Source organism: uncultured Fibrella sp., from assembly GCF_964250085.1.
Lineage (GTDB): Bacteria > Bacteroidota > Bacteroidia > Cytophagales > Spirosomataceae > Fibrella.
The window spans coordinates 115344-346029 of sequence record NZ_CAXUEC010000002.1 but is presented as its reverse complement, the minus strand read 5'-3'; the positions used below and the strand labels follow the sequence as shown (position 1 = coordinate 346029).

At 52.5% G+C, this 230686-nt stretch carries 205 protein-coding genes, 1 tRNA gene and 1 other RNA gene (2 of these 207 only partly in view); 119 read left to right on the top strand and 88 right to left on the bottom strand.

Going from position 1 to position 230686, the window contains the following annotated elements; genetic code table 11:
* The 5 genes from waaF to ACFE8Q_RS06960 all read left to right on the top strand — a co-directional run.
* Positions 1-306, top strand: partial view of a lipopolysaccharide heptosyltransferase II gene (waaF, locus tag ACFE8Q_RS06980; RefSeq protein WP_375444651.1) — the 3' end only. Its footprint begins 789 nt before the window's first position; the window shows 306 of its 1095 coding nt (coding positions 790-1095); its start codon lies off the left edge, out of view; the stop codon is at positions 304-306.
* Between the two features lie 112 nt (positions 307-418).
* A complete protein-coding gene (locus ACFE8Q_RS06975) occupies positions 419-2200 on the top strand; it encodes a carbamoyltransferase (protein ID WP_375444650.1) in 1782 nt (593 codons plus the stop codon).
* 26 nt (positions 2201-2226) lie between these two features.
* Positions 2227-3201: a glycosyltransferase family 2 protein gene (locus tag ACFE8Q_RS06970; protein ID WP_375444649.1), complete on the top strand. Its 975-nt coding sequence runs from the start codon at positions 2227-2229 to the stop codon at positions 3199-3201.
* A gap of 23 nt (positions 3202-3224) precedes the next feature.
* Positions 3225-4268 (top strand): glycosyltransferase family 9 protein, encoded by a 1044-nt coding sequence (locus ACFE8Q_RS06965; protein ID WP_375444648.1) that lies wholly within the window; start codon positions 3225-3227, stop codon positions 4266-4268.
* A gap of 201 nt (positions 4269-4469) precedes the next feature.
* Complete coding sequence (locus tag ACFE8Q_RS06960) at positions 4470-5288, top strand: DUF892 family protein (RefSeq protein WP_375444647.1); 819 nt, start codon at positions 4470-4472, stop codon at positions 5286-5288.
* 468 nt (positions 5289-5756) lie between these two features.
* On the opposite strand, the gene ACFE8Q_RS06955 is transcribed toward ACFE8Q_RS06960, so the two are convergent.
* A complete protein-coding gene (locus tag ACFE8Q_RS06955) occupies positions 5757-7121 on the bottom strand; it encodes a hypothetical protein (RefSeq protein ID WP_375444646.1) in 1365 nt (454 codons plus the stop codon).
* A 176-nt stretch (positions 7122-7297) separates the two neighbouring features.
* On the opposite strand from ACFE8Q_RS06955, the gene ACFE8Q_RS06950 reads away from it, so the two are divergent.
* A complete protein-coding gene (locus ACFE8Q_RS06950; RefSeq protein WP_375444645.1) occupies positions 7298-7939 on the top strand; it encodes a response regulator in 642 nt (213 codons plus the stop codon).
* Between the two features lie 119 nt (positions 7940-8058).
* Entirely contained in the window at positions 8059-11382 is a 3324-nt protein-coding gene (locus tag ACFE8Q_RS06945; RefSeq protein ID WP_375444644.1) for a two-component regulator propeller domain-containing protein, read from the top strand.
* Between the two features lie 133 nt (positions 11383-11515).
* Here the strand turns inward: ACFE8Q_RS06945 and ACFE8Q_RS06940 are convergent, their stop codons facing one another.
* The 5 genes from ACFE8Q_RS06940 to ACFE8Q_RS06920 all read right to left on the bottom strand — a co-directional run bounded on the left by ACFE8Q_RS06940 (position 11516) and on the right by ACFE8Q_RS06920 (position 16371).
* On the bottom strand, positions 11516-12799 hold the full coding sequence (locus tag ACFE8Q_RS06940) for an adenylosuccinate synthase (protein WP_375444643.1): 1284 nt from the start codon (positions 12797-12799) through the stop codon (positions 11516-11518).
* 68 nt (positions 12800-12867) lie between these two features.
* On the bottom strand, positions 12868-13113 hold the full coding sequence (locus ACFE8Q_RS06935; protein ID WP_375444642.1) for an HNH endonuclease: 246 nt from the start codon (positions 13111-13113) through the stop codon (positions 12868-12870).
* Between the two features lie 66 nt (positions 13114-13179).
* A complete protein-coding gene (locus ACFE8Q_RS06930) occupies positions 13180-13413 on the bottom strand; it encodes a hypothetical protein (protein ID WP_375444641.1) in 234 nt (77 codons plus the stop codon).
* 27 nt (positions 13414-13440) lie between these two features.
* The gene (locus ACFE8Q_RS06925) at positions 13441-13956 is read right to left on the bottom strand and encodes a Fur family transcriptional regulator (protein ID WP_375444640.1); all 516 of its coding nucleotides are present in this window, start codon (positions 13954-13956) and stop codon (positions 13441-13443) included.
* 165 nt (positions 13957-14121) lie between these two features.
* Entirely contained in the window at positions 14122-16371 is a 2250-nt protein-coding gene (locus ACFE8Q_RS06920; RefSeq protein ID WP_375444639.1) for a RelA/SpoT family protein, read from the bottom strand.
* 334 nt (positions 16372-16705) lie between these two features.
* Here ACFE8Q_RS06920 and ACFE8Q_RS06915 point away from each other — a divergent pair.
* Positions 16706-16787: transfer RNA gene (locus tag ACFE8Q_RS06915), tRNA-Leu, on the top strand.
* A gap of 110 nt (positions 16788-16897) precedes the next feature.
* Positions 16898-18256 carry a trigger factor gene (tig, locus tag ACFE8Q_RS06910; RefSeq protein ID WP_375445144.1) on the top strand — a complete coding sequence of 453 codons (1359 nt, stop codon included), beginning with the start codon at positions 16898-16900 and terminating at the stop codon, positions 18254-18256.
* A 109-nt stretch (positions 18257-18365) separates the two neighbouring features.
* On the opposite strand, the gene ACFE8Q_RS06905 is transcribed toward tig, so the two are convergent.
* Entirely contained in the window at positions 18366-18779 is a 414-nt protein-coding gene (locus ACFE8Q_RS06905) for a helix-turn-helix domain-containing protein (RefSeq protein WP_375444638.1), read from the bottom strand.
* A 221-nt stretch (positions 18780-19000) separates the two neighbouring features.
* On the opposite strand from ACFE8Q_RS06905, the gene ACFE8Q_RS06900 reads away from it, so the two are divergent.
* On the top strand, positions 19001-19705 hold the full coding sequence (locus ACFE8Q_RS06900; protein WP_375444637.1) for a ClpP family protease: 705 nt from the start codon (positions 19001-19003) through the stop codon (positions 19703-19705).
* Positions 19706-19779: 74 nt separating this feature from the next.
* On the opposite strand, the gene ACFE8Q_RS06895 is transcribed toward ACFE8Q_RS06900, so the two are convergent.
* Positions 19780-21243 carry an arginine deiminase family protein gene (locus ACFE8Q_RS06895; protein WP_375444636.1) on the bottom strand — a complete coding sequence of 488 codons (1464 nt, stop codon included), beginning with the start codon at positions 21241-21243 and terminating at the stop codon, positions 19780-19782.
* A 180-nt stretch (positions 21244-21423) separates the two neighbouring features.
* Here ACFE8Q_RS06895 and ACFE8Q_RS06890 point away from each other — a divergent pair, with 180 nt between their 5' ends.
* From ACFE8Q_RS06890 to ACFE8Q_RS06870, 5 genes are all read left to right on the top strand, one after another.
* Positions 21424-21909: a Dps family protein gene (locus tag ACFE8Q_RS06890; RefSeq protein ID WP_375444635.1), complete on the top strand. Its 486-nt coding sequence runs from the start codon at positions 21424-21426 to the stop codon at positions 21907-21909.
* Between the two features lie 124 nt (positions 21910-22033).
* Positions 22034-23110, top strand: coding sequence for a M20 family metallo-hydrolase (locus ACFE8Q_RS06885; RefSeq protein WP_375445143.1), 1077 nt, complete (start codon positions 22034-22036; stop codon positions 23108-23110).
* Positions 23111-23171: 61 nt separating this feature from the next.
* Complete coding sequence (locus tag ACFE8Q_RS06880; RefSeq protein WP_375444634.1) at positions 23172-23417, top strand: hypothetical protein; 246 nt, start codon at positions 23172-23174, stop codon at positions 23415-23417.
* Between the two features lie 139 nt (positions 23418-23556).
* Entirely contained in the window at positions 23557-23880 is a 324-nt protein-coding gene (locus tag ACFE8Q_RS06875; protein ID WP_375444633.1) for an autorepressor SdpR family transcription factor, read from the top strand.
* A gap of 23 nt (positions 23881-23903) precedes the next feature.
* Positions 23904-25508: an alpha/beta fold hydrolase gene (locus ACFE8Q_RS06870; protein ID WP_375444632.1), complete on the top strand. Its 1605-nt coding sequence runs from the start codon at positions 23904-23906 to the stop codon at positions 25506-25508.
* A 71-nt stretch (positions 25509-25579) separates the two neighbouring features.
* Here the strand turns inward: ACFE8Q_RS06870 and ACFE8Q_RS06865 are convergent, their stop codons facing one another.
* The 4 genes from ACFE8Q_RS06865 to ACFE8Q_RS06850 all read right to left on the bottom strand — a co-directional run bounded on the left by ACFE8Q_RS06865 (position 25580) and on the right by ACFE8Q_RS06850 (position 29553).
* Positions 25580-26002, bottom strand: coding sequence for a hypothetical protein (locus ACFE8Q_RS06865; RefSeq protein ID WP_375444631.1), 423 nt, complete (start codon positions 26000-26002; stop codon positions 25580-25582).
* Between the two features lie 28 nt (positions 26003-26030).
* A complete protein-coding gene (locus tag ACFE8Q_RS06860) occupies positions 26031-26621 on the bottom strand; it encodes a phosphoribosylglycinamide formyltransferase (protein ID WP_375444630.1) in 591 nt (196 codons plus the stop codon).
* An 85-nt stretch (positions 26622-26706) separates the two neighbouring features.
* Positions 26707-27483 carry a LytR/AlgR family response regulator transcription factor gene (locus tag ACFE8Q_RS06855; protein WP_375444629.1) on the bottom strand — a complete coding sequence of 259 codons (777 nt, stop codon included), beginning with the start codon at positions 27481-27483 and terminating at the stop codon, positions 26707-26709.
* 15 nt (positions 27484-27498) lie between these two features.
* Positions 27499-29553, bottom strand: a complete 2055-nt coding sequence (locus ACFE8Q_RS06850) for a histidine kinase (RefSeq protein WP_375444628.1) — start codon at positions 29551-29553, stop codon at positions 27499-27501.
* A 257-nt stretch (positions 29554-29810) separates the two neighbouring features.
* Between ACFE8Q_RS06850 and ACFE8Q_RS06845 the strand changes: the two genes are divergently transcribed.
* The 14 genes from ACFE8Q_RS06845 (at position 29811) to ACFE8Q_RS06780 (ending at position 41395) form a co-directional block, all read left to right on the top strand.
* A complete protein-coding gene (locus ACFE8Q_RS06845) occupies positions 29811-31016 on the top strand; it encodes an acyltransferase family protein (protein ID WP_375444627.1) in 1206 nt (401 codons plus the stop codon).
* A 29-nt stretch (positions 31017-31045) separates the two neighbouring features.
* Complete coding sequence (locus ACFE8Q_RS06840) at positions 31046-31537, top strand: DUF4440 domain-containing protein (RefSeq protein ID WP_375444626.1); 492 nt, start codon at positions 31046-31048, stop codon at positions 31535-31537.
* Between the two features lie 40 nt (positions 31538-31577).
* Positions 31578-32282 (top strand): hypothetical protein, encoded by a 705-nt coding sequence (locus ACFE8Q_RS06835; protein ID WP_375444625.1) that lies wholly within the window; start codon positions 31578-31580, stop codon positions 32280-32282.
* A gap of 36 nt (positions 32283-32318) precedes the next feature.
* Positions 32319-32873 carry a cupin domain-containing protein gene (locus ACFE8Q_RS06830; protein WP_375444624.1) on the top strand — a complete coding sequence of 185 codons (555 nt, stop codon included), beginning with the start codon at positions 32319-32321 and terminating at the stop codon, positions 32871-32873.
* Positions 32874-33088: 215 nt separating this feature from the next.
* Positions 33089-33715 carry an ATP-binding cassette domain-containing protein gene (locus ACFE8Q_RS06825; RefSeq protein ID WP_375444623.1) on the top strand — a complete coding sequence of 209 codons (627 nt, stop codon included), beginning with the start codon at positions 33089-33091 and terminating at the stop codon, positions 33713-33715.
* A complete protein-coding gene (locus ACFE8Q_RS06820) occupies positions 33712-34437 on the top strand; it encodes a peptidylprolyl isomerase (RefSeq protein WP_375444622.1) in 726 nt (241 codons plus the stop codon). The genes ACFE8Q_RS06825 and ACFE8Q_RS06820 overlap by 4 nt, the downstream gene beginning before the upstream one ends.
* A gap of 37 nt (positions 34438-34474) precedes the next feature.
* Positions 34475-35377, top strand: a complete 903-nt coding sequence (locus tag ACFE8Q_RS06815) for an SDR family oxidoreductase (RefSeq protein WP_375444621.1) — start codon at positions 34475-34477, stop codon at positions 35375-35377.
* An 11-nt stretch (positions 35378-35388) separates the two neighbouring features.
* On the top strand, positions 35389-36024 hold the full coding sequence (locus ACFE8Q_RS06810) for a viroplasmin family protein (RefSeq protein WP_375444620.1): 636 nt from the start codon (positions 35389-35391) through the stop codon (positions 36022-36024).
* A gap of 345 nt (positions 36025-36369) precedes the next feature.
* The gene (gene galK, locus ACFE8Q_RS06805) at positions 36370-37524 is read left to right on the top strand and encodes a galactokinase (RefSeq protein WP_375444619.1); all 1155 of its coding nucleotides are present in this window, start codon (positions 36370-36372) and stop codon (positions 37522-37524) included.
* Positions 37525-37581: 57 nt separating this feature from the next.
* Complete coding sequence (fsa, locus tag ACFE8Q_RS06800) at positions 37582-38244, top strand: fructose-6-phosphate aldolase (protein ID WP_375444618.1); 663 nt, start codon at positions 37582-37584, stop codon at positions 38242-38244.
* Between the two features lie 125 nt (positions 38245-38369).
* Entirely contained in the window at positions 38370-39050 is a 681-nt protein-coding gene (locus tag ACFE8Q_RS06795; RefSeq protein ID WP_375444617.1) for a cell division ATP-binding protein FtsE, read from the top strand.
* Positions 39051-39424: 374 nt separating this feature from the next.
* Positions 39425-39862: a 6-pyruvoyl tetrahydropterin synthase family protein gene (locus ACFE8Q_RS06790; RefSeq protein WP_375444616.1), complete on the top strand. Its 438-nt coding sequence runs from the start codon at positions 39425-39427 to the stop codon at positions 39860-39862.
* Positions 39822-40565 (top strand): GTP cyclohydrolase I FolE, encoded by a 744-nt coding sequence (gene folE, locus ACFE8Q_RS06785; RefSeq protein ID WP_375444615.1) that lies wholly within the window; start codon positions 39822-39824, stop codon positions 40563-40565. The genes ACFE8Q_RS06790 and folE overlap by 41 nt, the downstream gene beginning before the upstream one ends.
* Before the next feature lie 125 nt (positions 40566-40690).
* Positions 40691-41395 carry an SDR family NAD(P)-dependent oxidoreductase gene (locus tag ACFE8Q_RS06780; protein ID WP_375444614.1) on the top strand — a complete coding sequence of 235 codons (705 nt, stop codon included), beginning with the start codon at positions 40691-40693 and terminating at the stop codon, positions 41393-41395.
* A 64-nt stretch (positions 41396-41459) separates the two neighbouring features.
* Here the strand turns inward: ACFE8Q_RS06780 and ACFE8Q_RS06775 are convergent, their stop codons facing one another.
* The 7 genes from ACFE8Q_RS06775 to ACFE8Q_RS06745 all read right to left on the bottom strand — a co-directional run bounded on the left by ACFE8Q_RS06775 (position 41460) and on the right by ACFE8Q_RS06745 (position 50346).
* Positions 41460-45674, bottom strand: a complete 4215-nt coding sequence (locus tag ACFE8Q_RS06775) for a cellulose binding domain-containing protein (protein ID WP_375444613.1) — start codon at positions 45672-45674, stop codon at positions 41460-41462.
* 112 nt (positions 45675-45786) lie between these two features.
* Entirely contained in the window at positions 45787-46458 is a 672-nt protein-coding gene (locus tag ACFE8Q_RS06770; protein WP_375444612.1) for an SCO family protein, read from the bottom strand.
* Positions 46427-47041: a toxin-antitoxin system YwqK family antitoxin gene (locus tag ACFE8Q_RS06765; RefSeq protein WP_375444611.1), complete on the bottom strand. Its 615-nt coding sequence runs from the start codon at positions 47039-47041 to the stop codon at positions 46427-46429. Before ACFE8Q_RS06765 ends, ACFE8Q_RS06770 begins: the two co-directional genes overlap by 32 nt.
* Positions 46998-48434, bottom strand: coding sequence for a YHYH protein (locus ACFE8Q_RS06760; RefSeq protein WP_375444610.1), 1437 nt, complete (start codon positions 48432-48434; stop codon positions 46998-47000). Before ACFE8Q_RS06760 ends, ACFE8Q_RS06765 begins: the two co-directional genes overlap by 44 nt.
* On the bottom strand, positions 48413-48736 hold the full coding sequence (locus tag ACFE8Q_RS06755) for a hypothetical protein (protein WP_375444609.1): 324 nt from the start codon (positions 48734-48736) through the stop codon (positions 48413-48415). Before ACFE8Q_RS06755 ends, ACFE8Q_RS06760 begins: the two co-directional genes overlap by 22 nt.
* Positions 48737-48767: 31 nt before the next feature.
* Positions 48768-49358 carry an RNA polymerase sigma factor gene (locus ACFE8Q_RS06750; protein ID WP_375444608.1) on the bottom strand — a complete coding sequence of 197 codons (591 nt, stop codon included), beginning with the start codon at positions 49356-49358 and terminating at the stop codon, positions 48768-48770.
* A 40-nt stretch (positions 49359-49398) separates the two neighbouring features.
* The gene (locus ACFE8Q_RS06745) at positions 49399-50346 is read right to left on the bottom strand and encodes a threonine/serine dehydratase (RefSeq protein WP_375444607.1); all 948 of its coding nucleotides are present in this window, start codon (positions 50344-50346) and stop codon (positions 49399-49401) included.
* Between the two features lie 209 nt (positions 50347-50555).
* Here ACFE8Q_RS06745 and zwf point away from each other — a divergent pair, with 209 nt between their 5' ends.
* Positions 50556-52064 carry a glucose-6-phosphate dehydrogenase gene (gene zwf / locus ACFE8Q_RS06740; RefSeq protein WP_375444606.1) on the top strand — a complete coding sequence of 503 codons (1509 nt, stop codon included), beginning with the start codon at positions 50556-50558 and terminating at the stop codon, positions 52062-52064.
* A 108-nt stretch (positions 52065-52172) separates the two neighbouring features.
* Complete coding sequence (gene pgl, locus ACFE8Q_RS06735; protein ID WP_375444605.1) at positions 52173-52892, top strand: 6-phosphogluconolactonase; 720 nt, start codon at positions 52173-52175, stop codon at positions 52890-52892.
* A 103-nt stretch (positions 52893-52995) separates the two neighbouring features.
* Here the strand turns inward: pgl and ACFE8Q_RS06730 are convergent, their stop codons facing one another.
* Positions 52996-53622 carry a CAP domain-containing protein gene (locus tag ACFE8Q_RS06730; RefSeq protein WP_375444604.1) on the bottom strand — a complete coding sequence of 209 codons (627 nt, stop codon included), beginning with the start codon at positions 53620-53622 and terminating at the stop codon, positions 52996-52998.
* Positions 53623-53869: 247 nt separating this feature from the next.
* Here ACFE8Q_RS06730 and ACFE8Q_RS06725 point away from each other — a divergent pair, with 247 nt between their 5' ends.
* Entirely contained in the window at positions 53870-55234 is a 1365-nt protein-coding gene (locus ACFE8Q_RS06725) for a M24 family metallopeptidase (RefSeq protein ID WP_375444603.1), read from the top strand.
* A 156-nt stretch (positions 55235-55390) separates the two neighbouring features.
* Positions 55391-56791, top strand: coding sequence for a class II fumarate hydratase (fumC, locus tag ACFE8Q_RS06720; protein WP_375444602.1), 1401 nt, complete (start codon positions 55391-55393; stop codon positions 56789-56791).
* Positions 56792-56911: 120 nt separating this feature from the next.
* Here fumC and ACFE8Q_RS06715 read toward each other — a convergent pair whose 3' ends face one another.
* The 7 genes from ACFE8Q_RS06715 to ACFE8Q_RS06685 all read right to left on the bottom strand — a co-directional run bounded on the left by ACFE8Q_RS06715 (position 56912) and on the right by ACFE8Q_RS06685 (position 65399).
* Positions 56912-57106: a hypothetical protein gene (locus ACFE8Q_RS06715; protein WP_375444601.1), complete on the bottom strand. Its 195-nt coding sequence runs from the start codon at positions 57104-57106 to the stop codon at positions 56912-56914.
* A gap of 19 nt (positions 57107-57125) precedes the next feature.
* Positions 57126-57320 (bottom strand): membrane protein insertion efficiency factor YidD, encoded by a 195-nt coding sequence (gene yidD, locus ACFE8Q_RS06710; protein WP_375445142.1) that lies wholly within the window; start codon positions 57318-57320, stop codon positions 57126-57128.
* 316 nt (positions 57321-57636) lie between these two features.
* Positions 57637-58116, bottom strand: a complete 480-nt coding sequence (locus ACFE8Q_RS06705; protein WP_375444600.1) for a hypothetical protein — start codon at positions 58114-58116, stop codon at positions 57637-57639.
* Between the two features lie 11 nt (positions 58117-58127).
* Positions 58128-60518: a hypothetical protein gene (locus tag ACFE8Q_RS06700; RefSeq protein WP_375444599.1), complete on the bottom strand. Its 2391-nt coding sequence runs from the start codon at positions 60516-60518 to the stop codon at positions 58128-58130.
* A 2-nt stretch (positions 60519-60520) separates the two neighbouring features.
* Complete coding sequence (locus tag ACFE8Q_RS06695) at positions 60521-61711, bottom strand: DUF4249 domain-containing protein (protein ID WP_375444598.1); 1191 nt, start codon at positions 61709-61711, stop codon at positions 60521-60523.
* 99 nt (positions 61712-61810) lie between these two features.
* Complete coding sequence (locus ACFE8Q_RS06690; protein ID WP_375444597.1) at positions 61811-64579, bottom strand: TonB-dependent receptor domain-containing protein; 2769 nt, start codon at positions 64577-64579, stop codon at positions 61811-61813.
* A gap of 88 nt (positions 64580-64667) precedes the next feature.
* Complete coding sequence (locus ACFE8Q_RS06685) at positions 64668-65399, bottom strand: hypothetical protein (protein WP_375444596.1); 732 nt, start codon at positions 65397-65399, stop codon at positions 64668-64670.
* Between the two features lie 262 nt (positions 65400-65661).
* On the opposite strand from ACFE8Q_RS06685, the gene ACFE8Q_RS06680 reads away from it, so the two are divergent.
* Complete coding sequence (locus ACFE8Q_RS06680; protein ID WP_375444595.1) at positions 65662-66855, top strand: helix-turn-helix domain-containing protein; 1194 nt, start codon at positions 65662-65664, stop codon at positions 66853-66855.
* 63 nt (positions 66856-66918) lie between these two features.
* Here the strand turns inward: ACFE8Q_RS06680 and ACFE8Q_RS06675 are convergent, their stop codons facing one another.
* Positions 66919-67581: a thiamine diphosphokinase gene (locus ACFE8Q_RS06675; RefSeq protein WP_375444594.1), complete on the bottom strand. Its 663-nt coding sequence runs from the start codon at positions 67579-67581 to the stop codon at positions 66919-66921.
* A gap of 225 nt (positions 67582-67806) precedes the next feature.
* Here ACFE8Q_RS06675 and ACFE8Q_RS06670 point away from each other — a divergent pair, with 225 nt between their 5' ends.
* The 20 genes from ACFE8Q_RS06670 (at position 67807) to ACFE8Q_RS06575 (ending at position 92009) form a co-directional block, all read left to right on the top strand.
* Complete coding sequence (locus tag ACFE8Q_RS06670) at positions 67807-68277, top strand: peptidylprolyl isomerase (protein ID WP_375444593.1); 471 nt, start codon at positions 67807-67809, stop codon at positions 68275-68277.
* Positions 68278-69182: 905 nt separating this feature from the next.
* A complete protein-coding gene (locus tag ACFE8Q_RS06665) occupies positions 69183-70238 on the top strand; it encodes a hypothetical protein (RefSeq protein WP_375444592.1) in 1056 nt (351 codons plus the stop codon).
* Between the two features lie 57 nt (positions 70239-70295).
* Positions 70296-71033: a hypothetical protein gene (locus tag ACFE8Q_RS06660; protein WP_375444591.1), complete on the top strand. Its 738-nt coding sequence runs from the start codon at positions 70296-70298 to the stop codon at positions 71031-71033.
* A gap of 189 nt (positions 71034-71222) precedes the next feature.
* The gene (locus ACFE8Q_RS06655) at positions 71223-73136 is read left to right on the top strand and encodes a YjbH domain-containing protein (protein WP_375444590.1); all 1914 of its coding nucleotides are present in this window, start codon (positions 71223-71225) and stop codon (positions 73134-73136) included.
* A 17-nt stretch (positions 73137-73153) separates the two neighbouring features.
* Positions 73154-73951 (top strand): polysaccharide biosynthesis/export family protein, encoded by a 798-nt coding sequence (locus ACFE8Q_RS06650; protein WP_375444589.1) that lies wholly within the window; start codon positions 73154-73156, stop codon positions 73949-73951.
* Positions 73952-73973: 22 nt separating this feature from the next.
* The gene (locus ACFE8Q_RS06645) at positions 73974-76289 is read left to right on the top strand and encodes a GumC family protein (RefSeq protein ID WP_375444588.1); all 2316 of its coding nucleotides are present in this window, start codon (positions 73974-73976) and stop codon (positions 76287-76289) included.
* Between the two features lie 85 nt (positions 76290-76374).
* Positions 76375-77049, top strand: coding sequence for a sugar transferase (locus ACFE8Q_RS06640; RefSeq protein ID WP_375444587.1), 675 nt, complete (start codon positions 76375-76377; stop codon positions 77047-77049).
* Positions 77050-77209: 160 nt separating this feature from the next.
* Positions 77210-78745, top strand: a complete 1536-nt coding sequence (locus ACFE8Q_RS06635; protein WP_375444586.1) for a lipopolysaccharide biosynthesis protein — start codon at positions 77210-77212, stop codon at positions 78743-78745.
* Between the two features lie 23 nt (positions 78746-78768).
* Positions 78769-80364: a hypothetical protein gene (locus ACFE8Q_RS06630; protein WP_375444585.1), complete on the top strand. Its 1596-nt coding sequence runs from the start codon at positions 78769-78771 to the stop codon at positions 80362-80364.
* A 29-nt stretch (positions 80365-80393) separates the two neighbouring features.
* Positions 80394-81455 carry a glycosyltransferase gene (locus ACFE8Q_RS06625; RefSeq protein ID WP_375444584.1) on the top strand — a complete coding sequence of 354 codons (1062 nt, stop codon included), beginning with the start codon at positions 80394-80396 and terminating at the stop codon, positions 81453-81455.
* A gap of 9 nt (positions 81456-81464) precedes the next feature.
* Positions 81465-82667, top strand: a complete 1203-nt coding sequence (locus ACFE8Q_RS06620) for a glycosyltransferase (RefSeq protein ID WP_375444583.1) — start codon at positions 81465-81467, stop codon at positions 82665-82667.
* 45 nt (positions 82668-82712) lie between these two features.
* Positions 82713-83936, top strand: coding sequence for a glycosyltransferase (locus tag ACFE8Q_RS06615; protein ID WP_375444582.1), 1224 nt, complete (start codon positions 82713-82715; stop codon positions 83934-83936).
* A gap of 150 nt (positions 83937-84086) precedes the next feature.
* Positions 84087-85187 carry an acyltransferase family protein gene (locus ACFE8Q_RS06610; protein WP_375444581.1) on the top strand — a complete coding sequence of 367 codons (1101 nt, stop codon included), beginning with the start codon at positions 84087-84089 and terminating at the stop codon, positions 85185-85187.
* A gap of 202 nt (positions 85188-85389) precedes the next feature.
* Positions 85390-85965 (top strand): putative colanic acid biosynthesis acetyltransferase, encoded by a 576-nt coding sequence (locus ACFE8Q_RS06605; RefSeq protein WP_375444580.1) that lies wholly within the window; start codon positions 85390-85392, stop codon positions 85963-85965.
* Between the two features lie 13 nt (positions 85966-85978).
* On the top strand, positions 85979-87631 hold the full coding sequence (locus tag ACFE8Q_RS06600; protein ID WP_375444579.1) for a GMC family oxidoreductase: 1653 nt from the start codon (positions 85979-85981) through the stop codon (positions 87629-87631).
* Positions 87628-88467 carry an aldo/keto reductase gene (locus ACFE8Q_RS06595; protein WP_375444578.1) on the top strand — a complete coding sequence of 280 codons (840 nt, stop codon included), beginning with the start codon at positions 87628-87630 and terminating at the stop codon, positions 88465-88467. The genes ACFE8Q_RS06600 and ACFE8Q_RS06595 overlap by 4 nt, the downstream gene beginning before the upstream one ends.
* A 46-nt stretch (positions 88468-88513) precedes the next feature.
* Positions 88514-89389: a glycosyltransferase family 2 protein gene (locus ACFE8Q_RS06590; RefSeq protein WP_375444577.1), complete on the top strand. Its 876-nt coding sequence runs from the start codon at positions 88514-88516 to the stop codon at positions 89387-89389.
* 9 nt (positions 89390-89398) lie between these two features.
* Positions 89399-89800 carry a VanZ family protein gene (locus ACFE8Q_RS06585; RefSeq protein ID WP_375444576.1) on the top strand — a complete coding sequence of 134 codons (402 nt, stop codon included), beginning with the start codon at positions 89399-89401 and terminating at the stop codon, positions 89798-89800.
* 30 nt (positions 89801-89830) lie between these two features.
* Entirely contained in the window at positions 89831-91111 is a 1281-nt protein-coding gene (locus tag ACFE8Q_RS06580; protein WP_375444575.1) for a WcaI family glycosyltransferase, read from the top strand.
* Positions 91112-91475: 364 nt separating this feature from the next.
* A complete protein-coding gene (locus ACFE8Q_RS06575; protein ID WP_375444574.1) occupies positions 91476-92009 on the top strand; it encodes a laminin B domain-containing protein in 534 nt (177 codons plus the stop codon).
* 13 nt (positions 92010-92022) lie between these two features.
* Here the strand turns inward: ACFE8Q_RS06575 and ACFE8Q_RS06570 are convergent, their stop codons facing one another.
* The gene (locus tag ACFE8Q_RS06570) at positions 92023-92700 is read right to left on the bottom strand and encodes a tyrosine-protein phosphatase (RefSeq protein ID WP_375444573.1); all 678 of its coding nucleotides are present in this window, start codon (positions 92698-92700) and stop codon (positions 92023-92025) included.
* Positions 92701-93006: 306 nt separating this feature from the next.
* Between ACFE8Q_RS06570 and ACFE8Q_RS06565 the strand changes: the two genes are divergently transcribed.
* The 4 genes from ACFE8Q_RS06565 (at position 93007) to ACFE8Q_RS06550 (ending at position 97796) form a co-directional block, all read left to right on the top strand.
* Positions 93007-94557, top strand: coding sequence for a DUF1800 family protein (locus ACFE8Q_RS06565; protein ID WP_375444572.1), 1551 nt, complete (start codon positions 93007-93009; stop codon positions 94555-94557).
* 112 nt (positions 94558-94669) lie between these two features.
* Positions 94670-96235: a DUF1501 domain-containing protein gene (locus ACFE8Q_RS06560; protein WP_375444571.1), complete on the top strand. Its 1566-nt coding sequence runs from the start codon at positions 94670-94672 to the stop codon at positions 96233-96235.
* Positions 96236-96476: 241 nt separating this feature from the next.
* Positions 96477-97196 (top strand): Bax inhibitor-1/YccA family protein, encoded by a 720-nt coding sequence (locus ACFE8Q_RS06555; protein WP_375444570.1) that lies wholly within the window; start codon positions 96477-96479, stop codon positions 97194-97196.
* 93 nt (positions 97197-97289) lie between these two features.
* Positions 97290-97796, top strand: a complete 507-nt coding sequence (locus tag ACFE8Q_RS06550; RefSeq protein WP_375444569.1) for a GreA/GreB family elongation factor — start codon at positions 97290-97292, stop codon at positions 97794-97796.
* 40 nt (positions 97797-97836) lie between these two features.
* On the opposite strand, the gene ACFE8Q_RS06545 is transcribed toward ACFE8Q_RS06550, so the two are convergent.
* The 9 genes from ACFE8Q_RS06545 to ACFE8Q_RS06505 form a co-directional block, all read right to left on the bottom strand.
* A complete protein-coding gene (locus ACFE8Q_RS06545) occupies positions 97837-98073 on the bottom strand; it encodes a hypothetical protein (RefSeq protein ID WP_375444568.1) in 237 nt (78 codons plus the stop codon).
* Between the two features lie 114 nt (positions 98074-98187).
* The gene (locus ACFE8Q_RS06540; RefSeq protein ID WP_375444567.1) at positions 98188-99630 is read right to left on the bottom strand and encodes a TolC family protein; all 1443 of its coding nucleotides are present in this window, start codon (positions 99628-99630) and stop codon (positions 98188-98190) included.
* A complete protein-coding gene (locus ACFE8Q_RS06535; protein ID WP_375444566.1) occupies positions 99620-102826 on the bottom strand; it encodes an efflux RND transporter permease subunit in 3207 nt (1068 codons plus the stop codon). The genes ACFE8Q_RS06540 and ACFE8Q_RS06535 overlap by 11 nt, the downstream gene beginning before the upstream one ends.
* A 51-nt stretch (positions 102827-102877) precedes the next feature.
* Positions 102878-103960: an efflux RND transporter periplasmic adaptor subunit gene (locus tag ACFE8Q_RS06530; RefSeq protein ID WP_375444565.1), complete on the bottom strand. Its 1083-nt coding sequence runs from the start codon at positions 103958-103960 to the stop codon at positions 102878-102880.
* A gap of 57 nt (positions 103961-104017) precedes the next feature.
* Positions 104018-104158 carry a hypothetical protein gene (locus tag ACFE8Q_RS06525; RefSeq protein ID WP_375444564.1) on the bottom strand — a complete coding sequence of 47 codons (141 nt, stop codon included), beginning with the start codon at positions 104156-104158 and terminating at the stop codon, positions 104018-104020.
* 30 nt (positions 104159-104188) lie between these two features.
* Positions 104189-104497, bottom strand: coding sequence for a hypothetical protein (locus tag ACFE8Q_RS06520; RefSeq protein WP_375444563.1), 309 nt, complete (start codon positions 104495-104497; stop codon positions 104189-104191).
* 484 nt (positions 104498-104981) lie between these two features.
* Positions 104982-106337, bottom strand: a complete 1356-nt coding sequence (locus tag ACFE8Q_RS06515) for an ATP-binding protein (RefSeq protein ID WP_375444562.1) — start codon at positions 106335-106337, stop codon at positions 104982-104984.
* Between the two features lie 62 nt (positions 106338-106399).
* Complete coding sequence (locus tag ACFE8Q_RS06510) at positions 106400-107071, bottom strand: response regulator (RefSeq protein ID WP_375444561.1); 672 nt, start codon at positions 107069-107071, stop codon at positions 106400-106402.
* Positions 107072-107297: 226 nt separating this feature from the next.
* Positions 107298-108020, bottom strand: a complete 723-nt coding sequence (locus tag ACFE8Q_RS06505) for an SDR family oxidoreductase (RefSeq protein WP_375444560.1) — start codon at positions 108018-108020, stop codon at positions 107298-107300.
* Positions 108021-108172: 152 nt separating this feature from the next.
* Between ACFE8Q_RS06505 and ACFE8Q_RS06500 the strand changes: the two genes are divergently transcribed.
* The gene (locus ACFE8Q_RS06500; RefSeq protein ID WP_375444559.1) at positions 108173-109333 is read left to right on the top strand and encodes a PQQ-dependent sugar dehydrogenase; all 1161 of its coding nucleotides are present in this window, start codon (positions 108173-108175) and stop codon (positions 109331-109333) included.
* Between the two features lie 326 nt (positions 109334-109659).
* Positions 109660-110775: a hypothetical protein gene (locus ACFE8Q_RS06495; RefSeq protein ID WP_375444558.1), complete on the top strand. Its 1116-nt coding sequence runs from the start codon at positions 109660-109662 to the stop codon at positions 110773-110775.
* Positions 110776-110805: 30 nt separating this feature from the next.
* On the opposite strand, the gene ACFE8Q_RS06490 is transcribed toward ACFE8Q_RS06495, so the two are convergent.
* The gene (locus ACFE8Q_RS06490) at positions 110806-111684 is read right to left on the bottom strand and encodes an alpha/beta hydrolase (protein WP_375444557.1); all 879 of its coding nucleotides are present in this window, start codon (positions 111682-111684) and stop codon (positions 110806-110808) included.
* Positions 111685-111785: 101 nt separating this feature from the next.
* Between ACFE8Q_RS06490 and ACFE8Q_RS06485 the strand changes: the two genes are divergently transcribed.
* Together ACFE8Q_RS06485 and ACFE8Q_RS06480 are read left to right on the top strand one after the other, a co-directional pair.
* On the top strand, positions 111786-112361 hold the full coding sequence (locus tag ACFE8Q_RS06485) for a DinB family protein (protein WP_375444556.1): 576 nt from the start codon (positions 111786-111788) through the stop codon (positions 112359-112361).
* Complete coding sequence (locus ACFE8Q_RS06480; RefSeq protein ID WP_375444555.1) at positions 112362-113069, top strand: pseudouridine synthase; 708 nt, start codon at positions 112362-112364, stop codon at positions 113067-113069.
* Positions 113070-113278: 209 nt separating this feature from the next.
* Here the strand turns inward: ACFE8Q_RS06480 and ACFE8Q_RS06475 are convergent, their stop codons facing one another.
* The 3 genes from ACFE8Q_RS06475 to ACFE8Q_RS06465 form a co-directional block, all read right to left on the bottom strand.
* Entirely contained in the window at positions 113279-113683 is a 405-nt protein-coding gene (locus ACFE8Q_RS06475) for a hypothetical protein (protein WP_375444554.1), read from the bottom strand.
* Between the two features lie 174 nt (positions 113684-113857).
* Complete coding sequence (locus ACFE8Q_RS06470) at positions 113858-115006, bottom strand: DEAD/DEAH box helicase (RefSeq protein WP_375444553.1); 1149 nt, start codon at positions 115004-115006, stop codon at positions 113858-113860.
* A gap of 11 nt (positions 115007-115017) precedes the next feature.
* A complete protein-coding gene (locus ACFE8Q_RS06465) occupies positions 115018-116346 on the bottom strand; it encodes a DEAD/DEAH box helicase (RefSeq protein ID WP_375444552.1) in 1329 nt (442 codons plus the stop codon).
* A gap of 95 nt (positions 116347-116441) precedes the next feature.
* Here ACFE8Q_RS06465 and ACFE8Q_RS06460 point away from each other — a divergent pair, with 95 nt between their 5' ends.
* Complete coding sequence (locus tag ACFE8Q_RS06460) at positions 116442-117776, top strand: DEAD/DEAH box helicase (RefSeq protein WP_375444551.1); 1335 nt, start codon at positions 116442-116444, stop codon at positions 117774-117776.
* A gap of 263 nt (positions 117777-118039) precedes the next feature.
* Here ACFE8Q_RS06460 and ACFE8Q_RS06455 read toward each other — a convergent pair whose 3' ends face one another.
* The 5 genes from ACFE8Q_RS06455 to ACFE8Q_RS06435 form a co-directional block, all read right to left on the bottom strand.
* A complete protein-coding gene (locus ACFE8Q_RS06455; protein ID WP_375444550.1) occupies positions 118040-119938 on the bottom strand; it encodes an AAA domain-containing protein in 1899 nt (632 codons plus the stop codon).
* Between the two features lie 101 nt (positions 119939-120039).
* On the bottom strand, positions 120040-120687 hold the full coding sequence (gene msrA, locus ACFE8Q_RS06450; protein WP_375444549.1) for a peptide-methionine (S)-S-oxide reductase MsrA: 648 nt from the start codon (positions 120685-120687) through the stop codon (positions 120040-120042).
* Positions 120688-120700: 13 nt separating this feature from the next.
* On the bottom strand, positions 120701-121396 hold the full coding sequence (locus ACFE8Q_RS06445) for a phosphopantothenoylcysteine decarboxylase (protein ID WP_375444548.1): 696 nt from the start codon (positions 121394-121396) through the stop codon (positions 120701-120703).
* Between the two features lie 10 nt (positions 121397-121406).
* Positions 121407-122507, bottom strand: a complete 1101-nt coding sequence (locus ACFE8Q_RS06440) for a hypothetical protein (protein ID WP_375444547.1) — start codon at positions 122505-122507, stop codon at positions 121407-121409.
* Complete coding sequence (locus ACFE8Q_RS06435; RefSeq protein ID WP_375444546.1) at positions 122494-123216, bottom strand: NRDE family protein; 723 nt, start codon at positions 123214-123216, stop codon at positions 122494-122496. Before ACFE8Q_RS06435 ends, ACFE8Q_RS06440 begins: the two co-directional genes overlap by 14 nt.
* 258 nt (positions 123217-123474) lie before the next feature.
* Between ACFE8Q_RS06435 and ACFE8Q_RS06430 the strand changes: the two genes are divergently transcribed.
* The gene (locus ACFE8Q_RS06430) at positions 123475-124104 is read left to right on the top strand and encodes an MOSC domain-containing protein (protein ID WP_375444545.1); all 630 of its coding nucleotides are present in this window, start codon (positions 123475-123477) and stop codon (positions 124102-124104) included.
* A gap of 6 nt (positions 124105-124110) precedes the next feature.
* On the opposite strand, the gene ACFE8Q_RS06425 is transcribed toward ACFE8Q_RS06430, so the two are convergent.
* The 6 genes from ACFE8Q_RS06425 to ACFE8Q_RS06400 all read right to left on the bottom strand — a co-directional run bounded on the left by ACFE8Q_RS06425 (position 124111) and on the right by ACFE8Q_RS06400 (position 130773).
* Positions 124111-124953: an oxidoreductase gene (locus tag ACFE8Q_RS06425; protein WP_375444544.1), complete on the bottom strand. Its 843-nt coding sequence runs from the start codon at positions 124951-124953 to the stop codon at positions 124111-124113.
* Between the two features lie 66 nt (positions 124954-125019).
* Entirely contained in the window at positions 125020-125901 is an 882-nt protein-coding gene (locus tag ACFE8Q_RS06420) for a helix-turn-helix domain-containing protein (RefSeq protein WP_375444543.1), read from the bottom strand.
* Positions 125902-125986: 85 nt separating this feature from the next.
* Entirely contained in the window at positions 125987-126256 is a 270-nt protein-coding gene (locus ACFE8Q_RS06415) for a hypothetical protein (RefSeq protein WP_375444542.1), read from the bottom strand.
* A 75-nt stretch (positions 126257-126331) separates the two neighbouring features.
* Positions 126332-126784 carry a hypothetical protein gene (locus ACFE8Q_RS06410; RefSeq protein ID WP_375444541.1) on the bottom strand — a complete coding sequence of 151 codons (453 nt, stop codon included), beginning with the start codon at positions 126782-126784 and terminating at the stop codon, positions 126332-126334.
* A 123-nt stretch (positions 126785-126907) separates the two neighbouring features.
* Positions 126908-128419, bottom strand: coding sequence for a sigma-54-dependent transcriptional regulator (locus tag ACFE8Q_RS06405; protein ID WP_375444540.1), 1512 nt, complete (start codon positions 128417-128419; stop codon positions 126908-126910).
* Positions 128416-130773: a histidine kinase dimerization/phospho-acceptor domain-containing protein gene (locus ACFE8Q_RS06400; protein WP_375444539.1), complete on the bottom strand. Its 2358-nt coding sequence runs from the start codon at positions 130771-130773 to the stop codon at positions 128416-128418. Before ACFE8Q_RS06400 ends, ACFE8Q_RS06405 begins: the two co-directional genes overlap by 4 nt.
* A 371-nt stretch (positions 130774-131144) precedes the next feature.
* On the opposite strand from ACFE8Q_RS06400, the gene ACFE8Q_RS06395 reads away from it, so the two are divergent.
* The 8 genes from ACFE8Q_RS06395 to ACFE8Q_RS06360 all read left to right on the top strand — a co-directional run bounded on the left by ACFE8Q_RS06395 (position 131145) and on the right by ACFE8Q_RS06360 (position 136151).
* Entirely contained in the window at positions 131145-131621 is a 477-nt protein-coding gene (locus ACFE8Q_RS06395; RefSeq protein WP_375444538.1) for a YHS domain-containing (seleno)protein, read from the top strand.
* A gap of 60 nt (positions 131622-131681) precedes the next feature.
* Positions 131682-132119: a DoxX family protein gene (locus tag ACFE8Q_RS06390; RefSeq protein ID WP_375444537.1), complete on the top strand. Its 438-nt coding sequence runs from the start codon at positions 131682-131684 to the stop codon at positions 132117-132119.
* 29 nt (positions 132120-132148) lie between these two features.
* Positions 132149-132658, top strand: a complete 510-nt coding sequence (locus ACFE8Q_RS06385) for a DinB family protein (protein ID WP_375444536.1) — start codon at positions 132149-132151, stop codon at positions 132656-132658.
* 122 nt (positions 132659-132780) lie between these two features.
* Complete coding sequence (locus ACFE8Q_RS06380; RefSeq protein ID WP_375444535.1) at positions 132781-133401, top strand: LysE family translocator; 621 nt, start codon at positions 132781-132783, stop codon at positions 133399-133401.
* 17 nt (positions 133402-133418) lie between these two features.
* The gene (locus ACFE8Q_RS06375) at positions 133419-134336 is read left to right on the top strand and encodes an alpha/beta fold hydrolase (RefSeq protein ID WP_375444534.1); all 918 of its coding nucleotides are present in this window, start codon (positions 133419-133421) and stop codon (positions 134334-134336) included.
* Positions 134337-134349: 13 nt separating this feature from the next.
* Positions 134350-134805, top strand: a complete 456-nt coding sequence (locus ACFE8Q_RS06370) for a YHS domain-containing (seleno)protein (protein WP_375444533.1) — start codon at positions 134350-134352, stop codon at positions 134803-134805.
* A gap of 20 nt (positions 134806-134825) precedes the next feature.
* Positions 134826-135668 carry a hypothetical protein gene (locus ACFE8Q_RS06365; protein ID WP_375444532.1) on the top strand — a complete coding sequence of 281 codons (843 nt, stop codon included), beginning with the start codon at positions 134826-134828 and terminating at the stop codon, positions 135666-135668.
* Between the two features lie 21 nt (positions 135669-135689).
* Positions 135690-136151: a DM13 domain-containing protein gene (locus ACFE8Q_RS06360; protein WP_375444531.1), complete on the top strand. Its 462-nt coding sequence runs from the start codon at positions 135690-135692 to the stop codon at positions 136149-136151.
* Between the two features lie 23 nt (positions 136152-136174).
* On the opposite strand, the gene ACFE8Q_RS06355 is transcribed toward ACFE8Q_RS06360, so the two are convergent.
* On the bottom strand, positions 136175-136510 hold the full coding sequence (locus tag ACFE8Q_RS06355) for a hypothetical protein (RefSeq protein WP_375444530.1): 336 nt from the start codon (positions 136508-136510) through the stop codon (positions 136175-136177).
* A 145-nt stretch (positions 136511-136655) separates the two neighbouring features.
* On the opposite strand from ACFE8Q_RS06355, the gene ACFE8Q_RS06350 reads away from it, so the two are divergent.
* On the top strand, positions 136656-137219 hold the full coding sequence (locus ACFE8Q_RS06350) for an RNA polymerase sigma factor (RefSeq protein ID WP_375444529.1): 564 nt from the start codon (positions 136656-136658) through the stop codon (positions 137217-137219).
* A gap of 71 nt (positions 137220-137290) precedes the next feature.
* On the opposite strand, the gene ACFE8Q_RS06345 is transcribed toward ACFE8Q_RS06350, so the two are convergent.
* Positions 137291-138553 carry an acetyl-CoA hydrolase/transferase family protein gene (locus ACFE8Q_RS06345; protein ID WP_375444528.1) on the bottom strand — a complete coding sequence of 421 codons (1263 nt, stop codon included), beginning with the start codon at positions 138551-138553 and terminating at the stop codon, positions 137291-137293.
* Between the two features lie 237 nt (positions 138554-138790).
* Between ACFE8Q_RS06345 and ACFE8Q_RS06340 the strand changes: the two genes are divergently transcribed.
* The 7 genes from ACFE8Q_RS06340 (at position 138791) to ACFE8Q_RS06310 (ending at position 148662) form a co-directional block, all read left to right on the top strand.
* Positions 138791-139798, top strand: coding sequence for a hypothetical protein (locus tag ACFE8Q_RS06340; protein ID WP_375444527.1), 1008 nt, complete (start codon positions 138791-138793; stop codon positions 139796-139798).
* A 173-nt stretch (positions 139799-139971) separates the two neighbouring features.
* Complete coding sequence (locus ACFE8Q_RS06335; RefSeq protein ID WP_375444526.1) at positions 139972-140631, top strand: phosphatase PAP2-related protein; 660 nt, start codon at positions 139972-139974, stop codon at positions 140629-140631.
* A 215-nt stretch (positions 140632-140846) separates the two neighbouring features.
* Positions 140847-142775 (top strand): tetratricopeptide repeat protein, encoded by a 1929-nt coding sequence (locus tag ACFE8Q_RS06330; RefSeq protein ID WP_375444525.1) that lies wholly within the window; start codon positions 140847-140849, stop codon positions 142773-142775.
* A 222-nt stretch (positions 142776-142997) separates the two neighbouring features.
* Entirely contained in the window at positions 142998-145394 is a 2397-nt protein-coding gene (locus tag ACFE8Q_RS06325; protein WP_375444524.1) for a carboxypeptidase-like regulatory domain-containing protein, read from the top strand.
* 30 nt (positions 145395-145424) lie between these two features.
* Positions 145425-146525, top strand: coding sequence for a DUF4249 domain-containing protein (locus tag ACFE8Q_RS06320; RefSeq protein WP_375444523.1), 1101 nt, complete (start codon positions 145425-145427; stop codon positions 146523-146525).
* Positions 146526-146570: 45 nt separating this feature from the next.
* Positions 146571-147659 (top strand): DUF4249 domain-containing protein, encoded by a 1089-nt coding sequence (locus ACFE8Q_RS06315; protein ID WP_375444522.1) that lies wholly within the window; start codon positions 146571-146573, stop codon positions 147657-147659.
* Between the two features lie 16 nt (positions 147660-147675).
* Positions 147676-148662 carry a glycosyltransferase family 9 protein gene (locus ACFE8Q_RS06310; protein ID WP_375444521.1) on the top strand — a complete coding sequence of 329 codons (987 nt, stop codon included), beginning with the start codon at positions 147676-147678 and terminating at the stop codon, positions 148660-148662.
* A 42-nt stretch (positions 148663-148704) separates the two neighbouring features.
* Here ACFE8Q_RS06310 and ACFE8Q_RS06305 read toward each other — a convergent pair whose 3' ends face one another.
* Complete coding sequence (locus ACFE8Q_RS06305) at positions 148705-149877, bottom strand: alpha/beta hydrolase family protein (protein ID WP_375444520.1); 1173 nt, start codon at positions 149875-149877, stop codon at positions 148705-148707.
* 126 nt (positions 149878-150003) lie between these two features.
* Here ACFE8Q_RS06305 and ACFE8Q_RS06300 point away from each other — a divergent pair, with 126 nt between their 5' ends.
* The gene (locus ACFE8Q_RS06300; RefSeq protein ID WP_375445141.1) at positions 150004-151650 is read left to right on the top strand and encodes a malate:quinone oxidoreductase; all 1647 of its coding nucleotides are present in this window, start codon (positions 150004-150006) and stop codon (positions 151648-151650) included.
* Between the two features lie 213 nt (positions 151651-151863).
* Here the strand turns inward: ACFE8Q_RS06300 and ileS are convergent, their stop codons facing one another.
* Positions 151864-155334, bottom strand: a complete 3471-nt coding sequence (gene ileS / locus ACFE8Q_RS06295; RefSeq protein WP_375444519.1) for an isoleucine--tRNA ligase — start codon at positions 155332-155334, stop codon at positions 151864-151866.
* Positions 155335-155636: 302 nt separating this feature from the next.
* Here ileS and ACFE8Q_RS06290 point away from each other — a divergent pair, with 302 nt between their 5' ends.
* Complete coding sequence (locus ACFE8Q_RS06290; RefSeq protein WP_375444518.1) at positions 155637-156332, top strand: DUF4136 domain-containing protein; 696 nt, start codon at positions 155637-155639, stop codon at positions 156330-156332.
* Positions 156333-156341: 9 nt separating this feature from the next.
* Complete coding sequence (locus ACFE8Q_RS06285) at positions 156342-157034, top strand: hypothetical protein (protein WP_375444517.1); 693 nt, start codon at positions 156342-156344, stop codon at positions 157032-157034.
* Between the two features lie 133 nt (positions 157035-157167).
* Here ACFE8Q_RS06285 and ACFE8Q_RS06280 read toward each other — a convergent pair whose 3' ends face one another.
* Complete coding sequence (locus ACFE8Q_RS06280) at positions 157168-158100, bottom strand: tyrosine-type recombinase/integrase (protein WP_375444516.1); 933 nt, start codon at positions 158098-158100, stop codon at positions 157168-157170.
* A gap of 99 nt (positions 158101-158199) precedes the next feature.
* Positions 158200-158397, bottom strand: a complete 198-nt coding sequence (gene rpsU / locus ACFE8Q_RS06275) for a 30S ribosomal protein S21 (RefSeq protein WP_085413261.1) — start codon at positions 158395-158397, stop codon at positions 158200-158202.
* A 58-nt stretch (positions 158398-158455) separates the two neighbouring features.
* Between rpsU and ACFE8Q_RS06270 the strand changes: the two genes are divergently transcribed.
* Positions 158456-159409 (top strand): phosphatase, encoded by a 954-nt coding sequence (locus tag ACFE8Q_RS06270; protein ID WP_375444515.1) that lies wholly within the window; start codon positions 158456-158458, stop codon positions 159407-159409.
* A gap of 77 nt (positions 159410-159486) precedes the next feature.
* Here ACFE8Q_RS06270 and ACFE8Q_RS06265 read toward each other — a convergent pair whose 3' ends face one another.
* On the bottom strand, positions 159487-160128 hold the full coding sequence (locus ACFE8Q_RS06265) for a hypothetical protein (protein WP_375444514.1): 642 nt from the start codon (positions 160126-160128) through the stop codon (positions 159487-159489).
* 360 nt (positions 160129-160488) lie between these two features.
* Between ACFE8Q_RS06265 and ssrA the strand changes: the two genes are divergently transcribed.
* Positions 160489-160862: a transfer-messenger RNA gene (gene ssrA, locus ACFE8Q_RS06260) on the top strand.
* Between the two features lie 113 nt (positions 160863-160975).
* Here the strand turns inward: ssrA and ACFE8Q_RS06255 are convergent.
* Complete coding sequence (locus ACFE8Q_RS06255; protein WP_375444513.1) at positions 160976-161392, bottom strand: hypothetical protein; 417 nt, start codon at positions 161390-161392, stop codon at positions 160976-160978.
* A 358-nt stretch (positions 161393-161750) separates the two neighbouring features.
* Here ACFE8Q_RS06255 and ACFE8Q_RS06250 point away from each other — a divergent pair, with 358 nt between their 5' ends.
* Positions 161751-162749, top strand: coding sequence for a glycoside hydrolase family 43 protein (locus tag ACFE8Q_RS06250; RefSeq protein ID WP_375445140.1), 999 nt, complete (start codon positions 161751-161753; stop codon positions 162747-162749).
* Between the two features lie 104 nt (positions 162750-162853).
* Here the strand turns inward: ACFE8Q_RS06250 and ACFE8Q_RS06245 are convergent, their stop codons facing one another.
* Positions 162854-163390 (bottom strand): pyridoxamine 5'-phosphate oxidase family protein, encoded by a 537-nt coding sequence (locus ACFE8Q_RS06245; protein WP_375444512.1) that lies wholly within the window; start codon positions 163388-163390, stop codon positions 162854-162856.
* A 44-nt stretch (positions 163391-163434) separates the two neighbouring features.
* Here ACFE8Q_RS06245 and ACFE8Q_RS06240 point away from each other — a divergent pair, with 44 nt between their 5' ends.
* Together ACFE8Q_RS06240 and ACFE8Q_RS06235 are read left to right on the top strand one after the other, a co-directional pair.
* Positions 163435-163953, top strand: coding sequence for a hypothetical protein (locus tag ACFE8Q_RS06240; RefSeq protein WP_375444511.1), 519 nt, complete (start codon positions 163435-163437; stop codon positions 163951-163953).
* Between the two features lie 43 nt (positions 163954-163996).
* A complete protein-coding gene (locus ACFE8Q_RS06235; RefSeq protein WP_375444510.1) occupies positions 163997-164224 on the top strand; it encodes a hypothetical protein in 228 nt (75 codons plus the stop codon).
* Between the two features lie 59 nt (positions 164225-164283).
* Here ACFE8Q_RS06235 and ACFE8Q_RS06230 read toward each other — a convergent pair whose 3' ends face one another.
* Positions 164284-168060, bottom strand: a complete 3777-nt coding sequence (locus ACFE8Q_RS06230; protein ID WP_375444509.1) for an SdrD B-like domain-containing protein — start codon at positions 168058-168060, stop codon at positions 164284-164286.
* A 691-nt stretch (positions 168061-168751) separates the two neighbouring features.
* Here ACFE8Q_RS06230 and ACFE8Q_RS06225 point away from each other — a divergent pair.
* The 4 genes from ACFE8Q_RS06225 (at position 168752) to menD (ending at position 173873) form a co-directional block, all read left to right on the top strand.
* Positions 168752-169258 (top strand): (2Fe-2S)-binding protein, encoded by a 507-nt coding sequence (locus ACFE8Q_RS06225; RefSeq protein ID WP_375444508.1) that lies wholly within the window; start codon positions 168752-168754, stop codon positions 169256-169258.
* Positions 169255-171453, top strand: a complete 2199-nt coding sequence (locus ACFE8Q_RS06220) for a molybdopterin cofactor-binding domain-containing protein (protein WP_375444507.1) — start codon at positions 169255-169257, stop codon at positions 171451-171453. Before ACFE8Q_RS06225 ends, ACFE8Q_RS06220 begins: the two co-directional genes overlap by 4 nt.
* A gap of 150 nt (positions 171454-171603) precedes the next feature.
* Positions 171604-172029 carry an EVE domain-containing protein gene (locus tag ACFE8Q_RS06215; RefSeq protein WP_375444506.1) on the top strand — a complete coding sequence of 142 codons (426 nt, stop codon included), beginning with the start codon at positions 171604-171606 and terminating at the stop codon, positions 172027-172029.
* A gap of 119 nt (positions 172030-172148) precedes the next feature.
* The gene (gene menD, locus ACFE8Q_RS06210) at positions 172149-173873 is read left to right on the top strand and encodes a 2-succinyl-5-enolpyruvyl-6-hydroxy-3-cyclohexene-1-carboxylic-acid synthase (RefSeq protein ID WP_375444505.1); all 1725 of its coding nucleotides are present in this window, start codon (positions 172149-172151) and stop codon (positions 173871-173873) included.
* 42 nt (positions 173874-173915) lie between these two features.
* Here menD and ACFE8Q_RS06205 read toward each other — a convergent pair whose 3' ends face one another.
* The 9 genes from ACFE8Q_RS06205 to ACFE8Q_RS06165 all read right to left on the bottom strand — a co-directional run bounded on the left by ACFE8Q_RS06205 (position 173916) and on the right by ACFE8Q_RS06165 (position 183813).
* Positions 173916-174491, bottom strand: coding sequence for a DUF4142 domain-containing protein (locus ACFE8Q_RS06205; RefSeq protein WP_375444504.1), 576 nt, complete (start codon positions 174489-174491; stop codon positions 173916-173918).
* A gap of 171 nt (positions 174492-174662) precedes the next feature.
* Complete coding sequence (locus ACFE8Q_RS06200; protein ID WP_375444503.1) at positions 174663-175502, bottom strand: DUF2911 domain-containing protein; 840 nt, start codon at positions 175500-175502, stop codon at positions 174663-174665.
* A gap of 186 nt (positions 175503-175688) precedes the next feature.
* Positions 175689-175871, bottom strand: a complete 183-nt coding sequence (locus ACFE8Q_RS06195; RefSeq protein ID WP_375444502.1) for a hypothetical protein — start codon at positions 175869-175871, stop codon at positions 175689-175691.
* A gap of 139 nt (positions 175872-176010) precedes the next feature.
* Positions 176011-176787 carry an MBL fold metallo-hydrolase gene (locus tag ACFE8Q_RS06190; protein WP_375444501.1) on the bottom strand — a complete coding sequence of 259 codons (777 nt, stop codon included), beginning with the start codon at positions 176785-176787 and terminating at the stop codon, positions 176011-176013.
* A gap of 126 nt (positions 176788-176913) precedes the next feature.
* Positions 176914-178206: a hypothetical protein gene (locus ACFE8Q_RS06185; RefSeq protein WP_375444500.1), complete on the bottom strand. Its 1293-nt coding sequence runs from the start codon at positions 178204-178206 to the stop codon at positions 176914-176916.
* A gap of 23 nt (positions 178207-178229) precedes the next feature.
* Positions 178230-179228, bottom strand: coding sequence for a hypothetical protein (locus tag ACFE8Q_RS06180; RefSeq protein WP_375444499.1), 999 nt, complete (start codon positions 179226-179228; stop codon positions 178230-178232).
* Complete coding sequence (locus ACFE8Q_RS06175) at positions 179225-179878, bottom strand: hypothetical protein (protein ID WP_375444498.1); 654 nt, start codon at positions 179876-179878, stop codon at positions 179225-179227. The genes ACFE8Q_RS06180 and ACFE8Q_RS06175 overlap by 4 nt, the downstream gene beginning before the upstream one ends.
* A gap of 23 nt (positions 179879-179901) precedes the next feature.
* On the bottom strand, positions 179902-181158 hold the full coding sequence (locus tag ACFE8Q_RS06170) for an OmpA family protein (RefSeq protein ID WP_375444497.1): 1257 nt from the start codon (positions 181156-181158) through the stop codon (positions 179902-179904).
* Between the two features lie 174 nt (positions 181159-181332).
* The gene (locus tag ACFE8Q_RS06165) at positions 181333-183813 is read right to left on the bottom strand and encodes a prolyl oligopeptidase family serine peptidase (RefSeq protein ID WP_375444496.1); all 2481 of its coding nucleotides are present in this window, start codon (positions 183811-183813) and stop codon (positions 181333-181335) included.
* 199 nt (positions 183814-184012) lie between these two features.
* Here ACFE8Q_RS06165 and ACFE8Q_RS06160 point away from each other — a divergent pair, with 199 nt between their 5' ends.
* Positions 184013-185167, top strand: coding sequence for an ATP-binding protein (locus ACFE8Q_RS06160; RefSeq protein ID WP_375444495.1), 1155 nt, complete (start codon positions 184013-184015; stop codon positions 185165-185167).
* 24 nt (positions 185168-185191) lie between these two features.
* On the opposite strand, the gene ACFE8Q_RS06155 is transcribed toward ACFE8Q_RS06160, so the two are convergent.
* The 3 genes from ACFE8Q_RS06155 to ACFE8Q_RS06145 form a co-directional block, all read right to left on the bottom strand.
* Positions 185192-187459, bottom strand: a complete 2268-nt coding sequence (locus tag ACFE8Q_RS06155) for an ATP-binding protein (protein ID WP_375444494.1) — start codon at positions 187457-187459, stop codon at positions 185192-185194.
* A 173-nt stretch (positions 187460-187632) separates the two neighbouring features.
* Positions 187633-189645: a hypothetical protein gene (locus tag ACFE8Q_RS06150; protein WP_375444493.1), complete on the bottom strand. Its 2013-nt coding sequence runs from the start codon at positions 189643-189645 to the stop codon at positions 187633-187635.
* A gap of 6 nt (positions 189646-189651) precedes the next feature.
* Complete coding sequence (locus ACFE8Q_RS06145) at positions 189652-191517, bottom strand: family 16 glycoside hydrolase (RefSeq protein ID WP_375444492.1); 1866 nt, start codon at positions 191515-191517, stop codon at positions 189652-189654.
* Positions 191518-191676: 159 nt separating this feature from the next.
* Between ACFE8Q_RS06145 and ACFE8Q_RS06140 the strand changes: the two genes are divergently transcribed.
* The 3 genes from ACFE8Q_RS06140 (at position 191677) to ACFE8Q_RS06130 (ending at position 193293) form a co-directional block, all read left to right on the top strand.
* Positions 191677-192468 (top strand): DUF1080 domain-containing protein, encoded by a 792-nt coding sequence (locus tag ACFE8Q_RS06140; protein ID WP_375444491.1) that lies wholly within the window; start codon positions 191677-191679, stop codon positions 192466-192468.
* Positions 192469-192586: 118 nt separating this feature from the next.
* Positions 192587-193090 (top strand): histidine phosphatase family protein, encoded by a 504-nt coding sequence (locus ACFE8Q_RS06135; protein ID WP_375444490.1) that lies wholly within the window; start codon positions 192587-192589, stop codon positions 193088-193090.
* Positions 193087-193293 carry a hypothetical protein gene (locus tag ACFE8Q_RS06130; RefSeq protein ID WP_375444489.1) on the top strand — a complete coding sequence of 69 codons (207 nt, stop codon included), beginning with the start codon at positions 193087-193089 and terminating at the stop codon, positions 193291-193293. The genes ACFE8Q_RS06135 and ACFE8Q_RS06130 overlap by 4 nt, the downstream gene beginning before the upstream one ends.
* 54 nt (positions 193294-193347) lie before the next feature.
* Here the strand turns inward: ACFE8Q_RS06130 and ACFE8Q_RS06125 are convergent, their stop codons facing one another.
* Positions 193348-194535 (bottom strand): aminotransferase class V-fold PLP-dependent enzyme, encoded by a 1188-nt coding sequence (locus ACFE8Q_RS06125; protein ID WP_375444488.1) that lies wholly within the window; start codon positions 194533-194535, stop codon positions 193348-193350.
* A 144-nt stretch (positions 194536-194679) separates the two neighbouring features.
* Here ACFE8Q_RS06125 and ACFE8Q_RS06120 point away from each other — a divergent pair, with 144 nt between their 5' ends.
* The gene (locus ACFE8Q_RS06120) at positions 194680-195213 is read left to right on the top strand and encodes a hypothetical protein (RefSeq protein WP_375444487.1); all 534 of its coding nucleotides are present in this window, start codon (positions 194680-194682) and stop codon (positions 195211-195213) included.
* Positions 195214-195422: 209 nt separating this feature from the next.
* Here ACFE8Q_RS06120 and xerD read toward each other — a convergent pair whose 3' ends face one another.
* Positions 195423-196325, bottom strand: coding sequence for a site-specific tyrosine recombinase XerD (gene xerD / locus ACFE8Q_RS06115; protein WP_375444486.1), 903 nt, complete (start codon positions 196323-196325; stop codon positions 195423-195425).
* A gap of 98 nt (positions 196326-196423) precedes the next feature.
* On the opposite strand from xerD, the gene aroQ reads away from it, so the two are divergent.
* The 5 genes from aroQ to pepT all read left to right on the top strand — a co-directional run bounded on the left by aroQ (position 196424) and on the right by pepT (position 200473).
* Complete coding sequence (gene aroQ, locus ACFE8Q_RS06110) at positions 196424-196855, top strand: type II 3-dehydroquinate dehydratase (RefSeq protein WP_375444485.1); 432 nt, start codon at positions 196424-196426, stop codon at positions 196853-196855.
* Between the two features lie 104 nt (positions 196856-196959).
* Positions 196960-197991, top strand: a complete 1032-nt coding sequence (locus ACFE8Q_RS06105) for an aminotransferase class V-fold PLP-dependent enzyme (RefSeq protein WP_375444484.1) — start codon at positions 196960-196962, stop codon at positions 197989-197991.
* Between the two features lie 52 nt (positions 197992-198043).
* Entirely contained in the window at positions 198044-198622 is a 579-nt protein-coding gene (locus tag ACFE8Q_RS06100; RefSeq protein ID WP_375444483.1) for a MarC family protein, read from the top strand.
* Positions 198623-198734: 112 nt separating this feature from the next.
* Positions 198735-199202, top strand: a complete 468-nt coding sequence (locus tag ACFE8Q_RS06095; protein ID WP_375444482.1) for a hypothetical protein — start codon at positions 198735-198737, stop codon at positions 199200-199202.
* Positions 199203-199216: 14 nt separating this feature from the next.
* Positions 199217-200473 (top strand): peptidase T, encoded by a 1257-nt coding sequence (gene pepT, locus ACFE8Q_RS06090; RefSeq protein WP_375444481.1) that lies wholly within the window; start codon positions 199217-199219, stop codon positions 200471-200473.
* A 59-nt stretch (positions 200474-200532) separates the two neighbouring features.
* On the opposite strand, the gene ACFE8Q_RS06085 is transcribed toward pepT, so the two are convergent.
* Positions 200533-201897 carry an L-serine ammonia-lyase gene (locus tag ACFE8Q_RS06085; protein ID WP_375444480.1) on the bottom strand — a complete coding sequence of 455 codons (1365 nt, stop codon included), beginning with the start codon at positions 201895-201897 and terminating at the stop codon, positions 200533-200535.
* Positions 201898-201920: 23 nt separating this feature from the next.
* Here ACFE8Q_RS06085 and ACFE8Q_RS06080 point away from each other — a divergent pair, with 23 nt between their 5' ends.
* From ACFE8Q_RS06080 to ACFE8Q_RS06060, 5 genes are all read left to right on the top strand, one after another.
* Positions 201921-202976 (top strand): hypothetical protein, encoded by a 1056-nt coding sequence (locus tag ACFE8Q_RS06080; RefSeq protein WP_375444479.1) that lies wholly within the window; start codon positions 201921-201923, stop codon positions 202974-202976.
* 100 nt (positions 202977-203076) lie between these two features.
* The gene (locus ACFE8Q_RS06075) at positions 203077-204711 is read left to right on the top strand and encodes a carboxylesterase/lipase family protein (protein ID WP_375444478.1); all 1635 of its coding nucleotides are present in this window, start codon (positions 203077-203079) and stop codon (positions 204709-204711) included.
* A gap of 268 nt (positions 204712-204979) precedes the next feature.
* Complete coding sequence (locus ACFE8Q_RS06070; RefSeq protein ID WP_375444477.1) at positions 204980-205480, top strand: DinB family protein; 501 nt, start codon at positions 204980-204982, stop codon at positions 205478-205480.
* A gap of 176 nt (positions 205481-205656) precedes the next feature.
* Positions 205657-205812, top strand: a complete 156-nt coding sequence (locus tag ACFE8Q_RS06065) for a hypothetical protein (protein ID WP_375444476.1) — start codon at positions 205657-205659, stop codon at positions 205810-205812.
* 13 nt (positions 205813-205825) lie between these two features.
* A complete protein-coding gene (locus tag ACFE8Q_RS06060) occupies positions 205826-206971 on the top strand; it encodes a DUF692 family multinuclear iron-containing protein (RefSeq protein WP_375444475.1) in 1146 nt (381 codons plus the stop codon).
* 17 nt (positions 206972-206988) lie between these two features.
* Here the strand turns inward: ACFE8Q_RS06060 and ACFE8Q_RS06055 are convergent, their stop codons facing one another.
* The 4 genes from ACFE8Q_RS06055 to deoC all read right to left on the bottom strand — a co-directional run bounded on the left by ACFE8Q_RS06055 (position 206989) and on the right by deoC (position 209782).
* A complete protein-coding gene (locus tag ACFE8Q_RS06055) occupies positions 206989-207330 on the bottom strand; it encodes an MmcQ/YjbR family DNA-binding protein (RefSeq protein ID WP_375444474.1) in 342 nt (113 codons plus the stop codon).
* A gap of 41 nt (positions 207331-207371) precedes the next feature.
* Complete coding sequence (locus tag ACFE8Q_RS06050; RefSeq protein ID WP_375444473.1) at positions 207372-207947, bottom strand: hypothetical protein; 576 nt, start codon at positions 207945-207947, stop codon at positions 207372-207374.
* An 84-nt stretch (positions 207948-208031) separates the two neighbouring features.
* The gene (locus ACFE8Q_RS06045) at positions 208032-208949 is read right to left on the bottom strand and encodes a sugar phosphate isomerase/epimerase family protein (RefSeq protein ID WP_375444472.1); all 918 of its coding nucleotides are present in this window, start codon (positions 208947-208949) and stop codon (positions 208032-208034) included.
* A 50-nt stretch (positions 208950-208999) separates the two neighbouring features.
* Positions 209000-209782 carry a deoxyribose-phosphate aldolase gene (gene deoC, locus ACFE8Q_RS06040; RefSeq protein WP_375444471.1) on the bottom strand — a complete coding sequence of 261 codons (783 nt, stop codon included), beginning with the start codon at positions 209780-209782 and terminating at the stop codon, positions 209000-209002.
* Between the two features lie 164 nt (positions 209783-209946).
* Here deoC and ACFE8Q_RS06035 point away from each other — a divergent pair, with 164 nt between their 5' ends.
* On the top strand, positions 209947-210855 hold the full coding sequence (locus ACFE8Q_RS06035) for a hypothetical protein (protein WP_375444470.1): 909 nt from the start codon (positions 209947-209949) through the stop codon (positions 210853-210855).
* A gap of 14 nt (positions 210856-210869) precedes the next feature.
* On the opposite strand, the gene trpS is transcribed toward ACFE8Q_RS06035, so the two are convergent.
* Positions 210870-211853 (bottom strand): tryptophan--tRNA ligase, encoded by a 984-nt coding sequence (trpS, locus tag ACFE8Q_RS06030; protein WP_375444469.1) that lies wholly within the window; start codon positions 211851-211853, stop codon positions 210870-210872.
* A 75-nt stretch (positions 211854-211928) separates the two neighbouring features.
* The gene (locus tag ACFE8Q_RS06025; protein WP_375444468.1) at positions 211929-214199 is read right to left on the bottom strand and encodes an NADP-dependent malic enzyme; all 2271 of its coding nucleotides are present in this window, start codon (positions 214197-214199) and stop codon (positions 211929-211931) included.
* Positions 214200-214548: 349 nt separating this feature from the next.
* Between ACFE8Q_RS06025 and ACFE8Q_RS06020 the strand changes: the two genes are divergently transcribed.
* The 5 genes from ACFE8Q_RS06020 to ACFE8Q_RS06000 are packed head-to-tail and all read left to right on the top strand — an operon-like array spanning position 214549 to position 218060.
* Entirely contained in the window at positions 214549-214737 is a 189-nt protein-coding gene (locus tag ACFE8Q_RS06020; RefSeq protein ID WP_375444467.1) for a hypothetical protein, read from the top strand.
* Positions 214721-217279, top strand: a complete 2559-nt coding sequence (locus ACFE8Q_RS06015; protein WP_375444466.1) for a WD40/YVTN/BNR-like repeat-containing protein — start codon at positions 214721-214723, stop codon at positions 217277-217279. The genes ACFE8Q_RS06020 and ACFE8Q_RS06015 overlap by 17 nt, the downstream gene beginning before the upstream one ends.
* Positions 217280-217307: 28 nt before the next feature.
* Positions 217308-217565: a hypothetical protein gene (locus ACFE8Q_RS06010; RefSeq protein ID WP_375444465.1), complete on the top strand. Its 258-nt coding sequence runs from the start codon at positions 217308-217310 to the stop codon at positions 217563-217565.
* A gap of 12 nt (positions 217566-217577) precedes the next feature.
* Positions 217578-217808 (top strand): hypothetical protein, encoded by a 231-nt coding sequence (locus tag ACFE8Q_RS06005; protein WP_375444464.1) that lies wholly within the window; start codon positions 217578-217580, stop codon positions 217806-217808.
* A gap of 12 nt (positions 217809-217820) precedes the next feature.
* Entirely contained in the window at positions 217821-218060 is a 240-nt protein-coding gene (locus ACFE8Q_RS06000) for a hypothetical protein (protein ID WP_375444463.1), read from the top strand.
* Between the two features lie 5 nt (positions 218061-218065).
* Here the strand turns inward: ACFE8Q_RS06000 and ACFE8Q_RS05995 are convergent, their stop codons facing one another.
* Together ACFE8Q_RS05995 and guaA are read right to left on the bottom strand one after the other, a co-directional pair.
* On the bottom strand, positions 218066-218521 hold the full coding sequence (locus tag ACFE8Q_RS05995) for a nuclear transport factor 2 family protein (RefSeq protein WP_375444462.1): 456 nt from the start codon (positions 218519-218521) through the stop codon (positions 218066-218068).
* Positions 218522-218762: 241 nt separating this feature from the next.
* Positions 218763-220295, bottom strand: coding sequence for a glutamine-hydrolyzing GMP synthase (gene guaA, locus ACFE8Q_RS05990; RefSeq protein WP_375444461.1), 1533 nt, complete (start codon positions 220293-220295; stop codon positions 218763-218765).
* A 181-nt stretch (positions 220296-220476) separates the two neighbouring features.
* Here guaA and ACFE8Q_RS05985 point away from each other — a divergent pair, with 181 nt between their 5' ends.
* Both ACFE8Q_RS05985 and ACFE8Q_RS05980 read left to right on the top strand, forming a co-directional pair.
* Positions 220477-220908, top strand: a complete 432-nt coding sequence (locus tag ACFE8Q_RS05985; RefSeq protein WP_375444460.1) for a LytR/AlgR family response regulator transcription factor — start codon at positions 220477-220479, stop codon at positions 220906-220908.
* 311 nt (positions 220909-221219) lie between these two features.
* Positions 221220-221633: a LytR/AlgR family response regulator transcription factor gene (locus ACFE8Q_RS05980; RefSeq protein WP_375444459.1), complete on the top strand. Its 414-nt coding sequence runs from the start codon at positions 221220-221222 to the stop codon at positions 221631-221633.
* Positions 221634-221724: 91 nt separating this feature from the next.
* Here the strand turns inward: ACFE8Q_RS05980 and ACFE8Q_RS05975 are convergent, their stop codons facing one another.
* A complete protein-coding gene (locus tag ACFE8Q_RS05975; protein ID WP_375444458.1) occupies positions 221725-222417 on the bottom strand; it encodes an outer membrane beta-barrel protein in 693 nt (230 codons plus the stop codon).
* Positions 222418-222659: 242 nt separating this feature from the next.
* Here ACFE8Q_RS05975 and radA point away from each other — a divergent pair, with 242 nt between their 5' ends.
* The 3 genes from radA (at position 222660) to ACFE8Q_RS05960 (ending at position 227496) form a co-directional block, all read left to right on the top strand.
* Entirely contained in the window at positions 222660-224036 is a 1377-nt protein-coding gene (radA, locus tag ACFE8Q_RS05970; RefSeq protein WP_375444457.1) for a DNA repair protein RadA, read from the top strand.
* Between the two features lie 204 nt (positions 224037-224240).
* A complete protein-coding gene (locus ACFE8Q_RS05965; protein WP_375444456.1) occupies positions 224241-225695 on the top strand; it encodes a hypothetical protein in 1455 nt (484 codons plus the stop codon).
* A gap of 76 nt (positions 225696-225771) precedes the next feature.
* Positions 225772-227496 carry a sialate O-acetylesterase gene (locus ACFE8Q_RS05960; protein WP_375444455.1) on the top strand — a complete coding sequence of 575 codons (1725 nt, stop codon included), beginning with the start codon at positions 225772-225774 and terminating at the stop codon, positions 227494-227496.
* Positions 227497-227508: 12 nt separating this feature from the next.
* On the opposite strand, the gene ACFE8Q_RS05955 is transcribed toward ACFE8Q_RS05960, so the two are convergent.
* The gene (locus ACFE8Q_RS05955) at positions 227509-229290 is read right to left on the bottom strand and encodes an ABC transporter ATP-binding protein (RefSeq protein WP_375445139.1); all 1782 of its coding nucleotides are present in this window, start codon (positions 229288-229290) and stop codon (positions 227509-227511) included.
* Positions 229291-229627: 337 nt separating this feature from the next.
* Here ACFE8Q_RS05955 and nusB point away from each other — a divergent pair, with 337 nt between their 5' ends.
* Positions 229628-230686 carry the 5' portion of a transcription antitermination factor NusB gene (gene nusB, locus ACFE8Q_RS05950; RefSeq protein WP_375444454.1) on the top strand. It continues 150 nt past the right edge of the window, so 1059 of the gene's 1209 nt are visible here — the first part of the coding sequence; the start codon lies at positions 229628-229630; its stop codon lies off the right edge, out of view.

Genomic DNA, 230686 nt, shown 5'->3' with positions numbered 1-230686 from the left:
GGCCAGTTCATTGCGCTCGTTGCCGATGCACCGGTGTTGCTGTCGAACAACACGGGGCCGGTGCATATCGCCGCTGCCGTACAAACGCCGGTGGTGGTAGTATACGCCAAAACAAACCCGCAGCACACGCCCTGGAACGTACCCAGCCAGGTGCTGTACACCAACGTACCCAGCGAATTACGGTCACGCAATGTGCTGCTTCAACACTTCCCCGAACCGGCCGAACCAATGGCGTCTCCCGAGGCTATCGTCGAGGCCGTACTCAGGCTGGCAACTTCTTCGTTGTCGCTTGCCTGTGGCGCGTGACAATGGGGACCCGACTATTTACTGACAGCGAAGGCTCTGCGCCCCGGCGTAGCGGCCACTTAATGACGCGAAGCAACTGACAAGTAATAACCACTTACTAATCACTCAACTTATGTACACGCTAGGAATTAACGCGGCTTTTCATGACCCGGCGGCGGCGCTTGTTAAAGACGGAATTGTGCTGGCGGCGGCTGAAGAAGAACGCTTCACCCACATCAAGCATGGCAAACGGCCCATTCCTTTTTCGGCCTATGAACTGCCCTACAATGCCATCGACTTCTGTCTGAAAACCGCCGGTATTCGCCTGACCGACGTCGACCATATTGCCTATTCGTTCGATCCGGCGCTATTGCCCGATGGCCAGTCCGGCGAGTCGACGGTAACAATCCCGTTGCGGCCGGAAGGGGTTGCAGCCATGAAAAACGGTGACCATGATCCGTACGAAGGGCTTTTTTTGTCGGGTATTCTCAATGCCCCCGGTCACCTGGTCGACGGGGTACCGGTGCACCTGGCCGAGCGGTTCCGGGGAACTTCGGCGCAGGGGCCGTATCAATGGCATTTCGTGAATCATCACGTGGCGCATGCGGCGAGTGCGTTCCTGCCCAGCCCTTACGAAAAGGCAGCGGTGCTGGTGCTCGATGGGCGCGGCGAAGTGGCCACCACCAGCTACTGGCTGGGCGAAGGCAACCAGATGACCCTGCTGGGCGAGGTGCAGTTACCGCATTCGCTGGGGTTGCTCTACGAAGAACTGACCACGTACCTGGGCTTCCTCCACTCGTCGGATGAATATAAAGTAATGGCGCTGGCTTCGTTCGGGAAACCCATGTATGTCGACCATTTCCGCCAGCGTATCCGCGTTGATGAGCAGACGGGCAGCTACACCATCGCGCCGCTCGACCTGGTCAGTACGTTTGGTGAAGCGCGGCTGAAAGGTGGCCCGCTCAACGAGTTTCATTTCGATCTGGCGCATTCGGTGCAACTGGTGCTAGAAGAAACCGTGTTGAAATTGATTACCTGGCTCCACCAGAGAACCGGGGCCGACAGCCTGTGCATGGCCGGTGGTGTGGCACTCAACTGCGTCATGAATGCCCGCCTGCGCGATCAGGGACCGTTCAAAAACATCTGGGTACAACCCGCCGCTGGCGACGCCGGTACGGCCCTCGGAGCGGCCATGTGTGTAGACGCCCAGCAACGGCAGACCAACGAACGGCGCTACGAGATGACCCACGTTTACCTGGGGCCAAGCTTCAGCGACGACGAGATCGAAACGTTTCTGAACTGGTCGAAGCTGCCCTATCGCCGCCTGACCGATGTATCGCAGGAGGTGGCAACGTACCTGGCCGACGGACATATTATCGGCTGGTTCCAGCAGGGAATGGAGTTCGGCCCGCGTGCACTGGGTGCCCGTTCGATTCTGGCCCCGCCATTTCCCGCCGAAATGCAGGCGCGGCTCAACGACCTCAAAGACCGGGAAGAGTTCCGGCCGGTGGCTCCGGCGGTGCTGGAAGAAGCCGCCGATACGTATTTCCTGAACGCCCGTCAGTCACCGTTTATGCTGTTTATCAACGATGTACGTCCCGAAATGACGCACGCCATTCCTGCTGTTACGCATACAGACGGTACTGCCCGTATTCAGACGGTGAACCCGCAGCAGAACAAACCGTACTACGATCTCATCCGGGCTTTTGCCGATCTGACCGGCGTGCCGGTGCTGGTCAACACGTCGTTCAATACCCGCGGCGAACCCGTCGTCTGTACCCCCCGCGACGCCGTTGAATCGTTCTGGACCTCACCGCTGGATGCCCTGGTGATCGGCTCATTCATGCTGACGAAGAAACCACAGACGGCACCGCTGGATAGCTTAGTGAGGGAAGAAGTAAGCGCGTTTCAGTAGTCTATGAAACAGACCTCGAATACAGCATGACTCCTCAAATCTCTGTCATAATTCCTACGTACCAGCGACCTGAGCTGTTGCGGAAGTGCCTTACTGCGCTGGTGCAGCAAACACTGTCGCCCGCGCAATTCGAAATACTGGTGGTTGATGATGGTGATCAGCCCCAAACGGCCCTTGCCGTGCGTAAAGTGGCGCAGGAAACTGGCCTGTCGGTGCGTTACCTGGCACAGCCCGAACGCCGTGGCCCGGCGGCGGCCCGCAACCGGGGCTGGCGCGTGGCACTGAGCCCGCTGATCGCTTTCACCGACGATGACTGTATTCCTGATCCAAACTGGCTGGCGGCGGCGCTGGCCGGTTTCGGTCAGGGAGCCAGCGTGCTCACCGGCCGACTGACCATGCCGCTGCCCGAACGACCCACCGCCCATGACCGCACAACGGCACTGCTGGAAACAGCCGAGTTTATTACGGCCAATCTGTTCTGCAAACGGTCTGTACTTGATAGCGTTGGCGGGTTTGATGAAGCCTTTGACAGTGCCTGGCGCGAAGACAGCGAACTCCAGTTTAAACTGCTGCGGCTGGGCATTCCCATTACGCCCTGCCCCGAGGCGCTGATCGTACACCCCATGCGCCCGGCCCCCTGGTATGCTCCCCTGCGCGACGAGCGGAAGAACCGGTACGATGCCCTGCTGTACCGAAAACACCCCGACCTGTTCAGGCAGCGTATTCCGGCCTATTCATCGCTAGTTCGTCGTTACTACCTGATCGTCAGTTCCGTACTGGTTAGTGGAATGGCCGTTATAGCCGGAGAGCGGACGATGGTTTTCGCCGGGTTGACCTGCTGGCTGTTGCTAACGCTGACCTTATTAATCGAGCGATTATGGAGTCAGGCGTTTAGCTGGCAGTCGTTGGGTCAGGCGGTTGTGCTGAGCGTGGCTACTCCGTTTTTATCGGTGTACTGGCGGTTGTACGGAGCCGTAAAATACCGGGCTCTGTATTGGTGATGGGCGTTTGAGCGAAAACGTTTATGGACAAATTAACGCAGGCACTTGGCCATCCACCCCGAACGATCGCTTTGTTCCGGGCCATTAAACTGGGCGATTTGCTCTGTACCGTGCCTACGTTTAGGGCGTTGCGGCAGGCGTTTCCCGACGCCCACATTGCCCTCATCAGCCTACCCTGGGCGCATGAATTTGTAACGGCCTATCGCGATTGCATCGACGAGTTCATTGCATTTCCCGGCTGGCCCGGTCTTCCCGAACAGCCCGTCGATCCGGCTCAGGTTGTGGCCTTTCTGAGTGATATGCAAGTTCGCCGGTGGGATGTGGTGATGCAACTTCAGGGAAATGGTACGCTGGTCAATGCCATGCTCAGTTTGGTGGGAGGCAAGGTGTTGGCAGGCTATTTCATGCCCGATATACCTTCTGAACGATGGGCCGAACAGGCGGGTCTTTTTATGCAGTACCCGGCACCGAGCCATGAGATTCACCGCCACCTCAGCCTGATGACGTACCTGGGAATTGCTGATCAGGGCACCGAAACCACGTTTTCGATCAATCACGCCGATGAGGAACGTACCTGGCAACTGCTCACCGCCAGTGAACTGGAGCCGCACGGTTACGTATGCATTCATGCGGGTGGGATTTCGGGGCGACGGTGGCCAGCGTATCAGTTTGCCGCCGTAGCCGACGAGTTGGCCCGGCAAGGCTACCAGATTGTATTGACCGGTACAATTGCTGAGCAACCAATCATTTACGAGGTGAAATCGTTGATGATTCGCCCGGCAATTTCGCTGGCCGGCCAGACATCGCTGGGCGTTTTGGCCTCACTACTGAATCAGGCTGCCCTGCTGGTTAGCAACGATACGGGCGTTGCCCACCTAGCCATTGCCAGCCAGACGCCCAGCGTTGTCATCTACACGTCGGCCGACCCCGCCGAATGGGGACCCCTGAATAGGGACCGGCATCGGGTAGTGCGGGAAAGTAATCCGAACGTGTATGAACAAGTGCTTCGCGAAGCCGCCACCTTGCTGGCTTCGCAAACTGGCAAAGGGGAGACTAGGGTCAAGTAATCAGGTAGTTACTGGTTTCGGCAACGTACCTGCGTGTAGAGAAAGTGAACAGTTGTCCATTTGTTCTACTGTTTTTGTAGAATAAATTACTCACAATTGTTTCATGAAAAAAGCTAACTAACACAGTGTCAACAGGTGGTATGGAAGTTGCCCTAAAAGTTGTCGTAATCAACTAGTACAAAACAAAACTCAACTTAAGTTATGGCAACTATTGGCAAACAGATCGCTGATTTTTTCTCGGGCGGCTCAACAACTGACAATGACGAAGGACTCCGTAGCCTGTTCATCAATGAATTGAAAGGCGTTTACTACGCGGAAAAAGCGTTGGTTGATAACATGCCAAACATGGCAGACGCGGCTACGACAGATCAGGTACGTCAGGCGTTTCAGCTACATCTGGAAGAAACCCGCAATCAGGTGACTCGCCTCGAGCGCGTTTTCCAGAGCATCAATGAGGAGCCTGATACAATGACTTGCAATGCCATCGACGGCCTGGCCGACGACGCCGATAACGTCATCAGCCTGACCGATTCTGGTTCACTCACCCGCGACGCTGCCCTGATTATTGCTGGTCAGAAAGTGGAGCATCACGAAATTGCCGCCTATGGTTCACTTCACGCGTTGGCCCAATTGCTGGGTTATACAGAAGCGGCCCAATTGATTGAGCAGACGTTGCAGGAAGAAAAAAATACAGATAAGAAGTTAACCCAACTGGCCGAAACATTCGTGAATGAGCGGGCAAAGTCAGAAGGAAACAATGACTCAACGTATTCAAGCCCGAATCGTCGGAATTACTACGACGATGACGACCTGCTGAACACGAACGTAGGCAGCACAAGCGGTAGTCAGTCGGGTTACGCCAGTGGTGCCAACTACCAAAGCGGCTCGGCTTCAGGTACGTCGACTACCTACGGTTCCGATACCACAACGGGCAACTCCGGCACACTGGGCTACTCAACAGGTTCAGGCCGTGAAGGCTCGTCGGGCAACGCTACTTCGGGCGGTACGCTTGGTGTATAAACTGGCTTTTCAGCGCCTTCCTCCATAAAAAAGTGGCCCCATCTAGTGTAGGTGGGGCCACTTTGCTTTATCAGGACAGGCAATTTAGTTCATACACAACTGCCCCAGGCGTAACTGTCTGCCGGGAAGATCATAGCGAAATATGCCTTCCAGGGCCGTATCATTGGTCGGAACGGTGTTGGCTCCGCTGTTGTAGAGCCCCCATAGCCATCGGTCAGACTACACCCGTTGGCGTTGCTGCCCGTTTTGTACATACTCGAACGTATCTAAACCCGTCTGCCCGTGGCCGATAAGGAATTGATGGCTCCCTGCAAACCGGTGGTAGTGGTGGCCCAGCTTGTAGCAGTCGCCGGGTTGGTATCAGGGCCGCTGATTGACACGTACCGGATGGTCTGGGCCTGGGCAGTCAGGCAGTTAAGCAGCGCATTAAGGTGTAGAAACGGAGCATTAAATGCTGCTGGCAGGTATTCACATCGGCTTGTATGAATTCATGTCCAGATTGATCCAGATCGGTACTTCGAAAGTAACCCCCCGGGTTTCAAATTTGACATTGGCGTTGGCCTTAGTAGTACCCGTACAGTACACCCGCCGAAGCGTAACCGATACCTTAATTAGAAACTCAGCCATCCCTTTGGCGTTGGCCGGCGCTTCGTACATGACCTGCGCTGGCAGATACAGCCCTTTCCCCAGCGCAGAGTCGGTCAGCCCGTTCAACTGGTAGCCTTTGTAGGCTTCGCCTGTAAACAAACCCGCAAAGCTATCCGTAGGCCCGTACTTCGAGATGTTCGACAACTCATACGGGTTGTTGTACGGCACAAGACCGCCCGCCCCGTCATCGAGCGAACCCGACATACGAATGTTGAACGAAGCCACCACCTCCTCGGCCGTCGGCGGATCCAGGGTATAGCCCTTCACCGTCCGCGAATAGGACGCGCTCTTGGTGTTCGAGTTATTTACGCCACCAGTGGGACCACTGGGACCGACAGACAGATCAACGCCGGACGTGTTGGCAAAGGTGGAGGTCATCTGGCCTTCGATATTGTTGCTCACGTTCGGCACTTCCATCAGTTGTACATTTTTGGAGTTGATCAGGCTGATTTTGGCCGATTCATAGAACCAGCCACGGGCCTTGGTGGTGTTGTCTTTAATGCTCCCCCGACGCTCCAGCACTTTGGAATCACCGATGTCCAGCAGCAAAATCTGTTTGCCGGTGTTGGCCACGTGCATACTGGGCTTAACCACAAGTTGCAGATTGGCGATCTGCCCGCCGGCATCGTCACCCCTGACGGGCAAATCCTGCGTGATCGGGGCTATCGACATATAGACATGTTTGGCATCTGCCGACAGTTGGCCGGTCGGGATGTTGCTTGCTCTGTGCCAGTAGGCCGAGTTCCAGCCCTCGGAGCCGATCTTGCTCAGTTCAAGCGGCCCCCGCTCCACGTGGAGGTACTCGCCGGTGAACCGATTGATAATCAGGCTGATGTTCTTGCCGACCGATTTGAACGTCCACATCGCACTCCACCAGGCGGGTTGTATCGGCCCGACGGTCAGCGTTTTGGTCTCGCAGTGCAGGTAGCCGCCAGTAACGGTGTTTTTAATCCGGAAATAGCCATTTACCGGCTCCAGCTCCCAGGTGGCATTGGTTTCGGCAAGGGCCGGTTTGCCGTTGCTGATACCGATCTTGCCGGGCCGGTAAAAGTTGACCAGCACGGTCTGCGCGTAAGCACCGGAGCAAACAGTCCAAATTACCATGAACAGGCTTATAGCCAGGATACGATTTTTACTTAAACTGCTACGAAAGCGATGCACTGTCGATAGATGAGTGGATTTCATAGTAACGAAGTTTTTACGGGTTGGCCTTTAGTTGGCGATTCAAAATTGTCACCATAAACGCTGGCTCACAATCACCCCGCCGGGTGGTTTTCCTTGATAATCAAGCCTGTAAAATCACCCGGCGGGGTGGTTGGATCATGTGATTGACCTATTTACTTTTGGGTAATTTTACCAATATGAAACAGACCAGCATCAGTATCATTGAGGACAATAAAGTGATCCGCGACAACGTGGCTAAGTTTATCGGCTTTCACGAAGAGTTTGCCGTGATGATGGTACATGGCTCGGCGGAGTCGTTCTTTCACGCGCTCCGGGTCGATTCGCGGCTGAGTACCGATATTGTACTGCTGGACATTGGCTTGCCGGGCATGTCGGGGCTGGACGCCCTGCCGCTTATTTTTGAGCGATTGCCCAACGCCGACGTGGTGATGCTGACTACCTACGAAGAAGAGGATGTTATTCTGAAAGCCCTGTGTTCGGGCGCGTGTTCGTACATTTCCAAGAAAGCGAGCCTGCCCGAAATTGTCGATGCGTTGCGAATTGTGGTCAACGGCGGGTCATATATGTCGCCGTCTATTGCCCGCGAGATTGTAAATCACCTCATGGGCGGGCGCATCAGCAAAGCCACTATTCTGACCGACCGGCAGAAAGAAATCCTGGAGATGCTGGTCGATGGTAAAAGCTACGCGACGATCTCCACCCAACTATTCATATCGGTGGAGACTGTCCGCTCGCATATCAAGAAAATGTATAAAGTGTTGCAGGTCAACAACAAGACCGAAGCCATCACGAAGTACATGAAAGGCCAAATTGGATGAATTGCAATTCCCGGATATATCAGTTCATCCGCCTGTTTGGCGGGGCCGTCTGTGGATTGCTATTGTCCTGTAGTCAGCCAGGACAACCTACCGTTAGTAATGCTTTTCCAACGCCAACTGTGGTAGAAGCAAAGGGCCGGGTGGTGCCCCAGGACAGTATTCAGCTACCGGTTCAGGTGCCTTTACGCTCGCCAAAGGTGGTGAAAGCGGGCAAGCCGAGGGTGGTTTCGATACCCCTGGAAGCGTATGTGTTTCCGCTTCCAGACCGCCAGAAAGCGGGTAGTCCAACAGTGCGTGTGGCGGGGCAAAATGGGTATAGTCTGCCCAAACGGGTGGCTGCAACGCCTACTTGTGTATTGGCTGGTATTCCCGAAAAGAAACCCTCACAAACGCCCCTTTCTAAAGATCAGAACCCCAAAAACATTACCACCTTCGGGCTGGTACACGGGCTGAAAAACCTGAATATTTCGGAAGTGGTTCAGGATAAATTTGGTAATCTCTGGATCGCCACGGGCTTCGGCGGCGTCTCGAAATATGATGGAAAGTCGTTTACCACCTACACTGAGCGCGAAGGGCTGTGCAATAACACAGTGCTGAACATTCTGAAAGATCGGACTGGTAATTTGTGGTTTGCCACACAGGTAGGAGCCTCCCGATTCGACGGAAAATACTTTACCAACTACACGGTCAATGAAGGGTTACCAGCCGATATTGTCAACGAAATTATTGAAGATAAACACGGAAATATCTGGTTTGCTACCTATGGCGGCATTGCCCGCTTAAACCCGAGGGAGGATATATTCACCCGGTTCACCGTCGGCGAGGGGCTGGCGTTTAACCTGGTAAATCGAATTTTTGAAGATAATCAGGGGATAATCTGGGCCGGTACGTATAACCACGGCCTGTCGAGCCTAAGCATCCGCCAAACAGCGGCAGGAGAGTCATTCACGTTCAGAAATTATACCCAAAAAGAGGGGTTGCCGGGCAATAATGTCCTGGCCATTGCTAAGCACCACGACGGTACATTGTGGTTCGGCACTGATGAAGGCGCTTGTCAATATAAGCCCGCCACAGAGGGTCAGAATGCCTGGTTCAGGCAGTTTACCACCCAAAACGGTCTGATTGACAATAGGATAAATACGATCCTGGTGGATAAACAGGGGCAAATTCTGTTTGGCACCGAGCAGGGTATCACGATCTATGAAGACGCGGACCGTTCGGGCCGGTTTACCCACCTGACCGAACAGGACGGTCTGCCCAATCATAGCATTCTGTCGTTGTTTGAAGACCCTATTGGCAACATCTGGATTGGTACTGAAAGTGGCGTGTCTAAATACAGTGCCAATTCGTTCCGGTTTCTGACTGAGCAGGACGGCCTGACCGACAAGGCGATTCTGGCAATACTGGAAGACCGAAATGGCACCATCTGGCTGGGTACGTATGGGAGCGGCGTAATCCAGTACCACCCTCCGGAGTCTGGCCACAACGGCACTTTTTCCTACTATACAACCGCCGAGGGCTTGAGCGATAACGTGGTATATGCCCTTTATGAAGACCGGAAAGGGCATATCTGGATAGGCACCCGCGAGGGCGGTGTTACCGAGTTTACACCGTCGGCCAATGGAGGCGCAGGTACGTTCACGCAGTATACCCAGCAACAGGGGTTACTCTCCAACTTTATTGTATCCATGCTGGAAGATCAAAACGGGCATATGTGGTTCGGTCAGTTGAGCAAAATAGCCGGTGGAGTCAGTCGGTTTGATGGGAAGACGTTTACCAATTTTACCCAGGCACAGGGCCTGAACAGCCGGGATTTCTGGTCTATCGCGCAGGATAAACGGGGTACGTTCTGGTTTGGGTCGTGGGGCGAAGGATTCACCAAATACGAACCAGCCCCCGACGGGCAGAAAGGTCGATTCACACATTTCGACAAAATAGCTGGATTAAGTGCCGATAAAGTCCGTCCTGTCCGGGTCGATAGGTGGGGAGCTGTTTGGTTTGGCACCATCGGCGGAGGGGTTAGCCAATACAAACACGCTGCTGCCGGAAAACCCGCCCGGTTTATCCACTACACCGAACGCGAAGGGCTGAGTAACAACGATGTGCGCTCCATCCTGGAAGATCGGAAAGGGAACCTCTGGTTTGGTAATTATTATGGTATCAGCCGATTTTCGCCCACTGAAGGGCGTTTCGTTACGTTCACGCAGGAAGATGGTTTTCTGGGAACGGGCTGCATGACCAATTCGATTTGCGAAGACCGGACGGGTAAAATCTGGATTGGTACGACTAAAAAACTGACTGTTTTCGACCCGGAAAAGGTGCGCCCGGATACAACCCTGCCCAACGTTCAATTAACCGATATCAGGCTGTTTAACGAACGGATAGCCTGGCAAACCGACACGAGTTTAGTGCTGCCAAACGGGGTTAGGGTAGGCGGGTTCCGGTTCAGGCAGCTATCCGACTGGTACGCCATTCCAGAGGGGCTGAGTTTGCCTTACAACCATAATTTTATCGATTTTGATTTTGTCGGGATCAATACCAACACCCCACAAATGGTGCGGTATCAGTACCAGTTAGATGGTTTAGACGACACCTGGAGCAGCCCAACCAACCGTTCTGAAGCGGCCTACGGCAACCTGCTACCGGGCGCTTACACGTTTCGGGTGCGGGCCAGAAATGGGGACGGTCGCTGGAGTCAGGCGTTTCAATACGCCTTCCGAATACGCCCGCCCTGGTGGGAAACGGGGTGGGCGTATGTGGTCTATACGTTGTTCACTGCCAGTATTGTGTATGCCATTATTCAGTATCGGGTGCGGCAGGGTCTGGAACGAATCAGGGCACTGGAAGCGATACGAACCCGCATATCCAGCGATCTCCACGACGATGTTGGGTCTATTTTATCGGGCCTCGCCATGCAGTCGCAAATGATCGCCCTCACCGCCGGCGAGGATCAGAAAGATCCCTTAAACGAAATCAGCGACATGAGCCACGAAGCAATGGACCGAATGCGCGATACCGTTTGGGCCATTGATTCCCGCAAAGACAAATACGAAAACCTCGTTGACCGGATGAGGGCCTTTGCCGAAAAAAACCTTAATCTGAAGCAGATCAGCCACAATTTTGAGATTGCCGTCGACGATCCCCGCCAGTTTATCGACCCTCAGACGCGGCAAAATATCTATCTGATTTTCAAGGAGGCCATCAGTAACATCTGCAAACATTCGGATGCCCGGCAGGTAACTATTCAGTTCAGACAGAGCAAAAGCGGGCTTTACCTATTGATTCACGACAATGGTTCTGAGCGCAAGCCGACAAACTCCGATGGACTTGGTCTTAAAAATATGGCCATGAGAGCCACACAACTGGGCGGACACCTGGTTGCCAACTATGACAATGGTTTTACCGTTGAACTGGTGCTGGGTAAGAAAACCTGGACCGATTAGGTATAGAGTTATGCCTGCTATCTGCTCATCAATGGTCAGGCCACAGTACCTTTGCTCCCTGCACCTAGATGTCATTGAGTAAAGATACTGTGGCCTGATACTACAACACATTCAGCCGTAGAGAAACGGCGCGTTACACGCTCACTGCCTCCCGGTGAACCAGCGCTTCCCGGTCAGGGCCGGTTGATACGAAGCTGATGGGTAGATTCAGTTCTGCTTCGAGGTAACTAACGTACCCAGCCAGTTCAGCGGGCATTGCGTCGAAGGTGCGGATGCCGTCAAGTGACGTTTCCCACCCTTTAAAGTCTTTGTAAATCGGTACAACGTCTGTATCACACAGGTCGTACGGAAGCTGATCTGTGATTGTGCCGTCGGGAAGCTGGTAATGCGTACAAACCCGGATTGTATCGAAAATAGTCAGTACGTCGGCTTTCATCATCACCAGTTGGGTGACGCCGTTGAGCATTACGGCGTATTTCAGGGCCGGTAAATCGAGCCAGCCGCACCGCCGTGGACGACCCGTGGTTGAGCCAAATTCACGGCCTTCCTGCCGCATTCGTTCGCCGGTTTCTTCCAGCAGTTCGGTTGGGAAGGGGCCACTGCCAACGCGGGTGCAATACGCCTTGAAAATGCCATATACTTCGCCAATCTGCCGGGGCGCAATGCCCAGACCCGTGCAGGCACCGGCGGCCATTGTGCTCGAACTGGTCACGAACGGGTAAGAGCCAAAATCAAGATCGAGGAGCGATCCCTGAGCCCCTTCAGCCAGCACCCGCTTCCCAGTCTGTAGCGCATCGTTTACGTCATACTCGGTATCGCTGAGGGTAAATGTCTTCAGAAACTCGACGGCCGAGAAAAACTTCACTTCCGATTCCGCCAGCACAGCGTAATCGAACCTGAGCCGGTCAAGAATCGCCTTGTGGGCGTTCACGAGCGCATCGTATTTCTGCCGGAAGTTCGGCGACAGCACATCGCCGATGCGCAGCCCCTGCCGGGCTACCTTATCCTGATACGTTGGCCCGATACCGCGTAGGGTCGACCCAATTTTGGCGGCTCCTTTGGCCTGCTCATAAGCGGCATCCAGCAGACTGTGCGTGGGCACGATGAGCGATGCTTTCTTCGAGATGATCAGGTTCGCGTGCAAATCCAGGTTGAACTTGGCCAGCCCGTCAATTTCCCGCCGAAAAACGATCGGGTCGAGCACGACGCCGTTACCGATGATGTTGAGGGCATCGGGCCGGAAAATGCCGGATGGAATCTGGTGCAACACGTGCTTGAACCCGTCAAATTCAAGCGTATGTCCTGCATTGGGGCCGCCCTGAAAACGCGCAACAACCTGATATTGTGGCGCCAGTACGTCCACAATCTTACCTTTACCCTCGTCGCCCCACTGGAGGCCTAATAATACGTCTACCATTGAAATCTAAAATAAAATGGACCGTTCCTCAATGCGGTCCTCATCGTTAAAACGAAAAATGAATTCAGTTACTTCGCCAATAGTGGCTCGATTCGATAGTTGACAAGCTGAAAATGCTCTGACCAGATATCGGTTCGTGGATTGTAAAAACAGCTTAACTCATCCGTCAGCGTAACAGAGGCTATGTCGCTGCCTTTGTTGCCATTACAAATGCAACAGGAAAACGCCAGGTTAATCAATTCACCAGACCCGCGATGTTTCAGCGCGATAACATGATCGGCTTCAGCACTGAATCCCATATCGCGTTCAGCCATCAGCAGTATTCGCACCGAAATCCAGCTCGTTCGCCAACCTGCCTGCAGACTGCGGCCGAAATATAATCACCGCTTCTCGACATACTTGCGGGCGCGGGCTTTGGCCATACGAATAATGTGTTCCATGTCCTTAAAACGCTCTAATTCACGTTCTTCTTCCACAGAAAGCCTTGTTGTCCTGTTCTTGTACAGAAGTTCGCTCAGTTGACTTTGAGCCTCTTCTGATGGCTTAAAATCAATAATTTGCGCTGGTGTGACACCTGGCGCAATGAGATTGATTAGGTCAGCGTGTACGTTCATAGCTTTTGAGAGAGATCAGATAAACGCTTAGTCAACCTCGACGCGGCTGGCTGGTTCGCCCTGCCGGTCCTTCTCGCCTTCGCGCCGGTTTTCGCAGGGGTCGCGCTGGCACGAGCCGTAGAAGATCAGCGAGTGGTGCATGACGTTGAACTTCAGCATGTCGCCCACCATGTTCTGAATATTCTGAACGCGGGGATCACAAAATTCCATCACTTTATGGCAATCGGTACAGATCAGGTGGTCGTGTTGGCGGTAACCATACGATTTTTCATACTGCGCCAGGTTACGGCCAAACTGATGTTTCGTCACTAAGTCGCAGTCAACCAGCACGTCGAGTGTATTGTAGACCGTGGCCCGACTGACGCGATAGTTCTTGTTTTTCATCGAGATATACAGCTCATCCACGTCGAAGTGATCCGCGCGGTTGTAAATCTCTTCCAGAATGGCGAACCGTTCGGGGGTCTTCCGGAGTCCTTTATTTTCCAGATACGCCCTCAGAATGGTCTTCGCCGAGTCGATATTCGCTTGATTAGGAGCAGGCATGGGGCAAAGGTAATAAATGGTTTAAAGTCTAAAGTCTAATGTCTAAAGTTCAATGTCTACTGTCTAAAGTTGCTCTGCTACATCACACTTGAGTAGGTGTAGCAGAGCAACTTTAGACAGTAGACATTGAACTTTAGACATTAGACTTTAAACGTTGAACTGATTTCAGTCAAATCGCACCACATCGAATACGCCGTCGACGCGTTCAAGCTTGCGCATCAACACATCGAGGTGGCTGGTGTCATGCACATACAGCCTGATATTCCCCTCAAAGATGCCATCTTTGGAGTCGATCGTCACCGAGCGCATGTTGATGTTCAACTCGTTACTGATCACACGGGTAACGTCGTTGACAAGACCCATGCGGTCGGTGCCGGTAATGCGCAGGCCCGCCAGGAAAGCCAGTTCTTTCTGCGACGTCCACTTGGCCTTGATGATCCGGTTGCCGTGGTTCGACATCAACTCAACGGCGTTTGGGCAACTCACCCGGTGAATTTTAATGCCATCCATCACCGTGACAAAGCCAAAGACATCATCACCCGCAATCGGATTGCAACATTTCGACAACGTATAGTCGATCTTGTCCATGTCCTCGCCGATGAGGAGCGTGTCGCTGTCGGTGCGTTCGCCGTGAATTTTCTTGAGTTCTCGGGTTATCGCCTTGCCGTCCTGTGCCCCGTCGGTGTTCACTTTGTTGGCGCGGTTCTCTTTGGCTTCCTTGTCGGCCTTGAACTTGGTCAATTCTTTTACTTCGATATGGCCTTTGCCAACGCGGTAGTAAAAATCGCTGGTCGTTTTCGAGCCGAAATAAGCGCGTATCTGATTGACCAGCTCGTTGGTCATTTCCATACGCATGATTTTCAGGCGCTTGGTAATCAGATCTTTACCGTCTGTAATGTACCGCTTGTTCTCCTCCTTGATCAGGTCTTTGATCTTGGTTTTGGCTTTCGACGTCACTACAAACCGAAGCCAGTCTTCCTTAGGCTTTTGTTTGTTCGACGTGATGACCTCGACCTGATCGCCGTTTTGCAACACGTGACTGAGCGGAACCAGTACATTGTTGACCTTGGCCGCCATGCACCGTGCCCCAATCTGCGTGTGAATATCGAACGCAAAATCGAGCGCCGTAGCTCCACGTTGCAGCACTTTCAGCTCACCTTTAGGCGTAAAAACGAAGACTTCTTCGCTATAAAGGTTGCTCCTGAAATCGTCCAGAAACTCGATCGCACCGGTTTTGTCGCCCTTCTCGGCTGTTTCCAGCATTTCACGTACCTGGCCAATCCACGAGTCGATGCCCGCGCCGGTGCGGGTGTCGTTGCCTTTATATTTCCAGTGAGCGGCGTATCCTTTTTCGGCAATCTCGTTCATCCGCTCGGTCCTGATCTGCACCTCCACCCACTGCCCGAGCTTGCTCATAACGGTCGTATGCAGCGACTCGTAGCCATTGGCGCGGGGCGTGCTGATCCAGTCTTTCAGCCGGTCGGGGTTGGGTTTATAATGGTCTGTAACGATTGAATAAGCCCGCCAGCAGGCCGCTTTTTCCTGCTCGACAGGTACGTCCAGAATGATTCGGACGGCAAACAGATCGTAGATTTCCTCAAACGGTTTTTTCGATTTATTCAACTTGTTCCAGATGGAATAGATCGATTTGGGCCGCCCCTTGATCACATACGGGTAACCCGACGCAATAAGGTCGTCTTCGATGGGTTTGATGAACATGTTGATAAAGCGGTCACGCGAGGTTTTGGTCTCGCGGAGCTTCTTGGCGGTGTCTTTATAGGCTTCCGGCTCAACATATTTCAGATACAGGTCTTCCAGTTCCGACTTGATGGCGTTCAAACCCAGCCGGTGCGCCAGCGGTGCGTAGATGTAGATCGTTTCCGAGGCAATTTTCAACTGCTTGTCGCGGGGCATCGAGTCCAGCGTGCGCATGTTGTGCAGGCGGTCGGCTAGCTTGATCAAAATCACCCGTACATCATCGGAAAGCGTCAGCAGCATCTTCCGAAAGTTCTCGGCCTGTTGCGAGGTTCCGTATTCGAAAATGCCCGAGATTTTGGTCAGGCCATCAATGATGCGGGCTACTTTCTGGCCAAATCCCCGTTCAATATCGGCAATCGTTGTGTCGGTATCTTCAACAACGTCGTGTAATAAAGCGGCTACGATGGATGTCGTTCCCAGTCCGATCTCTTCAACGGCGATCTGGGCAACGGCAATCGGGTGGTATATGTAAGGCTCTCCCGACCGGCGGCGCATGTCTTTATGCGCTTCAGCCGAGGTATTGAAGGCCTTCTTGATCAACTTGGCATCGTTTTCTTTCAGATACGGTTTTGCTGACCGAAGCAGTCGGCGGTATCGTTTCAAAATCTCCTGCCGTTCCAGGTTTAGGTCGATGACAGGATCTGGGGCTGCAGTCATATCGTTGGTGTCGTTACGTCTCAAGTGTACTGTTCGTTGGACTCAACCTCAATGTACATGTTAAAAACAAAATATCCGGCAGCTTTGATCATAAAAAGATAATACGCTGGCGAAATTTCGCTGTAAATGATTCGAGTACAACGAGTCCATGATTTGGCTAAAGTAGGAGGCTGCGTTGTGAGTGGGTCAGGTAATTGGCGAACGTTATCGACGGGCGCGGAAGCGCCTGACGCAGATTCTGTAAAAAAACCAACGATATATTTGACTGCCTCAAAGTTCTTCGTACTTTTGCAGTCCCAAATCGATTGTCGTATTGAGGTCGATTGGTCTACCTGCGGGCGTGGCGAAATTGGTAGACGTGCCAGACTTAGGATCTGGTGCCGCAAGGCATGGGGGTTCGAGTCCCTCCGCCCGTACAAGTAAAGGAAGAGTGAAAGAGAAAAAGAGTGAAAGAGCGACCCAGTTATGATCACTCTTTGCCTTTTTGCCTCTTTCGCTCTTTATCATTTTAAACCGAATCGAACTAGTGGATATAGCCCTCGAAAAAGCCAGTGACACCAATGCGTCGCTGATTATTACGCTCAAACCAGAAGATTATAAAGCGGAAGTTGATAAGAAACTGAAGCAGTATGGCAAGCAAGTATCGCTGAAAGGCTTCCGTCCTGGCCACGTACCGGCATCGCTGGTGCAGAAAATGTACGGCAAGGGCATTCTGGTTGAAGAGGTGAATGGCCTGTTGAGCAAGAGCGTGACCAACTACATTCGCGAAAACAAATTGCAGGTAGTGGGCGACCCCATGCCGAATCGTGAAGAAGCTGATGCCATCGACTGGGATTCGCAGGATGAGTTTAAATTCAGCTACGAACTGGGTCTTGCGTCTGATTTCGAGGTTGACCTGGCTTCGCTGGGCTCGGTGAACCGCTACGAAATTGAAGCGGGTGACAAAGAAGTCAACGAGACGATCGAAAACCTCCGCACACAATTCCACTCGCATCAACATGCCGAAGAAGCCGGTGAAGGTGATACGCTGTTTGGTGAACTGAAGCAACTGGATGCCCCGGAAGGCGCAGAGCCCTTCGTTACCAAAACGGCGTTGCCACTCGCTAAAGTAGCCCCCGACGCGCTGGGTACGTTCCTGGGTAAGAAAAAAGACGAAACTTTCACCTTTGCGATGGAAGCGGCCTTCCCCGACGAAAAAGAACGGGCACTGGCAACCGGTGCTAAAAAAGAAGACGCCGGTAATCTGACAGGTGAATTCTCGTTCACGATTGAAGATGTAACCCGCCACGCCCCGGCCGACCTCAACCAGGAGTTTTTTGATAAAGTGCTGGGCGTAGGTGCCGTATCCGACGAAGAGACGTTCCGCACGAAAGTGAAGGAGATTATTGGTCAGAACTACGGTCGCGAGTCGGAAACGCTGTTGCGCAATGATGTTGAGAAAGCACTGCTCGACAATATCCTGATCAGCCTGCCCGATGAGTTTTTGAAGAAGTGGTTGCTTGACATGAACGAAGGCAAATTCACCGCCGAGCAGATCGAAGAGCAATATCCTGACTTTACCAAGTCGGCTAAATTGCAGTTGATCAAAAACCGGATTGCTGAAAAGAACGAGCTTAACGTATCGTTTGAGGAAGTGATGGAAGCAACCCGGCAGATGGTTCGTGAGCAGTTCGGTTTTGCCGGTAGCGACGGCGGCGAGATGGATGAAACCATCGACAAGATTGCCAAAAACTACCTGATGGACGAGAAGAATCAGGGACAAAACTACACCCAGACATTCAACCGCGTGTTTGACGATAAAGTAATCGACTACATCAAATCGCAACTGACCATCGTTGATCAGACCGTATCGCTCGACGAGTTCCGTGAGCGTGCTCAGCGTTAGTAAGCCTGATCGAGTGAACTGGATTTTATAGCTAAAAAGGCACTGCGATGAGTCGCAGTGCCTTTTTAGCTATTGTGTGGTAGGATAAAGGTGTCTTTGACAGGTATGCCTAAAATCCGATCTTGGGGCGTTCCTGCTTCTGACCAATTGCCCAGGCTAATTCAAGGGCGATCCGTTCGTCGTAGCGGCGTTTGTGGTAATCGACTTCCAGCCGAAGTTTATCCAGTTCAAGTTGCTGTCGCTCCACGGTGTTACGTAGTTTCTCCAGTTCATTGGGGGCAATCACAGTAGGTTCAATGGCTGCAGGTACGTCGGTGATCAGGTCAACGATGGTGCTGTCCAGCACGTCGGCGATCTGACCTAACCGACTGATTGTTAGTTCTGTTTTGCCGCGTTCGATGTCGCCGTAGGCGGTTGTTGATAAGCCGAGCAGGTCAGCCATGTTTTCCTGTGACAGGCCCCGCTGCAAACGGGCAAGCCGAATGCGTTCGGGAGTGGGTTGAGAGGCGCTTGGATGCTTCATGACAAGGAATAGCGAGGAAATCTCAAGAAAAAACGACAGGGATTCTTGTGTCTACAACGCAACTTTGTGCCGGATAAGTTTTGAAACTTACCATCTGACTCGTTCGTTACATTTTTAAATCTGTTTAACGGTCAATGTCCAAATGGTCAATGCTCCATTGCATCAGGCAAGGTGTCTTTGACCTTTAGACCTTTAACGTTAGACTTCCTTTAATCACACACATGCATTACGGAGACGAATTTCGCAAGTTTGCCGTCCACCACATGGGCCTCAATGGTCTGACGGTCGACGGGTATGTTAAGCACACCGTGAACAACCACTATGTCGAGAACATGACACGGTCGGTTATTGAAGAGCGGCCAATGAATTTCCGGGAGGTCGACGTATTTTCACGTCTGATGGCCGACCGGATCATTTTCATGGGAATGGGGGTTGATGACAACATCGCCAACATCATTGTGGCCCAGTTGCTATTCCTGGAATCGGCTGATCCACGGAAAGATATTCTGATGTACATCAACAGCCCCGGTGGCTCAGTGTATGCCGGTTTAGGTATTTATGATACCATGCAGTACGTCCGGCCCGATGTAGCTACGGTATGTACTAGCCTGGCGGCTTCAATGGGTGCTGTATTGCTGGCTGGTGGTGCCGCTGGTAAGCGTTCGGCGTTGCCACACGCACGGGTAATGATTCACCAGCCATCGGGTGGTGCTCAGGGTCAGTCGGTTGATATCGAAATCACGGCGCGGGAGATTGTGAAACTGCGCGAAGAGTTGTACCAGATTCTGGCCGATCACTCGGGTAAAACGTTCGAGGAGATCGAGAAAGATTCGGATCGCGACAAGTGGTTGCGGGCCGAAGAAGCCAAAGAATATGGCCTCATTGACGAAGTACTTCGCCGCGAGCGGACCATCGGCGAAAAATAGCCATCCGCTACAAGATGAAGCATACACAAAAGGGCGTTGCCGATTCATCGGCAACGCCCTTTTGTGTATAAAAACTATATTTTTTCCCGAAAAAGCGGCAGGCTCATGCAGTGACTACCGCCACGGGCGCGGCTTAATTCGGCCGATGGCAACATGATGAACGTATTTTCGATCATGTCGGGCGACGATTCACCCCGCTCAAACCGGTCGAGTACGTCGGCGGCGGTCACCACATCGAAACCGGCCTGCCGGAAGGCTTCGGCCGTATAATCATTCCGGTCATAGCCAACCACGACGCCATCTTTCAACGCCAGCAGGTTGCATGAATCCGTCCATTGCTCGCGGGCTCCGAACGGAAATTCGTTATTACCGGAATAAATGAACTGAATTGGTTCGGTAGCACCGAGGTCGTTCGTGCTAATACTGGACAGCAGATCTTCGAGGTTTTCGATCTTTACCGGCTTGTGTTCGTGCCCTTTTTTGAACTGGAGAATCTTGAGGTCTTCCGATAAATCTTTCGGGGCGAAAAAGTGCATCACATCCCGCTTCTTCGCCTCATCGCCGGTGCGGGCCAACGTACCCAGCAACACCCATACGTTGCGTTTCACCTGCGTAAAAACCGTGTCGATATGCATGTAATCGCGCTTTTTAGGGATCTTGACAATCGTCACGGTATCGACAACGTCTTTCTCGAAAACGAGCCGCATTACCTGTTGAGCCGCGTAGAGCGTGGTGCGTTCGCTGCACCCAACGAGCAGGTGCCGGGGCCCGATCATCATCACGTCGCCACCTTCGAGGGTCGACCGGCTCAGGTCGCGGGCCGTGTCGGAGTCGGGGAGGAGGAAGGCATGCTCATTGTCAGGAATCTCGATGATCTTGTCCTGATAATCGGCAAAAAGCGGGTGATTGAAAAAGATATACTGTGCCAGCAATGCCTCGCGGGTACGTGCCTGCTTGGCGGGTTTATTTAGCAGGATATGGTCATTGATGATGATTCCGATGTCGCGGGTGAAGATGAAGTTCGGCAGAGGGGCAAAGAGCATGCTTCGGTCGGGCAACGAGCCGGATATGAGGATCTTGGCAAGTTCCGACGGTTCTACGCCAGCTAATTTTTGCTGGGTTTTGAACGAGGTACGTTCAATGCCGCAGATAGCCGCGATCAGTTTAGTGCGGATGACTTCATCGGCCAGAATATCAGAGAGCAGGCACTGGATATCAATTACTTTTTCTGACGAAAAATAATCCGGGTGGCCGGGTTTAAAAAAGCCCCGATCAGTGCCGGGTGCCAGGTCGGCCACACGGCCTTTGATCTTGTCGGGGTCGAGGAAATACAGGAGCAGTTTAACGTAGAAGTCATATTCATCGCGCCGCATCATGTCGAGGTTCACGATGTCTTCAAAGAGCCAGTCCTGCGCTTTCGATGGAACAACCTTGCCTAATCCCCGGTCGGGACTATGGATCAGCAGGCGCCGGAGCGTACCAACTTCAGAGGAAACTCGGATGAATTCGGTCGTAGCAGGCGGGGTATGGGTAAGCATACAGACGAGTGTGGGTTGAAGGCGCAAGGTACGTGATTGACTTGTAAACGCACGGGTCAGGGGCGGCGGGCAAGTGAGCCACCGGTCTTAACAAACCGGCGCGTTATTGGTTAGGTAGGTAGACACTTCTTCGGGAATGTATCTATTTTATTTTCTATTTCGAACCTCTCAAATACGATTATGCAACCCAACATAGGCCTTGAACAAGACGTACTGAAGAAAGACAACGAGTTACTCAACGCGTTTCTGGCTGATCTACACGTACTATACATTAAAACCCGCAAGTTCCATTGGGATGTGAGCGGGCCAAGTTTCAAAGAGTACCACGAGTTTTTCGAGGAGCAGTACACGGCACTGGAAGAAGAAATTGACCAGGTGGCCGAGCGTATCCGGCAACTGGGTGGCCGGCCAATTGCCACGATGAAGGACTTCCTGAAAGAGTCTAGCCTGAAAGAAGACCATGACGGGCATATTCATACGCAGGAAATGTTCAAGCGCCTGTTGGTGGATCACGAACAAATCATCCGTGAACTGCGCGACGATGTGAAAACGACGGACGAGGAACTCGAAGACGCCGGTACAGCCGATTTTCTGACCGGTTTGATGGAAGCACACGAAAAAATGGCGTGGATGCTGCGGAAATACCTATCGGACGAACGGGGATAGTCGGCAAGCAGAACACTAGACAATCATCCTTTGTGAAGGTCGCTCGAACGTGGTGTTCGGGCGACCTTTTTCTTTGCACCTCAATCAGGACGCCGTTGAGAAAAAAGGCCGTTTCTTTGCCGTCATGATCACTGCTGTACCTGAAACGCTCGTCGACGGGGCTATTGCCCTGCTCAAATCGCTGATTGCTACGCCATCGTTGAGTCGGGAAGAGGGCCCGACGGCTGATTTGATCGCGACGTATCTGAGCCAGCATGGGATTGCCAGCCAGCGGGTGGGGCATAATGTGTGGGCACAGAACCGCCATTTCGACCCTCAAAAGCCTACGCTGCTGCTGAATTCGCACCATGATACGGTGAAACCCAACGCCTCGTATACCCGTGACCCATTTGCGCCGACCGTCGAGGAGGGGAAGCTATATGGTTTGGGCAGTAATGACGCGGGCGGTTGCCTGGTGAGCCTGCTGGGTACGTTCGTGCATTTTTATGACCGCACCGATCTGGCCTACAATCTGGTAATGGCCGCCAGCGCCGAAGAGGAAATTTCGGGGCGCGGCGGTATCGAGCAGTTGCTGCCCCACCTGCCACCAATCGACGTAGCGCTTGTTGGCGAGCCAACACAGATGCAACTCGCCATTGCCGAAAAGGGCCTGATGGTGCTGGATTGCACCGTTCACGGTCGGGCCGGCCACGCCGCCCGCGACGAAGGTGAGAACGCCATCACCAAAGCCATGCCTGATCTACAGTGGTTTCAGACCTATCAGTATCCGAAGGTTTCTTCTTTGCTCGGCCCTGTCAAACAGTCGGTTACGATCATTCAGGCGGGTACGCAGCATAATGTGGTGCCGGATACCTGTACGTTTACCGTCGACGTGCGGGTGACCGAGCAGTATACCCTGGAAGAGGTGCTGGCCATTATTCGGGCCAACGTGCAGGCCGACGTGGTGCCGCGTTCGGTGCGGTTACGGTCGTCGGGGATTGCGGTCGATCATCCGCTGGTGCAGGCGGGGCTGGCGTTGGGTCGCAGCATGTACGGATCGCCCACCTTGTCGGATCAGGCTCTGTTGCCGATGCCTTCGCTCAAGTGTGGGCCCGGTCATTCGGAGCGTTCGCACACGGCCGACGAGTTCATTTATCTTCACGAACTGGAAGAAGGCGTGGTTGGGTACGTTGCCTTGCTTGCGGGGCTGGTGCTGCGGTAAACTTTTCTGATTTCCCCGTTTAGCGTTGCAACGTTTCCTGCTGTCGCTAACTCATTGGGTTATGAACGCTTTCACTGTTATTCCGCTCACCATGTTTCTGCTGGTGACGCAACCAGCTCTGTCGCAGGATTCGTCGATGGTCAAGAAGCCGTCGACTACAGCCCGCACGATCGAACAGATGCCTGTTCGGAAGGGGCGCGGCAATGCGACACCCATGCCCAGCCCGCGCTACCGCTCGCGTATGGTGCCTGGGCCAATACCCAGAGATACCAGCCGTAGCCGGTTAAGGCGCGATACAACCAGGTAAGACCCCACCCCAACTCCTCCCCGTTAGGAAGGGGTTGGAGTGAGATACCGCTCATCCCGGTATTTAGCCGTTTGTCTAATTGTTAAGATTATATATCCTTGTAATTAGACATTTGTCTAACTATTTAATCACTTGTCAAATGAATACGCTGTTCAAGGCTCTGAATGATCCGACCCGTCGGCAAATGCTGGATATGCTCCGTAAAGGCGACCTCACGGCTGGCGAAATCGCGGAGCAGTTCGACATGACGAAACCCAGTATTTCGCATCACCTTGATCTGCTGAGACAGGCGGGCCTGGTCGAATCGACCAGGAAGGGGCAGTTCATCACGTATACGCTAAACACGACCGTATTGGACGAATTACTAGCCTGGCTGATGGGTTTCACCGGCTCGTCGGTGCTCAATACGTCGCCACCGGTTGCGGACGATTCTGCTCCGAGTGACACGAAAAAGACAGTTTAGTTTATACCAGTTTATTCCTTTTCATGGAAAAGTCATCGCGTACCACTGAATTGATATTGTTGGGGATCACCGCCATTCCCTTGTTTTATTTAGGGCTGATCTGGTCTGATTTGCCCGCCCGTGTGCCCACTCATTTTGGGGCCGACGGGCAACCGAATGACTATTCGTCTAAAGAGGCGTTTGCCATTGGCCTGCTTTTGCTCTCGGCGTTCAACTATGGCTTGATGCGGGTGCTGCCATCTGTTGACCCGAAAAAACGCCTGAAATCGGTTAGTTACGCTCGTATCCGGTTCACCATTACCCTGTTTCTGACGGGGCTGGCCTGCGTGATTCTGTTCATTATGCAGACCGGAAAAACAGGCCCAATCGTGTCTGACCTGATCTTGTCGGCGGTATTTCTGCTGCTGGCGGCGATGGGAAACGTGATGCTGACGGTGCCGCAAAACTATTTTGTCGGCATCAAAACGCCCTGGGCACTGGCCAACGAAGAGAACTGGCGTAAAACCCATCGGCTGGCTGGTAAGCTTTGGGTGATCGGCGGGCTGGGTGCTTTTGTGATCAGCTTGTTCATCCCGCCTCTGGCCAAAACGGTGCTGACAGTTGTGGTGATTTCCGTACTAGCCGGTGTACCTTACGTGTATTCGTATCGCCTCTTTAAGCAGGGGTTGGCCATGTTGTTACTGCTGCTGGTGGGTACGTCGGTACAGGCGCAGACCGAAGAAACGCTCAGGTACGTTATCACACAACCGGCGGGCGTCAGCCTGGCACTGGAGGGAACCCTGACCCTGCCTGCGGACTTGACCAAACCCGTACCGGCGGTAGTGCTCATTGCCGGATCGGGCCCTACCGACCGGAATGGCAACAGCAGTTTGCCCGGCTATCAGCAGATGAATTCGTTCAGGCAACTGGCCGATAGTCTGACCAAACGGGGTGTGGCGGTATTGCGCTACGACAAGCGCGGAACCGGCACCAACTCAATGCTCTACGCGCTTCGCTTCAATAAAACAGAGCCAAATTTCAACTATGGCGTCGATGATGCGGTGGGGTTTATCCGACAGCTTCAGGCCGACAGGCGATTCTCGTCGGTTACGGTAGCGGGGCATAGCGAAGGATCATTGGTGGGAATGCTGGCGGCTGCACAGGCGAAGGCGACGCGGTTTATTTCCATTGCCGGAGCCGGACAAAATATCGCCGATATCATAAAAGTGCAGTTCGGCAACGGTGGCGTACAGGGCGAAACACTGGCGGCCGCCACGCGTGATCTGGATTCACTAAAGGCGGGTTACGCTGTGCAGCAACCGCCCAAAATCCTGGCTTCGTTCTTCGCGCCTACCGTTCAGCCATACCTTATTTCGTGGATGAAATACGACCCGGCTCAGGTCATAAAGTCGTTTAAAGGACCGGTCCTGATTGTGCAGGGAAAGCGCGATGTGCAGGTTGAGGTGGCCGAAGCCGACCGCCTGAAAGCTGCCCGACCCGACGCCAAACTAGTCTTTTTCGACACGATGAACCACATCCTGAAAGAAGCCCCCGCCGAACGTATGGCAAACATCGCTACCTACAGCGACCCGAAACTCACCATCGTGCCCGCCGTTGCCGATACGATCGCTGCGTTTGTGAGGAATTAGTTCCTGGTTGATTGGTTATTGCTGATGCCTATCGAAGGGCCAGGCGTCAGCAATAACCAATCAACCAGGAACTAATTTCCTTCCCGTTCTTCCTTATACTTCACGGCCAGCCCTTCCATCGAATACCCGTTGGTGGTAGCGGTGGTAAAGTATTGATACCGAACGTTGACAAGGGCATCGGCACCGAGGCGTTTTGCCTGCAGGGTCAGCTTGCCCATCAGCGCGTCTTTGTCGAGCATGGTGTTGCCACGCGCCAGCATACGGCCTTTGTTTACCCGTTGATTGGCCTGAAGAGGTACTTCGTCGCTGATAGACAGAAATTTGAGTTCGTCGTAAGGCCGACCCGGCCGCTGATCCGCGTAGAATAGCTCAACCGGATAATGCGGCCCCGTCGAGATGGGAATCGCGGGACGGAAACAGCCTATTAGCAGGAAAGGCAGGATCGTGAGGATGTAAACGGAAGTAGAACGGCGGCGCATAGGGTCAGGAGCCATTTCGGGGTAGGTACGTTGGAAACGATTACTACCCGGGTAAAGTTGCCAGCACTTCGCCGATCACACGCGGGTAGTGGGCGTACTCCAACGCATGCACTTTAGCGGCCACCTCGTTGGGCGTATCGGTTGGTGAAACGGGGCAACTGGCCTGAAAGATAATCTGTCCTTCGTCGTAGTGCTCATTAACGAAATGGATGGTGATGCCCGATTCTGTTTCACCCGCCGCCACTACGGCTTCGTGCACGTGATGGCCAAACATACCCTTGCCGCCAAATCTGGGTAGCAGCGCAGGGTGAATGTTGATGATTCGGCCGGGGAATGACTGCACCAGCGTTGCCGGCACCAGCCACATGAAACCCGCCAGCACAATCAGGTCGATCTGCTGGGCCTTCAGTAGCTCAACAACACGGTCGCTTTCGCGGAAGGCGGGCCGATCGAACACCACCACAGGTACGTGCTGACCGCAACCAAAGCCCCGTCTCGACCGCTCGATGACGCCTGCCTGTGGGTTATTCGTCAGAATGAGCACGATCTGCACATCCGACTGCGTAGAAAAATAACGGGTAATCTCTTCGGCGTTACTGCCTGAACCGGAAGCGAAAAGGGCGATGCGTTTCAATGAATGGGGATCAATTAACAATGAATTTTACCGTAAAGGTAGGTCACCAGTTAAAGCGATACACGATCCAACTACAGCTCAGCGATCATACCCAGCCAAACCGTTCCATGAGTCGGTCTTTCTGCTGACGGGAAACTGGTATGCTGGTCCCGTTCGTCAGGACCAGGTACGTTCCTTCGCCTTTTACAAGCCGTTTTATGTGGTCGAGATTCACGACATACTGCCGATGAACGCGCAAAAAATTCCGACTTTCGAGCATCTCCTGTACATCGCCCAGTGTTTTTGACACCAGGTACTTCTCGCCGGTCGTCAGCACAAAATTGGTATAGTTACTGTCTGACTCGGCGTACAGAACCTGGCTGGTGGCAACAAACGTAAGGCCGTTAGCGTGGGGCAGGGCCATCTTGGTTGGTAGGGCGGCAGGTACGTTACCCGGCAGGTGCTGCTGCGGATACCACGCCCGAAGCAGCTCTAACTGAGTGGATCCGGTCAGAGTGGTTGTCAGGCTGGCCTGTTCAGCCCGGCGCACGGTGTTGACCAGATCAATCGTATCGACTGGCTTGAGCAGGTAATCCAGGGCGGCAAATCGAAAGGCCCGAACGGCATACTGATTGTAGGCCGTCACAAAAACAACCTGAAATGCAAACTCACCGAGTTGTTCGAGCAACTGGAACCCGTTGAGCATGGGCATTTCAATATCAAGAAATACCAGATCAGGGCGAAGCGTTCGCAAGGCGGGCAGTGCCGACGGGCTATCGGTGAATTGACCCACAAGCTCAAGCTGTGGACAATGCCGGGTTAGTTGAAGCGCCAATAACTGAACGTTATCGGGTTCATCATCGATGATGACTGTGCGGAGCATGGAGCTGAGTGTGGGTTAAATGGGTATTTCCAAAATGACTTTTGTACCCAGGGGGTCGCCATTCAGGGCGATTAAATCGAGCACCTGTGCCTTTGTGTGGGTGTGGTATAGTTGATTGATCATGCGAATCCGGTCGGCGGTGACCTGCATTCCGAATGATTTATTGTGGCCGGCCGACTTGCTTTTTAGTTCAGCCGCCCGCAGGCGACCAATGCCATCGTCGGTAATGTCGATGTGCAGACACTGATCGGTGGGCTGGGTAACGTTTATGGTTACGTTCCCCCCTTCGGGTTTGTGCATTAGCCCATGCCAGATTGCATTCTCTACATAAGGTTGCAACAGTAGGGGGGGAATGTGAATAAACTGCCGGTCTATGGTAGGGTCGACCAGAATGCGAATGTTGACCTTGGCTTTGAACCGCATGGCTTCCAGGTCGATGTAGAGTTGAAGGGCATCCAGTTCGTTATGGAGCGGCACCAGCTCAGACCGGGAGTTTTCGAGCACCAGCCTGATGAGGCGGGCAAACTTGGTGAGGTAGTCAGATGCCTTGTCGGTATCGTTCTGGAGTGTATATAACTTAATGGAATTCAGGCAGTTGAAAATAAAATGTGGATTCATCTGCGCGCGCAGTGCCGTCATTTCACTATCGGCGATCCGTTGATCGAAATCGGTTTTGAGCTGTTTGATGCGTTGCGCTTCGAGCAGTTTATTTTTTAATTCAATTTCCTGGGTACGTATGCCCAGTTGCGTTTCAAGCTGGTTGGTATACTGATTCTGAATCTGGTTTCGCTCCAGTTCAACCAGCCGGTTCCGGTAGGCCAGCGCCAGCAGGAAAAAGAAACACTCGACCAGTGCACCGAGGCTAAAGAAAAAAGGAACATAGTTGGCAAAAATCTGTAGGGCCGGGTCACCTCCCTCGAGCCGGAACCGGATGTCCATAAACATGTGAAAATACGAGACAACCCATAAGCTGACTATGCCACTGATGAGGTAGCCCCGTACCGGGCTTTTGCTACGCAGCAGACTGATAAACAGAATAATGCCCGCTATCAGGAAGGTGCCTTCCTGACGCAGGTAATACCAGTTTTGCCGAAAAATCAACCCGTACCAGTATTCATACAGCCCCAGGCATCCCTGCAAGACAAACACGACCAGAAACCACCTAAGCACGGCCCATGTGCGGGGAAAGTGGGTGGGAAGTTCGATCAGGTGGCTGATAAACAGCAGGTAAAAGAAGGCGATAATAAACGTGAACAACTGGTTGGTACTACGCATGGGTAGCGGTAAAGGCAAGGCCAGCCCCATCCGGTAATTCAGGTTCCAGAGGATCAGGAAAAAGGTTGAAAAGCAGAAAATAGCGTAATACAGAAACACCCGATCCCGGTTGAAGCAGTACTGGGCGAAGGTGAAGAAGCTCATCACAAACAGCCCTCCCGACACCAGTGCCAACCCCAGAAATAGCCAGCGGATCACGTGCGAATTGGCTGCAAACCAGAGTTGCAGGCTCTCCCTGGTATGGAGCGTGACCGTGATGGGGTCTACCACGCGCACCAGATTGGTGATTTTGATGAAGTAAGTGGCGGTTTGTTGTGGGGCCACGTGTACCCGGATTGGTTGCCACTGCTGGGTATTGTAGGCGAAAAAATACGTACCTGTCTGCTGAAGATGCCTGCCCTGTTCGCTATAAGCGTCTATCTGTCCCTGCCGACCTACATTAAGCAGTACATCGGCGGCCCGTGTTGCACTGCTGTTCTGCACCCGAAACATAAGCCAAAGCACAATTTTCGACGTTGGTGATGGGGTAACCTTGTCGAGTGGTTTTCGGGTGAAAGGAAGGAATGGCTGTTGCTGAATAACGGCGAATGGCAGGGAGAGGCCAGTTGTATCTGCATAACAGCGTAGGTACGGGGTCATGTCGATGGGGCGGGTGAGAGGGGGTGTTCCGTCGAGCATCACCGGGGGCGGCGCAGGTACGTTGCCCGGCTGTACAGAGGCAGGCTGTCCCCAGGCCAGTAAACTGTTCAGCCAGAGCAGGCCGATGACTAAACAACGCTGTAATAGCCGACTCATCTATCCATTGATTTTAAGGCAACTTACTGAAAGACAATGGATGTTGGCAAGGTAAGTTGGGCCAGCGGTCGGTCTGACTGCGTAAGCGACCATTCTGTTGAGGGAACCTTACCGATTACCGTTTCCTCACTCACGGGTCAGAAATAGCCACTGACTCAATAGGTAGCCTGCTTCGCTCAATTTCCGTTGTGCATCCCTCAACCGCCGCCTACGTTTGAGGCCAGAAGCACATACGATCTACCAACGCCCACTGCTTTATGAAAACGTACCTGAGCAACCTCACCCCCCTGCGGGGCATTGCAGCCCTGCTAACGGTCATCTTCCACGTCGACCTGATGCTGGGTAATGGCGGCGGCATGCTGCTCCGATTTAATGATACCCGCCTGATTAGCAGAATGTACCTGATGGTTGACTTTTTCTTTATCCTGAGTGGCTTTGTCATGTGCCATGTATACGGCCAGTGGTTCAGTGATCGCGTACAGATGGTTGATTTTAAGCGGTTTACGATAGCGCGCTTCGCCCGGGTTTATCCATTACATCTGGCAATGCTGTGCGCCGTCTTGCTGATCTTCAGCGTATCGGGCTGGATGGGTATTCCGCAAAACCCGATCATTCAAACTGAAAACTCGCTGTTCTCATTTGTCACAAACCTGTTGCTGCTGCAATCGATGAATCTGCACCACTGGTTTTCGTGGGATCATGCTGCCTGGTCCATATCAACGGAGTGGTGGATGTATATGCTGTTCCCATTTCTGGTTCGGCCGTTCATGAAGCTTCGTTCGGTAGGTCGGGTAGCCGTCGTGATTGGCTGTTTTCTGGGCTATGCGGGCATCACGGTCTATATACTGCCGTTTGTCACGTACCCGGCGTCGCTTCCGTTTTTCAAGTACGACCCCACCGACAATTCAATCAATGTGGCGTATCAGTATGGTTTCCTGCGCTGCCTGTTTGGCTTTGTGCTGGGCATGATGATGTACCTGGGCTACCGCGAAAACTGGGGCAAAGCGTGGCTGGCCAATGGCTATACGCTGATCGGGCTTACGCTGGGGCTCGGTAGCTGTATGCACCTTGCTATTCCCGATGTGTTTACGGTGAGTTTTTTGCCCCTGCTGCTGTTGTCTGCCGCCTATGGCAGTCAGCGAACAAACGCCCTGTTTGGGGCAAAACCCCTGCAACGCCTGGGCGACTGGTCATTTTCTATCTACCTGGTGCATCAGCCGTTGCTGTTTGTTATCGGTAGCATCATGGCCTACCAAACGTTGGGCCAACCCGCAGTGCCTGGCCCGCCCACAAAACCCGATATGCTGACGGGCTGGCTGATGTGTCTGGCCTTCATTGGCCTCACGCTGCTGGTTGCTTCGCTCACCTACCGCTTCGTTGAAGTACCCGCCCGACAGTTGCTGAATGGCCGGTTTCACAAACCGGCCGTTGAATCGGAGCATAGTGTATTGACAACCAATTGATTGATCATCTAAATATAATCGCCATACCCATGAAAACCCTGTTTCTTCCCCTTGTATTGGCCGCCATTGCGGTGCTGCCATTTCCCCAAACGGCCTTTGCCCAAAAAGCCGATGAGGTAGCTCAGATCAAAGCCGTGGTTGAGCGCGAGACCAAAGCCTGGGCTGCCCGCGATGCCGCTGCCTTTGCCGACTGCTGGGCCAACGTACCTGAAGCCAGCACCCTGGTCGTACTGGCCGACGAGAAACATACGATCGTTCATAGCCAGAATACCAAACAGGATATGCCTACCTCGTCGAAAACGTTGATTGCCAGTATGGGCAAACCCACCGGCGAGACGTTTCAGAATACCGACTACGTTATTCGGGTGAAGGGCGACGCCGCTTTTGCGCAGTACAACCAGACCGTGACGGCTCCGGACGGCCAGAAACAGTATGCCCACGAAACGCGCTATCTGGAAAAGATGGGCGGGAAGTGGAAGATCGTGCACGTTGGGGCTGCGTTTTATACCCCAGCCAACTGATACCCCATTGGCAACTTCTGAAAATCAGTCCGTAATCAGCATGGAAAAAGTACTGCACAACCGCATCGGGTATTTTTTTATTGGGCTATTGGTTATCACGTTTCTGGGCTTCTACCCCACGTACCTGGTCAAGTTTCCCCGGTTCGAGGGGTTTACGTCGGCCCATCATTTCCACGGGTTTGTGGCCCTGCTCTGGATTCTTCTGCTCATCGTACAACCCTTCCTGATCCGGGCCAAACAGTACAGCCTGCACCGGCAGGTGGGTAAATTGGGCTACGTGATCATGCCGCTGGTGATGCTGTCGCTCTTTCTGGTGGCGCGGGCGGGCTACTACCGCAACATCCGGGTGATAAGTGAAGCCGATACCCTCGCCGGGTTGACCAACGGTATCCCCGATCTGTTCTTTCTGGGAACCCTGTTTAGCCTGGGTATGATCTACCGGAAAAACACGTCGTACCATTTGCGTTTCCTGGCCAGTACGGGCCTAATGATGCTCGGCCCCGGCCTGGGGCGGCTCCTGGTTGTGGCGGCCGCGTTACCAGTTCCGGTTGCTATTCCCATCATCGTGGCACTGACCACCGGTACCGGCCTCGTCTGGCTGATCGTAGACATCCGGCAAAAGCGATCGCCTTTTCCGATGGCGGTTTTCGTAGGTATCGGCTTTATCGCGTTTGTGCTCGCAGCCAACGGTCATTCAGCGTGGTGGCAAAGCTTCGCTAAGTGGATTGCCGTGCATCTTTTCTAAAAAACGTGTTTAGCCCAAATCGGAACCACTATTTTCATGACTACTCCTAACACCCTTCCTCCACAATTCGCCGTGGCCTATACCGCGCCCGGACAGAATGCCCACAACGCGCCTATGCTCAACGTACTGGGTATGGCCGTTGGGGTGAAACTTCAACATGCGCAGACCTACGGTCAGTTTTCGTGCGTCGAAACGTACCTGACTCCCAGGCAAATGGGACCGCCGCCTCATGTTCATTATGAACTCGACGAGATTATGTACGTCACGGAAGGCATCATCACGGTGCTGGAGGGCGATGCCATTCGCGAAGTACCAAAGGGAGGGTACCATTTCCGGCCGCGAGGGGTAATTCATACCTTCTGGAATAGCCACGACCAGCCCGCCAGCTTCATCGACATGTACCCCGGTTCGCAGGATTTTGCGCATTATCTGGAAGAACTGGCCCAACTCGGTGCCGACCTGCACAACGAAGGAGCCAACCCGTTTGCCCCTGAGAGCATTGCCCGATTTAAAGCACTGGATGCCCGCTATAACCACGAAGTGTTCTACGAGCAGATGCCCGAACACATGGCTAAGTACGGGCCAAAGTAGAATAAGTTGATACCCGTCAGTGATGTCTACTATAGATGGCCCTGGGTGACTGATTGGTAAACTGTTGGTTGAGCCGACAACCTGCTGGTTAGTAAGTAGCCAAATCGAGGCACTCAATGAGTGCCTCGATTTGGCTTTATCCATTTTTCGCTCGGTTGCCTGTTGAGGTTCACGTCCCTGTCTCTACTTTTGCGGAACGTACCTGACGGCTTTCCATGCTCACGACCCAGCAACTGACTTTTTCGTATTCGCCTACCAAGTCCTTTACGTTTCCTGATGTTCACTGTCCAGACAGCGACGCGCTGTTGATTCTTGGTCAGTCAGGTACCGGCAAAACTACGTTTTTACATCTGTTGGCCCTGCTGCTCAAACCAGAGTCTGGTTCGGTGGTTATCAACGATACGGACCTGACTACGCTTTCGCCTGCCCAAACGGCGGCGTTCCGGGCGGCCAATGTGGGCATCGTCTATCAGAAACCCCACTTCGTCAGTTCGTTGTCGGTAATAGATAACCTGCTGCTGGCTAACTATTTAGCCAATAAGGCGCAGGCAAAAGATCGCGCCCGCGAGTTAGCCGCTCAACTGGGTTTCCAGGAGCATATGGGAAAGAAAACCAGCCAGATGAGTCAGGGCGAGCAGCAGCGCGTAAGCATTGCCCGTGCCATGATGAACCAGCCCGCCGTTATTCTGGCCGATGAACCCACCTCCAGCCTCGACGATGAAAATGCCAGCCGGGTGATTGCCCTTCTGCGTGAACAATCGCAGCAGATTGGTGCCAGTCTGATTGTAGTTACCCATGACCAGCGATTGAAAGATGCCTTCACCAACCGGGTAAACCTGTGAGAAAAACCCTGCTACTTGCCATGCTGTTGCCGCTGTTTAGTCTGGCACAAAATCGGAACGCCGAACCGCGAAAGAAGAAAGATTACCTCGTCACGCTCACGACTGGTTTCGGAGCGATGCGCTTTATTCTGCACGACGAAACGCCGAAACACAAAGCTAATTTCATCCGCCTCGTCGACAGTTCGTACTACGATGGGCTGCTGTTTCACCGAATCATCGAGAAATTCATGATTCAGGGGGGCGACCCCGATTCGCGCACGGCGGTGGCCGGGCAGGCACTGGGCAATGGCGACATTGGATACCTGGTGCCCGCCGAACTGGTGCCCAATCTATTTCACAAACGCGGTGCCCTTGGTGCCGCCCGCGACGATCGGCCTGACAAGGCATCGAGCGCCGTACAGTTTTATATCGTTCAGGGAAAAACCTGGAATGATGACGACTTGCAAAAACAGATCGATCGAGCTCGTGCCCGTGGGTCGAGCCGTACGTTCACCGACGAGCAGAAACAGGTATATAAAACCATCGGCGGCACGCCACATCTGGATGGCAACTACACCGTTTTTGGGCAGGTTATTGACGGGCTGGCCGTGATCGACAGTATCGCCAAACAACCGCGCAACGCGAAAGATCGCCCCCTGACCGACATTAAAATGAAGATGAAAGGGGAGTGGGTGAAGAAAAAGAAAATTACGAAAAAGTACGGCTACCTATACAAATCGTAAAGCTGGAAGCTTTTCTGTCTTTACAATTCTATTCACTATGAAAATTCTTATTACGGGTGCCAACGGACTATTAGGGCAGAAACTGGTTGGTTTGCTGGCCAATCAGACTGACGTTGAGTTGGTTGCCACTGCCAGGGGCGCAAACCGTTTGCCCGCAGCCGAAGGGTATACGTACCTGGCCATGAACATCACCGACCGCCAACAGGTACTCGACGTGATCACGCAGGTACGTCCCGACGCAGTCATCCACGGCGCAGCCATGACTGATGTCGACAAGTGCGAGCTCGATAAAGATGCCTGCTGGGCTCAGAACGTAACGGCTGTGGAGTACATCGTGGAGGCCTGTCGCGCTGTTGACGCGTTCCTCTGCCACGTATCTACCGACTTTATTTTCGACGGAACGGCTGGCCCTTACACCGAAGAAGCCGAGGGAAATCCGATCAGTTTCTACGGATGGAGCAAATACGCGGCCGAAAAAGTGGTGATCAACTCGGGACTTCGGTGGGCCATTGCCCGCACGGTACTCGTGTATGGTATCGCCCACGACATGAGCCGGAGCAACATCATTCTGTGGGTGAAAAAATCGCTCGAAGACGGTAAGACGATCAAGGTAGTTACCGACCAGTTTCGGAGCCCAACACTGGCCGAAGACCTCGCCACCGGTTGTGCGCTGATCGCCCGGAAACAGGCAACGGGCATCTTCAATATTTCGGGTAAAGAAGTGCTGACACCCCACGAAATGGCCATTCAGACGGCCGATTATTTTGGCCTCGACAAGTCGCTGATCACCGAAGCCACGGCGGCTACGTTTACGCAAACTGCCCGCCGCCCACCCCGCACCGGCTTCATCATCGACAAGGCCCGCACTGAACTGGGCTACAATCCGCGCAGTTTTGGGGAAGGCATTGCGTTGCTGGCAGCGCAGGTTTCCGGCCGGTAGGAGCAAAGCGAATGGCGAAGAAAAAACCGAAATATTACGTAGTCTGGCAAGGACGCGAAACGGGCGTTTTCGACAGTTGGGAGGTCTGTAAAAAACAGGTCGACGGTTTCGATAAGGCCCTTTTTAAGTCGTTCGACAGCAAGACGGAAGCCCTGAAGGCCTATACCGACAATCCGCGCAGGTACGTTGGTAATAAGCCGAAAACAGCCCCGCAGCTTAAACTGTCGGACCTGCAACGGCCGCCCATCGAAGATAGCGTGGTGGTTGATGCTGCCTGGAACACGGCCACCGGCGACATGGAGTATCAGGGCATTTACCTGCCCACCCGCGAAAAGATCTTCCACCGCGGCCCCTATCACGATGGCACCAACAACATCGGTGAGTTTCTGGCTATTGTGCACGCGCTGGCCTTGCTCGATCAGCGGAAGAGTAACCTGCCGATCTACTCCGATTCGCGCACGGCTATTAGCTGGGTGAAGAAGCAGAAGGCCAATACCAAACTAGACCCTACTGGGCGCAACGCCGAACTCTTCGAGCTGATCGACCGGGCCGAGACCTGGCTGAAAACGCATCGCTTTGCCAATCAGATTCTGAAGTGGGAAACCACCGAATGGGGCGAAAACCCCGCCGACTTCGGCCGAAAATGATAGTTATTCCCGCAAATCTATTTTTGTTTGACAAGATTGCGCGACTAACTCATGGGCATAAAACTTAATCAATTGTGTTGGTTTAAAGGCCATATAGGCAACCCGTCAGGTTAATTTTACGCGGCTCTAATGGCTTGTCTATCACCACTTCCGGGCCGCGCTCCGACACTATCTCACCAAAATTAGCGGGCGGGCCTTTACAAATCCGTAATAAAGCCCTACGTTTGTACCGGCAAATCGGTGCTACCAGCTCCTGCTGAATCCCCCAGGTCTTGACGGAAGCAAGGGTAGGTGGTCGTAGCGGTGAGACATTCGATTTGCCTTTTTTTTTGCCCTTCCCTCAACATGCAGGTACTCGAGACCATCACCTCTGCCTTCAGAGGTACGTTCGGCGAAACGCCCACGCTCATTCAATCTCCCGGTCGCGTAAATCTCATTGGAGAACACACAGACTACAACGAGGGCTTTGTGCTGCCTGCGGCCATTGATAAGGCGATCTACTTGGCCGTTGGCCCTCGCAATGACCAGAAACTACACTTCGTCTCGGCCGACCTCAACAGTACCTACCAGGGAAGCCTGACCGACATCCGGCGCAGCGGAAAAGGCTGGGCCAACTACCTGCTCGGCGTTATTGATCAGATACAGAAAGAAATGTCGCTGCCCGGTGGGCTGAACGTGGTTTTTGGCGGCACCATCCCGATCGGCTCCGGTCTGTCGTCGTCGGCGGCACTGGAAAATGGCGTTGCCGTAGCCCTGAATCATCTCTACAAGCTGGGTATGGAGCGGGTACCAATGGCGTTGCTCTCACAGCGCGCTGAAAATCAGTTTGTCGGTGTTCAGTGCGGTATCATGGATCAGTTTGCGTCCATGATGGGGCAGGAAGGGCAGGTAATCAAGCTCGATTGCCGCTCGCTGGAGTACGCCTACGCTCCGTTGGCAATGGACGGTTTCCGCATCGTGCTCTGCGATTCGCGGGTGAAACACTCGCTGGCATCGACCGAATATAACACCCGCCGGGAAGAATGCGAAGCGGGTGTGGCCATTGTTCGGGCCTCGGTTGGCGATCAGGTACGTTCCCTACGCGATGTAACGATGGACATGCTGAATAGGTACGTTCGGGATCAGGAGCCGTTGCTGTACAAACGCTGCGCCTATGTTGTGCTCGAAAACCAGCGTCTTCTGAACGGTGTGGCTGACCTGGAGGCGGGTAACATCGAGGCGTTTGGCCAACGCATGTACGAGTCGCACGAGGGGCTGAGCAAGTGGTACGAAGTGAGTTGCCCTGAGCTTGATATCCTGGAAGACATTGCCCGTGCGCATCCTGGTGTACTGGGCGCGCGCATGATGGGTGGCGGTTTCGGCGGCTGCACCATCAATCTGGTCCGGGAAGATGCCCTGGCTGACTTCGAGGCCGTTGTTCAGCGTGAATACCTGGAACGAACCGGGCAGGAAACGTTACTTCACGAATGCCGGATCGAAGCGGGAACGCACGTCGTTTAGGAAACGGAAAACTCACTTATTTTTGTCGCACAACATAATTCTACACATACTACACGCATGAAATTTTTCATTGATACGGCTAATCTCGCAGACATTCGCGAGGCACAGGATATGGGTATCCTCGACGGGGTAACGACCAATCCTTCGCTGATGGCTAAAGAGGGCATCACTGGTAAAGACAACGTGATGCGTCATTACAAACAAATATGCGAGATTGTTGAGGGTGATGTGAGTGCTGAAGTAATTGGCACGACATTCGATGAGATGGTGCGCGAAGGTGAAGAACTGGCTGAACTTGACGATAATATCGTTGTGAAAATTCCGATGACCAGAGACGGTGTCAAAGCCCTGAAATATTTTTCGGAGAAAGGTGTTCGTACCAACTGCACGCTCATCTTCTCGGCCGGTCAGGCATTACTGGCGGCTAAAGCAGGGGCCTCGTATGTGTCGCCATTCGTAGGCCGCCTCGACGACATTTCGACCGACGGTGTTGAACTGATCGAGCAGATCGTGACGATCTACCGGAACTACGGCTATACGACCGAAGTACTGGCCGCCTCGATTCGGCACCCGATGCACGTGATTCAGTGCGCCGAAATCGGTGCCGACGTCATGACTGGCCCATTGAGCGTGATGACCGCGCTGCTCAATCACCCCTTGACAGATATTGGCCTCGCTAAATTCCTCGCCGACCACAAAAAAGCGGGAACTGCGAAATAACCAGTTTATCGTTTGCCCCCACCGGCAGACCGGTTTTCTGTGGCTTCGCTCAGGTACGTTCGGTACAGGCAGAGCCACAGAAAACCGGTCCGCCGGTGGGGGCAAACGGCAAGCTCCCTTCACTTATGTTCAACTCCGATCCCGTTCTTTCGCTGTACCAGGCTGATATTTATCAGGATACCAAACTCGTGTTGGGTGACGTGTCGTTTGATATTTATAAGGGTGAATTTGTATACCTGATTGGCCGGACGGGCAGCGGTAAATCGTCGCTGCTGAAAACGATGTATGCCGATCTGTGGCTGCAGCAGGGACGGGGAAAAGTAGCCGGGTTTGCGCTGGATAAACTAAAACCCGGCGACGTACCGTTTCTACGTCGCAAAATCGGGATCGTCTTCCAGGATTTTCAGTTGTTCTTCGACCGGAACGTAGAGGAAAACCTGAAGTTTGTGCTTCGGGCGACTGGCTGGACAGACAAGGCCAAAATGAGCAACCGGATTTCGGAAGTGCTCATGCAGGTGGGCTTAGGCACCCACCAGAAACGAATGCCCCACCAGCTTTCGGGTGGTGAACAGCAGCGGATCGTGATTGCCCGCGCCATGCTCAACGAGCCACTCATTCTGATTGCTGATGAACCTACGGGCAACCTCGATCCCGGCGTATCGGATCAGATCATGGCCGTTTTCAAGCAAATCAATAATGCCGGTACCGCCGTTTTAATGGCTACCCACAACTACGACCTGATTCACAAGTTTCCGGGCCGTACCCTGCGCTGCCAGGATGGCCAGGTTGTAGAGCTACACGGCTAATAGCTGCTCTGACAGCAAATTCTACCCTTTACCTTCCGGGAATAATGCTTACCGCCCAGGTGCTACTGAGGCGGTACATACGGCTGTGTACGTACAGGCTTATCAGGTACGTTCGCACATACTGAACCTTCCTGTCAGTAGGGAACAAACGAACTTCGGCTACCGTTTACTACCTGGAAAGGACGGAATTTCTTGTTTAATCTTTTTTGTTAAAGGTTGAACAAAACACCGGCCTATACGGTTAGTTTAGTAACCATAGCACTCCTCTGAGCGTAGCGTTAATTCGCTGATTACCAGCGCACTCAGGTCTGCCTGTGTTGTACACATACTTTGTAACGACAGGTTGGATCAATTGATTTGATTCAGAATAACACATGACGGAAACCATTGGGGAGAACACCCCCCGCGTAGCTGTGTTCCGCAAAGAACACTTCAACGCAGCGCATCGGCTGAACAACCCAAACTGGTCAGACGAAAAGAATACCCGTGTCTACGGCAAATGCAATAATCCCAATTATCATGGACACAATTACGATTTGATCGTGCAGGTTAACGGCCCCATCGACCCCGAAACAGGCTATGTAATCGACATGAAGTACCTCGGTGATCTGATAAAGACGCACGTGACGGACCGATTCGACCATAAGAACCTCAACCTGGATACCGACGAGTTCAGGGACTTAAATCCATCGGCCGAGAACATTGCTATCACCATCTACAACTTACTTAGAACCCAGCTTGAGCCATCGCTCGACCTGAAAATCCGACTTTATGAAACCGAACGGAACTTCGTTGAGTACCCTGTCAACTAACGGCATTCACCTGAACGGCAACGGGCACAAGCACGGCCTGACCGATGAACTGGTTGATGACATGGGCGATAACCACGCCAGTGCGAACCTCGATACGCCCTTGCGTGACGATGCGTTCGAGCTGGAGGACAACCTGAAAATTGATTTAATTGAGGAACATTTTCGCGAAATAATGACCATTCTGGGCCTCGATCTAACCGACGATAGCCTGAAGGGTACGCCCCGCCGAGTAGCCAAAATGTACGTTAATGAGACGTTCAAAGGCCTGAATCCGGCCAACAAACCCAGTACTACGCTGTTCGAAAACAAATACCAGTACAATCAGATGCTGGTTGAGCGCGACATTACGGTGCAGTCGTATTGCGAACACCATTTTGTGCCAATCATTGGAAAAGCGCACGTAGCCTATATCTCGAGCGGCAAAGTAATTGGTCTGTCGAAACTGAACCGGATTGTGCAGCACTTCGCCAAACGGCCACAGGTGCAGGAACGACTAACGATGCAGATCGCCGACGAACTGAAAAAAGCCTTACAGACCGACGATGTGGCCGTCATTATCGACGCGGCTCACCTGTGCGTATCGACCCGTGGGGTAAACGATACGGCTAGTTCTACGCTCACGGCGGCCTATAGCGGTAAATTCGAGGAAGAAGCTACCCGTCAGGAATTCCTGAAGTATGTGGGCATGAAGCCAACAATGTAACACAGTCATCTGTTTACTGTCTTCAGTCCTCTGTTGCGCCGCCAGGCAGCTATAAGGTTAATTAGCGGAGCAACAGAGGACTGAAGACAGTAAAATGTAAGCTGTAAACTGTAAACATGCACTTTATGCAAGGCAAGACTATTCTTATTATCGGAGCCAGTTCGGGCATTGGCCACGCACTGGCTCTTTCGCTTCAGGCCCAGGGAGCTACACTTTTTACGGCCGGTCGGCGGCAACCTGAAGGCATCACTTCCACACATATGCACTGGGATGTGAATGAGCCCGCCGCTGATGCACTGAATCAGCTACCCGACGTATTGCATGGTCTGGTATATGCACCGGGCACCATCAACCTGAAGCCTTTTCAACGCCTGCAACCAGCCGATTATCAGGCCGATTTACAGGTAAATGTGCTCGGCGCCATTTCGGCTATTCATGCCACGTTGACTTCGTTGAAAAAATCGAAAGGCGCAAGTATTGTGCTGTTCAGTACGGTAGCGGCCAAGCTGGGCATGGGCCTTCACTCGTCCGTCTCGGTGGCCAAATCGGCCGTTGAAGGGCTAACCAAGTCGCTGGCTGCTGAGTTTGCTCCGTTCAATATCCGGGTCAATGCAGTGGCTCCCTCACTGACCGATACGCCGCTGGCGGAATCGAAAGGCTTGCTGGGGACGCCCGAAAAACGGGAAGCGGCTGATAAACGGCATCCGCTTAACCGCGTTGGTACACCCGATGATATTGCCAGTATGGCGGCCTACCTCCTTGGCGATCAGGCCTCCTGGATCACCGGCCAGATCATCGGTATTGATGGAGGTATGGGTAGTTTGAAATAAACGGCATCACAAAAAAGGGCCTCTGGATATCCAGAGGCCCTTTTTTGTGTAAAATAAGCTCCGCCTAGTGCCGGATGATCTTTACTGTCTTGACCTGCGTTGGTGTGTTGACGCGCAGTAGGAGTAGACCGGCTGGCTGGTTGCCCAGTTTAAAAATCTGGCGATCTACAGCAGCAGCCTGATCAACGTGCTGTTCCACTACGGTACGGCCACTCAAATCGGTCAGCGTATACTGGAGCGGCTGCCCGAGGGCTCCCGTAACTTCGACCAGCGCGTCGCCCTGCACGGGGTTACCCAGCAGGTGTACACTCAGCTCAGGCAGTACCTCGGCCTCGGTAGCCCGGCGACCGTTGGCTCCCGGCTCTGTGCCCCACACCCGTTCGTTACCTACGTATACAACCACCCGGCCGTTTTCGCTCAGGTTTTCGGGCCGCTCCTGATATGAATAGTCATTGGCCTGATTAAAGCGGCTGTAGTCGGCCTTGCTGATACGATAACGGATAAGCCCTGTGTTACTCAGAGGGGCAAACTGGCCCAGGTTAGTGAAGCTCAATTCCAGGTACGTATCCGCGTTGGTCAGGGGCGTATTTAGCCGGACAATCTGTGTCCGCACGTTAGACGTACCCAGTTCTGCATAGTCCAGCTCAACGTTCAGGGGCTGATTACCCTCAGCGGTGAAGTAGTAGCGAACTTTCACGTCATTGTAGTTCACAGGTACGTTACCTTCATTCTGCAGTTGCAGATACGTGCTGATCTGGTTGGCCGACGGACCATTTTTGCTTTCGGTGAGGGCCCGAATCTGGCGTACAGGCGTTACTGATCCTGGCTCCTGACCCGCAACAAGCACGCCATTGTAATAGGCAGTAATGCGGGGATTGACCACCAACTGGTCGCGCACAGTGGCGTATGAGTAATCGTCCAGTTCATTGAGCCTTGAGTAATTGGCTTTCGTGATGTAGCTCTGGATAGCGCCTGTGTTGGCACCTGGTGCCAGGCTACCGGCTCCCTGGGTGAAGCTGTATTCCACATAGCCAAATGCGCCCTGGCGAGGTTGAGCCAATGGGACATAACGCATCATGACGTTTGAAGAACCCAATTGAGCATACGTTACCGACAGGTTTGGCTGTTGGGTCAAATCTTCAAGAGTCAGGTAATAACGTAGGGTCAGCGCAGAGAGTGGTAACGCCTCGCTCCCCTGATTCACGACTTGTAGCAAGGGCTGGATGGCGTTGTTATCAGCGTAATTATCTACGTCGCGGTGCAATACCTGTAGCTGAATGGATGTCACTGTCACGCTAACGGTAGTCGATGTGGTTTGGCTGCGGGGCAGCGTTGCATCGCCTGCGATGATCGTGAAGGTCTGCACACCAGCCGGAAGGTTCGACACCGTGGCCGTATTACCGTTTGGCGTAATGGTACCCGGCCCGCTGAAGGTGTAGCTATAGGGCGTAGTGCCACCCGATACAGTTGCCGAAAGCGTTGTGATACCCGTGGCCAGCAACTGCGAAGGAGTAGCGTAGGCGGTAATTGACAACGAAGTCGCCAGGGTGAACCGGGCAACACTTGGGTCGTGGTCACTGTCGGGGTTGGTAAATTCGGCGTTGATATGAACCACATCGTACTGATCCAGTTTGCTGAGCAGGTTATTGCTCACCAGGATGTGGTCGATCGTTTGTGAGTTGCCTTCAAAATTGTAGGTATACCGCTCATTGGCCGGCAACGTTTCGATCAAAGCGTTTAATGGAGCGCCTTTCAAAATGTTGACTGGTGCCGAGAATTCGAAGTCGTTCAGATCACCCAGCGTAATTACATTGGCGTTGGGGTCGATGGCCAGAATGCTCTGAATAAAGTTGCGAACAACCGTGGCCTGATCGCGACGTTGCGGCTCGCTGAAAAGCGTAGCAGGCTGATTGACGCCGTACAGAATATCATCAGGAATTTTTGAGCTGAAGTGGTTCCCGATGATAAATACCTTCTGTCCGTTGAACATGAATTCACCGGCCAGTGGCTTGCGGCTGTTACTGGCCGGACCTGAGCCATCGTTATTGGCAAAAGCGGGGTTCGTCGGGTCAACCCGGCCAGGGCTGAATGACAACTGCGGTACCCCATTCACGTTATTAACTGTTGTGGCGGCCGTTGATGTACCTCCGGGACGATCGACGAACGTAACACGGGCTGGATTGAACAGGAAGCCAACCCGGATATTACCACCTGCCTGACCACCATCCTGATCATCGACCGGGTTGATTTGACGATACTGGTATGTTGGGCCACCAGCGCTGGTAATTGCGTTTATCAGCAGGGTAAACGTGGTGCTGGCATCTACTACCGCATCGTTCGTTGCGCCGTTGTTATCCTGAATTTCTTCCAGCAACAAAATATCGGGCGATTTCAGGTTGACTGTAATCCGGCTGGCCAGGTTGCTGAACTTAGAGCCAGGGTCGCTGGGGGCCAGGTTTTCTACGTTAAAGGTCGAAACCGTTAACTGGCTGGCTGTAGCTCCCAGCGAGGTCACTTCTTTGGTTAAGCTATTCGAGACCACCGTTGGAATCGACGTTAGCAGTACTTCAAAGTTGTCGGCTACCCAGTTGACAATACCTGTAGCCGTGCCCAACTGCGCGCCGACGTTGACCGACGGTGTCAGGAAACCGTTGCTTGGCGGATTCAGGACCGTATCGTCAAGCTGGATGCGCTCGGGGTTGAAATCGTTGGCACTCACGATAACGCCGCCGCGCGACGACTTGATCGTCGCATTAGCCCCGTTATCGGCAACGACCCAAAGTTCACCGGCAGCAGCACCCGACTGGGCCGTTGGACTGACAGCCAACGGATTATTGATCTGAACCAGCATGGCTTCCAGGCTTTCGTAGAAGTCGATGCCATCAGTAGCCGGATCAAACGCCAGGCCACCCGTTTCAACGTTGCCGGTCTGATCTTCAATGATTGTGTTTGGAATCGCCCGGCCACCGTTGCCGAGTACCGTTGCGGCGGGTAACGGATTACCGGTCGAGACGGAAAAGACGGTTGGCGTTTGAATCTGGGTAACGGTCAGGTTGTTGGTGCCTGCGCTGCCACCCGAGCGGAATTCAGCGATGGTACCGCTCACCAGAACCGACGTACCTACGGCAACGGCAGGGGCAGTGCTGGTAAAGACGAAAATACCTTCCGACGTACGATCATCGACGTCGGGGTTCGGGTCCTGCATGTAGAAGCCGTTGGTACGCAGCCCCGTTACGATACCAGGTACGTTGTTAACGGTCTGCCCAACTAGCGGAGAGATGTGGGCGGCACCCTGAATGTCGTGAATGCGCTGGCTGGGCGTAACCTCATCGTCGGCGATGATGCCCGTGGCCGATGCCGAACCGATGCTGTAGGCCGCGTTGGCTGTAACCGTCAGGATAATGGTTTCGTTGGCGTCAATAACGGCGTCGTCAACAGGCGTGAGCGTAATTGTAACCGACGACTGTCCGGCGGGAATCGTCGCTACGCCGCTCAGCGCGGGCGTATAATCGGTTCCATTGGTAGCCGTACCGCCTACCGTATAGTTGACGGTAAGGTCGGCGGTGGTGATGCCTGAACGCGAAAGGGTGAAAACGATGGGGTCTGTACCTGCTTCTGCCCCGTTGGCATCGGTGGCTACGATCGAAACCGACGGCAGCGAAGGGCCTGTACCACAGTTGGCTGTGTGGGCGCCCAGTCCATCGAAAGTGTCATTGGCATACCCATCCCACTGCACGCTCGGATCGAATACATCATTGGGGTTGACGTCGCCGCTGCAAAAGGCGGCTTTCCGGCGAATGGTATTGTCGGCCGTTGAAACGAGGCCGGTGCCCCACTCGGTACCCGGATCGAAACCTACCTGGCCGATGGCGTCAACTACGGTGCCCGATGCGCCACCTTTTCGCAGGATAATCGCGTCATCGCCGTTGTAAAACGAAGCCCCGCTGGTCTGATTGGCTTTAGCCAGAATGGTTGCGGTTGCAGTTGAAGCAGCTAGTACGTAGGTTGCTCCGGGGGCAATGGTGCCGGTAAGGTTGACACTGGTAGCGGCTGTAACAGCCCCGTTGAAGTACATCTGAATGAGGTACTGCCCGGCTGCCAGATCGATTGTCGCGCTGGTGCCGTTGTAGATTTCAAGGGCTTTGTTATTGCTGCTTCCCTCGATGTATTCCGAGAAAAACAAGTCTGTGGGCGCTTGGGCGTTTACCCAGGTTGGCGTCATGCAGAACATGAGTAGCCCAAGCCAGGCGTAGAAAGCCCGCTGTAGAGATGAAGTCATGAAAAGTTGGTATAAGTTTTTCATGACAAAGCTACTATATCTAGTATGTATATAGTGTTAGCTGATTATTAAGTTATGACTGGTGAACAACGTACCTGAGCGTACTTGTTTGTTAATCAGGCAGTAAGGCCCTGATGTCCAGAATCAGCTTGTCGATTTCCAACGGCTGGGTGCCGTTGTAGACCCCACGAATCCGGCGATTCTGGTCTACAAGGATCAGGTGTTCGGTATGCAAAAACTCGGTGGAGTCTTTCGTGAACCCGATGGCGTCTTCGGCGAAGTAGGATTTTCGGGCCAGCTCATAAATCTGCCCGCGTTGCCCCGTCAGCAAATGCCACTTTCCCGAAATAACGCCTTTACTGGCGGCGTAGCGGTGAAGACGGGGTACTGAGTCGAGCCAGGGGGTGACGCTGAATGACAGTAACGCCACCCGGTTGTCGGCTTGAAAGGTATCCTGGACGGCTTTGAGCAGGCTGGTCATTTTCGGACAAACCGTTGGACAGGCTGTAAAGAAAAAATTGGCAATGTAGAGTTTACCCGCTACTGTTTTTTGCGTTATCTCCTGGTTTTCCTGATTACGAAACGAAAAGTCTGCGATATGGTGAGTGATTTTCTGATCTACTTCCGCTGGGTTAGTAAGCCAGACCGGCGTGAAATCGGGCGTATTATAATACGGCACTGCTTCGGCCGCCGACGTACCTGACGATGGCTCGTGGCAGGCGATCAGGCCCGCCACCGATGCCGCAATCAGGCTAGTGCGAAACAGTGATTGAATCCCAGACATTGACACAGTTTTTAACACCGGTGAACCCATAGTTCCGGCCGTTGCGGGCCTCATAATTAACTTTCAGACTGCCATTGTCGAACCATTGGCGTTGGCGTCCGTTTTCCTGCCCTTCGTGGTAGTTCCCGTCCAGCGCCGGTTTGCCATTTGCATACCATTCTTTTCGTGAGCCTTCGTAGACATCATTTTTGAAGTGATACACGAAGGCCGGTTTACCCGACTCGTGCCAGCCGTGCTGCTCGCCTTGCTGCCAGCCGGCATGAAAGTGGCGTGCTTCTTTTAACCCGCCTGATGCATACCACTGTCGGTGAATGCCTTCGGCTTTTCCGGCCAGATAACCACCGCAGAAAAGCGTGTCGCCCGCTGGCGTTGGCTGAAACTGCCAGCCACTAAACAGGGTATCATTCAGCCAGAGGTTGCCTGAGCGTTGCTGCCAGCCAGGTACGTCAACAGAAACGTATCTGGCTGGAATAGCCGTTGGTGCCTGCTTTTCGGGCTGGCAACCAGCGCAGAGAGCAAGAAGCAGCCAGTGATAAAGGCTATTGCGTAATGGTGCCCGCTTTGCCATAAAATCCGCTGCCATTCAGGTATGGGTCTTCGGCGGTGATGTGGTAATGATAGATGCCGTTTGGGTAATCGGCCGTAACGCTGGTGTGGCCGTGGTACTTGTCCAGATCGGTATTGGTAATGGTTTTACCGTTTTCTGTTGGCCCATAAACCGGGAACCCGTCGAGCAGGAAACCCAGCAGAGCATCTTTCCCTTTGGCTTTTGTCAGGTACGTCGGCTCAACATGGTAATGATATTGCCCCTGCTGCTGCGGGTGACCGGCATACTGGTCAAACCCGTTGATCTCATTGGTCAATACGGCCCGCTGGGCGGCATACTGATTAAAAAAGGCAACCCCGTTAAGCGCTACGCCAATGGCACCGAGGGGCGTTTCAGCATGGGCAGCATCGACGGCCGGATTCATCGGAATTTTAAATGTGAGCGTAAACTCGCTGATCCGGTTTGGGTTCACAGCGTATTTCGTGTTGGTGCCGTTATAGGCTTCATACAGCGTGCTTTCCCACTGCGTGCCCTGATAATATGGGCTCTTGTGATCGGGGCGCCCTTTGGTTTTGATCACAATATTGGTGCCTTCCACATAGATGTCGGTTGCGCCGTAAATCTTCTGATAAACAGCCGGCACGCCCGTCCCAACGGTTGTGCTGGTGCTGGTCGTTCCTGATGTCGACGGGGTAACAGCGTCGGTCGATTGTTTGCAGGCCATGAACGTAAGTAGTCCGGCAGTAAGTGCCAGCCCGCTGATAGCTGTGGTGAGTTGGATTCTGGTCATTGTAGTGGTGATTTCTGACTTAGACGACGTTATGAAGGAATTCCTACGGCTGCTAAGGGGCATTTTCAGGTGGGCCTTCCATCCGACGTACCGGCGGGCCATCCATGTCTGGACCTGGCGGCCCGTCAGCAGCGCCCGGCGGTCTGCCCTGACCGGGCCGGGCCGGGCCGGGCGCTGCTGACGGCCAAACAGGCGACTCAACTCGCTAACCAGGCGGTTGAAAGCGGCCTGCTGGTCAGGTCGGCAGAGGCGTTTTATTTCCTCGAAATGAGCGAAGTTCAACTGGGCCTGTTCGCGTTGGTTTTGCGCAATCTGCTGGCTGAGCAAATTGGCCCGCGCCGTATCTGGCTGATCGGCTTCCAGCAACCCGTAATACGCCCGGAACAGCTCGACAGATTGCCTGGATAATGCCCGTGTCTGGTCCTGATGCGCGTTGATGAGTTGCGCATACTGCTGCTGTTGAAGCGAATCGAACTGGAGCCGCTCGATAATCACAGTCGACGGTTCACCACCGCCCGGTGGCCCATTCTGCCCCGGACCACGGCGTCCGGCGGGGCGTAGCACCAGGTAACCGATGGTCAGCAGATTAAGCAGCAACAGGCCAATAACGGCCACGGTCAGTAGTTTTGTCCGCTCCATACATCATACAGTTGAGTGGTGGCCGGGTACAGATGCATGTCGATGATGACGGTATTCAGCTCGGTGCCGGTTGCGGAATTCTGCCCGGCTATACCGGCAATAAGCTGCCAGTTCAGCAGCGCCAATACCGCAAACGAAGCTGCCGCCAGCCAGACCAGCCGGGCGGGTACATAAGCTGGTGATGAACTGTCTGACAGCCGATTACGAATCCTGGCGAAGAGAAACGGGCTGGGCTCAGTCCGGTTTAACCCATCCAGGCTACCAAGTACATCGTTGATCCATTTATCTTTTTCGGGTTCCATAGGTAGTTAGACGACAGACGGTGTGGTTTTCCTACGGCCTGCTGGCTTTATACCAGTCGGCCAGTTGCTTTTTTAACGTTGCGTTGGCGCGTTGAAGCAGTGACTCCACTGCCCCCACAGTAATAACCATAACCGCCGCCGCCTCCACATTGCTTAATCCCTCCACGCGGGTAAGAATGTAGGCGGTTTTCTGTTTGTCGGCGAGCTTGTCGACAGCCTGAAAAAGAATCCGGGCGTTCTCCTGATTTTCGAGCAAAACGCCCGGATGATCTGCGTCGGCGGGGTCATGCTCGATAGCACCTGTTTGCGCATTGAACAGGCTCGTCAGGAACGCAAATCGTTTCTGCCGTTGCTGATGTTTCAGGAAATCGAGTGATTTATTGACGGTAATCCGGTACAGCCAGGTGGTTACGCTGGCTTCCCGGTTGAACGTACCCAGCGACCGAAACGCCTCTATATACACATCCTGCGTAATCTCTTCGGCATCTTCCCGATTACGAACGTACCCAAGGGCAGTGTTGTAGACGCGCCCTTTCGTGAGTTCATACAATTGCTTGAAAGCGGCCTCGTCGCCCTGCCCGATAGCATTCAGTACAAGCAATAGATCGGGATCGCCGGGCATAGAGGGAGAGTAATCAATGAACCGTTGCGGCGGTTCACTGTCAATGAAAATACGCCCCCAAATCTACGTTGCCGCCCGTTAGGATAATACCGATTGTTTGACCGGCAAAGTCATTTTTATACTTAAGTACAACGGCAAGTGGTACTGCACAGGATGGTTCGATAATGATTTTCATACGCTCCCAAACCAGTCGTTGCGCCGCCCGAATCTCGGTATCACTGGCGAGCTTGATCTCCGTAACATACTGGCGGATGTAGCTTAGGGTACGGTCGCTGAGCGTAGCCATCAGCCCGTCGGCGATTGTCTGGATATAGGGCGCTTTTTCAACACGACCACTTTTGAACGATAGAATCGCATCGGCAGCTCCTTCGGGCTCGGCTCCAACCACGCGCGTTGTGGGCGACAATAAATGCGTAGCCAGCGCTGTTCCGCTGATGAGTCCGCCACCACCAACAGGGGCTACGATCACGTCGAAGGGGCTACCCGTAGGATTATCGGCAATGAGTTCGATGGTAGCGGTGCTTTGACCAGCAATGACATGATCATCATCGTACGGGTGAATTAGGGTGGCTCCTGTACGGGCAATAACCTCGGCAACGGTGGCTTCGCGGGCCGCGAGTGTGGGCTCGCATTCGATGACAGTGGCGCCATAGCCACGAACAGCGTCTTTTTTCACCTGCGGCGCTGTGACTGGCATCACCACGTAGGCGGGTATGCCAAGCTGCCGGGCGGCAAACGCCACCGCCTGCCCATGATTCCCCGATGAGTGCGTGGCTATGCCGCTCGTGCGCTCGTGGTCAGTCAGTTGAAGGGCCGCATTCATGCCACCACGCGCTTTGAATGCCCCGATTTTCTGGAAATTCTCGCACTTGAATACGATCGTTGCATCAGCCATCTGATCGATGGTCTGGTTGGTGAGGCAAGGCGTACGGTGGATGTAGGGGCGGATGCGGTCGTGGGCGTCGCGCAGGGTTTGCAGACTTAGCATTGGGAGAATAGGTTGTGTTTCCGGTTCAAATCTAACAAATTGCCCCCCGAATGGCGTTTTAGCTGAACAACTGCTTTTTAGGAACAGGTCTTTCGACAGGATTTACAAGATTCCTAGTCAATAGGTCTGCACAGCCTAAAATCCTGTTCATCTTGTAAATCCTGTCAATAATTTTTTGGTCTGCTTAAACGCCGCATTACTATACAACCATGACATCTAGTGTAACTCCAACGCGGCCACCGGCAACGTTACTTTTTATTTTTGGTGGCAGTGGCGACCTGAACTTCCGCAAGCTCACGCCCGCGCTCTACAACCTGTTTCTGGATGGCTACATGCCCGACCAGTTTGAGGTGGTTGGTATTGGTCGAAGTGCGTATACGGACGAGAGTTTCCGCGAACGGCTGCTTGAAGGAATCAACGAATTTTCGCGCCGGAAGAACGGTCCTGAAAATCAATGGGCCACGTTTTCTCCCCGCCTGAGCTACCTGCAAATGGATGGCGGCGATGCCGCCGCCTATCACCTGATTGGTGATCGGGTGTGCGAGCGCGAGGCCGAATGGGGTGGACCGGCCAACGTTATTTTTTACATGTCGGTGGCACCTCAACTGGTGCCGGGTATTGCCACGAACCTGAGCCAACTGGATTTTTGCGGCGATAAAAACCGAGTTCGAATTGTGGTGGAAAAACCGTTTGGTCATGATCTGCAAAGCGCACGCGAGCTGAATGCGCTCTTGCTGAGCCACTTCGCTGAAGAGCAGATTTACCGGATCGACCATTACCTCGGTAAGGAAACCGTACAGAATCTCCTGGCCCTCCGGTTCGCCAATACGCTGTTCGAGCCGCTCTGGAATCACAACTATGTGGAGTATGTCCAGTTGACGGCTGCCGAAACCGTAGGGCTTGAAGGGCGCGGGGGTTACTACGAACAGTCGGGTGCCCTGCGTGATATGATCCAGAACCACCTGCTGCAATTGCTGTGCATGGTGGCTATGGAACCACCTACTTCGTTTCAGGCGGATGAGATTCGGAACAAGAAAGTAGACGTGCTTCGGGCCATGCGCCGGATTGCCCCCGACCAGGTCGATCAGATTGCCGTTCGGGGTCAGTACGGGGATGGTGAAAAAGATGGGAAGCCGACACCGGCGTACCGGCATGAAGAGGGCGTAAAGCCGGAGTCGATGACTGAAACATTCGCTGCCGTTACGTTCTTCTGCGACAACTGGCGGTGGGAGGGAACGCCTTTCTACGTTCGTACGGGTAAGCACCTGGCCGAAAAATCGTCGGTCATTACCGTGCAGTTCCGGCCAGCTCCGCACTACGCCTTTCCGGGCGAAGCCGCCAAAACCTGGCAGCATAACTGCCTTATTATCAGCATTCAGCCCGATATGAACATCCGGCTGCGGTTCCAGGCCAAACGCCCCGGCCAAACGCTGGCGCTGGACCCGGTCGAGATGGAATTCAATTACAACACCTCGTTCACCGAGCAGCAACCCGAAGCCTACGAAACGCTACTGCTCGATGTAATGGCGGGCGACGCCACGCTGTTCATGCGTGCCGATCAGGTCGACGAAGCCTGGCAGATCGTGATGCCCATTCTCGATCATTGGGCCGCCGAATCTGAACCCGCTGCCATGCCAACCTACGTACCTGGCTCTTGGGGGCCTGATCAATCGACGGAGATGATTGAAAAAGCTGGATTTAGCTGGTTGAACGAATAAACGGATTTGGGATGTCGGATTTGGGATATGCTCCGCTTTCTCAGCGCCGTGTCGTTTACATAAGCAGCGTAAATCTCAAACCCGACATCGCAATTGCCACAAACTAGTATGAAAATCATCACTACTGAAAATCCCGCCGACCTGGCCCAACAGGCGGCTGAGTGGATAACTGATTATGCCGAGCTAATCCTGCAGCAGCGTGAGCGATTTACGATTGCCCTGTCGGGAGGGAGTACGCCAAAAGCGTTGCACGAATTGCTGGCACAGCCGCCCCTCCGCGACCGGATCGACTGGAGCCGGGTGCATGTGTTCTGGGGCGACGAGCGGTTTGTGCCGTTGACCGACGAGCGAAACAATGCCCGTATGGCCTACGACACGCTGCTTGACCACGTACCTGTGCCCGCCGCCCAGATTCACATAATGAAGACCGACCTGCCACCCGACGCGTCAATGGCGGAATACGAGCAAACGCTGCACCACTATTTCGACGGACATGCCTACACCTTTGACCTGGTGCTGCTGGGCATGGGCGACGATGGGCACACACTTTCCCTCTTTCCCGGAACGGCGGTTGTCAACGAAGAGCAAGCCTGGACCAAAGCGTATTTCCTGACCCAGCAGGATATGTTTCGCCTCACGCTGACGGCTCCGGTAGTGAACAGGGCAGCAGCGGTGCTGTTTCTGGTGGCCGGTGCCAACAAGGCCGATGCGCTCCATGAAGTGCTGCATGGCACCTATCAGCCCGCCAAGTATCCCTCGCAACGCATCAAACCAGATACCGACGAGTTCGTCTGGTTTATCGACAAGGCCGCAGCCGCGAAACTGTGAAAAGGTGATTCGCCACAGCGCCACGGCGGTCCACAGACAACACAGAGTTCGATTCAAACTCTATGTTGTCTGTGGACCGCCGTGGCGCTGTGGCGAACCCGCGTTACCGTTGTGTGCCGAAGTCGTTGACCCAGTAATACTTATACGTACTTGTTGCACTGTAGGCATACCCAACGCCAACTTCTTTGAAGGCGGGATTCATGATATTGGCGCAGTGGCCGGGCGATGCCAGCCAGCCATCAACGACCGAACGGGCTGTGGTGTAGCCAGCAGCAATATTCTCACCGGCAGTACGCCAGATATAGCCTTCCCGCGTCATCCGATCCCAGGGCTGCGAACCGTCGCGGCCGGTGTGGCTAAAATAGTTGTAGGTCGCCAGATCAACCGCAAATTTATCCGCTGCTGTGTTCAACTTTGTGTTCAGGGCCAAAGCCGGGGCGGGGGCGTAGGTGGTTGTGCCGCAAAGGCATGACTTTGAGCGGGCCGCATTCAGGTACATTAGAATCTCCTGCTGCAACGCCACCGAGGCCTCGCGGGCTCCCGATGGCTTCACTGCCATCAGCCCCGTTACAACCCCCGACGAGGTAGCCGTGGCCCCTTCGGTACGAATGCTTGTCGATGAAGTAGCCACCGGCGTTTGCTCCTGAGCCGTCTTCACGACGTCGTCCGACTGGCAGGCAGCCAGTCCAAAGAGGGCGATAAAAAGCCCGAAGCTATAAGACTTTTTCATGTATAGATGATTATGTTTTCAAGTGAAAACGTGCAAAAACAATGCCTGGTACATGCCATAAGTCAATGAATAGCTGAGAAACGGTCACCAATCAGTGTATCCTTCTGGTTTTGAGTAGTATACATAAATATTAAAATTTTTAATTTGCCAGTAAGTTGGTGACATGTGGTTTGGGTTGTCATAAGGCCAAAAGTGGAGAAAACGCCGTTCTGCCTTATCTTGCCTTCATCGACTCACTATCACCTATATGCGCTCAGTTCTATTCCTGCTTTGCTGCCTGCTTGCTACATCCTGCCTGTATGCCCAATCTGTTGGTACATCGGCTTCGTCGCTGATTCTTTCGGAACGGGATCGGGCCAAACTGATTGACGATGTGCTGGAAGACCGGTTCACCAACCTGCTTCCCCAACTTATGCGCCGCGAGGGCATCGATATGTGGGTGATCATCTCGCGCGAATACAACGAAGACCCCGTTCTGAAAACGATGTTGCCGTCGACCTGGCTCTCGGCCCGTCGACGGACAATCATGGTCTTTTTTGACCGGGGCGAAAAAGAAGGTGTGGAGAAACTTGCCATTGCCCGCTACGACGTAGGTACGTTGCTAAAAGGCGCGTGGGATATCGATGTGCGGCCCAACCAGTGGGACGCGCTGGCGGCCGTTATTGCGGAACGGAAGCCGAAAAAGATTGGCCTGAACCGATCGGCCAACTACGCCCATGCCGACGGCCTGACGGCCACGGAGCAGAATGAATTTCTCGAAAAACTGCCCGCTGACTTCCAGAAACGTATTGTATCGGCCGAGAAGCTGGCCGTTGGCTGGCTGGAGACACGTACCCAGAAAGAGATGGCCGTCTACCCGATGATCTGCCGGTTGTCGCACCAGATCATTCAGGAAGGTTTATCCGAGCAGGTTATTCAGCCCGGCGTCACCACCACCGACGATGTGGTGTGGTGGTTCCGGCAGCGCATCACCAACCTGGGTCTCGACACCTGGTTTCACCCCACCGTCGATGTGCAACGTGCCGATTCGAATGACTTCAACCACCTGCGAACCTTCTCGAAACGACCCGACAAAGAGGTGATTCAGGCGGGCGATCTGCTCCATGTCGACTTTGGAATAACGTACCTGCGGCTCAATACCGATCAGCAGCAACATGCTTATGTACTGCGCCCCGGCGAAACCAATGTACCTGAGAGTATTCGAATCGCTTTTCAGAAAGGCAACCGGTTGCAGGATATCCTGACGGAGCAGTTTACGGCGGGAAAATCGGGGAACCAACTCTTGCTGGCGGCGCTGGCTCAAGCTGAGAAAGAAGGGATCAAGGGCACGATCTACTCGCATCCGATTGGTGTGCACGGCCATGCCGCCGGTCCAACCATTGGCCTGTGGGATCAGCAAAAAGGCGTTCCCGGACCCGGCGATTACCCACTACAGGCCAACACGGCCTATTCAATTGAGCTGAATGCCGCCGTGGAGATTCCCGAATGGAAGAAAATGGTGCGCATCATGCTCGAAGAAGATGGTTTTTTCGACGGCCAGACATTTCGCTACATCGACGGTCGCCAAACCGAGATTTACACCATTCCCCGCACACTTGGGTACGTTCGGTAGCTGCTACTTTATAAGTAAAAGCAGATTCGTTGCAACCCTTTTTGCCTGCACACTACCTTTGCGGTGTATAACGCGCGACAGACTGACACGTCAACCAGAACCCTAATGCTCGCACTGGTCGCTCTGTCACGCATTCACTCTTTCACTCGTTAGTAAATGGAGTTCCGGATAGAAAAAGACACGATGGGCCAGGTACAGGTACCGGCCAATGTGTATTGGGGCGCGCAGACGCAGCGTTCAATCGAAAATTTTAAAATTGCGCAGGATATCAACCGCATGCCGCGCGAAATTATCCGGGCGTTTGCCGTGCTGAAAAAAGCCGCCGCCCTGACCAACCTTGACGCGGGCGTGCTGCCGCAGGAAAAATGCGATTTGATTGGCCGGGTATGCGACGAAATTCTAGCGGGCGAACTCGCCGATCAGTTTCCGCTGGTGGTGTGGCAAACGGGCTCGGGTACGCAGAGCAACATGAATGTCAACGAGGTAGTGGCCTACCGCGCTCACGTGCTCAACGGTGGCTCACTGATGGATGAGAAGAAAGCCATTCACCCCAACGATGACGTCAACAAGTCGCAGAGCAGCAACGATACCTTCCCCACGGCCATGCACATTGCGGCCTATCAGGCGCTGGTGGAGGTGACGATTCCGGGCATCAAAAAGCTACGCGATACCCTCGACGCCAAGGCGAAAGAGTTTATGCACGTGGTGAAAATCGGACGTACCCACTTCATGGACGCCACCCCGTTGACGGTAGGGCAGGAGTTTTCCGGGTACGTGTCGCAGCTTGATCACGGGTTGCGGGCGATCAACAATTCGCTGGCCCACCTGAGCGAACTGGCCCTGGGCGGAACCGCCGTTGGAACGGGCATCAACACGCCACCGAATTACTCGGAAAACGTAGCCAGGCACATCGCCGACCTGACGGGCTTGCCCTTCATAACGGCCGAGAACAAGTTTGAAGCCCTGGCCGCCCACGATGCCATTGTGGAAGCCCACGGCGCACTGAAGACCGTTGCCGCCAGCCTGATGAAGATCGGTAACGACGTCAGGATGCTGTCGAGCGGACCGCGCGCGGGTATTGGTGAACTGTTTATTCCTGATAATGAGCCGGGTAGCAGCATCATGCCGGGGAAAGTAAACCCAACGCAGTGCGAGGCCATGACGATGGTAGCAGCGCAGGTGATGGGCAACGACGTGGCGATCAACATTGGCGGCATGAGCGGCCATTTCGAGTTGAACGTGTTCAAGCCGGTGATGATCTACAATTTCCTGCACTCGGCCCGGCTCATCGGCGATGTGTGTGTTTCGTTCAACGACAAGTGCGCCGAAGGCATACGCCCCATCGAAGCGAATATCGAGAAGCACGTGCAGAATTCGCTGATGCTGGTGACGGCGCTAAACACCAAAATTGGCTATTACAAAGCGGCCGAAATTGCGCAGACAGCCCATAAAAATGGCTCAACGCTGAAAGAAACCGCCGTGTCGCTCGGCTACCTCACCCCCGACGAATTCGACCAGTGGGTAGTCCCCGGCGATATGGTGGGTGAGGTGAAATAGAGCTAGTTACCTTTCAGCCAAAGGAGCCGGTCTGTTTAAAGAGACTCCTTTGGCTGAAAGTATTATCTTGTTCAATGTTGCAACTGATGAAAATTAGCTGATTTATTAGCAAACCAAACGTCAATCCTCCTTTTTAGCGTAGATAGCTAGGTACGTTATAGTTGGTTGCCCAATGCCCAGACAGCCAGGCTGGCTGACTTGAAATACAGAATGAAGTTCAAATCCTTCTTTAGAACGCGCCGTAAATCTGTTTGCCAAATCTGGTAACGCCTTGTTCGCAAATTGTGCCCCGATTGGTTCGATAAAGTACTTCATAGTGTATGTAGTTTATAAATTAAGGAATATCTGTGCCACCTAATCCTGGTTTACAGCGTTTAAGCCTGTTTATTGTGAGACTAAGCCCAGTGTAAAAGCCATGTTTTCGGAACGCTAACTCTGCGTAACGTGAACAACTTGGCTCATATACGCAGCGTTGACCTAGACGAGGTGAGATTCGTAATCTGTACCACCTAAGTAGTTTGTTTATCATGACAAGCCAGAGCGGCCCCCTAATTGGCGGAAGCTTATCGACCTCCTTATCCATAAAAGTCGTACCAGTCAATGCTCTTAAAATTCCTGGAGCAAGCGAAGGGTCAACGTTTAATTCAACTTCGATTCCATTCACTTCCACAGTGTGTGGCTTATTTATCAAATCCATTAGTCCATATTATCTATTTGTAAATGTATAGGAGTTGTACTTATGTTGACCTAGGTCCTAAGCCGATGTTATTAAGCGTGACTTTTTTTAAGCCAAGCGCATAGACAATGATTATTTTGGGGAGTAAACCTGCCGAGTCAGGTACATACTAGTAATTCCAGCGTAGGCCTGCTGCGGTGAAATTAACGTCGTTAAGGTTCTGGCCGATGACTTTTAGCTGGAGCGTCATCGTTTTGGAAGAGCGAAGTTGCCGGATGAGCCGCTGTGCATCGTCGAAAAAGAGCAGATTTCCCCGCCCGTTGGCCGCTGCCGACAAGGCATAGGTGACGGGCTTACCAGCGTCGAACCGGATCAGCGCCTTGCCACCCTGAAAACTGGGCGCCAGCAGTCCTTTTGAAACGGACAGATAAGCGGTTGTTGTTCCGCTCCGGGAACGGATTGTCAGCGTTACCACTGATCCACCAGCATAGGGGTAGGGCAACTGAAGCAGATTCGTTGCGTTCAGGCTGGCTTTGTAGGTCGTGCCGGTCGACGGCTCAGCTGTTTCCTGGTACTGCCAGCCCGTAGTCTGTACAGCAGGGCCGTTGAACGTAAGGAAAAAGCCCAAAAGACAGGTAGATAAGTGCATGGGTAGGTACGTTATTTCAGGGCACCCGTTACCGTGATCGCCTGCTGTGTGGTAGTGAATCGACCATCGGGGGTGAGGGCATGGACCACAATTAAGTAGCGGCCTTCCTGGTCGGAGGTGTAAAAGCTAAGATTGATCCTGCCTTGCTGGTTGCTGGTCACATTTGGGTTCCAATAGAGCAGGCTCCGAAAATCGGCGAGGCGGCTGGCCAACTGTTCGGGCGTGGCGTAGCTGGGTGCGTAAAAATCGCGCCGCGCCTGTAGGCCGTCATACTCCAGAACCACCGCATGAGGGTCGAGCTGGAAACCGGCCAGATCAGCCTTGTAAGTTTTAAAACTGATGATGCCCGAAAGCGTGGCGTAGCCCAGCAAATAGCGTTTCGTGACCACATCCAGCGATTTTATCTTCAACGGACTGAACGCCATCAGCCGGTCGACGTCGTAAACCGGGACGCCGTCGATCAGAATCAACGGGTCGTTATCGAACGGTTTGCGATACGGCATATTGCTCACGATTAACTTGAAATGGCCGTTTTGCCGCCGCACCAGCACGCCGGGTACGTATTCGCTCAGCACTTCTTCCAGCACCGTAAACCGCGTGTAGGTATCCAGAAAATAACGCTCATCAGGTTTGCCGTAGAAGGTGGTGCTGTCGATGACCGACGTTGTAGCCGGGTTGGCGTAGGCATTGAAATAGCTGTTCTGCACCTGCATGGCCAGGCTACGGGCCTGCATCGATTCGCTCACCGTGTTGGCCAGATCAAGTACCACCGGGCGAATAGACACTGCCGTTTCTGTGTAGGGAGTCAGAATCTCGACACGATGCAGGCTATCGCCCGCGCCCGTTTGCAGCACTATGTCATTGGTTCCGTAAAAATTGACCAGTTCAAACCGGACCAGCCCTTTAGCATCGGAGCGCGAACTGTACAGTCGGATCGATTTGCTTGGTATAGCCAGGTACGTAGGTACGTCTCCCGCCGGTACGCCTGTAAGCGCATCGGTGACCCGCCCCAGCACCACATGTCCCCGATGTTCGGGTTCCTGGCTGACGTCCGGGGGGGAAGAATGCACTACAGTTTCCCAGCGAAACCGCCGCCAGCCCTGCGTCAGCAACAGATTGTCGAGGGCTGCGTCGGCTTCGGGGCCGGTCTGGTTAAGGTAGTAGCCGGGCGACTCCACGGTGCCCCTCAGATCGGAGGTTAGCCAGAGATAATCAGGCAGTGTCGGACCCTCATCGGTCTGTAATGAGTCGATTTTAAAGACAGAAACAGACGCATTCGCCAGCAATGGCGACCCGGACGGGCTACTGGCTGTGAGGGCGATCTGCACGTTGTCGCGGGTGGCATACCGGTCTTTGCCGGGCATAATCTGGAGGGTAAGGCCCGGTTGTGGCCGTTTGCCAACCAGCCGTTCGCAGACGGGTTGCCCGGCGTCGTCGAAGATGGTCAGGTGCGAAATGCCGTCATTCAGCTTACTTCTGGCGACCAGAAACTCCGCCTTGTTACCAATAACCGGTTGCCCTTCAGCCACCTTCACAACCTGCCGGGTATGACCGATCAAATAGACCGTAGCCGCCGTGGACTTGTTTGTGTAAACGGCAACACGTAGCTGTCCGGCACCGGCCTCGGTAACGTTCATCGTGTACCCGTTTTCGTCGATCGTTGGTAGCGCTTGCGTAAACGAACGGCCCTGTTTATCAAGGAGTACCACCCGGTAGCGCGCACTGGCCGACGGCGTAAAAGCGAACGTACCCATGCCAAATTTCAGTGAGCTGAACCGGGCTACCGTATCATTAGCCGATCCCAGCAGGGCACCCCGGCAATCGACGCCCCGCCCGGTTCGTTGATTTACCACTTTAAAGGCTACGTTGGCGGGTAAGCCCGTGACCAGATGACCGCCTTCGGGAAAAAATTGCGTGTCGTAGGCCAGTGAATCAGAGGGCAGAGGTAAGCCCAGTTTACGGAACGAGTTGACAATCGTGATGGGCTTCTCGAATAAATAGTCCCGGCCAGTGGCTTTCATCCACTTCGTATACGCCCGAACGACGTAATTGCCTGATAACAAGGCAGTTGGTAGGTAAATAGAACCTGCGCCCCGACTACTGTCGAGGGCTACTTTGGTCTGTACCACGGCTTTCTGGTCTTTATCCAGCAGTTCGAGGTAAGCGATTTTACTCACATCGAGCGGGCGGTGGAACGTACCGTCGACGCAGAAGAGGCTGAACCAGAGCCGTTCACCGGCGATGTAAAACGACCGGTCGGTATGAACAAACAGTTTCTCCTGTAGCGTCTGATTCCGGTACGCGTCGAGCTGTTGTTGAAGACGCGGCAACACGGGTTGCTGGGCAACGCTATACTGCGCAATAAGCAGGAGCGCACAACTCCATCGAAAGGCGTTTTTCATGGTTATTGGGGCCAGAACGAGGGTCTTGTGGTGGTGCCAATATCCCGGCAATCGGCGCAGTGTGTACCCGTGGCCAGGTACTGAGAGCCGGGCTTCAACTCCTTGATGGCAACGTACCCACCACCCTGACCTAAATAGGCGCTAAGTGGCTGAGGGGGTACGCCCGGCGTAGGAATCGTGTCCAGCTTACAATTTTCGTAACCCGTTTGGAGCAGATTAAACGACAACTCAAGGGGACGGTCGATGAACACACGTATCTGCTCGGTGGTATATCCGTCCAGGAAGCCCAGCACAGGCTCGGTCGGGTTGGTCAGGCTGTGCAGATTACCGCCAACCTGCGACGGTAGCGGATCGAACAGGCCGCCAAGTTGTTCGGTTGTTTTTTGCAGGTTCTCCCAATACGCATACGCTTCCTGCGACTGGGCGTATTGCTTCACCATCAGGCTGTATTTGATCCATAGTTTGGGCGAACTGCCGGGAATGAACAGCAGCGGAGCCCGTTGCAGCACATCGTCGGTGAGCCGGGCCGACGTACCCAGCAGAATAGCCGTGGAGCTTTGGGTGCGCCAGCAGTGATTAACGGGCGGGCTCGTTCGCATCACCACTTTACTGTTCACAAAATCGAACTGCGACTCATAGGGCGTCCGGATTTCAAACGTATCCTCGTATTCCCAGCGGTAGTAGCGGGTCTTGTTGGCTGGGTCGTGGGTATTTACGTATATCTGTAACCCATCGTTTCTCACCGCCCAGTTGAGACTGTCAATTTTGGGCGTCTGTTTGATCGTGATCGGGTCAGACAGGTATTCACCACCGACCTGCGTTTTAATACGTACCCGGTACGATTTTCCGATGGGTAGCGTCGTGGCGGTCAGCGTATACGTACCTGCTGCGCTTTCCACAAACGGGAAGGTCTCGCCCGTGCCACCTTCTACCTGAATGGTAGCCCGAGCCTCGGCGGCTGGTTTGGTGGTGTTGCCCAGGTTTTGGGTCCGCGAAAGCTTGATGACGCTGTTACCCGTGCCGCCGTTCAAGAATCCATCCACAACCAGATACTGGTTTGGGGCTTCGATCTGTGACGGGCGATAGGGGTCAACGCAACTGCCAATCATCAGAAGCAGGAGGGCATAAGCGGCTAATTTTGTCCAGTTCTTCATCACACGTTGTTGTTCATGGTCATCAGGCCTCGCTGTCATTAGGTGGTCATTGATGGTCATTAGAGTAATTTGTGGTTTTCGAGGAATGCCAATCAATGACCACCTAATGACTATGAATGACCACTTAATGACATTTCATCAAAATCTGAAATTATACGTCAGCGTTGGAATGGGTTGACCAAAAATAGATAACTGATAACCACGAATCGCTCCATTGGCCGAGTTGAAATAAACCGAATACGGGTTACGGCGACCCGTCAGGTTGTAAACACCCACCGTCCAGGAGCTGTGCGCCAGCTTTTTGATCTTGTGATTACCTTCAATATTGAGCGAAAGATCGGTGCGGAAATAGTCGGGAATGCGGTACTGATTGCGCTCGGAGTAGAACACCCGCTCGGCTCCGCCCAGCACATACTTGGCCAGCGGCAGGGTAATGGGCCGTCCGGTGCTGTAGGTAGCGTTGAACGAGATACTAAACCGCCGGTTGACCTTGTAATTGCCAATCAGCGTGACGTCGTGTGGTTTATCGTAGCTGCTGGGATAAAAATCGCCATTGTTCACTACGTCGGCCGCGAACGTGCCGGTTGTCCGAAGCAACGAACGGGCGTAGGTGTAGCTCACCCAGCCGTTGAGTTTACCTGTCAGCTTTTTCACCATCAGCTCCACGCCATACGCTACGCCTTCGGCGCGTACTACATCCGTTTCGAGATGGTGATTCAGCAGGAGGGTGGCACCACTCTTGTAATCCAATTGGTTGGTCAGCGTGCGGTAATAGCCTTCCAGCGACAGTTCAATGGTGTTGGCCCGCAGGTTTTTGTAAACACCCACCGAAAACTGATCACCCAATTGCGGCTGAATGTACGAATCGCTCAGTTTGTAAATGTCGAGCGGAGAAACCGCCACCGTGTTCGATAACATGTTCAGGTATTGCCGCATCCGGTTATAACTCGCTTTCACCGACAGATCATCGGTAATGGCGTACCGTAACCCAACCCGGTATTCGGGTCCCTGATACGTTTTTACCACGCTGCCAGCCCCGTACGAAACCGTATCGCGGATGCTTGCCTCCGTCCGCGATACGCCAGGTGCGTATCCATACACCTGACTGGGACCGAGGTTCATGAAGAGCGAATACCGCAACCCCACGTTGAGCGATAGCCGCGACGACAGGTCGAACCGGTCGCCAATATAAATGGCCGATTCGACGCCCTGCTCGGCAGGCACCACATTGGGCGCGATGAGCGAAGCCGCACCGCTGGGCTGTATGTTGCCGGGTTTCAGATTGTAGAATGTACTGCCAATGCCAAAGTCAATCGTGTGTTGGGCGTTGGGGTAATAATTGAAATCGACCTTTGCGGCGCTCTGGCGAATATCGAAGTCGAATTTAAACGCGTCGGTCGGGTTGTTGTCGCTCGACACAGCGTACTGATACCGGCTATACGTACCTGTCAGCACGCCGTAGAGTTTGCTGCTGAAAATATGCTTCCACTTCAGGGCGGCCACCTGGTTCTGGTACGTATACAGGCTGTCGCTGTTTAGCTTGAACTGATCGCGGCTGGTGTAGGCAGTCAGGTAAAACGTGTTCTTTTCATTGGCTTCGTGGGTCAGGTGCAGGTTCAGATCATAAAACGACGCTTTGCTATTCTGGTAGGCCGCACTGGTCAGTTGTTTCAGCAGCCAATCCGAGTAGGTGGAACGTACCCCGATCAGGAACGACGTTTTCTCGGAGAAAAGCGGCCCTTCGAGCGTTAATCGCCCGGTCAATGGCCCGATTCCGCCCGAACCAACCAGTTTCTTCTTGTTGCCATCCCGCGTGCTCACATCCAGCACCGACGACAGCCGCCCACCAAAACGCGCCGGAATAGCACTTTTATACAAGTCAACCGACTTGATCACGTCGGGGTTGAAAGCTGAGAAAAAACCGAACAGGTGGGATGGATTATAGATCACGGCGTCGTTGAACAGAATCAGGTTCTGCCCGGCCGTACCACCCCGCACGTTGAACCCGACCGTGCCTTCGCCCACCGATTTAACGCCGGGTAACGTCAGCACCACCCGGATCAGGTCAGCCTCGCCCAGCACGGTCGGCACCTGCTTGATCGTGCGAATGTCGAGCCGTTCCGAGCCCATTTGCAGCCCCGCCACGTTGGCATCTTTCTTAGCCCCGACAATGATTTCCCGAAGCGGCACCACTTCCTCGTCCATCTCGATATCCAGCTTCCCATCACCATAGAGCATAATCTGGCGTTTGGTATCCTTCATGCCGATGCTTTTGATCTTCAATTCGTGCCGACCACGAGGCAGCGAAATGGAGTATGAACCGTACTGATCGGTGAGTACGCCGATGCGCGGTTTTTCGATCAGGACATACACGCCAATGGCTGGCTCGCCGGTGGTGGTGCTGCGAATCCGGCCGGCGAGCGTGGCGTTTCCCGTCCGGTTATTCCCGCCCCGCGAGCCAATTTCAAACAGTTTGGTTTCGAGTGAAAGCCGGGTTTTTTCGCGGGCGGCGCCGTAGTCGATACTGGCGGTATCGTCGGTTGTGTTGCCGGGGCCGCGTTCAAAAAAGCCAATGGGCAGTTCAGTGCGGATCGCCTGGCTGGCCGTTACAAAAACGCGGTTCCGGGTGTCGATAGAGTACCGTAGCTGAGTACCAGCAAACACCTGATCGAGGACGTACCCAAGTGGTTTGTCGCTGACCTGAAGCTGTATCCGAAGACTGTCTACATCGGTCGGTTTGTAGTAGAACCGGTAGTCGGTGCGGGCTTCGATGGCTTCCGTAAACTGCCTGAAAGACAGTGTATTGAAGTTGTCGGAAATGGTTCCGTTTCTGTTGTTCTGACCGAAACCAAGCTGCGTAATACACACACCCAGCAGGAGAAAAAGCGTACGGTAGAAAATCGTCATAACGTTTGTGGGTAATGCTGGATAATAGCGGCCGAACGTTGGCGGGCAGCGACTGTTGCGTTGATGTCCACTCGCCAATGGCCAACAGCTAGTGCCTGGTACCAAGCGGTTTGGTCAGTTCATCATACTGTTGAACAAGCTTGACCAGAGCAGTCTCCGGTGCCTGTTTGAAGCGAATTTTTTGCTGGCGAAGATAGGCCGACAACTGCTTGCGGCGGTCGGCTAGTACAGCAAGCGTAGCCCGCCGGGTTTTTACCGGAAAATAATGGCCGTTCCTGCGAATGTAGTAGGTCGTTCTGGGGTCGTATATGCCATAGCCAAAGCTGCCCGGATTGACCAGAATGACTTTCGTGCGGCGGGCCAGCAATTGCGTGGGGCCGTCATAGAGCAGATCGTAGAATCCCGTTGGCAGGGCTTGTTTAACCGTATCGAGCCGGATAAACGTGTGATTCTGAACCGTGAACGTCGGTAACCGGTCGGAGTGAAGGGCCATCCGGTAGCCGCTCGGGTGCACCACAACGACCTCATCTTTCACAATGTCGTAGAGCAGCGGCACGGTGAATTGACCGCCTTCATAGGTTACCTGACTTTCCTGCAAGGTATCGTTCGGGAAAAAGGCGTGTCCGGTCAATCGCCGGTCGTAGCTGATGTACTCGGGGCCATTGTAGAGCCGTTCGAGGGTGTTGTTGACCCGGGCATGCTGCGCGATAGCCGACCGGGTTGCCGCCGCAACAAACAAACTGTCTTTATTGGCCGGTTGGCCACTCGCAGGCTGAACAAACAGGCTGTAGCCGCACAGGGCTATTAGGAAGCGCATCATACATTCGGAAAAGCTGCAATCTACCACGATTGGTACATAAACGAAGCTACACATTCATCCCTATTTAAAGTAAGGGAACCATGAATACGAAAAACCAAGCTAACGGTCCTGGCTGATTGTCGACCGTACCTGAACGACCGGGTCGGGGGCAACGAGGTTGTTATAAACGGCGCTTTTTTATGACATTCAGAGATGATGTGTTGGCGAATGAGAACAAAAAAAAACGTTCTTTACTAAAAATTTTACCAAACCCGATCCGTCCATGACGCTCGTCAGCAACAACATCAAATACCTACGAAAGTTGAATGGCTTAACGCAGGAGCAGTTTTCGCAGCGCATCGGCATCAAACGGTCGTTGCTGGGAGCGTATGAAGAGGCGCGGGCCAACCCAAACTGGAATACGCTCATCACTATTGCTAAACTCTTCAACACATCGGTCGATCAGTTGTTGAAGCAGGACTTGCGCAAGATTCGCGAAACGCCGGATCTGAGCCTGCCGATTGGGCCGCATGCCAGCACCCGGGCCGCATCGCCACCGCCTATTTTCGGTGATACAGACGACGAGGAAGATGATTTTATTTCGTCGCCCCCCCAGATCAGCGACCCCCGGCCACCTACAGACCGGGAGTTTATCGGGGCCGAGCCCCAGCCGCTGGTAAATGTGCTGGAAAAATACTACAAAGCACCTGCTGAACGACAAGCACCCGAACGTACCCAGGCTGATCGAGGCCCGGCGGCCCCGCCTCGCCAAACGCCGACTGAACGCGGAGAAGCAGATCGTGCGGTGCCGCAGTCGGGGCAGTTGTATGAAGAAATGAGGGCGCGGGCGGGTCAGCCTGTTCAGTCGCCTCAATTTACCGTTAGCCGGAACGCCGAGGGATTCACTAGTGGGGCCGAGCCGTTACCGGCCTTCAACAACCATTTTGAAAAGGCACCATCGCCCACCACACCGCTGCCCGAACGGTCGCCGGGCAGTGATACGTCGGCGCAGACCATTCACTACGTACACCAAAGCCAGTTTGGCGATTATCAGCAGCGATTCCAGCAGCCCGACTACCTGAGCCGCCTACCCACCATGCGCCTGCCAATGTTGCCTATGGGCCAGTACCGCGCCTTTGAAGCTGATGGTGATTTCACCTTTCCCGGAGCCTGGCTGATCGGGCAGTTTGTGCGTAACTGGTTCGAGATCACCGATGGGCAGTTCTATATATTGCTGGTCCAGCATCAGGGCATGCTTGCGCGGCGGGTGTTCAGTCACGTAAAAGATAAAGGCACACTGCTGCTCACCGCCGATAGACCGAACGTACCCAACCGGGAAGTGGCGTTGAAAGATGTGCTCGAAGTCTGGGATGTGAAGGCGTTTGTAAGCCAGCAACTCCCACCTCCCGCCCCCAGCTACGACCGGATTCGACAACTTGCCGACGAACTACGCTACGAAGTAGAACGACTGAAGTGAATGGATTGGGGATTTGGAATTGGCTCTGCTTAGCTTCGTGGCGCTATGTAGCGGAGCCAATCCCTAATCATGGCATTCCATCAGGAGCAAATCGCCGGTTTGGGTGGTGATACGGACGAACCCATCGGCGGCGGCTTCATTGCTGCTACCCGTCCGGTAGCCGATCGTCAGCGAGTCATTATGCAGGTTATAAAGTAAACCCTCTGTGTCTATGCCCGTTACAGTACCAACCGGGATCAGTGAAATAGGGGTGCCTTTGGCATACCATTTCTCAAAGCGGCCAACCAGGGGATAAATCACCGAATAATCGTCAATCAGTGTGATTTTGATCGTCGACTTGAAGCGAACAATGTTCGTCAGATTCGTGATCGTGTGATCCATGCGGCGACCGGTGGCCCACACGATATTAACCGCCGGAAAGCCGCGCTCGATCAGAAAATCGATGCCTTTTTCCAGATCGGTTTTGTTCTGATCGGGCGTCGACACAACCTCGATCGGGTATTGTGCGGCCCGGATCGACTCTATATCGAGGTTCCGGTCAAAGTCGCCAAGGAGTACGTCGGCTTTCAGGCCCATGTCGATAACGCGGTGAATTGCCTGATCGAGCACGACCACATACGGCGACCACTCAAGCAGTTGACCAAGCAACTCGGCATGGCAGGATTCGCCGTTGGCAATGATCAGCGCAGGTTCCTGTTTTTCGCGGACAATATGATGTGATGACATGGGTTAAAAGTAATCATTGACGGGCATTAGTGGTCATTTGCCGTTTGCGTCACTGATGGTCGTTTGTTGTTTTCCAGCCATGACCACCTGATAACCACCAATGATGCCGACGGCAAATGACCACTAATCACAACGAAGCCCATAGCCCGTGCACAGGCTGGAAAAATAGAACCAAATAACGGGTCTTGCCCGTTACCTACCCATACCAAACGCATTGATTGACGTATGCATATTACAAAACATAAGGTAGCCGCCATTCGGTACACGTTGCGAAACGATGCCGGCGAGGTACTCGATTCCAGCGAAGGCGGTGAGCCACTTTATTATCTGCACGGCGAACATAACCTGATTCCGGGTATGGAAGAGGGGCTTGAAGGTCGGCAGGCGGGCGATAAACTCAACCTGAACATTCCGCCAGAAAAAGGCTATGGGGTACGCGATCCAAAGAATGTACATGAGGTGCCTAAAACGGCGTTCGGTGGTGCGCCAGTCGAGGTAGGCATGCAGTTCCAGGCCGACGATGGTATGGTGGTAACGGTAAAGGAAGTTGGTCCTACCTCCGTTACGATCGATGGCAACCACGAACTGGCGGGCGAAAACCTGCACTTCGATATTGAAGTAGTGGAGGTGCGCGACGCTACCAGTGATGAAGTAACGCACGGACATGCGCACGGCCCCGGCGGGCATCATCACTAGGCTGGTTCAGCTTGTCTATTCACTAGCGGCTCGGGCAATCACTGTCTGAGCCGCTGTTTGTTTATAGAGGTAAGTAAGCTGTTATAGACAAAACGGTGAAAGTTATACGAACAAAAAGGCTGCCAAAAAAATTGGGCATAACCGGACAATAAATGTAACCGGAGGTAACATTAAAAATGGATTAAAATTAGATAGATCAATGTGGTTAAATCATACAATTATTTCGGGGAATAGGCAGGTAAAACGAACAGATGATTACTTATTTAAACAAAAAATATGATTAAATCTAGGTAAACTATATTTCTACAAGGGTTACCACTAAGTTGATTTTAATTTTATTAGACAAATACATAGTATACTTGCTATCGGATAAGAGTACGTAATCTCTATCTGCTCACACACCATGACATTAAACTATAGGTACGCCCTACTCAAAAGGAGTTCCTTCAGAGTAACCGCTACTGGTATCGCCTGTGCGCTGCACGGCACCAGCTAGTTCCTTAAAATGCTTCTGATGTACGCAAGAGGAGACCAGTTGGATTGATAGGATAAAAATTAAATTCAGCCAGCCAGTTAATCTACTCGTTAGCAATGGGTTAGCTCAGCCAGAGGAGTACATTTTTATCATAAAGGTTTTAGGTAACCGGCTAAAATAAAACAACTGGTCCGGGTATATATGATGAGCGTATTCCTTCTGACGATCATCATGTGACCAAAAATGTAATATAGTCCACAGGGTTAATGGCATAATATTTGTTACTGTTATAGTGTATAAATTGACAAATTAATAGCCACTTGATCTATCGTTGTAACATATTGTTTCATGCTGATCGGAAAACCTATCAAGCATTACTACGCTCACAGTCAACCATTTTCCTACGTACTAATTTGTAAAGAAACATTACATGAAAACTGCAAAACTGAGTATCCGATTTCTCGCATACGGGTTGTGTCTGGCGGCTACCCTGTACAACTGTAAGACGAAGGACGTTGACTCGCTGACTCCCTTCACGTATACCTTCAAGGGTTTTGATGCAACGCTACCTACAGTAACGCCTACTCAGCCAGCAGCCGTGTCGGTGACTGCTTCTTCGCTTACGTCATCAACTGCAACAGCAGCCGTCTCGTCGGGTTTGACCAACCTAACCGCAACCGGCCAGGTGCCTGCGGTTGTACAAGCAGCAGGTGCTGCTGTGTCGAGTGCTGTGTCGACATCAAAAGCTGCCGAACTTGCTGCTAGCTTTTCACCTGCCGTACTAGCCAACCTAACAACATCGGGTACGTTGCCTGCCAATCTACAGGCTGAAGCAGCAGCGTTGGCGGCTAACCCGGCGCTTAAAGCCTACCTTCCCACCTTCTCACTGCCAACGGTAAACGGGAAACCAGTTGGTGGCCGTACGTCGACGGGAGCTACTACCGGGTTGATTGAAAAAATCGCTGCCACTTACCTCCGGGCCGATGATGATGCCTGTAAAGCTGCCGCCGCCAAAGCCTTTGCTGACGCTGTGGTGGTATTGGATGCGGGAAAAACTTCACAGGAGGCCACAGTAAACCAGGCGTTTGCTACTGCACAAACCAGTATTCTGGGAGAGGTAGCGACCTGTAAGTCGACGGTGACGACCAGTTATGGGAGTGTTCGTACCAACATCACTCAGCAATTCAATCAATCGATTGCTTCATTGGATGCCGGCAAAGCGGTACTGGGTGAAACGTTATATAACCTGCTACGCGTGTTGTATGCTGTATCGTATTCGCAGACATTACAAACCATTGCGACCCTGCAAAGTGCTGATAATAACACCTGTGACGCTATTTCAACGGCGAAACTGGCAGCAGCTACTCAGGCAAAAACAACCGACCTGAACAAAATCACGGCCAACTACAATGCCACGTTAGCGACCTTAACCAAGGCCCGCGATCAGGCTGTTGCCAGTTGCCACAACCAGGGTAATGGTGGTTGATCGGTGTACCATTCTCCCGAAATTGTTCTGACTCCAATCCCTCATTCATACACTATCATGAGCAAGAAATACATTGCATCCGCTATCGTTGTGCTGGCTGGTTTTATGGGAAGCTACTCAGCGCAGGCACAGGTCAACCTGAAGAGCATCAGCGTGGGAGCCAGCTACTGGCAACCTTCGCTCGACTATTGGAATGATCGCTCTTTCCTGACGGCCTATAACAATGGATCCGGCGCTAAATTCTCAGGACAGGTAATTCCTACGGCAGCCATTGAAATCGGGATTGCCAAAAATCTGTCTGTCGGAGGTCGGGTGGGCTACTACAAAAGTTCAGCGTCGAGCAGTTTGGTGATTGGTGGCATTACGCGAACGGAAGACTTTTCGATCTCGATCATTCCGGTGGCCCTTGATCTGAAATATACGTTCGCTCAGGCACCTGCACCAGCCACAACAACGGGCACTACTACCACACAGGAGAAACCTAAAGATGCTTTCCTGACGCCCTACATCGGTGTTAGTGTGGCTCGTTACTTTATCAACAATGAACTGAACCGGGTGGTTGTGGCCAACCCAGGTACGTTGAGCGAGAAACAATCGGGAAATTCGTATGGTGTGCAGGTGTTCGTTGGTGCTGAGAAGAAACTGGTGAAAATGCTGTATGCCGCACTCGATGTCCGCTACCACCTGGGTAGTTATAACCAACTGACGAGAACGGAAACGACAAGCACCACTGAAAAAGTGAGCCTCAACGGTGTAGAAGCTGGCCTTTCGCTCCGTCTGAAGTTCAATAACTAGGTCATTACCCGAAAACAGTAGTAGCAACCAATCCGACAACCAGGCCACTTTCTGGTCTGGCTGGCAGGAGGATTGATTACCACTAATTAGACTGAACGAGATAAACTACTGAATGAGTAGAGAAAACAGCACGCTTACCAGTTAACTGTTAGCTACGTATAGGGATAACCGTTCAAAATTGCCACGTATATGAAGGCCGGAAAAAAGGTTTTGTTTAAGCTGCTGCTTGTTGTGTGCGCCGGTCATCCGGTGCAGATACTGGCGCAGATGAACATATCCGGCAAACCGGGCCTGATCTACATTCCAACGGCAGACCTTATGGAAGATGGCACGTTTTCGATCGGTTATAATTACAACCCGTCGAACTATGCGATCAAGTTCAATAAGCCAAGCGATGCCAGTTCGGAAAATATAACGTATGTGAACCTGGCTATTCTACCTCGGCTGGAAGTAAACATCAACCTGCTGAATCCCAGCAAGCGACTTGTTTACCTGGAAGGGGGCATTGGTGATCGACAGGCTGATATAAAGTATGTATTTCTGAAAGAGAAGCGTCAAGTACCGTCGATGGCCATCATTCTATCGGCTCCTTTTGGGGTAGACAACTCGCTTCTAACTCATGTAATCGTTGCCACAAAGCATATCCCTGTTGCAAAGTCGATTAACGCCGGTGTTACAGTGGGTATAGGAAGCCCTTATTCTATTGGCAGGCGAACAAACGCAAACGATATCCTTTCCGATTTTAGACTACAGGATAAGCGGGATTCGGCCAACCACTACCTGGTAGGACCATTTGGTGGCGTTAACGTCAATTTTTCGAAGAAAGGTGGAATACTAGCCGAGTGGGATTCCCAGCATGTAAATGTTGGTGCCTATGCGACTTTATTTAAACGCTTGACTATTCAGGCGGGCCTGTTGGGTGGTAATCAACTGTCGGTGGGTACGTCTTATACGGTTCCTCTGTTACGAAAAAACAAGCAGGCATCCAGCCAGAAAGAAGCCGAGCAGCCGGAGGTAGTTTCAGTGCCAATCGGATCAGCGGTAGCTGGTGAAAAGACAACGCAAGCCGTCTTGACTGATTATGAAAATCTGGCGGTAGACAGTGTTGGCAATCGAGTGTATTACGAACAACGGTTGTATCGTAATCCATTCATTGGCATGATCAAGCTGGTTACTCCTCTGATGTCTCAGCTAATCAACGAGTTCGTTCCGCTTTTCCAGGGGGTGCCTATTGCCCGCTATCAATTCGGTAATTCGGTAAGCACGAGCACTATATCCAGCCTGGAGCGGGCTGAGTTTGCAAGATCTCACCCGTTCGATAGCAGACATTATAAACTGGATTTTCGGCTACAGCCTGAGTTCATCGCACAGTTTGGCTTCCGCGATCAGACAGTCGAAAGTAAGATTAACCTGTTGTTGCAAAGTCAGTTGTATCTGAGCCGGGGTCTGGTACTGAATTGGGGTGTTCTGTTTCCAATCAGCAACAAACTGGATAACCAGGCCTTGAATGTCAGGCCTGCCCCCACTTTTCTGAACCAGTTTCTGGCGCTCAATGGCCGCAATTTCATGAGCCTGTCGGCGGGTTTGTTTTACAACGATCAGTATGGCTTGAATGCGCAGTACCGCCATGCCGACTTGACAAGCAACTGGTCTTATGGCGTAGAAACAGGGCTTACAGGGTTTTATTACTTCCCCGAAAATGGCTTTTACTACGAGTCACTAAGCCATCTGCTTTTGATCGCCGACGTCGCTTACCGCTTCCAGAAACGGGATATTACCATTAAAGTGTCTGGGGGGCAGTATTTACATCAGGATCGGGGGGGACGAATAGATCTGTTCAGACAGATGGGTAATGTGGAAGTCGGCCTGTTTGCCACTAAAACCATAAACGGGACAACAGGAGGCTTCAACTTCGCCATTCCTATTCCGCCGGGACGGATCGCACAAAGCCAGCGACTGAGGCTTAGGAGTAGCGAAGAGTTTCGATGGGAGTACGCCTATACGAGGGGATATAACATAGGGACCCGCTATAAAGTAGGCTACCAATTAGACGCACTGCTCCGGCAGTATCACGGCAGTTATCTGCAAAATCAGTATCGATAGTGTTTGACGAATCACCTATGAATGTACGTGCAATTCTTGCCCAAACGGGTTTTTGGTTAGTTGGCTTATGCTTGTTTATGTCGGGTTGTATCAGCAGTAAGGAATTAGTGCTTTACCAGGCAACTGGCCCTGGTAAAGACACGCTAACACTCGGTGCCAATTACATACCCACGATTAAAGCCGGTGATGTACTCTCGGTACAAGTAGGTAGTTTAAGCCCCGAAGCCTCTGCGTTCTTTAACCCGTACATGGCTATGAGCGCAATGGGAACCAGCGTTCAGAATTCACAGACAAGCGCTTTGCCCTACACGCCCGGCTACCTGGTTAACGAAAGCGGGAAAATCAACTTACCGATCCTGGGTGATCAGCTTGTTCAGGGGCTCACTACCAGTCAGGCAGCTGGTGAAATCCGCACCAAGCTGCTCAATTACCTGAAAGAGCCCACCGTAAATGTACGGAATCTCAATTTTCATATTACCGTAACAGGTGAAGTTGCCCGCCCTGCGCTCTATTCCATTCCAAATGAGCAGATTACGTTGCCGGAAGCACTCGGTTTGGCCGGTGATATCACGATCTACGGACAGCGGAAAAATGTGCTCGTTATACGAGAAGAAAATGGAAAGCAAACGTTCAACCGCATTGATCTGACAAAACGGGATGTGTTCCAATCGCCCTTCTATCACCTGCATCCAAATGATGTAATTTATGTAGAGCCTGGTAAATCGAGGGTTGCTAGTGCAGACCGCTTTTACCAAACCGTACCAATCATCCTGAGTGCGCTCTCATTCATTGCAATTATTATCTCTCGCCGCTAATTGCTATAACTCTTTACCCGATATGGCTGACAAAAACTACTCCTATGTTCCTTACCAACTGGTAGAGGGGGAAAACAAAAATCTCCGGGCTGTGCTATTGCGGTATCTACGCAACTGGCCCTGGTTTGTGGTTTGTATCGCTATGGCGTTAGCAGGGGCTTACGTCTATCTACTATACCAACCCGAAGTTTACAAAGTACAAGCCAGTCTTTTGATCAAAGACGAGAAGAAGGGACTTGACGGCGAGAGTATGCTCAAAGAACTCGAAATCTTTACGCCCAAGAAGGTTGTGGAAAACGAAATCGAAATATTGAAGTCATATACCCTGATGGATAAGATTGTTAGCCGCCTTGATCTGGCTACACGATATTACAAAAATACCTCTTTCGGTGATCGCGAGACGTTTGCTCCACCCGCCCGCCTCATTGTTGAACAGGCAAACTCGTCTCTCTACAAAGAGCCAATTGCAATCGCTTTTCCTAAAGCGGGTCAGGTAACCATCAACGCTATAACGTACCCGCTGAATCAGAGCGTACAGACCCCGTTGGGCCGGTTGAGAGTATATACCCGTGAGGCGTTACCGGCTGGCACAGCGCCTTTATCAGTGATGGTGCAGGCGCAGACCGACGCTGTAAACGGATTTTTGAAGAGCCTGAAAGCAGAACCTACCTCGAAGGCATCGAGTGTGATCATGCTGACGATGGAAGATGAGATTCCAAAGCGGGGTGAGACCATTCTGAATCAGTTGATCGAAGAATACAATCAGGCCGCCATTGCCGATAAGAATAAAATGGCGTCGAATACGCTGAAGTTCATTGAAGATCGCCTTGACCTGATATCAGGTGAACTGGCAACGGTGGAAAAAGATGTTGAGCATTTCAAATCAGCACAGGGCATTACGGATCTCAGCACCCAGGCCCAGAATTTCTTGACCACCGTGCAGCAAAACGACGCCCAGTTGAATCAGGTAAAAATTCAGTTAGGAGCATTGGGCGATGTAGAACAGTATTTGCAAAGCCAGTCGAAAGGGCAGGGTATAGCACCGGCTACACTGGGGCTGGGTGATCCCATCATGTTGGGCATGGTAAACCGGCTTTCTGAACTTGAACTGAAACGGGAACAGATTGTGCGCACCACGTCGGAGCTAAACCCACTGGTGCAAACCATTGATAGTCAGATCAGCGAGGTAAGGCGGAACGTTACAGAAAACGTTGAGACCATGAAACGGCAATTATTGACGTCCAAAGAGCAGATGGTTGCTAATAACGGACGTATGGAAAACATGATACGGACCATACCTAATAAAGAGCGGCTTCTGTTGAACATCTCGCGGCAACAGGCAATCAAAAACGACCTGTATACGTACCTGCTCCAAAAGCGCGAAGAAACAGCCGTTTCGTTTGCATCGACAATCTCTGATAGCCGTACCATCGATGCCGCCCGGTCTGATAGCAAGCCCGTTAAACCCGTCAGGCGGTTCTATTTTCTTATCTTTTCGCTCATTGGCTTCCTGCTCCCGATTGCAGCCATGGCCAGCCGGGATGCGCTGAACAACCGCATCCTGCGCCGTACTGATGTGGAAGAACAAACAAATGCGCCAATTTTGGGTGAGCTGACCAAAAGCAAACGACCAGAACCCATAGTGATTAAAGGCCGGAGTCAGTCAGTTTTGTCTGAGCAGATCCGGACCCTTCGGACCAATCTGCAGTTTATTAAATCGAACACCGAGAAAAGCCAGGTACTTCTGTTTACGTCTAGTATCAGTGGTGAGGGAAAGTCATTTATCTCGCTCAATCTGGGGGCCAGCCTGGCCATTACCGGTCGCAAGGTTGTGATTCTGGAAATGGATTTGCGCAAACCGAAGCTGCATAAAAACCTGGGTCTGGTGGCTGGGTACGGGATCAGCAACTACCTGTGTGGCGAATCTACGCTTGAGGAAGTCATTCAGCCAATTGAAGGGTACGAGAACTACTTTATGATTACCAGCGGCCCTATTCCACCTAATCCGTCGGAATTGCTTAGCACGGATAAACTAGCAGAGTTGATCAATGGGCTAAAGGAGCGTTTCGATTACGTACTTATTGACTCGCCACCAGTTGGTCTTGTTACCGATGCCCAGTTGATCGCCCCACTGGCCGACGCCACGATGTACATAGTGCGCCATGATATAACACCTAAGGTCTATCTGAAGCAACTGGATGTCTGGTATCGCGAACATCGTTTCAATAACTTGAATGTTATTCTGAACGCGATCGGTGAAGGCGAAGCGTATTATAACAGCTACAATTACGGAGGGTATTACGATTCGGTTAAACCTGATGCTAAATCGAAGAAATAGTGAAGTAGTGCTCACACTTTGTTAGCACAGAAGCTTTTTCAGATGAATTACATTCGTAAACTAAGCATCGCTCATGTTATCTTCAATGGACTCTTTTGTTGGCAACAGCACCTACTATGCTGTTGCCGATAAAACGGCACTGGGTGCCATAAATCCTACCTGGTACGTACGGTACGGTAAGCGTACATTCGATCTGGTTTTCTCACTACTATGCGTTATTTTTATTCTCTCCTGGTTGATTCCTGTGGTGGGTATACTAATTAAACTTTGCTGCCCCGGACCAATTTTCTTTTTGCAAAAGCGAAATGGTCAGCATGGTCGCCCGTTCTGGTGCCTGAAGTTTAGAACCATGCGGCATAAACCAGACGACGCCTTTGCACAGTGTGAAAAAGATGATCCGCGCGTAACCAGAATTGGTCGTTTTCTTCGGAAAACTAATCTGGATGAGATGCCCCAATTTGTGAACGTGTTAATTGGGAATATGAGTGTTGTTGGCCCTAGGCCGCATGCTGTGCAGCATGATGATAAATTCTGGTTTGCGTTGGAAAACTATCCTGCTCGCTACCAGGTACGTCCTGGCATTACTGGACTGGCGCAGGTACGTGGTGCAAGAGGAGAAACGAGCACGATCATAAAAATGAAACATCGGGTGAAATACGATCTCGTTTACATAAAACACCAGTCATTCGGTTTAGATGCCAAACTTTGCTACAATACAGTCAGAGCAATGCTTCGGGGTAATGTAGAAAATGCTTGGTAGAAGTAAATGTGTTCTACTGCAACTGAAAACTATGGGTTAATTGATACTCTTTAAAAAAGTTCGGAAGTGTAGTTTATTCTCTACTATATTTATAGTGTAGAATAAACTACACTTTCAGCTAGTCGAGTCAAACGACGCTATTTGCTTAACAAAAGTTACAATGTCTACTGCAAAACGAGTTTTATCTGGGACAGTTGCCGCCTGGGCACGGATTGGTGTCACGATGGTATCGCAGATTTTGCTTGTACCTATATTTTTAACATACTGGGACTTAGAAACCTACGGAGTCTGGATTGCAATTCAAGCTTTCATTAATATTCTTTCCACCTTCGATAGAGGATTTAATGATTATTTGGAGTTTGAATTTTTAAAGATAGGTGCTGAAAATAAAGCTGAAATCTCTGCTCTATTATACTCTGCTTTCGGGGCTATGGTAGTGATAGGGCTCGCTGAGTTTATTATTGTACTAGGGTTAGTTTTTGGTGCAAACAGCACTAGTTGGCTATTCAATACTACTAGTAAAACGACAAGCTTAACAGTATGCCTCGCTGTGGTCATTCAATGGGGCACATGGACACTCACCAACGGAGTGGGTATGTTTACTAGGTTGATGAGTGCATTTGGCCATTATCACCGTATGACGTGGTGGGGGGTGTTGATTGCTGCCGTTTCGTCGATAGCACAAATTGGTCCTGTCGTTTTGGGAGGTGGGCTTATTGAAGCCAGTTTAATGACAGCAGTAGTAACAATTCCTCTCCTTGCTTTACAACTGCTGTCTATCATACGCATATTACAACGAGAGGAGATTTTTTATTCTCGCCCTGCACTAAGCGTAGGCATTCATCGTTTTGGGACATCAATGCTATTATCGTTACGTTATTTTCTTGATAACTTTCAACAACAAGGGATACGATTATTTATTGCTCCAGTATTGGGCGTAGTATCGTTAGCAACTTTCTCAACTACCCGCACTAGTGCTAATGTGATTCTTCAAGGCCTTACAACTATTGCTTACCCAATTATGCCGGAGATGATGCGTTTTCTACATCAACGAAACCAGCAGAAACTAGAAATGACTTTTGATACTATTTGGTTTATGGTCATTGCTGTGTTAGCACCTGCAATTGTAGTTATACAGTCGGTAGGGGGTCTGTTATTCCATGAGTGGACGAGAGGTAAAATTGAGTTTAACCCTTTGCTATTCGCCTCATTATCGTTAAGTGTTTTGGTATACGGATTCGCTCAGGTAGCTATGGCTGTTCTAAAAGGTAACAACTTGCTGAAAAAGCAACTTATACTGTCACTTTGTGCAAGTGCGACATTGTTAGGTATGTTAGTAGCCCTATTGCCTACGCTTAATTTGTTTGGAGCAGGTTTGGCGTTGCTAGCTGCTGAATCTATGAGCGCTTTTATTGCCATAAGCATAGCCAGCAAATGGCTCAATCAACATCAGTTACATTGGCCTCGCCGTAAAAGTCAACTTGTCATTATCTCGTTGCTTATTACGGCTGTTGGATTGATTACCATGAGCTCCTGGACAGAATATGAGTGGCAGATTATGCTAGGTACGTTGCTGTTTCTTGCTGTGAACACTTTCAACTATTGGAAAGCAATGGCGAATGAAACTACCCATGCTATTCAGCAAACGATGGGACGTTATATTAAAAACGTTAAAGGTCATACTTATAACCTTTAATATAAAATGAAAGGGCATTATTTATGAACAATATATCACAACATAATTATTACGTTAATAAGGAAGATTCACAGGTAAATTCAGCAAAGTTTTATAAGCTGAATTTAATCGAGAAATGGTTTTTTAGGCAACGTTTATCATATATTATATTTACTACTTTACCAGGGTGGATTCTAACGTTTATTACTGAACAAACGTTAATTGCTGACATATCAGCAATATGGGCATCTCTTGTATGTTTAATATGGATTTGGACACGTATGGGTCATTCCCTTGAGATGATTCGACTGGTTCGGATTGGAGCAGCTACCTTGTGCTTATTATTAAATAGCTCTTGGCTAACAGCATCTTTTGTACACCAATTTTCCTTGAATATTCTAATTGAGACTTCTTTGCAAAATGAAATGAATGGCGGCTTAGCTTTTTCATTTTATGCGTTAGCAATGGTATATATAACGATTTTCAGTTGTGTTTTGGCATTTATTGGCTCAACCTCAGCTGTTTTTAAATTAGAGTGTAAAATTTATCAATTATTTACTTATTTAAACAATATATCTATAAATTATCTTTTATTCATTGCCACCACAATCATTTTAGGTGAATTTGTGCTAATTTATTTTGGAATAATAGGACAGCGAGCTTTGCTTGTTGAAGGTGTTGATAAAGGAAAGTTGCCAGATTGGTATATCATATATGATTCCCTTTTTACTACTCAAACAATAATTAATTCGCTTATTCTTATTCATATTTGGAAGAATAAACGCCCTTTATGGGCTAATAAAGTGAATTACTTAATTCTTTTAGTATCATTTCTATTGTTTATGTTTATTTCTTTTACAAAAGGAAGACGTGATATTAGTTTTGGGTTAATAATACATGCCTATTGTATTTTTTTGCTACTTTCTTTAAGGCCAAATTTAAAAAAAACAATTCTTGTAATATGCATCGCTTATCCACTACTGTCTCAAATTATGTTGTTCAATAACTTTATGCGTAGCGGAATTGTGTATGTAGATGAGTCTAAAAGTGCACTTGAAACGATTCCAGATACTTGGATGCGTTTTCAGGAAAGCGAATCGAACATCAAAGAAGAAAGTAAACGTACTGAAGAGAATTTAGCAACAAGGCCATTGGTAGCAACTCCATTAGCTCTATGTTTGCAGTTGCAGGACTCTAAAAAGTCATTTATGTTGGGTAAGAATTTGTTGCACGCAATTATATGGACTATCCCTGGTCCTATATTTCCAAACAAAACAGATTATCCTACCCAAGAGGAATTATTGTACAAGCACTTTAGAATAGGTAGTGATGATACTGCAGATTCACTATATCTCAGTGCATATACAGAATTTAGTTGGCTAGGGCTCCTTATCTATCCAGCATTAGTAGTTTTACTATGGATGCTTGTTATGCAACTGATAATCTCTTTATGCCGGTCTGAGTTAAGCCTATTAATTATTTTTAGCGTGTACTTAAAACTATTCACGATAGGAATAGGTGAAGAAGCTGTAAATGCTTGGACTGTTGCTCTTCGGTTAAGCTTAGCTTGGCTGGTGCTTGATAATATTTTAGTATTGCTAAATATTAAACAGGAACGCATAAGTGTAGTAGCAGATTGATATCGAACAAGCAAGTATCAGATACGTAAATGAAAATCTTATATATAGGTGATAGCACTATGTCTTCTACTTCATATCAACGATATGAAGCTCTGAAACGCTTAGGTCATGATGTAGAGTTGTTAGATCCATACGGAATTTTGAGGAAAATAAATGAAAATAAATTTTTTAGCTATTTTCATTATCGGACTGGATATAAGTTTATACAAGTAATAGTTAATGAATGGTTAATTGCTGAACTAGTTAGGGTCGTCACTTCCGACTTAGTCTGGGTAAATAGCGGCGAGTTATTGGGTATTGAGGCTATAGCCAAATTGAAATCGTTGGATATTCCTTTAATTCTTTATAATAATGATGATCCGACAGGTGGACGTGATAAGGGGCGATTCACTACTCTACTTAAGGCTGTTCATTTGTATGATTTATGCTGTGTTGTACGAGATGTGAGTAAAATTGAATTAGAAAAACATGGAGCTAAAAAAGTTATCAGAATATCTATGTCGTATGATGATGTTGCCCATCAGCCATTTGTCAATCCTAATGATATTCAACTTGAGTTTCGATCAGATGTAGCCTTTATTGGTACGTGGATGCGGCATGAAAAGCGGGATGAGTTTTTACTGAAGCTTATTCAACAAAATATTAAAGTAAGTATATGGGGTGATCGATGGGCAAAGTCACCCTACTGGAACCAGCTTAAGCCCTACTTCCGGGGTAATTCATTATCAGGGCGCGAATATGTTTCAGCTATACAAGGTGCTAAGGTCTGCTTGGGTCTATTATCGAAAGGGAATCGAGACCTTCATACAACTCGTTCACTCGAAATTCCATATGCAGGAGGTTTACTTTGTGCTGAGCGTACAACAGAACACTTAGCTTTCTATAAAGAGGGTAAAGAGGCCGTATTTTGGGCAGATGTTGATGAGTGCGCCAGGGTCTGCAGAGAACTATTAACTAATGATGAACTGCGTGAGTCGATTCGCAAGGCGGGAATGCGGCGGGTACGGGAAATGGGAGCTGGCAATGAAACTATATGCCAGCGTGTGCTTGACGCCGTTAAATCGATTGTCGACGAACCTGTTAATTCTTGACATTCCACTATGCAGATCATTGTTTTCAGCCATCCATTATTCATGAACTCTCAGAGTATGCCTCGTTTTACCAATCTACTGGTAACGGGTATGCAGAGCCGAGGACATGAGGTTGAGGTATGGTCACCCGCACCAAAGCTATGGACTCTGACGGAGCAAGCATCACTCAAAAAGTGGTTTGGGTACGTTGATCAGTATATTCTATTCCCAATTCAGGTACGTCGTAAGCTTAAAAAGATGAGCCAGAAAACGTTGTTTGTCTTTGCCGACAACGCACTGGGTCCGTGGGTTCCATTAGTAGCCGACCGACCGCATGTAATGCACTGTCATGATTTCTTGGCTCAGCAGTCGGGCCTTGGTAAGATTCCCGAGAACCCAACTAGTTTTACCGGGCAACTTTATCAAGCGTTCATACGCAGGGGCTATCGGCAGGCGCAAAACTTTGTGTCGGTTTCGGCTAAAACACGCCGTGATCTACATGAACTATTAACTAAGAAGCCGCTCTTATCGGAGGTGATTTATAACGGCTTAAATAGACAATTCATAACTGGTGATGTGTGCAAAGCACGAGTTACACTTTCTCACCACATAAGGCTTGATTTATCAGAAGGATACTTGTTTCATATTGGAGGCAATCAGTGGTATAAAAATAGGCTAGGCGTTATTAAGCTCTATAATGCCTGGCGATCACAGACAATCCAACCGATTCCCCTGTTAATGATCGGGGAAAAGCCTGATGAAGCATTACTACAAGAACGTATCCTATCGGCTTACCAGCAGGATATCCATTTTATAACCGGCTTGAATGATGAGGCAATCAGACTGGCCTATCAGGGAGGTAGCTTATTTATTTTCCCATCCCTGAATGAAGGCTTTGGCTGGCCTATTGCCGAAGCAATGGCATCCGGTTGTCTAGTGCTAACAACTGCTGAAGACCCTATGCGTGAAGTAGCAGGCGACGCAGGTTACACGCTGCCCCGGATGCCCTTTGAGAAACTTAGTCAGCTCAATTGGGCTCAAACTGGAGCACAGGCTATAGAGTCTCTTCTATCATTACCTAAAAAGCAAAAAGAAGCTACTGTGAAACGTGGCCTTACCAATGTAGAGCAATTCGATACGAACTCTTTTTACACTCAGATTGAAGCTGTTTATCAGCAGATTATAACCCATTACTCAACTACCCACCCTAATACTCATATTTATGTCAATTGATCGTTGGAAACTAAGTTCACGAAATCATATCCGAAACAGTACGATATGCGCATTCTCCATCTAATAGGTAGTATGGACCCTAAAACAGGTGGCCCTTGTCAAGGAATTAGACTAGCAGCGCCTATTTCAGAAGACATGAGCGTTTATCGTGAAGTTGTATGTGGAGATGAGCCAATGTCAGCATATCTGGGAACGGACCCTTTTCCCGTTCATGCGTTGGGAGGTATGGGGAATCCTTGGTGCTATAGTCCAGAACTGCTACCCTGGCTGCGAAAGAACGTGCATAGATTTGATGCTGTTATAACCAATGGATTATGGTTATATCATGCTCAGGCGGTCAGAAAAGTGCTAAAGGAAGAAGAGAAAGAGGGTCGAAAAAAACCAAAATGGTATGTGATGCCACATGGTATGTTAGATCCTTATTTTCAGAAGGCTACGGATCGAAGGTGGAAAGCCTTTCGTAACTGGATTTACTGGAAATTATTGGAAAGGAAAACGATCAGCCAAAGTGATGGGCTTCTATTTACTTGTGAAACGGAGTTACTTGTAGCGCGTACTACTTTCACAGGATATGCACCTAAAAGGGAACGTAATGTTGGATACGGTGTGTCTTCACCGCCTGTTTATAATGACATAATGCGCGAGGCCTTTCTCGAAATATGTCCAGAAGTAACAGATAAACCTTACTTATTATTTCTTAGCCGGATACATACGAAGAAAGGAGTAGACTTGCTGATTGATGCCTATTCAAAGCTCGCCGATAAGTCGGTAGAAAATAATTATTGTTTACCATATCTGGTAATTGCCGGACCAGGTGGTGATACTCCTTATGGCCAGTCCTTACAACGGTTAGTCCGCAAAAACTCTAAAGTAAAAAACATGATTTTTTTTACTGGAATGCTACAAGGGGATGCAAAATGGGGAGCGTTTTATGGTTGTGAAGCATCTGTATTACCTAGTCATCAGGAAAATTTTGGTATTACTGTAGCCGAATCGTTAGCATGTGCAAAGCCAGTCTTAATATCAAATCAGGTCAATATTTGGCGCGAAATTGAAGCAGGAGGTGGGGGGCTGGTAACCTCTAATACGCAGGCAGGGACATTTCAATTACTTAAGAATTGGGTATCTATGCCAAAATCTGAACAGAAAAAGATGAGTACTCAGGCAAAAGCTGTCTTTGAAAAACATTTCACAATAGTAGAAGCTGTGAGTAACTTTGTGAAAGAAATCGGTGATAGCAACAAGAAGGCGAGAGTAGGGTTACAGTAGGGGGTGTTTCGTATCTGAAATGCTTTGTATCAAAGTGAATAATTATGCTGAATAAAGGTAAATAAACTTGAACAGGGCATGTTGACTTATAGTGATGATTAAAAATATACCTATCATAACGTGCGCAAGTATTACTAAAAATGTACCTGTATGAAAACAAGTTTACACCGTTTAGTTATTCTCGACAGCCTAAGGGGGTTAGCATCTCTAATTGTCTTATTCCATCATGTATTTAAACTTAATGCACTCTATTTTCAAGAGTTGAATCATAGGGTTTATATAATTTTAGAATTTGTTTCAAACCTCAATCAGCAAGCTGTTTTGTTCTTTTTTATCTTATCTGGATTTTCGATAGGACTTAGCTTGAAAAGATTACCACTTACAAGTTCAGCGGATGTTAATAATTACTATTATAGACGCTTTAAGCGAATATTACCCATATACTGGATTGCGTTAATTATTTCATTTATTTGTGGTATTCTGACCAATACTGTTTATACAAAAGATTTTAGTTTTTATAATTTTTCCGGAAATATATTTTTTTTACAAACTTCTTCGTCGGCTACTCCTGCCTGGTTCACACCTTATGGATTGAATGGTCCATTATGGTCTCTTGCTTTCGAATTTTTCTTCTATGTTTTGTTTCCTATTACATATATTTTTGATAAAAAGTATTTAACTGGCTATTCTAGCTTGTTTAAGTACTTTATCCTCTCAATTGCAACAATATGTTCTATTGCTGTTAATAGATTACTATTTGTACCTTATTTTTTATTTTTTGGTAATTTTATCCTTTGGGTACTTGGTTATCTTATATCACAGACATATATCCATAGAAGACGTTACGACAAAATTTTTGTTGTTTCATTTATTTTAAGTGCTTTTTGTTTATATGTAGAAAATAGATATCACCTTTCAAGGTCAATTTATATGATTTCTAATGGGTTAATTATTAGTAGTTTTTATTATTTTTTTGTCGTAGTGGGTGGCTTTGCTAATGCACTATTTTTCAAAAGTATAGTATCGAAACTTTCAATAATTTTAAATAATCTATTTTCCACTATTGGAAGGGGAAGTTACGCTATGTATGCTTTTCATTACCCCCTACTATTGACGTTTAATTACTATAATTTAACCATCGAGATGCAGATCGTTGTGTTAGTGTTATTCGTCTTTTTGTGTATTTTAGTTGAAGAAAGATTGATAAAATATAGTTTCTCGTTTTTGAAAAAAAATTATGTTACATATTAAACATTAAATCGTATGAATAGAAAAAGTGACACAGCGTTAGTCTTTAGTATAGTTGAAGGTATAAGCAAATATAACTTTAACAAAATCTTTTTAACTAAAGGTCATGAGGTTTACGTAATTTTATCTTTACTAAACCAAATAGTTTAATAAACTAATTTGTCTTTTTTCTAAACCAAATTGGGAGTGGTAAATATATCGCGCAATGCTTAGTCAACATACTATTGATGATCCTGATGCATACAAACGCCCTATTTTTTCAGTAGGGGAGAAATTTCGACGTGTGATCTGGAACTTAGCATGGGCACTCTTATGCTTATGGACACCCAAGCCATTACATAACTGGCGCGTTTTAATTCTTAAGACCTTTGGCGCAAAAATTGGGAAGTCTAATTTTATATACCCTGATTGTAAAATTTGGGCACCATGGCTTCTTGAAACAGAAGACGTAGTTACTATTGGACCTGAGGTTGAAATTTATAACCCTGGAGGAGCAACTTTAGGTAGTCACTCTGTAATTTCACAAGGTGCTTACTTGTGTGGAGCTACACACGATTATAATAGCCTTCAATTCACATACAAAAAGAAAAAGATAATTATTGAGTCTTATTCATGGATATGTGCTAAAGCAATTGTTCTACCTGGAGTTCACTGTAGCGAAGGTAGCGTTTTAGGTGCTGGTTCTGTTGCTTCAATTTCCCTGAAACCTTGGACAGTGTATGCAGGGAATCCGGCTGTAATAATTAGAGAGAGGAATAACTTGTTGAATTGTGAAGACTAACGTACCAAGGAGAATGGATATATCAGCAGTTTGGAATACTCAATTCGACTTATGTATTGTGGGAAGTGGGCCTAGCGGTTTGATTGTAGCCCTAGAGTACTCTCGTTTAAATCCGGGAAAGCAAGTAATAATAGTTGAGTATGGTATTGCAGTAAGCGAAGGCCCTAATGCGCTTGATGATTCTATTACTGTTTCAAATAAAAAGAATCATCATGAGCCATATGAATGCACAAATAAAGGGTTAGGAGGAACTTCAGCAACGTGGGGAGGACGTTGTGTAATGTATGATAAAATTGATTTCTTAGATCGTCCCATCTTAAATGGCGGATGTACATGGAATACTGACATCTTTAATGAAATTCAATCATATTTACCACAAGCAGCAGCTTATTTTGAATGTGGTAATCCAATATTTAATATACATGAAATACCTGATTTTACTGATAAACGGATAGCGGCAAATTTTGTAGAAGATCATGTTACAGATTCTGTTTTGGAACGGTGGAGTATGCCAACAAGATTTGCTAGTCGTTATAGTAGAGAATTAGACGAGAGAGAGAACTTAACGACGTTATTAGGGTACGAATGTAGAGATATAATTATAGATAGTGAAACTGAGGCTATCACTGCAATATCAATCAGGAATATTGAGACTAGTAGTGTTCACCTTATTAAATCACGGCTTTTTGTCTTATCTGCCGGGACGCAGGAAACAACCCGAATCTTGCTCCGAAACCCTCAAGTCTTTAGTTCATTAGCTAATGTGCCAACGTCGCTAGGGAAGTATTATCAAGGACATTTATCGGGAAAGATTGCTTCAATTAAATTTACAGGTGACCCTGAAAAAACAGATTATGGATTTCTTAAAGATTCCGATGGAGTGTATATTCGGAGACGTTTTCAATTTACGGACCGTTTTCTATTAGAAAATAATCTTTTGAATACAGCAATATGGCTAGATAATCCTTTGTACTTCGATCCGAAGCACCGAAGTGGACCGATGTCTTTCATGTATTTAGCAATGATTACTCCAATCCTCGGTAAAAAACTAGCTCCGCCAGCGATTGCTCAGTCTATTACAAAAGGAAAGATTTTCGGAATTTCCAAACACTTGATTAATATTTTGATTGGGTTACCTAAGTCTTTATATGTGCCTGCTATTATTTTTTTTAAAAGGTATCTTAGTCATCGAAAATTACCTGGTGTCTTTCTTTTTAGTCCAGAAAATAAATATGCACTGCATTTTCATTCTGAGCAACTTCCAGACATTTCAAATCGAATGGAGTTAGGTGAGGATAGAGAATCATTGACCATTCATTATTCTATTTCGGAGCAAGATATAAACTCAGTTATTGTTTTACATAAAGCACTTGATAGTTGGCTTCGTAGAACGGGGGCTGGAGAATTAGAATACTGGTATTCTGAAAATGAACTTCATAAAGCTATTTCAGAAATGTCTAAAGATGGAATTCATCAATCAGGGACTACCAGAATTGCTAATTCTCCTGAAGAGGGCGTAGTTGATTCTCGATTAAAAGTCTGGGGGACTGACAACCTTTATATTTGTAGCAGTTCTGTATTTCCAACCTCTAGCCAAGCGAACCCTACCTTCTTGTTAGGGGCTTTTGCAGTTAGGTTAGCTAATGATTTAACATATGCGTCATGAAAACAGTTGAACTTGCATCTGGAATTCACTCTTCCGCTTTGGGGTTTGGGTGTGCACCAATTCTTGGGTCTGTCGATAGATCAGTCGCTGTTCGAGCTATTAACGTTGCTATAGATTGTGGGATTAATCATTTTGATCTGGCTCGTTCTTATGGATATGGCGAAGCAGAAGGATTTATTGGTAAAGTGATTAAAGGCCGAAGGCAACAATTTATTATAGCTAGTAAGTTTGGGATACAGGCCAATTGGAAAGCTAAACTTTTTAGACCAATTAAGCCCATCGTTCGCGCAGTCCGCGATAATATTTTTAAGAGATATTATTCAGAAAATTCTCTCTCCTTAAATATTTCTCATTCAATAGCTGATCGGTTCCATGATAGGGTTCCGTTGAGTGGCGTAATGATGCGTGCCAGCCTGGAACGTACTTTATCCGCATTGAAATCGGAGTACTTAGATTACTTTTTTATCCATGAACCACCTGGTGTGCTTGTACATTTAGATGATTTAATGACTGTGGCAGATAAACTTAAATCAGAAGGTAAGATTAGAGCTTGGGGTCTTGCATATAACAGATCAAACGAATCTATCCACCGACTTTATCTTACTCAGTTCGATTTGTTACAGTTCAATATATCTCCTGGCGTTTTGGACTATAGTATTGTTGTTGATGAGCGAGGAAACAAACCAAATATACTTTTCTCTCCTTTGAAAGGTGGTGGTTTAATGAAACCAGCTGATAAGCTCAAAACCTTATCTGAAGACTTTTCGAAAAGTGTTATCTTATGTTCAATGTTTAACGAAAAACATATTAAAGAGAATTCTCTTTTATTTGATTAGTTTTAATTCTAGTAAAAAATAAGTTCTGTATTCTTTTCCTTTGTTTATGATCTCAATACTTATACTCACAAAGAATGAAGAGCAAGATTTACCTGCTTGCCTACACTCTGTAGCCTGGTGTAATGATGTTCATGTTTACGACTCGTTTAGTAGTGATAATACACTGGGCATTGCTAAGGCGATGGGAGCGACCATAACACAACGTAAATTTGATAACTGGTCAACTCATCAAAATTGGGGATTAGCAAATATTTCCTTCAAAAATAGATGGGTCTTATATATAGATGCAGATGAACGTGTATCGCCTGAATTAAAAGAAACGTTATTGAATTTTACCCCAGCAGACGGAAATATTGCCGCCTATGAAATTCAACGGCGTGACTTTGCCTGGAACGGCACTTGGTTGAAGCATGCACAGATGTCTCCTTATTACCTTCGGCTTTTCCGGCCTGATAAAATGAGATACGAGCGCTTGGTGAATCCAATTTCTATTCCTGATGGGAATGTGTTACGGCTAAACGGGTATTTAGATCATTATCCATTTAGCAAAGGATTTCGGTATTGGTGGCAGCGTCATTTAGGCTATGCTGACCTAGAAGCCGCCATGCGTATGCAGGATATTGATAAAGGCACTGAGTTTTCTATTGCCAAGGCGATTTTTAGCAAAGATTTCAGCGAACGTCGTTATAATCAAAAGGGTATTTTCTACAAAATGCCCGGACGTCCGCTGGTTAAATGGTTTTACTTAGCTATATGGCGGAAGGGGTTCCTAGATGGTCAGGCAGGATTGACTTATGCACTCCTCCAGGCAGTGTACGAATACTTTATCGTGTTAAAAACGAGAGAGTTAGTGGCGAGTCAGTTGCCAAATCAGAAAATTTCACCTGAGAAAACACCCATAATCGCTACTCAAAAGTTTTGAGAGTGGTGTATGAGACAAATCCTATCAGCTACCCTATTATTATTAGGCGTTTTTTTAGTCTTCTACTTCAGCTGGATACCAAACCCCAGTTTGTCGAGGACCGGCCTGTTGCCGACCTGGATAGCAACATGGACGGATCAGGATGCTAACATGAATCTGCGTACTGCCGTACCATTCGTTTTGCTTGGCTTGGTAGGTTCTTCCTGGATACTGTTTACAAAGAGAACCTGGTATTGGTGGCTTATCGTGTGGCTCATGCTGACCGGTATAGTTGGCATTGCGGAATTAGGTCAATTGGGTTTACCTGACCGGCATTTCGATTGGGGTGATATTATGTGGGGGTGCATTGGCGCACTGATTGGTATGGGAATCGTTGGCCTAACCCGATTTTTTTATTTGTGGCGCGCATAATTTGTTACTAGCCAGTGAAAACGCACTGTTATGAAAATTCTGATTTATGGTATCAATTATGCACCCGAACTTACTGGTATTGGTAAGTATACGGGAGAGATGGGTAGCTGGCTCGCTCAAAACGGACAGGAGGTAGATGTTATAACCACTATGCCCTATTATCCTGAGTGGGAAATCCATGAATCGCACAAAGGAAAATGGTGGTTTACGGAGCAAATTGATGGGGCAACTGTCCATCGCTGTCCCTTCTACGTACCTGAAACGGTAACGTCGGCCAAGCGCATTCTTCATGAGTTTTCTTTCATGTTGAGTAGTTTATTTTTCTGGCTACCCATTTTCCTGGGCAAGCGGTACGATGTAGTTATTTGTCTATCGCCCCCGTTTCATCTTGGTCTGATTCCAGTTATCTATAGCAAACTGCGCCAGGTGCCGCTTTGGTGTCATATCCAAGATCTACAGATTGATATGGCTAAAGACTTGGGTATGATAAAAAACAAACAGTTTTTGTCGCTCATGTTCGCTGTTGAAGCCTTTATTTTAAGGCGGTGTGCAGTTGTCTCGACTATAAGTGACGGTATGGTGCGGAAAGTAGAGGATAAACAGGTAATCACTTCTCCCTGTGTTTTCTTTCCCAATTGGGTTGATGGCGATTATATTAAACCCTTATCTAAAGAAGAATCTCTTCGTGTTGAACTTGGCTTAGCCAATTCAGATAAAGTAATCCTGTATTCCGGGAGTCTGGGTGAAAAGCAGGGGTTAGAATTAATTATAGAAGCAGCTCGGTCATTCACCTCAAGAAGTGATGTTAAATTCTTGATTTGCGGATCGGGATCTGGTAAAGAAAAGCTGATGGCGTTTGCACGACAATACGGATTGACTAATGTACAGTTCCATCCTCTGCAAGTATATGAAAAATTAGCTGCTCTATTGGCAACAGCCGATGTTCACTTAGTTCTTCAGAAAAAGTCAGCTTCTGATTTAGTGTTACCTTCCAAACTTACAAGCATTTTAGCCGCTGGTGGGTGTGCGCTTGTTTCGGCAGTGCCAAATACGACCCTGTATCAAGTTGTTAACGAATATAAAATGGGGATACTAGTAGAGCCAGAATCAGTGGACTCACTTATATCTGGTATTGATAGAGCTCTTTCTGAAGATTTAACTCTCATACAAAGGAACGCGAGGAAATATGCAGAGAGCTATCTGAATAAGGAGATTACTTTGAGAAAGTTTTTAATCAAATTAAGGCAGTTAGTAAATAAAGAGTATCGTGTCGATGTGGTACGGTATGAATCTTACGAGAAAGAGGTATAGCAAACACTTGGCTATATAAGTACATATACAAGTACATAAGGTTAGTAAGAGTTACAATTACAGTTAATTAATAATCAATCTGTATATTGTCATATACTTAGTAGTATTTTCTAAATAATTGCTCAATGAATGAGTACTATAAGTTATGGTACCATGCTAGCGAGTCTAAGCTGATATATGTGACGGGCCACTCTGCCCAAGCGTTATATAGCTGAAAATTAATTAATTGAGGAAGGGATGTTACCGCTATCTATATTTGCCATCTAAAGGGTATAGAATGCCTTTTAAATTGAGCTACTTACAGATTATGTGCGTCAAGCCTTTCAAAAAATTAAGTATAAATGCAAGAATGTGTTGTATACTTTTGACAATCTTTACTTGCAGTTGTCAGGACTTCAGCATTGTTACTAATCCCGCTTCCATATGGGACAGTTTTGACCGGGATACACAAGGCTGGAAAGGAAGCGCGGGTAGTATTACTAGTTTCCGGGTCAAAGGTGGAAATCCTGGGGGATACGTGTTGGCAGCGGATGATTCTACTGGAACGTGGTATTTCGTTGCTCCAACCCGTATTGTTAGTAAAATGAAAGGAGGGTATGGAAAGATATTCAGCTTTGATCTGGAGCAATCCGCAACCGATTATCAATATGATGCAGATGATATCATTTTAAAGGCCGGAGCAGTCACACTAACTTATAATACAGCTCAGAATCCCGATACTACCTGGACCTCCTATAGAGTTAAACTGGATGAATTGAGTGGTTGGAAAAAAGCGAATGAGCCTGTCTCCAAAACTGATCTGGTATATGTTATGGCCAATCTGAGTGAGGTTAGAATTCGTGGGGAGTTCAGATTTGGCGCTGACCGTTGCGGGATTGATAATGTATCGGTGCACTGAACGGGTAAGCTAACTAACTCAACAGTGTGTCGTTCTGCAAGGGCTGTTCTTGCAACAACTCCATATCTTTCCTGGCCAGTGGTTTTATCATCGTTTTTAAGTCTCTGGCTCGGTGGAGATCGCTTCCCAGAAAGTCGACCCAATGTTGCTCGAGTAAGTAGCGTGCCTGCTGGGCTACATGGATACCATACCGACCGTTCAAGGACATGGAATTGAGCTGGAACAGGCAGCCAGCCTCTCGCAGCATCGCCAGCGATTCTCTATCTCTGTGGTAATAACTGTATCGTTCAGGATGAGCCAGCACAGGAACGTACCCGCGCGTTTGAATCCGGAACAGAATGTCTGCCAATTGCAACGGAGCTGACGCCCAGCCTGTCTCTACCAGGAGATACCGCTTTTCGCCGAACGACAGAAGATCTCCGGTTTTGAGTAACTCCACAAAGAAGTCGTCCAGTAGATACTCTGCCGCTGCATCGATGGTAAGCGGTAGATTGTGTTCGGTGATGAGGTCACGTACCTGAGCTAATCCTTGTTGTATGCCTTCTACGGTATTCGGATACCAGTCACGACTGATATGGGGAGTCGTAATGACTTTCTGAACCCCCCAAGCAGACAGTTGTTGTAGGCATTCAAGCGTTTCGTCCAGGCTACTCACGCCATCGTCCAGGCCAGGGAGTAGATGCGAATGCATATCCACTTGACAGGGATAGACACTGAGTTCTGGCGTATTGGCAGTACCTGAAGGAAAGAAGCGTTGCCAAAGGCTTTTCGTAGACATTTAATGCAAAGGTACGGAGTAATCGAAGCAAATCAGGATTTGAAGATACCTACGCTAAAATCGGCTTCTTGGTTCATTAACGCGGACGAGGAACAGTTTTGCACAAGTAGATTGCCCGCCAACCAATTCTGAGTAACAGCTAGTTAAAAAGAATTAATAGTAATTATAACCAATTATTATAGAACTTCGGGGCATTGTATTGATAGTCAACCCATTTCTATGGCTCTTACTGACCCTAATCGTAAACCACTGACGGTGCAGCAGGCCGCGCATTTGCTCAGGCGAGCTACGTTCGGACCGTCGCCCGCCCAGATTCAGCAGCTCACCGGTCAAACGCCGCAGGCCGGTATTCAGACGTTATTGGTCACGCCTGCCACGCCGACTCCCCCGGTTGATCCCACAACAACCAAGCCATTCAATACGCTGGCGTTTAACCAGACGCTACAGGGTACGTGGCAAAATGCTACCAAGTACTGGTGGCTGGGGCTGATGGTGAACGAGGGCGTTTCGCTGCGGGAAAAGATGGTCGTTTTCTGGCAGAATCACTTCGTAACCACCTTCGCCGAGGTAAACGATGCCCGGTATATGTACCGGCAGAATACGGTGTTGCGGCGGCATGCGCTGGGGAATTTTCGGTCGTTTGTGATCGACATGACTAAAGACCCGGCCATGCTGCGGTACCTCAACGGTAACCAGAACGTGGTGGGGAAACCCAACGAAAACTACGGCCGTGAGCTACAGGAGTTGTTCACGATTGGCCGGGGCAACTATACGGAAGACGACGTAAAAGCCGCCGCCCGCGTGCTCACCGGCTGGACCGATACGGGCTACCGAAGCGAAACCACCACCGATATTACCACGACCTTCCGACCGGCGCAGCACGACACGACGGATAAAGTGTTTTCAGCTTCGTATCAGAACAAGGTCATCAAAGGACGTACCGGCGCAACGGCGGGCGATGACGAACTGGGCGAGCTGGTGGATATGATTCTGGCCCAACCGGAGACCGCCCGTTTTATTGTCCGTAAGCTGTATCGCTGGTTTATCAATGCCACCATCACGCCCGATATCGAGCAGAATTTTATTGAACCACTGGCTCAGGTGTTCCGGCAGGGAAACTACGAGATCAAACCCGTGATAACGGCGCTGCTGACCAGCCAGCATTTCTACGATGATGCGCTACGCGGAGCCATCGTGAAATCGCCGCTCGATCTCAACGTGGGTACGTTGCGCTATTTCGGCATCACCGCGCCCGATGCCGTGACCAACTCAACCGGGTTTACGCAGTTGATGGCCTTCATTCAGGCTCGTAATAAAGAACAGCAACTGGATGTGCTGGATCAACCCAACGTGTTTGGCTGGCGACCCTATTACGACACGGGCTTCTACGACCTCTGGATCAACAGCACCACCCTGGCTCTGCGTGGCTACTACACCGATCAACTGTCGGGGGGAACGGTGAAATATGGCACGGACAAACTGGTGCTGGACCCGATCGCGCTGGCTAAACTGACATCCGATCCGTCAGACCCGGTGAAGCTCATCGACGAATGGTCGGCCCTGTTCTTTGCCGTTGACCTGACCAAAACGCAACGCGATTTCCTGATCGACAACGTGCTGATCTCAGGGCTGCCGCGCTACGAATGGAACCTGGAATGGCAGACCTATACCACCGATCCAACGAATAAAAACAAGCAGATGGCCGTGAGCATGAAACTGAACACGACCCTGCAATACATGTTCCGCCTGGCTGAGTATCAACTTTGCTAACTGGATGTTGGATTGGGGATATCGGATTGGGGAGTTGTTCCGCTAAACCTACCGACTGTTGTCAAGCAGCGCAAATCCCCAATCCGATATCTCCAATCCAACATCTCTTCTCATGAATCGTCGACACTTTCTTCAACATGCTTCGGCCTCTATGCTGCTTCCCGTTTTCATCGACGGGTTTGGAGCAAAGGCATTCGGTACGCCCAATTCGGCGTTCATGCAGACCCTGATTCAACTCGCTACCGCTACCGATCGGGTGCTGGTCATGATTCAACTGAACGGCGGCAATGATGGGCTGAATATGGTGGTGCCGCTCGATCAGATGAGCAAGTACACCGCGCTCAGGACCAATATTGCCCTGCCGGAAGCCAAGGTGCTGAAGCTGACGGGCAATGCGCTCACGGGCCTGCACCCGTCCATGACGGGCCTGCAAAGCCTGTATAATGATGGCAAATTATCCATCGTGCACAGTGTGTCGTACCCGACGCCCAACTTTTCGCACTTCCGGGCGAGCGACATCTGGTTTACCGGGGCCGATTCCAGTCAGGTGCTCACTACCGGCTGGACGGGGCGTTACCTAGATGCCGAATGGCCGGGTTACCCAACCGGCTACCCAACCAAAGACGTACCTGACCCACTGGCCATTCAGATCGGCTACATCACCTCAACGGCGTTTGCCGGTCCGGGTGGCCCGATGGCCGTAGCGATTCCCAACCCCGATACGTTTGCCCAGCTTGTGGGCGATAAACCGGCCATCGACCTGGCACCGCCCCCTAATACGCCCGCCGGGCAGCATATCAGCTACATTCGGCAGCAGCAACTGTCGTCGGTGGCCTATGCCGCGCAGATCAAGGCGGCGGCAGCGAAAGGGAAAAATCTGGTAACGTACCCAACGGGTAACTCACTGGCCGATCAGCTCAAAATTGTGTCGCGCCTGATTCACGGTGGCTTGCAAACGAGGGTGTATTACGTAACCATCGGCGGTTTCGATACCCACGCCGCCCAGACCACCACGACCGATACCACAACCGGTACGCACGCCAACCTGATGAAACTGGTATCAGACGCAATCAAGGTATTTCAGGACGATCTGAAAGTGCAGGGTACGGAAGACCGGGTGGCCGGCATGACCTTCTCGGAGTTTGGTCGCCGGGCTATCTCCAATGCCAGTTACGGAACCGATCATGGTGCCGCTGCACCGCTGTTTGTGTTTGGAAAAGGTGTGAAAACGAGTGTGATCGGGAAGAACCCCAACCTGTCGGATCTGGATAACAACAACATCAAAATGCAGACCGACTTCCGGCAGGTCTACGCCGCGCTCCTGACCGACTGGCTTGGGGCAGGTAAGCCGGAGGTGACGTCGGTGCTGCAAAAGAGCTTCGATATCGTTCCGATTTTCAAGCAGGTAATCACGGCCACCGAACCATTGGCCGCGCCGTTTCGGGTATACCCAAACCCAGCCTCCGACAATGTCACGCTGGAGGGTGATGCCCTGCTGGCAGGGGTGAGTGGCGTGCAGGTCTATGATCAGGCGGGACGGGCGATGGGTGTTCCGGTCAGCCGCCTGTCAGATCGAGCACTGGGCATGAATGTACAGACGCTGGCCACAGGTACGTATGTCGTTGCTATTCAGGCCGGTGATCAGCGCCTGTCGACCCGGATGCTGGTAGCGCGGTAAACCAGCGAAAAAATGGTAGCTTCGTGACGTCTCAATTTGAATAAAGTCTGTATGGCAAGCGGAGTAACCTGGTTTAAGTGCTCTATAGATTGCTTCCGCGAGACGCTGTTGGCTCTTTTGTAAAGCTACACGCCACACAAAAAAGCCGACAAACCGCATGCAGACTCACAAAAAAAGTTAGTTTTAGTCTGCCCATTCGGTCAGAAAACTTGTTGTAGAGGTAACGTTAAACAAACTCCACATGGATAATCAGAATCAGCCGCGCGTACAATCCAGATATATCACCCCCGAAGACGTTGAACGGGAGCAGGCCGCTTTTATGGCGCAGGTCTATGGATGGATGAGCGTAGCCCTGCTCATCACGGCGGTAGTGTCTATTTACACGGCGTCGTCGGAAACGATGTTGTCCCTGATATTTGGTAACCGGCTTGTCTTCTATGGCTTGCTGATCGGCGAAGTTTTGATGGTGCTGGGCCTGTCGGCCAGAATCAATCGAATGACGGCCACAACGGCTACAGCCCTGTTTATAGCGTATTCGGCCCTCAACGGACTGACGATGGCGTGTATCTTCCTGATTTACACCGGTGCGTCCATTGCGTCTACGTTCTTCATCACCGCCCTGACGTTCGGCGCGATGAGCATTTACGGCTACTTCACCAAAACGGACCTTACCAAAATGGGCAGTCTGCTCATGATGGGGCTTATCGGCCTGATCATCGCTTCGGTCGTGAACCTGTTCCTGCATAATGAGCTGGTAAGTTGGATCACGAGTTTCCTGGGCGTGCTGATCTTCACGGGCTTAACGGCCTACGACACACAGAAAATCAAGGAGATGAACGCCGTTGGCAACACCGACGCCGAATCGGATCGCAAGGGTGCTATCATGGGTGCTCTGCGCCTCTACCTCGACTTTGTCAACCTGTTTCTCTACCTGCTCCGTTTCTTTGGTGGTCGGAAATAAGAACGTACGATAAGTTAAAAAGAAGAGTGGGTACGTCCTGGGTTTATCAGTTTTGATGAACCCAGGACGTACCCACTCTTCTTTTTAACGCCCATGAGCCGCGCATTTCTCAAAAACGAATCGGCGGATGACCCGGTGGTGATTCCGGCTCGTGCCCCGTTGCCGCCCGGTGTGCATAACTATGTGACGCCGCGTGGCCTTGCGTTGCTTCGTGCCGAACTGGCTGAGCTGGAATCCGAGCACGCACGCGTACAACGTAACGAAACCGACGAAACGGAACGTACCCGGCAATTGGCGTTGATCAACGGGAAAGTGGGTGCTCTGAATCAGCGTATTGGTAACGCTCATGTAGTTAATCCAGCCAACCAACCGCCCGATGAAATTCGCTTTGGTGCCTCCGTAACGGTACGACCCAAGTCCGGTCCTGATCGCCGGTTTACGCTCGTCGGAGTCGATGAAGCAGATGCTGCCCACGGGCTGATTGCTTTCACCGCACCACTTGCCCGCGCCATGCAGGGCAAGCGCATCGGCGATACCGTGCTTTTGCGTACCACGAAAGGTGAAGACGCGTTTACGGTGGCCGGAATTCAGTATAAGTAGTAAAAAGTCGAACAGGGCTGGTGCCATGTTCGACTTTTTACTACTGCGCTTCGTCGGAGAGCGAACTGGGAAACCAGTTCTCCAGGATCAATGTGCCTTCGGCTTCACGTACCTGGACTGTTTTGCCTTCAAGTGCCACCAGGTCTATCTGGCCAATCTGGACGCCCTTCAAGCGGGTGCCGCGCCCGCACCACATCAGATTGGGCACATGCACAGACACTTTGGCAATGGCTACGTCGGCTTTTACGGCGAAAAGTTGGTTGAAATTAATCAGCATAGCTCATTCTGTTGGTTATTGGTTGTTTGGTTATTGGTTAATTGGTTATTAGTCAAATCAATCACAATTAACCAGTAACCGATAACCAATTTACTAGTAACCAATAACCAACAATCAGTTCCAGCCGCCGCCTAACGCCCGGTACGTATTCACGAGGGCGTGCATCTGTTGCATTCGGGTATCGATCAACTCAATCCGCGACTCCAATACATCACGCTGAGTGAGCAGCACCTCCATGTAATCGGCTCTGGCTGAAGTAAATAGCTTGAGCGATATGCTGGTCGACTGGGTCAGCGCCTGAACCTGATTGCTTTTCGTGCTGTACTTTTTTTCCAGATTGTCGATATTCGACAACTGGTTAGCCACCTCGATGTAGGCATTCAGTACCGTTCGTTCGTAGTTATACACGGCCTGTATCTGCTTCGCATTCGCGCTTCGATACGTAGCCTGGATGGCATTCTTATTGATCACCGGCCCAACCAGATCGCCTACCAGCGAGGCAATCAGTGACTCGGGCGTGCTGGCCAGATACAGCGGGCTGAAAGCCATAACACCCAGCGAAGCCGATAGCCGCAGCGAGGGATAGAATTCGGCTCTGGCTACGCTCACATCCAGTTTGGCCGCCTGTAGATTCCATTCTGCCTGCCGAACATCGGGCCGGTTTTCCAGCAGTTGCTGGGGCACACCCGCGTATATTCTGGCGGGCATCGAGGTCGAGTCGCTGAACGTTTGGGAGCTTCGCGGAACACGTTGCGGGTAACGACCCACCAGGAAGTTGATCCGGTTCTCCGCCTCCACGATCTTCTGCTTCAGTTCATACTGAAGGCTCTGCGTTTTGAATACTTCGGCCTCAAACCGCCGGACGGCCAGTTCGGTCACCTTCGCTGCTTCTTTTTCCTGCTTGGTGATCGACAGGGCATTGTTCAGAATGGTAATGTTCCGTTGCACAATATCCAGTTGATTGTCGAGCGCCATGAGTTCGTAATACGAATTGGCGATGTCGGCAACCAGGTTGGTAACCAGAAAGTTCTTGCCTTCTACAGATGAGGCGTAACTGGCAATCGCCGCTTTTTTGGCGTTGCGCAGCTTATGCCAGATATCCACTTCCCAACTAGCAAAGGCACCGATATAGGTGTTCGGTAACACGTCAGGCGTCGGCTTGCCCGGCTTGATCTCCGTGTAGGCATCCGCAGCGCCCTGACTGGTGTAGCGAGACACTTTCTCGACACCCGTACCCCCGCCAACTGTGACGAATGGCCGGTACGCCCCGCCACGAGCCAACACCTCGTTGTTGGCAATCTGAATGTCCTGAAGCGTGATGTTCAGGTCCTGATTGTTATACAAAGCCGTATCAACCAGGGCGATCAGGTTCGGGTCGGTGAAGTAATCCCGCCACTTGGTGCGGGCAGTATTCGTCGTGTCCTGGGAGCCATAATAGCTCCCAGGTACTCGTTTATTTTCCGTACGTGCCACCAGGCGAGGCACGGTACAGGAAGCGTTGACCAGGACAAGAAGCACTACTAGCCCTGCCCAGGTCAATCGTTGGTTATTGCACATGATTTTCAACTTCTTCAGATAGTGGGAAATTGTCGACTGCATGAACCATCCCTTCAGTCAACGAATGATCTTCTTCGTTTTTAATCAACTGTCGGCCGTCGGCCAGGCTTCCGAATATGAAGTACAGTCCAGGGATGATGATGACACCGAAAATGGTACCGAACAACATACCGCCCATCGCCGACGCACCAATGGTCCGGTTACCGATGGCACCAGCACCCGATGCCGAAATCAGTGGAATCAGACCGGCGACGAAGGCGAACGAGGTCATCAGGATCGGGCGGAAACGTACCCGGGCACCTTCAATGGCTGCGTTCAGGATCGTGTCGCCCTGCTGTCGCTTCTGAACGGCAAATTCCACGATCAATACGGCGTTTTTACCCAATAGACCAACCAGCATGATGAGGCCGATCTGAGCGTAGATATTGTTTTCCAGGCCCATGAGCTTCAGCAGCAGGAACGAACCGAATATCCCCACCGGAAGCGAGAGTACCACGGCCAGCGGAATGATGAAGCTTTCGTACTGAGCGGCCAGTACCATATACACGAAGGCCAGTACGATCAGGAACACATACAGCGATTCGTTACCCCGGATGGATTCGTCATACGACAGACCTTCAAAGGCAATATCGTAGCCTCGTGGCAACGTTTTGGCCGACACCTCCCGGATCGCCTGAATGGCGTCGGCTGTTGTAAACCCTTTGGCAGGCAGCCCCTGAATGGCGGCTGAATTGTATAAATTGAACCGGGTAATTTCGTTAGGTCCCTGCCCTTTTTTCAGCTTCATGAACGCCGAGTAAGGCACCATTTCGCCCGCATCGTTCTTCACGAAGAGCTTCAGCAGATCGGTTGGTAACCGCCGGAAACTGGGGTCAGACTGGACGTACACTTTAAAGAACTGGTTGTACTTGATAAAGCCCTGTTCGTAGGTACTACCGATCATGATATTCAGGTTGTCCATCGCTTTTCCGATCGACACGCCTTTCTGCATGGCCAGGTTATTGTCGATCTCCAGTTCGTACTGTGGGTAGTTGGCGGCAAAAAAAGTAAACAGACCGGTGAGCTCTTTGCGCTTGCCCAGATTCTCCATGAACTGCTTGTTTATTTTGTCGAACTCGCGATAATCCGTATCGGTCGTTTTATCCAGCAAACGCATCGAAAAACCGCCCGACGTACCGAATCCAGGGATGGCTGGTGGCTCGAAAAATTCGACGGTAGCGCCAAGGCCTTTCGATTTTACCTCCAGCTCTTCCATAATTTCCTTCACGTTCTTGTCGCGATCTCCCCAGGGTTTCAGGTTGATCAGACACGTACCTGCGTTGGAACCCCGGCCCTCGGTCATGATCTCGTAACCGGCCAGCGAAGAAATCGACTCGATACCCGGAACTTCTTCGCAAATTTTCTGAAGGCGGCGCGACACTTCGTTGGTTTTCTCCAGCGTCGAACCTGGCGGCGTCTGAATAATCGCGTAGATCGTGCTCTGGTCTTCGTTCGGAATAAAACCGGCTGGCAGAATCTTGTTGACCAGTACAATGCCTACACAGAAGCCGATCAGGATGGCGAACGTAACGAAGCGGCGGTTAACAATTAACCGTAACAAGCCCACATAGCGGCCGGTCATCTTATCGAATCCCCGGTTGAAACTATCGAGTGTTCTGGTCAGGATATTTTTCTTCGGTGGATGCCCATGATGGTTTTTCAATAGCATGGCGCACAACACGGGCGTCAGCGTCAGGGCGATCAGGGCCGAAATCACGATGGAACTGGCCATGGTGATCGAGAACTGCCGGTAGAACGTACCTACGGGACCCGTCATGAATGAGATCGGCAGGAACACCGACACCATTACGAGTGTAATGGCGATAATGGCACCGCTGATTTCACCAAGCACTTTCGTCACCGCTCCAAACGGAGACAAATGCGGCTCTTCTTCCATCTTGGCGTGTACCGCTTCCACCACCACGATGGCATCATCCACCACAATACCGATAGCCAGTACAAGAGCGAAGAGCGTAATCAGGTTAATGGAAAGCCCGAACGCCTGAATGACGAAAAACGCGCCGATCAGCGATACAGGAACCGCCAGAATCGGAATCAGCGTAGACCGCCAGTCGCCCAGGAAAATGAACACGACCAGTGCCACCAGGATAAACGCATCGCGCAGGGTATCAATTACCTGTTCGATCGACGCATCCAGGAAGTTTGATACGTCATAGCTGATTTTGTAGTCGACACCGGGCGGGAAAGACCCTTTCATCACCTCGAGTTTAGCTTTCACTTCCTCGATTACGTCACTGGCGTTACTACCGTAGTTTTGCCGCAACACAATCGCCGCCGACGGCTGACCGTCCAGGTTGGAGTAAATATCGAAGAATTCACTACCCAGTTCAACGCGGGCGATGTCGCGCAGGTGAATACTTTCACCGGCCGAATTGGCCCGGATAATGATGCCTTCGTATTCTTCCGGCTTGTTATACCGCCCTTTATAAGTAAGCACGTATTCCAGCGATTGGGCCGCAATACCGGAGCTTTGCCCAATCCGACCGGGCCGACCAATGATGCTTTGCTCGCCGATGGCTTTCATCACTTCTTCGGTAGAAATGTTGTAGGCCCGCATACGCTCGGGGTTCAGCCAAACGCGCATGGCGTAGCGGCGGCTACCCAGGATCTGTGCCCGTGCTACCCCTTTGGTCCGCTGAATTTCAGGGATCATCTTCACGGTGGCGTAGTTGAACAGGAATTTTTCGTCAATGCTCTTATCCTTCGAGTAGAGGTTGACGTACATCAACATACTGGGCTGGATTGGCGTGATGATAACCCCTTCACGCTGAACCAGTTCGGGAAGTAGCGGCATAACCTGATCCACCCTTGTTTTCACCCGGATAACGGCGTCGTTCGGGTCGGTTCCCGGCTCGAAAATGATCCGAAGGGTCGCTTCACCGGCACTCGTGGCATCGGTAGCGATGTACCGCATGTCCTGCACCCCGTTGATCGCCTGTTCCAGCGTAATCAGCGTGGATTTAACCAGTACGTCGGCACTGGAACCAGGATACGCAATAAAAATATTGACCGTGGTGGGCGCAATATCCGGGAACTGAGAAATGGGCAATTTCTTGATCGCCAGTACACCGATAAAGACGATCATGACCGAAATCACAATCGCAAATACGGGCCTGCGTATGAATTTACTAAACATGTCTTCTGGTTTAATTGTACATTAGTCACTGTACATTCACGCTACACTTTCTTACTCGGCATACAAGCCTAAATGAGAAATGACAGTAGCAGGCTGCTCAAATTTGTACTGTATCTTTTCGTTTTCTTTCACCTGGCGCAAGCCTTCCAGAAGAATCTTGTCATCTTTTTTCAACCCGGACCGGACCACAAAAATGTGGGGCAGTTCGGCCGCTATGGCGATTTCTCTTGACCGGATCACGTTATTTTTATCGACCACATAGACGTATTTTTTTTCCAACACTTCGAAGGTGGCTTTCTGCGGAATGATCAGGGCATTTTTCATCGGTAATGTCATCTGAATGTTGCCGGTTTCGCCATGCCGCAACATGCCCTTAGGATTCGGGAACGTGGCCCGGAACGCAATATTTCCGGTTTCGTTATTGAAATCTGCTTCGATGGTTTCGACTTTACCAGGGTAACTGAACAATTGCTGGTTCGCCATCATCAGGTTCACTTTCTGAAAGCTTCCCTGCTCCGCGTGAGTTTTGTAGTTCAGGTACTCGGCTTCAGGTACGTTGAAATACACCCACATTTTACTATTGTCGGAGAGCGTAGTCAATAAATCTCCTTCGTTGACGAGGCTACCTAACCGCACCTGGAAGTGATCCATGATGCCGTCGAAAGGAGCCCTTACCTGCGTGAAGCCAAGGTGAATCTGCGCGACAGACACTTCAGCTTTCGCTTTATCCAGCTTGGCTTTAGCCAGTGCTAATTCGTTCTTCGAAACGATGTTGCTATCGGCCAGCAGTTTCGTGTTTTTGTATTCCACATTCACGAAGTTGGCTTCTGCTTCAGCTTTTTGCAGTTCGGCCTGGTATTGCACCGGCATGATCTGAAACATGAGCTGCCCTTTTCTGACAGCCTGCCCTTCATCGACAAAAATTTTCTGTAGGTAACCCTTTTCCAGCGCCCTCATTTCAATATGCTGGATAGCGTGAATCTGAGCCACATAGTCGTTGGTGACCGTTGTGTCTCGTTGCAAAGGACTGGTAACCGAATACTTGGTTTCCTCTTCTTTTTCTTCTGCTTTTGTTGAACAGCTTGTGCAGCACCAGGCGGCACATAAGCTCATAAGCATGATGATTCTCTTCATTATTGTCTTGTTCTTTAAACGAACTTGTTTTGGTGATTTTCCAGCGACAGGCATGCACTAATTTGACAGGTGTTTCCATTCGGGTGCCGATTGCCCAACCTGCACGGGAACAAATTGCGCCAGCAGGCGGGATTGAGCATTGCGGTGAATGCCGAAAGAGAAAAGCGACTTTGCATGAACGAAAAGTGAGTGCAGCATAACTGAATAGTGAGGTTTGTGATTACGTTATTATTTCGATGAATGGAGATGAACGGTAATGGCCCGGCCCGGCGGAGGAGCGTGCGGAGCCTGCGCCAGACGGCGAATCAGGCTGTCTTTTTCCTGGTTGGCTCGTTTGCAATCCGACAGTTGCTGGAGCCAAACCACTTGCTCGACCGGATGCATTGAGTTGCTCAATTCGTACTCGACCAGGTCGCGCTGGCGGCTTTTCTCATACAAAAGGAATCCGTTGAATGCGAGTGAAAGAACCAGTGCCAGCCCAAAGCCATAGAGTAAAACCGAGTCGGCCCGCCGAAGCGGAAAATTCTGGCGTTGCATAGCTTGTGTTCGTAATGCTTCGATACAAAGCAAGCTCCACGACATTAGGATGGCATGAGAAGCAAATTAGAAGGTATTAAAAAAATGCAAAGCCCTATTTTTTTTGCGTTTAATGTGCAAGTGAATCAGTGATATATCTATTTGATAAACAACAGGTTATAAACTATTATTGGATTAAAATAGCGATGAAAGATAAATGACTTATATTGAAAAAAGACTATTTATTATTCTATAGAGGCAATACAATTTGCGGTTTTAACCCTGATCTGGCCGGGTACAGATACGTATAGATTAAAGGAGCATTAATTGGCGGGTGAATCGGGCTGCTTTCACGCTACACGGTGGGGTTGCCTGGCTTGTGTGCGTAGTGGTAATGCGCTGTGGATTGCCTGGTGCTGTAGGTTGCTTTAGCTGGGCCCTGAGCCTGTCGGGAAGGCCTAGTCGAAGGGCACATAACGCAAAGCAATACCGTGCCGCCCGAATGCTACGCCTGAACGGGGAGACTGATGGTAACGGAGGTTCCCTGATTTACGGTGGAGTCGATCTGGAGCGTGCCCTGATGCAAATCGATAATTTTCTGGGTTACGGCCAGACCAATACCATAGCCTGGCACGCCCTCTACGTTGTTTCCCCGGTAAAGCGGATCAAGGATGTGAGCCGCGTCGGCCTCCGAAATACCCCGGCCCTGATCCGTTACGATCACCATGATCGTGTCTCGCGTTGCCTGGAGTTGAACGGAAACGGGTTCGCTGGAGTATTTACAGGCGTTGTCGAGCACGTTCAGGAAGGCCGTAGTCAGTAGTGTGGCGTTGCCTTTCACCGTGAACGAATCCTCCTCACCCGTCACAAAATGCAGGGGCAGACTGCGGCCCGGATACTTGGTTTGGACGTACCCAAGGGCGTTGAGCAGGCAATCGTCTACCTGTACTGATGTCAGGGCAACGGTTCCGTCGGTTACCTTGGCCAACCCGAGTAAGCCATTGGTCAGGGCGATGACCTTCTTTAATTCGTCGACCGCCACCTCCATGCTGGCGCGCCAGTCGGCGGGGTCGTGATCGTACCGAAGCGACGTTTCCAACGTACCCAACGTGTTGGTCAGGGGCGTCCGCAGTTCGTGCGACGCATGAGACACAAAGCTGCGTTGAGACACAAACGCATCTTCGAGCCGAAAAAGCATCTGGTTGAATGTCATCGCAAGCTGCGCAATTTCGTCCTGCCGATTCCCTTCATTTACCCGTTTATACAATTGCATGGCGGTGATCTGCTCCACCTCATCCACAATCTGGGAAATGGGATTCAATACCCGCCCCGAGAAATACCAGCCAGCCAGGACGATCAGCGCAAAGCCCAGCAGATTGGCCAGAATCAGGATTTGTTGCAACGTACCCAGCTTGGCGAGGCCAATGCGGTCGTAGCCAGACGCAAAGATGTAGAACAACTGCCCCCGGTCCTGAAACGGGATTACAATGGATTCCAGCCGCCCGGTTTTAAATTCAAACAGGGGGTCGGTGGCCAGTAGCGGGATCTTTTCTTTGTAATAATCAGACTCTTTCAGGGTTCGGTTGGTAAAGACGAGCCTGCGTTGGTTGTCGTAAATACTGATCTGCTCTTCCACCAGCGTCAGTAGGTCGGTACGCACCATATTCTTGAAAAAATCGTCGTGCAGGTGCCGCCGGGAAATCAGCACGCGCCCGGCCACCCGCGCTTTCGACTCCAGTCGGCTATAAAATTCTTCCTGGCGATAGAGAGAATAAAAATACCATACCAGCAACGACAACGTGAGCTGAATGCCCGTTGCCAGCAAGGTAAACATAATCGTCAGGCGATTCCGAATGAGCACGGTGTTGGTGGTTGGTTATTGGGTAATGCGTACCCAGTAACTAATAACTCAATAACCAGTAACTAATTTTCACGAAGAACGTACCCCATGCCGACAATGGTATGCAGCAGCTTTGGCGAAAATTCCTTGTCTATTTTCTTTCTTAAATAACTGATATACACGTCGATAACGTTACTGTTGTTATCGAAATTTAAACTCCATACCCGTTCGCTGATGTCGACCCGTGAAATGATTTTCCCTTTGTTGAGCATCATGTACTCGATCAGGGCGTACTCACGGGTGGTCAGGTCGATGCGTTTGCCCGCCCGCGTCACGGTTTTACTGTCCAGGTTTAGCTCCAGATCGGCCAGTTGAAGTACCTGCTTGGGCTTGGAGCCAATCCGGCGCGTCAAGGCCCGTAAGCGCAACAGCAATTCCTGAAACTCAAAAGGTTTGGCCAGGTAATCGTCGGCCCCGGCGTTGAAACCGTCCGATTTGTCGGCCAGACTATCCAGCGCGGTCAGCATCAGCACCGGTACCGCCTCGTTTTCCGAGCGGATCAACCGGCATAAATCGAAGCCATTCATGTTGGGCAGGTTGACATCCAGGATAATGATATCATAAATTTCCCTCCGAAACAGCGACAGGCCGCTCCGTCCATCATACGCCACATCTACTTCGTAGCCCTCCGCCGCTATCCCCTTCCGAATAAACGAGGCAAGCCGTTCTTCGTCTTCAACGACAAGGATTTTCATGGAAAAAGGAGGGGTTGATCATTAATCGACGATGGCTATGGTGTTTTTACCCTGTGTGTATTGTTGTCGTCAGGTACGTTGCTGATGCCGGGCAGGTTACCTTTTGCGGGGTTGTTGCTGTCGAAGGGCCAAACGTCAGCAACCTACAGCGTAGTAATCAGCATACCTGACGACAGCAACACCACAGCGCGAAAGCCTATAAAACTAAGCCTTGCAAAGGCTACACCTACTTCTTCTTACTGCCCGGAATGGTGGGACGTACCTCGATCTTGCTGGGCAGCGTGCGCGGATGCATACTGAGCAGGTCGATCACCAGCTTGCCGATGTCTTCCGGCTGGATTTTCCACGCATCAGCGTCTGACGGCGTGTGGTCGGCAAATTCGGTGGCGACCGAGCCGGGCATGATCGTGCTCACTTTGATGCCTTCGCTGCGCAAATCGAGCATGATGGCCTGCGAAAAACCCACCAGTCCAAATTTGCTGGCGTTATACGCCGAGCCTTTCTCAAAGAAGTTGGTGCCGGCCAGACTGGCGATGCTGATGAAGTACCCTTCGGTCTTCTTCAGTTCGGCGATGCTCACCTTGGCCGAGTTGAACACGCCCGTCAGGTTAATGTCGATCGTTTCCTGCCACTGTTCCGGCGTTAATTCCTGAATAGGAGCGAAGTGGCCTACGCCCGCATTGGCGATCACGTAATCGAGCCGTTCCCACTGCTGCACGATCGCATCGACCACCGCTTGCTGTGAGGCCAGATTGCGCACGTCGGCGGCCATTCCAATGGCGTACCCGGCCTTAATTTCGTTGAGTTGCTGAGCGGCCTTGTCGGCGGCTTCCTGCGAGCGGCTGGTAACTGCCACTTTTACACCTGCTTTAACGAGTGCTTCGGCCACACCGTAGCCAATGCCTTTTGATCCCCCCGTAACGAGGGCTGTTCTGATATGATCTGCCATAGCGTAATAAGACCAGTGAGCCCGTATAGGTTTCGCGAAATGTACGGATTTTAGGAAATAGCCTGATCAGACGAGCGCAGTGGGTTTGGGTTGAGCAAGTAACAAAGTGGTTACTCAGGTCGTTAGCCAGTGGAACGAGCAACGAAAACGTTATGGTAAACTACAAATCTGTCCTGACCACGTTTTGTGTGGCCGCCAGTCTGACGATCACTTCCTGCAAAAAAGCCGAAACGGTAGAGATAGACCGTACGCCCCCTACATCGCCCACGATACGTACCCAAACACTGCTGACAGGCTATGAAATTATCTGGGGCATGGATTTTCTGCCGAATGGCGATCTGATTTTTGGCGAAAAACGTGGACGGATCTACCGCCAGTCGGGCGAAACGGTGACGCAGTTAACCGGCCTGCCAACCGACATCAATACCACTAGCCAGGGTGGCCTGCTGGATATTCGCGTTCACCCGAACTACGCCGCCAACGGCTGGATTTACGCGTCCTACGCCGCTTCGGTAGCCGGAACCTCCAATACGGGATTGAATCTGATTCGCTTCAAGATCAACGGTGCTGCGCTCACAGATGTACAGACCATCTTCCGGGCGTCGGCGACTAACCAGTGGAAAGGCCACTACGGGAGCCGGATCGAGTTTGACCGGAACGGCCTGTTGTACCTGAGCATCGGCGAAGGCGGCCCGTCGACCTATGGCGGTGCTTCATCGCCCAACAAAAACGCCCAGAATCTGCAGACCGAATGGGGCAAGGTACACCGGATGACCGACGCCGGGGCCGTTCCCGCTGATAACCCGGTATTGCCCGGCAATACCGCCGCCACAACCGTGTATTCCTACGGCCACCGGAATCCGCAGGGACTGATTCTAAACCCGACAACGGGCGATATCTGGGAAAGCGAGCATAGTGCGAAAGGCGGTGATGAAGTCAACATCGTGCAGAAAGCGAAGAACTATGGCTGGCCGCTGGTTTCGTACGGCATCAATTACGACGGCACCCCGATTTCGTCGAGCCCCACCATGACCGGCGTTGAAAATCCGATCTACACCTGGACGCCATCCATCGGCCCGTGTGGGCTGGCGTTTATCACGAGCGACACGTTTAAAAGCTGGAAAGGCAACTTGCTGGTGGGTGGGTTGGCACTAACGTACCTGAGTCGACTCGAATTGAACGGCAATCAGATCATACGCGAATCGAAATTGCTGGAAGGAAACCGTATTCGTAATGTGAAACAGGCCCCGGACGGTAGCATTTACGTGTCTGTCGAAAACCCCGGCCGGATCATTCGTCTGGTCGCTGAATGACGTTTTCAACGAAATTAGTATATGTTGAGTCTATAAGGTAAGCAGGGCTTTCTCATAAAAATTAGTTGTACCGAAAATTGCTGACGCGAGGCCCTTCGACAGGCTCAGGGTGACAAGCCCACACAAGTTTGTCATGAACGTACCTAGGTTTCCTGTCACCCTGAGCCTGTCGAAGGGCCTCGCGTCAGCAATTTTTGAAGCTAAAAATGAATTCTACAATTTTAGAGAAAGTCCTGATAAGGTAAGTACAAAAAAGAAGGTGAAGTTAATTTAGGCGCCCGATTGATTGACTAAATTACCCGCCACATTCCTGGATAGATCAACGCGTGAAAACCTTACTAACTACGCTGCTACTGCTAAGCGGCCTGCACCCTCTGGTGGCTCAGTCTGATAAACGGGCACCTTTTCTTCATTTTGTCATGGCCGACAGTTCCATCGTATCCGGGCGGATTGTTCGTCAGGATAGTACAGTGGTAGTTGTGCGCAAGCGAAACGGTGATTTGTCGTATCTGGAAAAATACCAGATCGTTCGTCAGTCGCTCAACGCTCCGCAGCGGCCTGGCCCGGCAGCCGGCGAGGCGCTAACCACTTTTAGCCTGAAAGATGGGTCTACCGTGTATGGCCGAATTGTGAAGCAGACGCCGGTAGCGGTGGTAGTGCGGCAACAGAACGGCACGCAGACATACATCGACCCCGGCGACATTCTGAGTAGGAGTTCGGTGGGCGAGACAACCGAGACGACCATGAACGCAGACGGCAACGTACCTGCGGGCGCTCCTTATCTGCTCAACAGCCGAACAGCCTTTACGCCAGCCGCCGGGCAGGTTTATTACCGGAATACGTACCTGATCAGAAATGAGCTGGAAGCGGGTATTACCAATGGCTGGAGCGTGGGAGTGGTGTTTAATCCGCGGCTCACCAACCTTTATAAAACGTCTGAGTACCTGAACGAGGCCATCTACCTGAACACCGATTTTGGTACACAACTGTACACCCGCCTGGGTATTTCAATTGGCCGGAAATTCAGGTTGGGGGCAACGCTCGCGGCCCAGTTTCAACACCCGGCCTATTTTTCAACTACGCAAACTACGTTTTTGGGGCAGGTACTCACTACGTTTGGCGACCAGCGAAGCAATTTTACCCTCGGCTACACCTTCAGGCTGGGTAAAGAAGAGTCGTTTCTATTGTCACCGGGCACGCTGACTATTGGCGGGATGCAGGCACTCAGCCCTTCGCTCACGTTCATCAGTGATAACTCCATCAAGATCAAATCGTCAAACAGCGGTCCCTCCTTCGCCCGCTTATCTGCTGCGCTGCGCATCCATAGCCGAAACCATGCCTTCGACCTGGGTGCCTTATCCACTGTGAACCCCTACAACTATTTCGGGACCCAGTTCAAGGTTTATCCTTACCTGGGCTACATCGTAAAATTTGGCAACTAATGTCAAACAAGGCTGGAGCATTGTATGACATTAGTTCGTCATCCATCCAATCGCTTCGCGGTAGATGATGTTGCGTTTCCAGAACAATTGCTTCACCATCGGTACGTGCGCTTTACCCGGAATGACGGTGTACTGGCTCTTTATACCCAGCGAAAGCAGTTTTTTGTGCAGTGCTTCTGTGCCCGAAATAATGCTTGGGTACGTCTTTTCGCCCGTATACAGCAGCATCGGGGGAGCGCCCGCTTTCACCTTGTATAGTGGCGAAACAGACCGCCAGCCTTCGGGATCTGCGCCAAATGAAGTCAGGTACTGTTTGTCGCTGGGGAACTCCATCTTTTTCAGATAGTCATACATATTAATGCCCGCCGGGTCGTCCAGAATAGCGCCTTTGACGGGATTTCTCGCCATACCCAGTTTCTCGAAAAGTGTATCGTCGGTAGCCAGCAGGGCCGCCAGTCCGCCACCCGCCGAATGGCCCATGACGTAGATTCTGTTCGGGTCGCCGCCGTAGTTGGCAATGTGCAGGCTGGTCCAGGCAACGGCCTGCGCGCAGTCGGTAGCCATAGCGGGGACCAGCACGCCGGGCGACAGCCGGTAGCTGATGATCACGGCCACGATTCCCTGTTTGGCCAGTCGGCGGCCAATAAACCAGTAGATGTTTTTGCTCCCGCTGTTCCAGTTGCCGCCGTGAATGAAAACCACGACGGGGTAGGGCTTGTCGGCTTTTTTGTTGGGCCGATACACGTCGAGCACGTTCTTTTCGGGGCTGAAATCAGGTGCGGTAGTGGCTTTATACGGAATATCCCTGAAGCGCTTGCTGGTCAGGGAAATGCTGAAGGCGTTGGTGGAGAGCAAAGTGGCAAAAAGTAAGAATAAGCCCAGCGAGGGCCGTACCAGGTGATGGAGCATGTGCTGTGAGGTGAAGGTATGAAACCTGACTAACGTAACACGGTTGACTCATCGGTAGTTTTGATTTTGTGAAGGGAGGCCATTCCCGTACTTTCGCCGGTATGGAAGATTGTCACCCGTCCACCGTTTCTGGCCCCATCACCGACGCCGAACGTACCTACGCCGTCGAGATACTGGTTGCCACCCGTGATAGCCTGCAACAATCGCTGGCTGGCCTGTCAACGGCGCAGCAACAGTATAAAACCGCCCCCGATCGCTGGTCGATTGCCGAGTGCGTGGAGCATATCGCCCTGGTCGACCGTGGGATTTTCAAGTCCCTGCAATTGGGCATGGCAGCCCCACCCGACGAGGCTCGCCGCGCTACCGTGAAAGTCTCCGACGTGTTTGTCATCAAAGCAGTACGCAGTCGGGGAATGGCTACATCCGCGCCGCCTCAGTTTGTGCCGACGGGCCGTTTCGGTGATGTGCCGACCGCGCTGGCCCAATTTGAGCAGCAACGCGCCGCCGCGATTGAGTATGTGCGAACCGCCACCGAAGATTACCGGACGCACTATTTCGAACACCCGTTTCTGGGTACGTTAGACGCCTATCAGGCCGTGTTGCTGCTGGCGTCGCATGGTGAACGCCATCGGAAACAGATCGAAGACATAAAAGCCGACCCCGGTTTCCCCATGTAAATGACTGAACTACCCATTCTGCACCAGGCCGACGGGCTGGTGGCGATCAACAAACCGCATGGATTGCTGGTACACCGGTCATTCATTGCGGCCGATGCCAGCGAATTTGCCGTTCAGCTACTGCGCGACCAGTTGGGGCAGCGCGTTTATCCCGTTCATCGCCTCGACCGGAAAACGGGTGGCGTATTGCTCTTCGCGCTGACCGACGCCCTGAACTCCGCCATGCAGCAACAGTTTGCCGAAGGGCAGGTCCACAAGACGTACCTGGCGATTGTGCGCGGCTACACCCCCGACGAACTGGACATTGATTACCCCCTGCGTCGCGATGATGGCGATGGCAAGCTGGGCACCTTACAGGAGGCATTCACCGCCCTGAAAACGCTGCAACGGGCGGAGGTGCTGATTCCGTTCGGCAAGCATGCCACCTCCCGCTACTCGCTGGTTGAGCTGACGCCTGCCACCGGCCGGATGCATCAGCTACGAAAGCATATGGCGCACGTTTTCCATCCCATCATCGGCGATCGGCCCCACGGATGCAATAAGCAGAACAAGCTGTTTCTGGATCAGTTCAGCATGAACACCATGCTGCTCCATGCCCGCCGACTTCAGTTCATCCACCCCACTACCGGCGAATCAATCACCGTCGAGGCCCCGTTTCAAACCGAGTTCACCCGTATGCTGGGTACGTTGTTTGGCGAGGAAACCTAGTGTTCGGCTGGTGGTGCTTTGCATGCTATATGTTGCTTCGCGAGCCAGGCCCTTCGACAGGCTCAGGGTGACAATCCCACTTAAGATCGTCATCAACATCTGTATGTGAGTTGTCACCCTGAGCCTGTCGAAGGGCCTAGCTCGCGAAGCAACATATAGCATGCAAAGCAACCAAACGCTGACTCAGGCGCGTTATTTTCAAGAAGCCGTTACTTGTCTTTTTCAGCGGCTTTGGCTTTCAGTTTACCACGGGCAATGGGCTCGGGTTTCGATTTGGGCGTTTCGTAGCGAATCAACTGGGCCGTGGCCAGCTCATCTTTCGGCAGCTTGGTGATCAGTAACTGATACGACCTAGTGCCAACGATCAGGTTGGAATACATGACGTATTTGCCGTTTTCGCGGGGTAAGTCCCAGTTCGCCGCCGATTGTTTGGCCAGTAGGGCTTCATCTTCGTCTGTCAGCGCTGCATAAACCGTATCGGGGATGAACTGCTTGCCGGTGACCCCTTCAATGATCGACACCACCGCAGAGGATGTCTCTGATGAAGGCTTAGTCTGGGCTACAGAAAGCCCGCTGAGTAGCAACAGGGGTATAAAACTGAGGTATCTTTTCATGAGCCATCAGGCAGGCAGTGCCTACCAGTTTTTACGTCAGCATAGGGTAAACACCACTTCGCTGCTCAAGTGAAAAGCTCTTAAAGTGTCCGTTTGTTCAGGAATGTCCCGTTTCCTGAGCCTGTGATTACTGTAAAAACGGACTGGGCATCCCCGACTGAAGTCCGTGGTACGTCAATATCCGGCCAGATCAAAAACCGCCGATTCGATCATCTCGACGCGCTTGCCCATCTTCTTTTGGATCACGCCGAAATGGTGTTCATCGTCGGGGGTGATCAGGGTGATGGCTTCGCCTGAAGCGTCGGCCCGGCCGGTGCGGCCAATGCGGTGGATATAATCTTTGGGTGACCGGGGTAGCTCGAAGTTGATCACGTGGGGCAGAAACTGAATGTCGATCCCCCGCGCCAGCAGATCCGTGGCGACCAGCACCGGCAACTGACCCGATTTGAAGCGCGCTAGTGCCTCGGTGCGGGCACCCTGGGTCTTATGCCCATGCATGGCCACCGCCTGAATGCCGTTTTTTGCCAGTTTAGCAACCAGATTATCGGCTGTGCGGGTGGTGGAAACGAACACCAGCACCTGACTGAGCGTGCCGGATTTGATCAGGTAACGCAACAGCGCGCTCTTCCGCTCGGGCGTAACACGATACGCCGTTTGTCGAATTTGATCAATGGCTGTTTCTTCCTCCTCAATCTCGATTTTAACAGGTTTACGCAGTACCGATGTGCTAATATCCTGAATAGCGTCGCCCAGCGTGGCCGAGAAGAGAACGGTCTGGCGATGGCCCGGCAGCAGGTCGAATACCTGTTTCATCTCGTCGGCGAAGCCCAGTTCAAGAATCTTGTCGGCTTCGTCCAGCACCAGCATGTCGATACCCGATAGTTTTACGGCGTTCTGTGCCACCAGATCGAGCAGTCGGCCGGGTGTGGCCACCAGCACGTCGGCTCCGCGTACGGCGATCATTTGCGGGTTGGCCGACACGCCGCCAAATACGGCCACCGTTTTGATACGGCGTGGCAGGTTCGCGCCAAACGCCTGAAATACCCCGGCCACCTGCACGGCCAGTTCGCGGGTGGGCACGAGAACCAGCACCCGGTGGCTCACCGAACTCCGCACCAACGCCCGCTGCCGTTGCAGCCGTTCCAGAATGGGAAGCACATAGCTGGCCGTTTTACCGGAGCCGGTTCGGGCAATGCCCAGTATATCTTTGCCAACCAGAATAGCCGGAATAGCTTCCTGCTGAATCGGATAGGGCTTTTGATACCCTTGTTCCGCAATGATGGTCAGCAGTGGCTTCGACAAGCCGAGGTCAGAAAAGGGCATAGAGTAGGGGGTTATTTTTTGCCGCTGCGCTTGATGGGGCGACCGTATTTCAACATTTTCTCGGCGGCATAATCCCGGCGAACGTTGACTTTCTGGTTCTTGGCGGCTTTCTCGTGAAACGCCGGACCGACGTCTTCGCGTTTTGGTATTTTCACCGTAATGGTCTTCATGTTCACCTTCGGCTGCTCTTCATCCAGCAGAACGGGCGAAATCAGCAGGTCGGCCGGAACGGGCACCATCGGAATGGGGTAGTTCATCAGCGTTTCAATGGCTGTCTGACGGTCCTGCTCCGCTTCGGTGATGAAGGCAATGGCAATGCCTTTTTTATCAGCCCGGCCCGTACGGCCAATGCGGTGAATGTAACTTTCGGGCTCTTCAGGCAGATCGAAATTGATCACGTGCGACACGTTGGCCACATCGATGCCCCGCGCCACAATGTCGGTGGCAATCAACAGGCGAATGGTGCCATCGTGAAACTGATTGACAGCCTCGAAACGCTTGGCCTGCGCTTTATTGGAGTGAATAATGCCTACTTTATTCGGGAAACGCTCGTCCATTTCGTCGAAGAGCAAATCGGCAAACGCTTTGGTCGATACAAATACCAGCACCCGGTTCATGGTCTCGTCGCGCTCCAGCAGCAGGTGCAACAGGTTGATCTTTGTGTTGAAGTTGGGCACCGGGTAAGCCATCTGCGAGATGCCCGTCAGGGGCGTGCCGACGGGTGCCGCTTCCACCCGCACCGGGCTGTTGAAAAACGTTTCGATCAACTGTTCAACATCGGGCGTGATGGTCGCCGAAAAAAGCAGGTTCTGCCGTTTGGGCGGCAACAGATCCAGGATGATTTTTAGCTGCGCCCGGAAGCCCAGGTTCAACATCTCATCTACTTCGTCGATGACTAACTTCTTGACCGTCTTTGTTTTAACCGAGCCAGAACTTAGCAGGTCGACCAACCGGCCGGGGGTTGCGATGAGAATATCGGCACCCTGCTGCACCTCAGCTAGCTGTGGTTTCAGGTTTACGCCACCGTATACGCCAACTACCGCCAGGTTCATGTAGGTGGTCAGTTGCCGAACCGTTTCCACCACCTGTACTACCAGCTCGCGCGTGGGCACGAGCACGATCATCTGCGGGGTACGTTCTTTAGCGAATTGGTACTGACGCAGGCAGGGCAGGAGGTAAGCGATTGTTTTACCCGTGCCGGTTTGGGCAATGCCACAGACATCGCGCCCCGACATCACCACCGAAAAGACCCGCTCCTGAATGGGCGTGGGTGTGGTCAGGCCCAGATCGTCGAGTGCGTTGAGTAGTGGTTTGTTGAGATTGAGGTCGGCAAATGTCATGGTAATGCTGTCTATTGGAGCGCAAAGGTAGAGAGAATCAACTCTATAAGGTTTTCGACGCCGTATAGGTTTAGTATTCACCGTACTTTTGTGGCATGACTGAATCACGTACCCACGTTTTGGCGTCCCTTGGCATCGAGGCGTTGAATCCCATGCAGGCGGCCGCTGAACAGGCGATCCTGCCCGGCACCGACACGTTTCTGATGGCCCCCACCGGCTCCGGCAAAACGCTCGGTTTTCTGTTACCTGTCCTGCAATTGCTTCAGCCAGATACGGGTAAGGTGCAGTGTCTGGTGCTGGTGCCCTCGCGCGAATTGGCCATGCAGATCGAGCAGGTGTGGCGCAAAATGGCGACGGGTTTCAAAGTCAATGTGTGTTACGGTGGCCACTCTGTCGAAACAGAAGTGAAGAACCTGAGCAACCCGCCCGCCCTGCTCATCGGTACGCCCGGCCGTATTGCCGACCACCTCACGCGCCGTACCTTCGCCACCGACGGCATTGAAACGCTGGTGCTTGATGAGTTCGACAAATCACTGACGCTGGGTTTCCACGACGAAATGGCCTACATCATCGACAACCTGCCCAACCTGCAAACGCGGGTGCTGGTATCGGCCACGTCGGGCGTTGCCATCCCCGATTTTATCGAACTGCACAACCCAACCTGGCTAACCTTCGAGGCTGACGAAGACAAGCCCGCCGCCCTCACGCTGAAAGCCGTCTACACCAACGGTCCCGACGATCGGGCCACGCTGTTCCGGCTGCTTTGCACGCTCGGTTCCGAATCGGCTCTGATCTTCTGCAACCTCCGCGACACCGTTGAGCAGCTCAGCGACTGGCTGAACAGCAAGGGGTTATACAGTACGGCTTATCACGGAGCCCTGGAGCAGGCCGACCGCGAACGGGCGCTGATCCGTTTTCGGGGCGGCAGCGTAACGTACCTGATCACCACCGATCTGGCCGCTCGTGGCCTCGATATTCCCGACATGAAGCACGTGATTCACTACGAATTGCCCGATCGCGAAACCGAGTTCACTCACCGCAACGGACGCACCGCCCGAATGCACGCCTCCGGCACCGCCTACGTCATGCTACCGAAGGACGTACCTGGCGAGTCGACACCGAATCCGTTCTACCTCCGCGAAACGCTCGACGAATTCACGTTGCCCACCACCACGCCCGCCCTGCCCGAACCACCTGCCTACGTGACCGTCTACATCAGCGGTGGTAAGAAAAACAAGATCAACAAGGTCGATATTGTGGGTTTTTTCGCGCAGAAGGGGCAACTCGCGAAAGATGATCTGGGCCGCCTCGAAGTAGGTGATTTTATGTCCTTTGCCTCGGTGCGCCGCAGTAAAGTAGCTGATTTGCTCAGCCGAATCCAGAACGAAAAGATGAAAGGCAAGAAGTATAAGATTGAGATTGCCCGTTGAGTTGGGATTGTATATTCTTTAAAAGATGTCAAAACGGGCCTAGGATCAGCAAAAGATGGAGCTAAAAATTGCTTCGCGCTACGTGCCCTTCGACAGGCTCAGGGTGACAAGCCTATCCAAGGTCGTCATGAATATGCTTGATTGAGTTGTCACCCTGAGCCTGTCGAAGGGCACGTAGCGCGAAGCAATTTTTAGCTCCATACGTTTGCCTTAGTATCGGATAGCGTTAAAATAAATAAAGGTGCCTAATTAGATACTATTGGTCACAGCCATTCCCAGGCGCTTCGGTAGGCGTTGAGGCCTTCGGCGTAGGTAACGAAATCGGCGTAGAAGGGGTGACTGGCCAATGTGCCACTGTCGCCAATAACGACCAGTTTTTTGCGGGCGCGGGTCATCGCCACATTCATCCGGCGGATGTCCGATAGAAAGCCAATCTCGCCCCGGTCGTTGCTGCGGGTCATGGAAATGTAGACAATGTCGCGCTCCTGCCCCTGGAAACTGTCGATGGTGTTGACCGAAATGGCGGCGCGGTAGGGTTGCAGGTCAGGTACGTGGTTGAGTTGCTCATTCAGGACGACTAACTGCTGCTTATAGGGCGAAATGACCGCAATACTCGGGAAATCGGCGGACGTGTAGAACGGGCTTAGCTGCGCCACGGTCTGTGTTAAGTGCCTGATCAACAAGGCTGCTTCTTCCAGGTTGGTGGAACTGGTGCCTTCCAGTTTCTCGTCGAATCCGCAACCGGCCGTGTCGATAAACTGGAGAGCCGTATCGCCCGGAAACAGGGTGTGTCCGGCCACCGATGCATGAGCCCGCAGTCGATTATCGTAAAACACGGATGCCGAGTAACCCATGATCTGTTCGTGCATCCGGTACTGCTCTTCCAGCAGGCTCACGGCCTCGGGGTGCAGGGCAATACACTTTTCGAGCAGGGTAACGCTCAGGCCATTGCGCGCTGCCTCACTGGATTTGATGGTTGGCGACAACTGACAATGGTCGCCCGCCAGCACCAGTTTTTGGGCTTTCAGAATCGGTATCCAGCAGGCAGGTTCCAGTGCTTGACCCGCTTCATCAATGACGACGGTATGGAAGGTAAGCTGGCGGATCATGTACTGATTTGACCCCACGAGCGTGGCTGTAATGACCTGCGCCCTGCCTACCAGATCGTCGATGATGTACTGCTCCGTGTTGCCCACATCTTTCATGATCCGGTGCGCCTCGTCGAACAGGGCCTTGCGCTGATCCCGCTCAGCTTTCCCGAAACTTCGTTTGTACTTGTGGGCCATCGTCTTGAACTCGTTGGCCTGCTTTTTCAGCTTCTTCGCTTCCCGCATCAGGCTATGCTCGGCCATTTTATGGTCTAGCGTCAGGGCGGTCAATCGGTCCGATACACGGCTTGGATTGCCTACGCGCAATACATTCAAGCCCTCTTCATGCAGCTTTTCGCTCAGCAGGTCGACGGCCGCGTTACTGGGAGCTACGACCAGAATCTGTTTGTGATCCTGCCTGATCAGCGCGTGGATAGCCTGCACCAGCGTGGTTGTCTTGCCGGTGCCCGGCGGACCATGAACAATGGCCAATTCATTAGCTGCCAGTATGTTAGTCACAGCCCGCTGCTGGCTGTCGTTTAGCCGGGGAATGGTTACGGGCGGACTATCGGGATGAAAGGTGGGCGATGCAACTCCCGTCAGCGTCTTGATCAGGCGGTTGGTGCCTGCTTCGCCGAGGTCGTTGGCTTCTTTAAGCGCGGCCTGCATCTCGTCGTAGCTTTTGTCATCGAAGAGCATTTCGATGCCCAGCTTCCCGTCGCGCGACCAGTCGGGTAGCTCGTCGGTCAACAGGGTGATCTTGAGCCGGTTGCCGCTCTGGTACGAAATGGTACCTTCTACCCGGTCGGTTTTAGGGTCGTGGTTGCTGAACAATACGGCGGGAACGCCCGTCCGTAGCTGATGGGATAGATCCTGGTGGGTAGTGCGCTCCACCTCGACGGTCAGGTAATCGCCGCGCCCCAGTTCCGACCCCCGAATAGCGATCGGGTACCAGGTGAGGCCATTGGCCCGCCGTTTGGCCACGCTGGTCGATTGGGTAAGTTGCTGGTATTGATACCGGTCTTCATCCCGTTCCAGTTTGAGTAAGTCCTGGAGCTTTTTGAAATAATCCATGCGTAAAGGTAGTGCCACGCGGGGCGATCAGCGGCCTGTAAGCAGCAACAGCCCCGATTCCGAGCAATTCAGAATCGGGGCTGTTGGTCTATAAACCGGCATTAATAAATGCCTTCTTTCTTTAGTTTTCCCTGCATGGCGTGCCGTAGCTTCTCTACTTTAGGCAACGAAACACTTTGAATGTAAGGCTGTTCGGGATGGAGTTTGCAGTAGTTCTGATGGTACTTTTCGGCGGGGTAAAACACACTGAACGGTGCTACTTCCGTAACCACCGGATTGGGGTAATGCTTCGACTCGTTGGTGCGCTGAATCGCCGCCAGAATAGCCTGCTTCTCGGCAGACGTGCGGTAAAAAGCGACCGACCGATAATCACGTCCCCGATCGGGCCCCTGCCGATTGAGCGTAGTGGGGTCGTGGCCCGCAAAAAAGGCGGTGAGCAACTCGTCATAACTGATCACTTTCGGATCGTAATAGACTTGTACCGACTCGGCATGACCGGTTTTGTCGGTGCCCACCTGCTGATAAGTCGGGTTGGGTACGTTGCCGCCTGCGTAGCCCGAGATAACTTCCCGAACGCCCTTGAGTTGGTCGAAACCCTCTTCCTGCGCCCAGAAGCAACCGCCCGCAAACGTGGCTACGGCTTCGCCTGGTTTTACTTTAGGAAGCGTGGCCGGTGCTGTTTCATCGTCCTGCGCGAAGGCAGCGCTACTGATAAGCCAGCTAAAAAGAATAATCTGAAGAATTCGCATAGGATTGGTTGGTTTAAAAAACGGTACTGACTGTAAATACGCTACTTATCTGATCGGCGATGTCTTGAGCTACGGCTCGCTTCGATTTCAGCCCGAACCGGTGAATGGCCCCGTTCCTGTGAATGAACGTGACCTGGTTTGTGTCGTGGCCAAACGCCGCCCCGGCGTCGCGAAGCGAATTCAGCACGACCAAATCCAGATTTTTACTGACCAGTTTGGCCTGTGCATTGGCCAGTTCATTATCTGTTTCCAGCGCGAAACCAACCAGTAGCTGATCATCGCGTTTCTGTTTCCCCAGGCTGGCGGCAATGTCTACTGTCTTAACAAGTTCGAGGGTAAACTCGTTTTCTTTCTTTTTAAGCTTGCGAGTGGCCACCACTTTGGGCGTATAATCGGCCACGGCGGCAGCCAGTACCGTGAGCTGTGCCGATGGAAAATAGGTGAGGCAAGCCGCGTACATCTCCGCCGCCGAACGTACCTGAACGACCGTTATGGCCGGGTGAGTGGCCGTCTGGCTGGTGGGGCCGCTAACGAGCGTGACCTGTGCGCCGCGTTCAGCCAGTACCTGCGCCAGCGCGTACCCCATCTTGCCGGTCGAATGGTTGCTGATATACCGAACCGGGTCGATCGCTTCCTGCGTTGGGCCGACTGTCAGTAGTACCTGAAGACCGGTCAGATCAGTGTTTATGGGGACAAATAAGGAGTTCATAGTCATTGGTTTACCGTTGAGTTTGTTGACTGCGACGCCAGATACGAACCGCTTCGGATAAGGTCATGTAGGCGACACCCCGGCGGTTGTTCTCGCGGCTGATCCTGTAGAGAACGCGCCAGTGATGAAACAGAACCCGGTAGGCTTCGCGCAACGAAAAACCGGGCTGATAGATGTGTGCCGGTTCGGCTCCGGCCCCGTTCAATTCCATGATCTGGATGTGCTTACCGGCGTGTAGGTCGGCGACACTGCGGCAACGAAGATCGTACCGGCCAAAGTAAAAACCGTCGATCGAATGGCTGATCCGGTCAAAAACGGTGGTTAGTTCGGGCGTGATCAGGTGGTTGGCGTTCAGGAATTTGGTGCCTTTGCTGTGGTTGCCGATGCCCACCAGCGTAATGACTTCACCAACGGCCGGAATGTCGTGAAAGCGGTGCCCGAACTGCTTGGTCAAAGCAGGTAGCTGGAGAATAGCCCGGTCGTTTTGCTGGATCAGTTCTTCGATGCAGTTGCGCCCGTTACCCCGGATGGTTAAAAATTCCTTCTGTACAATCGACGAAACCACGCCCTGCGCCTGACCCGGCATTCGGTAGTAAAACACGCCCAGTTCGAGCGGTTCGTCTACGTATTCCTGGATCAGGAAATCGAAGTGGGTACGTTGGCTATAGTTGATGACGCCTTCCCAATGCGTTATTTTCTCCACTTCCCAGCCGCGCTCGCCCACGTTGGGTTTTGCAATGAGTGGGTACGTCAGCCCCAGTGAATCGATCTGCTGGAAGATGGTATCCGTGGGCGCATCGGCGGGTACAAACAGCGTTTTTGGCTTGAGCTCATTGCTGATACGGTCCAGAATATCAATCTTCGATTCGCCCAGCAGCCCGCCCGTTTCGATGGATGGATTGGACGCGGAAAAGAAAAACAACGATCGCGCTTTGATCGACAGCCAGAGCCAGTACACGAAAATGGGCGCATATACCACGCTAAACGGCCAGTATTCCCAATGGCGCAACCGGATGAAAAAGGGGCTGTTGAGCCGGAAACGAGGCACTAAGGCCAGCAACGTTTCCCGGAAACCGGTCGAGGTGCTGACGGATGAACTAAGCGGTTGCATAGGAAGGGCGGATGGTTTGGTGCGTGAACAGGTCCTGCGTAAAATCTTCATAGAACAGGTCTGCCTGCCCGTCGTGGTGAATAATGCTCGTCAGGCTCAGCGTGAGCAGGGCATCCTGGCGATTCATTCGGATGCTGTTTTCCCGGTCGCCATCTCCGGCATGCTGGTGAAACCACCGGATAGCCTCAACTGATGGAGCCGGGTGCTGCTGCTGCCAGTCACGAAACCAGTCTTCCCGTTTTTCGATTACGTCGTGCGTATACAGCGTCACCGACGACCAGATATGGGGTCGTTCCGGGTCTTTCTCGTGCGTAAAAAGGCGCTTTCCATTCCAGCGCAGTTCAACTAGCCGCCCCCGTTCGGCCACGAGCAACGTAAAGGGTTCGATGCTACAGAAATCGTACGCCTCGGCGAATTCATCAACGGATGGGTACGTGAAAAAATGAGGAATAACCAGACCGCGACTATGCTTGTAAGGCGGCTTCGGCAGGTGGGCGGTGAAGGCCCCGTTCAGCAGGCAAACTGTCGTATCGGCCGAGGTCGCTATCCAGGTACCCTGTCCCTGCGGATCTTGTGGAAACGTAACGTCGGAATCGCCAATGCGGAATGCTTTTGGGGCAAGGGCGGCGGGGCGGATCACTTTTTCATCCCGGCTATGTGTCAGGATAAAACCGGTAGTACTAAGCGGGAAATAGGTTGCGGTGCACATAAGTCGTTTGCTGATCTAACTGACTTATGCCAAGAGTCGTACCAATAGTAATAAGCAGGATATTCTATTGATTATGAGAGTATTAGTTATTTTTTAATGGTAGTTTGTTTACCCGAAACTTTACGATATATCGTAAAGTTTCGGGTAATTCGTAACACGCTCAAAATGCGTTTATGGTAACCTGATGTATGTTTGGCTACTTTGCCAGACTGATAAACATCTGCTAGGCGACGTACCTGAATTAATTGTCTAATAACTATGCGTATTGAATCGGTAAACGTTGGCTTACCCCGGTCGGTCGAGTGGGGTGGGCGCACTATCACAACGGGCATTTTCAAAGAGCCCGTAACAGGTCCTGTTTCGCTGGATATAGTGAATCTGACCGGCGACCGTCAGGCCGATCTGACGGTGCATGGCGGGCCAGACAAGGCCGTGTATGCCTATGATCTGGCCCACTATGAAGTCTGGAAACAGGAACTTTCCCGCACTGACTGGACGCCCGGCCTGTTTGGCGAAAACCTGACGACAGACGGTCTGCTCGATGCGCAGGTACGTATCGGCGATCTGTTTCGCGTTGGAACAGCCCAATTGCGGGCGGTGCAACCCCGGTTTCCGTGTTATAAAGTCAACGTATGGTTCAATGATGCGGGGATGGTACGCCACTTTGCGCGGGTTGGTCGGCCGGGCATTTATTTTCGGGTAGTCGAGCCAGGAATCGTGCAGGCGGGCGACACAATCGAACTACTCGAAGCCGCCGACACCGATATAACCATAGAAGCCGTGGCCCAACTTGTGATGAGCCGCCAGCCGGATAGGCACCTGCTCGACCGGGTTCTTGCGTTGCCCCACCTGGCTGCCAAGTTGAGGCAGCAACTTGGCGGCTCGTGAGTCCGTCTACCCGAAAATAGCCCGGCTTGCCACCTCCCGGCCTGCATCGACATCCTGTTGCAGGCTGGCTATTTTGGCGGTGATCGATGCCAGCGCAATGGTCCCCAGCGGCATGCGCAGAGGTGGATTTTCCGACTGTACCAGTTGCCGGATGGCCTCGGCTGCTTTGGCCGGATCGCCTTCCTGCTGCCCGTTGATCTGCCCCATCCGGCTACGGAACGTACCTGCGGTGGCCGCATAGTCGTCGATCTGGATGGTGGCTTGCCTGAATGAGCCGCCCGCGAAGTTGGTGCGGAATGGCCCCGGCTCCACGATTGTCAGCCTGATACCCAGCGGGGCAATTTCTGCGGCCAACGCCTCACTGGCCCCTTCGAGCGCAAACTTACTGGCATTATACACGCCAAATCCGGGCGTCGCCTTCACGCCCGCCTGCGACGAGATCTGGACGATATGCCCGCTTTTCTGCTGGCGAAAGAGCGGTAGAAACGCCTGCGTAAGGGCGACGGTCCCAAAGAAATTGGCCTCGAATACGGCCCGGATTTCAACTTCCGACGCCTCTTCAATAGCCCCCGCAAACCCATAGCCCGCATTATTGACCAGCACGTCGAGGCGACCAAACCGGTCGATAACCGTCTGAACGGCCTGCTTAATCTGCTCGGGCCGGGTAATATCGAGCATTAATGCGAAGCCACGCCCTTCGTTGGCGGCATTGAAATCGGCTACCTGATCCGCCTGACGGAACGTACCTATAACGAAATCGCCGTGGTCTAAAAGAGTATCGGCCAGGGCCTTACCCAGTCCGCTCGAGATGCCGGTGATAAACCAATTGCGTGTCTGATCGTGTGTCATGAATCGGGTTGTTTAGAACGGCACAAATGTACCACGGCCATGAAGGTGCGGTTAGGAAGGAACCGACTATAGCCGGTACTTTTCGGACATTCGTTGTTTGAACGTACCTGGCGATTCGCCCGTTTCGGCCCGGAAAACACGGGCAAAATACGACGGGTCCATGAAGGTAAGCTGGGTAGCCACTTCGCTGACAGTCAGGTCGGTAAACGTTAGCAACCGTTTGGCTTCCAGCAGGCTACGGGCTCTGATCACATCGCCCGCCGTTTGGCCGGTCACTTCCCGACAAATCAGGTTCAGGTGATGCGGCGTCATGTTCAGGGCCGATGCGTAGAAGCTAACCGACTGATTAGCGCTGAAATGCTGATCGAGCAGACGCTTCAGGTTTTTGTACTGAATCACATACCGACGGGCCGCTTGTTGCCCCTGCTGAGCATCGATACACCGCTGAACCTGAGCCAGTAACACATGCAATAACGGCTGAGTGATGGCGGGCGAATGGTCGGCGCGCCGCCGTTCCCGATCCAGCAGGTCGATGGTCTGACGGATGTCGCGAAAATCGGTAGGAGCGGGTGTGAGTAGCGGATTGGCGTAGAAATTATCCAGGAAGCTCAACTCAAAAAGCTTGTCTTTCTTTTGCTGATTGAGCAGAAAGAAATCGTCGGTAAAAAAGATACTGCCGCCCCGAAGTGGTTCCCACTCCTCAAAATAATGAAGCTGGCCGGGCGAAATAAAGAACAGCGAACCCGGCGACAGGGCATACGTTTGATAGTCGATGGTCTGTCGGCTATGCCCTTCATCGACCCAGATAATCTCGTAGAACGTATGCCGGTGCAGGTCATCTACCTCCGGTTCGGCCATCGTCTCGAAGCGAAGGAGTTCAAACTCCGTCGGATTGGTAGGCTGATTGATAAAATGGCCGATGGTATACACCGGAAACTGACGAAGCATAACGTAAAAATAGTCAGGTCCTTCTGAAAGGAGCAAGCTCCTGATCCCAGTCGAATCAGGAGCTTGCTCCTTTCAGAAGGACCTGTTACCAGCGCCGACCTCGTGACCGGCCGCCGCCATACGAGCCACCATAACCGCCGCGTGCATTCCGATTGGCATAGCCACCGTAATAAGGTGGACGAACCACCACCGGCGGGGCAACAATCACCCGTGGCTGACTGTAGACGTACCCACGGTTTCCGTAATAGGGTCGCTGGCCATATCCAACGCCGGTGTTCAGGTAGGAAGGACCACAACTGGCCATCAATAGCACTAGTAGACCTACCAGTGGAACAGACATTTTTATCGTTTTCATTTCTTTGTTGATTGACTGTCAATTGGTTGACTCATGACGGGGGGTATTGCATACCCCACCATAAGGTTGACTTAATTACCAGCGGCGACCGCCAAAACCACCGCGTCCGCCGCCCCGGTGCCCGTTGCCGTAGCCATAACCGTAGTTCATGTTGGGACGAACAATGACAGCGGGAGGGCCATACACCACCGGCGGTGGGCTGATCACCACTCTGGGCGGCACGATAATCACCTGGGGTTGTGCTGGGTAAGGCTGGCCGTAGGGACCATAGGTGCTGTAGCCCGGCTGGGGTTGCCCATAGCCATACCCATTCGGATAAGGCTGATTGTAGCTGTTCGGGTAAGCTTGCCCATACCCGTTTGGGTAACTCTGTCCGTAGCCATTCGGGTAGTTCTGGCCGTACCCATTCGGATAATTCGGCAGGCAGTTGGCACCATTGGGATAACCCTGACCATACTGGGCAAAGCTGGCTGTAACCAGGCTGGTGAGCAGGCAAACGGCTAAGAAACTGACTTTACTTGCGTTCATCGTAGTAATGGGCTTTCGCTCAATTTATACGTTAGACGCCTCAGTGCCCGCTCCGTTTAACGCGCTAATTGTCAGACCAGTTAAAGTTCGGTTAATTCAACACACGCCAGGCAACGTACCTGGCTACGGCCGCTTGATGCCCAGTTTTTTCATGCGGGAATCGAGGGTGGTAGGAATCATGTCGAGGATTTTAGCCGCTCCGTTATCGCCGCTGACTTTCCAGCGGGTGTGTTCCAGCACGGCGATGATATGATTGCGCTCGCATTCCTCCATGCTGATCAGGCCCGCTTTTTTGGGCACGGTATTTTTCCGGCGTAACCAGTCGCCCAGTTCCAGTTTCCGGCCCGATGAAATGATGAGTGACCGCTCGATGACGTTCTCCAGTTCGCGGATGTTGCCCGGCCAGTGATAATCCATCAGGGAATCGAGCACGTCCTGCGGAATTACCTCGATCTGCCGACCAATGTTTGGCCCGTGTTTGACACAGAAATGCCTGACCAATAGCGGAATGTCGTCTTTTCGGTCGCGAAGAGGCAGGCTCTGGATCGGAAACACGTTGAGCCGGTAGTACAGATCTTCCCGAAAACGGCCTTCTTCACTTTCTTTCTCCAGGTCGCGGTTGGTGGCAGCAATCACCCGCACGTTGACCTTCAGCGTTTTGGTGCCGCCTACCCGCTCGAACTCGCCTTCCTGCAACACCCGCAACAACTTCGATTGCAGGTCAATAGGCATCTCGCCGATTTCGTCGAGGAATATAGTGCCGCCGTCGGCCAATTCGAAACGGCCGATCTTCTGGGTCATTGCCCCCGTAAAGGCGCCTTTCTCATGGCCAAACAGTTCGCTTTCGATGAGCGTGGCGGGCAGGGCGGCGCAGTTGATCTTCACCAGCGTCTTGTTCTTCCGGCCGCTCCGGTTATGTACGGCCCGCGCCAGCAGTTCCTTCCCCGTTCCCGATTCGCCCAGAATCAGCACCGATGTGTTGGTAGGGGCTACCTGTTCTACCTGCCGAAGTACCTTGCCGAACGCTTTGCTCTGGCTGACGATCTCCTCGAAATTGGTGGTCTGTTTCAGTTCTTCGCGCAGGTACGTATTCTCGGCCTGCAACTGGTTTTTGAGTTGTTCCACTTCGGCCAGTGCTTTGGCGAGCGAGTCTGTCCGGTCGGCCACGCGCTGTTCGAGCAGCGCGTTGGCGTCTTCCAGCTCGCATTGCAACTGGCGCAGGGTCAGGTGGGTGTTGATGCGGGCCAGCACTTCCTGCAACTGAAACGGCTTGGTAATGTAATCCACCGCCCCCATATTGAAACCGTTGACCTTGTCGATGGTTTCGGAAAGGGCCGTCATGAACAGCACCGGAATGGCCTGGGTCGTTTCCGCTTGTTTCAGCCGGCGGCAGGTCTCGAAACCGTCCATGCCGGGCATCATAATGTCGAGCAGGATCAGGTCGGGTTGGGCGAGTTGCGCCTGTTCAATCGCGCTTTTGCCATCGCGGGCCACCAGCACTTTATACCGAAAGCGGGTCAGGGTTTCGTACAACACGCTGATATTGTTGGGCATATCGTCAACAATCAAAATTGTGCGCTGCTTCCCCGTGCTGGTTATGCCGGGGCCATTATCGTCGTCGTAGAACGCATTCATACTGATTTCAGGCAGGTTTGTATGTACTTCTTAATGGCCCGCGTATCGAATTCGCCGGCGGCCCGACGGATGCGCTCGACAAAGGGCTGATACGCCGCATTCGCCTGTTCCAGTGCCTCAAGCTGACCCAGAATGCCCTGAATATCACCCATGCGTGCCAGTGTGTGCAAGGCGTCCAGTTGGGCCACATCGGGAAGTTGCGCAGCCTCCTCACGTACCTGAGCCGTCGCTGGCACAACCGGCGACGATGCCGCAGGGGCGAGTTGCCAGGTCAGGTTCAGGTGCTGGCCAATCTTCGTGAGCAGGTCCTGTAAATCGACGGGTTTCGGAATAAACTCATCGAAACCGGCTTGCTGGGTACGTTGCCTGTCGCTGTCGAACACTTTCGCCGAAAAGGCAAACACGTGTGCCGACTGCGTAGCCCGATCGGCTCTGATCGCTTCCAGGGCGTTGAACCCATCTACGTAGGGCATTACCAGATCGAGCAAAATCAGATCGGGCGTGTGCTTCCGGGCCAGGTCAATCGCCTCACGACCGTTTTTGGCTTCGATGACGGAAAAACCGAGTGGCACAAGTAGACTCGTGATGACGGAACAGCTTGAATAGCCATCGTCGGCCACCAGAATGGTTTTCTGTGGACCTTCGTACCCCACAATCGGCTGGCCAGTTCTAACCGCTGGGTTACTGGCTGGTACTGATTCGGTAGCGGCGGGTAGCTTCATCGACAGGCGGAATTGGGTACCGCGCCCCGCCTGACTGGCTACGTACAAGTCGCCGTCGAGCAGCCGAACGAGTTGGTCGGTGATGGATAGGCCCAGGCCCGTACCCTCCACAAAATCAGACGATTCGCGGATCTGCTGGAAGGGCAGGAAGATGCTGGCCAGTTGTTCGTCGGGAATGCCCACGCCCGTATCTTCGATCAGAAAGCGAATGACTGGCGTGGGAGACTCGTCGCCGGTAATACCGGTGTTTCGTCCCGCGCTCCACTCGGCCCGGAAAGTGATTGTCCCGGACGGCGTGAATTTGACGGCGTTCCCCAACAGGTTGAGCAGCACCTGCCTGATTTTGCGCTCGTCGCCCACGACCCAGTCGGGAAGGGTATCGGCCAGGTACGTGTCGAACCGGAGGCCCTTCTGCTCGGCCCGAATCTGAATTTGCTGGGTGATGTTGTGCAGCAGTTCGGGCAGGTAAAAAGTGTCTGAAAGTACCTCCATTTTCCGCGCCTCGATCTTCGACAGATCAAGCACGTCGTTGATGAGCGACAGCAGGCTTTCGGCGCAGTCGTGCATGACTTTTACGCCTTTCTGCTGGCCTTCAGATAGTTCCGTGTCTCGTTTGAACAGTTGGGTGTAGCCAAGAATACCGTTGAGGGGCGTTCTGAGTTCGTGGCTCATCGTGGCCAGGAAATCACTTTTAGCCCGGTTGGCCGCTTCGGCTTCTTCTTTGGCGGTGGCCAGTTCGAGCGTTCGGGCAACAACCGTGGCTTCCAGTTGCTCCTGAATGTGCAGGAGTCGTTCTTCGGCCACTTTACGGCCAATTTCAGCCCCCGACCGGGCGGCCAGTACCCGCAGAATGCCCACGTATTTGTGATGGTCGGTCATGGGTCGTGCATCGCTCACCGCCAGATGACCGATCACCTCACCCGCTTTGTCATGAATCGGCACACCCAGGTATGATTCGATGCCTACTCCCTGGCTAAAGTTCGCGGCCACGTCGGTCGGGCAATAAAAATCACGATCCTTCATAACGATATCGCAGGGTGTGCCAGCCAGATCATACTCGATATTTTCGTGTAAGGCATTGTTCACATTAAACGCCAGCGTTCTCACGCGCGTCTTCTCTACATTGGTACACTCGGTCACGGTGGCGTATTGCACGTTGAGCGTGGCCGTGAGTTGCTGCACCAGCGACTGGAAGAAGTCGATGCCAATGTCGGCCGCGGTGCCTTCTGAAATGCGTCGTAGCGTATCGTCCACTTGGGAGCGTTCGGTCACGTCGCGCACGAAGCAGCAGAGGTAATCCTGATCGTCGAGGTGAACGAAGTTCATGCCCACCTCCGCCTGCCGAACAGTCTGGTCGCTACGTACCTGGGGCAGGTCGAGGGTGAGGGTGTGGCGTTGCTGAAGCGACTGCCACAGTTCACTAAACTGGGCGGGGCTATAGTCGGGGTAGATTGTGCTGAAATGTAGCGTTGTCAACTGAGCCAGTTCGTAGCCAAGCTGCCGACAGGCTGCCGTGTTGGCCCGGCTCACCCGCCCGGTCTGGTCGAACAGCAGAATTGGTTCCAGCGCATTCTCAACCGTGAAGTGAGATAGCCGAAGTACGTTGTGGGGAATGACGGAAGACAGGCTCATAGAACTGTTGAGAAAATGGGTTGGGGTACTACCCGATAAAGCCGCAATTCCCGATCCGAAACTGGCCCTTACGAAGAGAAACCCGTCTGGTGCCTACAGGTGACTGTTTTACCAGCCAGGAAAGCCGATTTGAGCCGATGGTAGTTGCACGTACGCTCGGTTATATCGTAAAGGTTACGAAATATCAGGAAAACCACCAATGGCCTGCCTGGGATTGGCACGCTTGCTAAGCGGCTATTTTGCCGATTTCAGCCAACCTGAGGCGTTTTTTAGAGCTTTGGCATAGCTGGAACAGTATTTGGAAATTGACTTGGCATCAGCAGCAGCCTGCATCGGTGCTGTCAGTTACAATCAACCAACCATACTGTCTCATGAAATTCGTTGCCCTTTTATTCATCGTTCTTACTGCCTTATCGAGCGCATCGGCCCTGGCTCAATCGAACCCGGCCGTTCGGAAACAGCAGTTCAATCTCGATAACGGCCTGGCCCTTCAAGGGTATGATCCGGTGGCGTACTTCACCCAGAACAAGGCCGTGAAAGGGTCGGCTTCCAACGCGTTCACTTATAAAAACATAACCTACCGATTTGTTTCGGCAGCCAACCAGAAAGCATTTCAGGATAGCCCCGACCGTTACGAACCGCAGTATGGTGGCTGGTGTGCCTACGCGATGGGAGCCGCCGGTGAGAAGGTGGAAGTCGATCCCGAAACGTTCAAACTGGTCGATGGCAAGCTGTTTCTCTTCTACCATTCCTTCATCAACAACACCCTGACCAAGTGGAACAAAGACGAGTCAGCCCTGCACAAAAAAGCCGACGCTAGCTGGATGAAATTTGTACAGGCTTCCTAGCCTCAGATCAACTTACCGCAATTCCTACATCCAATATACCCAATCCATCCCCTCAATACCATGAACAAGTCAATCACGTACCTGCTGTGGGCCGTTCGTCTGGTGGCCGCTATCATCCTTCTTCAGACGCTGTATTTCAAGTTTCTGGCTCAACCTGAGTCGGTTTACATTTTCTCAACACTGGGCGTTGAGCCCTGGGGACGCATCGGCTCCGGTATTGTCGAACTCATTGCATCGGTGCTGATTCTGATTCCCCGTACAAGCTGGATCGGCGCAGGAATCGGCCTGGGAGTGATGGCCGGTGCTATTCTCTCGCACCTGACCATTCTGGGCATCGACGTACTGGGCGACGGCGGCTACTTATTCTTCCTGGCCGTGGTGGTAGCCCTTAGCTGTTCAGCCATTCTCTGGCTGACCCGGTTCGAGTGGGTTCCGATCCTCCTTGGCCTCCGGCAAAGCCTGATGGGTCGGAAGAACGTACCTACAGCCACACACTGATTCTCACCCAACCCTTTCATCAACCCGCTATGTCGCTTAAATCTGCCAGCACCGATATTCTGATGCAACTCGCCGACGTAATCGGCCAATTGCCTGATCGTGAATACGCCCACCCGTTGCCCGTACTTACTGGTAACACCATTGGCAAACACGTCCGGCATATTCTTGAATTCTATGAACTGCTGGTCAACAGCATTCAGACGGGCCACTTGAACTACGACCGGCGGCAGCGCGACCTCCGATTGGAGATCAGCACCGACGAAGCCCTGCGCCGGATTGGTGCCGTAGACCGGCTCATTCATCGGATTGACCTCAACCTGCCCCTCGATCTGGAAGCTGACCTGTCGGTGTCGGGTGATGAAACGATGCTGATTCCGTCGTCGTTTGCCCGCGAATTGCTCTACAACATCGAACACGCCATTCATCACATGGCCCTGATTCAGGTGGCGATTCGTAGCGCGTTTCCGACCGTCAACCTGCCGCCAAACTTCGGCGTGGCCTACTCAACCGTTCAGCACGCAGCGGCTATGAGTCATTAAGTGGTCATTCATTGTCATTAAGTGGTCATTGATCGAATAATCATAAATGACTGGCTATCAATGACGCCGCAGGCAAATGACCACTTAATGACAATGAATGACCCTTCAAATTCTTTCAGATTATGCTACTGCTCTTTTTCATCGTCAGCCTGATCAGTTTTGCGGGGTCTGTTCACCCTGGTCCGGTCAACATGGCCGTGGTGCAAATGACCCTCAGCCAGAACCGGCGTGCCGGCCTGTGGCTGGCGCTGGGAGGGAGCCTGCCCGAAATTGCCTACAGTGCCCTGGCGGCGGGTGGCCTGATGCTGATTCCGACCGATTCGCGCTGGTGGGTGGTGCTGATGTACGCGCCCATTCCCGTGTTGCTGGGTGCTGGCATCGCTTCGTTTCGGCAGAAGCCTGTGGTGCTGAATCAGTCGACGGCGTCAGGTACGTCGTTCCCGTTCTGGAAAGGCGCATTGCTGGCGGCGACCAATCCGCAACTGTTGCCGTTCTGGTCGGCGGTGTGGCTGTACCTGAGCAGTCATAAGCTGGTGCCAGTGGGTTATGCGGCCAGTCAGTGGGTGTTTGCGCTGGGTACGTCGGCGGGTGCTTTCGCCCTGCTGATGAGCGTGGCGCTGCTGGCCAACTGGCAACGGCAGCGCATTGTATACTATCTGAACGGGCGATGGATCAATCGACTAACCGGGATCGCCTTTATCGGGATGGCCCTGTGGCAGGCGGTTCTGTTGCTGATTAATTAATCCGTAGATGTTTCAATATGAACCGGTTAAGGCCCTGGTGGGCGCGAATAGTCCGCTGGCGTATGCTACTCGTTTGCCTGTTATTGCTCGTGATGTTGCTCCCTCAGTGTGTATCGCTGCGGATGTCGGATCGAAAAATCGAACGCTACTTCGCTGACAAACCGGTGAAACCTACGTTTGGTATAGTCGGCGAGGAGGGGCAGCCTCTGCATTATGCTCAACTTGGGGCAGATACGTTGCCGATGGTCCTGTTCATTCATGGGTCACCCGGCTCATGGGATGCGTTTATCGACTTCTTTGCCGATTCCACACTGTACAACCGCGCTCAGTTGGTGGCCGTTGACCGGCCGGGGTTTGGTAAATCAGGGCTGGGTGAGGCTGAGCGGTCGCTCCAGAGACAGGCCGCTGCTATTGCACCACTGCTTCGACAAAACAGGGCTGGCCAAAAGCCGATTCTGGTGGGTCATTCGCTGGGCGGACCCGTGGCCGTGCGGCTGGCGATGGATTACCCGAACCAGGTAGGCGGACTGATTTTAGTGGCTCCTTCTATTGATCCGGCGCTTGAAAAGCAGGAGTGGTATCGCCCCATTGGCACCGTGTTTCCATTCCGGCAGTGGCTTCCCACAGAATTCGATGTGAGTAACCAGGAAATTATGGCCCTGAAGGACGAGCTACTGGACATGCAACCGCTCTGGGCGACAATCAGGGTGCCGGTAATTGTCATTCAGGGCGAGGACGATTCACTGGTGCCGCCCGGAAACGCCGCTTTCGCCAAACGTATGCTGATAAACGCGCCGGTGACCATTCAGATGATTCCCAAGATGAACCACTTCATTCCCTGGCGTCGGCCCGACTTAATCCACGACGCCATTCGTCAACAACTAACTATTTCCGAAGCTGTTCGGACAGTAAACGTCAATAAATCAACTGATTAAATACCAATCAATCATGAAATTAACAAGTTTTCGTCTGGCATTTATTGCCATCTTACTAGCCGCCAACACGGTTTTTGCTCAGCAGTCGCCCGTTTTTGCCACGGCTGGAAAAGCCATTCGGGGCTACGATCCGGTGGCCTATTTTACCGAAAGTAAACCCGTTATGGGCGATTCGACACTGGCTTACAGCTACCGGGGTGCCAACTGGTATTTTGCTTCGGCCGCCAATCGCGACGCCTTTAAGGCGACCCCCGATCAGTATGTGCCGCAATATGGCGGCTACTGCGCCTACGGTACGTCGCAAGGACACAAAGCGCCCACCCAACCCGACGCCTGGACGATCAACGGCGGGAAATTGTACCTGAATTATAACGCCAAAGTGAAAGCGATTTGGGACAAAGACCGGCCGGGTTATATCGAAAAAGCCGACGGTATCTGGCCAACCATTCAGGATAAAGACGCCCACTGATTTAATCGACCATGATGACCATGCGCCATTTCTTACTAACGTCGCTCTTGCTGCTGACCCTCTCGACCCTGTCGATGGCCGGTGGCCCCTGGGTTCGGGGATACCGAAAAGGATTTCTCCAGATTGGGTATTCCGGTCTCTATTACAACGCCGTATATGGCTCAGCGGGGGCTGAACAGGCCGTCTTTCGCAACACCAGCGATGTGACCCTGCAACTGTATGCGGAATATGGATTTGCCAAAGGCTGGGAAGTTCGCGGTGTGTTGCCCTACAAACTGCTTAGCACCGGAACCAGTACGAACCTGTCGGCCAATCCCGTGGCCGCAGGTACGTTGTCGGGCGTTGGTAACATCGGGCTGGGCGTTAAACGGGCACTGCTGGAAGGCGCTGTTAAACTGAGCGTTGGCGTGGATGCGCTGGCCAATACGTTTACCAACAACGACCGGCTTGGGCTACGCACCGGCTACGAAGGGTGGACCGTGATGCCCTACCTGTCGCTGGGGTCGGGTGGGCAACGTACCTACTATTATGCCGAAGCGGGCTACGGGTTCATGACGCAGAACTACAGCAATTTCCTGAAACTGAACGGCGAGTTCGGCTACAAAGTACATCCGCGTCTATGGCTGGCTGGTACGCTCGACTTCCGGTTGCCAGCCAAAAACGGCCCGTTTTTCAATACCGAAGCGTATCAATTCTCAGGTACGTACCTGAACAACCAGATGTACCTCGGTGCTGGTGTGAAGGCCGCGTACGACATTGTGCCGGACAGGTTTGGCCTGACAGCCAGCGTAATAGGCGCGCTGGCCGGCGAAAACGTGCCTTACGCGCGCTCGTACAATGCGGGTGTTTTCATCAAATGGTAAACCAGTGTAACCAACAGAACCATGATATCATACTTATCAATTGCCCTACTTCTGCTGACTGGCGTGCTGGCTGGCTGTCGGTCTACAGAGGCCACCGTCGACCCTGCGCCGGTGGTTATAACGACGCCTCAGAGCAGTACAACTACAACCAAAGTGACTATCGACTCGACCGGGCAGGTATTGCGCTCGAAAGGCCTGTTTATGAACGGCGTGCATACCGTTAGGGGAACGGTTCGGGTCTACGAAAAAGACGGAAAACAGTCGCTCGTCTTTACGGACTTTCAGAGCGATGGCGGTCCCGATTTGCGAATTTATCTGGCCGAAACCACGGGCCTGCGCAACTTCATCGAGGTAAGTCGATTGACCAACAGCGGCAATTTCTCCGTCGAATTACCGGCCGGCGCCGACCCTGCCAAACAGCGGTACGTTCTGATTTGGTGTAAAGCATTTTCGGTGCTTTTTGGTACCGCCGAATTGATCTGAATCAACACCGGTACGGTAAGCAGCTATCGGAAATTGTATTCTCTCTGTTTACCCCCCGTAACCTGCACTGTATTGTTGGAGGCGTTGAAAGAAATAACGTAGTTTCCTGGATTTAAGTCGTCGATAACGATCTGATACTGTGTGGCTGAGATTGCCTGGATAGTGCCGTTTGTGGTCAGAGAAGGACCTTTGCCGTAGAGTGCTTCTGTGGCAAGAGAAAAGGCAAGCGATGTAGAGGGAAGCGCCTGATTGAGCGTATACGTAATTTTTAGACCACCCGTAGGTGCCAGGGTGTCCTGTTTGCAGGCACCACCAGCCAGTGTTACCATCAGAGCGAGCATGACTAGAGAGAAGCGCATTGACATACAGCGGTTTATATAGCGTTGATTAGTGGCAATCTATCTTGCCAAACCCATTCTGTAGCCAAGGGTTTACTAAATTTTGATTAAAACATGAACAGTCCGTCCCCGATAGGCATACGTACCACTATCAGCAACACCCAACATGTCTCCTAACCGATCGCCGTTCAAAGACGAATCTATTCTGATCGAGCACTTACGCCACCGCGATGAGCGGGCTTTTCGCTGGCTATACAGGAAGTATTCGGTAACGCTGCTCGTTCATATACTCAAGTTTGTGCATGATCCTGAGCAGGCGCGGGATGTTCTTCAGGATGTATTTATCAAAATCTGGCAGCACCTCAACCGGTTCGATACCGGTAAAGGACGCCTGTTTACGTGGATGTGTAATATTGCCCGAAATACGGCTATTGATGTTGTCCGGGCCAGTAAAACCAAAGGCCAGCCAACAGCCGTTCAGCTTATGTCGATTGATGATGACAACCGGTATTACATCGAGCAACAGTACTGGACGCCCGCTATAAACCTTGACCATATCGGGCTCAGCCAGCTCATTGATCGCCTGCAGCCGCAGCATCAGCAACTGGTCAAACTTATTTACGTTGACGGGTACACGCAACTGGAAGCGGCCACGGAACTGGCCGTACCCGTAGGCACGGTAAAAACACGCCTACGGGTTGCCCTGCGTTTACTGAGGCACTCTGTCTGATCGACCCAGCCAATATGTTGGCAATGTCCCTGTCAACCAGAACTCGTTGCCACTGCATCAACTAATTGAGGCTAGCGGCCAAATCGCTCATATGCCTGACGATCAAGCTCTTCGCGGTGATCTGGATGTGCAATGTTGATCAATAGCCGGGCGCGCTGACGGAGGTTTTGCCCGAATAAATCGGCAATGCCCCACTCCGTCACCACATAATGCACATGGGCGCGGGTGGTGGTTACGCCAGCGCCTTCTTTCAAAAACGGAACAATCTTACTCAGCCCTTTGCTGGTGGCAGAAGGCAAGGCGATGATGGGTTTACCGCCTTCGGATAATGAAGCGCCCCGGACGAAATCCATCTGTCCGCCCACGCCCGAATACTGCATGGTACCTATGGTGTCGGCGCAAACCTGACCCGTTATGTCGATCTCGATCGCCGAGTTGATCGCCGTTACCTTCGGGTTGCGGCGAATGATGGCCGTATCGTTGGTGTAGCTGGCCTGCTTCATCGCCACCGCCGGGTTGTCGTTGATGAAGTCGTACACGCGCTGACTACCCATCACAAAGCTCGACACGATCCGGTAGGGGAGCACCGTCTTGTGTTCACCCGTGATTACGCCCCGCTCTACCAGGTCGATAATGCCATCGGTAAACATTTCGGTATGAATACCCAGCCCCTTATGGTGAATCAGCTCGGCCAGTGTCGCGTTGGGAATCCCACCGATGCCCAGTTGCAACGTAGCCCCATCCTCAACCAGGCTAGCCACGTACTGCCCGATCTTGCGGTCGGTGGCGTCGATCTCACCGGGGCGTACTTCATAGATCGGTTCGTCGACCTCGATGGTGGCGTGTAGCATCGAGAACGGAATAAGCCCGTCGCCGTGGGTACGTGGCACCCGTGGGTTTACCTGCGCAATCACGTACTTGGCCGATCGGATAGCCGCCAGCGACACATCGACCGACGGCCCCAGCGAACAATAGCCGTGGGCGTCGGGCGGCGACACCTGGATCAGGGCTACGTCTATGGGCAGGATGTTCCGGCTAAAAAGCAGGGGAATCTCGCTCAGGAACACAGGTACGTAGTCGCCGATGCCCTGCGCCAGTTGCCGCCGCATGTTGGCCCCGATGAAAAACGAATTCGGTTTGAAAATACCCTTGTATTGCGGTTCCAGATACGGGAGGTGGCCTTCGGTATGAATATGGCAAATTTCAACATCGCGGAGGCGGTCGGCCTGATCAACCATCGCCTGGATCAGCACGTGGGGCGTCTGAGCGACACTGTGAATAAAAACGCGATTACCAGATTGGATCGCCGATACGGCCTGTTCGGGTGTTGTCATAAAACGGTTAAGTGATCATTACTGTAACGCGGACTTCAGTCTGCAAGTTTGAGTATAGACGTGGTATCTGCCACAAAACACCGCGCCATATAGACACCCGATCAATCGCCGCAGTTATCTAGTACTCATATGCGTTTGATAGTTCACATCTAGTTTAAAAAATGGGTAGTAAACACCGTGAGTAATTTTGTGAAATTCATGTAACTTGCCCCTAAGTCCATTCCTGGTCACCAGTCTATGAAATTCACCGCTACCTTCTTATTGCTGAGTACACTATCAGCAAATTGCGTACTGGCTCAGAGCCAGATCGTTGTTCCCGACAATACACCCGTGGCAATCAGTTCCGACAACGGCACGACGAACCTGTATGTCGGGCAAAGCACGACGCTGGCCAGTGGCGCAACAGCCAATACGTTTCTGGGTAGTCAGGCGGGGCAGGGTAACACATCCGGGGCACGCAATACCTTTATGGGCCTGAAAGCTGGTTTCCCCAACACCATCGGCTCAAACAACACGTTTGTCGGCTTTGAATCGGGGAAGAACAATATCGATGGCAGCGATAATGTATTCATGGGCTACAATGCCGGGCAAAGCCTGCGCGGCGGTCGTGGAAACAGTGGCATCGGCGTTGGAGCCGGCCCGCTGGATCTGGATGGTGACCATAACACGTACCTGGGGTTCAACGCCAGCAGCAGTGGCAGGGGATTATCCAACGCTACGGCCATCGGTGCCAATGCGCGGGTACTGAGCAGCAATGCGCTCATTCTGGGTAATGGCGTAAACGTCGGCATCGGTAATTCGTCGCCGCAGAGCCTGCTGGAACTGACCGCCCGGGCCGAGAACCAAAGCGGCCTGCGGTTTACGAACCTGACCGCCCATTCGCCCGCCCAAAAAACGGTTACCGAAAAGTTTCTGACCGTATCCGATAGGGGTGATGTAGTGTTAGCCAACAAACTGTCGACCAATCAGTTGGTAGTACGTGCCCAGTCGGCCAGCCAGTGGGCCGATTTTGTCTTCGAGAAGCAATACACCTTGCAGCCACTCAGCGAAGTGGAAAAATACATTCGGCAAAACGGCCATTTGCCGGGCATTCCTGCTGCCGCCGAAATGGCCGACAAAGGCGTTGAGCTAACCAAATTGCTCACTACGCTGGTGCAGAAAAACGAAGAACTAACGCTTCACCTGATTCAGCAGGCGAAAGAGATCAAGGCCCTGCAACAGCAGTTGAAAACGAAGAAACGCTAGGCAAACCTGTACTGTATTGATTAGGTAATTGGATGATTGGTTATTTGGACGTTGAAGACCAGTTAACCAATCACTTAGTCACCAATCAACTACTCCTCAAAAGAGCCCGGTAATCAGACATGTTTGTTCTGGTTGCCGGGCTTTTTATTGTTGATGTATCTTTGCAGCCCCTTATGAATGAATCCCTGAACGATACGCTGGTTAACGATGCCCATTCCGTGCGCTGGAAGGAGGCCTGGCAACGACCTGATTTTCGCCGAATAGCTATTGGTGGCCTGTTGCTTGTTTGCGCGCTCCTGGCCATGTGGCCCTGGTATCTGGCTAAAATCGAAGCCCGAAACGGCATCGTACTAGATGATGTCGTGCTGAATGCGTTGCCCCGGCATGACGTGTCACTGGCTGTTTTTCTGAGTCTTTGGGGCGCGGCTCTCTTGCTGATCTACCGGGTGCAGAAATCACCGCTCATGTACCTGCGCTTCATCTGGGCCTACGCGTTTCTGTTCATTGCCCGGATCATCAGCATCGGGCTTACCCCGCTCGACCCGCCCCCCGGCCTGATCGAACTGCGCGATCCGCTCAGCAATTATTTCTACGGGGCAAAGTTCATCACCAAAGACCTGTTCTTTTCCGGCCATACGGCCAGCATTTACCTCATGGCCCTCTGTCTGGTGCGCCCCCTCGACCGCTGGCTGGTCTTTATCGGAACCGCCATCGTGGGTATCTGCGTCCTGATTCAACGCGTACATTACACCGCCGATGTGGTGGCTGCCCCCGTTTTTACCTACGCCGTCTACTGGCTAGCCGACCGATTTACCAGAAAAGCCCTGGCCTGATCTGATTCGGAAACGAGGTTATTTCTAGTTCAATAGACTGATAATCAAAGTGCTTTGGAGCCTTTCTGCAAGTCTGTTTGATGCTGGCATACATAGCCACTAGTTCGATTAGATAGCAGGCCCTGTATAATCTGTTCATGGACTATACTTTTAATAAACAAGTTATTGTCTGATACTGAATAATGTAGTAACTAGTCGTTAAACTCCAACGATCAATGAAAACTGGTTACGTACGACTGGTCTGCCTCGGTACGCTGCTGATGGGTAGTTTGAACGTCAGCGGCCAGACCGCCCAGCCCCTTGATTCACTACTCGGTTATCTGACTACCCACCGGCCTACTGATTCAGCCTACACATTGGCTATGGACAAAGTCATCTACGAACTGGTCTACAAAAAAGCCGACTACGTCAGGGCCGATTCGCTAAGCCGACAGATGGTGGATGTGGCCACCCGAATCAACGATTGGCCAAGGGTGGTGGGAGCTCACCGAAACCGGGCCATGATCAGCTACATGAAGGCCGATTATGAGCAGGCAATGGTTTATTTCCAACGTACCCTGACCACGGCCGAGCAGCACAAACTGTCTCCCAGAATCATCTACGGTGCCCTGTGTAATATCGCCTCCGGCCATGATAAGCTGGGCCATAACGAGCAGGTGCTGCAAACGGCTCTTCAGGCTATTGCCATTCAGGAGCAGTTCAAGCTCAAGCCCCGCGCACCCATTCCCCACCGGCTTATTGGGGGAGCCCTGGTGAAAATGGGTAAACTGCAACAGGCTATTCCCTACTATCGGGAGGCGGAAACGATCTTCCGCGAGAATGGGGACAAACGGGGAATTGCCATTTTTGAAAATCAGTTGGGCGATTTTTATCAGGATCTAAAACAGCCACAGCAGGCGCTGACCCACCATCAGGCATCGCTAAAACTGGCCCGCGACATGCAGTTTGACCTGCTTCAGGTTGATGCATTGGATGGTATCGCCAACGACATGCACCTGCTGAACCGCCCTGCCGAAGGAGTGAAATACATCGAGCAGGCGCTCCGATTATTGGAAAAGCAACAACAGCCGCTTGGCCTGAGTACCAGTTATGGTACGCTGGCCCAATTGTATGTCGACCAGCAAGCTTACCCAAAAGCGGAAATCTACTACAAGAAAGCGATTGCTATTGCCGAGAAGAACAATTACAAAGATGATCTGAAACGATACACGCAGGGGCTAGCCGATATGTATGCCCAGCAGACCAACTACCAGCAGGCGTACGTACTCCAGTTGCAGAAAAACAAGCTCATCGATTCAACAACTACCGTGCGCACCAATGCCGAAGTGCAGCGGTTGATTGCCCGTTACGAAACCGAAAAAAAAGAACAGCAGATTAAACTCCTTCGGCAACAGGCGCAGCTCCGGGATGACGAACTGGACCGGCGTCGGTTTCAAACCAATGCCCTGCTCATTGGCGGGGTGCTGCTGTTGTTGCTGGGTGTAGCCGTAACGGCCTGGCTGCTGAACCGGGCCCGGCTGCGGCGGTTGCAGGAAGCGCAACAACTGCGCAAACGAATTGCCCACGACCTCCACGACGAAGTGGGCAGTACCCTCAGTAGTATCTCGCTGCTGAGTGGTATGGTCAATGACCTGATCGCCCAGAACCGGCCCGAAACGGTAGAGCGGGCCATCAACAAGATCAACACCGATGCCCGGCAGATTCTGGAAGTGATCGACGAAATCATCTGGACGATCAATCCCGGTAATGACTCCTTACAGCGGATTATTTTGCGGTTGCAGGAGTACGCTCAACCGCTGATGGAATCGAAAGGGATTCAGTTTTCGGTGATCAGCGATCCTGGGCTGGAAAGCCTGCCTATCTCGATGGACGTTCGTCAGAACCTGTACCTGATTAGTAAAGAGGCAATCAATAACCTGGTTAAGTACTCAGAAGCAACGAAAGCGACTATGCGGTTTGGCCATGATAAAGAGCAACTGAAAGTAATCATTGAAGACAATGGACGGGGTTTCGATACGGACAAGCCCAGTCAGCGAACCGGGCAGTCGAGCATGAAACAGCGAGCCAGGGCGATGGGTGGTTTTCTGGATATCCAGTCGGCTACCGGGCGAGGAACCAAGCTGGAACTGGTGATAAACAGTTGATCGCCGACCAGAAAACTGCCGGGGTCAGGTACGTCGCTGCCAGAAAATTTACTTACTTCTAACTCAGGGCAGGTGCTATGCATAGGTAGGTAATCATGCGTAGCGTTATGAAAGCGGGTGATAGTTGATTAATTGGTTAATTTTCATGTATAAATTGTTGGCTTTCAAAGTAAATTGATCCGTTTAGACTGCTTTGACAGAGGAATTCCTTAACCGCTCTGCATGCTGCGCTACGCTACGTTACTACTACTCACGTTTTTCTCAATCACCCGGCCCGCTCTTAGTCAGTCAAAGGAGACATATTCGCTGTCGGGCTACGTTCGGCAGGCGGGAACGAACCTACCCGTTGTTGGGGCTACCATCTTCGTTCAGTCGACCCGGGCGGGTACAGTTACGGGCAAAGACGGTTTCTTCATCCTGCCGCTTCGCGCAGGTACGTACCCAATTCGAATTTCACACGTTGGGTACGTTAGCCAGGTGGTCGAGGTAGTGCTGAATAAGCAGGTGCTGTTGAATATCGATCTGGCAAACGACACTGAGTATCTTCAGGAGGTGGTGGTGCAGACAGAAGCGCCCGATAAAAACGTTCGGAAAGTAGAACTGGGGGTTACACAACTGAGCATCAAGAATATTCGACGGATTCCGGCTTTTATGGGCGAAGTCGACGTGGTGCGCAGCCTGTTACTCTTGCCAGGAGTTACCTCTGTGGGTGAGGGCGCAACGGGCATCAACGTGCGGGGCGGCAGCATCGACCAGAACCTGGTGCTGATGGACGACGCCCCGCTGTTCAACACGAGTCACCTGCTGGGTTTCTTCTCCGTTTTCAACCCCGATATTGTCCGTGACCTGACGTTACACCGGGGAGGCATTGCGCCCAGTTATGGCGGCCGGGCGTCATCGGTGCTCGACATCAAAATAAAAGAGCCGGAAACAGAACGGTGGTCGGCCTATGGGGGTATCGGAATTGTATCGAGCCGGGCCGGGGTAGAAGGGCCGATTATTAAAAACAAGCTGACCATGCTCGCCGCTACGCGGGTGTCGTTCAACGACTTTCTGTTCAGCATCGGCCCCGCCAGCCTGAGTGGCACACGGGCTAATTTCTATGATTTAACCACCAAACTAAAGTGGCAACTATCCGAAAAACATACGCTGAGCAGCACAGGCTACTACGGTCGCGATGTGTTCAAGCTCCCGTCTGATTCGCTCTCGGGTGTAGAAATCAATGCCTCGTCGACACAGTTCGATTATCAGACACTGGCCGGCACCGTTCGCTGGAACTACCTGATCAACAGTCGATTTAACCTGACAACAACGGCGGTCTGGAGTCAGTATCGTACCGAAACATCGGCTCCCGATTCGGCCAACCAGTTTAGTCTGGTAGCTGAAGTTCTCCATAAACAACTTAAAAGCGACCTGACGATCGCTCTCAACGACCGACATGCAGTGCAGGTTGGCATCAGTGGTATCGACTACTATATTCAGCCAAACAAACTCACGCCCGGTCCTGCCTCAAACGCCCTCCCTTTTGCGTTGCCCACCGAACGGGCCTTTGAGCTGGCTGTTTACGCCCAGGATGAATGGAAACTATCCGAAAGCACGTCGGTGCTGGGTGGTCTTCGGTATTCAACGCTGCTCAACGACGGACCAACAACGGCACGTACCTACGGCACTGACCTGCCCCGCCTGCCCGGTACAGCCACGGCCACTACGCCCTACGCGGCCGGCACCATTTACCACACCGCCGGGGGAATTGAACCCCGGTTGGCCGTGCGGGTAAATGTTGGCGAGGGGCGCTCGGTAAAGTTTGGCTATAACCGGATCCGGCAGTATATCCAGTTGGTGTCCAACACTACGGCTGCATTGCCCACCTCGCGCTGGGTCCTGAGTGATGCCAACATCAAGCCGCAGATTGCCGATCAATGGTCGCTGGGCTATTTCATGAACGGGAAGCAGAACGAATATGAAGCCTCGGCCGAAGTATACTACAAAACCCTGACCAACGCCATTGACTACCGCGATGGGGCGAATCTACAGCGGAACCCGGCGCCCGAAACAGACGTGTTGCAGGGTAAAGGCCAGGCGTATGGCCTGGAAATGCTGGTTCGCAAAAATAAAGGCGCCTGGACGGGCTGGGTCAGCTACACCTATGCCCGTACCCTGCTGACCATCAACAGTCTGTTTCCCGAGCAGCAGGTAAATGGTGGGCAGGTGTATCCGGCCAACTTCGATAAACCACACACGCTCAACGCGACTGCTACCTACCGGCCCAGTTTGCGGTTTAGTATGTCGCTGAATTTTACCTACAGTACTGGCCGACCAATTACCCAGCCGTATGGACGGGCGCGCATCAACAACGTGGTGGTTCCTATTTATGTGAACCGCAACCAGGAACGGATTCCCGACTACCACCGCCTCGACTTTTCGATGCTGTTTGAGCAGGACCCCGCCAAAAAACGGAAGGTGCAACAAAGCTGGAACTTCTCGATCTACAACGTATATGCCCATAAAAACGCCTATTCGGTCTTTTATAAGTATGATCCGCGCCAGCTAAGCGACGCCTTCAAACTGTCGATATTCGGTACAATATTCCCTTCACTAACCTACAATGTTCGGTTTTAGGGAACTTCCCCAGCCACGTACCACCGATTTATGAAACGACAATTTACGCTACCCTATCGCCTGGCTCTCCGGACATTCGCGTACGTGCTTCTGTACGGTTGCCTGATTGCGTGCATCACTCCCTATCAACCCGAAACGAAATCCCTGGGCGGTAGCGTCCTGGTTGTCGATGGCTATATCACGGATCAAGTCGGCCCTCACCAGGTGAGCGTTTCGTACTCGTCTGACTTCACCAATACGGCCGTTAACCTGCGGGCAAGTGGAGCTAAGGTATACGTGACCGACGACACCGGCGGCCGGCAGGATTTTAGTGAGGTAGCCCCCGGCATCTACCGGACACCCGCTGCGTTTCAGGGCCGGGTGGGACGTACCTACAAGCTGAACATCGTGCTGGCTGATGGAAAACGATACGAATCGGCCCCTGAAAAACTTCGGGCTGCTCCACCCATCGACCGGATTTATGATGAATATTCACAGAAGGAAATAACCAATACCACGGTGCTCGATAAAGGGTTCAACGTGTATGTCGACACCAAAGACGCCGCTACGACCGGCGACTATTACCGCTGGAAATGGACCAATTTCGAGCAACTCGTTTTCTGCAATTCCCGGGTGACCATTACCAATAATGTGTCTACCGAAATTGGTTTTTTCTGCTGCGATCCCTGCTGGACGGTAACCAATTGCACAGGTGCAGGCTGCATCAATACCATGTCCGACGAAGCCGTGAATGGCAACTCCATCAGTCGCCAGTTCATTGTACGGGTGCCCTTTACGTCGTACGAAAAATATTACCTGGAAATAGAGCAACTGCTGATCTCCCGAGCAGCCTACACGTATTACAAGACGATAGAAAACCTGACGGCCAGCAACGGCGGTATATTCGATTCAGCGCCAACCACGGTACGTGGTAACATAGTGTCACTGACCAACGCCGGTGAATACGTTTTCGGCTTCTTCAGCGTAGCTGGTGCCCAGAAAATGCCTTATGTGGTAGACAGGAAAAAAGGGCAGGGTTCACCCAATATTAAATCGTCGCCAATAGTGCCGCCGGGTCCTCCTTTGCCTTGCGCCGCCTGTGAGGAAAGTGATTACCGTACGCGCATCAAGCCCCGATGGTGGCCTTTTTAGCCAGGTAGGGGCAGCAGTAAGACCCTCAGTTTTTGCTTCTCAACGATGAAAAATACGCGAATTATCAACCGCAGGGTGCTGCTTCTGATGCTGGTAGGCTGGCTGACCGCCTGTGTAACTCCCTACCAGCCAGATGTGCGCTCATTGGGGTACAAAGCCCTCATTGTCGATGGCTACATTACGGATCAACCGGGGCCATACCAGGTGACGCTTACCTACTCGTCTGACTTTACCGTTGCGGCGGTCAACTATATCGTGACTGGGGCTACCGTGTATGTGACCGACGAGCAGGGTAGCAGGCAGGATTTTCTTGAGATCGGGCGGGGTGTTTACCGCACGCCAGCCACTTATCAGGGAAAGCAGGGACGTACCTATAAACTATCTATTGTGCTGCCCGACGGGCGGCGGTACGAGTCGAAACCGGAAAAGATAACTCCGGTTTCGTCCATCGATCGCATCTACGAGGAATACACCGAACAGCCCATTGCCGGTATCACGGCCATTGATAAAGGGTTCAATGTTTACCTGGACACCAAAGACCCCGCCACCTCCGGCAATTATTACCGCTGGATCTGGACGCACTTCGAACCCCTGTCTATCTGCGAAACAAGAACGATAACTACCGGTGGAATAAGCACAGAGTACGGCTACGACTGCTGCCAGGCCTGCTGGGATATTGTGCGTTGCCGGGGTGCCAACTGCAACAATGCAACATCTGATGAGCAGATCAACGGTAAATCGATTAGCCGTCAGCCATTGACGAGGGCACCCTATACGTCAACGGCTGGCTATTACATGGAGGTTGAGCAGCTCAGTCTCTCGCGGGAAGCCTACGTGCACTACAAAACGATCGAGAGTCTGACGAGCAGCAATGGCGGAATCTTCGACGCGGCCCCCGCTTCCTTACAGGGGAACATTGTCTCGTTGACCGATCCTAAAGAAACGATAATCGGCTATTTTAGTGCGTCTGGCTCACAAAAGATTCCGCATGTGGTTGACCGGACAAAGGGAGTAGGCCCCCCCAACTATATTATTCCTCTCCCCTCGCCACCCTCGCCGCCACCCCCGCCCTGTGTCAACTGCGTGGAGGGTGATAACCGCACGCGCATCAAACCGCGGTGGTGGCCTTTTTAGATGTAATTTTGCCGCTATGGCTACCAAGTTCCTCATCCTTCGCTTTTCGTCGATCGGCGATATCGTGCTGACGACCCCCGTAGTACGGTGTCTGAAACAGCAGATGCCCGATGCGGAGGTGCATTACGCCACTAAACGGTCGTTTGCCACCCTGTTGGAAGATAACCCGTATATCGATAAACGGCATTATCTGGAGGGGTCATTACCGGCGCTGGTGAGTCAGTTGCGGGCCGAAAAATTCGATTACATCATCGATCTGCATCAGAACCTGCGCACCCGCCTGATTAAACTGCAACTGGGTGCTAAAGCCTATTCGTTCGAGAAGCTGAACCTGAACAAATGGCTGCTGGTACGTCTGAAAATCAATACATTGCCCGATCTGCACATCGTTGATCGCTACCTGGCTACGGTATTGCCCCTGGGGGTGGCCAACGATGGGAAAGGGCTGGATTATTTCATTCCGTATAAAGACCAGATTGAGCAGAACTGGCTGCCGCCAACGCACCAGACTGGGTACGTTGCCTACGCCATTGGGGGGCAACATGCGACCAAAAAACTACCCGTCGAGCGGATGATCGAACTCTGCCACAAGATCGATTACCCGGTGGTGTTACTGGGCGGAAAGGAAGATCAGGCGGCGGGTGCCCTCATGGAAGCGGCACTTGGTCCGGGCCTGATTTATAACGCCTGCGGCCAGTACAACCTGAATCAGTCGGCATCGTTGTTGCAGGGTGCGCGTGTTGTTTTCAGCCACGATACCGGCCTGATGCATATCGCCGCGGCATTGAAAAAGAAGGTGTATTCGATCTGGGGAAATACGGTGCCCGCCTTTGGTATGTATCCCTACAAAACGCCGTACGTGGTCCTGGAAAACAAGGGATTACCCTGTCGGCCCTGTTCAAAGATAGGGTATGCCAAATGCCCGCAGGGCCATTTCAAGTGCATGAACGAACTCCCGTTCGACTTTGAGATCACCGAACTGAAACGGCAACGCGGCGTATAATAACGTACCTGAGGCTGCTTGCTAAAAACAGCGCCGGATGCTTTACTTCAGCAGGGCCGACACAGCTTCATCGCCCAGCACAGCCTGAACGGGACGGGGGTATTGGTCGGTGAAAACCCGCAGTGAATCGCCCGGAAAGATGGTATTCCGGCTCTCGTCGGGCTGGCCGTTTTTTAGTACGCGAGTGAGGTCAAGCCCCAGGTGTTTTGCCAGAAACGTGTAGGCGGCCAACCGTTTGCTGGGACCGTAATCATGCCCCTCGTCGGGAAGATGCACGTTGGCGACCTGCTCTTCGGCCCCATAGAGCCGGTACACGCCCTGCATGAACGGATATTCTACGGATGGCGTGTTCTTCGTCCAGTCCTTACCGTCTGAAATCAGCAGCATCGGACGGGGAGCGATGAGCGCGGCCAGTTCGGCATTAGAGGTTTCGTGGGTGGGCCGTTTGTGCACCGGCATCCCACTTTCGCAGGGGCATCCGCCAAAAAAATGGGCCGATATCATCACCACCGGAACCGCTACCGTCACGCGTTGGTCGAGTGCGGCCAGCATAAACGCCTGTGTACCCCCGCCCGATTCGCCGGTGACGCCGATGCGTGCAGGATCGACATCGGGCAGGCTGACCAGGAAATCGAGCGCACGAATGCCGTTCATGGCCTGGAGCTTCAACGCTTTAGGGATTTTGTGATCGCACTGCTTACTGTCGCCGTAGCCAATCATATCGTAGGCAAACACCACCGCACCCATCCGGGCCAGGGTAGCGCACCGCTGCTGTGTCGATTCGGGCGTTCGGCCATCCAGCGTTTTGGCGTGGCCGTGCTGGCTAAGAATACCCGGATGCTTGCCGGTTAGGCCAGTGGGACGATACAGATTTCCCGTTACAAAAATGCCTGGTAAACTCTCGAACGCTACGTTTTCAACCGTGTATCCATCGAGTTGCCGAACGCTATGGCGTAGCGGCTTCAGGGGAACAAACGCTGGTTTTTCGGTTAACTCCATCCCCTCGTGGAGGCCTTTGCGCAAGAGGGCAGCGCGTTGCTCCCAGGCGGCGCGGGTCAGGTACGTTCTGGCGGTGTCGGCCAATCGGTTTGCCCCTTCCGCTTCGGAGTAATAGGCACCCTGCCGCAGGTCGGGGCGGGCGGGATTGGGCTGGGCAGCAGCTAGTAACGGCAGGCACAGACTGCCGATCAGGCCGGGAATACGAAAGCGAGACATAGTAGGCAAAGCAGGAGACCGGGCAGCTTCTACCGATGCAATCCGAAACACGAACCGTCCGATTTTACCAATTGCGCGATGGGCTTTAGCTGACGCTGCTGGTGTTCTGAGGCCCATTGGCTAACAATTGTACAACCGTATCCTGCCAGGGTTCTACACGCGCAGGAATTTGGTATTTTACCGGGTTTTGGGGAACAACAGGCCTCTGTTTTTGGTCTTTATTCAGGGGCGATTAGCTGCTCAACAACAAGCATGGGAAAACGAAAAGACGCACACGTTCAATCGTCAGACGTTATTTTAATAGGGGCGGGCATCATGAGTGCCACGCTCGGGGTAATGCTCAAAGAGTTAAACCCCAATATTACTATTCAAATTTTTGAGCGGCTCGATCAGGCTGCTGCCGAGAGTTCGGATGCCTGGAACAACGCCGGCACCGGTCACTCCGCTTTTTGTGAACTCAACTACACGCCCGAACGAGAGGATGGGACGATCGAAATCTCGAAGGCCGTAAAGATTGCCGAGTCGTTTGAGCAATCGAAGCAATTCTGGGCGCACCTGGTCGAAGAAGGATTCCTGAAAGATGCGCCGAACTTCATCCGTCCTATCCCACACATGAGTTTTGTCTGGGGCGATGATAACGTAACGTACCTGCGCCATCGGCACGAAGCCCTGACAAAGTCGCACCTGTTTCAAGGGATGCAGTACACGGAAGATAGGGCCAAAATTGCCGACTGGACCCCGCTTGTCATGGACGGTCGTGACCCGGCTCAACCCGTAGCCGCCACCCGGATGGATATGGGTACCGACGTGAATTTTGGTACACTAACGCGGGCTATGTTCCGTCGGCTGGAAGAAATGCCCGGCGTGACGATTCATTTTGCCCATGACGTACACGAAATATGGCGGTCGAAATCATTGGGCGGGTGGAAGATCGAAGTAGAGAATGTAACGACCGGGGCCACGCGTGATGTACACGCCAAGTTCGTCTTTATCGGTGCGGGTGGCGGTTCGTTGCGGCTGCTCGAAAAGTCGGCCATTCCCGAAAGCCGGGGCTACGGCGGTTTTCCCGTCAGTGGTCAATGGCTGCGTTGCCTCAACCGGGACATTATCGAACGGCATCAGGCTAAAGTATACGGTAAAGCGTCGGTGGGTGCGCCACCCATGTCGGTTCCGCACCTGGACACGCGCATGATCGACGGCAAGCGCGAACTGCTGTTTGGCCCCTACGCCGGTTTCTCCACGAAATTCCTGAAAAACGGGTCGTATTCTGATCTGCCCAAGTCGATTCAGATGAATAACCTGGCGCCGATGTTGATGGCGGGTCTGCACAACATTTCGCTGACAAAATACCTGATTCAGCAGGTGATGCAATCGCCGGAAGACAAACTGGCGGCCCTGCGCGAGTATTTCCCTGAAGCTCAGTTGAGTGACTGGGAACTGGAAATTGCCGGTCAGCGGGTGCAGGTGATTAAAAAGGATGACGAAGAAGGTGGCGTACTCGAATTTGGTACCGAGGTGGTGAGCGCCGCCGATGGCAGCATTGCCGCCCTGCTCGGTGCGTCGCCGGGCGCGTCAACCGCCGTGTCGATCATGATCGACCTGCTGAACAAGTGTTTTCCCGCCGAGATGCAATCGGCCGACTGGCAGGAGAAATTCCGCAAAATGATCCCCAGTTTCGGTCAGTCATTGGCAAAAGACGCCGAACTGACGCAGCAAATGCGCGAACACACCAGCCGCATTCTCGGCCTGACGCAGTACGAGTTCACGGCGTAGGCATAAAGGTGATTTATGTTGCTTTTGCTGTAGGCCCTTCGACAGGCTCAGGGTGACAGGAGACTCAAGAATGTAAATGACGACCTTGAGTGGGCTTGTCACCCTGAGCCTGTCGAAGGGCCTACAGCAAAAGCAACATAAATCAATTATTAAAAAAGCCACTAGCGGAGATATCCCCTAGTGGCTTTTTTAATAAGCAGCAAAACGAATAATCTACACTTTCTCGATCTTCACCTTCAACACAAACTCGTCCATTTCGATGTCGACGGCTGATCCGTTCAGGCCGGTTACGAGGGCGAGTTCAACGGCCTGCACTTCCTGCTGAATGTAGGCTTTGTTGGCTTCTACGGCAGCAGTCAGCAACTCGTTATTGCGTTCAAGCTCAATGCGGATCTTATCAGTTACCTCAAACTGCTGGTCTTTCCGCAGGTTCTGAATCCGGTTCACCACGTCGCGGGCAATGCCCTCGCGGCGTAGCTCATCAGTCACGTTCACGTCGAGCGCTACCGTCAGCGGTCCGTCGGTGGCGACAACCCAGCCCGGAATATCTTCGGTCAGGATTTCCACGTCTGAAAGCGAAATGGCAAAACCTGCCAGTTCAATCTGCTGGGTACGTTCCAGGTCGGCCAGTTGATCGCTGCTCATGCCGGTGATGGCTGCCGCAACGTCCTTCATCTGCTTCCCGAATTTCGGACCAAGCGCCTTGAAGTTCGGTTTCACTTTCTTCGTCAGAATGCCACTGGCATCATCTACAAATTCCACCGCCTTCACGTTCACCTCCGACTGAATGATGGGGGCGACGTGTTCGATCTGCCGACGCGTATCGGGCGTGAGTACCGGAATCAGCAGGCGCGACAGGGGCTGACGAACTTTCAGCTTGTGGCCCTTCCGTAAGCCATGAACCATCGAACTAATCTGCTGCGCCAGTGCCATCGACGTTTCCAGATCGGTATCAATCCAGCTTTCGTCGGCCGTTGCCCAATCGGTAAAATGCACCGAATCATGCTGGAATGGCGTGTTTTTGGCAATCGACTCGTCCCGCACCGATTCCGTCAGATTTTTGTAGAGCCAGTCGGCGTAGAACGGGGCAATGGGCGACATCAACTGGGCAACAGCGGCGAGGCAGTGTTGCAGGGTCTGGTAAGCAGCCCGTTTATCCGTGCTCATTTCCGAAGCGTCGGCCGCACCCGCCCAGAAACGGCGGCGACATAGCCGAACGTACCAGTTCGAGAGTTGATCGTTTACGAAATCCTGCACCAGCCGCCCGGCTTTCGTTGGGTTATAGCCATCGAACTGTTCCGTGACTTCCTTGATCAGCGTATTCAGTTTCGACAGAATCCAGCGGTCTAGTTCGGGCAGTTGCTCGCGCGGAATCCGGTCGAACTGCTCGATTTGGTAACCGTCGAGGTTGGCGTACAGGGCAAAGAAATTGTACGTATTCGTGAGCGTGCCGAAGAAGCGGCGCTGCACTTCGGCGATCCCGTCGAGGTTGAATTTCAGGTTGTCCCACGGCTCGGCGTTGGTGATCATGTACCAGCGCGTGGCGTCGGCCCCATACGTACCCAGCGTCTCGAACGGGTCGATGCCATTGCCCAGGCGCTTCGACATTTTGTTGCCGTTCTTATCCAGCACCAGCCCCGTCGACACCACGTTCTTGAACGCTACTGAATCGAATAGCATACCGGCGATGGCGTGCAGCGTGAAGAACCAGCCCCGCGTTTGATCGACCCCTTCCGAGATAAAATCAGCCGGGAACGATTTCTCGAACACGTCCTGATTCTCGAACGGATAATGCCACTGTGCATACGGCATCGCCCCTGAATCGAACCACACGTCGATCAGGTCCGGCTCGCGCTGCATCACCCGTCCGTCTTCCGACACGAAATAAATCTCGTCGGAATAGGGGCGGTGCAGATCGAACGTACCTGCAGCATGCGCTGACAGGAATGCTTCATTCTTTGCCCGTTGCTCGTCGGTCAGCACATCGGTAGCCAGCGCCTCCCAAACGTACCCGCGCAATTCTTCCACCGATCCAATACAAACTTCGGCCTGCTTCACGCCCGGCGTTGGTTCGCTGCGCCAGATGGGCAGAGGTGTTCCCCAGAACCGGCTGCGGCTCAGGTTCCAGTCGACCAGGTTTTCGAGCCAGTTGCCAAACCGGCCGGTGCCGGTGCTCTCGGGTTGCCAGTTGATGGTCTTGTTCAGTTCCACCAGCCGGTCTTTCACGGCCGTAGTTTTGATAAACCAGCTATCGAGCGGATAGTACAGAATGGGTTTGTCCGTCCGCCAGCAATGCGGGTACGGGTGCTCGTATTTCTCTACCCGGAACGCCTTGTTTTCTTCTTTCAACTGAATGGCAATCAGCACATCCGTTGGTTTGAACTCAGGATCGACCCGCTCTTCGTCGCTGTAATATTCCTCTTTAACGTACCTACCGGCATAGTCGGTGATTTCGGCGACAAACTGCCCGTGACGATCCACAATAGGTACGTCCTTGCCGGTTTCGTCCTTCACCATGATAGCCGGAATGCCGTTTTGCTGCGAAACCCGAAAGTCATCGGCCCCAAACGTAGGCGAGGTATGCACAATGCCCGTACCGTCTTCGGTCGTCACGAAATCGCCCAGGATGACCCGGAACGGCTTGCCTTCCGACGGGGCAGGTTGTACATACGGCATCAACTGCTCGTATTCAATGCCTTCGAGGTGTTGCCCTTTAAACTCCGATACCAGCGACCAGGGAATAACTTTGTCCGTTGGCAGGTAAGCCTCGAACGCCGCCAGACTTTTCTCTGTCTCTACTTTTGCTTTCTCGCTGAACCAGCGACCTACCAGATTTTTGGCCAGCACCACATGCACCAGCCGGTGCGTGTAGGGGTTGAGCGTCTTCACCAGCACGTAATCGATGTTGGCGCCAACGGTCAGGGCCGAGTTGGCGGGCAGGGTCCAGGGCGTGGTTGTCCAGGCCAGGATATATACGTCGGCATCGTCGGAATCGAAAAACAGGAAGCCCGATTTGCCGTTGGGTTTTACCTTGAACTGGGCCACAATGGTTGTATCCCGCACATCGCGATACGTACCCGGCATGTTCAGTTCGTGCGAACTCAGGCCCGTTCCGGCTTTTGGCGAGAAGGGCTGGATCGTATAGCCTTTATAGAGTAAGCCTTTGTCGTACAGCTTCTTGAGCAGCGACCAGACAGACTCGATATAATTGTTTTCGTAGGTGACATACGGGTGTTCCAGATCAACCCAGTAGCCCATTTTCTCGGTCAGGTCGTTCCAGCGGTCGGTGAAGCGCATCACCGTTTCCCGGCATTTCTGGTTATATTCCTCAACGCTGATCGTTTTGCCGATATCGTCTTTGGTAATGCCCAGTTCTTTCTCGACCTGCAATTCGATGGGAAGGCCGTGGGTATCCCAGCCACCTTTCCGGTCGACCTGAAAACCCTGCAGAGTTTTGTACCGGCAGAAAATGTCTTTAATCGTCCGGGCCATCACGTGGTGAATGCCGGGCATGCCATTCGCTGAGGGTGGTCCTTCGTAAAAGGTAAACCGATGTGTCGGACCAGTTTCGGCCCCATCGCGCAGCTTCACCGACTGTTCAAACGCGTGGGTACGTTTCCAGTGGTCGAGTACTTCATCGGCCAACCGGGCGTAGTCAAGATTCTTATATTCTTTATAGATCACGGCGTAACGCAGGTCATTTCAGGGTGCAAAGATACGGCTTCTTCTTAACCCTATAAGGTTTGGAAGCAGACATCAGGTTCCGAAACGGGTGTTGATCGACTAGACTTGCCGAATTTTTGGCAGGACTGACAAGATTTACAGGCCAGCTAAGTGGCTGAACGAATCCTGTATATTCTGTCAAAAAGAAGGCCATGCTGTCCCACCGGTTCCAACTTATTAGAATTCAATTAGGGAACAGGTCCCGAAAAACTAATGATCTGGTCTATACGTTTTATTACTAGTAAACAATCAACGTTTTATCTATGAACATGAGCAACGTATGGCGGCGTCCCGTTCGGGGGGTGGCCGCTGTGGCTGTGGCAATTGGCCTGGTTTTTGGCCTGACAGCCTGTAGCAATAACGCTACGAATGACCTGAGTCCGCAGGACTCGAATGTGATTATCACCAACTACGATCGGCAGGCCGATTTCAGCCAATATGCAACGTTTAGCTTGCCCGATTCGGTGCTGGTCGAATCCAACGACCGATACCAGCAGTCGGCATTGCCAACTGAGCAGCGGTTCGTTTCCCGCGTTGCTACCGAACTGACCAATAGGGGGTTCCGGCGCGTGTCGGCTGGGCAATCGGCTGATTTGGGGGTGGCGATCACACGCGTGAACAATCAGTATACCGGTGTGGCTACCAACCCGTATGCCGGTTACTACAGTAGCTATTGGGGCGGTTTCGGACCCGGCTATGGTGGTTTTTATGATCCGTTCTATTCACCGGGCTATTACCAGTATTATCAGATTTCGGACCAGTTCTGGCGCATTCAGCTTGTTGACCTGAAAAACCGGCCAATCGTTACACCCAACACTGACCCAAACGCTCCGCAAAACCAGTTGCGCGTGCTGTTCATGGCCGAAGTGCGAGGTAACGGCGTCTTTGATGACAACGCCGTCGATCAGCTCATTGCCGACACCTTCGCGCAATCAACGTACCTGCGTCCAACCCGTTAAGACATCCGTATGAAACTCACACACTTGCTGACAGCCGCGTTGCTGTTGGCCGCTTCAACTGGCTGGGCTCAAACCCAGCCTGGCAACACTGATTATGGCAATGGAAAAGAGACCAATGCCTACAACCTCATTCGCGAATCGACCTACAACAGGTACGTTACGTTCAATGGATCAATACGCTATGGTATTGGCCTGCCGATGGGTACGTCGCGGAATTACATCGATAAGGTTTCGCCCGCCAATGCGCTGGTGACGATGGAATGGCAGTTCCCGCAGCAGTTTTCGCTGGGTTTACAATCGGGCTATCAGTACAGTCAGCAACGGCTCCCACGAGCCGTCTATCAGCTTGGCGACGAAACGATCTCGGCGGTGCAGACCCGTACGCTAACAATCACCCCGGTGATGGCTACGGCTGCTTATTATTTTGCTGACCCGGCGGCGGCGATTCGTCCGTACGTGCAGATCGCCGGGGGCGGTGCTTTCGTAAACTACACCAACTTTTACGGTGTCCTGTCTGATGCCAACAAGAAGTTTGCCGGAGCCATTGCCCCGGCCATTGGGGTGAAAGTATTTGGTAAACGCGAAGGTGGTCTGGGCGGCGAAGTGCAGGCCCAGTACCAGAACGTTTTCTACAACTACAACGAGATTAACAACGCTCAGAACCTGATGCTTTCCGCAGGGTTGACGTTCCGGTTTTATTGAGAAATAAGAGTCGAATGCTTCGCGTGCGGCTTTACCCCTAAATCCCCTGAAGGGGACTTTTGCTCCGCTAATCTTCATTTTATGAACTAGCAGCGCAAAGTCCCCTTCAGGGGATTTAGGGGTAAAGCCGCAACTAACTACTTCTCTTTCCCCCTTTCGGATGGGCCTGATCGTGGGCTTTTTTAAGCTGATCCAGGCTTGTGTGGGTGTAAATCTGAGTGGCGGCGAGGCTGCTGTGGCCCAGTAAATCCTTGATAGCGTTTAAGTCGGCCCCCCGGTTGAGCAGATGCGTGGCAAACGTATGGCGCAACACGTGGGGGCTTTTCGTTGACAGGGTGGTCACCAGCGACAGGTACTTACTGACGATCCGCTGAATCAGAACGGGGTAGGCGGCAATGCCTTTGTCGCTGACAATGAGCGTTGCAGGATCAGCTTTTCCGTCAAAGAAGATGGTTTTTTGCTGCTGGTAGTGCGTAATTAACTCGAAAAGGGGCGGCATCAGGGGAATGAGCCGGTGCTTGTTGCGCTTGCCCAATACCGTGATGGTCCGGTCATACGGGTTGATGTCGGCGTGTTTCAGGCCGGTGAGTTCGCTGAGGCGGATACCGGTGCCGTAGAGCAGTTCGAGCACCAGTTTGTCGCGCAGGCCAATGAAATCGTCGGGGAAGTCGATGTCGTCGAGGAGGGTGGCCATTGGCTTTTCTTCCACGAAAGTCGGCAGCTTTTTACTCATCTTCAGCGCCACAATCTTCTGCATCGGATCGACGGCAATCTGCTGACGGCGAAGTAGATAACCGTAGAAGCTACGCAAGGTGGCGATCTTCCGGTTTACCGTCGATTTGTCGAGTTTGGCTTCGACCAGGTGAACGATCCAGGCGCGGATAAGCAGGTGATCGGCCTGAGCAGGCAACGTACCTGAGTGGTGCTCCTGCAAAAATTCGGTGAACTGAAGCAGGTCGTTTTCATAGGCCACCAGCGTGTGATGGCTCAGCCGCTTTTCGTAGCGGATATGCTGCAAAAAATCAGAACCGGAACTCGCCGGCGGTATAGGAGGGACGGGCTGCATAGGAATAGAACGAAGATACGTACCTATTCGTGAAACCTGGTAATCCTATACCGCCGGAAAATTCCGGTTCAGACAACGGGCGCCGATCAAAACGATCGACTACTGCTGCGTGTGGTTGCCGTACATTTTTTCTTTGTAGGCAGCGCGAATGACGTCCTTCCGACGGCTGATCGAAGGCTTTTGGAAAGCAGTACGTGAGCGCAGTGAACGCAACACCCCTGTCTTCTCGAATTTCTTCTTGAACCGCTTCAGGGCTTTGTCAATCGACTCGTTTTCTTTTACGTTAATGATAATCATGTAATACCGGTATTTTTGTGTTTTGCAAAACGGACTGCAAAGATAGCAAATCTGCTACATGAAACAAGCGGTGATCGACCTCGGAACCAACACGTTCCACCTGATGATTGTTCAAAAAAATGCCGATTCTGACTCCAACGGAGCGTATCAGACGCTCTTTCGCGAGAGCAGACCTGCCAAAATAGGACGTTCATCGTCGGCCAGTGGGGGCGGAATTAACCAGCGCATCATCACCGACGAAGCCATAGAACGGGCGCTGAGTGTTCTTACCTACTTCCGCGAGGTGCTCGATCAACACGAAATCAATCCGGCCGATGTGGCCGTCTACGGAACCAGTGCCATTCGGGTAGCCCAGAATCAACAGGCATTCATTGAGCGGGTGGCTCAGGAAACGGGCCTGAAAATCCGGGTGATCTCGGGTGACGAAGAAGCCGGGTTGATCTATAAAGGGGTGCGGTCGTCGGGGGCTATTCCGGCCGGGGCTACTGTCATGGTCATGGATATTGGCGGCGGCAGCGTCGAATTTATCATTGGGAACGACAACCGTATTTTCTGGAAACAGAGCTTCGAAATAGGTGGGCAGCGGCTTATGGAACGCTTCATGGGCGAAGCCGACCTGATCAGTCCGGCGGCAGTTGGACGCATGCAGACATATTTTCAGGAGCAGCTATTGCCGTTGACCAACGCTGTGCATCAGTATCAGCCTACGGTGCTGGTTGGCTCCTCGGGCTCGTTTGACACGCTGGTCGACATGTATTTCCACGAGCAGACAGGTACGTGGCCTCCCGCCGATCAGGCCGCTTTTACGCTGCCCGTCGCTGATTTTTATCATTTTTACCAACTGCTCATTGAGCGCAACCACGACGAGCGAATGGCCCTGCCTGGCATGATCGAACTGCGCGTAGACATGATCGTTGTAGCCGTCTGCCTGATCGACTTCGTGTTGCGCTCATACGGCATCAATTCGATCAGCGTGTCGACCTACGCACTGAAGGAGGGAGCACTGAGCTGATTTGGGATTTATTGCTTACGCCAGAGCAAACCCTGGCGTAAGCAATAAATCCCAAATCCGACATCCAATATCCCAAATCAGTTGGGTGAGTAATGTTGCAGGTACGACACCAACCGGTCGAAGTTCATCGCTTCGTAGGCGTTCTGCGACTGGCGGCTGAGTTGATGCCGGTACAGGTCGATCAGGCCGAGAAAGTGCGGATTATGCGTCAGGCTGGCAACGGTCAGGCCTTTGTAGCAGCGAAATGTCTGGTTATAGACGAACGGACAAGGCTGTACGGGATTATCGTTCAGAATTGTATCCAACGTACCCAGCGACATCGATTGTTCGATGAGATCGAAGCCGGTTTCAGTAAAGAAATCGGTGATTTGCGCACACACACTATCCAGTTCGCTATCGGTGCGAATGCTATAGCGCGGCGGATTGACCTGCTTGTATTTGCCGATCGAGATCAGCAGCGTATTGGCGTCGGGCCGAAAGTCGGTAAGGGTGGGCAAAAATTGCTGGGCAATCTGCTCCACCTGCTCGTTCCGGCAACCGAAGTTAACGTCGAGCAGGGTGGTAGGCCCATAATACGAGGGCGACAGGATGACGTTTTGAAAACCGGTTGGGGTGACTTTGCGGAACTGCTTCTTTTCGGGAAGCAACGCGAAGTCATGTTGCCCAAAAAAGCGGGCCAACTGCCGGTACAGGCTCGTTTCAAAAGGCGTCAATGTCATGGCCCTGGGAGAACCGGCTGGTTCTACTTGCAAGCGTTGTACGGGATATCCCCTTAATTGCACTGTATTTCACTGCCAAGTTAACTGATTTTGATCAAAACTGTTCCAATATACTAACTTAATAGACTAGTAATTTTTATAGCCGTATTGTACGGTATCAATGGGCTGATAGCCAGTAGTTAATTAATGGGACGGGCAAAGAGCAAACCTGGCCGATTTGTGAATTTACCCAGTTTTGAGCCCGTTCTTAGAACGCAGGAATCAGCCGTTGGCTAAATGCTGCCGACTGACTGATGCCGCAGGAAGGCCCTGATCTGGAAACTTTCGCGGCTACCCCGTGGTTATTCAGGTACATTACCTGGGGGCGACTGGAATTGACAGCTTGCCGAAAGTGCGTGTAAGCATGCCGGGAGTTGACGGTATTTCCCGACCCGAACAAATCGTCAAAACAATAACTGGCGAATATAACTACGCCATGGCTGCTTAATCCGGAGGGTTTAGCAAATGCCATCGTCTCCCCGACCTACGTGCTGCCGGTTGGATCAGGAGGCGTCGACTCGCAGCGCTGGCTTCGATAATCATTGTGACAAGGAGCGAGACAAAACAATGTACGGTTGTCAATAGGCCTGTTGTGAGCCAGTTGCCCGCCCGACAATTCCAATCACAACTAAGCATGTAGAAAGCGCGACGCTTTCCTTGACTGGACCAGGGTTCAAATCCCTGCGTCTCCACCAAAGAAGCGAAAAACCCCGAAATCAGCCTGATTTCGGGGTTTTATTTTTACGTCCCCTCTGTAGAAGCGATACTTACCGACATACATATGTTTAGGCAGTTCCTGACTTTGTTCTCACCGTTTTTCCTCGAGCAGCTTTAACCCCGACTCCTTATCTAATAAATAATGGCGGTATCGGTGGGAAGCACGTCTAAAGGCATTAACGTTGAGCCAGAACTCCTGTTCGGTAGACGTTGTAAAGGAGCCTTCGGTTGTAACGCCAGAGCCAACGGCGCGAAAATAATAGGTACGCCCCCGCTCGAATGGAACGCTGACAAACTGGTCTCCAAGCACGCTGAGGGAAAGACTGTCGAGATTGGTTTCCACCAAGGTATATCCACTAACCCGAATAGGCTGGTTTAATGATTCCCTGGTTTTTATGTCAATTGATCCACCGTTATACAAATAAATCTTCGTTAACGGGTTGCTCTGTGCCAGACTTTTCTTGCTGAGCAGCATTCCAAAAAAGGCAAACAAAATAACGATGCGCATGCACCTTCTAATGTGAATTGATTTGATCATTGGTAAAGCGCTTAGGTTGATTAGAAACTTTGAGGTCTAAACATCACGAATAAGGATATGTTGTAGCTCTGATTCTGTACTAACACGCGAAGGCGTAAAATGGATGGGGCATATCGCTACACATTACAACGTCTACATTTGGAAGCACTTAGGGGCAACGCCTCGCGTTAATGGTGCCTACACCGGGCCACTGGTTGCGGCTTTAATGGAGTTGACTGTGCCCTTTCTTACCAGTAACATCCACATTGGCTACGCTTTTGCTCGTGGATAGCACCGTTACAGGCCACTAGTCACAATAGCGCGATAGCGATAGGAAATGAACCGATATATGGGTAAAAAAGCAATAGTACTCGCAGCCTTGCTACTCAGTAGTGTGACCGCTGTTTTCTCGCAAAATAGAGTGCAGCCAGTCAGGCAGGACATTCCGCTGGATTCGATTCGGCTGAGCGACCCGTTTATTCTGGCGCATACAAAGACCTCGACCTACTACATGACCGGCACGGGGGGCATGCTGTGGAAAAGCAACGACCTGAAAAAATGGACTGGCCCGTTCAACCCCGTCAAGACTGACCCTGCATCGTGGATGGGAAAGAATCCGATGATCTGGGCCGCTGAACTGCACGCCTACAAAGGCAAGTATTATTACTTTGCCACCTTCACCAATCGGGCCGTGAAGATTGATACCGTCGGCGGGAATATCATCGAACGGCGGGCCAGTCATGTGCTGGTCAGCGACAATCCCGAGGGGCCCTACGTACCCATGGCCGATCCTACGTATCTGCCCGCCAATAAACCGACGTTGGACGGCACTTTCTGGGTGGATACAGATGGGAAGCCCTACATGGTGTACTGTTACGAATGGCTGCAAAACCTGAATGGCACCATCGAGAAAATAGAACTCAAGCCCGATTTAAGTGGGTCGGTAGGGGAGGGTAAACTGCTTTTTCGAGCTAGTGAAAGTCCGTGGAGCCGGCAAAACGAGAATGGGAAAGTTGGTCCGAATAAAGTGACCGACGGCCCGTATCTATTCCGTACCGGAACTGGTAGGCTGGGTATGATCTGGACGAGTTGGATCTATGACGTCTACACGCAAGGGGTTGCCTATTCGAAAAGCGGCACGCTGGATGGCCCCTGGGTGCAGGAAAACGACCCCATCACGCCACCCAATTACGGCCACGGAATGCTGTTCCGCACCCTGGATGGCAAATGGTTGATGTCCCTTCACACCCATAAAAGTAGTAACGGCCGCACCATACGGATTCCTCATCTCGTTGAGGTGGATTTTTCTGGTGATAAGCTCGTTGTGGGTACGTCGTATAAGCCTTAATGGCAGATGCAAAACTTGCTAACGTGCGGCTCCACAAAGCGCAGCGTCAGCAAGTTTTGGCGTAACTGATTTTCATGAGAAAGCCCTGGTCAGACTGGCGATTTCTACACCGTCAGCGTACCCTCAATCGAGTCATCCAGCGTTTTGCCAAGCACGGCACCGGCGGCCATTTTCAGGAGGGCCACGGCATCACCGTGTTTGTTGTCCCAGTAGTAGCCTTCGTTGGTTTCAACTTTGATGACCGTTATGCGAGGATCGTCGACACCTTCCGTAAACCACGTTTTGAGGATCGGCTCCCACAGTTCCTTGATCAGATCCTTGTCGGTCGATATCGTCGCTGTTCCGTAGATACTCAGGAAGTCGGAATGCGAGGAGCCCTGAAATAGTAACTGAACGTGGTCGTCGGTCTTTATTTCCTGATTCTTATGGCTGTCGTTGGCGCTCAGGAACCAGAAATTACCCTGCTCATCTACTTTTTGCACCGACATAGGGCGCACCGTCAACGGCTGGCCCGTGCTGATGTCCGTACAGAAGAAGCAGGTGTTCGTTTTGGTGGCCAGCTCTTTTATTTTCTGACCGGCCTGGGTACGTTCCAGGTCCTTGTGATTCTCTTCCGGCTGCTGACGGTTAATGCTATCCATATGATTGGGCGTTGAGTGGCTGGCTGTTCCAGCGGCAAAGGGTTATGCTGGATAAACGTTGGCCGTCGATATATGTTCAAACCATCACCTGTCCTCCAGTTGGTCAGGCATTGTTGCAAGTGGCGGCGCAGGTGGTAGATTTGGGTGAGTTGCTTGTCGAAGCTATCGATAAGCAACTCATAATGTGGAATAAACTGGCCACCACGGCCTTTAGTCACGTCCAACTGCTGTGCCCGATCAATGAGCGCGAACAGGCGGCTGATGACCCCCTCGGTGCTGGCGATACGCTCTTCATACACAGCCAACTGCCGCAGTATATCCTTGCGATGCGCCTGCCGGGCGGCTTCCCGGTGGTTGGTGGGCGCTTGCAGAATGGCCTGCCAGTCCTGCTCCAGTTTCTAGAGGTCATCCGAAAAGGGTTCTCCGGTAAAGGCGTCGAGGGGGAAGTGCATCATGGTATCCTGACGTCGGTGACATCCAAAAGTCATTTGGTTGTGAGTCAATGGGGCTCCGGGGGCACGTACCTGGCCGTCTGGATGGGCAATGGCACACACTTTGCTTGATCTGTTCTGTTTCTCCTAAATCAGTTCAACGCTCCCCTTTCCTATGCCCGTCAACCTCTACTGCCCCCGTTGCCAGTCGATGGAATTGGCCTTACGCCAGATAGCGCCCACACAGGGCCGTGCTACCAGCCGGTTGCGCGGACAGTGGGCAAATCCCACCAACGATACAATCGACATTCGCTGTATGGCCTGCGAATACGTCTGGAGTCCGCTTCCATTGCCCGATGTATTCATACAGCCACCCCTCACACAGGCCGTGTCCGCCGGTTGACGTTATCAATTTTTCAGCAGAAAGCCCTGCCCAGGTACGTTGCTGGTGCCTGAATCCGGCTACCTGATCTGTCTGATGGCGATTGGCAGGCATCGGTCGGCCGGGCATTCGCAAACTTGTACATCAACCGGGACGGTGGTGAAACAGTCCGTATCGTTGTAGATACGAAGCCAGTATCGGCCCGCCAGTGGCAACGTACCCAGCGCTCCGTTGGCGGGCAACGCTGTCTTCCCCGTTGTCATCGGCAGACCCAGCTCAAATGAACTGCCCCGCACTAGTTCATAGGTCAGTGTGGCCGCTGTATTGACCAGGTCAGTGAGCAAAATCGTGTACGTACCCGGCCCGCTGCAAACGGACGCCAGGTTGCCAACGACCGGTTTTGGATAGACACCTACGCTGGCTACGGCCGACGCCACGCTGTTGCCGATGGTACAGGTGGCGGTATAGCTCAGCACGGCCGGACTGGTGATCGCGTTCAGGCTGACCGTCGACACCGTTACTGAATGGCCGGTATCGGGCGTTGTGCCGGCCGACCAGCTAATTGTGCCCAGTTGGCAGCCCGTAGCGGTAAGCACCGTCGATTCGCCCGCGCAGACGCTGGTGCCCGTCAGGGCTATATCGGCCGCGACGGTGCAGCTAGGCGGGGCGGTGTAGGTTAGGCTAACCGTTTGCCCGGCATAGCTCAACGTGAGCGTATGTATACCTGAACCAGACGCTAAGCCAGGTACGTTGATGGGCACCGATGTGGCCCCCGCCGCGATGGATACCGTTGCGGTTACGTTACCATCGGCCAGGGTGGCGGTATCCGTGATGGCGTTCGTCAGCGAAATCACCCCCGTCAGCGTATACTCATTGGTGAGCGTGTTGCAGTTGCCGGGCGTTATGGCCAGTGCTATGGTGGGTACGCAGGTGGTTTGGGGCAGCAGTGCCGAAACAATGGTAAAGCAACATGGGCCATTGTAGACAATGATCGAATAGCTGTCGCCATTGGCATTAACTGGATTGGGTAAGTCCGTATAGCTCACGCTTCCGTCCACAACCAGTTGGCTATTGGTGGTAGCCGAATACGACGGTGGATTGCCCGCTGTGTACAGAAACGTTTTGTCGCCGTTGTCAATACCGGTCAGATCAATCCGCCCGTCATTATTGGCTATAGTGGCGCTCCCCGGGCAGGTGGGGGCCGTAACCGACAGGCTTGCTACAACCGTTGGCAGGCAGTAAAAGCCGGCATCCAGGCTGTGGTCGACCGAGCCGAAGTTGCTTGTGGTCACGGTAATGACCGGTGCGGTACCAACGGACAGCGTAGTCACCTGGGCGTCGGAGTCGGTCAGGTCGTTGAGCGTGTTGCCTGTCGCGTTGGCTACCGTGAGCTGGTAGCGGCCTCCCGATTCGGTCAGTATGTTATCGGCAAACTGCCCGCCCGCGCCAAACATGATCTGGTAGGTGGTGTTGGGTAAGAGCAATGGCGTTGAGCCCGACACCGTCGATGAGGTGGGCGAATACGTAAAGTAGTATTCACCAAGGGCGTCGGTGGTAGTGGTGGCAATGATGGTGTTGTTCTGAAGCAACGAAACGGTCACGCCCGCCAGTCCCTTTTCGCCGGGTTCCTGTTCGCCATCACGATTATCGTCCTGCCAGACCCGGTTTCCAAGTTGCAGGTAACTGGGCAGGTCACAGCCAAGCGTTACGCCGCCCAGTCCGGTCGCTTTACCAAACGTGGCCCCATCGCCGTCCTGGGTGCGGTAGATGACATACGAACTGGTTGCGTTGTTACCCGAGGTATAAAAACCGGTTGTGTTACTGAGGAACCGTACTCCACCCGACCACGCCTGATCGTTGAGCGGGTCCATCGTTGAAACCACCACTTCGCCCGAACCGGGCCGGATAGCCAGGGAACCGTTTGCATTTTCGGAGTGGACTAAGCCATTGCTATAATAGAAATCATCATTATAAAATTCGCCCGCGCCGGGCCCCTGATTATTGGTGGTGCTCGACCCGACGTTTGGACCAGCTTTGCCGGCGTTTTCCAGTACGTAGGTTCCGTTGCTAAAGTAGGCCCGTAACACATCGCCGCCGCTGATATTGTAGTAGTGCGTTTCGCTGGGGGCCGTCAGGCTAAAATTCTGATAGCCGAGTTGGAGGCCCGACCGGTCGTTGAAGCCCAGCACCATCGACCCGTCGATGTCGAACTGGATGTCGGCCAGAACGGGTTGGGGATGAATGATGAAGTTGTTGGCGACAACAGTAAGTTTGTCAAACGAATCTTCCCACGGGAACCAGCCGCGCACGCTGAAATCGGTGCGGTCGGGTGCTCCTTTTGGGTACGTTAGCGGAAAGTCGAAAACGACGGTGAACGTACCCCCGCTGCCCAGCCCGTTGCCCGCTCCGGGTGTGTAGGCGAAGACCACGGCGCGCAGGTCTCGTTTGTCTTTGCTCCCGGATGCATCGCAGACCGTGCCGACATATACTTTTCCCTGGTACGTTTTCACCCCCCAGATTCGGCGAAGGCCGCTCTGGCAGATCGCATCGGCCGGTAAGGAATGCGCTGCCCAGTCGCCGGGGCCGGGCGCACCACTGGCAGGAATACGCACCGAATACAGTTGCCCATCGCTCAGGTTGGTGAACCACAGCAAAGAGCCGTCTTCGGCGAGGTCCATATCGCCGATGCCCACTTTCCCCACCATACCAAAGGCCAGCGAATCGTAACTGGGCGAAACCGGCAACGGATACAGGCCCCGGTCAGTGTTGGAAGGCACCGCGCCGAGATTGATGCCCAGGGTGCTTACGTCGACAAACAGGCTGGTAGTCGCCGGACCCGGACTGGAGCCCGACAGGTCGGTTACATAAATGCCGCCCAAACCGCCAGGCCCAAGGCCAACATGCCGACGCATGACGGCGCTGGTATAGAGTTGTTTAGTGAATTTGTTATAGGCTGTTCCCCATAACGACCCAACCTGACTGGCGCTGGCTAAGGGGGTCATTTTGCTCATATCTTTGTTGCCGCGCAACGAATATGGAAAAGCCACAAGGGCGTCCATCGAGCCCGACGGAGCACCGGCAGGCAGGGGGTCGCCATTCACAAAACAGGGCACAATAATCAGCGGATCGGACTGGCAATACTCCTGCGCGTTGAGCACGCCCAGATCCACGGCGCAGTCGGGGCTGTTGACAAACTGAACGGTGGTGCGGCCATTCGGTCCATTGGGCGTTCCGTTTCCGGCATAGGTTGGTATGTTGCTGAACTCGACCCGCACCGGATAACTCACCGACGGGATGGCCAGCGTATATTTACCTACCGAGTCGGTTGTTGTGGTCAGCATGGAGCCCGTGGCTGTCATGGCCCGAACAACAATATCGGGTAAGCCCGTCGATTCGCCCGGATCGTGCACGCCGTCGGCGTTGAAATCCTTGAATACCGTTCCGCCCAGGCCGACGCAGGCCAATGGTTGGCAGGGTGCCGGGGCGGTGAGCGTATTCGATACGACACAGGCCGCGTAGATAACCGACACGCTGACGGGTGCGCTGTTGGCATCGATGTCAAACGCTACCACCTGTGGACTATGCATGTCGGCCTCCGTTACGGTAGACTGATCTCGCGGGATGATTGTCTTTGTTTGGGTACCCAACTGAACAAGAATTTCTTCGCCCTCAGGTACGTTGGTCCAACTCACTTCGGCACTTACGGTTGCTTTGCTAAGTCCACTAACCGAGTAACAGCCCGACACACTGGTTTTCAGGCTTAGTCCGCAATCGTTGTCTGCGTTGATTGGTAAAGTAGCCGGTATGTTGGCGGAACGTAGTAGTGTATGAGTCGATAAACGGTCTTTTGTAGGCACTCTCGGGACAGACCTAACCACTAATGCTGGCTTGCCTGAACTGGCACGGCGACTGGCGTTAACTGGTGGTGAAGACGTCGTTGAGAAACTGGTGAGTGCTGGTGAGGATACAAATAACAGTTGACTAAGCAGGGGCACAAGTAGCCGTAGCATCATGCTTGGTGAGCTTAAATGTTGAGTAAATGGTGGACGCACTGGAGGAGAATAAGCTAAGCGTAGCAGGGGTATGGCAGTTGGTCGATATGATTACTGGTTTACGTTTTCCAGAAATTATTAAATACTAGTTATGTAGTTTTGGATTGTGCGTGATTTCATATGTGTCAACATTCATACCACTCCCCGATTTAGGTTTCGGGAGGTGAGAATAGTGACTATAAATGATAAGAAAGTTTAATTGATGCTTTGTAGCGCCGCTCTAAAAGAAAAGTTTCCTGTGGTTACAAAAATTGCACCAATCTGTAATGTAGACTTAAGAAGGTAGTAGGCAGTTCGATAATTGGCAGGTAGAAGTAACCCGCCGGGTTATTTATTCTACAGCCAGCAACTTCACCATCTGTGTGTTATTGGCCGTCAGTCAATTGTCCCCGGTTCCCGATGGGCAGTGTCCAGCATTCAGCCTGATTCGCTACTGCCTTTTCTCGACAACTATGCGTATCTTCGCTTTCCCTGAAACGAATTAACAATCAGGAATATGGCAATGATTAAACTCACCATCAACAACCAGCCGCAAACGCTCGATGTTGACCCAGACATGCCGTTATTGTGGGCAATTCGCGACGTAGTGGGCCTGACGGGTACTAAGTTCGGCTGTGGAATAGCTCAGTGCGGTGCCTGTACAGTTCATCTCGACGGCGCGCCAATTCGCTCATGCAGTGTACCGGTTTCGGCCGTTGCCGGGCAAAAGATTACCACCATTGAAGGGCTCTCCAAAAATGCGGATCACCCCGTTCAGAAAGCCTGGATCGAGCATCAGGTACCGCAGTGCGGGTACTGCCAGTCGGGGCAGATTATGTCGGCAGTAGCCTTGCTGAAACAGATTCCCAGACCAACCGACGCCGATATCGACGCCGCCATGCAGGGCAACATCTGCCGTTGCGGCACCTACGTCCGTATTCGGCAGGCCATTCATACGGCTTCGGCCGAGATCAGTGCCGCCCCTAAAGCACCTAAGAACGCGGCTAAACTTGGAAAACGATGAGCGAAGAATTACTAACAGCCAACCGGCGCGACTTCCTGAAGACGCTGGGCCTGGCGGGCGGAGCGCTGGTTCTGGGTCTGTCGTCGGCCAATGCGGGCGTACCGGTTGCCCCTGGCCTCGGCCTGCTCAATATCAATGCGGCAGCCGTTGGTACCGCACTAACGCCCTACATCATTATTGAGAAATCGGTAAGTAGTAAGCCCGGAAAAATTACGATCATGAACCCCAAACCCGATATGGGTCAGGGTACGTTCCAGTCGGTGCCGGCGCTGATCGCGGAAGAGCTTGGCGTAGCGCTGAATCAGGTGACGATTCTGCAAACGGGTGGTGAAAAAGGGTTTGGTGGCCAGATTTCGGGCGGCAGTTCGTCGGTTCGGGGGAGCTACATGGCCCTTCGGAAAGTGGGCGCGTCGGCCCGCGAGATGCTCGTGAGTGCTGCCAGCCAGCAGTGGAACGTACCTGCCGAAGAGTGTACCGTTGCCAACGCGCAGGTGCATCATAAAGCGTCGGGACGAAGCATCGGCTACGGTGATCTGATCGATGTGGCGTCGAAATTACCTGTCCCGACCAGCCCCAAACTGAAAGATCCTAAGGACTTTACCATCCTGGGTAAGCCATCGCTCCGGCCCGAAGTACCTGCCAAGTCATCAGGCAGGGCGCAGTTCGGTATCGACATCAAGGTGCCCGGCATGCTCTACGCCTCCGTGGAACGCAGTCCCGTTATCGGCAGTAAGTTGATTAGTTTCGACGATACCAAAACGAAGCAGATAAAAGGCGTTCGGCAGGTGGTGAAGGCGACCCGGGTGCTCGAACTGAACCGGTATGATGGGGTAGCCGTTGTGGCCGATACGTACTGGGCTGCGCTGAAAGGCCGCCGGGCATTGGCGGTCAAGTGGGACCATCAGGGCCTGGATACGTTCAACACCGCAGCGTATGAACAGCATCTTCATGAACTGGCAAAACAGGATGGTGTGGTTGATCATACAGCCGGTGATTTCAGCAAAGCCATTGCCGATGCGCCCACCAAAATCGAGGCTTTTTACGAAACGCCGATGGTGAGCCACTCGCCGATGGAGCCGATGAACTGTGTGGTAAACTGGCCAACGCCGGATACCGTCGAGATATGGACCTCGTCGCAGGCACCGGACTGGATCAAGTCAAAAATGGCCGACGAGTTCAAGATCAAGCCGACCGACGTAAAGGTCAATATCACGTTCAATGGAGGTGGCTTTGGCCGACGGTTATTTCAGGATTTTGTGCTCGAAGCGGCCCACATTGCCAAATCGGTGGGTAAGCCCGTGAAAGTGGTCTGGACGCGCGAAGACGATACGCAACTCGGCCCTTTCCGTCCCATGACGTTTTCGGCTTTCCGGGCTGGCCTCGGTGCCGACGGCATGCCGGTGGCCTTCCAGCATAAAGTCATTTCGCCGTCGATCGATGCCACGTTGGGTCGTGGCCACAAAGCCGATAAGCCCGACAAAACCATGACGGAGGGGATCAGCGATCAACAGTACGAGATGCCAAACGTCGATAACCGCTACGTTTTTGCTGACTTACAGATTCCAACGGGCTACTGGCGGGCTGTAACGAGTACGACGCTGGCGTTCTCGCACGAATGTTTCATCGACGAGATGGCGCATCAGGCGAAGAAAGACCCGATGGATTACCGGATGGCGATGCTCACGAAGGAGTCAGACACGAAGAAGGTGCTGGCCAAACTCCGCGAAATCTCAAACTGGGACAAACCCCTGCCGCCTGGAAAAGGCCGCGGCGTAGCGCAGTGGAATTTTTTCGCTGGTTTGGCTGGTCAGGTTGTCGAGGTATCGAAGCAGAAAGATGGCTCGGTGAAAGTCGACAAGGTATACTGCGTCATTGATCTGGGCACGGTTGTCAATCCCGATATGGTACGAAATCAGGTAGAAGGAGCGATCTGTATGGGGCTGGGTGCTGCTACGAAAGAGGGTATCACGTTCGTAAACGGGCAGGCACAGCAGGTCAACTTTGATACCAATAAAATGCTGCGAATCAATGAGATGCCAATCGTTGAGGTACACATCCTGGCCGACGGTGGTAATACCATAAAAGGTGTTGGTGAACCCGGTTTGCCACCCCTGGCTCCGGCGCTCGCCAACGCCGTTTTCGCCGCTACTGGCCAACGCATCCGCCGACTACCAATTGATTTAGCGAAAGTGTAATAGGAAAGAAAGGGAGTCCAACACAGAGCGGTCCGACGTTTCGGCGCTGAGTACACAGAGAAAAACTACTTTTCACTTTTGTATCTCTGTGTACTCAGCGCCGAGACGTCGGACCGCTCTGTGTTGGACTCCTTTTTCTACTTTTGCCTCATGAATTACTGGTTAGTCAAGTCTGAGCCGGAAACGTACGGCTGGCATCATTTCACCGCGCAGGGCCGCGCCACCTGGGACGGTGTTCGCAACTATCAGGCCCGCAATAACTTACAGGCCATGCGCGCCGGCGATCAGGTGCTTTTCTATCATAGCGTCACCAAACCTGCCGTAGTTGGATTAGCCAACGTAGTCTGCGAAGCATATCCCGACCCAACGGCCGATCCTGCGCCCGCCGGTAAACAAACGCCCTGGTGCGTAGTTGAACTGGAGCCGACCCTGGCTTTTGCCAACCCTGTTTCGCTGGCGCAAATCAAGGCCGAGCCCATGCTGGCCAACATTGCCCTCATCAAACAATCCCGCCTCTCGGTCATGCCCATCAAACCCGATGAGTTCGACCTGATCGTGAGAATGGGGAATAACTAAACATTTGTCATTGATTGGTCATTACGCTGCGCTGTCATTCATGGCCATTTATGGCAAGAGATGTATAATGACTATCATTGACAGCGGAGCGTAATGACCAATTGGTGACGTTTAAAAAAATGCCCATCCTTCAGCCTATACTGAATCTTGTTGAGTTGCTGCACCAGAAAGGGCTGCGCGATGTCGTCGTGTCGCCGGGGTCGCGGTCGGCACCACTGACGATTGCCGTAGCGCGCCACCCCGGCCTGCGCGTGCGGGTGGTGCCCGACGAACGGGCGGCTGGCTTCACGGCCCTGGGAATGGCCCAGCAAACGCAGACGCCCGTGGCACTTATTTGTACGTCGGGAAGTGCGGTGTATAACCTGAGTCCGGCCGTGGTCGAGGCTTATTTTCAGCAGGTTCCATTGATACTACTCACCGCCGACCGGCCTCATGAGTGGTTGCATCAACAGGACGGGCAGACGATCGATCAGGCGGGTCTGTTTGGCACGCATGTGAAGCGTAGCTATGATCTGCCCGCCGATTACAGCCATGCCGACGCCCGCTGGTTTATTGAGCGAATGATCAACGAAGCCTATGACCTGAGCCGCGGCGGACCGGCCGGGCCGGTTCACGTGAATGTACCCCTGCGCGAACCGTTTTACCCAAAATCCGACGAACCGTTTCGGTCCGAACGGGGGCGGGTCATCGAGCAACTACCCGTAACGCCGCAACTTCCTGCCGAAACATGGCACCGCTTACTGGCCGATTGGGAACGCGCTGAACGTAAACTGATCCTGGTTGGTCAAACAACGTACCTGCCCGAACTACAGCAGGTACTGACGCAAATAAGCCGTGAACTGAACGTACCTGTGGTGGGGGAGATCATCAGCAACCTGGGCCGCAACGACCTTTTCATTAGCCAGTCGGATACGATTCTGGGCCAGCCCGATGAAGAAGAACTCGAAAACCTGCGGCCGGACCTGCTCATTACGATGGGCAACTCCTTTCTGACGCGCAACCTGAAAACGTACTTCCGGCGTTACCCGGCTGTTCAGCACTGGCATATTCAACCATATGGCGACCGGCTGATCGACTCGTTTCAGTCGCTGACGACACGGATTCCCGTGGAGCCGCTGTACTTTTTTCAGACGCTATTTGCCGATCTCGATTACCAGCACTTCCGTGAAGGCGTGGAAGATGATGACCAAGAAGCCGACTACCTGACTGCCTGGCAGGCCGCCGAACAGGCCGCGCGACGGGTGGTAGCCCAGTCACTGCGGGAGTCGCCGTTTACGGATTGGGTCGCCACGCAAGCCGTGCTGGAGGCGTTACCGACCGGTTCGCACCTGCATCTGGCCAACAGTATGCCCGTTCGCTACGCCAACATGTGCGGACTGGAAGCCAGTCAGGCGGTGCGGGTCTGGGCCAATCGGGGAACAAGCGGCATCGACGGTTGCCTGAGTACAGCCGTGGGTGCCGCCCTCTGCACCGACGCCATCGTGACGGTACTGATCGGGGACGTGGCGTTTTTCTACGACCGTAATGCACTATGGCAGAATGAGTTACCGCCGAATCTTCGTATTGTTTTACTGAATAATGCGTCGGGCCATATTTTTCGTATCATCGACGGCTCATCCCAGCAGCCCGAACTGGAAACGTATTTTGAAACGCCCCATCACCTGACCGCCGAACGTACCTGCGCCGACTTTGGGGTGGCGTATCAGCAGGTAGCCGATGCAGGTACGTTAGCCACCGCCCTGGGTGCGTTCTTCGCTGCTTCGACAATGCCTAAACTGCTCGAAATCACCACCGATAAGTACGTGAATGCTGAAGCATTCAGAGCGTATAAGCTGAGGTTGTAGTCTTAGACGGCACCAGCCGTCTAAGACTACAACCTCAGGAAGTTAATTCAGCTTCTTGTCGATGGCAGTCACCATGTCGAGGTGCATCTGTAGCGTTGGAAGGGTCTTGGCGGCAAACTCTTTGATGGATGGGTCTTTGGCATCCTGCGCTGCTTTCTTAAACTCGCTTACATCTTCTTCATGATCGTCTTTCATGTAGCTGATGTACTTTTTGTCGAACTCAGCACCCGATAGCTTGCTGATTTCGTCCATGTCTTTCTGCTGATCTTCACCCGGCGTGGTCGGTATCGTAATATTTTTGAGCGTAGCCAGAGCTTTCAATTCTTCATTGGCTTTTTCATGGTCTTTGACCATTTGCGCACCAAATTCTTTTACCTGTGCACTTTGCCCTTTTTCCTGCGCCAGTTTACCCAGCGCCACCTCCAGTAATCCCCCGCTGGCTGCTTTTACCGCAAATTTGCTGTCGTCGTCTTCAGCGCCGGTGCCCTGTTCTTCTTTCGTTTCATTGACGTTTTCAGCATTCTGAACGCTGTCGTCCGTTGTTTTTTTGTTGTTGTTGCAGGCCTGAAATGTCAGGCAGCTCATGGCGAGCAGATACAACACGGTTCTCTTTTTCATAACGTATTTAGTTTACAGGATACACTAGAGTATCTCCACCTAAACGTCCTGATCGACGATAGGTTTAGGGCGGGCCGGAGAAGATTACAGTATGGTATTTTCTGAGCCACCCCACAAAAGAATGGCCAGCCACGGTTGGAGTGGCTGGCCAGTAGGCTGGGTACGTTGTGGTTACAACTTGCAGTCTTCCAGAATCTTCTCGTTGTTTTTGATGTACGCGTCGTCGCCGGCTTTTTTCGACAGGTCGAGCGACATCTGTGCGTCGGCGCGGGCGGCTTTGCAATTGCCCGACCGGGCCAGAATTTTAGCCCGCAGATGGTAGGTCCAGTATTCGTTGCTCTTGGCCACTACTTTATTGGCCCAGTCGAGTGCCTGTTTCAGGTCGCGGTTGGTGTCCAGATAATATTGGGCGGCACTGAAGTAGGTGTCTGTTGAGGCGGTAGGCGAGGCCGTTTTTTCTTTGATTTGGGCCATCACGTGCGAGTCGGCATCATCGGCAATCGTCAGGCGAACCAGGGTGTTTTCCCAGCGCAGTTGCAATACGGCCGACGCAGGGGTGAGGTCGACAAATTCGAAGGTGAGGGTTTCAGTTTTGGTCGCTGTTTTCTCGCTTTTTACGACCAGACGCAGCACGTCATTGGCTTCTTTGTAGTCGTAGGCACCCCACGCGTTGGCGTCTTTGTTGAGGATGAACGTGAACGAATCGGCGGTAGGAATCGAGTAAAGGCCATACTTGCCCGTTTCAACGGCTTTGCCCTCAATATTCATCGGCTCTGAAAGTGTCAGATCGGTGATCTTGTTGGCTCCCGTGCGCCACACTTTTCCGTAGGGAATACGGTCGCCAAACATCGCGCGGCCTTTTAACGAAGGGCGGCCGTAGTCGACGGTAACTGTGCCCAGGCCAATCTGCTGGCTGACTGTTGCGGCCGGACTGGCGGCAGGAAGGGTAATCTGGGCGTAGCCCATTGTCAGCGAAACCGACAGTAGTGTAGTGAGGATGAGTTTGTACATGGTAGAACCTATAGTAATAGACGACAAGTTTACGACGAATAATAACACAAAAGCCCGGTCATACGACCGGGCTTTTGACAACACGATAGACTATAGGGTTTAATAGGCCCTACATATTTATTTTTTTGCCGACAGCCGGGCTTATAGCCTTCGGTGGCAGGCAGCGAAAACGGCCGGGAAGGTAATTTAAGCGGTGTCGCCCGTCGTGCGAATGAGGCTAATACCGGTGAAGAAAAAGATACCGCCTAAAACCAGGTAGACGATAGAGGCCTGTGCCACACCACCTGATGTAAGATCTTTGCCACCCAAAATCAGGCCAACCAGGCCAAGAAGGGTTAGGATGACGCCGAATACGCGCTTGATGTTCATACGTTGAGTGATTGATATAGGATGAAAACTGTAGATGAAACGGAGAAGTATATCATCTGTTCAGTTTTCTGCCGAAGTCCTACCAACTGGCCTGAAAAACAGCCCTCGTTCACCGGCGAAATCACACGGTACAGTCAGGTTAAGCGCAACTGGCCTGAACGGTATAGACGGGTGTTTCGGCAAAGCGGGAGGCAACAATCAGTTCGGTTGTTTCCATATGGGGCAAAAACAGGTCGCGGGCCACCACCGGACTGTTGTTGTCTTTCGACAGATGTGCCAACAGCACGTGACTCATAAACGCGGGTTTGTGCTCCTTCAGCAAAGCAAGCGCCTGCTGATTCGACAGGTGGCCGTGATCGCCCCGGATTCGCTGCTTCAGAAAAGCGGGGTAGCGCCCGTTGGCCAGCAGGTCTTCGTCGTAGTTGGCCTCCAGAAAAACGGCGTGGCACTGGCTGAAATGGCGAACAACGTGCTCGCAGGCCGCACCAATATCGGTAAACACGCCCACCTTTGTTTCGTCATCTTCGACCAGAAAACTGTGTGGATCAACGGCGTCATGTTGTTTGGGGAAAGCCGTAATGCGTAACGCACCAACCTCGACTGGCTCGTAGGCCGTTAGCGGGCGAATGGGAAAGCGGGCTGGTAATAACCGCGACGAACGGAGCGTCTGCGTGGTGATGTATACCGGAATCTGATACTTCCCCGACAACTGGGCCAGGCCACTGATATGGTCGCTGTGTTCGTGGGAAACGAAAATGGCTTTTACCGTTTTAAGCGACAAGCCAAGCCGTTGCATACGTACCTCGGTTTGTCGGCAGGATAGGCCCGCGTCGATTAGAACGGCTTCCTGCTCATTGCCAACATAATAACAGTTGCCATTACTGCCTGAATTCAACGAGGTAATGTAAAGGGGCATAGTAAACGAATGTATCGGCTTTCGCGCATTGGACGTACCTATAAAAATCGGGAGTCCTGACTAAATAGCCAAGAAACTCCCGATTTCGTTCGTTGCATCGCCCGAAGAAATAACCTGTTTTTCGAATCAGCCACCGTCGCCCTGCATCAGTTGCCGGGGGCTGCTGACGGGTTGGCTGTTGTTGATCAGGTTGGTCTGGTTAGTAGCCGATAGCAGGGCTACTTTACTGAACGAATCGGCGATGGATTGCAAGGCCGAGAGGGCTGCTGCCTGTTTGCCAGCGAGTGTAGTCAGGTTCTTAAACTGCGTGTCGTCGGCATACAGGCTCTCGCCATAGTTGATGGCCGTCATCGCTTTTTGGTAAGTGGCAATAGCCTGGCGCAGAACACCCTGTTGCTGAGTCCATTGGCTATGTGCCGTACTGAGCGTCAGGTTATCGGCTTTCTGTTGCTCCGTGCCAGCGTTAACCCGGATTTGCCGGTCGGCGGCGGGGTTGGTGAGTACCCAGTTTTGGCCCGATTTGCCCTGCCGTTTGGCTTCGGCCATGCCTTCGGCTTGCTGTACTTTTTCGGCTTCGGTCAGGGTACGTTGCATGGCAGCTTGCCGCTGGTTTGCCTGCTGTAGCTGCTGCTCAGCCAGGGTTTGCGTGCTTTTTGCCAGGTTGGTCAGTGCTGTTTGCAGCGCATCGACAGCATCTATGGCGTTCATCACGGGCGTGCCGGACGCGGCGGTCGATGGTCCGTCGATCATATCGGCGAAACTACCGCTCGTATCTGATGTGGGGGCCGAGGGGCGGCGGCTGGTATCGTAGCCTTTGGCTTTTTTCTGTTGCTCGATAAACGCCTGCCGTTCCGCCTGACTCATATTTTTCCACTTTTCGCGCATGGCCGGGTCCTGCATCATCGCCACCATATCGGCCTGCATGGGGTTACTGGTTTGGGGAACGGCGGCGGGTTTAGCCAGCACGCCCTGTTGCTGCATCAGCGCCATTTTTTCCTGTGTACTCATGGCCTGAAACCGCTTTTGAAAAGCGGGGTCTTTCATTTGTTCAGCAAAAGCCAGCCGGTTGTCGGAGCCGGGGCCACCCAGGTTTTTCTGCCGGGCATACGCAATCTTCTGCGCGTCGGTCATTTTATCAACGCCATCTGCCTTGAACTGTGCATCCATCGCCATGCCTTTCTGAACCGCCCGTTGCGATACCGGATTAGGTTGCTGAATGGCGTCGAGAATACTCCGCAGCTTATCGGAGTAAGGCAGATACGGACTGGGTTGCTGGCTAAAGGCAAGGGCCGACTGGGCGTTACCCGGTAGCGGAGGCATCTGGCTAAGAAGGGCAGTAAAGTCGGTGCGCTGGGGTGTTTGCGCCAGCGCTGGTAGGGTCAGCAGTACGAAGAAGAGTAAGTTGAGTCGGGTCTTCATGTCTGAAAAAGGAGTGGTGTTTACTAATCGGTATGGAGTTGAATGCCCCCCACTACATGCAACATGATCTGTTGATCGACCGGCGTTTTGTACAGGCTGCGAAACTTGGTCTGGAGCGGGCATTGAAAACCAGCCTGAACATTATGCGAACCGGGGCGGCGGGGTGGGCCGGGAATCGTTTTTCCGGTGGTTTTTTCGGTGAACGTCCAGCCGAGGTAGTTCATGTAATCGATCTGGTAATCGACTTTCATCTGGGTGCCGGTAAACCGGGCTTTCACGTTTTTGATCTTGCTCTGATCGTCATCACCCCAGAGTAAGTTGGCGGTCAGGTACGTTGGGTCACAGACGCCCCCCGCGTATTTTTTGGTGTGATAAATCTCCGGGTCGCCATTGAGTGTCGCTGTGGCCTCGCCGGTGAAGAAGTTGATGGTGCCGGCTTCAAAATAGAACTGCTGCCGCATGCCCGTGGCCATGCCCATGTCGACGGCCAGACCGTTGCGCGGGTTTGAGGTGCCGCCTTCATAGCATTTGTAGCGCAGGGCCTGGAAAAACTCGAACGTCCAGTCTTCAGCCAGTACATAGATCTGCGCCGTGACGGTGATGGGCGGACCAGTAGCCGGCGTGACAATCGCTTTGATCTCGACCGGGTTTTTGGCAGGCATTCGGGAAGGAGCCCGGTAATACAGCTTTCTGATGGATTCTTTCAGCGTACCGCTGTACTCCGTAGCACCCAAAATCGCTCCGTTGGGTTCCGATTGCTCTATGTTGTTTGGCTGGCCATTCAAAAAAAACTTGATCGTAAGCTTCGGGTCGTATGAGTCGGCAAAGACGCGCCCAATCGGATAACCCTGTGCATTGACCAAATGGTTATCGGTATCGATTCGCCCGAATAGAATATGCTGACAATCATCGGTCAACATGGTTTTGGGGCCTGTCATCGCCCAGCTTTGGGCAGCGGCATTACCTCCTGTGAGTAAACCAAAGCTGATCAGTAGCCAGGCGACAGGTACGTAGTTCTTCATGGCTCCAGGCTGATTTGTTCGATAATGGCTTCGGTTCCTTCGTGCGGGTGCGTCGTGGCGTTGGTGAGCCAGAACCGGATTTTCCAGACGTACATGGCGCAGCCCGGCGGACGTGCCGCTGAAGTAGCTCCAACAAACTGCGCGCGTACCGTCACGGAAGTAGTCGTCGGCGACAGGATCAGTGGCCCATCTGCTCCGCTGAACCGGCAGGCGCAGGCTGGGTCGGGCGTAACATGGTCGGGCAGTTTGTCCCGCGATTCGAGCCGCACTTCCGCCTGAAGTACATCGGCCGAGTCGGGCCTGAACCGATACCGGATCGTAAGCGCGATGGGCTTGCCCACTTCGGGCATATATGGAACAAGCGCGCTCCAGAGCTGACCACCATACCAGGCGTCGATAACGGGTACATCGGTGCGATAGACCACCCGTTTGGCGAGTAGCTGCACACCCGACGTACCCAGCGGTTTTACCAGGGTCTGTTGCAGCGTTCCCTGCTCATCATACACGTTGTTGGTATGCCAGCCAGTCGGTTCTGCCGCCCTCCAGCGGCTAAAATCAGCGTTTGGGAGTTGGCGAAGCAATTGGGCACTGGCTGTGCAACTACTGACGAACAGGAGCAGGGCAATGCCGAATAAGCAGTGACGTTTCATCGAAGGTGGGCGCTGAAACCGGTCTACAACTTCACGAATTCAACGCGGCGGTTCTGCGCTTTTCCCTCGAAGGTGGCATTGTCGGCTACGGGTTTGGTTTTGCCATAGCCTTTCGCCGTCAGCCGACCAGCTTCTACACCCATGCTGACCAACTGCGTTTTCACGGCCTCGGCGCGTTTCTGCGAGAGGGTCAGGTTACTGGCATCAGAGCCGTCGGCATCGGTATGGCCACCAATCTCGAATTTGGTGCCGGGTGTTTCGGTCAGGTACTTCATAATGGCGTTCAGTTCACCCATGCTTTCGGGTTTGATAACGGCCTTGTTTACATCGAAATTAATGCCGTGCGAGATGTATTTGCCCTCTCCGAATTTGGCGCCGATCAGGTTGGCACCACCGCCTTCGGCAATGCGTACATTCTTGAAAATCAGCGGATCATTTTGATTGCCAATACCGCCAAAAACAATCCGTGCCGGACTGGCCGTTGTATTGGGTACCGTCAATACCCGAAACTGATCAACGTAGAGTTTAACACTCCTGCCTTTCATGATAAAGGCAATGTGGTGCCAGCGGTCATTGAAGTTTTCGAACTTTAGTTCTTCGGGTAAATTGCCGGACAGATCACGCATTTCGTCGTTGACCAGAAAACTGGACGAAACACCATCCCGACTTGCTCTGGCGGTTAAAACTTCGGCACCGTTCGCATCTTCGAACCAGAAAACAAGGCCATAAGCACCGGGTGTCTGGTAGTAATCGTATTCGAGCGTAAACTCTTTGGGCAAATACGCCTTGCCTTTCATGAGTGGGGTTACTTTACCATAGTTGCCATCGGTGATTTTCATAACCAGCCCATCACCAAACTTATTCAACACGGCCTGACCAGCCAGCAAATCCCAGTGTTCGGCAAACTCACCGTCCTGATCGGTGTGAAAATCGTCGTCGAAGATGACTTTATTGCCCGGCACAAAATCGTAATTCGTGTAGGACCGCATGGAAGGCGGCGTGGCTTTGGCTGGTGTGTTACTGTCTGACGAGGACGTACCTGATGTGCCCTGATTGTTGTCTGGATTCTGGGTCGGGGCCGTTTTGCTACCGTTGGCGGGTTTCTTCGATCCGTTTTTTACGCCCTCTTCAACCTTATCGAGTCCTTTATTAATACCCTGGTCAATCTTCTGATTGGCCCGGTTTGTGGCCGCGTTGTTGACGCGGTCAAGTACGTTTCCGAATTGAGCAACCGATGGAATGGCCATGAGCGAGGCCAGCAAGAGGAAAAGCGTTTTCATGTGGATTTACCGGGTTTGTTCTATGCCCGCAAACCTACCTGATCAACCGCCGTAGTGCTTAATGCCCCTGTAACATCGTCTTGCTCTGATGTAACAGCATGATTCAGCGCATAAAAAAGCCGCCGTTCACAACCAGCACTGGCTGCAAACGGCGGCTTTTTTGCCTGGAGCGGATTACTTATCGCCGCCCGACATTTTGGCTGGCGCAGCGGCAGTGGTTCCGCTGGCCGGTGCATTTTTTACGTACTTATCCATCCAGCCATTCATCTCCCACAGCATGTGCAGCAGCGATTCTTTGGCGGTGTATCCGTGCGATTCGTAGGGCAGGAAGACAAGCCGGGTAGTGGCACCAAAGCCTTTCAGCGCGTTGTAATAACGCTCCGACTGAATCGGGAACGTACCTGTGTTGTTGTCTGCTTCGCCATGAACCAGCAACAGGGGTGTCTTCATTTTGTCGGCATTCATAAACGGCGACATCTTGTTATACACGTCGGGAGCCTGCCAGTAGCTGCGTTGCTCGTTCTGAAAACCAAACGGAGTCAACGTCCGGTTGTAGGCACCACTGCGGGCAATGCCTGCTTTGAACAGGTTGCTGTGTGATAGCAGGTTGGCTGTCATGAACGCGCCATACGAGTGCCCGCCCACACCGACCTTATTCGCGTCGACAACGCCTAGCCGAACGCCCTCGTCGATGGCCGCTTTCGCGCTGGCAACCAACTGCTCTACATACGTATCATTCGGCTCTTTGTCGCCTTCACCCACAATCGGAATGCTGGCATTGTCGAGAACGGCGTAGCCCATTGTGGCAAAAACAGCCCCGCCCATCGCGGCAATCCGGTTGAACTGGTAAGGTGATCCCTGCGCCTGGCTGGCAGCTTCTTTACTTTTGAACTCCGCCGGATACGCCCACATGAACGTCGGCAGGGGACCGTCTGATTTCTTGTAACCTACGGGCAGATAAAGCGTGGCTGTCAGATCTACACCGTCGGCCCGTTTGTAGCGCAGTTGCTGTTTGGTAATGCCCTTCAACTGCGGGTAAGGGTGCGGAAAGGAGGTGATCTGAACGGGCGCGATCCGTTTTTTCAGGTTCCGGATAAAGTAGTTCGGGTTCTCGTCGGGCGTTTCGCGGGTGGTCAGGATCACGCCGGTGGCGGCATCCAGTACGGCAATGGGGCGCTCGAAAACGGGGGCCTCGGAGCGCCAGAGCGGCGTAATTTTCTTGCTGGTCAGGTTCATGACGCTGACAAACGGCCGGTCGCCTTCGGGCGAGGCACCCTGTCCGTTCACGAGCATGATGTCGTTGTTGGGCAGGATGTTCAGCACGTCGCGGCCATACTGATTGGGGCGCGTATCAGGCTGACCAGGGTTTCCGTAGCGGTCTTCCGACGAGCGTTCGAACAGGGTGGTAGCGGCAAAATTGGCCGATGGGTTCACCACCTTCGTGATGATCTTCCGGGTCTGCCACCAGCCTTCGGTAGCCAGTGCCGTGTTGGCATTACCCCATGTAAAGCCCCTGAAACGGAACGCCGCATCGTAAATAGCTTTGGGCTCAGCGGTAAACGGAGCGTCGACCAGAAAGACCCGGTCGCGCACATCGGCCTTTACTTTCGGGTCGCCTTTGTCCTGCGCCACGGTATAGTAGATCGACGCAGGTACGTCGTTACGCCATTCAAAATCGCGGGGGCCACTCGCCGCGCCATCCGAACTATACGGAACGCTTTCCTGCAACGGGCCATCGTTCAGCGTTTTCACCAATTGCCCGTTCATCGCAAACACATCTGTTCTGAGCGGAAAGCGGTAGACCGGAACCAGGTATGAAAAGGGCGTGTGGACCGTTTCCAGCATGATAAGGCTACCATCTGGCGACGGCGAAGCGGTGGCGATGATGCCGGGCTGACCGATTGGCTGAATAGCACCATCCAGGCCCACTTTAGCTACCTGCGAGGTAGCGAAGTAGGAGAACTGCTTCTCGTCGGATGGGTTCTTCAATAAATCCTGGTACGTAGGCGCCTGTCCCCGTTTACCGCTGCTGTTGTCCTGCATGGTTGGTCCGGCGGGAACCAGGTTGGCGGCTGGCGCAGTACCCCGGCCATCTGGAATCAGTTTTACGATCAGGCTTTTGCTGTCTGATACCCACTGGAAAGGCGCTCCGTAGGCGGCGTTCAGGGCCCGGTTGGTGAGGCGGGTGGCGGTGGCGGTGGCCACATCGGCAATGTACAGCTCAATCCGGCTATCGTTCGATACGGCGAAGGCGAATTTTGTCTCGTCGGGCGACCACTGAACGTACGAGATCAGGGGTGAAGCAGGTAACCCTTTCACGGCCAGCTCCGTGCCGCCGGGTAGTTTCTTGAGCCGTAGCCCGGTGATGTACGAGGCGCGGCTGGGACCGTTGTTGGCCGGGTTGATCCGGAGCCCCGCCAGTTTAAGCTCGGGCTGGGCCAGTTCGGCGATCGAGGGGGAAGACGCCCGTTCCAGAATCAGCATCTGGTCACCTTTAGACGTTACGCTGACGCCCGGCGTGGGGGGAACCGTAACCAGATCGGCCAGTGCTTTGGGCGGCGTCTGGTACGTGAGGGCGTCCTGAGCGTAGGTGACTGCTCCTGCCAGCGTGAAGAGCGCGGATGTGCATAATAAACGAAAATAACGGATTACCATGTTGATGCCATTTTGGGGTTGTTTACCAAAAGTAGCGAGAAATGATATCCGGGCGTCTACAGAGTTGACCGGCAAAACCGGCTTTTACGTATTTTTTCCGTTCTGGGTAGCAGCACGATTCTCCATGCCAGTCAGAATACTTATTTTAGCCGCTATTATCCAAATCGATCTGACTGTCCACCGTCCCGCTCAGCAAAGTATGGAGCAATTTTATGACTTTTTTCGCCGGTTAACCGATATGAGTGACTGGCCACCACGCTGGTTCTGTGGCCGCTGGTCTGATTTTCATGGCTGGCTATATATTATCTCTGATCTGACGATCTGGCTGGCTTATATGGCTATTCCGCTGGTGTTGATCCGCTTCATTATTATCAAAAAAGGCGTGCCGCTGGCGGGCGTATTCGGGCTTTTCGGAGCTTTTATTTTGTTATGCGGACTCACCCATTTGATCGACGCCATGATGTTTTGGTATCCTGCTTATCGCATCAATGCGCTGGTACGCTTTCTAACGGCGATTGTCTCCATTATGACCGTCATCGCGCTGATTCGTTATTTCAATGAAGCCGTTGGCTTGCGTACGTCGAAAGAATATGATCGGGAGTTGTCGTATCGGCAGTTGGCCCTGCATGAATTGACCCGCTCGAATCAGGAGTTGCAGCAATTCGCCTACGTAGCCTCGCATGATCTTCAATCACCCCTCAAAACAATCGCCAATTACCTGACCCTGCTGGAGGCGAAGTATGGCCACCAACTCGACCCTGACGCGCAACGGCTGGTTACGGTGTCGACTTCGGCAGCCGAACGAATGCGTGGCCTGATCAATGACCTGCTGGAGTTCTCGAAGTTGGGTAGCGATGTCGCGTTGTTGCCAATAAATCTCAATGAGATCGTTGCCGAAATTCTGGATGAACAACAGGCTGAAATACAGGCTATTCAGGCTACGATTGATGTGGGCTCGTTGCCGATCATAACCGGGCATCGGACGGATGTGAAACAGGTCTTTCAAAACCTGATTTCGAACGGCCTTAAATACCGTCGACCAGATGTGCCGCCGCGTATCGTTGTTCGGGCAACGGAAGATAAACATTTCTACCAGTTTGCCATCAGCGACAACGGGATCGGCATTGATCAGCAATATTATGATCGGGTATTCCAGATTTTTCAACGGCTCCACGGCCGCAACCAGTACTCAGGAACCGGAATTGGCCTGGCTACCTGCAAAAAAGTGGTCGCTATGTATGGAGGACGCATCTGGATCGACAGCATAGTAGGTGAGGGAACAACGTTTTATTTCACCCTGCCGAAAGTAATCAAAACGCTTCATCACTATGCCGAAACAAATGCCCCGAATTAAGGTCAACGGCATTGGTAACCGTCGCTATTTAAATTCGGACGGGACGGTGCCGTATTGGTCGCGGAAGGCTTTGGTGAAATAGGAAAGGCTTTCGAACCCTACGCCAAACGCCACTTCTGAAACCGTGGCACTGCGCTGCCGCAGCAGGTCGGCGGCACGTTGTAGGCGCAACTGCCGCACAAACTCTGTCGCCGATTGATTGGTCAGGGCTTTCAGCTTCCGGTGGAGCTGCATCCGGCTGAGGTTCAGGGCTCCACTGAGGGCTTCCACATCGAAGGTGCTGTCGGCCAGGTGATTTTCCACCACGGAAATGGCTTGTTGTAAAAACCGTTCTTCGGCCGAAGACACAACCACGTTGGTGGGTTGAAGGCGAAACTCGCGGCTAAACCGGTCGCGCAGGCGACGCCGTTGTTGCAGCAGGTTTTGTACCCTGGTTTGCAGGTCAAGCGGATGAAACGGCTTGGCTACGTAGTCATCGGCCCCGCGCCGCAGGCCGTCGATCCGGCTGTCGATGTCTGCTTTAGCCGTAAGCAGAATGACCGGTATATGATCCGTAGCCACCTGTTGACGGAGTCCTTCACAAAAAGCCAGTCCGTCCATATCGGGCATCATCAGGTCGCAGACAACCAGGTCGGGAAGCAACTGGCTGGCTTTTGCCAACCCCTGACGACCATTTTCGGCCTCGAGCAGTCGGTAATTGGTCGTAAAGAGCATTCGTAAATACTGCCGCACGTCGTCATTATCGTCAATCAGCAACAGAAGCGGTAGCTCGCCCGCATCGGGCTGCACCTCATCTGGATTGGTTAGCCTAGCAGGACCTTCGTCAACCAAATCGGGGCGTAGCGATGCTGTAACGGGAAGTTCAGTTTGTTGAAACGGAATCGTAGACGTACCTGCTTCGAGCGAAATGGGCAACGTAACCGTAAAGGTGGCTCCTTCGCCGGGTTGGCTGCTGAGGGTGACCTGCCCGTGGAGAACCGAAACCAGTTCCTGCACCAAAGCCAGCCCGATACCCGTGCCCGACTGCATTGTTTGCGGACTCTGGTAAAAGCGCTCGAAGATACGTACCTGCTGTTCGGGGGGAATGCCGGGCCCCGTGTCGGCCACCTGAATCGTCGCCTGCTTCTGGCCCGTATCATACCGATAACGTACCTGGACAACGCCGCCCGCCGGGGTGAATTTCAGCGCATTGCCAATCAGGTTGTCAACAATCTTCTCCAGTTTATCGGCGTCATAGAAAGAAGTTGTCGGCTGCTCATCGGCGTCAACCAATAGGCGTATGTCGCGGCTGTCGGCCAGTGAGGCAAACGATCCCGCCAGTCCGCGCAGGAAACGGGGCAGGTCGCCAGCCTGTAGGCGAGGCAGAAGCTGCCCTGCGTCTAATTTGGTAAGATCGAGCAGTTGATTGACCAGCGTCAGTAAACGGCTGGCCTGCCGGTGCATCATCCGAAAGGTTACGTCGCCGGGACTTGACTGAATGAGTTGAGTCAGTGGGCCAATCAGCAGCGTAAGGGGTGTGCGGAATTCGTGGGAGATGTTGGTAAAAAAATGGGTTCGTAACTGTGCTACTTTCCGTTGTTCGCGCTCCAGCAGCAGGGCCTGTTCGGTCGTCGCTTTCTCTACTTCGACCAGCTTATTTTTATAGCTCAGCCCCAGCGAAAAGCAGAGCAGTTCGGACGCTATACCAACTTGAAGGTAGAAAAGGGGTTCTTCCCAAAGCGGTACCTGCTCGGGACTCATTGATAACGACAGGAGCATGGATGTCAGCGCACCGACGAGCAGCAGCGAAGAGCCAACCAGAAAATAGTTGACCAGCGTATCGCGGCGGTGTGATGCATGCACAATGCCCCAGACAGACACGACCGCCACGCCCACCCGCACCGCCGAATGAATCCACTCGTGGGCGGGAATTTCCACCCAGCCTGGCCAAAGCAGGCAGGTAATGATCTCGGTCAGTACATACAGGAGCAGCACCGCCTGCGTTTGTCGAAACAACCGGTACACCCTGGGCAAATTCTCCTGAAAGTTTAGCAACGCATCGGCGAAACTATAATAACACAGGTACGAAATCATGGGAATCACAACCCGGCAGCAGCCATAAGCAACTGTGTCATAAGGCGTTGACTCGAATGGATCAAATACTTTGACGATAAAATAGCAACTCCAGCACAGCGAATAGATTGTATACCAGCGGTAAGCCCGTTCGCCCGTCACAATGGCCTGCCCGCCCACATAGAGCGTCATCATGCCGGTCATGCCAAGAAAGACAAGGGTGGCCTCTGTGAAATGCATACCTATTGGATTGTTGTGTAAACTAGAAGTGAAAAATTAACTAACCTTCTGGTTTATTCCACTATTCATCAAGGCGTTAAATCAAGATTTAATCTGGCAGCCACTGCTGTTTACCCATAAAAAAAGCCTTCCAACGTGCATTGGAAGGCTTTCTACGATATAGATTCTACGGTTTATGGCCGCGTTTTAGGCCCGTCGGGGCTAACCAACGTACCTGGCGCGCCTTTGCCGGATGGAGCCAGTGAGTTGATCCAGGCGGCGATCTTCAAGGCATCTGCCTTTGGAACCTGCGGCATGGGGGGCATCTCGGTGGCGTAATCGGGCCAGTTGGCTGGCTTGGGATTGTAGATCAACTCAACCAGTTGGTCGTTGGTATACCCCCGTTTCGCCACGTCTTTATAAGCCGGGCCAATCTGCTGTTTTTCAGCGTTATGGCAGGCCAGACAGGTGTGTTTAGTCAACAGGCCTCTCACCTCGGCAAACGTGGGCGCTTTGGCTAGCGAAACCGCCTGGCCCATCTGTAGGGCTGACGTCCCTTTCGTGCCTGCTTTTACTGGTTTTCCTGCCGGTGTTTTAGCTGGTACGGTAACTGGTTTCGCTGCTGAATTCTTCACGCTCAACTCAGCCATAGCCAGCTTCTGCCCCTCTGGAATGTTGTTCAGCGTATAGTACGCAATCGGGTGAACGAGTGAATAGGTGCCCTCCTCCGAACGTACCCCGTCGAGGGTAAGCTGGTGGATGTAATTCTTGCGCAGGTTATCAACCACAATCCGGGCACGCATGCCATCGTCCGATAGCTTCACGCCCTTAATCGCATGCTTCTCCTTGTTGATCGTTGGGCTGCCGTAAACAGGATGGTATTTATAAAGGAAGCTTTCCACCGAATATGAAGCCAGGTCCTCGGCCGACAGTTTAGTTACTGGCCTGGTGAATTCAACCTCAAAGCCGTCGGGCATTGCCTTCACGGTACGCATCTCGAAGGGTATTCCGTTGTTCCAGACAAGGCGTTGCAGCCCCTCGTTGGCGTCGCCGGCAGAGCCCCAGCCCCGGTTGGTCTCGCCCACAAACAGCGAACCATCCGGCGCAAAAACCAGCCGCATCACCCCCGACCGGAAGCCCGACCGGAATTCGATGGCCGCGCCCTGATATTCGCCGTTTACTTTTTCAAGCATCACCCGCGAAATCTTGCTCATGCCCTGGTCGCCCACCAACTGCTGGCCGGCGAAGGGACCGAAAACACCTTCAGGAATCGTGATGATTTCAGAGTTGGAAACACCCAGAATACCGTGGGGAAGCCAAACGGCCGGCGTCTGGATTTCCGGGAATTTTTCCTTAAGTTTAAACAGCAGGTCAGGCGTTTCATTCACCACGTTCTCGGGCTTGATGAACCGCCCGTTGGCATCTTTATTCTGGCGGTTCGATACCTGCGCAAACAATTGGTCGGTCGTCAGTTTGACGGGTGAATTGGGCAGGCTCGTCCAGCGCAACCCGGCCGGGTGACCGGTAAATACGCCTTTTTTAACGTGGTAAAGGCTGCCCGATCCCTGCCATTCTCCCTGGTTGTCGGTGTAGAAAAATTCGCCGTCGATCATACCGGGTCCGGCGGGTGAGCGCATGCCGGTAGCCCAGGGCTCCATCTGGCCATTCTCAGAAATCTTCATGGTCCAGCCGCGCCAGGGCACCCGGCTTTCACCGCGCCACCATTCTTCGTCGCCAAAAGCCACGTTGCCCGTTACGAAGAATTTGCCGTCTGGCGCAATCTTAGGGCCAAAGCTATATTCGTGGTAATGGCCCGAGAGGGGCCAGGCATAAACGGTTTCAAACAGGTCTGCTTTGCCGTCGTTATTGGTGTCTGTCAGCTTCGTCAGCTCACCACGTTGGGCGCAGTAAAGCGAACCGTCTTTGTAGGCGAGTCCCAGCACTTCATGCAGGCCCGAGGCAAACTTGCGGAAGAAAGGCCGTTTGCTTGTTGGATTCTCGACAATGAAAATATCGCCCCGGCGGGTCGAAATGCCAAGATTGCCGTTGGGAAGCATGGCCAGGCCACCCACTTCAAGCAGGGTGCCTTCGGGAGCCGAGACCTTGGTGATGCGGAAAAAATCTTCCTCTTTCGGTGACTCCTGCGCCCAGGCCGCCATCGGTAGAGCCAGGGCAGCCAGCAGTAGGTATTGTTGTATCTTTTTCATAACTGGTTAGAAGAGAATCGAATAAGTCAGTTTGCCTGAAACAGGCACGAGCAATTCCTGCATGCCATTACTGGTTCTGACAAGTGGCTGGCTGCCACCAGCATCTGCCAGTTGAATCATGTACGTCTTGCCGTCGATCAGGTACGTGTTGTTGGGCATCTGCTCGATCGACGTACCTGAGGCCAGCCGTGCGTAAAGGCCTGTTCCCGGTTGTGCGACCGTCAACTGACGCCGAATTCCGTGCCCATCGGGCAAGGCCTGAAGCTGGTCTTCCACCATTGTCGAGGCGGTCATGTACCGGAACGTGGGTCTGTCCTGATCGTCGAGTTGATAGCCTCTTGGCCGGAAACCACTGCCTGTAGTGTCGGTAGGCCAGGGGGTTTGTGGCGAAGCAAGACGGGCCAGGGCCAGTTGTGGTTTTCCGCCCAGGTAATTGACTGCTCCCATCGGGCGCGACGAACCATCGCCCCGATTTTCCCACATCGGCGTTGCATCCAGAAACATGCCGCGCCAAACCTGAACGAGGTTACCATTGTCGGCATCGTAGGTGTAGTGTACCTGTTGCGGGCTACCCACCGAGATACCGTGCGTAACGCGGTAGGCGCGGCCCCGTTCGTTGCGTACCTGGGGTAGGTCCATGAAACTGCGCAGCACCGTGTTGGCTTCGGCGGTAACCAGGATAGGGTCGGTTTCGCCCGCTTCGGTAACGGCGGTTGGTGTTAACAGGAACTGCCGGAAACCGGGGCCTGTCACCGTGATCTGGAAGTCTGGATTTCCACCTTTATAAATCTTGCTGTAAATGGCTTCCAGCGGCACATCGCCAGCCGACAGCGTGATTTTGCCCGTATTGCTCCAGGCGGCCCATTTACTGACCGGCTGATTATTGATTTTCATCTGGCCAGCCCCGTTTGCCGTACTCATCAGGAACGTGTATTCACCCGGTGCTTCCACATGTAACGTACCTGTGTACTTGACCGCAAAGTCGTTGGTAAGTCGGGTAATCCCAGCGGTCAGGACCGACGAGGGGCCTTTCGATTCGGGCGGTGTTCCGCCGAAAGACGCTTCATCCTTAAAGTTGCCTTTGTAAAGCTCATACGACAGATTGCTCAGACGGGGCCTGCTCTTGTCGTATAGCGTGTAGCTGATGTTGCGGAAAGCTATCGCGCCGTGGTCGCCCTGAAAAACCAACGGGCCGCGGGCCGTCTCGGTCGAACTGATCGGGCCGCGCGTTGGGCCGGATAGTTCTACATTCTCATGGATCAGCACGCCATTCAGTTCGGCGCGCAGGATTTTTGCGTTCTCGATCTTGGCACCACTGGCGTTGAAACGAGGGGCCTGAAATGAGATCCTCAAGTGCTGCCATAGGCCTGGAGCCTTACCTGCATTTTGCCGGGGCGGGTGGCCTTCGTACCCTTTTTTCCCTTCGGGGCGGCTATCGTCCCAACGTTCGTAAACGGCCCCTACGTCCGACGATTTAGGCGTGGTGGTGCCCCAGCTATCGAAAAGCTGAATCTCGTAACGCCCTTGCAGAAAAACGCCTGAATTGGCTCCTTTAGCCATCATGAAATCGAATTCCAGATCGGCATCGCCATGTTCCAGGGTTGTTTGCAGATCATACTTCGTCCCGTACTGGCCAGCCGGTATGCAAACCAGGATGCCCGCCGCCGCACTGCCTGAAGCGGGTTTGGTCTGTAATGAGTTTGGCTGAGACAGATCGGCCATTACGTCGGCAGCCGTGCGCCAGTTGGCGGCAATGGGTGATCGGAAGGCGCTTAAATCGTTGAGCGGTAGCTTAGTAGCCGTTTGCGCAAAGGCCAGACCACCAAGCAGACAACTGCCTACCGATAGAGCTAGAGTATTTACTAGTCGCATGAAAAGAGTTGATAAACATCAAGAAAACGCCTTAAAAGTACGAGGTATATCGTTTGAATAACGAATCAGACCAAATTCTCAGACTTACTGGGTAAGATGATGGCAGATTTTCTTTTACCCGGTAAGCCGCTATATTTGGCTCATATCTTATATTAAATCATGAAAAAATTAACCTCCACTTTTGCGTTTCTGCTTGTAACCGCTGGATTTGCTTTTGCTCAGGTCGATGGTCCTAAGAAAACACCCGAATCATCAGAAACCTGGACACCCGTACCACCTATCGTCACACCCGGAACGATGAGTGCAAACGCGTCGGGCTTAACCGCCCCGTCCGATGCGATCGTGTTATTCGACGGGACGAATACGAACGAGTGGGTGTCGGTGAAAAGCCATGTATCTAAAGATTGGAAGGATACCAACCTCGGGCCCCTAAAGTGGGCTGTTAAAGACGGGGCCATGTACTCTACCCTGGGTTCATACGCCCGGACCAAGCGGGAATTTGATAATTTCCAGTTGCATATCGAGTTCCGTACGCCCGAAAAGCCGGAAGGCAAGAGCCAGGCGAGAGGCAACAGCGGGGTGTTTCTGCAAGGATATTACGAAATTCAGGTACTCGACAACTACGAGAACCCAACGTATTCAAACGGGCAGGTTGGTTCAGTTTACAAGCAGGCTATTCCGTTGGCGAACCCCAGCCGCAAGCCCGGTGAATGGCAGACCTACGATATCATTTACCAGGCCCCCCGTTTTGGTAAAAGCGGAGTACTCGCCGAACCCGCTTACGTAACGGTTATGCTCAACGGTATTGTTGTTCAGAACCACACAGCGATTAAAGGCAACACGGATTATATTGGCTACCCGACGATGGAGCCACATGGAGCAGGCCCAATTCTGCTTCAGGACCACGGCAATCCAGTCGGTTTCCGCAACATCTGGATTCGGGAATTATAATGTACAATGCATGATGTATAATGAACAATGGCTCTGCCTGGGTACGTCCTCAAGCAGAGCCATTGTTCATTATACATCATGCATTGTACATTTCCATAATGCATAATACATTAAAATTATGAAGCGTACTTTATACGTTGTTCGGCATGCGAAGGCAGAAGACCGGGCCGTTTTTATGAACGATCACGACCGCGAACTGCTACCGGAAGGGATCATGGCGGCGGCTCGGGTAGGGCGGTATCTGGCCGAAAAAGGAATCAGTGCCGAGCGGTTGATCAGCAGCCCGGCCCATCGGGCAAAAGATACAGCCAAGGTCATTGCCGAGCAGTTGAACATCGATCCTGCTTCGGTTGAGCTTGACGAAAAATTGTATGAAGGGGGGGCGAAAGCCTATCTGGCTGCCATCAACAGCCTGCCAGATACCTGCGAATCGGTGATGCTTTTTGGCCATAATCCTGATGTGTCGTACTTCTCCGAATACCTGACTCACCAGGATGTGGGGTCGATGAGTAAAGGAAGTATTGTTGCCATCACGTTCGATAATCTGCGCTGGGCGGAGGTGTCGGGCCGAACTGGTTTCCTTCAGTTCTATGTTTCTCCGAAAGAACTTCTGAAACAATGAACCGCAATCGCCGCATCTTCATCATCGTTTTCCTGGCGTTTACCCTGCTGGTTGTGATGCTTACCGTCGATATGGCAAGCCGCACAACGGCCCCCTGGAACCGCAAAAAACAAGTGACCCGCGCCCTCCCCGGCGACCGCGTCGAAGACAAATCACTCCTCATCGACACCACCGGCCTGGATTCAGCGGCGAGGGGGAAATGAATTTGCTGTTGTGCTGCTAAGTCACATATCGTTCAGTAGCAGCGCAACAGCAAGCTACTTTAACGCTTCCACCAACGCGCGAACGTCGGCTTCTGAATTATACACGTTTGGGGAAATACGAATGGCTTGCGCCCGGGCTGAAACAGACACGTTTCGGGCCAGCAGCGAGTTGGAAATCGCCATTGGGTCGGCGTTGGCGGGTACCCGGATACTTAGCAGATGATGTCCCCGGCCAGCCGCTGGCTCAATGCCATAACCCAGCGCTTCCAGTTCTGGTAAGGCGTCGGCCATCAGGTTGCGGCAGTATTGCTGTATGCGTTCTGGCTGGTAATCGAGAATCTGACGTAAAGCCGCTTCCATCATAGGCATCTGCGTAAAGTGGGTATGTTCGCCCACATTATACCGGTATGCGCCCGATCTATACGCTGGTTGATACTCGGCCAGGCGGTGAAACTGATTGCTGTCGAGCCGGTTCATCCACGCTTCTTCCAGTGGAATGCCGCCATCAAAAGCAGGCCCGTAGCAAGCCAGCCCCATCGAATACGGGCCCATCAGCCACTTATAACTGGCGCAAACCAGCGCGTCGGGCTGAATACGTTGCCAGTTGAACGGCATCGCGCCCACACTCTGCGTGCCATCGACGGCCAGCCAGGCACCTACGTCGCGGCACCGTTCGCCAATAGCTTCCAGATCAAACCGCGTTCCGTACATCCAGTGAACCATAGGCACAACCACCAGTGCTGTGTCGGTCGTGATGGCGGCCAGGATCGCCTCATTCCACGCCTCGGCGGCGGGCAACGTACCCGGCGTGGACTTGCCTGGCATGTCAACCGTATGGATTGTCAACTGTTCGGTAACACGCACCCGATCCCAGGCATAGACATCCGACGGAAATTCGCCGCCCGTCAGCACAATGCGCTGTCCCGGACGTAGCCCCGGTTTATTGGGCAGGTTACGGGCCACCACCGCCATGCCGTAAGAGATAGACGGAATGATGGCGATCCGGTCGGGGTCGGGCTGATTGATGAGTTGGGCAAACAGGTGCCGGACAGCCACGCCGCCGCTGAAAAAATCGTCGGGCGTCAACCCCATCGGATTTGTCTGTTGCTGAATGGCGTCGAGGCCCGCCTGCGTAACGGATTTGCTGAGTGGGGCGCGGGTAGCGCAGTTGAGATAGTGCGCGTCGGCTGGGTACGTATACTGACTGCGCTGGCAGGTAAGATCGAGTTGTTGCTGAATCATGAGGGAAGTTAGCACTTTGGCACAATATTAGCCTACTAAGGATAGTACGCTGATGGGGCGGTAAATTCGTTTGATCCGCCCAATCAGCGTACTATCATAATCCGCGAAAATCGCTCTAAATTCCTCTAATCCGCGTACTATACGATGCAACTACTCGGCATTGGCTCTCGCATCCGGCACCCTGAATTTGGACATGGGGTCATCATCAATTTGAAAACCAACGGCTACACCGTCACCTTCATGGACGAAGGGGTGAAAATCCTGGCGTTTACGGCTCCGTTTGACGTGATCGAAGCCATCGAGCCCGACAGCGACCTGGTTAGTCTGTTCGATGTTGAACAGGCACTATCGCGGGTGTTGCAAAAGTGGGGCGGTCTCACCGAAATTGTGCCCCTCGGCGACAAATGGAAAGGCGGGAAACTGATCATGAAACCCGGCCGTACCGATCTGGCCAGTAAAGAAATGCCCATCGACGCGTTCTTTCACAAGATCGTGATGGTCCGCGACCGGCTGCGGGTCCTCGAACAGCGCGTGAACGCCAGCGCCCTCGATGACGAAGAAAAAGTAAGCATCCAGCAATACATCACCCGCATCTACGGAAGCCTCACGTCGTTCAATCTCCTCTTCAAACACCCCGAACAATCGTTTGTAGGGGAGAAGGGCGGGGTGGAAGCGTGAAGGGTTAGCCATTCAGATGGTTAATCTGTTCTGGGTGGTTGATATGTAGGGGCAACCCCTCGTGGTTGCCCGCCTCGCGTCAGCAATAGTGCAGATAACTACTGTTCGTAGCCTGAACCGCGTGAGCATTGGGGACATTTTGCTGACGCGAGGCGGGCAACCACGAGGGGTTGCCCCTACATATCAACTATCCAGACGAAACGGCATAACTACTTTTTCCCCCTCGGATGAAAGTCAGTTAGCGTTTGTTTCAGGTAGTCGCGGTCGAGGTGGGTGTAGATTTCGGTGGTGGTGATTGATTCGTGGCCTAGCATTTGTTGAACGGCCCGAAGGTCGGCACCACCTTCGATGAGGTGGGTGGCAAACGAATGGCGGAACGTGTGCGGGCTGATCGTCTTGGTAATTCCCGCCGTTGCAGCCAGCGTTTTAATAGTCGTGAAGATCGTAATCCGTGATAGTTTGGTGCCTCGTCGGTTCAGGAAAAGCGTGTCTTCATCGCCTTTTTGAATGTCGATCTGGCTGCGGGTGTGTTCAACATATAACGTCGTGTACTTGATCGCGTCGCCGCCGATGGGTACCAGCCGGGCCTTGCTGCCTTTGCCCATTACCCGCACAAACCCCGAATCGAAGTAACAGTCGGTCAGTTTCAGGTCGAGCAACTCCGATACGCGCAGGCCCGAGCTATACAAGACTTCCAGCGCGGCCCGGTCGCGCGGACCAGCAGGAGTCGATAGGTCGATGGCCGCCAGCATCTGCTCAATTTCAGGAAAGCTAAGTGTATCGGGCAGTTTTCGGCCCAGTTTCGGCCCTTCGATGCGGTGGGCCGGGTCTTGCTGAATCAGGTTTTCGAGCAACAGGTATTTGAAAAAAGCCTTCACGCCCGACAACATCCTGGCCTGGCTATGCGCTACCAGACCCAACTCGCCGACGTATTGCAGGAACCCCGAAATGTGACCTTCATGTATGTCCAGTGGCCCAATAGCCGGATGGGCCAACTGAATGTATTCATGCAGCCGCGCCACATCGTGCAGGTACGCGTCGATGGAATTTTCGGAGAGCGACCGTTCGAGCCGCATGTAATTTTTAAACGCGTTGCTATATCGTTCCCACATAATGTCGTAAAAGTCGGTTGCGGGGCCGAAACAACCAGCAATTGATAAATATTCGGCCTTGCCCCCGTTACTTTGCGGCGGTCTAACGCACAATAACCATGACCTCCATTCTAATCATAAACGGCCCAAACCTGAATTTGCTGGGTAAGCGCGAACCGCACATTTACGGCAACCGAACCTTTGTCGACTACCTGAAAACGGTGGAAGCGCTTTTCCCGGATGTGCAGCTCCGCTATTTCCAGTCGAACCACGAAGGCGAATTGATCGACAAAATCCATGAACTGGGTTTTGAGGTGGATGGTATCGTGATCAACGCCGGTGCCTACACACACACGTCGATCGCTATCGCCGACGCGCTCTCGGCCGTAACGGCTCCGGCGATCGAGGTGCACATCAGCAACGTACATGCCCGTGAGTCATATCGCCATCACAGCTACCTCTCGGCCAAGTGCAAAGGCGTCATCGTAGGCCTTGGCCTGCAAGGCTACGAACTGGCTATCAGAGCGTTAATAGAGGGTGTTGGGAATTAGTTATTTGGTATTGGTTGCTCCGCTCGGCAACGTACCTGAGCAGAGCCACTAATCCCCAATACCGAATCTCTGGTAACTAATACCCAATAACTCTTAACTCAACTATGATCACCTTCTATCCTGGTCCTTCTAAAATTTACCCACAGGTGGCCGACTATGCGGCGGAGGCGTGCCGGTCGGGTATTGTCAGCATGAACCACCGCAGCCCGGAGTTTATGGCCGTTACGGAAGGGGCTATCCGGGCGGTGAAGGTGAAGCTGAACGTACCTGACACTTACCACGTGGCGTTGGTGTCGTCGGCCACGGAATGTTGGGAAATTGTGGCGCAATCGCTGACCCGGCAAACCAGTCTGCACCCCTACAGCGGGGCATTCGGTAAGAAATGGATGGAGTATGCGCATAAGCTGAAACCCATGACTCAGCCCGATGAGGCCGATGTGTTGTGCATCGTGCAGAACGAAACCTCCAACGGAACCCAGGTACGTATGCCGGTGCTGGCTCAGTTTCGGCGCGAGTTCCCCGATGCGTTGATCGCCGTAGATGCGGTTTCGTCGATGGCGGGCATTGTGCTTGACTGGTTGCTGGCCGATGTGTGGTTTGCGTCGGTACAGAAATGTTTCGGCCTTCCGGCGGGTCTGGCTGTTTTCATCTACTCGCCGCGTGCCGTGCAACGGGCGCAGGAAATTGGCGAGAATGCGCACTACAACAGCCTGTTGTTTCTGCACGAAAATTTCGAGAAATTCCAGACGCCCTACACGCCCAACGGCCTGGGTATCTACCTGCTAAATCGGATAATGGGACAGGCACCGCCCATCATTGACGTTGACGCCAACACAAAACGACGCGCCGCTGACTGGTACACGTTTTTTGAGCAGGAACTGGTCGATTCACCTCTCCGATTGCTGGTGAGTGATCCCCTGCAACGTTCAGATACGGTCATTGCGGTTGAAGGGACAGAAACAGACATAAGCGCCTTGAAAAAAGCCGCTAAACAGGCCGGTATTTTGCTCGGGAATGGCTACGGCGACTGGAAAAACACTACGTTCCGAATTGCTAACTTTCCGGCTATTTCGGATGGAGAAATAGATACATTGAAAACGTTTTTAAGCAAAGCACCGGAACTCCAGCTTCGGTAACGCAAGGCAAGTTTTCTCCTCCCGGAGCTGGAGCTTCGGCGCTACTATCACTATGCTCGTTTTTAAAGAAATTATTTCCGTCACGCTGATTCTTTTCTCTGTTATCGATATTCTCGGATCGCTGCCGGTATTGATCGACTTGCGAAAAAAAGTAGGTAAGATTGAAGCCGAACGCGCCACATTTGCTTCGGGTGTGCTGATGATCGTGTTCCTTTTTCTAGGCGAACGTATTCTGAAATTATTTGGTGTCGATGTAGCTTCATTTGCCGTTGCCGGTGCGTTGATCATTTTCCTGATTGGTCTGGAGATGATTCTGGGACGAACAATTTTCAAATCAGAACTGGAAGCCGACGGGGCCGCGCATATCGTACCAATTGCGTTTCCGCTCATTGCCGGTGCAGGTACGTTAACAACATTGATCTCGCTTCGCGCTGAATATCAGACAGTTAATATCCTGATTGGCGTTGTCCTGAACTTGGTACTCGTCTACATCGTACTGAAATCATCCGAGTGGCTCGAAGATAGAATTGGCCCCGGCGGCTTGAATGTGCTTCGGAAAATATTCGGCATTATCCTGCTAGCCATTTCTATTAAACTTATCAAAACAAATTTATTACCCGCTAATTTTTAGCATCGAACGCGTCACCAGCCGTGTAGTGAACTAATTCAGTAATGTAAAAATAACCTGATAGAAACATACTACATGGCTGGTGCCGTGTTCGATTTTCTTTACTTACTATACCATGACTTCACCTGATTCACTAAATGCGGTGGCTGAGTTCCACCGTACCTTTCACGCGCCTGTTCTCGATTCGCCACAAATTCCATCTGAGGCCCGCTGTGGTTTACGAATCTCGTTACTGGCCGAAGAACTTGACGAATTGCGGGAGGCTATTGCGCAAAAAAATATCACTGAAATTGCCGACGCATTATGCGATTTGCAGTATGTACTCTCCGGCGCCGTGCTTGAATTTGGCTTAGGTGACAAATTCAATGCGCTGTTCAACGAAGTGCAGCGGTCGAACATGAGCAAAGCCTGCCTGACCATCGAGGAAGCTGAAGCAACGGTAGCGCAATACAAGGCAAAAGGGTTTCCGTGCCATTATGTAGAGTCGGATGGGAAGTACCTCGTCTACCGCGATGCCGACCATAAAACGCTTAAAAGTGTTGGCTATTCGCCCGCCGATCTGGTTTCCATTTTAGAGGCATAACTTCACCAACCGCCATGATTAATCCCGAAACCCTGACCGACCGTTTTCTCAGGTACGTTCAAATCGACACCCAGTCGGACCCTCATTCGACGGCCAGCCCGACAACGGAAAAGCAGAAAGACCTGGGCCGGGTGCTGGTGCAGGAACTGCTCGAGCTGGGCATTGCCGACGCTGCGCTCGATGAGTTTGGCTACATCTACGCCACCATTCCTGCCACGCCGGGGCTTGAAGACGTACCTGCGATCTGCTTTTGCGCCCATATGGATACCTCGCCCGATGTGACGGGCGCCGGCGTGAAACCGATTATTCATTACCAGTGGGACGGTGCCGATATGGTATTGCCAGATGTTGAAACAGCCGGTGACGCGCCCGTTGTGATTCGGCAACAGGACCATCCCGATCTGGCGGCGCAGGTTGGTAACGATATCATCACGGCCAGCGGTACCACCTTGCTCGGAGCGGATAACAAAGCGGGCATCGCGGCAATCATGGCGGCCACTGAGTATCTGGTCAACAACCCGACCGTAATTCACGGACGTATCCGGCTGCTGTTTACGCCCGATGAAGAAGTAGGGAAAGGCACGGCCAACATCGACATGACGAAGCTCGACGCGGCCTACGGCTACACCATTGACGGGGAATCGCTGGGGACGCTGGAAGACGAAACGTTCTCGGCAGATGGCGTCAGCATCATCATTCAGGGCGTGAGTACGCATCCCGGTTTTGCGAAGGGGAAACTGGAAAATGCGCTGAAAATTGCGGGCGATATACTGGCCGGTCTTCCACAGAAACGCTTGTCGCCCGAAACAACGGAAGGCAAAGAAGGCTTTGTGCATCCGACGCATATTGAAGGCAACCAGGATCGGGTGATGCTGGGCTTTATCGTGCGCGATTTTACCACGGAAGGGCTACACCAACACGAAACGCTCTTACAGAATCTGTTGAATAAAGTGCTGGTCGATTACCCAAATTCGACGGCAACGTTTTCTGTTACAGAGCAATACCGAAACATGAAAGAAGTGCTCGACCGGCATCCGGCCGTTGTTGACCGGGCGCTGGAAGCCATTCGCCGGGCGGGCTTAACACCCAACCGGCGCAGCATTCGGGGCGGCACCGATGGCTCCCGACTATCGTTCATGGGTTTGCCTTGTCCCAATATTTTCGCTGGTGAACACGCCTTTCACTCCCGGCAGGAATGGGTTTCCGTGCAGGACATGCAGAAAGCCGCCGAAGTTGTTGTGCATCTGGCGCAGGTTTGGGGGGGAAAGTAAGGGATGTCAGATTTGGGATTTAGGGGCTACGCCGCACGCGAAGCAACCCAATCACCCAATCAACATTCCGTCGCGCTCAGGGCCAGGCCGGCTTCGGAGGTTTCTTTGTATTTCGTCGACATGTCGCGGCCGGTGGCTTTCATGACCTTGATGACGGCGTCGAGCGAGATTTTTTGCATACCCGGTGAGCCTGAGGAGGCCAGCAGAAAGGCGTTGTAGGCTTTTACGGCTCCCATGGCATTGCGCTCGATACAGGGAATCTGAACGTACCCGCCAATGGGGTCGCAGGTCATGCCCAGGTGATGTTCGATGCCAATTTCAGCCGCCGATTCGATCGACTCGATGCCACGGCCCGCACAGTGTGTCAGAAAAGCCGCGCCCATCGCCGAAGCGGTGCCGATTTCACCCATACATCCCATTTCGGCACCCGAAATACTGGCGTTGTGCTTCACCAGAAAGCCAATGGCTGCCGCCGCCAGCATGCCTTCGCGCAGTGTGGCTTTGCTATAATGAAAATGGTGCTTGGCCAGGTACGTTAGGCCCGGAATAACGCCCGACGCCCCCGAAGTTGGCGCTGTAACCACAATTCCCCCCGCCGCGTTCTCTTCGGAAGCAGCCAGACAGTAGGCATTCAGAAAAATCAGAAAACTATCGGCACTTTGCGACAGTGAACGGGCCTGCTGATACAACATCGGGGCTTTACGGCGCAGTTTGATGGTGCCCGGCAACGTACCCCGATGCCGAAGCCCGCGCCGAACGGCCTTGTGCATGGCGTCGATGAGCTGGTCGAGGCGGGTATTTACGTCTTGACGCGACCGGCCCGAAATGGCCATTTCATTCGCAAGCAGCACATCGGCCAAGGGTAAACCCGACTGGCTGAGGTGCGCTTTCAACTCCTTCATGGTGCTGTATGGATACGGCACCGTAATGGTCCGGTTGGCGTCGGCTACCTCTCCCTTGCGGATGATGAAGCCGCCGCCGATGGAATAGTATTCTTCGCTGGTCAGCACGTCATTGTTCTCGGCCAATTTCAGTACCATTGTGTTGGCGTAGGGCGACTCGTAACGAACACGCTCGAAGTGAAACGAGGCCGCACCGACGGGAATGAATTTGTCGCCAACCTGAACCGGGTACGTTAGAGCGGGGTCGCGGAGCAGTTGGGTGAGCGCGTCGGGGTCGGTGGTTTCGGGTTGCCAGCCGAGCAGCCCAGCCACAATGGCCCGGTCGGTGCCGTGGCCTTTGCCCGTTGCGCTGAGTGAGCCGTATAAGTGAATATGAATGGAATTGGCTTTGGCCAACTGGTCGGGTGGGAGTTGGGCCAGCCGCTGCACAAAGTCGAAGGCCGCTTTCATAGGGCCGATGGTGTGCGAACTCGACGGGCCGGGGCCAATTTTAAATAAATCGAAAACGGAGGTGGTAATCATATCTGTTGATGAAACGAGCGACTATGTCTGCAATCTACCCAAATCCTATAAGTCAACTGACATGCGTGGCGTGTTTGTTCATCTGTCTGGTGGCTTCCTGCCAACATCAACCGCCCTACAGGCACACCGGCGATCCCATTCGGGGGGTAAATCTGGTAGCACCACCCCGCAAACCCGCCGATACAACCTTACAGGCCCTGAAAGCCTTGGGCGGTACGTGGGTAGCGGTGGTGCCTTACGGTTTTTGCCGGAAAGATGATCCTCATTTTTTTTGGTCGGGAAATCGGCCGCCGGGCGAGCGCCGTGGGGGGCAATGGTGGGGCGAAACCCCCGAAGGCGTGGCCGAAACGGTGCAGATGGCGCGGGCACAGGGCCTGAAAGTGATGCTAAAACCCCACGTCTGGATGATGGGCGGCTCGCACCTCGACCTTGCTTTTGACAAAGAAGCTGACTGGCAAACCTTCGAAGCTGACTACCGTGGGTATGTCCTTGGCCACGCCCGCCTGGCCGATTCGCTGAAGATTGACCTGTTTTGCATCACCACTGAACTCGATAAGTTTGCCCTGGCACGTCCCGATTTCTGGAAGCAATTGATCATCGACGTACGGAAAATCTATAAAGGAAAACTGACCTACGCCGCCAACTGGGACCGCTACGATAAACTCCCCTTCTGGAGCCAGCTCGACTACATCGGCGTGGATGCCTACTTCCCGCTTTCCGACGATAAAACACCGTCGGTAAAAGCGATGGTACGAGGCTGGAAGAAGCCTATTGCCGAACTGGCTACCCTAAGCACCACCTACCAGAAACCGATTCTGTTCACCGAATTTGGCTACCGTGCCTGCGACCGAACGGCCGAAAAACCCTGGGAGTCGGAGACCGATTGTCAGCCGAATATGGAGGCACAGGCCAACGCGTATACGGCTCTATACGAAGCTGTTGGCCCGCAGCCGTGGTTTGCTGGAGGCTTCGTCTGGAAATGGTTTATGCTGGAGCGGCACGGCCCGCGCGAGCGCGATATGTATAGCCCGCAGGGAAAGCCAGCCGGGAAGGTGCTGCAACGTACCTGGAGTAAATAACCCGGATGGGCCTGTAGTAGCACTGATTTGCCTACAGATTACTACAGTATGAACTACAAGCCCGACACTTTTCTCCGGTGTAAATCACTCCATGTTATCTATGAAAACTTATCTTTCACTGCTGCTGGTCAGCGTCAGTCTGGTCACCGTTGCGCCTGCACAATCGACCAAAACCGCTTCGCTGCCGCGGGTACAACTAGCCAACGGAACGCTGGAAGGTGTACAGGAAACCGGTGGGCTACGTTCATTTAAAGGTGTCCCCTTCGCCCAGCCGCCCGTGGGAGACCTGCGCTGGCGGGAACCCCAGCCGCCCAAAAACTGGACCGGCGTACGTAAGGCCGATCATTTTGGTCCGCGTGCCATGCAGCGTGCTGTCTTCGGCGACATGAACTTCCGGTCAGACGGGGTAAAGGAAGATTGCCTGTACCTCAACGTCTGGACGCCCGCAAAATCGGCTACCGACAAACTACCCGTGCTTGTCTACTTCTACGGCGGGGGCTACATCGCCGGCGACGGTTCTGAGCCACGCTATGATGGCGAAAGCATGGCGCGTCAGGGAGTCGTTACGATCACCGTCAATTACCGGCTTGGTGTGTTTGGCTTTATGGCCCATCCTGAACTGACGAAAGAGTCGCCCCACAAAGCATCGGGCAACTACGGATTGCTGGATCAGCAGGCCGCGCTGGCCTGGGTGCAGAAGAATATTGCCGCGTTTGGCGGTGATCCAAAGCGGGTTACGATCGCGGGTGAATCGGCGGGGTCAACGTCGGTGAGTGCGCAAATGGCCTCGCCACTGTCGAAGGACCTGATAGCCGGGGCTATTGGCGAAAGCGGTTCGTTACTGGGTACGTTAACGCCTATGAGCCTGGCCGAAGCCGAGGCGCTGGGAACGAAGTTCGGTACGATTGTCGGTGCTAATTCATTGGCTGAATTGCGCGCCCTGCCTGCCGAACAGGTGCTGGAAGCTACCGCCAAGTCCGCTACACCACGTTTCAGCACTTGTGTAGATGGGTATTTCTTCCCCAAGCCCGTTTCGGCCATTTTTGCCATGGGCGAACAGGCGCACGTGCCGTTGCTGGCTGGCTGGAATTCGGAAGAGTCGGGCTATAAAGCGATTCTGGGAAATGAAGCGCCTACAGTCGAGAACTTCACTAAAGCCGTTCAGAAGCTATATGGCGATAAAGCGCCCGAGGCGTTGAAGCAGTACGCGCCCGCCTCGGATGCCGAAGTAGAACAGGTCGCCACGGATCTCGCTGGCGATCGCTTCATCGGATTCAGCACCTGGAAATGGACCGATCTGCATAGCCAAACCGGCGGCAAACCCGTGTACCGCTACTTCTACGCCCGTCCGCGCCCCGCAATGGTGCCCGAAATGGGTAATGCCACGGCCGGTTTAGCGGGTGGTGTCGTCAAAAATACCGATGCGTCGGCACCGAGGCAGGCACCACCAAAAGGCGCTGTTCACTCGGCAGAAATAGAATATGCGATGGGCAACCTGACGGGCAATAAGGTCTACGGATGGACACCTGACGATTTTAAGGTGTCGAAAGTAATGCAGGCCTATTTCGCCAATTTCATCAAAACAGGTAATCCAAACGGGGCTGGTCTACCTGCCTGGACCCCGGTGGAACCCGGCCAACCCGCCTCAGTCATGCGGATAGACGTAACGACGCAGGGTGCCGTGGAAGCTCATCGCGATCGCTATTTGTTTCTGGATCAGTTCTTTGTGAAATAAAGTTGACGTCTGTATCGAATTTACCCAAAAGCCCTGTCAATCAAATTGACAGGGCTTTCTGCTGATGGGTGTAGCAAAAGAATGGCTTCGCGCTTGTGGCCCTTCGACAGGCTCGGCGCCATCTTGCTACTACACTTTTTAGCAAAAGCTTTACAAAGACTGGGCACTTTTGCCGATTGTCTGGCAGGCGAAAAGTTGGGCAAAGCCTACTGACATAGGGCTGTCAGTGGTCTGGTTGACCTTTGTACTTCAATCAAATCAACTCGCTATGTCAATCATCGAAATGCTCCAGAAAGAGATGGAAATGGAAGCCAACACCACGCGTGAGATGCTTAGCCGGATTCCGGACGATAAATACGACTGGCGTCCGCACCCTAAAAGCATGCCGATGCGTAACCTGGCCATTCACATTGCCGAACTGCCAACCTGGGTGCCTATGACCCTTCAGACAGACGGGATCGACTTTGCCGCAATGGATTTTACGCCAACCCATGTTGAGAACACGGCGGATGTGCTTAACATCTTTGAGAAATCGCTGGCAGAAGGAAAAGCCGCGCTAAGCAACACCACCGAAGCGGACCTGGAACCGATCTGGACGATGCGCAACGGCGATAAAATCATCAGTACAGACACGAAAGGTGAGGTGATCCGAATGGCATACTCACAAACGGTGCATCACCGGGCGCAACTGGGCGTTTACCTGCGGTTGCTGAACGTACCGATCCCCGGCAGTTACGGCCCTAGTGCCGACGAGCCAGGAAATTTCTAGAACGTACCTGATCAACCGTAAAGGTGGGATGTGAGCCAGGGTAACGCTTGTTCAAACCAAGCCGCTCTGGCTCACATTCTGCCTGCTTCAATAAAAAAATGCCTCGCTTACCAACCCTTTGCTGCTGCGAAGGGTCACCGGGAAAACACGCCTGACTGGCCTAAATTGCTACCCGGATGAAAGTGTCTAAAGCGTTATTGAAAGCAATGGCAGTAGCCGTGACGGTATCGACCGTGACTGCCTGCATCAATGAAAAGGTGATTAAGCCCAAAACGGGCGAACCGGAGAAGAAACAGGTGCCTTACGACTGCCCCGGCTGCGGTATGGGTTAACCAACGTACCTGGATGGCAACGCTCCGGTCTACCCTCGCCTGTAACCTGGAATCTGACCTGTTACTGGCCGCACTCCCGCTCTTCGAGGCCGGGCGGGTGGAAGCGCTTGAATGGTCGTTCGACGCTCTGTATGAGTACCAGCACCTGCCCGACTGGTTTGTTGACCTGCTGACGACGTATAGCGAAGCAGGTCGACTGGTTGGGCACGGTGTTTGCTTTTCCCTGCTGTCGGGCCGCTGGACCAACGAGCAGCAAATCTGGCTGGACCAGCTACGCGCCTTATCCCAAACGTTTCGTTTCGATCATATCACCGAACATTTTGGCTTTATGACGGGGGCTGATTTCCACAAAGGTGCGCCCATCAATATTCCCTGCACGCCCGTTACGCTGACCCTGGGGCAGGATCGGCTCAAACGTATTCAGGATGCCTGCCAATGCCCTGTCGGGCTGGAGAATCTGGCGTTTGCCTATACGCTCGATGATGTGAAGCGGCAAGGCGATTTCCTGACTCGACTCATTGAGCCGGTTAATGGATTTGTTATCCTCGACCTACACAATTTGTATTGTCAGGTTTGTAACTTTAGTGTTAATTATAGAGATTTACTCGCCCTCTATCCGCTCGACCGGGTGCGGGAAATCCATATTTCGGGAGGAAGCTGGTCTGAGTCGCAGGTACAGCCGGGTCGGCAGATTCGGCGCGATACGCACGATGCTACCGTTCCAGACGAGGTGTTTGATTGGCTGGGTACGTTCATCGATGCCTGCCCAAACCTTCAGTACGTGGTGCTCGAGCAATTGGGCAGCGGACTAACGGCTGAATCGGAACGGCAGGCGTTTCAGGCTGATTTCGACCGGATGGATTCGATTGCTCAAGAGCGCAATAAATTAACTGTCCCACCCATAATGAACACGTTCCTGCCTAAGTTGCCCCTCATGCTGAACACGACACCGCTGGAGAACCACCGGTTGCACAATCAGCAAGTCGAACTGTCGACAATTCTGGAAACGGCCATTGATGCCCGAATGGCGCAGCGTCAACTGGCTCACTCATCATTGGCCCATTCTGAGTGGGAAGTAGAACGTTGGGAACCCGCCATGCTCGAAACGGCTATTGCCATTGCCCGGAAATGGAAAAATGGGTTCGTTAGCCGGAAATAACCCAACTCGTCATGGCGCTATTCCCGAACGTGTCGATCTGAACGATGGGCTGGTGCTACCGTCCGGTAGGCCGTCGTCAGGGCGTCGATGAACGTCTCGGCTGGAATGTTGGCCAGATCAAGTAGCGTCCATCCCTGCTTGCCCCACTTGTTGGGCACCGGCCAGACAATCGATTTGTCGAAGGTTGAGAAAAGATCCTGCTCCGTTTCCGACAGTTTGACACTGGCGAGATTGGTTTTGCTGTCGTAAGTAGCAAATATCTTTTTCCTGACCCTAAACGACGTCTTTTCGAAATGAGGTTGCTCGGTCGTCTCAGGAAATGATAAGGCAAGCTGCCGGAATGTATCGATAGTAATCATTCTGTTTCGGTGGCCGAATGTGCGAATTATCTACGTAGGGCTTAATACGGTTTTATCGTGACGGCTATTGTCGTGTCGGTGAACGTTTTTCCGTTTTGTAGTTCGACCTGAACCGTAAACCGGTGTCTGGCTATTCTTTCGGGGGATTTTATGAATGTGAACACGTAAGACTGTGCCGGTATGTTGGGTTGACTGAAATAATCAGTTGCGGACCTGGAACCGTATTCTACCGATAGAACAGACGTGAGATTTGCACCAACTGGCAAATCAGCGCCAAACGCCTGGTTACTCGTAATGGCCAGGCTTTTAATGACATCGAGCGGGATAATGGCTGGCTCGCAGGCAAACGCGCTAGTACCACCACCTGACCGGGATGCCGAGTAGATCTCCTGGCTGAGCAACCTGATCTGCAACTGCCGGGATACGACTGTATCGCCCGGACTTACAGAGCCTACCTCGGTTGGATACGACGGATTGACCCCCGCTTTTTGTAGTGAAAGTTTGTACCCGCCAATTGTAAAACGGGATGGTGCCGGGTGGCAATCGTCGCAGCCGACAAGACCGTTGACCAGGACGGGGCCAATAAAAACAAGCAACAGAGTGACAAGACGTTTCATAACAAAGCAGGCTACAAAGCTGAGATTCAGTTCATAGAACTACCGTTGGACTGTAAAGGATATATAACCCACAGATTTTATTAGCTATGCCTCGCCCAGGAACTGGCGCAGGTAATTTCGGGCGGTGAGAATGGCCGTCTGCACGTCTTCGGGGGACCCTTCGTACGCTTTGTCTTCCACTTCGATACAGACGGGGCCACGATACCGCACGTCGGTGAGTGCGGCGAAGAAGCCATTCCAGCGCACATCGCCCAGGCCGGGCAGTTTAGGCGAATGATAGTCCAGCGGGTTCGCCATGATGCCCACCCGATCGAGGCGATCGCGGTAGAGCTTTACGTCTTTCAGGTGAATATGATGCAGCCGGTCACGGTAGTCGTAAATGGGTTTAACCTCATCCATCATCTGCCAGACCAAGTGGCTGGGATCGTAGTTCAGGCCGAGTATTCGCGACGGAATAATCTCGAACAGCCGGTCCCAGATGGCGGGGGTTGTGGCGATGTTTTTGCCGCCCGGCCACTCGTCGTAACTGAACCACATCGGGCAGTTTTCGATGCCAATTTTCACGTTACATTCTTCCGCAACTTTCACCAGGGCGGGCCAGTGCTCGGCCACCAGTTTCAGGTTGTCGGGTACGTTCAGCGTGGTGTTTCGACCAATAAACGTGTTTACTACAGGGACGTTGAGTTGCGCTGCCGCCCGGATGATCTTCTTGAGGTGTTCGCGGTGAAATTCGGCCTGTTCTGCGTTGGCATCCAGTGGGTTAGGGTAATAGCCCAGTCCGGAGATGTAAACGCCATACTGCTTGCAAAGCGTCTGCACATAGCCCACGTTGAGGTTGTCGACGTCGATATGGGTGACTCCGGCATAGCGGCGGGAATCAGCACTGTTGGCAGGCCAGCACATCAGCTCCACACACTTGAAACCGTGAGTAGATGCGAATTTCAGGGTTGAATTCAGATCATAATCGGCCAGAATTGCCGACACAAAACCGAGATGCAGCATAATGTATGGACTGTGTTTTACAGAGTGAATGTGGTAATTACCTCGCTCACCTAATACCCTTTTTCGTTAATTTTACTCATGCCAGGTACGTTGCCAGACGAGCCGTTGCCGAATCGTCGATAGGCTTCCTGCATGATGGCAGCGGTGGCCGAAGCGCCCAGCCGCGACACGCCCATTGCTTTTACCTGGAGCAGACCATCAAGGGTGCGAACGCCACCCGCCGCCTTAACCCGCACATTCGGCCCAACGTGGTCGAGCATCAGTTGAAGATGAGGGATAGTCGCGCCTTCGTAGCTATATCGGCCATCAACTCCTTTTACGAAGCCATAGCCGGTTGAGGTCTTGACGAATTCAGCACCCACTTCTGTGCAGATCTTACACAGGCGGATAATGTAGGTGTCGCCGGGTAAGTAGTCGTTTTCGAAGATCACTTTCAGGATGGCGCCATGCGCCAGGCAGGCTTCGTGCACTGCCCTTATTTCGTCGCGAACGTACCCGTACTCTTCGCCCAGCACCTTGCCGATGTTCACCACCATGTCGACCTCAACGGCCCCATCGCGGCAGGCCTGTATGGTTTCGGCCACCTTGACAGCCGTGGTGGAACTCCCCGCCGGAAAGCCAACCACCGTACCTACCAGCACGTTTGATCCGGCCAGTAACTCCGCCGCCAGTGGCACCGCATACGGCTTGATACAGACCGACGCTACATCGTAGTGCAGGGCAACGGCACAGCCTTCGCGAAGTTCGGCATCGGTAAGGGTGGGATGCAGCAATGAATGGTCGATCATCTTTGCGATGTCGTGAATCAGGGACAGATTGGGCTCAGATGGCATACGTATTGGAATGTGAAGTGGGTTATCTGGTGTAATAAACAGCCGTTGGGCGATGAACTGGCTACGGATAATAAACTGGCCCAACGGAAGGTAATAACTTTTTTGTGGAGCGCGAATAAGTATCCAATTAGCATCAGGCTTCTTAAAAACGCTATTCGTCAACCATGAAATTACAACAGATTATTGCAAACGGCCTGAGCATTCATCTTAGTGATCTGGCGCTTGATCCGGTATTGGCCGGCGAAATTCAAACGAGGCTGATCCAGCTTGGTTGTCTGGATGCGCCCGCCGACGGGAACTTCGGCCCGGTGTCGAAACTGGTATTGTACAGATATGCTCAGCAGGCGGGCATCTCGTTCAATGAACGTGTTGACGCTGATCTGGCTCAGTCGTTGCTTGATTTTACCCCGGACAATTTCCTGCCTTTAACACTGGGGACCGACTTCGCCAGTCGGGTGGTGAAGTACATGCAATTGCGCAACTTCTGGCTGGCTAAACTGCCCGGTTTTCTCAATATTGTGTACGTGGAAGGAGCCGGGGAAGATGGACAGCCCAATGCCGACACGTTCAACAAGTTTAATGACCGTCGGCTGGTTATCAGCATCGTGAACGGGCAGCCGACTCTTCTGTTAAACGCGCTGGCCACTACCGAGCCGGGGCGGTTTTACACAGAGAATCCAGAAAATAGCCTTGGTGCAGCACGAATCGAGTTTGGTCAATACAAGGCCTGGCGGGTGGGAGTGCACAAAGCGGGTACAACGTTGGGGCACGAAGCACTGGTCCAGGTAGCAGAGTTATCAGTCCGCCGCGATCTCAACAAAGATGGCAAGCGCACTGGCGACAGTATATATATAGGTGCCGGATTTGGCATCAATCAACATTCGGGGCACAATGCGCCTGTCGGCAATATTGGGAAAGCCAGTGCCGGCTGTCTTGTTGGTCGGGCAACAGCCGGGCACCGGCAGTTTATGAAGCTGGTAAAAACCGATCCACGCTTCACGGAGGGAACAATGGGCTACAGGTACGTTAGCACAATCATCGCAGGCGACGATCTTAAGAACAAAGTTGGCTGAAACAGGCGTGTGACTTAGCTAAAGCCCATTACCCGACGTACCCGCGAAATGGTAGCCGACGCAACGGCGCGGGCTTTTTCTTCACCAGCCCGCAGTTCACGTTCCAGTTCAGGGTTACCCTCGGCCATGAGTTCGTTGAACCGCTCGCGTTCGTTGGCGAAGCGTTCGACCATGAGCTCGTATAATTCTTTTTTGGCATGGCCATACCCGTAGCCGCCTGCTTCGTACCGTTGCCGCAATTGGGCTACCTGCTCATCAGTAGCCAGCAACGCATACAACTGGAAGGTAATGTCGGTGTCGGGGTTCTTCGGCTCGTCGAGCGGAGTTGAGTCGGAGAGAATCTTTTTAACGACTTTATACAGCTCGTTGGCGGGCAGAAAAATGTCGATGTAGTTGTTGTACGACTTGCTCATCTTGGCGCCGTCGATGCCCGGAATCGTCATAATCCGCTCGTCGATTCGGGCTTCGGGCAGCACGAAAACATCCTCGCCGTACTGATGATTGACCGCCGATGCAATGTCGCGGGTCATCTCGAGATGCTGCCGCTGGTCTTTCCCAACGGGCACCAGGTTGGCATCGTACAGCAGAATATCGGCTGCCTGCAACACGGGGTACGTAAACAGACCTGCATTCACGGCTGCCTTGCCCAGTTTCTCTACCTTGTCTTTAAACGAAGTGGCATTGTCGAGCATGGGCATGGGCGTAAAGCAGTTGAGGTACCAAGCCAACTCAGTATGCTCGGGCACACGCGACTGCCGCCAGATCGTGTTTTTAACGGTATCGTATCCAAACGCCAGCCAGGTAGCGGCAATAGCCCGGACGTACTCGCGGCGGGCATCGCCATCGCGCAGCGTGGTCAGCGAATGGAGATCAGCAATGAATAGAAACGACTCATTACCAGCCTCTTTAGACAGGTTAATCGCAGGCAATATCGCCCCCAGGATATTGCCCAGGTGTGGTCGCCCGCTACTCTGGATACCAGTTAGTATTCTTGACATAATGTTGATTTATGGTACGTGGCTTTTGGATGAAATCCGCTCAATCCGGGTTTCATCCAAAAGCCACGTACTACCTTATTGTTTTCCTTGTGCTTCCACCACGGCAATCGCCACCATATTAACGATTTCGCGCTCCGACGAGCCGAGTTGAAGTACGTGCACCGGCTTGTGAAGGCCCAACAGAATTGGTCCAATAGCGTCGGCACCACCTACTTCCGACATCAGGTTGTAGGCAATGTTACTGGCCGATAAGTTAGGGAAGATCAGCGTATTAGCTCCTTCGTCGATGAGCTTGCTGAATGGATGGTTCTGCTTCAGAAGCTCGGTATCAAAGGCCAAATGCGCCTGAATTTCACCGTCGACAATCATGTCGGGGTATTTGGCTTGTAACAGTGACACGGCTTTGCTCATTTTCAGCGCATCGTCGCCGGCGGCTGAGCCAAAGTTTGAGTACGTCACCAGGCCAATGCGTGGTTTGATGTTGAACTGTTCAACAGCGCGGGCGGTCAACTCGGTAATTTCGACAATCTCTTCGGCAGTCGGGTTGAAGTTGACCGTCGTGTCGGAGAAGAACAGCGGCCCTCGTTTGGTCATCAGGATATACATACCCGCCACCTTCTTCACGCCTTCCTGCTTACCAATGATTTGCAATGCCGGGCGGATCGTATCCGGGTAATTGCGGGTGAGGCCAGAAATCAGCGCATCGGCTTCACCTGTTTCCACCATCATGGCCCCGAAATAGTTGCGGTAATACATCAGTTTGCGGGCTTCGCGGGGGTTGAGTCCCTTGCGTTGCCGCTTCTGGAAAAAGACATCGGCAAACCGGCCAATCAGTGCGTCCTGTTCCGGCGAACGGGGGTCATAAATTGGGGTATCGCCCAAATCAAGGCTATTTTGCTCGATCATCTGCCGGATCATGGCAGTTTCGCCCAACAGAATCGGCTGCGCAATGCCTTCGTCACGTACCTGCTGCGCGGCTTTCAATACTTTAAGGTTCTCCGCGTCGGCAAAGACAACCCGCTTTGGATTGCTCTTGGCTTTGTTCAGGATAACCCGCGAGATGCGGTTGTCCTGCCCCAGCCGCCGGGCCAGTTGGTGCTCGTAGGCCTCCCAGTCGGTGATGGGGTGCTTGGCCACGCCTGAATCCATTGCAGCCCTGGCTACGGCAGGCGCAACGGTGACCAGCAGGCGGGGATCGACGGGTTTAGGAATGATATAGGTGCGGCCAAACATCAGGTTGTCTGTGCTATAGGCCATATTAACCAGATCAGGAACGGGTTTCTTCGCCAGTTCGGCCAGGGCCAGGGTAGCGGCCAACTTCATGGCCTCGTTAATCTCCGTGGCCCGCACGTCGAGGGCACCCCGGAAAATGTACGGAAAGCCAAGTACGTTATTGACCTGATTGGGATAATCCGAGCGGCCTGTGGCCATGATCAGATCGGGGCGGGCGGCCATCGCTTCTTCGTAGCTGATCTCTGGTGTGGGGTTGGCCATGGCAAACACAATCGGGTTGTCGGCCATACTCTGCACCATCGCCTGACTAACGACATTGCCTTTCGAGAGACCTACAAACACGTCGGTACCCACAAAGGCAGCATCCAGCGAAGTGAGGTCACGGCTGGTGGCAAACATCGCTTTACGCACATCGAGGTCGGCCCGGTCGGTGCGGATCGGTCCTTTCGAGTCGCACATGACGATATTTTCGAGCGTTGCACCAAGAGCAACGTAGTGTTTTGTGCAGGAAATAGCTGACGCACCCGCGCCATTGACCACGATTTTTACGTCGCCAATGTTTTTTCCAACCAGTTCAAGGGCATTGAGCAGCGCGGCACCGGAGATGATGGCCGTTCCGTGCTGATCATCGTGCATGATCGGGATATTCAGCTCCTGCTTGAGCCGTTCCTCTATCTCGAAACATTCAGGTGCCTTGATATCTTCCAGATTGATGCCGCCGAAGGTTGGCTCCAGAATCTTTACGGTACGTACAAACTCGTCGACATCGTTGGTATTCAACTCAAGGTCGAACACATCAATGTCGGCGTATATCTTGAACAGTAATCCCTTCCCTTCCATCACTGGCTTACCCGCTTCAGGGCCAATATCGCCCAGGCCAAGTACGGCTGTCCCGTTTGAGATAACGGCTACCAGGTTGCCTTTTGCCGTGTATTTATAGACGTCTTCGACATCATCAGCAATGGCCAGACAGGGTTCGGCAACGCCCGGCGAATAGGCCAATGATAAGTCGCGCTGGGTGCTGTATGGTTTGGTGGGAATGACTTCCAGCTTGCCGGGGCGGCCATTGGCGTGGTAGTCGAGGGCGTCTTCGCGCCTAATTTTCTGTTGCATAAGAGGTGTTGCGGGCGGAATCGTCTGCTCGGGTTTGACATAGCCATTTGCTGGTTCAGCTAACAGAGTCAACTGGCGAGGTAATGACAAAACGGGACTTTGGTTAAACGAGGGCACTAAACTACAAAACTGCGATTGGCTTAACCAGTATAAAAAACGCCGGCGGCTAAAAGCAATCCGATCGGACCAGACAATCAACCCCATTTTTGTATTCGGAACGCAAGTTTACTATACGGTAAAAGCGTAAATAAATACAGCGTTTATACGGTGGTCACTACGTACTAATACGCTTGCATTTCGTTGGCCGAATAGGCTAGTTTGGTCCTGATTTTCAGTGCTGTAGATGAGTATGAAACGAAGCCCGGATGAGCCGGATAACAAAGCCGCCAGGCGACTTGCCGAGTTACTAAAAGCCCGTGGTATCGAGCCTGTCGATGGTGAGACGCCCCAGGATGAGTCACCAGACCACGAGCCCGATCTACCAGATAACCCTGATTCACCCCCTAAACCCAATTCCGACCATGAAAGGACCATTTGATGCCGTTTTAGAGTCGACTGAAACGGCCAGTGTCGTAGCCAGACCTACCACCCCGCGCCCCGAAGGAGGTAAAGTACTGCAACGGCTACTGGCGTTTGCTGAAGAGCGTGACCTGCCCTTACTGATACCGGAATTGACTATTGTGGATAAGCCCAGGCGTCGGAAACGGGCAGATAGTGAGCGGGAGAGTGCCGTTGAGGGCTTCGCTGGCAGTGGCTACGCGGAAGCGCTCATTGACGCCGCCGAAGCCCTGAACGCGCAACAACCAGTAGACACCAGGGAGTTTACAGAAGAAGCCGATTTCCTGGTTGGTGCCCCTGCCAGCCCGCCAACTGGAGTTGGGCCGCAATGGCGTTTTGTTGGTCCGACCCACATGACCAACGGGCAGACCTATGGTGAAAGCCGGGTGGCCGTGGCGGGGCGGGTATCAGCCATTGCTATTGATCCGTCCAATACGAATCACCTGCTTTGCGGGTCGGCGGGTGGGGGCTTGTGGGAAAGTTTTACCCGGGGGGCTAGCTGGGTGGCGCGAACTGATTATGCGCCTACGCTTACCATCGGTGCTATTGCGTTTACGCCCGGCGCACCGGCTACGGTCTACTGCGGTACGGGTGAAGGTAATTTCTATGCCTGGCTGGGGGCCGGACTGATGCGGTCGACGAACGGCGGCGCTACCTGGACCATGCATGCTACCACACCCTTTGTTGGACAGGGTTTCTACGACCTTGTTGTTGACCCGGCCAATGCCAGTCACCTGTTAGCGGCAACTACCAATGGACTTTATGAATCTGCCGACGCCGGACTAACCTGGACCGTTCGACGGGCCGACCGTTGCTGGGATCTATCGGTTCAGCCCGGTGGCGGTCCCTCGGCAGAAGTACTGGCGGCTTGTAGCGGCGGCTTGTTCCGGTCAACGAATGGCGGCACTACCTGGGCCGCCGTTGCCTTACCAAGCGCTCCCGCCGGGTTTTCTCGCCTTGCCGTTGCCATTGCGCCATCTAATCCAGGCGTGGCGTATGCGTTTGGCGCAAACGGGGCTACTGGCTATCTGTGGCGCCGGGCCACCGCTGGTGATACCTGGGCAGCCATCACGCAGCCGCCGGGCTTATCGACGGGGCAGGCGTGGTACGACTGGTTTCTGGCCGTGGCGCCGGATAATCCCAATCAGATTTATCTCGGAGCCATTGAAGCCTACTCAGGTACGTTGTCGGGAAGCACCTGGACGTGGATAACGATTTCCAATAAAACCGGTGATGATATCCACCCCGACCAGCATGCTATTGCTATTGACCCCGTTAACCCCAACGTGATCTATGTGGGCAACGATGGCGGCCTGTTTATGTCGCTAAACCGGGGCACGAGCTGGACATCGCTTAATCCGGGTCTGGGTATTGCCGAGATCGAATACATGGCACAGGATCACGGCTCGGCCCGCTGGCTGCTGGCCGGTACACAGGACAACGGCACTATCCGCTATACCGGGAGTAACGTCTGGGAGCACGTGGCCGATGGCGATGGTGGCGACTGCGCCGTGAACCGGGTGAGCCCCGATGTGGTGTTCCAGTCTTATTTTAATATGGGAATGGCCCGGTCGACGGTTAAAGGGAACTGGGGATCGTTCAGTTGGATTGGCCCGAACGTACCCCAGGGGTATAGCACACTATTTTATCCGCCAATGGAAGCCTGCAATGATACCATTGCACAGGCGGGGCAGAGTGTGTTTATATCGCGCAATAGGGGTACGAACTGGACGGAAATTGCGCTGCCTGCGGGTTTGCTCGCGTCGGCCATGAGCATGCCTACAGACGGGCGTTTGCTGGTTGGCACCACCTCAGGACGGCTGTTTGTGCTAACCTGGTCAGGTACGTCCTGGACAACTACTGAATTGACAAGCCCACGTACGGGCGCCAATCTAAGCGACGCCTACGTTGATCCAGCCAATGCGAATCGAATCTGGGTGACCTACACTGCCCGAACGGGTGGGCGGGTTTTCCGATCATCGGATGGCGGCACTACCTGGACTGACTGTAGCGCCGGTTTACCGCAATTGCCTGTCAATGCGATTGAAGTGCAACCTGGTAACGCCAATCGGGTGTGGGTGGCGGCCGACGTTGGTGTGTACCAATCCCTCAATGCGGGTGCCACCTGGCAGCCGTTTGCCAATGGGTTACCCAACTCGCTGGCTGTCGATCTCCTGTATCACCCAAATGCCCGCCTCCTGCGCGTTGGGCTACGTAACCGGGGTGTGTGGGAAATTCAGGTCGACGGCCCGCTCGCCAATCCCGTCTGTGGGGTACAATTTACTGGTAGCCTTACGGCCAATCAGACCCGGAAGTGGTTCACCTTCCGCTGGCCTGCCACCTGGCATGTCATCTGGACCGTGATGCCCACCAATCCGCTACCCGGCAACCCCCAGGTAAAGTGGAATGTAGAGGTGGAACGGGCCGATGCCGAGTATGCTACCTACTGGATTTCGGTAACGAATCTAACGGCGTCGCCCATCACGTTTGAAGGGCGGTATGCGATCCTGAGCTACTATTAAGTCTCCCCCTAAACCAACATCATTACCCATGAGCACCGGCGTACAATTCACGGGCACCCTTGCCCCCAATCAGTCTTTACGCTATTTCACGTTCAACTGGCCCACAACCTGGCACGTGGTCTGGTACGTTATGCCCACAACCCCAAAACCTGGCAACCCTGAGCTTGACTGGGAAGTGGCTGTTGAGCGGGCAAACGCAACGCAATGCACCTACTGGATCACCGTCAAGAACCTGACAACGTCGTCGGTGACATTTGAAGGACGATATGCTATCATGAATGCCTAAACCACATCTTTTATGCGAATCATTATTGAGTTAGACGACGAAAAGCAACTAACCCTGAACCCGGCTGAAAAGGGGAATCTGTCTGGCAATTTTATGCCCGCCGCCAATAACCAGCCCATTGAGGCTGTGGATGGTGGGGCCGCCCCGATGGGCCAGTCGCCGGTAACGGAAAATGCGGCCCTGACAACGTCGGATGCGACAATTATTGATGGCGGTTCTGCCCCGATGATACCTACTTCCTAAGCCCGAACGTATATGAGACTGTTCATTGAATGCCTGCCTTATGTGGGCGGGCTGCTCATTGGTCTGTACCAGTCGAGTAGAGTCAGCCCGCCATTGCCTGTCTGGCGACTACTGGGACTATGTTTACTAGTTGGATTATTCGTCAATCGATTAAGTGGCGAGGCTTTCCCGTTGGTTCTTGTTGATACGGGAGTAGTAGTGGCAACGGCCCTGGTGGCCTATTATGGTCGCCGGGGGCTATCTGGCTACTAGGTACGTTACGGCGTTGGAAGCCGGCTGGCCGCCCAGGATACCAGTTGCCAGTTGGCTTTCTTCCGGCCGCCTGTTGGTTTATTATGCCATACGTCGGTATAGATCATGGTGATTGGCGTGGGTTTTTCTGCGATCAGCAACAGTACCTGAGCGCGACCCGTCAGAATCGCAACCGGACCGTAGAACCGGACGGTTACGCTGTCGGTATCAATGCGCTGGTAATTCCACCGGCCGATGGCAAGACTGTGCATGAACTCCTTTTTGGTTTCCACAATGCCGCTCGAATGCGTATAAAGCAGATCGTCGGCCAGTAACTGGTTCAGGGTCAAGCTATCCTTCTGGATTTGGGCGACAAATCGCTGCGCATCGAGCGACTTAAGCAGGTTGTGGCGAGGCGATTGAGCAGAGCAGGTGAGCGCAAGCAGGCAGTAGCCGATGAGCAACACGGGGCGGACAAACATGGTGGGCGAATTAGCAGGTAGACCCTAAAAAGGCCTAAACGCCTGACTTCTACGCACCCTAAAAACGTAGCTCGTGGTAGCTGGCTGGACTGATTATCGATTAGTGCCGTAAAATAGCAACGCTACCCAACGAAATTAAACGACGAACTGTTTTGGATTCAGGCACAAAAAAGTGGCGCTCAGGCGTTTGTCCGTTCAATCCGGTCAAACATCTGAGCGCCACTGATAGTACTGCGTTGGTTTATTCCCACTCAATCGTAGCAGGTGGCTTCGACGAGATATCGTAGACGACGCGGTTCACCCCTTTTACCTTGTTAATGATTTCGTTGGAAATGTCGGCCAGGAATGAGTAGGGGAGGTGCGCCCAGTCGGCCGTCATACCGTCGACGCTGGTCACGGCCCGGAGCGCCACCACGCGTTCGTAGGTACGTTCGTCGCCCATGACGCCCACACTTTGAATCGGCAATAGCATGGCGCCAGCCTGCCAGACCTGATCATACAGCCCTTCGCGTTTCAAGCCGTTGATAAACAGCGCGTCTACCTCCTGGAGAATCGCTACTTTCTCGGGCGTAATGTCGCCCAGAATGCGGATGGCCAGGCCAGGGCCAGGGAACGGATGCCGACCCAGAATAAATTCGGGTAAGCCCATCGACCGGCCAACGGCACGTACCTCGTCTTTGAAAAGCGTGTTCAGCGGCTCCACCACCTTCAGCTTCATGAAGTCGGGCAGCCCACCCACGTTATGGTGCGACTTGATGGTGGCCGACGGACCTTTCACCGATACCGACTCGATCACGTCGGGGTAAATGGTACCCTGACCAAGCCAGCTTACATCTTCGATCAGGTGTGATTCCTGATCGAACACATCGATAAACGTTTTGCCGATGGCTTTACGTTTTGCTTCGGGGTCGGTCAGGCCGGTCAGGGCAGTGTAGAACTGCTGTTGCGCATCAACACCTTTCACGTTGAGTCCCAGCGTTTTGTAGCTATCCAGTACACCCTGGAACTCGTCTTTCCGGAGCAGGCCGTTATCGACAAAAATGCAGTACAGATTAGGCCCGATTGCCCGGTGAATGAGCATGGCTGCTACCGACGAATCGACGCCGCCAGACAGGCCAAGCACTACCTTGTCGTCGCCAATTTTAGCTTTCAACTCGGCAACTGTGGTATCGACAAACGAATCGGCGGTCCAGTTTTGCGAACAGCCACACACATCCACTACGAAGTTATGCAAGAGTTGTTTGCCTTGCAGCGAGTGCGTCACTTCGGGGTGGAACTGAATCCCGAATGTGTCTTCACCACGTACCTGGAAAGCGGCGACCCGCACGGTTTCGGTGGAGGCGATAACCTCAAAATTGTCAGGAATCTGGGTGATCGTATCCCCATGCGACATCCACACCTGCGAATGCTGGTCGATGCCCTGCATGAGGCGATTCAGCGCATCGACAGTGCCCAGGCGCGCCCGGCCGTATTCCCTGATCGAGGAGGGTTGTACCTCACCGCCACTGCTTTGCGCCAGTAGCTGGGCTCCATAGCAAACGCCCAGTAAGGGCATCTTGTGGCGGAACGCCGCCAGATGTACGGTGGGTGCATCGCTGTCGCGAACCGAGCAGGGGCTACCCGATAGGATAACGCCTTTTACATCGGGCGAAATGGGAGGGAGGTTATTGTACGGGTGTATTTCACAGTACACATTCAGTTCACGTACCCGGCGGGCAATCAATTGGGTGAACTGTGAACCAAAATCGATAATCAGAATCTGTTCGGCGGCCATCGTTAGTTTCTAAAGCACAAAGTTACACCAAATTGCCCCACCCGCCGAAACGGGCCTGATTATTGAACCTTGGTTTCACGATGGGCAACTCATTTCCCACGCTTTGCTACCGGAAATGAGCTGCCTAATTGCCTGATTACTAGCATCAGGACCCTTAGTCAAACGTTTCACTCAAACCATTATGAAAATCATGACCTCTGAATCATTCTTCGATGCCCTGTCGATGCCTTTCCCCAAAAGTGTGGAAAAAAATACCCCATCGAACAACAACCAGAAATTGCTGATTCCATTCTTCGACCGTAAACGCACTGTATCTGTCGACGAAATTGTTCGGCTCGAAGGTTCAGGCAACTACACCAATTTTTACCTGAAGGATGGCACAAAAATGCTGGTATCGCGGACATTGAAAGAATACGAAACATTGCTCGACGGACAAGCTTTTGTGCGCGTTCACAAGTCGTGCATTGTTAACCTGAGTTTTGTGCGTAAGTTTTTTGTTAAAAAAGAAGGTGAACTCGAACTAGCCGACGGACAACAGGTGAAAATTTCCCGTCGTCGTGCCCAAATGTTCGTTGATCGCATTCGTGATTATAGCCCTGCTTTGATAAACTAGGTTCTACACAACTTCGTCAACAGATTTACCCGAACCGGGTTAGCGTAGTACTAGCTGCGCTAACCCGGTTTTTTGCGTATTTTAATTCGCACTACCGTTTGATAAAGAGTACGTAGAACTACGTGATCGGGTGAGGGGATACACGTAAAAATAGAACAACTTATTTGTTTATATAATTGATAGTCAAGTAGTTAATATAGTTTTTGATGTCTATACATTGAATTGGCTTTTTAGGAAACGGTAGGCTCCCCGTAGTTTTGAGTCAGTCAAACAGCCAATCTCAACCACTCCTGTATAACTATCCCAAAGCTATGGAAGCCAAATTTTTAACGCCACCAACGCCAGCAGTAACGCCACACTATCCTGCTTCGTACACCCGTAACGCGCACCGAATCGCTCTTCCGTACCTGAATCGTACGGTGATGGTTTCTGTTGATGACATCGTTTGTTTGGAAGGAGAAGGAAATTATACCTTCATCCACACCCGCGACCGCCGGAAATACCTGGTGTCTAAAACACTGAAAGAATTCGAGAAAACGCTCGATAGCAGCATTTTTATCCGCATCCATAAATCGAATATTATCAATCTGGCTTACGTGCAACACGGCGTGTTTGCCCGGGACCGAATCATTCGGATGGCCGACAATCGGGAGGTAACCATTTCGCGCCGCCGGATGCGTGAAATCACCCAACTGATGAATCAATATCAGGAGTTTTTGAACTAAGCTATTACGTAGCCTCACAAAAAAGCCCGGTTTCAGATCTGAAGTCGGGCTTTTTTGTGAGGCAATTGCCTGATGCGTATAGCAGCTAACGTTAGAAAATCTTGTAGGCAAGCGTAATCTGCCACGCTTTAGACCGCTGGCTGAAATTGCCACCGCTGGTATTGACCTGCGCCACATCTGACAGATTACCCTGATAGCGAACATCCAGCCCGAGGCTACCCAGATCCAGCCCACCACCGATCTGATACCCGTACCAGGCTTTCGACCAGGCGTCGTTCAGTGTGCTTGATGTATACTGTTTCAGAGCGTCGCTCAGACCCGCGTTATTGTCGATGCGGAACGACGCCATTGGACCCACCATAAACCGTAGGGGGCCACCTTTCAGACCGAGCAGCACAGGTACGTCGAAACTGGTTGTCTTGATCGTTACATTCTCGGTAACGCCATTCCGAACCACATCGAACTGCCCTTCCTGCGTGGTGTACATCAGTTCTGGCTGGAGAAAGAGGTTCTTCCCAAAGCGGGTATAGATACCGAACGACGTACCTGTACGACTTTTATAACTGTCAGAAATGTTGTCGCGGAGCGTCTGGCCATTTACGTCGACCGTTGGCGAGCCGTTTGCATTTGTGCCAGCGTTGGCAAATGGGCCAAACGTTAGTTTTGATAGGTTTACGCCTCCTTTAACGCCAATTTGAAATCCCTGCGCATAAGTTAGTGCAGGCAGTATGGCGATGGCGAGGCCGAGCAGGATTGTCTTCATGGACGTGCTGGTGTTCTTCATTTGATGTAGGGGATTAACGGGAATACAGCCCCGAAACGCTCAAAAATCAACTATTTCTGAGCCAACGGCGTTGTTTTGGTACGTAGTTGTCAGGTATCAATGATCGTTCCAACGGTGTTCATGAGCCACCGAAAGCCTACTCATTGTGTGTGTATACACCTTTGATTAACGACCGCTGTGACCGTTTAATGCCCATGCTAAAAAATGTTAATAGTTTACTGAATACTGTTCACTGAACCCCCGTGGCTAAAATTAAAACCTCGTATTTCTGTCAAAGTTGTGGTCATCAGTCGCCCAAATGGCTGGGCCGCTGTCCGGTATGTGGCGAATGGAATACCATCGTTGAAGAAGTGGTGCAGAAAGATGAGCCTGACAAAGGCGGCTGGCGGGTAACCACCGGCCCCGCCAAAATTGCGGCAAAGCCCAAGGCCATCCACGCCATCAATTACGAAGAGCAAGCCCGCACACTCACCGTCGACGAAGAATTGAACCGTGTACTGGGTGGTGGTATTGTGCCGGGCTCGCTGGTGCTAATTGGTGGTGAACCCGGCATCGGAAAATCAACGCTGTTGCTTCAGATTGCGCTGAGCCTCGCTGGCATGCGCGTACTGTATGTGTCGGGCGAAGAAAGTGAACAGCAGATCAAAATGCGGGCCGAACGCCTCGATGCCCCCACGAGCGACTGCCATATCATGACCGAAACGTCGACGCAGAACATTTTCCGGGTGGTCGAGCATTTCGAACCTGACGTGTTGATCGTGGATTCGATCCAGACCATGCACTCGTCGCTGGTCGAGGCGGGGGCGGGGAGCGTATCGCAGGTACGTGAGTGTACCGCCGAATTTATGAAATACGCCAAAGAGTCGGGGGTGCCGGTGTTTATGATTGGCCATATCACGAAGGAAGGCTCACTGGCCGGCCCTAAAGTGCTGGAACATATGGTGGATACGGTACTGACATTTGAAGGCGACCGCCACACGACCTATCGAATTCTGCGCACGACCAAAAACCGATTCGGCAGCACATCTGAACTGGGCATCTACGAAATGCAGGGTAGCGGTCTGCGCCAAGTATCGAACCCCTCGGAAATCCTGATTTCGCAGCGCGACGAAGCCCTTAGTGGCGTGGCCATTGGCTCCATGATGGAAGGGAACCGGCCGTTGATGATCGAGATTCAGGCGCTCGTGGGCGTAAGTACCTATGGTACACCCCAACGCAGCAGTACGGGCTACGACAGCAAACGACTACAGATGCTGCTGGCCGTACTGGAAAAACGCGGTGGTTTCCGCCTTGGGCAGCAAGACGTTTTCCTGAACGTGGCGGGTGGTTTGCGCGTAGAAGACCCGGCCATCGACCTGGCCGTTTGTGCGGCGATCGTGTCGAGTTATGAAGATATTGCCATTCCCACCACGGTAGCGTTTGCGGCCGAAGTTGGTTTGGGGGGCGAGGTACGTGCCGTTAGTCGCATCGAAGCCCGCATTGCTGAAGCACAGCGGCTAGGTTTCAAGCAGATATATGTATCGAAGTATAACCTGAAAGGACTGGATACCAGCCAGTTCAGCATACGAATTCATTCGGTAGCTAAACTCGATGAGGTGTTTCAGGGCGTGTTGAGTTAACAACAGCTTATACTGAAGTTGTTGTTAGTTAACATATGTCAAAAAAAGATCACATTGGTGTCAAACTTTATGCAAAAAAGTTTGACACCAATGTGATCTTTTTTTTATGTTTACGAACCCAAAGGTTAGTGTATTTTGGGCCTGTAGCTGTCAACAGTTATGACAGACTGGGGCTATCCGTTCACGTCAAATCGATTGTCTGTTATGAAACCTGTATTCCTGAAGCCGCTCTTCACGAGCCTGCCGATTTGTTTGGTCTGCGCCTGTACGGCTGCCGAACCAACACTCATCACTAGCACACCGATCACTATACCAACTTCGGTTACGCAACCCGCCGCTACCCTAAATGGTACTACTCCCCTTCGCCAGATAGACTCCTACTTTATAGACGGAGAAACTACTGCCCCGGTACGCCGATTTGCTCTTACTGATCTTCTTCCCGTTCCCAGTATTGCGGTCAATTATGGGGAGTTGGCACCTGCCGGGCAGCAACCTAAGCTGATGGCTTTTGGGGATGGGCTGGCAGCGGGCTGGCGCGATGGGGGCCTTTACCGGGAAGGGCAACTAACGGCGTTTCCTAACCTGGTTGCTCATCAGATGCGACTGGCAGAGTTTGCTTCACCGCTGTTCGCCGAGGCTCAGGGTAATGGTACGGGCTATGTGGTGTTGAGCCGCCAAACGCCTGGCCCACGCTGGAAGACAGTGATGAACGACCGGGGCATTGTGAAAGAAGGCGACCTGCCTGAGTTTATGCCCTATCTGGGAAAGACGCTTCACAACTGGGCTGTACCCAAGCTGACAAGAGCCGGGATGAGTGCTCCATATCTTTTCGACCCAAGTTCAATGAATCCAGAGACGGGTAAGAATTATAGCTATAGTAGCCCATACTTACTACGTATGTTGCCAGACATTGATCGCTCCAATGATACGTATTTTGATCTAATGCTTGGACGGCTAAATAAGAATACTTGCGACATCGCTTTGTTTACTTTCGAGTACGATTACTGGTTTTATGAGTTGCTGAAGCATGCCAGTTACCAAATAGGGCTAAGAGAATCACATACATCAAGTGCTCCTTTGGCAACACTGATGGCCAATAAGGCAACCAATGCCGGTGTGAAATCGGTGGTTTATACGATACCTCACTTTAAAGACTTGGCTTTTTTCACTATTTACAAAGCAAGTGCGATTGAAAAGAGTCTGCCTTACATATCTTATTCATATGGAAACGGTAACAAAACGGCAAGTACTGAGGCTATCTTTTTACCCAACAAGACTACAGCTAAATTATTCGACGATGCTCGAACTGGAAATATAGTCAGCGCACGGCTTAGCGAATTGGATGTTATTGATGGTATTGTATTGGAGATGTCTTCACCAGCCATGTATAACAGCCGTATTCGTAAAGATGCTGAATTTACGAAAGCAGTAGTGGTTGATTTAGAGATGTTGTATGCTCGAATTGCAGCCGGAACATATATTACAGACGATGGCCTGAAGATAGACGGGTCAATTACAGGTAATTTCTTTTCCTCGGATGGTATCTATCCGTCTCTGATCGGGCACTCGGTAATCGCTAACGAAACAATTAAGGCGATCAATAAAGCCTACAAATCAGAGATACCCCTTATTAAGGTTAGCCTACTAACTGGCAAGTAGGCTTCAGACGCTTTTTATCCACCTGTCGTTTGCCGAAGAGAATCCTCCGCAAACGACAATTTACACACACTTTCTGATGAAACTATTTCTCGCCTGCGTGCTCTGCTGCACGCTGATAGGGCCATCGTATGCCCAGATGTCTCTATCGCACCCCATCAATCGGGCTGTTTATCAACGTAACTCGTCGGGTAATGCAACGATCCCCATTGCCGGTCAGCATATTGGTAGTATTCCGTCACGATATGGTATCGAGTATTCTATTGACCGAATCAGTCCGGTTAACGGTTCATATCAGTATAATGCTGTCTATTGGACCAGTGTTGGCAATCAGAACCCAGCTTATGGGCTCTATAACACTACTGTTAACTTACCTACCGGCTGGTATGCCATTACGGTTCGTGCCTATGATAATCTCACTGATCAGGATATTTCTTCGGCAACTACCAAATTTGGCGTGGGCGATGTGTATGTTATCGCTGGTCAGTCGAATGCACAAGGGGCATCAACAACGTTACCTTCAGAAACAGAATATGATGCCGTATCAAGATCGATAGCTTCTCGGGCGTGTGAGATGGATTACCCGCCTTACCCAACACTGGGAGTACTATACAACAATGCTATTGTTGGGCCAAGTGGCAATAATCAGTGGTGTTGGGGCAATGTAGGCAGAAGGCTGATTGACAACGGTGGAGCACCGGTTGCCTTTTTTAATGCAGCACAGGGTGGGTCTACCATCGAGAACTGGAGCAGCAGTGCCGCTAATCAGGCAACCTCTAACTTTTATATTGGTGGGCAATGGTGTGGGACGGGGCACATTGGCCAACCCTACAAAAGTTTCCGCGATTGCCTGAATTTCTATGGGTCTACGTTTGGCATCAAAGCCGTGCTCTGGCATCAGGGCGAATCAGATAATGAGACTTATGGATCAAGTCTGAATAAGACATCTCAAACGGATTATACCAGCCGGTTGGAAGCTGTAGTGAACGCGTCCAGAAACGACTTCAATGCTGGGCTGAACTGGCTAGTCTCTGATGTGTCATTCAACGGAAACAGTTCGCCCACCACCCGGGCTGATGTGACAAATGCTCAGGCAGCCGTGCGTAGTGCAAAAAGTCTAACCAACGGGGCAGATACCGATATGTATGGAACGGCATACCGTAATACAACCGATTTAGTACATTTTGATAATCTGCGTTCTAATGGTATCATAGCACTTGGGTATAGCTGGTATCAGAAACTGACAGCCAACTCTGGTGCGGCCATTACCGCCAATACGCCGCCAACACTAAGTGTCGCTGCTTCTGGGTCTCAATTTATCATCAGTGCATCAGGAAATTATGATGACTACTATTGGGTTGATGGTAGCAGTTATGGCCCTCATCTCAATAATTATTATACCACTGGCTCCTCCATTACCGTATCCAAAGGCGGTACATATCTCTGCTATGGCCGGAAGGGAAACACATATACGCCATCCCAATGGTTCAACACAGGGTGTAGCACATGTCGGCGCAGAAATGGTGACTGGGATGAATCAGAAGTTGGAGTTAGCCTGAGTATATCGCCTAACCCGGTACAGCGTGATGCCGTCATTACATTCTCCCTCCCCACTACCAATCAGGTACGTCTGGAACTGATTAGTCAGTCCGGCCAAATTCTGTCCAGCGTAGCGAGTGGTCAACACGCTAAAGGGACATATACGTACCCAGTTTCAGCGGAGCGTCTAATCCCATCGGTATACTACTATCGCCTCACAGTGGGTGATCTGGCTATTACCAAAAAGATGCTGAAAGCGGACTAGCCTTTGGGTTCTCTACGCCTCCTCCGTCTGCAACTGCTTGTCGTACAGTTCGCGGTAGATGCCGCCGAGGGCCATCAGGTGTTCGTGGGTGCCCTGTTCCCTGACCTCGCCATTGTCGAGCACGATGATTTTGTCGGCTAGTTTGGCCGAGGAAACGCGGTGCGAAATGATCACCGACGTGCGATCAGCCATGATGCGGCGGAGGTTGTTCAGAATGATGTTTTCTGTATTGGTATCCACCGCTGACAGGCAATCGTCGAGGATCAGGATTTTTGGGTCGCGGGCAATGGCGCGGGCAATGCTCAGGCGTTGCTTCTGCCCGCCCGACAGGGTGATGCCCCGTTCGCCGATGCGCGTCTCAAAGGTTTCCGGGAATGCCGCGATGTTATCGGTCAGGTCGGCGTCGTCGATGGCGCGCAGAACACGTTCCTGCGGCATGTCGGGTTTGCCAAATCGAACGTTGTTGCTGATCGTATCCGAAAACAGGAATACATCCTGCGGAACGTACCCCATCTGCCCGCGAAGGTGGCCGAGGTCGTAGTCGCGGATAGGTACGTTGTCGATCCTGATTTCGCCCGCCGACGCATCGTACATACGCATCATCAGGTTGGCCAGGGTGCTTTTGCCCGAGCCGGTAGTGCCCAGGATCGCTACGGATTCGCCCGCCTGCACATCCATCGAAAAGTCTTTCAGCGCCACAATGCCGGTGTCGGGGTACACAAACCGAACGTGCTCGAATGTGAGCCGCCCCGTGATTTCGCGGGTAATATTCTTTGCTGAAACCAAGCTCGTTTTGATCGCCATAAACTCGTTGATACGCTGTTGCGACGCTGCCGCCCGCTGCGTTTGGCTGGTTGTCCAGCCGAGGGCCATTACGGGCCAGGTAAGCATGTTTACGTACAGAATGAACTCGGTGATGTTACCTGCCGTCAGCCGACCGGCCAGCACTTCCTGCCCACCTACATACACGACGAGCACGTTGCTGAGGCCAATCAGCAGCACCGACATAGGTTGCCATAACGCATCGACCATCGTGAGGCGGAGCGATTTTTCCTGGTATTTATTGGCTTCCCCCTCAAAGTTTTTCACCGAGTTGTCTTCCTGTACAAAGGCCTTCAGCACCCGAATGCCCGAAAACGCTTCCTGCACATACGTGCTCATCTGCGAGAGTGCCCGCTGAATCTCTTCGAAGCGTCTGATCACAATGCTTTCGACCAGGTAAATACCAACCGACAGAATAGGCAGCGGCAATAAAACATAGATCGTCAGACGAACGTTGATGCTGACCATGTAGCTGATTACCAGCACAAACAGCACCAGCAGGTTCATGCCATACATGATGCTGGGGCCCACGTACATACGCACTTTGCCGACATCTTCGGAGATGCGGGCCATCAGATCACCCGTGTTGTGTTGGCGGTAGAAAGCCAGCGGCAACGTCTGGTATTGATCGTAAATGTCATTCTTGAGGTCATACTCGATATGCCGCGACATAACAATCAGTGTTTGCCGGACCAGGAACAGGAAGAAGCCTTTCAGCAGCGCCAGGGCCAGTATCAACAGGCCATAGAGCGTGATGGTAAACGCGAAAATCTCGTAGAGTTGCGGCTGGAGGGACGTACCTGCGTAGAGGTAATAAATGTCGAGTGTTTCGCGAACCAAGTCTAATGCGTACCGGACCAGTTGGGCCGGAAAAATGCCAAAGAGGTTGGAAACGAAGGTGAAGACAATCCCCCAGATCAGATACCACTTATAGCGGGCAAGGTATTTATTGAGATGCGCAAGGGCACGTATGGTTTCCACAAATAAAGTCAGGTACGTTCGCTACAAGTAACGCGCAAACAGCCCGCCTAGGTTCGGATCAGGATAAAGCGCAGGAAGGGTTTCTGACAGGATTTACAGGATGAACAGGGTTTTTTCACAGAATCCATAGAGAAGAGAATCTTGTTCATCCTATAAATCCTGTCAGAAACCCTTCTTACACTTTATCCCCTTCAGGCCAACCGTTGATTTCTGGCTGAAAAAGCTGTACTTTTGCACCCGATTTCACGACAGTTCTTTTTCATCCCGGTAGTTTCAGACGGTTTTAGGCGGCTCTATGTTAAGCAGGCGATTACTCCGAATTAAGGTTATGCAGACGCTTTATGCGCTCCGGCAGGCCATCCAGTCCAATAAGCAACTCGCCCTCGACGGCATTAGCGACCAGTTTCAACCCGATCTGAATTCGATGAAGCCGCAAAATAAGCGGCAACTGGAAGGCTACCGGAAGCTGGCATCGCTGCTTTTCGAAGAAGCCCTGAAAACGGGTCAGACCGCACAGGACGAAGACGCGCCCAAATCGGTGATCGACGCGGCCAACTCAGCCCTTGTTTATTACCAGAATCGCTACCGGAAAGACCAGCAGTTCCTGGCTGGCCGCCTGCTCGAAGCGGTAAAAGACATTTACAGCGATTACCTCCGCATTTTGCAATTACTGGTCGAGTACGGCCACATGTCGCGCCTCGACAGTGAGCGGGTATTCCCCGACCCCGACGAAACGCCGTTTGTGTACGAGTCAGATCTGAGCCAGAACGTGGTTATCAGGGCATTGGCGGCGCATCAGCCATTGCAGACAGAACTGGTTCGCCGGGGTATTACCTGGGCTGATGACCTGGCATTCGTGCGAAAAACGTACCGTGAGGTGCTGAAAACCGACGAAACCGTGATTGCCTACTGCCTGAAGCATGACCACACGCCCGACGAAGATCAGCAACTGGTGCAGTATATTCTTCGGCAGATGGTATTTGCGAAAGACCCTAAAACGGACCCTAATGCCGAACTCAGCCCGAAGCAGCAAGCAGACCTTGAGGCGGCCACTAAGCGCCTGGTGATTCGGGATTACCTGTCGGAAATTGACCTGGCCTGGGCCGAAAACAGTGAGGTGGTGCGGGGTATGGCCATTCGTACCCTAAAGTCAACGCAGGCGATCACGGGCCTGACGCTGGAGCAACTGACCGACGACTGGGAGGCCGACGAACAGTTTTTGAACGAGCTATTCAACAATGCCATGCTGAATGATAGTCAGTATGAGCAGTTGCTGGGCGATCAACTAAAAAACTGGGAAGTTGATCGGGTAGCCATTCTCGACCTGATTATTATGAAACTGGCTGTCTGCGAAATGCTTACGTTTCCAGGCATACCGGTTAAAGTA

Excerpts from the sequence above, each read along its gene's own strand:
- ACFE8Q_RS06455 (WP_375444550.1), bottom strand. The coding sequence starts at position 119,938 with ATGGATTATTTCAAAAAGCTCCAGGACTTACTCAAACTGGAACGGGAT.
- ACFE8Q_RS06045 (WP_375444472.1), bottom strand. The coding sequence starts at position 208,949 with ATGCTGCATCTCGGTTTTGTGTCGGCAATTCTGGCCGATTATGATCTG.
- ACFE8Q_RS06935 (WP_375444642.1), bottom strand. The coding sequence starts at position 13,113 with ATGGCTGAACGCGATATGGGATTCAGTGCTGAAGCCGATCATGTTATC.
- aroQ (WP_375444485.1), top strand. The coding sequence starts at position 196,424 with ATGACCTCCATTCTAATCATAAACGGCCCAAACCTGAATTTGCTGGGT.
- ACFE8Q_RS06855 (WP_375444629.1), bottom strand. The coding sequence starts at position 27,483 with ATGCTCCGCACAGTCATCATCGATGATGAACCCGATAACGTTCAGTTA.
- ACFE8Q_RS06050 (WP_375444473.1), bottom strand. The coding sequence starts at position 207,947 with ATGAAACGTCTTGTCACTCTGTTGCTTGTTTTTATTGGCCCCGTCCTG.
- fsa (WP_375444618.1), top strand. The coding sequence starts at position 37,582 with ATGAAATTTTTCATTGATACGGCTAATCTCGCAGACATTCGCGAGGCA.
- ACFE8Q_RS06640 (WP_375444587.1), top strand. The coding sequence starts at position 76,375 with ATGGACTCTTTTGTTGGCAACAGCACCTACTATGCTGTTGCCGATAAA.
- ACFE8Q_RS06875 (WP_375444633.1), top strand. The coding sequence starts at position 23,557 with ATGAATACGCTGTTCAAGGCTCTGAATGATCCGACCCGTCGGCAAATG.
- ACFE8Q_RS06415 (WP_375444542.1), bottom strand. The coding sequence starts at position 126,256 with ATGAAAACGATAAAAATGTCTGTTCCACTGGTAGGTCTACTAGTGCTA.
- ACFE8Q_RS06325 (WP_375444524.1), top strand. The coding sequence starts at position 142,998 with ATGCTGCGCTACGCTACGTTACTACTACTCACGTTTTTCTCAATCACC.
- ACFE8Q_RS06715 (WP_375444601.1), bottom strand. The coding sequence starts at position 57,106 with ATGAAGTACTTTATCGAACCAATCGGGGCACAATTTGCGAACAAGGCG.
- ACFE8Q_RS06605 (WP_375444580.1), top strand. The coding sequence starts at position 85,390 with ATGCTTAGTCAACATACTATTGATGATCCTGATGCATACAAACGCCCT.
- ACFE8Q_RS06660 (WP_375444591.1), top strand. The coding sequence starts at position 70,296 with ATGAGCAAGAAATACATTGCATCCGCTATCGTTGTGCTGGCTGGTTTT.
- ACFE8Q_RS06840 (WP_375444626.1), top strand. The coding sequence starts at position 31,046 with ATGAAAACCCTGTTTCTTCCCCTTGTATTGGCCGCCATTGCGGTGCTG.
- ACFE8Q_RS06350 (WP_375444529.1), top strand. The coding sequence starts at position 136,656 with ATGTCTCCTAACCGATCGCCGTTCAAAGACGAATCTATTCTGATCGAG.
- zwf (WP_375444606.1), top strand. The coding sequence starts at position 50,556 with ATGACATCTAGTGTAACTCCAACGCGGCCACCGGCAACGTTACTTTTT.
- ACFE8Q_RS06585 (WP_375444576.1), top strand. The coding sequence starts at position 89,399 with ATGAGACAAATCCTATCAGCTACCCTATTATTATTAGGCGTTTTTTTA.
- ACFE8Q_RS06535 (WP_375444566.1), bottom strand. The coding sequence starts at position 102,826 with ATGTTTAGTAAATTCATACGCAGGCCCGTATTTGCGATTGTGATTTCG.
- pgl (WP_375444605.1), top strand. The coding sequence starts at position 52,173 with ATGAAAATCATCACTACTGAAAATCCCGCCGACCTGGCCCAACAGGCG.
- ACFE8Q_RS06265 (WP_375444514.1), bottom strand. The coding sequence starts at position 160,128 with ATGACATTGACGCCTTTTGAAACGAGCCTGTACCGGCAGTTGGCCCGC.
- ACFE8Q_RS06475 (WP_375444554.1), bottom strand. The coding sequence starts at position 113,683 with ATGAAAAGATACCTCAGTTTTATACCCCTGTTGCTACTCAGCGGGCTT.
- ACFE8Q_RS06100 (WP_375444483.1), top strand. The coding sequence starts at position 198,044 with ATGCTCGTTTTTAAAGAAATTATTTCCGTCACGCTGATTCTTTTCTCT.
- ACFE8Q_RS06195 (WP_375444502.1), bottom strand. The coding sequence starts at position 175,871 with ATGAACATCAAGCGCGTATTCGGCGTCATCCTAACCCTTCTTGGCCTG.
- ACFE8Q_RS06830 (WP_375444624.1), top strand. The coding sequence starts at position 32,319 with ATGACTACTCCTAACACCCTTCCTCCACAATTCGCCGTGGCCTATACC.
- ACFE8Q_RS06695 (WP_375444598.1), bottom strand. The coding sequence starts at position 61,711 with ATGACAGCGAGGCCTGATGACCATGAACAACAACGTGTGATGAAGAAC.
- ACFE8Q_RS06815 (WP_375444621.1), top strand. The coding sequence starts at position 34,475 with ATGAAAATTCTTATTACGGGTGCCAACGGACTATTAGGGCAGAAACTG.
- ACFE8Q_RS06580 (WP_375444575.1), top strand. The coding sequence starts at position 89,831 with ATGAAAATTCTGATTTATGGTATCAATTATGCACCCGAACTTACTGGT.
- ACFE8Q_RS06560 (WP_375444571.1), top strand. The coding sequence starts at position 94,670 with ATGAATCGTCGACACTTTCTTCAACATGCTTCGGCCTCTATGCTGCTT.
- ACFE8Q_RS06665 (WP_375444592.1), top strand. The coding sequence starts at position 69,183 with ATGAAAACTGCAAAACTGAGTATCCGATTTCTCGCATACGGGTTGTGT.
- ACFE8Q_RS06240 (WP_375444511.1), top strand. The coding sequence starts at position 163,435 with ATGCTGGATAAACGTTGGCCGTCGATATATGTTCAAACCATCACCTGT.
- ACFE8Q_RS06755 (WP_375444609.1), bottom strand. The coding sequence starts at position 48,736 with ATGGAACCCGAAAAAGATAAATGGATCAACGATGTACTTGGTAGCCTG.
- ACFE8Q_RS06060 (WP_375444475.1), top strand. The coding sequence starts at position 205,826 with ATGGCAACGCTCCGGTCTACCCTCGCCTGTAACCTGGAATCTGACCTG.
- ACFE8Q_RS06465 (WP_375444552.1), bottom strand. The coding sequence starts at position 116,346 with ATGACATTTGCCGACCTCAATCTCAACAAACCACTACTCAACGCACTC.
- ACFE8Q_RS06385 (WP_375444536.1), top strand. The coding sequence starts at position 132,149 with ATGTCGCTTAAATCTGCCAGCACCGATATTCTGATGCAACTCGCCGAC.
- menD (WP_375444505.1), top strand. The coding sequence starts at position 172,149 with ATGCCCATCCTTCAGCCTATACTGAATCTTGTTGAGTTGCTGCACCAG.
- ACFE8Q_RS06015 (WP_375444466.1), top strand. The coding sequence starts at position 214,721 with ATGAAAGGACCATTTGATGCCGTTTTAGAGTCGACTGAAACGGCCAGT.
- ACFE8Q_RS06205 (WP_375444504.1), bottom strand. The coding sequence starts at position 174,491 with ATGAAAAAGAGAACCGTGTTGTATCTGCTCGCCATGAGCTGCCTGACA.
- ACFE8Q_RS06670 (WP_375444593.1), top strand. The coding sequence starts at position 67,807 with ATGCATATTACAAAACATAAGGTAGCCGCCATTCGGTACACGTTGCGA.
- ACFE8Q_RS06630 (WP_375444585.1), top strand. The coding sequence starts at position 78,769 with ATGAACAATATATCACAACATAATTATTACGTTAATAAGGAAGATTCA.
- ACFE8Q_RS06775 (WP_375444613.1), bottom strand. The coding sequence starts at position 45,674 with ATGACTTCATCTCTACAGCGGGCTTTCTACGCCTGGCTTGGGCTACTC.
- ACFE8Q_RS06140 (WP_375444491.1), top strand. The coding sequence starts at position 191,677 with ATGAAAAAATTAACCTCCACTTTTGCGTTTCTGCTTGTAACCGCTGGA.
- ACFE8Q_RS06435 (WP_375444546.1), bottom strand. The coding sequence starts at position 123,216 with ATGTGCACCGCAACCTATTTCCCGCTTAGTACTACCGGTTTTATCCTG.
- ACFE8Q_RS05975 (WP_375444458.1), bottom strand. The coding sequence starts at position 222,417 with ATGAAGAACACCAGCACGTCCATGAAGACAATCCTGCTCGGCCTCGCC.
- ACFE8Q_RS06810 (WP_375444620.1), top strand. The coding sequence starts at position 35,389 with ATGGCGAAGAAAAAACCGAAATATTACGTAGTCTGGCAAGGACGCGAA.
- ACFE8Q_RS06405 (WP_375444540.1), bottom strand. The coding sequence starts at position 128,419 with ATGAATGCGTTCTACGACGACGATAATGGCCCCGGCATAACCAGCACG.
- ACFE8Q_RS06870 (WP_375444632.1), top strand. The coding sequence starts at position 23,904 with ATGGAAAAGTCATCGCGTACCACTGAATTGATATTGTTGGGGATCACC.
- ACFE8Q_RS06280 (WP_375444516.1), bottom strand. The coding sequence starts at position 158,100 with ATGCAGCCCGTCCCTCCTATACCGCCGGCGAGTTCCGGTTCTGATTTT.
- ACFE8Q_RS06895 (WP_375444636.1), bottom strand. The coding sequence starts at position 21,243 with ATGCTTACCCATACCCCGCCTGCTACGACCGAATTCATCCGAGTTTCC.
- ACFE8Q_RS06950 (WP_375444645.1), top strand. The coding sequence starts at position 7,298 with ATGAAACAGACCAGCATCAGTATCATTGAGGACAATAAAGTGATCCGC.
- ACFE8Q_RS06070 (WP_375444477.1), top strand. The coding sequence starts at position 204,980 with ATGTCAATCATCGAAATGCTCCAGAAAGAGATGGAAATGGAAGCCAAC.
- ACFE8Q_RS06850 (WP_375444628.1), bottom strand. The coding sequence starts at position 29,553 with ATGAGTCGGCTATTACAGCGTTGTTTAGTCATCGGCCTGCTCTGGCTG.
- ACFE8Q_RS06955 (WP_375444646.1), bottom strand. The coding sequence starts at position 7,121 with ATGAAATCCACTCATCTATCGACAGTGCATCGCTTTCGTAGCAGTTTA.
- xerD (WP_375444486.1), bottom strand. The coding sequence starts at position 196,325 with ATGTGGGAACGATATAGCAACGCGTTTAAAAATTACATGCGGCTCGAA.
- ACFE8Q_RS06175 (WP_375444498.1), bottom strand. The coding sequence starts at position 179,878 with ATGAAACGTCACTGCTTATTCGGCATTGCCCTGCTCCTGTTCGTCAGT.
- ACFE8Q_RS06075 (WP_375444478.1), top strand. The coding sequence starts at position 203,077 with ATGAAAACTTATCTTTCACTGCTGCTGGTCAGCGTCAGTCTGGTCACC.
- ACFE8Q_RS06610 (WP_375444581.1), top strand. The coding sequence starts at position 84,087 with ATGAAAACAAGTTTACACCGTTTAGTTATTCTCGACAGCCTAAGGGGG.
- ACFE8Q_RS06930 (WP_375444641.1), bottom strand. The coding sequence starts at position 13,413 with ATGAACGTACACGCTGACCTAATCAATCTCATTGCGCCAGGTGTCACA.
- ACFE8Q_RS05985 (WP_375444460.1), top strand. The coding sequence starts at position 220,477 with ATGAAAATCATGACCTCTGAATCATTCTTCGATGCCCTGTCGATGCCT.
- ACFE8Q_RS06905 (WP_375444638.1), bottom strand. The coding sequence starts at position 18,779 with ATGAAGCATCCAAGCGCCTCTCAACCCACTCCCGAACGCATTCGGCTT.
- ACFE8Q_RS06400 (WP_375444539.1), bottom strand. The coding sequence starts at position 130,773 with ATGAGCCTGTCTTCCGTCATTCCCCACAACGTACTTCGGCTATCTCAC.
- ACFE8Q_RS06150 (WP_375444493.1), bottom strand. The coding sequence starts at position 189,645 with ATGAAAAAGATACAACAATACCTACTGCTGGCTGCCCTGGCTCTACCG.
- ACFE8Q_RS06215 (WP_375444506.1), top strand. The coding sequence starts at position 171,604 with ATGAATTACTGGTTAGTCAAGTCTGAGCCGGAAACGTACGGCTGGCAT.
- ACFE8Q_RS06200 (WP_375444503.1), bottom strand. The coding sequence starts at position 175,502 with ATGTACAAACTCATCCTCACTACACTACTGTCGGTTTCGCTGACAATG.
- ACFE8Q_RS05965 (WP_375444456.1), top strand. The coding sequence starts at position 224,241 with ATGAAACCTGTATTCCTGAAGCCGCTCTTCACGAGCCTGCCGATTTGT.
- ACFE8Q_RS05980 (WP_375444459.1), top strand. The coding sequence starts at position 221,220 with ATGGAAGCCAAATTTTTAACGCCACCAACGCCAGCAGTAACGCCACAC.
- ACFE8Q_RS06245 (WP_375444512.1), bottom strand. The coding sequence starts at position 163,390 with ATGGATAGCATTAACCGTCAGCAGCCGGAAGAGAATCACAAGGACCTG.
- ACFE8Q_RS06270 (WP_375444515.1), top strand. The coding sequence starts at position 158,456 with ATGAAACAAGCGGTGATCGACCTCGGAACCAACACGTTCCACCTGATG.
- fumC (WP_375444602.1), top strand. The coding sequence starts at position 55,391 with ATGGAGTTCCGGATAGAAAAAGACACGATGGGCCAGGTACAGGTACCG.
- ACFE8Q_RS06460 (WP_375444551.1), top strand. The coding sequence starts at position 116,442 with ATGACTGAATCACGTACCCACGTTTTGGCGTCCCTTGGCATCGAGGCG.
- ACFE8Q_RS06835 (WP_375444625.1), top strand. The coding sequence starts at position 31,578 with ATGGAAAAAGTACTGCACAACCGCATCGGGTATTTTTTTATTGGGCTA.
- ACFE8Q_RS06080 (WP_375444479.1), top strand. The coding sequence starts at position 201,921 with ATGTCTGCAATCTACCCAAATCCTATAAGTCAACTGACATGCGTGGCG.
- ACFE8Q_RS06795 (WP_375444617.1), top strand. The coding sequence starts at position 38,370 with ATGTTCAACTCCGATCCCGTTCTTTCGCTGTACCAGGCTGATATTTAT.
- ACFE8Q_RS06290 (WP_375444518.1), top strand. The coding sequence starts at position 155,637 with ATGAACATGAGCAACGTATGGCGGCGTCCCGTTCGGGGGGTGGCCGCT.
- ACFE8Q_RS06225 (WP_375444508.1), top strand. The coding sequence starts at position 168,752 with ATGGCAATGATTAAACTCACCATCAACAACCAGCCGCAAACGCTCGAT.
- ACFE8Q_RS06305 (WP_375444520.1), bottom strand. The coding sequence starts at position 149,877 with ATGTCTCGCTTTCGTATTCCCGGCCTGATCGGCAGTCTGTGCCTGCCG.
- ACFE8Q_RS06970 (WP_375444649.1), top strand. The coding sequence starts at position 2,227 with ATGACTCCTCAAATCTCTGTCATAATTCCTACGTACCAGCGACCTGAG.
- ACFE8Q_RS06845 (WP_375444627.1), top strand. The coding sequence starts at position 29,811 with ATGAAAACGTACCTGAGCAACCTCACCCCCCTGCGGGGCATTGCAGCC.
- ACFE8Q_RS06340 (WP_375444527.1), top strand. The coding sequence starts at position 138,791 with ATGAAATTCACCGCTACCTTCTTATTGCTGAGTACACTATCAGCAAAT.
- ACFE8Q_RS06520 (WP_375444563.1), bottom strand. The coding sequence starts at position 104,497 with ATGCAACGCCAGAATTTTCCGCTTCGGCGGGCCGACTCGGTTTTACTC.
- ACFE8Q_RS06320 (WP_375444523.1), top strand. The coding sequence starts at position 145,425 with ATGAAACGACAATTTACGCTACCCTATCGCCTGGCTCTCCGGACATTC.
- ACFE8Q_RS06165 (WP_375444496.1), bottom strand. The coding sequence starts at position 183,813 with ATGGTAATCCGTTATTTTCGTTTATTATGCACATCCGCGCTCTTCACG.
- trpS (WP_375444469.1), bottom strand. The coding sequence starts at position 211,853 with ATGTCAAGAATACTAACTGGTATCCAGAGTAGCGGGCGACCACACCTG.
- ACFE8Q_RS06620 (WP_375444583.1), top strand. The coding sequence starts at position 81,465 with ATGCAGATCATTGTTTTCAGCCATCCATTATTCATGAACTCTCAGAGT.
- ACFE8Q_RS06500 (WP_375444559.1), top strand. The coding sequence starts at position 108,173 with ATGGTAAACTACAAATCTGTCCTGACCACGTTTTGTGTGGCCGCCAGT.
- ACFE8Q_RS05960 (WP_375444455.1), top strand. The coding sequence starts at position 225,772 with ATGAAACTATTTCTCGCCTGCGTGCTCTGCTGCACGCTGATAGGGCCA.
- ACFE8Q_RS06440 (WP_375444547.1), bottom strand. The coding sequence starts at position 122,507 with ATGCAACCGCTTAGTTCATCCGTCAGCACCTCGACCGGTTTCCGGGAA.
- ACFE8Q_RS06375 (WP_375444534.1), top strand. The coding sequence starts at position 133,419 with ATGAACCGGTTAAGGCCCTGGTGGGCGCGAATAGTCCGCTGGCGTATG.
- ACFE8Q_RS06975 (WP_375444650.1), top strand. The coding sequence starts at position 419 with ATGTACACGCTAGGAATTAACGCGGCTTTTCATGACCCGGCGGCGGCG.
- ACFE8Q_RS06645 (WP_375444588.1), top strand. The coding sequence starts at position 73,974 with ATGGCTGACAAAAACTACTCCTATGTTCCTTACCAACTGGTAGAGGGG.
- yidD (WP_375445142.1), bottom strand. The coding sequence starts at position 57,320 with ATGATAAACAAACTACTTAGGTGGTACAGATTACGAATCTCACCTCGT.
- ACFE8Q_RS06310 (WP_375444521.1), top strand. The coding sequence starts at position 147,676 with ATGGCTACCAAGTTCCTCATCCTTCGCTTTTCGTCGATCGGCGATATC.
- ACFE8Q_RS06170 (WP_375444497.1), bottom strand. The coding sequence starts at position 181,158 with ATGAAAACGCTTTTCCTCTTGCTGGCCTCGCTCATGGCCATTCCATCG.
- ACFE8Q_RS06680 (WP_375444595.1), top strand. The coding sequence starts at position 65,662 with ATGACGCTCGTCAGCAACAACATCAAATACCTACGAAAGTTGAATGGC.
- ACFE8Q_RS06445 (WP_375444548.1), bottom strand. The coding sequence starts at position 121,396 with ATGAACTCCTTATTTGTCCCCATAAACACTGATCTGACCGGTCTTCAG.
- ACFE8Q_RS06155 (WP_375444494.1), bottom strand. The coding sequence starts at position 187,459 with ATGCATTTCACAGAGGCCACCCTTGTCTTTCTTGGCATGACCGGCATG.
- ACFE8Q_RS06505 (WP_375444560.1), bottom strand. The coding sequence starts at position 108,020 with ATGGCAGATCATATCAGAACAGCCCTCGTTACGGGGGGATCAAAAGGC.
- ACFE8Q_RS06940 (WP_375444643.1), bottom strand. The coding sequence starts at position 12,799 with ATGGTAGACGTATTATTAGGCCTCCAGTGGGGCGACGAGGGTAAAGGT.
- ACFE8Q_RS06730 (WP_375444604.1), bottom strand. The coding sequence starts at position 53,622 with ATGAAAAAGTCTTATAGCTTCGGGCTTTTTATCGCCCTCTTTGGACTG.
- ACFE8Q_RS06380 (WP_375444535.1), top strand. The coding sequence starts at position 132,781 with ATGCTACTGCTCTTTTTCATCGTCAGCCTGATCAGTTTTGCGGGGTCT.
- ACFE8Q_RS06765 (WP_375444611.1), bottom strand. The coding sequence starts at position 47,041 with ATGGCAGCGGATTTTATGGCAAAGCGGGCACCATTACGCAATAGCCTT.
- ACFE8Q_RS06345 (WP_375444528.1), bottom strand. The coding sequence starts at position 138,553 with ATGACAACACCCGAACAGGCCGTATCGGCGATCCAATCTGGTAATCGC.
- ACFE8Q_RS06900 (WP_375444637.1), top strand. The coding sequence starts at position 19,001 with ATGCATTACGGAGACGAATTTCGCAAGTTTGCCGTCCACCACATGGGC.
- ACFE8Q_RS06420 (WP_375444543.1), bottom strand. The coding sequence starts at position 125,901 with ATGCTTCGTCAGTTTCCGGTGTATACCATCGGCCATTTTATCAATCAG.
- ACFE8Q_RS06315 (WP_375444522.1), top strand. The coding sequence starts at position 146,571 with ATGAAAAATACGCGAATTATCAACCGCAGGGTGCTGCTTCTGATGCTG.
- galK (WP_375444619.1), top strand. The coding sequence starts at position 36,370 with ATGCAGGTACTCGAGACCATCACCTCTGCCTTCAGAGGTACGTTCGGC.
- ACFE8Q_RS06065 (WP_375444476.1), top strand. The coding sequence starts at position 205,657 with ATGAAAGTGTCTAAAGCGTTATTGAAAGCAATGGCAGTAGCCGTGACG.
- ACFE8Q_RS06780 (WP_375444614.1), top strand. The coding sequence starts at position 40,691 with ATGCAAGGCAAGACTATTCTTATTATCGGAGCCAGTTCGGGCATTGGC.
- folE (WP_375444615.1), top strand. The coding sequence starts at position 39,822 with ATGAAACCGAACGGAACTTCGTTGAGTACCCTGTCAACTAACGGCATT.
- ACFE8Q_RS06490 (WP_375444557.1), bottom strand. The coding sequence starts at position 111,684 with ATGCTCCATCACCTGGTACGGCCCTCGCTGGGCTTATTCTTACTTTTT.
- ACFE8Q_RS06885 (WP_375445143.1), top strand. The coding sequence starts at position 22,034 with ATGATCACTGCTGTACCTGAAACGCTCGTCGACGGGGCTATTGCCCTG.
- ACFE8Q_RS06085 (WP_375444480.1), bottom strand. The coding sequence starts at position 201,897 with ATGATTACCACCTCCGTTTTCGATTTATTTAAAATTGGCCCCGGCCCG.
- ACFE8Q_RS06395 (WP_375444538.1), top strand. The coding sequence starts at position 131,145 with ATGAAATTCGTTGCCCTTTTATTCATCGTTCTTACTGCCTTATCGAGC.
- ACFE8Q_RS06335 (WP_375444526.1), top strand. The coding sequence starts at position 139,972 with ATGAATGAATCCCTGAACGATACGCTGGTTAACGATGCCCATTCCGTG.
- guaA (WP_375444461.1), bottom strand. The coding sequence starts at position 220,295 with ATGGCCGCCGAACAGATTCTGATTATCGATTTTGGTTCACAGTTCACC.
- ACFE8Q_RS06470 (WP_375444553.1), bottom strand. The coding sequence starts at position 115,006 with ATGCCCTTTTCTGACCTCGGCTTGTCGAAGCCACTGCTGACCATCATT.
- ACFE8Q_RS06255 (WP_375444513.1), bottom strand. The coding sequence starts at position 161,392 with ATGCGCATCGTTATTTTGTTTGCCTTTTTTGGAATGCTGCTCAGCAAG.
- ACFE8Q_RS06825 (WP_375444623.1), top strand. The coding sequence starts at position 33,089 with ATGCTCACGACCCAGCAACTGACTTTTTCGTATTCGCCTACCAAGTCC.
- ACFE8Q_RS06745 (WP_375444607.1), bottom strand. The coding sequence starts at position 50,346 with ATGCTAAGTCTGCAAACCCTGCGCGACGCCCACGACCGCATCCGCCCC.
- ACFE8Q_RS06120 (WP_375444487.1), top strand. The coding sequence starts at position 194,680 with ATGCAACTACTCGGCATTGGCTCTCGCATCCGGCACCCTGAATTTGGA.
- ACFE8Q_RS06880 (WP_375444634.1), top strand. The coding sequence starts at position 23,172 with ATGAACGCTTTCACTGTTATTCCGCTCACCATGTTTCTGCTGGTGACG.
- ACFE8Q_RS06190 (WP_375444501.1), bottom strand. The coding sequence starts at position 176,787 with ATGCCCCTTTACATTACCTCGTTGAATTCAGGCAGTAATGGCAACTGT.
- ACFE8Q_RS06675 (WP_375444594.1), bottom strand. The coding sequence starts at position 67,581 with ATGTCATCACATCATATTGTCCGCGAAAAACAGGAACCTGCGCTGATC.
- ACFE8Q_RS06600 (WP_375444579.1), top strand. The coding sequence starts at position 85,979 with ATGGATATATCAGCAGTTTGGAATACTCAATTCGACTTATGTATTGTG.
- ACFE8Q_RS06540 (WP_375444567.1), bottom strand. The coding sequence starts at position 99,630 with ATGTGCAATAACCAACGATTGACCTGGGCAGGGCTAGTAGTGCTTCTT.
- ACFE8Q_RS06530 (WP_375444565.1), bottom strand. The coding sequence starts at position 103,960 with ATGAAGAGAATCATCATGCTTATGAGCTTATGTGCCGCCTGGTGCTGC.
- ACFE8Q_RS06355 (WP_375444530.1), bottom strand. The coding sequence starts at position 136,510 with ATGCGCTTCTCTCTAGTCATGCTCGCTCTGATGGTAACACTGGCTGGT.
- ACFE8Q_RS06185 (WP_375444500.1), bottom strand. The coding sequence starts at position 178,206 with ATGAAGACCCGACTCAACTTACTCTTCTTCGTACTGCTGACCCTACCA.
- ACFE8Q_RS06095 (WP_375444482.1), top strand. The coding sequence starts at position 198,735 with ATGACTTCACCTGATTCACTAAATGCGGTGGCTGAGTTCCACCGTACC.
- ACFE8Q_RS06370 (WP_375444533.1), top strand. The coding sequence starts at position 134,350 with ATGAAATTAACAAGTTTTCGTCTGGCATTTATTGCCATCTTACTAGCC.
- ACFE8Q_RS06650 (WP_375444589.1), top strand. The coding sequence starts at position 73,154 with ATGAATGTACGTGCAATTCTTGCCCAAACGGGTTTTTGGTTAGTTGGC.
- ACFE8Q_RS06655 (WP_375444590.1), top strand. The coding sequence starts at position 71,223 with ATGAAGGCCGGAAAAAAGGTTTTGTTTAAGCTGCTGCTTGTTGTGTGC.
- ACFE8Q_RS06595 (WP_375444578.1), top strand. The coding sequence starts at position 87,628 with ATGAAAACAGTTGAACTTGCATCTGGAATTCACTCTTCCGCTTTGGGG.
- ACFE8Q_RS06360 (WP_375444531.1), top strand. The coding sequence starts at position 135,690 with ATGATATCATACTTATCAATTGCCCTACTTCTGCTGACTGGCGTGCTG.
- ACFE8Q_RS06555 (WP_375444570.1), top strand. The coding sequence starts at position 96,477 with ATGGATAATCAGAATCAGCCGCGCGTACAATCCAGATATATCACCCCC.
- ACFE8Q_RS06565 (WP_375444572.1), top strand. The coding sequence starts at position 93,007 with ATGGCTCTTACTGACCCTAATCGTAAACCACTGACGGTGCAGCAGGCC.
- ACFE8Q_RS06010 (WP_375444465.1), top strand. The coding sequence starts at position 217,308 with ATGAGCACCGGCGTACAATTCACGGGCACCCTTGCCCCCAATCAGTCT.
- ACFE8Q_RS06700 (WP_375444599.1), bottom strand. The coding sequence starts at position 60,518 with ATGAAAAACGCCTTTCGATGGAGTTGTGCGCTCCTGCTTATTGCGCAG.
- ACFE8Q_RS06965 (WP_375444648.1), top strand. The coding sequence starts at position 3,225 with ATGGACAAATTAACGCAGGCACTTGGCCATCCACCCCGAACGATCGCT.
- ACFE8Q_RS06570 (WP_375444573.1), bottom strand. The coding sequence starts at position 92,700 with ATGCATTCGCATCTACTCCCTGGCCTGGACGATGGCGTGAGTAGCCTG.
- ACFE8Q_RS06550 (WP_375444569.1), top strand. The coding sequence starts at position 97,290 with ATGAGCCGCGCATTTCTCAAAAACGAATCGGCGGATGACCCGGTGGTG.
- ACFE8Q_RS06235 (WP_375444510.1), top strand. The coding sequence starts at position 163,997 with ATGCCCGTCAACCTCTACTGCCCCCGTTGCCAGTCGATGGAATTGGCC.
- msrA (WP_375444549.1), bottom strand. The coding sequence starts at position 120,687 with ATGCGAATTCTTCAGATTATTCTTTTTAGCTGGCTTATCAGTAGCGCT.
- ACFE8Q_RS06135 (WP_375444490.1), top strand. The coding sequence starts at position 192,587 with ATGAAGCGTACTTTATACGTTGTTCGGCATGCGAAGGCAGAAGACCGG.
- ACFE8Q_RS06770 (WP_375444612.1), bottom strand. The coding sequence starts at position 46,458 with ATGTCTGGGATTCAATCACTGTTTCGCACTAGCCTGATTGCGGCATCG.
- ACFE8Q_RS06925 (WP_375444640.1), bottom strand. The coding sequence starts at position 13,956 with ATGCCTGCTCCTAATCAAGCGAATATCGACTCGGCGAAGACCATTCTG.
- ACFE8Q_RS06220 (WP_375444507.1), top strand. The coding sequence starts at position 169,255 with ATGAGCGAAGAATTACTAACAGCCAACCGGCGCGACTTCCTGAAGACG.
- ACFE8Q_RS06005 (WP_375444464.1), top strand. The coding sequence starts at position 217,578 with ATGCGAATCATTATTGAGTTAGACGACGAAAAGCAACTAACCCTGAAC.
- ACFE8Q_RS06960 (WP_375444647.1), top strand. The coding sequence starts at position 4,470 with ATGGCAACTATTGGCAAACAGATCGCTGATTTTTTCTCGGGCGGCTCA.
- ACFE8Q_RS06055 (WP_375444474.1), bottom strand. The coding sequence starts at position 207,330 with ATGATTACTATCGATACATTCCGGCAGCTTGCCTTATCATTTCCTGAG.
- ACFE8Q_RS06615 (WP_375444582.1), top strand. The coding sequence starts at position 82,713 with ATGCGCATTCTCCATCTAATAGGTAGTATGGACCCTAAAACAGGTGGC.
- deoC (WP_375444471.1), bottom strand. The coding sequence starts at position 209,782 with ATGCCATCTGAGCCCAATCTGTCCCTGATTCACGACATCGCAAAGATG.
- pepT (WP_375444481.1), top strand. The coding sequence starts at position 199,217 with ATGATTAATCCCGAAACCCTGACCGACCGTTTTCTCAGGTACGTTCAA.
- ACFE8Q_RS06590 (WP_375444577.1), top strand. The coding sequence starts at position 88,514 with ATGATCTCAATACTTATACTCACAAAGAATGAAGAGCAAGATTTACCT.
- ACFE8Q_RS06725 (WP_375444603.1), top strand. The coding sequence starts at position 53,870 with ATGCGCTCAGTTCTATTCCTGCTTTGCTGCCTGCTTGCTACATCCTGC.
- ACFE8Q_RS06510 (WP_375444561.1), bottom strand. The coding sequence starts at position 107,071 with ATGAAAATCCTTGTCGTTGAAGACGAAGAACGGCTTGCCTCGTTTATT.
- ACFE8Q_RS06035 (WP_375444470.1), top strand. The coding sequence starts at position 209,947 with ATGAAATTACAACAGATTATTGCAAACGGCCTGAGCATTCATCTTAGT.
- ACFE8Q_RS06625 (WP_375444584.1), top strand. The coding sequence starts at position 80,394 with ATGAAAATCTTATATATAGGTGATAGCACTATGTCTTCTACTTCATAT.
- ACFE8Q_RS05995 (WP_375444462.1), bottom strand. The coding sequence starts at position 218,521 with ATGTTTGTCCGCCCCGTGTTGCTCATCGGCTACTGCCTGCTTGCGCTC.
- ACFE8Q_RS06125 (WP_375444488.1), bottom strand. The coding sequence starts at position 194,535 with ATGATTCAGCAACAACTCGATCTTACCTGCCAGCGCAGTCAGTATACG.
- ACFE8Q_RS06480 (WP_375444555.1), top strand. The coding sequence starts at position 112,362 with ATGACTGAACTACCCATTCTGCACCAGGCCGACGGGCTGGTGGCGATC.
- ACFE8Q_RS06180 (WP_375444499.1), bottom strand. The coding sequence starts at position 179,228 with ATGAAGAACTACGTACCTGTCGCCTGGCTACTGATCAGCTTTGGTTTA.
- ACFE8Q_RS06545 (WP_375444568.1), bottom strand. The coding sequence starts at position 98,073 with ATGCTGATTAATTTCAACCAACTTTTCGCCGTAAAAGCCGACGTAGCC.
- ACFE8Q_RS06525 (WP_375444564.1), bottom strand. The coding sequence starts at position 104,158 with ATGCTGCACTCACTTTTCGTTCATGCAAAGTCGCTTTTCTCTTTCGGC.
- ACFE8Q_RS06390 (WP_375444537.1), top strand. The coding sequence starts at position 131,682 with ATGAACAAGTCAATCACGTACCTGCTGTGGGCCGTTCGTCTGGTGGCC.
- ACFE8Q_RS06635 (WP_375444586.1), top strand. The coding sequence starts at position 77,210 with ATGTCTACTGCAAAACGAGTTTTATCTGGGACAGTTGCCGCCTGGGCA.
- ACFE8Q_RS06105 (WP_375444484.1), top strand. The coding sequence starts at position 196,960 with ATGATCACCTTCTATCCTGGTCCTTCTAAAATTTACCCACAGGTGGCC.
- ACFE8Q_RS06160 (WP_375444495.1), top strand. The coding sequence starts at position 184,013 with ATGGAGCAATTTTATGACTTTTTTCGCCGGTTAACCGATATGAGTGAC.
- ACFE8Q_RS06685 (WP_375444596.1), bottom strand. The coding sequence starts at position 65,399 with ATGATGCGCTTCCTAATAGCCCTGTGCGGCTACAGCCTGTTTGTTCAG.
- ACFE8Q_RS06890 (WP_375444635.1), top strand. The coding sequence starts at position 21,424 with ATGCAACCCAACATAGGCCTTGAACAAGACGTACTGAAGAAAGACAAC.
- ACFE8Q_RS06485 (WP_375444556.1), top strand. The coding sequence starts at position 111,786 with ATGGAAGATTGTCACCCGTCCACCGTTTCTGGCCCCATCACCGACGCC.
- ACFE8Q_RS06250 (WP_375445140.1), top strand. The coding sequence starts at position 161,751 with ATGGGTAAAAAAGCAATAGTACTCGCAGCCTTGCTACTCAGTAGTGTG.
- ACFE8Q_RS06130 (WP_375444489.1), top strand. The coding sequence starts at position 193,087 with ATGAACCGCAATCGCCGCATCTTCATCATCGTTTTCCTGGCGTTTACC.
- ACFE8Q_RS06365 (WP_375444532.1), top strand. The coding sequence starts at position 134,826 with ATGCGCCATTTCTTACTAACGTCGCTCTTGCTGCTGACCCTCTCGACC.
- ACFE8Q_RS06330 (WP_375444525.1), top strand. The coding sequence starts at position 140,847 with ATGAAAACTGGTTACGTACGACTGGTCTGCCTCGGTACGCTGCTGATG.
- ACFE8Q_RS06865 (WP_375444631.1), bottom strand. The coding sequence starts at position 26,002 with ATGGCTCCTGACCCTATGCGCCGCCGTTCTACTTCCGTTTACATCCTC.
- ACFE8Q_RS06705 (WP_375444600.1), bottom strand. The coding sequence starts at position 58,116 with ATGCACTTATCTACCTGTCTTTTGGGCTTTTTCCTTACGTTCAACGGC.
- ACFE8Q_RS06425 (WP_375444544.1), bottom strand. The coding sequence starts at position 124,953 with ATGACACACGATCAGACACGCAATTGGTTTATCACCGGCATCTCGAGC.
- ACFE8Q_RS06145 (WP_375444492.1), bottom strand. The coding sequence starts at position 191,517 with ATGCGACTAGTAAATACTCTAGCTCTATCGGTAGGCAGTTGTCTGCTT.
- rpsU (WP_085413261.1), bottom strand. The coding sequence starts at position 158,397 with ATGATTATCATTAACGTAAAAGAAAACGAGTCGATTGACAAAGCCCTG.
- ACFE8Q_RS06285 (WP_375444517.1), top strand. The coding sequence starts at position 156,342 with ATGAAACTCACACACTTGCTGACAGCCGCGTTGCTGTTGGCCGCTTCA.
- ACFE8Q_RS06920 (WP_375444639.1), bottom strand. The coding sequence starts at position 16,371 with ATGACTGCAGCCCCAGATCCTGTCATCGACCTAAACCTGGAACGGCAG.
- ACFE8Q_RS06020 (WP_375444467.1), top strand. The coding sequence starts at position 214,549 with ATGAAACGAAGCCCGGATGAGCCGGATAACAAAGCCGCCAGGCGACTT.
- ACFE8Q_RS06750 (WP_375444608.1), bottom strand. The coding sequence starts at position 49,358 with ATGCCCGGCGATCCCGATCTATTGCTTGTACTGAATGCTATCGGGCAG.
- ACFE8Q_RS06790 (WP_375444616.1), top strand. The coding sequence starts at position 39,425 with ATGACGGAAACCATTGGGGAGAACACCCCCCGCGTAGCTGTGTTCCGC.
- ACFE8Q_RS06000 (WP_375444463.1), top strand. The coding sequence starts at position 217,821 with ATGAGACTGTTCATTGAATGCCTGCCTTATGTGGGCGGGCTGCTCATT.
- ACFE8Q_RS06025 (WP_375444468.1), bottom strand. The coding sequence starts at position 214,199 with ATGCAACAGAAAATTAGGCGCGAAGACGCCCTCGACTACCACGCCAAT.
- ACFE8Q_RS06760 (WP_375444610.1), bottom strand. The coding sequence starts at position 48,434 with ATGGAGCGGACAAAACTACTGACCGTGGCCGTTATTGGCCTGTTGCTG.
- ACFE8Q_RS06690 (WP_375444597.1), bottom strand. The coding sequence starts at position 64,579 with ATGACGATTTTCTACCGTACGCTTTTTCTCCTGCTGGGTGTGTGTATT.
- ACFE8Q_RS06430 (WP_375444545.1), top strand. The coding sequence starts at position 123,475 with ATGCGTATTGAATCGGTAAACGTTGGCTTACCCCGGTCGGTCGAGTGG.
- ACFE8Q_RS06410 (WP_375444541.1), bottom strand. The coding sequence starts at position 126,784 with ATGAACGCAAGTAAAGTCAGTTTCTTAGCCGTTTGCCTGCTCACCAGC.